Origin of the sequence: Algibacter luteus, assembly GCF_030344935.1 — a bacterium.
GTDB lineage: Bacteria > Bacteroidota > Bacteroidia > Flavobacteriales > Flavobacteriaceae > Arenitalea > Arenitalea lutea.
The window spans coordinates 2282057-2512742 of record NZ_CP128313.1 but is presented as its reverse complement, the minus strand read 5'-3'; the positions used below and the strand labels follow the sequence as shown (position 1 = coordinate 2512742).

Annotated in this window: 178 protein-coding genes and 1 other RNA gene (2 of these 179 cut by a window edge); 93 read left to right on the top strand and 86 right to left on the bottom strand. The window is 32.2% G+C overall.

What is annotated here, in order from left to right:
* Positions 1 to 326: the 5' portion of a hypothetical protein gene (locus tag O5O44_RS10475; protein WP_289194309.1), read on the bottom strand. Its footprint begins 106 nt before the window's first position; the window shows 326 of its 432 coding nt (coding positions 1-326); it begins with the start codon at positions 324 to 326; its stop codon lies beyond the left edge, outside the window.
* Between the two features lie 367 nt (positions 327 to 693).
* On the opposite strand from O5O44_RS10475, the gene mnmE reads away from it, so the two are divergent.
* The 8 genes from mnmE to O5O44_RS10435 all read left to right on the top strand — a co-directional run bounded on the left by mnmE (position 694) and on the right by O5O44_RS10435 (position 19727).
* Complete coding sequence (gene mnmE / locus O5O44_RS10470) at positions 694 to 2091, top strand: tRNA uridine-5-carboxymethylaminomethyl(34) synthesis GTPase MnmE (protein ID WP_289194308.1); 1398 nt, start codon at positions 694 to 696, stop codon at positions 2089 to 2091.
* A gap of 120 nt (positions 2092 to 2211) precedes the next feature.
* The gene (gene glgP / locus O5O44_RS10465) at positions 2212 to 3852 is read left to right on the top strand and encodes an alpha-glucan family phosphorylase (protein ID WP_289194307.1); all 1641 of its coding nucleotides are present in this window, start codon (positions 2212 to 2214) and stop codon (positions 3850 to 3852) included.
* 201 nt (positions 3853 to 4053) lie between these two features.
* Positions 4054 to 4500, top strand: coding sequence for a hypothetical protein (locus O5O44_RS10460; protein WP_019387523.1), 447 nt, complete (start codon positions 4054 to 4056; stop codon positions 4498 to 4500).
* 323 nt (positions 4501 to 4823) lie between these two features.
* Positions 4824 to 6149 (top strand): beta-helix domain-containing protein, encoded by a 1326-nt coding sequence (locus O5O44_RS10455; RefSeq protein WP_289194306.1) that lies wholly within the window; start codon positions 4824 to 4826, stop codon positions 6147 to 6149.
* Between the two features lie 145 nt (positions 6150 to 6294).
* On the top strand, positions 6295 to 7734 hold the full coding sequence (locus O5O44_RS10450; protein ID WP_289194305.1) for a T9SS type B sorting domain-containing protein: 1440 nt from the start codon (positions 6295 to 6297) through the stop codon (positions 7732 to 7734).
* Between the two features lies 1 nt (position 7735).
* On the top strand, positions 7736 to 10405 hold the full coding sequence (locus O5O44_RS10445; protein ID WP_289194304.1) for a PorP/SprF family type IX secretion system membrane protein: 2670 nt from the start codon (positions 7736 to 7738) through the stop codon (positions 10403 to 10405).
* Positions 10406 to 10480: 75 nt separating this feature from the next.
* A complete protein-coding gene (locus O5O44_RS10440; protein WP_289194303.1) occupies positions 10481 to 18721 on the top strand; it encodes a T9SS type B sorting domain-containing protein in 8241 nt (2746 codons plus the stop codon).
* A 22-nt stretch (positions 18722 to 18743) separates the two neighbouring features.
* The gene (locus O5O44_RS10435) at positions 18744 to 19727 is read left to right on the top strand and encodes a PorP/SprF family type IX secretion system membrane protein (protein ID WP_019387518.1); all 984 of its coding nucleotides are present in this window, start codon (positions 18744 to 18746) and stop codon (positions 19725 to 19727) included.
* A 6-nt stretch (positions 19728 to 19733) separates the two neighbouring features.
* Here O5O44_RS10435 and O5O44_RS10430 read toward each other — a convergent pair whose 3' ends face one another.
* From O5O44_RS10430 to O5O44_RS10400, 7 genes are read right to left on the bottom strand one after another with little or no spacing between them, the layout of a single operon-like run.
* Positions 19734 to 20465 carry a 4'-phosphopantetheinyl transferase family protein gene (locus O5O44_RS10430; protein ID WP_289194302.1) on the bottom strand — a complete coding sequence of 244 codons (732 nt, stop codon included), beginning with the start codon at positions 20463 to 20465 and terminating at the stop codon, positions 19734 to 19736.
* 5 nt (positions 20466 to 20470) lie between these two features.
* Positions 20471 to 22873 carry a condensation domain-containing protein gene (locus O5O44_RS10425; RefSeq protein WP_289194301.1) on the bottom strand — a complete coding sequence of 801 codons (2403 nt, stop codon included), beginning with the start codon at positions 22871 to 22873 and terminating at the stop codon, positions 20471 to 20473.
* A gap of 14 nt (positions 22874 to 22887) precedes the next feature.
* Positions 22888 to 24894 carry a condensation domain-containing protein gene (locus O5O44_RS10420; protein ID WP_289194300.1) on the bottom strand — a complete coding sequence of 669 codons (2007 nt, stop codon included), beginning with the start codon at positions 24892 to 24894 and terminating at the stop codon, positions 22888 to 22890.
* The gene (locus O5O44_RS10415) at positions 24891 to 25682 is read right to left on the bottom strand and encodes a class I SAM-dependent methyltransferase (RefSeq protein ID WP_289194299.1); all 792 of its coding nucleotides are present in this window, start codon (positions 25680 to 25682) and stop codon (positions 24891 to 24893) included. Before O5O44_RS10415 ends, O5O44_RS10420 begins: the two co-directional genes overlap by 4 nt.
* A gap of 3 nt (positions 25683 to 25685) precedes the next feature.
* Complete coding sequence (locus O5O44_RS10410; protein WP_289194298.1) at positions 25686 to 28625, bottom strand: non-ribosomal peptide synthetase; 2940 nt, start codon at positions 28623 to 28625, stop codon at positions 25686 to 25688.
* A 40-nt stretch (positions 28626 to 28665) separates the two neighbouring features.
* Positions 28666 to 29868 carry a HupE/UreJ family protein gene (locus tag O5O44_RS10405; protein ID WP_289194297.1) on the bottom strand — a complete coding sequence of 401 codons (1203 nt, stop codon included), beginning with the start codon at positions 29866 to 29868 and terminating at the stop codon, positions 28666 to 28668.
* Positions 29869 to 29917: 49 nt separating this feature from the next.
* Complete coding sequence (locus O5O44_RS10400) at positions 29918 to 30706, bottom strand: phytanoyl-CoA dioxygenase family protein (RefSeq protein ID WP_289194296.1); 789 nt, start codon at positions 30704 to 30706, stop codon at positions 29918 to 29920.
* A gap of 273 nt (positions 30707 to 30979) precedes the next feature.
* On the opposite strand from O5O44_RS10400, the gene O5O44_RS10395 reads away from it, so the two are divergent.
* The 9 genes from O5O44_RS10395 to O5O44_RS10355 all read left to right on the top strand — a co-directional run bounded on the left by O5O44_RS10395 (position 30980) and on the right by O5O44_RS10355 (position 44136).
* Entirely contained in the window at positions 30980 to 32131 is a 1152-nt protein-coding gene (locus tag O5O44_RS10395; protein WP_289194295.1) for an acyl-CoA dehydrogenase family protein, read from the top strand.
* A gap of 22 nt (positions 32132 to 32153) precedes the next feature.
* Positions 32154 to 33713 (top strand): amino acid adenylation domain-containing protein, encoded by a 1560-nt coding sequence (locus O5O44_RS10390; protein ID WP_289194294.1) that lies wholly within the window; start codon positions 32154 to 32156, stop codon positions 33711 to 33713.
* 4 nt (positions 33714 to 33717) lie between these two features.
* Positions 33718 to 33954: an acyl carrier protein gene (locus O5O44_RS10385; protein WP_289194293.1), complete on the top strand. Its 237-nt coding sequence runs from the start codon at positions 33718 to 33720 to the stop codon at positions 33952 to 33954.
* Positions 33955 to 33975: 21 nt separating this feature from the next.
* Positions 33976 to 37110: a non-ribosomal peptide synthetase gene (locus O5O44_RS10380; protein ID WP_289194292.1), complete on the top strand. Its 3135-nt coding sequence runs from the start codon at positions 33976 to 33978 to the stop codon at positions 37108 to 37110.
* Positions 37103 to 37570: a hypothetical protein gene (locus O5O44_RS10375; RefSeq protein ID WP_289194291.1), complete on the top strand. Its 468-nt coding sequence runs from the start codon at positions 37103 to 37105 to the stop codon at positions 37568 to 37570. Before O5O44_RS10380 ends, O5O44_RS10375 begins: the two co-directional genes overlap by 8 nt.
* A gap of 112 nt (positions 37571 to 37682) precedes the next feature.
* The gene (locus O5O44_RS10370; RefSeq protein ID WP_289194290.1) at positions 37683 to 39920 is read left to right on the top strand and encodes a TonB-dependent receptor; all 2238 of its coding nucleotides are present in this window, start codon (positions 37683 to 37685) and stop codon (positions 39918 to 39920) included.
* Between the two features lie 227 nt (positions 39921 to 40147).
* On the top strand, positions 40148 to 40594 hold the full coding sequence (locus O5O44_RS10365) for a protein-disulfide reductase DsbD domain-containing protein (RefSeq protein WP_289194289.1): 447 nt from the start codon (positions 40148 to 40150) through the stop codon (positions 40592 to 40594).
* Between the two features lie 24 nt (positions 40595 to 40618).
* Entirely contained in the window at positions 40619 to 42610 is a 1992-nt protein-coding gene (locus tag O5O44_RS10360) for a protein-disulfide reductase DsbD family protein (RefSeq protein WP_289194288.1), read from the top strand.
* Between the two features lie 32 nt (positions 42611 to 42642).
* Entirely contained in the window at positions 42643 to 44136 is a 1494-nt protein-coding gene (locus O5O44_RS10355; RefSeq protein ID WP_289194287.1) for an aminotransferase class V-fold PLP-dependent enzyme, read from the top strand.
* Between the two features lie 311 nt (positions 44137 to 44447).
* On the opposite strand, the gene O5O44_RS10350 is transcribed toward O5O44_RS10355, so the two are convergent.
* Entirely contained in the window at positions 44448 to 45482 is a 1035-nt protein-coding gene (locus O5O44_RS10350) for a glutaminyl-peptide cyclotransferase (protein ID WP_289194286.1), read from the bottom strand.
* Positions 45483 to 45570: 88 nt separating this feature from the next.
* Here O5O44_RS10350 and ffs point away from each other — a divergent pair.
* Positions 45571 to 45669: signal recognition particle sRNA small type (gene ffs, locus O5O44_RS10345), an RNA gene on the top strand.
* A gap of 76 nt (positions 45670 to 45745) precedes the next feature.
* A complete protein-coding gene (locus O5O44_RS10340; RefSeq protein ID WP_289194285.1) occupies positions 45746 to 46549 on the top strand; it encodes an SDR family oxidoreductase in 804 nt (267 codons plus the stop codon).
* A gap of 1 nt (position 46550) precedes the next feature.
* Here the strand turns inward: O5O44_RS10340 and O5O44_RS10335 are convergent, their stop codons facing one another.
* Positions 46551 to 47972 carry a TlpA family protein disulfide reductase gene (locus O5O44_RS10335; RefSeq protein ID WP_289194284.1) on the bottom strand — a complete coding sequence of 474 codons (1422 nt, stop codon included), beginning with the start codon at positions 47970 to 47972 and terminating at the stop codon, positions 46551 to 46553.
* A 185-nt stretch (positions 47973 to 48157) separates the two neighbouring features.
* Here O5O44_RS10335 and O5O44_RS10330 point away from each other — a divergent pair, with 185 nt between their 5' ends.
* A complete protein-coding gene (locus tag O5O44_RS10330; RefSeq protein WP_289194283.1) occupies positions 48158 to 49783 on the top strand; it encodes an ABC-F family ATP-binding cassette domain-containing protein in 1626 nt (541 codons plus the stop codon).
* On the opposite strand, the gene O5O44_RS10325 is transcribed toward O5O44_RS10330, so the two are convergent.
* The 3 genes from O5O44_RS10325 to pheT form a co-directional block, all read right to left on the bottom strand.
* Positions 49784 to 50020 (bottom strand): putative signal transducing protein, encoded by a 237-nt coding sequence (locus O5O44_RS10325; RefSeq protein WP_019387496.1) that lies wholly within the window; start codon positions 50018 to 50020, stop codon positions 49784 to 49786.
* Positions 50021 to 50140: 120 nt separating this feature from the next.
* A complete protein-coding gene (locus O5O44_RS10320) occupies positions 50141 to 50374 on the bottom strand; it encodes a putative signal transducing protein (RefSeq protein ID WP_019387495.1) in 234 nt (77 codons plus the stop codon).
* A gap of 105 nt (positions 50375 to 50479) precedes the next feature.
* Positions 50480 to 52906, bottom strand: a complete 2427-nt coding sequence (gene pheT, locus O5O44_RS10315; protein WP_289194282.1) for a phenylalanine--tRNA ligase subunit beta — start codon at positions 52904 to 52906, stop codon at positions 50480 to 50482.
* A gap of 118 nt (positions 52907 to 53024) precedes the next feature.
* On the opposite strand from pheT, the gene O5O44_RS10310 reads away from it, so the two are divergent.
* Complete coding sequence (locus O5O44_RS10310) at positions 53025 to 54236, top strand: TlpA disulfide reductase family protein (protein ID WP_289194281.1); 1212 nt, start codon at positions 53025 to 53027, stop codon at positions 54234 to 54236.
* 36 nt (positions 54237 to 54272) lie between these two features.
* Here O5O44_RS10310 and O5O44_RS10305 read toward each other — a convergent pair whose 3' ends face one another.
* The 12 genes from O5O44_RS10305 to O5O44_RS10250 form a co-directional block, all read right to left on the bottom strand.
* Positions 54273 to 54743 carry a hypothetical protein gene (locus tag O5O44_RS10305; protein WP_019387493.1) on the bottom strand — a complete coding sequence of 157 codons (471 nt, stop codon included), beginning with the start codon at positions 54741 to 54743 and terminating at the stop codon, positions 54273 to 54275.
* Complete coding sequence (locus tag O5O44_RS10300; protein ID WP_289194280.1) at positions 54744 to 55007, bottom strand: DUF202 domain-containing protein; 264 nt, start codon at positions 55005 to 55007, stop codon at positions 54744 to 54746. It abuts the gene before it with no gap.
* Positions 55008 to 55083: 76 nt separating this feature from the next.
* Positions 55084 to 57495 carry an alpha-ketoacid dehydrogenase subunit alpha/beta gene (locus O5O44_RS10295; RefSeq protein WP_289194279.1) on the bottom strand — a complete coding sequence of 804 codons (2412 nt, stop codon included), beginning with the start codon at positions 57493 to 57495 and terminating at the stop codon, positions 55084 to 55086.
* 168 nt (positions 57496 to 57663) lie between these two features.
* Positions 57664 to 60495: a gluzincin family metallopeptidase gene (locus O5O44_RS10290; protein ID WP_289194278.1), complete on the bottom strand. Its 2832-nt coding sequence runs from the start codon at positions 60493 to 60495 to the stop codon at positions 57664 to 57666.
* A 65-nt stretch (positions 60496 to 60560) separates the two neighbouring features.
* Positions 60561 to 61250 (bottom strand): LOG family protein, encoded by a 690-nt coding sequence (locus tag O5O44_RS10285; RefSeq protein WP_289194277.1) that lies wholly within the window; start codon positions 61248 to 61250, stop codon positions 60561 to 60563.
* Positions 61251 to 61335: 85 nt separating this feature from the next.
* Positions 61336 to 64170, bottom strand: a complete 2835-nt coding sequence (gene uvrA, locus O5O44_RS10280) for an excinuclease ABC subunit UvrA (RefSeq protein WP_289194276.1) — start codon at positions 64168 to 64170, stop codon at positions 61336 to 61338.
* A gap of 167 nt (positions 64171 to 64337) precedes the next feature.
* Positions 64338 to 64709 carry a hypothetical protein gene (locus tag O5O44_RS10275; RefSeq protein WP_289194275.1) on the bottom strand — a complete coding sequence of 124 codons (372 nt, stop codon included), beginning with the start codon at positions 64707 to 64709 and terminating at the stop codon, positions 64338 to 64340.
* A gap of 360 nt (positions 64710 to 65069) precedes the next feature.
* Positions 65070 to 67724 carry a TonB-dependent receptor gene (locus O5O44_RS10270; protein ID WP_289194274.1) on the bottom strand — a complete coding sequence of 885 codons (2655 nt, stop codon included), beginning with the start codon at positions 67722 to 67724 and terminating at the stop codon, positions 65070 to 65072.
* 41 nt (positions 67725 to 67765) lie between these two features.
* Entirely contained in the window at positions 67766 to 68533 is a 768-nt protein-coding gene (locus O5O44_RS10265; RefSeq protein WP_289194273.1) for a GLPGLI family protein, read from the bottom strand.
* 421 nt (positions 68534 to 68954) lie between these two features.
* Positions 68955 to 69680: a hypothetical protein gene (locus tag O5O44_RS10260; protein WP_289194272.1), complete on the bottom strand. Its 726-nt coding sequence runs from the start codon at positions 69678 to 69680 to the stop codon at positions 68955 to 68957.
* A 70-nt stretch (positions 69681 to 69750) separates the two neighbouring features.
* Positions 69751 to 71442, bottom strand: a complete 1692-nt coding sequence (gene ggt / locus O5O44_RS10255) for a gamma-glutamyltransferase (RefSeq protein WP_289194271.1) — start codon at positions 71440 to 71442, stop codon at positions 69751 to 69753.
* Positions 71435 to 72037: an acyl carrier protein phosphodiesterase gene (locus O5O44_RS10250; protein WP_289194270.1), complete on the bottom strand. Its 603-nt coding sequence runs from the start codon at positions 72035 to 72037 to the stop codon at positions 71435 to 71437. The genes ggt and O5O44_RS10250 overlap by 8 nt, the downstream gene beginning before the upstream one ends.
* A 75-nt stretch (positions 72038 to 72112) precedes the next feature.
* Here O5O44_RS10250 and glmM point away from each other — a divergent pair, with 75 nt between their 5' ends.
* The 6 genes from glmM (at position 72113) to O5O44_RS10220 (ending at position 79398) form a co-directional block, all read left to right on the top strand.
* Complete coding sequence (gene glmM, locus O5O44_RS10245) at positions 72113 to 73501, top strand: phosphoglucosamine mutase (protein WP_289194269.1); 1389 nt, start codon at positions 72113 to 72115, stop codon at positions 73499 to 73501.
* A 268-nt stretch (positions 73502 to 73769) separates the two neighbouring features.
* Positions 73770 to 75095: a dicarboxylate/amino acid:cation symporter gene (locus O5O44_RS10240; protein ID WP_019387482.1), complete on the top strand. Its 1326-nt coding sequence runs from the start codon at positions 73770 to 73772 to the stop codon at positions 75093 to 75095.
* A 50-nt stretch (positions 75096 to 75145) separates the two neighbouring features.
* Positions 75146 to 76183: a glutathione synthase gene (gene gshB / locus O5O44_RS10235; protein ID WP_289194268.1), complete on the top strand. Its 1038-nt coding sequence runs from the start codon at positions 75146 to 75148 to the stop codon at positions 76181 to 76183.
* 65 nt (positions 76184 to 76248) lie between these two features.
* Positions 76249 to 77409, top strand: a complete 1161-nt coding sequence (locus O5O44_RS10230) for a sulfurtransferase (protein WP_289194267.1) — start codon at positions 76249 to 76251, stop codon at positions 77407 to 77409.
* A complete protein-coding gene (locus tag O5O44_RS10225; RefSeq protein ID WP_289194266.1) occupies positions 77402 to 78229 on the top strand; it encodes an N-formylglutamate amidohydrolase in 828 nt (275 codons plus the stop codon). The genes O5O44_RS10230 and O5O44_RS10225 overlap by 8 nt, the downstream gene beginning before the upstream one ends.
* 14 nt (positions 78230 to 78243) lie before the next feature.
* A complete protein-coding gene (locus tag O5O44_RS10220; protein WP_289194265.1) occupies positions 78244 to 79398 on the top strand; it encodes a peptidase MATCAP family protein in 1155 nt (384 codons plus the stop codon).
* Between the two features lie 20 nt (positions 79399 to 79418).
* On the opposite strand, the gene O5O44_RS10215 is transcribed toward O5O44_RS10220, so the two are convergent.
* The 5 genes from O5O44_RS10215 to O5O44_RS10195 all read right to left on the bottom strand — a co-directional run bounded on the left by O5O44_RS10215 (position 79419) and on the right by O5O44_RS10195 (position 86625).
* Positions 79419 to 79838: a thiol-disulfide oxidoreductase DCC family protein gene (locus O5O44_RS10215; RefSeq protein ID WP_289194264.1), complete on the bottom strand. Its 420-nt coding sequence runs from the start codon at positions 79836 to 79838 to the stop codon at positions 79419 to 79421.
* A gap of 110 nt (positions 79839 to 79948) precedes the next feature.
* Positions 79949 to 80809 carry a polysaccharide lyase family 7 protein gene (locus O5O44_RS10210; protein WP_289194263.1) on the bottom strand — a complete coding sequence of 287 codons (861 nt, stop codon included), beginning with the start codon at positions 80807 to 80809 and terminating at the stop codon, positions 79949 to 79951.
* A gap of 32 nt (positions 80810 to 80841) precedes the next feature.
* Positions 80842 to 83013: an endonuclease MutS2 gene (locus O5O44_RS10205; RefSeq protein ID WP_289194262.1), complete on the bottom strand. Its 2172-nt coding sequence runs from the start codon at positions 83011 to 83013 to the stop codon at positions 80842 to 80844.
* 229 nt (positions 83014 to 83242) lie between these two features.
* Positions 83243 to 83824: a MiaE family protein gene (locus O5O44_RS10200; RefSeq protein WP_289194261.1), complete on the bottom strand. Its 582-nt coding sequence runs from the start codon at positions 83822 to 83824 to the stop codon at positions 83243 to 83245.
* Positions 83825 to 84075: 251 nt separating this feature from the next.
* Positions 84076 to 86625 (bottom strand): DUF559 domain-containing protein, encoded by a 2550-nt coding sequence (locus tag O5O44_RS10195; RefSeq protein ID WP_289194260.1) that lies wholly within the window; start codon positions 86623 to 86625, stop codon positions 84076 to 84078.
* 194 nt (positions 86626 to 86819) lie between these two features.
* Here O5O44_RS10195 and O5O44_RS10190 point away from each other — a divergent pair, with 194 nt between their 5' ends.
* From O5O44_RS10190 to O5O44_RS10175, 4 genes are all read left to right on the top strand, one after another.
* A complete protein-coding gene (locus O5O44_RS10190; RefSeq protein ID WP_289194259.1) occupies positions 86820 to 88508 on the top strand; it encodes a histidinol-phosphatase HisJ family protein in 1689 nt (562 codons plus the stop codon).
* A 45-nt stretch (positions 88509 to 88553) separates the two neighbouring features.
* Entirely contained in the window at positions 88554 to 90548 is a 1995-nt protein-coding gene (locus tag O5O44_RS10185) for a M1 family metallopeptidase (protein WP_289194258.1), read from the top strand.
* Positions 90545 to 91447: a patatin-like phospholipase family protein gene (locus O5O44_RS10180; RefSeq protein ID WP_289194257.1), complete on the top strand. Its 903-nt coding sequence runs from the start codon at positions 90545 to 90547 to the stop codon at positions 91445 to 91447. Before O5O44_RS10185 ends, O5O44_RS10180 begins: the two co-directional genes overlap by 4 nt.
* A 69-nt stretch (positions 91448 to 91516) precedes the next feature.
* Positions 91517 to 92434, top strand: a complete 918-nt coding sequence (locus O5O44_RS10175) for a patatin-like phospholipase family protein (protein WP_289194256.1) — start codon at positions 91517 to 91519, stop codon at positions 92432 to 92434.
* Here the strand turns inward: O5O44_RS10175 and O5O44_RS10170 are convergent.
* Positions 92426 to 92947: a DUF7935 family protein gene (locus O5O44_RS10170; RefSeq protein WP_289194255.1), complete on the bottom strand. Its 522-nt coding sequence runs from the start codon at positions 92945 to 92947 to the stop codon at positions 92426 to 92428. The genes O5O44_RS10175 and O5O44_RS10170 overlap by 9 nt on opposite strands.
* A gap of 79 nt (positions 92948 to 93026) precedes the next feature.
* Complete coding sequence (locus O5O44_RS10165) at positions 93027 to 94574, bottom strand: FMN-binding glutamate synthase family protein (protein ID WP_289194254.1); 1548 nt, start codon at positions 94572 to 94574, stop codon at positions 93027 to 93029.
* Between the two features lie 134 nt (positions 94575 to 94708).
* Here O5O44_RS10165 and O5O44_RS10160 point away from each other — a divergent pair, with 134 nt between their 5' ends.
* Entirely contained in the window at positions 94709 to 97042 is a 2334-nt protein-coding gene (locus tag O5O44_RS10160; RefSeq protein WP_289194253.1) for an ATP-dependent helicase, read from the top strand.
* 10 nt (positions 97043 to 97052) lie between these two features.
* Positions 97053 to 97673: an L-threonylcarbamoyladenylate synthase gene (locus tag O5O44_RS10155; protein WP_289194252.1), complete on the top strand. Its 621-nt coding sequence runs from the start codon at positions 97053 to 97055 to the stop codon at positions 97671 to 97673.
* 367 nt (positions 97674 to 98040) lie between these two features.
* On the opposite strand, the gene O5O44_RS10150 is transcribed toward O5O44_RS10155, so the two are convergent.
* From O5O44_RS10150 to O5O44_RS10130, 5 genes are all read right to left on the bottom strand, one after another.
* A complete protein-coding gene (locus tag O5O44_RS10150) occupies positions 98041 to 98691 on the bottom strand; it encodes a hypothetical protein (protein ID WP_289194251.1) in 651 nt (216 codons plus the stop codon).
* Positions 98692 to 99309, bottom strand: a complete 618-nt coding sequence (locus O5O44_RS10145) for an SIMPL domain-containing protein (RefSeq protein ID WP_289194250.1) — start codon at positions 99307 to 99309, stop codon at positions 98692 to 98694. It abuts the gene before it with no gap.
* Positions 99310 to 99617: 308 nt separating this feature from the next.
* Entirely contained in the window at positions 99618 to 100457 is an 840-nt protein-coding gene (locus O5O44_RS10140; protein WP_289194249.1) for an OmpA/MotB family protein, read from the bottom strand.
* A 93-nt stretch (positions 100458 to 100550) separates the two neighbouring features.
* Positions 100551 to 101540, bottom strand: a complete 990-nt coding sequence (locus O5O44_RS10135; protein ID WP_289194248.1) for a glycosyltransferase family 2 protein — start codon at positions 101538 to 101540, stop codon at positions 100551 to 100553.
* Positions 101537 to 101983, bottom strand: coding sequence for a type I restriction enzyme HsdR N-terminal domain-containing protein (locus O5O44_RS10130; RefSeq protein ID WP_289194247.1), 447 nt, complete (start codon positions 101981 to 101983; stop codon positions 101537 to 101539). The genes O5O44_RS10135 and O5O44_RS10130 overlap by 4 nt, the downstream gene beginning before the upstream one ends.
* 61 nt (positions 101984 to 102044) lie before the next feature.
* Here O5O44_RS10130 and holA point away from each other — a divergent pair, with 61 nt between their 5' ends.
* The 9 genes from holA (at position 102045) to sppA (ending at position 111837) form a co-directional block, all read left to right on the top strand.
* On the top strand, positions 102045 to 103049 hold the full coding sequence (gene holA / locus O5O44_RS10125) for a DNA polymerase III subunit delta (RefSeq protein WP_289194246.1): 1005 nt from the start codon (positions 102045 to 102047) through the stop codon (positions 103047 to 103049).
* Between the two features lie 11 nt (positions 103050 to 103060).
* Positions 103061 to 103726, top strand: a complete 666-nt coding sequence (locus O5O44_RS10120) for a uracil-DNA glycosylase (RefSeq protein ID WP_289194245.1) — start codon at positions 103061 to 103063, stop codon at positions 103724 to 103726.
* 693 nt (positions 103727 to 104419) lie between these two features.
* Positions 104420 to 105259: a 1,4-dihydroxy-2-naphthoyl-CoA synthase gene (locus O5O44_RS10115; RefSeq protein WP_289194244.1), complete on the top strand. Its 840-nt coding sequence runs from the start codon at positions 104420 to 104422 to the stop codon at positions 105257 to 105259.
* Positions 105259 to 106167 (top strand): 1,4-dihydroxy-2-naphthoate octaprenyltransferase, encoded by a 909-nt coding sequence (menA, locus tag O5O44_RS10110; protein WP_289194243.1) that lies wholly within the window; start codon positions 105259 to 105261, stop codon positions 106165 to 106167. The genes O5O44_RS10115 and menA overlap by 1 nt, the downstream gene beginning before the upstream one ends.
* Before the next feature lie 112 nt (positions 106168 to 106279).
* The gene (locus O5O44_RS10105; RefSeq protein ID WP_019387455.1) at positions 106280 to 106957 is read left to right on the top strand and encodes a metal-dependent hydrolase; all 678 of its coding nucleotides are present in this window, start codon (positions 106280 to 106282) and stop codon (positions 106955 to 106957) included.
* Entirely contained in the window at positions 106958 to 107995 is a 1038-nt protein-coding gene (locus O5O44_RS10100; RefSeq protein ID WP_289194242.1) for an o-succinylbenzoate synthase, read from the top strand. It abuts the gene before it with no gap.
* Positions 107996 to 107998: 3 nt separating this feature from the next.
* Complete coding sequence (locus tag O5O44_RS10095) at positions 107999 to 108958, top strand: CPBP family intramembrane glutamic endopeptidase (protein WP_289194241.1); 960 nt, start codon at positions 107999 to 108001, stop codon at positions 108956 to 108958.
* Between the two features lie 4 nt (positions 108959 to 108962).
* Positions 108963 to 110033, top strand: coding sequence for an AMP-binding protein (locus O5O44_RS10090; protein WP_019387452.1), 1071 nt, complete (start codon positions 108963 to 108965; stop codon positions 110031 to 110033).
* 40 nt (positions 110034 to 110073) lie between these two features.
* Complete coding sequence (gene sppA / locus O5O44_RS10085; protein ID WP_289194240.1) at positions 110074 to 111837, top strand: signal peptide peptidase SppA; 1764 nt, start codon at positions 110074 to 110076, stop codon at positions 111835 to 111837.
* Between the two features lie 55 nt (positions 111838 to 111892).
* Here sppA and O5O44_RS10080 read toward each other — a convergent pair whose 3' ends face one another.
* Complete coding sequence (locus tag O5O44_RS10080; protein WP_289194239.1) at positions 111893 to 112315, bottom strand: DoxX family protein; 423 nt, start codon at positions 112313 to 112315, stop codon at positions 111893 to 111895.
* Between the two features lie 57 nt (positions 112316 to 112372).
* Positions 112373 to 114016 carry an acyl-CoA carboxylase subunit beta gene (locus O5O44_RS10075; RefSeq protein WP_289194238.1) on the bottom strand — a complete coding sequence of 548 codons (1644 nt, stop codon included), beginning with the start codon at positions 114014 to 114016 and terminating at the stop codon, positions 112373 to 112375.
* A 146-nt stretch (positions 114017 to 114162) separates the two neighbouring features.
* On the opposite strand from O5O44_RS10075, the gene O5O44_RS10070 reads away from it, so the two are divergent.
* The 6 genes from O5O44_RS10070 (at position 114163) to ettA (ending at position 118193) form a co-directional block, all read left to right on the top strand.
* Positions 114163 to 114696, top strand: a complete 534-nt coding sequence (locus tag O5O44_RS10070; protein ID WP_289194237.1) for an NADPH-dependent FMN reductase — start codon at positions 114163 to 114165, stop codon at positions 114694 to 114696.
* Position 114697: 1 nt separating this feature from the next.
* Complete coding sequence (locus tag O5O44_RS10065; protein WP_019387447.1) at positions 114698 to 114982, top strand: GNAT family N-acetyltransferase; 285 nt, start codon at positions 114698 to 114700, stop codon at positions 114980 to 114982.
* A gap of 11 nt (positions 114983 to 114993) precedes the next feature.
* Positions 114994 to 115431, top strand: a complete 438-nt coding sequence (locus O5O44_RS10060) for a MarR family winged helix-turn-helix transcriptional regulator (protein ID WP_289194236.1) — start codon at positions 114994 to 114996, stop codon at positions 115429 to 115431.
* 19 nt (positions 115432 to 115450) lie between these two features.
* Positions 115451 to 116170 (top strand): pirin family protein, encoded by a 720-nt coding sequence (locus O5O44_RS10055; RefSeq protein WP_289194235.1) that lies wholly within the window; start codon positions 115451 to 115453, stop codon positions 116168 to 116170.
* Between the two features lie 112 nt (positions 116171 to 116282).
* Positions 116283 to 116465, top strand: coding sequence for a CAL67264 family membrane protein (locus tag O5O44_RS10050; RefSeq protein ID WP_019387444.1), 183 nt, complete (start codon positions 116283 to 116285; stop codon positions 116463 to 116465).
* A 36-nt stretch (positions 116466 to 116501) separates the two neighbouring features.
* Positions 116502 to 118193 carry an energy-dependent translational throttle protein EttA gene (ettA, locus tag O5O44_RS10045; RefSeq protein WP_019387443.1) on the top strand — a complete coding sequence of 564 codons (1692 nt, stop codon included), beginning with the start codon at positions 116502 to 116504 and terminating at the stop codon, positions 118191 to 118193.
* Between the two features lie 34 nt (positions 118194 to 118227).
* On the opposite strand, the gene O5O44_RS10040 is transcribed toward ettA, so the two are convergent.
* Together O5O44_RS10040 and O5O44_RS10035 are read right to left on the bottom strand one after the other, a co-directional pair.
* The gene (locus O5O44_RS10040) at positions 118228 to 118428 is read right to left on the bottom strand and encodes a hypothetical protein (protein ID WP_289194234.1); all 201 of its coding nucleotides are present in this window, start codon (positions 118426 to 118428) and stop codon (positions 118228 to 118230) included.
* A 34-nt stretch (positions 118429 to 118462) separates the two neighbouring features.
* Positions 118463 to 118705, bottom strand: a complete 243-nt coding sequence (locus O5O44_RS10035) for a hypothetical protein (protein ID WP_019387441.1) — start codon at positions 118703 to 118705, stop codon at positions 118463 to 118465.
* A gap of 229 nt (positions 118706 to 118934) precedes the next feature.
* On the opposite strand from O5O44_RS10035, the gene O5O44_RS10030 reads away from it, so the two are divergent.
* The 7 genes from O5O44_RS10030 (at position 118935) to O5O44_RS10000 (ending at position 127881) form a co-directional block, all read left to right on the top strand.
* Positions 118935 to 120278 carry a microtubule-binding protein gene (locus tag O5O44_RS10030; RefSeq protein ID WP_289194233.1) on the top strand — a complete coding sequence of 448 codons (1344 nt, stop codon included), beginning with the start codon at positions 118935 to 118937 and terminating at the stop codon, positions 120276 to 120278.
* Positions 120279 to 120518: 240 nt separating this feature from the next.
* A complete protein-coding gene (locus tag O5O44_RS10025; protein ID WP_289194232.1) occupies positions 120519 to 121583 on the top strand; it encodes a hypothetical protein in 1065 nt (354 codons plus the stop codon).
* Between the two features lie 58 nt (positions 121584 to 121641).
* Positions 121642 to 123603: an AAA family ATPase gene (locus O5O44_RS10020; protein WP_289194231.1), complete on the top strand. Its 1962-nt coding sequence runs from the start codon at positions 121642 to 121644 to the stop codon at positions 123601 to 123603.
* Position 123604: 1 nt separating this feature from the next.
* The gene (locus tag O5O44_RS10015) at positions 123605 to 124189 is read left to right on the top strand and encodes an NUDIX domain-containing protein (protein ID WP_289194230.1); all 585 of its coding nucleotides are present in this window, start codon (positions 123605 to 123607) and stop codon (positions 124187 to 124189) included.
* Positions 124190 to 125425: a DUF6638 family protein gene (locus tag O5O44_RS10010; RefSeq protein ID WP_289194229.1), complete on the top strand. Its 1236-nt coding sequence runs from the start codon at positions 124190 to 124192 to the stop codon at positions 125423 to 125425. It begins immediately after the preceding gene.
* Positions 125426 to 125470: 45 nt separating this feature from the next.
* Positions 125471 to 125986, top strand: a complete 516-nt coding sequence (locus O5O44_RS10005) for a hypothetical protein (protein ID WP_289194228.1) — start codon at positions 125471 to 125473, stop codon at positions 125984 to 125986.
* Positions 125987 to 126186: 200 nt separating this feature from the next.
* On the top strand, positions 126187 to 127881 hold the full coding sequence (locus tag O5O44_RS10000; protein WP_289194227.1) for a UbiA prenyltransferase family protein: 1695 nt from the start codon (positions 126187 to 126189) through the stop codon (positions 127879 to 127881).
* A 1-nt stretch (position 127882) separates the two neighbouring features.
* On the opposite strand, the gene O5O44_RS09995 is transcribed toward O5O44_RS10000, so the two are convergent.
* A complete protein-coding gene (locus O5O44_RS09995; protein ID WP_289194226.1) occupies positions 127883 to 129358 on the bottom strand; it encodes a helix-turn-helix domain-containing protein in 1476 nt (491 codons plus the stop codon).
* Positions 129359 to 129478: 120 nt separating this feature from the next.
* Here O5O44_RS09995 and aceB point away from each other — a divergent pair, with 120 nt between their 5' ends.
* The gene (aceB, locus tag O5O44_RS09990; RefSeq protein WP_289194225.1) at positions 129479 to 131077 is read left to right on the top strand and encodes a malate synthase A; all 1599 of its coding nucleotides are present in this window, start codon (positions 129479 to 129481) and stop codon (positions 131075 to 131077) included.
* A gap of 75 nt (positions 131078 to 131152) precedes the next feature.
* Positions 131153 to 132787 (top strand): isocitrate lyase, encoded by a 1635-nt coding sequence (locus O5O44_RS09985; protein WP_289194224.1) that lies wholly within the window; start codon positions 131153 to 131155, stop codon positions 132785 to 132787.
* A gap of 51 nt (positions 132788 to 132838) precedes the next feature.
* Here the strand turns inward: O5O44_RS09985 and O5O44_RS09980 are convergent, their stop codons facing one another.
* Complete coding sequence (locus tag O5O44_RS09980) at positions 132839 to 133303, bottom strand: GNAT family N-acetyltransferase (protein WP_289194223.1); 465 nt, start codon at positions 133301 to 133303, stop codon at positions 132839 to 132841.
* Positions 133293 to 134312 (bottom strand): formimidoylglutamase, encoded by a 1020-nt coding sequence (locus O5O44_RS09975; RefSeq protein WP_289194222.1) that lies wholly within the window; start codon positions 134310 to 134312, stop codon positions 133293 to 133295. The genes O5O44_RS09980 and O5O44_RS09975 overlap by 11 nt, the downstream gene beginning before the upstream one ends.
* A 117-nt stretch (positions 134313 to 134429) precedes the next feature.
* Between O5O44_RS09975 and O5O44_RS09970 the strand changes: the two genes are divergently transcribed.
* Positions 134430 to 135308: a DUF8428 domain-containing protein gene (locus tag O5O44_RS09970; RefSeq protein WP_019387428.1), complete on the top strand. Its 879-nt coding sequence runs from the start codon at positions 134430 to 134432 to the stop codon at positions 135306 to 135308.
* 52 nt (positions 135309 to 135360) lie between these two features.
* Here O5O44_RS09970 and hutI read toward each other — a convergent pair whose 3' ends face one another.
* Positions 135361 to 136599: an imidazolonepropionase gene (gene hutI / locus O5O44_RS09965; protein ID WP_289194221.1), complete on the bottom strand. Its 1239-nt coding sequence runs from the start codon at positions 136597 to 136599 to the stop codon at positions 135361 to 135363.
* A gap of 392 nt (positions 136600 to 136991) precedes the next feature.
* Here hutI and O5O44_RS09960 point away from each other — a divergent pair, with 392 nt between their 5' ends.
* Positions 136992 to 137570, top strand: coding sequence for a Crp/Fnr family transcriptional regulator (locus tag O5O44_RS09960; RefSeq protein WP_289194220.1), 579 nt, complete (start codon positions 136992 to 136994; stop codon positions 137568 to 137570).
* 151 nt (positions 137571 to 137721) lie between these two features.
* Here the strand turns inward: O5O44_RS09960 and fumC are convergent, their stop codons facing one another.
* Positions 137722 to 139119, bottom strand: coding sequence for a class II fumarate hydratase (gene fumC, locus O5O44_RS09955; protein ID WP_289194219.1), 1398 nt, complete (start codon positions 139117 to 139119; stop codon positions 137722 to 137724).
* A 145-nt stretch (positions 139120 to 139264) separates the two neighbouring features.
* Between fumC and O5O44_RS09950 the strand changes: the two genes are divergently transcribed.
* Together O5O44_RS09950 and O5O44_RS09945 are read left to right on the top strand one after the other, a co-directional pair.
* The gene (locus O5O44_RS09950; protein WP_289194218.1) at positions 139265 to 140863 is read left to right on the top strand and encodes a sensor histidine kinase; all 1599 of its coding nucleotides are present in this window, start codon (positions 139265 to 139267) and stop codon (positions 140861 to 140863) included.
* Between the two features lie 103 nt (positions 140864 to 140966).
* A complete protein-coding gene (locus tag O5O44_RS09945; protein ID WP_019387423.1) occupies positions 140967 to 141140 on the top strand; it encodes a hypothetical protein in 174 nt (57 codons plus the stop codon).
* Positions 141141 to 141203: 63 nt separating this feature from the next.
* Here O5O44_RS09945 and O5O44_RS09940 read toward each other — a convergent pair whose 3' ends face one another.
* The 4 genes from O5O44_RS09940 to prfB all read right to left on the bottom strand — a co-directional run bounded on the left by O5O44_RS09940 (position 141204) and on the right by prfB (position 145789).
* Positions 141204 to 143633 (bottom strand): TonB-dependent receptor, encoded by a 2430-nt coding sequence (locus O5O44_RS09940; RefSeq protein WP_289194217.1) that lies wholly within the window; start codon positions 143631 to 143633, stop codon positions 141204 to 141206.
* 90 nt (positions 143634 to 143723) lie between these two features.
* A complete protein-coding gene (gene arsC / locus O5O44_RS09935; RefSeq protein WP_289194216.1) occupies positions 143724 to 144065 on the bottom strand; it encodes an arsenate reductase (glutaredoxin) in 342 nt (113 codons plus the stop codon).
* A complete protein-coding gene (locus O5O44_RS09930) occupies positions 144065 to 144682 on the bottom strand; it encodes an HAD family hydrolase (protein ID WP_289194215.1) in 618 nt (205 codons plus the stop codon). Before O5O44_RS09930 ends, arsC begins: the two co-directional genes overlap by 1 nt.
* Positions 144679 to 145789, bottom strand: a protein-coding gene (prfB, locus tag O5O44_RS09925; RefSeq protein ID WP_289194214.1) for a peptide chain release factor 2 whose coding sequence is annotated in 2 segments (ribosomal slippage) — positions 144679 to 145725 and positions 145727 to 145789 — 1110 coding nt in all. Because the reading frame shifts where the segments join, the coding sequence is not laid out codon by codon here. Before prfB ends, O5O44_RS09930 begins: the two co-directional genes overlap by 4 nt.
* Positions 145790 to 145915: 126 nt before the next feature.
* Here prfB and O5O44_RS09920 point away from each other — a divergent pair.
* Positions 145916 to 147223 (top strand): phenylacetate--CoA ligase family protein, encoded by a 1308-nt coding sequence (locus O5O44_RS09920; protein ID WP_289194213.1) that lies wholly within the window; start codon positions 145916 to 145918, stop codon positions 147221 to 147223.
* A gap of 201 nt (positions 147224 to 147424) precedes the next feature.
* Here the strand turns inward: O5O44_RS09920 and O5O44_RS09915 are convergent, their stop codons facing one another.
* The gene (locus tag O5O44_RS09915) at positions 147425 to 150325 is read right to left on the bottom strand and encodes a DUF7467 domain-containing protein (RefSeq protein WP_289194212.1); all 2901 of its coding nucleotides are present in this window, start codon (positions 150323 to 150325) and stop codon (positions 147425 to 147427) included.
* Positions 150326 to 150542: 217 nt separating this feature from the next.
* Between O5O44_RS09915 and O5O44_RS09910 the strand changes: the two genes are divergently transcribed.
* Together O5O44_RS09910 and O5O44_RS09905 are read left to right on the top strand one after the other, a co-directional pair.
* On the top strand, positions 150543 to 151559 hold the full coding sequence (locus tag O5O44_RS09910; protein ID WP_289194211.1) for a threonine aldolase family protein: 1017 nt from the start codon (positions 150543 to 150545) through the stop codon (positions 151557 to 151559).
* Between the two features lie 34 nt (positions 151560 to 151593).
* The gene (locus O5O44_RS09905) at positions 151594 to 152739 is read left to right on the top strand and encodes an ATP-grasp domain-containing protein (protein ID WP_289194210.1); all 1146 of its coding nucleotides are present in this window, start codon (positions 151594 to 151596) and stop codon (positions 152737 to 152739) included.
* Between the two features lie 76 nt (positions 152740 to 152815).
* On the opposite strand, the gene O5O44_RS09900 is transcribed toward O5O44_RS09905, so the two are convergent.
* Positions 152816 to 154063 carry a hypothetical protein gene (locus O5O44_RS09900; RefSeq protein ID WP_289194209.1) on the bottom strand — a complete coding sequence of 416 codons (1248 nt, stop codon included), beginning with the start codon at positions 154061 to 154063 and terminating at the stop codon, positions 152816 to 152818.
* 282 nt (positions 154064 to 154345) lie between these two features.
* Entirely contained in the window at positions 154346 to 154669 is a 324-nt protein-coding gene (locus O5O44_RS09895) for a YbaB/EbfC family nucleoid-associated protein (protein ID WP_289194208.1), read from the bottom strand.
* Between the two features lie 91 nt (positions 154670 to 154760).
* Between O5O44_RS09895 and O5O44_RS09890 the strand changes: the two genes are divergently transcribed.
* From O5O44_RS09890 to capB, 3 genes are all read left to right on the top strand, one after another.
* The gene (locus O5O44_RS09890) at positions 154761 to 156818 is read left to right on the top strand and encodes a S9 family peptidase (RefSeq protein WP_289194207.1); all 2058 of its coding nucleotides are present in this window, start codon (positions 154761 to 154763) and stop codon (positions 156816 to 156818) included.
* A gap of 79 nt (positions 156819 to 156897) precedes the next feature.
* A complete protein-coding gene (gene capA / locus O5O44_RS09885) occupies positions 156898 to 157938 on the top strand; it encodes a cysteate synthase (RefSeq protein ID WP_289194206.1) in 1041 nt (346 codons plus the stop codon).
* A gap of 247 nt (positions 157939 to 158185) precedes the next feature.
* Positions 158186 to 159445 (top strand): cysteate-C-fatty acyltransferase, encoded by a 1260-nt coding sequence (capB, locus tag O5O44_RS09880; protein ID WP_019388750.1) that lies wholly within the window; start codon positions 158186 to 158188, stop codon positions 159443 to 159445.
* A gap of 63 nt (positions 159446 to 159508) precedes the next feature.
* Here the strand turns inward: capB and O5O44_RS09875 are convergent, their stop codons facing one another.
* Together O5O44_RS09875 and O5O44_RS09870 are read right to left on the bottom strand one after the other, a co-directional pair.
* The gene (locus O5O44_RS09875) at positions 159509 to 160630 is read right to left on the bottom strand and encodes a GTP cyclohydrolase (protein ID WP_289194205.1); all 1122 of its coding nucleotides are present in this window, start codon (positions 160628 to 160630) and stop codon (positions 159509 to 159511) included.
* Positions 160631 to 160660: 30 nt separating this feature from the next.
* The gene (locus O5O44_RS09870; RefSeq protein ID WP_289194204.1) at positions 160661 to 161680 is read right to left on the bottom strand and encodes a transporter; all 1020 of its coding nucleotides are present in this window, start codon (positions 161678 to 161680) and stop codon (positions 160661 to 160663) included.
* Positions 161681 to 161826: 146 nt separating this feature from the next.
* Between O5O44_RS09870 and O5O44_RS09865 the strand changes: the two genes are divergently transcribed.
* From O5O44_RS09865 to O5O44_RS09850, 4 genes are all read left to right on the top strand, one after another.
* A complete protein-coding gene (locus O5O44_RS09865; protein ID WP_289194203.1) occupies positions 161827 to 162090 on the top strand; it encodes a DUF4834 family protein in 264 nt (87 codons plus the stop codon).
* Between the two features lie 115 nt (positions 162091 to 162205).
* Positions 162206 to 164638 carry a YfhO family protein gene (locus tag O5O44_RS09860; RefSeq protein WP_289194202.1) on the top strand — a complete coding sequence of 811 codons (2433 nt, stop codon included), beginning with the start codon at positions 162206 to 162208 and terminating at the stop codon, positions 164636 to 164638.
* Complete coding sequence (locus O5O44_RS09855; RefSeq protein WP_289194201.1) at positions 164610 to 165908, top strand: glycosyltransferase; 1299 nt, start codon at positions 164610 to 164612, stop codon at positions 165906 to 165908. Before O5O44_RS09860 ends, O5O44_RS09855 begins: the two co-directional genes overlap by 29 nt.
* Complete coding sequence (locus O5O44_RS09850) at positions 165908 to 167368, top strand: oligosaccharide flippase family protein (RefSeq protein ID WP_289194200.1); 1461 nt, start codon at positions 165908 to 165910, stop codon at positions 167366 to 167368. Before O5O44_RS09855 ends, O5O44_RS09850 begins: the two co-directional genes overlap by 1 nt.
* Positions 167369 to 167443: 75 nt before the next feature.
* On the opposite strand, the gene O5O44_RS09845 is transcribed toward O5O44_RS09850, so the two are convergent.
* Positions 167444 to 168670, bottom strand: coding sequence for a hypothetical protein (locus tag O5O44_RS09845; protein WP_289194199.1), 1227 nt, complete (start codon positions 168668 to 168670; stop codon positions 167444 to 167446).
* Between the two features lie 265 nt (positions 168671 to 168935).
* Complete coding sequence (locus tag O5O44_RS09840) at positions 168936 to 169601, bottom strand: hypothetical protein (protein WP_289194198.1); 666 nt, start codon at positions 169599 to 169601, stop codon at positions 168936 to 168938.
* A gap of 248 nt (positions 169602 to 169849) precedes the next feature.
* On the opposite strand from O5O44_RS09840, the gene O5O44_RS09835 reads away from it, so the two are divergent.
* Complete coding sequence (locus tag O5O44_RS09835) at positions 169850 to 170950, top strand: DUF3667 domain-containing protein (protein ID WP_289194197.1); 1101 nt, start codon at positions 169850 to 169852, stop codon at positions 170948 to 170950.
* A 206-nt stretch (positions 170951 to 171156) separates the two neighbouring features.
* Here the strand turns inward: O5O44_RS09835 and uvrA (O5O44_RS09830) are convergent, their stop codons facing one another.
* The gene (uvrA, locus tag O5O44_RS09830) at positions 171157 to 173940 is read right to left on the bottom strand and encodes an excinuclease ABC subunit UvrA (RefSeq protein ID WP_289194196.1); all 2784 of its coding nucleotides are present in this window, start codon (positions 173938 to 173940) and stop codon (positions 171157 to 171159) included.
* Positions 173941 to 174173: 233 nt separating this feature from the next.
* Between uvrA (O5O44_RS09830) and O5O44_RS09825 the strand changes: the two genes are divergently transcribed.
* Positions 174174 to 174758: an RNA polymerase sigma factor gene (locus O5O44_RS09825; protein WP_019388739.1), complete on the top strand. Its 585-nt coding sequence runs from the start codon at positions 174174 to 174176 to the stop codon at positions 174756 to 174758.
* 231 nt (positions 174759 to 174989) lie between these two features.
* On the opposite strand, the gene O5O44_RS09820 is transcribed toward O5O44_RS09825, so the two are convergent.
* Complete coding sequence (locus O5O44_RS09820; protein ID WP_289194195.1) at positions 174990 to 175649, bottom strand: endonuclease III domain-containing protein; 660 nt, start codon at positions 175647 to 175649, stop codon at positions 174990 to 174992.
* A 35-nt stretch (positions 175650 to 175684) separates the two neighbouring features.
* Here O5O44_RS09820 and bcp point away from each other — a divergent pair, with 35 nt between their 5' ends.
* The gene (bcp, locus tag O5O44_RS09815) at positions 175685 to 176137 is read left to right on the top strand and encodes a thioredoxin-dependent thiol peroxidase (protein WP_289194194.1); all 453 of its coding nucleotides are present in this window, start codon (positions 175685 to 175687) and stop codon (positions 176135 to 176137) included.
* Between the two features lie 66 nt (positions 176138 to 176203).
* Here the strand turns inward: bcp and O5O44_RS09810 are convergent, their stop codons facing one another.
* Positions 176204 to 177667 (bottom strand): hypothetical protein, encoded by a 1464-nt coding sequence (locus O5O44_RS09810; RefSeq protein WP_019388735.1) that lies wholly within the window; start codon positions 177665 to 177667, stop codon positions 176204 to 176206.
* Positions 177668 to 177760: 93 nt separating this feature from the next.
* Here O5O44_RS09810 and O5O44_RS09805 point away from each other — a divergent pair, with 93 nt between their 5' ends.
* Both O5O44_RS09805 and O5O44_RS09800 read left to right on the top strand, forming a co-directional pair.
* On the top strand, positions 177761 to 178522 hold the full coding sequence (locus tag O5O44_RS09805; protein ID WP_289194193.1) for an MBL fold metallo-hydrolase: 762 nt from the start codon (positions 177761 to 177763) through the stop codon (positions 178520 to 178522).
* Between the two features lie 12 nt (positions 178523 to 178534).
* Positions 178535 to 179035 carry a hydrolase gene (locus O5O44_RS09800; protein ID WP_289194192.1) on the top strand — a complete coding sequence of 167 codons (501 nt, stop codon included), beginning with the start codon at positions 178535 to 178537 and terminating at the stop codon, positions 179033 to 179035.
* On the opposite strand, the gene O5O44_RS09795 is transcribed toward O5O44_RS09800, so the two are convergent.
* Both O5O44_RS09795 and O5O44_RS09790 read right to left on the bottom strand, forming a co-directional pair.
* Complete coding sequence (locus O5O44_RS09795) at positions 179032 to 179415, bottom strand: hypothetical protein (protein WP_289194191.1); 384 nt, start codon at positions 179413 to 179415, stop codon at positions 179032 to 179034. The two genes, O5O44_RS09800 and O5O44_RS09795, sit on opposite strands and share 4 nt — an antisense overlap.
* A 37-nt stretch (positions 179416 to 179452) precedes the next feature.
* Positions 179453 to 179824, bottom strand: coding sequence for a helix-turn-helix domain-containing protein (locus O5O44_RS09790; RefSeq protein WP_289194190.1), 372 nt, complete (start codon positions 179822 to 179824; stop codon positions 179453 to 179455).
* Between the two features lie 293 nt (positions 179825 to 180117).
* Here O5O44_RS09790 and O5O44_RS09785 point away from each other — a divergent pair, with 293 nt between their 5' ends.
* Positions 180118 to 181263 carry a M14 family metallopeptidase gene (locus O5O44_RS09785; RefSeq protein WP_289194189.1) on the top strand — a complete coding sequence of 382 codons (1146 nt, stop codon included), beginning with the start codon at positions 180118 to 180120 and terminating at the stop codon, positions 181261 to 181263.
* A 70-nt stretch (positions 181264 to 181333) separates the two neighbouring features.
* On the top strand, positions 181334 to 181813 hold the full coding sequence (locus O5O44_RS09780; RefSeq protein WP_019388729.1) for an Lrp/AsnC family transcriptional regulator: 480 nt from the start codon (positions 181334 to 181336) through the stop codon (positions 181811 to 181813).
* A gap of 105 nt (positions 181814 to 181918) precedes the next feature.
* On the opposite strand, the gene O5O44_RS09775 is transcribed toward O5O44_RS09780, so the two are convergent.
* Both O5O44_RS09775 and O5O44_RS09770 read right to left on the bottom strand, forming a co-directional pair.
* Positions 181919 to 182956: an ATP-grasp domain-containing protein gene (locus tag O5O44_RS09775; protein WP_289194188.1), complete on the bottom strand. Its 1038-nt coding sequence runs from the start codon at positions 182954 to 182956 to the stop codon at positions 181919 to 181921.
* On the bottom strand, positions 182946 to 183500 hold the full coding sequence (locus O5O44_RS09770; protein WP_350494438.1) for a sugar transferase: 555 nt from the start codon (positions 183498 to 183500) through the stop codon (positions 182946 to 182948). The genes O5O44_RS09775 and O5O44_RS09770 overlap by 11 nt, the downstream gene beginning before the upstream one ends.
* Positions 183501 to 183902: 402 nt before the next feature.
* On the opposite strand from O5O44_RS09770, the gene O5O44_RS09765 reads away from it, so the two are divergent.
* From O5O44_RS09765 to O5O44_RS09755, 3 genes are read left to right on the top strand one after another with little or no spacing between them, the layout of a single operon-like run.
* Positions 183903 to 185000 carry a hypothetical protein gene (locus O5O44_RS09765; protein ID WP_289194187.1) on the top strand — a complete coding sequence of 366 codons (1098 nt, stop codon included), beginning with the start codon at positions 183903 to 183905 and terminating at the stop codon, positions 184998 to 185000.
* Positions 185001 to 185009: 9 nt separating this feature from the next.
* Entirely contained in the window at positions 185010 to 186509 is a 1500-nt protein-coding gene (locus O5O44_RS09760; protein WP_289194186.1) for an AMP-binding protein, read from the top strand.
* Between the two features lie 3 nt (positions 186510 to 186512).
* Positions 186513 to 186761: an acyl carrier protein gene (locus O5O44_RS09755; protein WP_019388724.1), complete on the top strand. Its 249-nt coding sequence runs from the start codon at positions 186513 to 186515 to the stop codon at positions 186759 to 186761.
* Positions 186762 to 186782: 21 nt separating this feature from the next.
* Here O5O44_RS09755 and O5O44_RS09750 read toward each other — a convergent pair whose 3' ends face one another.
* The 5 genes from O5O44_RS09750 to O5O44_RS09730 all read right to left on the bottom strand — a co-directional run bounded on the left by O5O44_RS09750 (position 186783) and on the right by O5O44_RS09730 (position 191595).
* Positions 186783 to 187565, bottom strand: coding sequence for a formyl transferase (locus tag O5O44_RS09750; protein ID WP_289194185.1), 783 nt, complete (start codon positions 187563 to 187565; stop codon positions 186783 to 186785).
* 30 nt (positions 187566 to 187595) lie between these two features.
* The gene (locus tag O5O44_RS09745; protein WP_289194184.1) at positions 187596 to 188840 is read right to left on the bottom strand and encodes a GNAT family N-acetyltransferase; all 1245 of its coding nucleotides are present in this window, start codon (positions 188838 to 188840) and stop codon (positions 187596 to 187598) included.
* Positions 188841 to 188846: 6 nt separating this feature from the next.
* Positions 188847 to 189596: a class I SAM-dependent methyltransferase gene (locus tag O5O44_RS09740; RefSeq protein WP_289194183.1), complete on the bottom strand. Its 750-nt coding sequence runs from the start codon at positions 189594 to 189596 to the stop codon at positions 188847 to 188849.
* 24 nt (positions 189597 to 189620) lie between these two features.
* A complete protein-coding gene (locus O5O44_RS09735) occupies positions 189621 to 190694 on the bottom strand; it encodes a peptidoglycan bridge formation glycyltransferase FemA/FemB family protein (protein ID WP_289194182.1) in 1074 nt (357 codons plus the stop codon).
* A gap of 295 nt (positions 190695 to 190989) precedes the next feature.
* Complete coding sequence (locus O5O44_RS09730; RefSeq protein WP_289194181.1) at positions 190990 to 191595, bottom strand: sugar transferase; 606 nt, start codon at positions 191593 to 191595, stop codon at positions 190990 to 190992.
* Positions 191596 to 192108: 513 nt separating this feature from the next.
* Between O5O44_RS09730 and O5O44_RS09725 the strand changes: the two genes are divergently transcribed.
* The 5 genes from O5O44_RS09725 (at position 192109) to O5O44_RS09705 (ending at position 197126) form a co-directional block, all read left to right on the top strand.
* Complete coding sequence (locus O5O44_RS09725) at positions 192109 to 192855, top strand: SDR family NAD(P)-dependent oxidoreductase (protein WP_289194180.1); 747 nt, start codon at positions 192109 to 192111, stop codon at positions 192853 to 192855.
* 7 nt (positions 192856 to 192862) lie between these two features.
* The gene (locus tag O5O44_RS09720) at positions 192863 to 193681 is read left to right on the top strand and encodes an SMP-30/gluconolactonase/LRE family protein (protein WP_289194179.1); all 819 of its coding nucleotides are present in this window, start codon (positions 192863 to 192865) and stop codon (positions 193679 to 193681) included.
* A 4-nt stretch (positions 193682 to 193685) separates the two neighbouring features.
* The gene (locus O5O44_RS09715) at positions 193686 to 194924 is read left to right on the top strand and encodes a glycosyltransferase family 2 protein (RefSeq protein WP_289194178.1); all 1239 of its coding nucleotides are present in this window, start codon (positions 193686 to 193688) and stop codon (positions 194922 to 194924) included.
* A gap of 41 nt (positions 194925 to 194965) precedes the next feature.
* On the top strand, positions 194966 to 196261 hold the full coding sequence (locus O5O44_RS09710; protein ID WP_289194177.1) for an ATP-binding protein: 1296 nt from the start codon (positions 194966 to 194968) through the stop codon (positions 196259 to 196261).
* Positions 196262 to 196355: 94 nt separating this feature from the next.
* Entirely contained in the window at positions 196356 to 197126 is a 771-nt protein-coding gene (locus O5O44_RS09705) for an SDR family oxidoreductase (RefSeq protein WP_289194176.1), read from the top strand.
* Between the two features lie 79 nt (positions 197127 to 197205).
* Here the strand turns inward: O5O44_RS09705 and O5O44_RS09700 are convergent, their stop codons facing one another.
* The 9 genes from O5O44_RS09700 to O5O44_RS09660 are packed head-to-tail and all read right to left on the bottom strand — an operon-like array spanning position 197206 to position 208970.
* Positions 197206 to 198348, bottom strand: coding sequence for a glycosyltransferase family 4 protein (locus O5O44_RS09700; RefSeq protein WP_289194175.1), 1143 nt, complete (start codon positions 198346 to 198348; stop codon positions 197206 to 197208).
* A gap of 3 nt (positions 198349 to 198351) precedes the next feature.
* Complete coding sequence (asnB, locus tag O5O44_RS09695) at positions 198352 to 200253, bottom strand: asparagine synthase (glutamine-hydrolyzing) (protein WP_289194174.1); 1902 nt, start codon at positions 200251 to 200253, stop codon at positions 198352 to 198354.
* Between the two features lie 21 nt (positions 200254 to 200274).
* Complete coding sequence (locus O5O44_RS09690; RefSeq protein ID WP_289194173.1) at positions 200275 to 201459, bottom strand: glycosyltransferase; 1185 nt, start codon at positions 201457 to 201459, stop codon at positions 200275 to 200277.
* Positions 201434 to 203290: an asparagine synthase (glutamine-hydrolyzing) gene (asnB, locus tag O5O44_RS09685; RefSeq protein ID WP_289194172.1), complete on the bottom strand. Its 1857-nt coding sequence runs from the start codon at positions 203288 to 203290 to the stop codon at positions 201434 to 201436. Before asnB (O5O44_RS09685) ends, O5O44_RS09690 begins: the two co-directional genes overlap by 26 nt.
* A gap of 27 nt (positions 203291 to 203317) precedes the next feature.
* On the bottom strand, positions 203318 to 204277 hold the full coding sequence (locus O5O44_RS09680) for an ATP-grasp fold amidoligase family protein (RefSeq protein ID WP_289194171.1): 960 nt from the start codon (positions 204275 to 204277) through the stop codon (positions 203318 to 203320).
* Between the two features lie 20 nt (positions 204278 to 204297).
* The gene (locus O5O44_RS09675; RefSeq protein ID WP_289194170.1) at positions 204298 to 205392 is read right to left on the bottom strand and encodes a glycosyltransferase; all 1095 of its coding nucleotides are present in this window, start codon (positions 205390 to 205392) and stop codon (positions 204298 to 204300) included.
* On the bottom strand, positions 205389 to 206525 hold the full coding sequence (locus tag O5O44_RS09670; protein ID WP_289194169.1) for an O-antigen ligase family protein: 1137 nt from the start codon (positions 206523 to 206525) through the stop codon (positions 205389 to 205391). The genes O5O44_RS09675 and O5O44_RS09670 overlap by 4 nt, the downstream gene beginning before the upstream one ends.
* Complete coding sequence (gene murJ, locus O5O44_RS09665) at positions 206522 to 207862, bottom strand: murein biosynthesis integral membrane protein MurJ (RefSeq protein WP_289194168.1); 1341 nt, start codon at positions 207860 to 207862, stop codon at positions 206522 to 206524. The genes O5O44_RS09670 and murJ overlap by 4 nt, the downstream gene beginning before the upstream one ends.
* Positions 207863 to 207875: 13 nt before the next feature.
* On the bottom strand, positions 207876 to 208970 hold the full coding sequence (locus O5O44_RS09660; RefSeq protein WP_289194167.1) for a glycosyltransferase family 4 protein: 1095 nt from the start codon (positions 208968 to 208970) through the stop codon (positions 207876 to 207878).
* 395 nt (positions 208971 to 209365) lie between these two features.
* On the opposite strand from O5O44_RS09660, the gene O5O44_RS09655 reads away from it, so the two are divergent.
* Both O5O44_RS09655 and O5O44_RS09650 read left to right on the top strand, forming a co-directional pair.
* Entirely contained in the window at positions 209366 to 210808 is a 1443-nt protein-coding gene (locus tag O5O44_RS09655) for an MBOAT family O-acyltransferase (RefSeq protein WP_289194166.1), read from the top strand.
* Between the two features lie 105 nt (positions 210809 to 210913).
* Positions 210914 to 211711 carry a hypothetical protein gene (locus tag O5O44_RS09650; RefSeq protein ID WP_289194165.1) on the top strand — a complete coding sequence of 266 codons (798 nt, stop codon included), beginning with the start codon at positions 210914 to 210916 and terminating at the stop codon, positions 211709 to 211711.
* 109 nt (positions 211712 to 211820) lie between these two features.
* On the opposite strand, the gene O5O44_RS09645 is transcribed toward O5O44_RS09650, so the two are convergent.
* The 6 genes from O5O44_RS09645 to O5O44_RS09620 form a co-directional block, all read right to left on the bottom strand.
* Positions 211821 to 213509 carry a sulfatase-like hydrolase/transferase gene (locus O5O44_RS09645; RefSeq protein ID WP_289194164.1) on the bottom strand — a complete coding sequence of 563 codons (1689 nt, stop codon included), beginning with the start codon at positions 213507 to 213509 and terminating at the stop codon, positions 211821 to 211823.
* 10 nt (positions 213510 to 213519) lie between these two features.
* The gene (locus tag O5O44_RS09640) at positions 213520 to 213891 is read right to left on the bottom strand and encodes a diacylglycerol kinase (RefSeq protein ID WP_289194163.1); all 372 of its coding nucleotides are present in this window, start codon (positions 213889 to 213891) and stop codon (positions 213520 to 213522) included.
* Between the two features lie 105 nt (positions 213892 to 213996).
* Positions 213997 to 215277 (bottom strand): nucleotide sugar dehydrogenase, encoded by a 1281-nt coding sequence (locus tag O5O44_RS09635; protein WP_289194162.1) that lies wholly within the window; start codon positions 215275 to 215277, stop codon positions 213997 to 213999.
* Between the two features lie 6 nt (positions 215278 to 215283).
* Entirely contained in the window at positions 215284 to 216663 is a 1380-nt protein-coding gene (locus O5O44_RS09630; RefSeq protein ID WP_289194161.1) for a nucleotide sugar dehydrogenase, read from the bottom strand.
* Positions 216664 to 216671: 8 nt separating this feature from the next.
* The gene (locus tag O5O44_RS09625; protein ID WP_289194160.1) at positions 216672 to 217655 is read right to left on the bottom strand and encodes an SDR family oxidoreductase; all 984 of its coding nucleotides are present in this window, start codon (positions 217653 to 217655) and stop codon (positions 216672 to 216674) included.
* A 155-nt stretch (positions 217656 to 217810) separates the two neighbouring features.
* Entirely contained in the window at positions 217811 to 218836 is a 1026-nt protein-coding gene (locus O5O44_RS09620) for an NAD-dependent epimerase (protein WP_289194159.1), read from the bottom strand.
* A 569-nt stretch (positions 218837 to 219405) separates the two neighbouring features.
* Between O5O44_RS09620 and O5O44_RS09615 the strand changes: the two genes are divergently transcribed.
* Positions 219406 to 221205, top strand: a complete 1800-nt coding sequence (locus O5O44_RS09615) for an Ig-like domain-containing protein (RefSeq protein ID WP_289194158.1) — start codon at positions 219406 to 219408, stop codon at positions 221203 to 221205.
* A 48-nt stretch (positions 221206 to 221253) separates the two neighbouring features.
* On the opposite strand, the gene asnB (O5O44_RS09610) is transcribed toward O5O44_RS09615, so the two are convergent.
* Complete coding sequence (gene asnB, locus O5O44_RS09610) at positions 221254 to 223059, bottom strand: asparagine synthase (glutamine-hydrolyzing) (protein ID WP_289194157.1); 1806 nt, start codon at positions 223057 to 223059, stop codon at positions 221254 to 221256.
* Between the two features lie 621 nt (positions 223060 to 223680).
* On the opposite strand from asnB (O5O44_RS09610), the gene O5O44_RS09605 reads away from it, so the two are divergent.
* The 4 genes from O5O44_RS09605 to O5O44_RS09590 are packed head-to-tail and all read left to right on the top strand — an operon-like array spanning position 223681 to position 229997.
* A complete protein-coding gene (locus tag O5O44_RS09605) occupies positions 223681 to 224811 on the top strand; it encodes a DegT/DnrJ/EryC1/StrS family aminotransferase (RefSeq protein WP_289194156.1) in 1131 nt (376 codons plus the stop codon).
* Entirely contained in the window at positions 224808 to 226769 is a 1962-nt protein-coding gene (locus O5O44_RS09600) for a polysaccharide biosynthesis protein (RefSeq protein ID WP_289194155.1), read from the top strand. Before O5O44_RS09605 ends, O5O44_RS09600 begins: the two co-directional genes overlap by 4 nt.
* Positions 226770 to 226813: 44 nt before the next feature.
* A complete protein-coding gene (locus O5O44_RS09595; RefSeq protein WP_289194154.1) occupies positions 226814 to 227590 on the top strand; it encodes a polysaccharide biosynthesis/export family protein in 777 nt (258 codons plus the stop codon).
* Between the two features lie 43 nt (positions 227591 to 227633).
* Positions 227634 to 229997 carry a GumC family protein gene (locus O5O44_RS09590; protein WP_289194153.1) on the top strand — a complete coding sequence of 788 codons (2364 nt, stop codon included), beginning with the start codon at positions 227634 to 227636 and terminating at the stop codon, positions 229995 to 229997.
* Positions 229998 to 230068: 71 nt separating this feature from the next.
* Here the strand turns inward: O5O44_RS09590 and aroB are convergent, their stop codons facing one another.
* Positions 230069 to 230686 carry the 3' portion of a 3-dehydroquinate synthase gene (gene aroB / locus O5O44_RS09585; protein WP_289194152.1) on the bottom strand. 450 nt of this gene lie beyond the right edge of the window, so only the last 618 of its 1068 coding nucleotides appear in the window; its start codon lies off the right edge, out of view; it ends in the stop codon at positions 230069 to 230071.

The window sequence follows — 230686 nt, the reverse complement described above, 5'->3', positions numbered from 1 at the left end:
TTTTCTAATTCGGCATTCATTTTACCTGCAAGATCATGACCTACAACACCGTATGCATATAGGTTTTTGGCTTGTTCACGATACAGGTGAGTATCCAACAAATCTACAGAGTACGAATTAATGCGGTTGGCAACAACGCCATAGGGTTGAGAATGGCCGAAATAAGATGTAAGATCTGTTATAATTAAAGGTGCCTTTTGGATATCAAAATGTACACCTTCATGCATTTCTACCACCGCTACGTGGTTGAAAAAGTAGATGTTTCCTAAAGGGTTTTCAATACACTTTAAAATCTGATTAGAAAACTTTGAATCGGTTATTTTCATGGGCTGCAAATCTTTGTCTTGGTTGCGCTAGTTGAATTATATATATATTAATAGTAAACTTGGATGCTATTGTTTTGACACTCAATTGATTAATGCGTCACATTAATAGTATTGAATTGGCTTCAAAATTATACTATGCTTGCATAATAAATAATAGTTAAATTGTTGTAAATCAGCTATTTGCGAAGTTTTAAATTTTTACAAAAAAATATTTTCTATTTATTCAATAGTGAAATGTGAGCATGAATTCACTTTCTACATCAATAAGTTAACTTAAAATATTAATCCGTTTGAATTTAAAATTCATGAAGAGGTTTTGTTGCCCTTGTATTAGTAATAAGCATTTCAAATTTAGTATTTTTGATGCATGATAAATCAAGACACCATTGTAGCTTTAGCAACACCTTCTGGTGCAGGTGCCATTGCCGTTATAAGACTTTCTGGTAAAGATGCCATAACCATTGCAGATAGTTGTTTTAGATCGGTTAAAAATCAAAAATCTTTAACAAACCAAAAAACGCATACCATACATTTAGGGCACATAGTTGATGGCAATAGAACTATTGATGAAGTTTTAGTTTCTGTTTTTAAAAACCCCAATTCTTATACGGGTGAAGATGTAGTAGAGGTTTCGTGTCATGGTTCAAACTACATACAACAAGAAATCATACAATTGTTTCTAAGAAAAGGATGTAGAATGGCTACAGCGGGCGAGTTTACCCTTCGAGCGTTTTTAAATGGTAAGTTAGATTTGAGTCAAGCCGAAGCTGTTGCCGATTTAATTTCAAGCGATAACGAAGCCTCGCACCAAATAGCGATGCAGCAAATGCGCGGTGGTTTTTCTTCTGAAATAGCTAAACTTCGCGAAGAGCTTTTAAATTTCGCATCTTTAATTGAGTTAGAGTTGGATTTTGCTGAAGAGGATGTTGAGTTTGCTGACAGAACCCAATTTAAAGAATTAATAGAACGTATACGGTTTGTTCTAAAACGATTAATCGATTCGTTTGCGGTAGGTAATGTTATTAAAAATGGTATTCCTGTGGCTATTGTTGGAGAGCCTAATGTGGGGAAATCGACACTTTTAAATGCCCTGTTAAATGAAGAACGGGCTATAGTTTCAGAAATTGCGGGAACTACAAGAGATACTATTGAAGATGAAATTAGTATAGGTGGTATTGGTTTTAGATTTATTGACACCGCAGGTATTCGAGAAACTAAGGATGTTGTTGAAAGTATAGGAATTAAAAAGACTTTCGAGAAAATCGAGCAGGCTCAAGTTGTTGTCTTTATAGCCGATAGCTTAAATTTTAAAGAAGACCAGTTTATACATTCTTTTAAAATAGAGATTGAAAAAATTAACAATAAATATCCCTTAAAACCACTTTTAATAGTTGCCAATAAGGTTGATAAATTAAGTGAAGCCAACATAGAATCTATAAAAACGGAAATTCCACAAATTCATTTCTTATCGGCTAAAAAAGGCATTGGTGTTGATGAATTGAAAGACAAACTCTTAAGTTTCGTAAATACTGGGGCACTTAGAAATAATGATACTATTGTTACTAATTCTCGTCATTACGATTCGTTATTAAAAGCATATGAAGAGATTGATAAAGTAAAGCATGGATTAGATACTGGGTTGTCTGGCGATTTGTTAGCAATCGATATTCGTCAGGCTTTGTTCCATTTTGGTGAGATAACTGGTGAAATTACAACGGATGATTTGTTGGGAAATATTTTTGCTAATTTCTGTATTGGAAAGTAAATAGATTCTAAAAAAAATCAATAAATAATTATTTTTCAAAATAATCAGTTAGCATGATAATAATCATGAAATCTAACGGGTGTTTTTTGATAAGTTTACCTCTTAAAAATAAATAACATTATGAAGAGCGAATATAGTAAATGGTATCACCCGTATAAACCTGCAAAAGAATACAACAAGAAAGTAGCATACTTTAGTATGGAATTTGGTATCCATCAATCCTTTAATATTTATTCTGGAGGACTAGGATTTTTAGCAGGTTCGCATATGCGATCTGGTTTTGAGCTGAAGCAGAATATGATAGGTGTTGGAATGCTTTGGAAATATGGTTATTATGACCAAGCAAGAAATGAAGACCAAACTTTAAAAGTGGAATTTAATGAAAAACATTTCGATTTTCTTGAAGACACAGGAATTGAAGTGGAAATAAAACTGCATGATAACCCTCATGTTAAGGTAAGAGCTTATGTCTTAAAACCTGAAATATTTGGAACTGTACCCATGTATTTTTTAAGTACAGATGTTGAAGGAAATGATCATTTGTCTAGAACGATAACCAACCATTTGTATGATTCAAATCCCGTTACGCGAGTTTCTCAAAGTATTGTATTAGGAATTGGAGGAGCCAAAGTTGTTGAAGCATTGGGAGGTGCAGACACTTATCACCTTAATGAAGGGCATGCATTACCAGCATTTTATTATTTAAGAGATCGGGGTGTTAAAAAAAGTCAAATGGTTTTTACAACCCATACTCCAGAGAAAGCAGGAAATGAAGAACGTGATGCTCGACATTTAAACAGGTGTGGCTTTTTTGGTAGAACTTTATCTCAAGAAGAAATTGAAAAGGAAATGGTTAATGGTGGTAAAATAAATTATACCATTTCGGCTTTGCGAATGTCTAAAAAAGCAAATGCGGTATCGAAATTACATGCCATTGTAGCCAACGATATGTGGAAAGATTATGAAGGGGTCAGTAAAATAATACCGATTACAAATGCACAAAATCAAAAGTTTTGGCAAGATGAAACCATTAAAAAAGCATGGACTAAAAAGAATATCAAAGCATATAAAAAACGAAAAACAGAATTAAAAACCGAGTTATTCGATACTGTTTTAAAGCAAACAGGTAAAACATTTAATCCAAATGTATTAACAGTGGTCTGGGCTAGACGTTTTGCTGAATACAAAAGAGCCGATTTGTTATTGCATGATTTTGATAGATTTAAAAGATTGGTGTCTAACCAAAAATATCCAATCCAAATTATCTGGGCAGGTAAACCTTATCCATTTGACTATAATGCCATCGATGTCTTTAATCATTTAGTGCATCAATCAAAAAGTCAACCTAACATAGCAGTTTTGGTAGGTTATGAAATAGATTTGTCAAAAAAATTAAAATGTGGTTCAGATGTTTGGTTGAATACCCCTAGAATTACTCGTGAAGCTTCAGGAACAAGTGGAATGACAGCAGCTATGAATGGATCTGTGAATGTTTCAACAAATGATGGTTGGATTCCTGAGTTTCAAGAAGATGGAAAAAATTGTTTCGTATTACCAGCGCTAGATCACCATTTACCTACTTGGGATCAAGATAATATTGATGCTAATAATTTGTATGACATTTTAGAAACCAAAGTGGCTCCAACATATTATGATAATCCTGAAAAATGGCAACAAATTGTTTATCAAGGAATGGATGAAGTAATTCCGGAGTTTACAACACAACGAATGGCAGATGATTATTATAAGAAATTATTTTAATTTCAAATTATAATTTATTGTTACTCTTATTTTGATTTCACTAAGTAAATAATTGGATTTCAATATTTAGCCGTTTTGGGAATAATTTATTTGTAGGTTTAAGGCTACAATAGTGTTACTGTTTACAAAATAATTCGATAAAACGCTTGTTTTTTACGATAAATTACATAAATTTGTATTCTAAACCCTTAAATCTATAACATGAAAGTGAAGATTATTTTATTCAGTATAAGCCTTTTTCTCTTTACTGGCATTGGTTTTGCACAAAAAAAGAAACTGCCTAAGAGCTTTATAAGCGAGAAAACATCAATAGGTAAATATCACAATAAAGGTGAATTGGACCGTATGCAGAAAGGTGAGTTAATAGCTTTATATTCCGAAAGAGTACAGGTACTTGTAAAAACATTGCCTTATGTTGCTTTTGCTACTAAGCCTGGGGTAACAATGGCTACTTTAGGTATTCCTACTAGCAATGATAATAAAAAAGCTTTAGATGGTCAATTCGAATCTACAGATAATTACCTTGAAAACACAAACGAATTTCATAAAGAGTATTTACCATATTCAGATACTGGAAATTTAATAGCTGGTATATTGTTTTATGAAGAAATTATGAAATCGCTACATCAATACAACGATTTTAGATAGGCTATATTTAGAAAATTTTATTTTCAATCATAAAGTTGTAGTACAAAATTGATATCCAATTTTAATTGCTCTATTCTTAAAAAGATGAGGTCAAATCAAAATTGGATATCAATTTTTATTTTTTAATAAATGTATTCTTCCAAAACATTTAATATTTAACCAAAATTTTCGCTCATTCATTTACGGTTTATCGATTAAAATTCTTATAAAAAATCAAATTTTAATGTATTTCAACGAAATTATTAGTATTTCATGGATTTTTTTCTATATTTGAGTATTATTTTAAATCGAAGTTTTTTTGATTTAACTAAACCATTTTGACTATGAAAAACTTTACCCAAATCATTTTCATACTACTTGTGTTTGTTGCAAATTGTTTTGCTCAGCAAGAAAAAGGGATTTACAGTGAAGAAAATTGGCTTGATAATTGGGCAGAATTTAACCCAAATCAAAACGATTATGGAGAACCAACTAAAATTTTGGCTGGTAATATCTCTGAAAACACAACCTTGTACAAAAAAGAAGTGTATTTACTTCTAGGAAGTGTTTTTGTAACACAAGGTGCAACTCTTACTATAGAGCCAGGGACAGTTATTCTTGGCGATTATAAAACAAAAGCGTCTCTTAACATAACTAGAGGATCACTCCTTATGGCAAATGGGACTGAAACAGATCCCATAGTATTTTCTTCGAACAGAAGTGTTAAAAGGCCTGGAGATTGGGGTGGACTAATCGTTTTAGGCAACGCACCGATAAATAGATATGGCACCGGATCTGTTGCTATGTTTTATCCAAATCTAAGCGGAAGTGATTATGTGCACACTAATTATGGTGGTGACGAAAAGTTATCATGTTCTGGTAATATCTCATTTATAAGAATTGAATACGCTGGCAATAGAGTTTCTGAAAATAGTTACTTCAATGGCTTACTTCTAGCTGGTGTTGGTGAGCAAACAAACCTTACAAATATTATGGTTTCTAATTCAGAAGGCAATGGTCTTGAAGTTTGGGGAGGTTATTTAAAATTAAACAAAATGGTGTCGTATAAATCTCAAGGTATCGACTTTAAATTTAATTATGGTGCACAAGTAGATATGTTTAACTCCTTAGCAGTTAGATCGCCTTATGCTTCTAACGGTTTGGGTTCAAAATGTATGGTGGTAAAATCATACGATAAAAAACAAGAATTTGATTTTTCTAAAGACCATACCACAGTAAAGGCTCAGAACCTAACTTTTTTAAATACGAGTGAAAATTTGGCTAATGATATTAAAATGAATTTAATACAAGAAGCAGTTTTTATTGGAGCTGACGCTACTTTAAATATGAACAAAAGTGTTATTTCAGGGTTTAATCCCGCCGTAATATTAGACGAGAATATTTCAATAAATCAAGAAAATCTTGAAAAAATTGGGTTCAATGCGATGCTATTTAACAATTGTAATGGAAACATTTTTGTTGAATACAACTCAAATAACGAAGATTTAGAAAATTGGTATGGCAATAGTGCTTTTTATAATGTGTACTCTAAAAGTGATAATCATGAAACCTTTATAGATGCACAAAATACTAGAAAACCAGATTTTAGATTGAGAATCAATAAAATCATTGCTTCAAACGAAGTTGATTCAGATTTACTAATGGATTAAAGAATTAATTATTTAAAAAAAAACTCTAGAAAGCTATACTTAAAAAACTACCCTATTAAAAATATTGGAAATAAAATTAACTCTAACATTTCATGTAGGAAGGTATAAGTTTCTAGCTGTTTTATTTTATAAAAAATAAAATTGTATGAGGAACTTTTCTCTATTTTATGCGGTAGCTTGTTTCATTTTACTATTAAATGGAACGGTTAACGCACAAATAGTTATTAGTAAACCTAGTTTAGGTTTTACACAAGCATGCGCAAGTCCTTCATTTAATACTTACAATGTTTCGTTTTCATTTTCACCAGAATCAGCTTTAGGTGCTTCAAATCAATTTATCGTAGAACTTTCTGATGGTAACGGAAGTTTTTCAAACCCTACTACAGTGCATACCACTGCTTCTGGTGCGGTTACAACATCTCCAGTAAATATTAGTTTTTCATTGCCAACAACAACAGCTGGTGAAAATTTCAGAATAAGAGTTAAAAGTACAAATCCAACATCAATCAGTTCAAGTTCAAACGCTTTTCCTGCATATTATAAATTACAAGACACGCCGTTTTCTATAAATAATTTAATTGCTTCAGGCGCATATTGTTCTGGTGGTAGTTATTTATTATCAATAGATAACCCAGGAGGGCCTTCAAATGATTCACCATTAAATTACCCATCTTTAACTTTTAAATGGTTTAAAGAAACAAGTCCTACAACATCAGTATTTGTTGCAGATGGCGAAACTTTGTTAGTGAATCAACCAGGAACTTATTTTGCAGAAACCAATTATGGTAGTTGTACATCAAATTCATTTTCAAATCGCGTATCTGTAAGTGAAGCTTCATCAGGCTCAACAAGTAATATCAATTCTAGTTTAGGAAATCCGTATTGTTCAGCAGACGGACCAACAACTTTAAGTGCGATTAATGCAGATGCTTATCAATGGTTTAAAGATGGCGAAGCTATTTCTGGTGCAACTAGCCAAATGTACGATACTAATGAGTCAGGAACTTATACCGTAAATATCGATTTAGGCAATTGCATGACCAGTGCCTCTATAGAGCTAGAGAACACCGATTTTACAAGTAGCATTAACGTTGAAGAAATTAATAATTTAAACGATAACGAAAGTTTAATTGCCACGGTTACAACCTCAGCGAATAGCCCTGATTTTAAATGGTATTTAAATGATACTATGATCAGTGAAGCTTCAGGAAATAGTTACCAAATAACACAAACAGGCTCATATAAAGTTGTGGTGACGCAAACTTCTGGTTGCAACGCAGAAACTGAGTTTCCTTTTATAGTAAGATCTGCATTTCCAGATGTTGCTGAAATTCCAAATGTTATAAGTCCTAATGGTGATGGTACTAATGATACCTGGGAAATTCCTCCACAATATGTTAGTGGTACTAATACCATAATTACTATTTACAGTGCTCAAGGAAATATTGTATTTAGTACGAATGATTATCAAAATAATTGGCCAGATAATAATATTGAATTTCAAGATATAAACCCTTTGTATTATTATGTCATAACCCCTTCAAACGGTAAAACAAAAAAAGGCACGATCACGGTCGTCAAATAGCATGAAAAAATATCTATTACATATAGTTTTATTTTTCTGTATTACACAGCAGCTCTATTCTCAAGACGATGGAGTTGTTGCGTTTAACATGCCTAGTAGAAATTCGTTAAAATTTAACCGACAATATATTAACCCAACATTCAATTTTGTTAGAGAGCAAAACAAATATATTAGTTTTAATAGTAAGAGAGAATGGGCACAATTTGATAACGCGCCACAAACCTATTTGTTCGCGTATTCCGGGAGATTCCGAGAGAATATAGGAGCCGGAATTTCGCTATTTCAACAAAATTATGGGGTCTTAACGGCCTTTGGAGGTGTTGCTAATTTTGCATATAATGCTGTTCTTGATAGGGACAGCAATTTGACTTTTGGTATGAACCTAGGGTTTTACAAAAGTGGAATTAACGATGGAAGCGTAATTACAAATTTTCCCGATTCATCGCTTGATGACGTGCCATCAAATTCAGTTATTACCTTGAACCCGGGAATAAATTATGGAACAGAATTTTTAGATTTTGGACTTTCTGTTAAAAACTTAGTTTCATATAATGTCACGTCTTCTAAAATGATAGAAGATAACCCAGAGCAAAGTTTTCAAGCACACATCATGTACACAGGCTATATGAATAGCAGAGGTTTTTTTGATGAAAGCAGGTTCACAGGTTTAGTAAGCGCAGAATTAAGAAAAGAACAAACTGTAGTTGGAGCAATGGTAATGTTAATGGTACCAAAAGGAATTTGGTTTCAAGGCGGATACAATAGTTTGTATGCCTTTTCTGCTGGAATAGGTTTAAATATTAGTCCGCAAATAGTAATCGAATATAATTACGAAAAAGGCGTTGGCGGTTTTTCAACTTTTGGAAACGCCCACGATTTTACTTTGGCCTATAAATTTAATAATAGAAATAGATACGATTATGCTGGTGACGACGATGAAGAAGCATTGTTAATACCATCTAATGGTAAAACAAGACCAATTGCTAAACGAAGAAACACTTCAAAATCAAAAACATCTAAGAAAAAAGTTACAGTGGCTTCTGATAACACCAAGGCTAATTCCGATAAAGTCATAACAACGAAAGTTAAGAATGAACTAAATGAAGAACCTGCAATTCAAGCACAAGAAGAGGCAAGAGCTCAAGAAATTGAAGCTGCAAGATTGAAAGCAGAACAAGAAGAACAAGCAAGAATAGCTGAGGCAGAAAGAGTAAAAGCTGAGGCCGAAACAAAAGCAATTGCTCTTGAGGAAGCGAGAATTCAGGCTGAACAAGAAGAGCAAGTAAGAATAGCTGAGGCAGCCAGAGTCAGGGCAGCAGGAGAAGCAAAAGCTAAAGAACTTGAAGCCGCTAGATTAAAAGCAGAACAAGAAGAGCAAGCGAGAATAGCTGAGGCAGCAAGAATTAAAGCTGAGGCAGATGCAAAAGCCAAAGCACTTGAAGCCGCGAGGTTGAAAGCAGAGCAAGAAGAGCAAGCCAGAATAGCTGAAGAAGCAAGAGTTCAGGCCGAAGCGGAAGCAAAAGCCAAAGCAGTTGAAGCGGCAAGATTAAAAGCAGAACAAGAAGAGCGAGCCAGAATAGCTGAAAAAGCAAGAGTTCAGGCCGAAGCGGAAGCAAAAGCCAAAGCAGTTGAAGCCGCAAGATTAAAAGCAGAACAAGAAGAGCAAGCCAGAATAGCCGAAGAAGCAAGAGTTCAGGCCGAAGCTGACGCAAAAGCTAAAGCACTTGAGGAAGCGAGAATTCAAGCAGAACAAGCAAGAATCGCCGAAGAAGCAGAAGCTAAAGCGCAAGAAGCTCCACTTAATGAAGCAACGAAATCTTTAAATGAACTTGAAAAAGTTATAAGTAGTACTTCGGATGAACAAAGTTTAATGTTGAATGAATTGAGTTCTAAAGTTGCAATTAAGCAACAAGATTTAAACGATTTAAAAGAGGAGAACGATTTAAGTGAAAAAGGCATAGTTAGTGCTCCAAAAGCATTTAAAAGTGTTTCTGCTGAAAATGCGGTTATCGAAAGCTTGAAACTCAAAATAAATAATTCAATAGAATTTGGTAATGCTAAAATTACAGAGATTGAAAAGCTTTATAGAGACCGTCTTAAAAAGGTAAAGAGCAAAGAGGATACAGTAAATGTGGCATATGCAAACGCGATTCAAGAATTAAAATCAGAGCAAATACAATCTAAAAATATGTTGCAAAACTTAATGACAACATTAGATGATATTAAGGTGGCAACAGATTATGAGAAACGAAGACGAATTAAACGTGCTGCTTATGATAATGAAGATGATAGATATTTTAAAGATAGAGCCACTTTAGAGCGTATTAAGAAATTTACGCAACCGAGTTCACAACCATTAACATCGGAAGATTTTAATCATGGTGAAGCGTTAAGCAATATTCAAATTGTTAAAAATGTAAGTAAAGTTGAATCTGGTTATTATTTAGTTATTGCGGTTCATACAGATGTAGCACAAAGAGATGCCTTTTTAGAGAAAGCCATTGCTGCTGGACAAAAAGATATCAATTTCTTTTTCGATGTGAATACAAGTAAATATTATATCTACTATGAAAAATATGATGGAATAGGAGAAGCTAAAACAGCTTTAGATAATAATAAAGGAAATAAACCATACAATAGTAAAATGGCTATGGTTAAAATTGAAAATTAATTGGAATAACAAAAATGATTATAATTTCTTTTTGAAAATGCCCCAAGTAAAAAAGGAAGAATAAATATTATTACTATGAAAAATCCTACTATAAAACATACGGCCCTCGTATTATTGCTACTCGTATTGAGCTTGCAAATGTTTGCGCAAAATTTTGTTCCTTTTACGCCACGGTTTAATCAAGATTTAAAAGGAGATATCCAGTTAATTGGGAATAACATATTGGGGCCAGATAATAATGCTTTTAATGATGGGTCGGTGTACAACCATACCGTAAACATGGTATATATTGATATTGACGGAGATCCAAGTACTTTTAGTTCTTCCAGTGCCGACTTAACAATTCCAAATCCTGGATGTTATAGAATTATACATGCCGGATTGTATTGGGGAGCAGTTACAGAAGGAGCAGAACCTTTTACAAATGTAAAGTTTAAAGGGCCTACGGGTGGTTATAACGACATAGTTGGTACTGTTATTTTTGATGCCAACGGAACTTCGGTTGATGCTGGTGATAGTTTTCCTTATGCCTGTTTTGCCGATGTAACTAATATTGTAACAGGATTAGCTAATGATTTAGGAACGTATACTGTGGCCAATGTCTCAAGTGCTCAGGGTCGAACTGGAGATTTTGGAAATAATACGGGGCATTCAGCAGGTTGGTCGCTCTATATTGTTTATGAAGACCCAACTTTACCAGGTAAATCTATTACTAGTTTTGATGGGTTTAGTGCCATTAGTATTCCTGGAGCTAATCCAACATTAGATATTCCCGTTGCAGGATTTAGAACAGTTCCTGCACCTGCACCTGTTAGAGCTAATTTTGCATTTGCAACTTTAGAAGGCGATAGTCCAATTTTAGGAGATCAACTTTTACTAAACGGATTAAATCTTTCTACTGCGGATAGACCAGCAACAAACTTTTTTAATAGTTCAGTAACACAATTGAGTGCGTTACCTGTTAACAATAGAAACCCAAATAGTACAAACACCCTTGGATTTGATACGGGTGTGATGGTTGTCCCTAATCCAGCAAACTCAGTTATTGCTAACGATGCGACTTCTGCTACGGTACGTTTGGAAACAAGTGGGGATACCTATTTTCCATATTTTTTCTCTTTAGCGGTAGATATTATAGAACCTTATATAGTTTTAACCAAAATTGTTGAAGATGCTGCTGGCAATGATATTGGCGGGCAATTGGTTAATCTTGGTGACGAGTTAAACTATATTTTAGGTTTTCAAAATACCGGAAATGATAACGCCACTAATCTTATAATAAGAGATATTCTTCCAACAAATATTGTTTTTAATTACCCTGCAGATATTGTTTCATTACCTGCTGGTGTTACAGTACAAAGTTATAATCCTACAACAAGAGAGATTGTTTTTGCTGTGGACAATTCAATCGTTGAAGAGAACGATCCTGTACAAGAAATTCGTTTTAAAGTAACTGTGGTATCAACGTGTAGTTTGTTAACCGATGCCTGTTCGAATATAATTAGCAATCAAGCGTACTCCACTTATAACGGAACTTTAAACCCAACATTTACCATATCAGACGACCCAAGTTTTAACACTAATACCGGCTGTTTATTAACACCTGGTGCAACTAATTTTTTAGCTGATATTGATTGTACTTTTGAAGAAGAAGTTATCCTTTGTGGTGCTAGTACAGTTTTAACTTCAGGAAACGGATACGACTCTTACTCATGGTCTACAAGTCCCACGGGTTCTCCTGTAATAGGAACAACACAATCTATAACCGTAACTTCAACAGGAACGTATTATGTATGGAATACTGCAGTGGCACCATGTCAGTCTACCGAACAAGTTTTTGAAGTGGTTACTTTTGGCGCAGGAGTTACTAATCCTGTAATTCCGTACGCAGACCAAGTTGTAATTTGCCCTAATGATGGTAAAGAATTACCTAATATCTTTTTATGTGGAGGCAACGGACCAAGACTTATTGAAACCAATATTACGGATACAACATCTATTATATGGGAACAATTAGATGAATCGAGCTGTACGGCTGTGTCAAATCCAGATTGTGCCAATGAAGATGCTTCGTGTACTTGGAATCAAGTAACAACAGGACCAAATTTTTTAGCAGATACTGCAGGTCAGTATCGATTAACATTAAACTACGACGGTGGATGTTTCAACCAGTTTTATTTTAATATTTATACGAATTTACTCGTTCCAACGGTAACTTCTAGAGATATTTATTGTACTACTTCAGGTGAAATTGTTGTAGGTAACGTTCCAAGTGGTTATGAATATAGTATTGATGGTGTAAACTATCAAGCTAGTAATGTGTTTTCGGTGAATACACCGGGTATATATGATGTTTATATTAGACAAATAGGAGTAGACCCAAACCCTTGTATTTTTACCGTTCCTGACGTTCAAATTAGACAAACAGATTTTACAGTTTCAACAATTATAACGCAACCTTATTGTAATGGAGAATTGGGAAGTGTTTCGGTGGCTGCTAACGATGTGCGACCACAATATTTCTTTTCGATTTCTCAAGGAGGAACTTTGGTAAATAGTGTTGGACCAATTACTCAAAACGATTATACATTTTCGAACTTAAATCCTGGAACGTATACGATTGATGTTTCAACTGAAGATGGATGTATACACTCAGAAGATATTGAAATTATTGAACCTCCGTTGTTAGAAGCCACTTCGGCCTTAACAAAACCGTTAACATGTACTGATGGTGAAATAACAGTGTATCCAACTGGCGGCACACCTCCATATTTTTACTTTGTGAATGGATCAAGCGCATTTCAAACCACACCAATCATACCAGTTTCAACAGCAGGAGTTTATGATATTCTTGTAGTAGATTCAAATAACTGTTCTGCACAAACATCAATAACTGTAGAAGCAGTACCTGCTCCTGATTTTACAGTGAGTAAAACCGATATTGCATGTTCAGATCAAGGTGATTCAGGCTCCATTACAATAAACGTGACTAATCCTAATGGAAACACATTGCAATATAGTATAGATAATGGCACAACGTTTTTAAATTCAAATGTGTTTACTGGTCTTGCGGCTGGAAATTATGATGTGGTTGTGCAATATAGTTCTGGTCCTGATGCCTGCGTAACATTGCCACAAACCATAACAATAACCTCACTGGCAACGGTAACAGGAACGGCCACTTTAACGTCTCCATATACCTGTATATCAGATGGTGTTATAACAGTATCTGGTGTAAGTGGAGGTACAGCGCCTTATTCATATAGTTTAGATGGTGTAAATTTTCAAACTGGCACAACGTTCAGTGGATTAACCGATGGAACCTATACGGTAACTATTCAAGACTCAAGTGGATGTGCATTTATAGCAGCTTCAATTACAATTGATTCACTAGATCCACCTACGGATATGGATTTCTCTAACACACCAGTTAGTTGTCCCGCCCTGACTTCAGATGTAACCATTACAGGGACTACAGGAGGAACAACACCTTTAGAATATCAAATAATTGCGCCTTCAGGAGCTGTAACACCTTACCAAAGTTCGAATGTGTTCTCTGGTTTAAGTCCTGACACCTATACTTTTCAAGTTAAAGATGCAAACGAATGTACGTATAGCGAAACTTATACGATAGCGCCGATACCTCCTATAACTGTAAGCACAGTAATTACTAAAGATTTAGATTGTACAGCATCGCCCGAAGGTATCATAACAGGAAATATTTCTGGAGGAACAACGCCATTTACTTATGCAGTTTCATTTAATGGAGGTGCTTACAGTGGCTCTAATACCGTAACAGGAACTACTTTTACCCATACTGCGGCTACCGACGGAACTTATCAATTTCAAATTACAGATGCTAATGGTTGTATTGCCGAATCCGGCGTACAAACAATTAATGCCATTTCTTTACCAGAAATACTTTCGGTAACTCAGACTCAACCGATTTTATGTAGTGGCGATAGTAATGCAGCTATTGAAATTACGATTAATAATTCAGTGGGGACTGCACCCTTCACGATTAATGTTTATAATAATACAACCAGCACCGATTACGGAACTCAAACTTCAGGATTATCAGCAGGCGATTATACCATTACTTTAACCGATGCTAATTCTTGTTCGGATACCGAAACAATTACCATTTCAGAACCAATTCCAATCGATTTTACTTTAACCAAAGTAGATATTACTTGTAATAATCCGGGTGGTTCAAGTCTCGGTTCAATCACGATACAAAATGTAACTGGAGGAATGACGGCTTTTACGTATTACATAACAAATAATTTTGGCGATGTTATACCTGGAAGCCCATATTCAGCGGTATCAAATGAAGACCATACGTTTAATATTATCAACTTTGGAACTTATACCATAACCGCAGTAGATGCTAATGGATGTAGTTTGTCTAAGCAAGAAGTTATAGCCTCACCACCATCAGATTTATTAATTGATGTAACTACAACCGTACCTGATTGTACATCAGGTGGCACTGCGGTAGTTGAAGCGATTTCGGCTGTGGGAAGTGGAAGCTATGAATTTGGTATTTTAGAATTCAATACAGTTCCTTATACATTAACTTATTTTCCATCTGATGTTGGATTTCCCAACCAAAGAACATTTACCAATTTAACTCCAGGTGTTGTTTATACTTTTGTGGTTCATGATTTAGTTACCGACTGTTATTATGTAAAATCTGCGGATTCAGCAATCGCTCCGGCTTCCACTTTAACGTCATCTGTTGTTCCTAATAATGTAGTTTGTCAAGGTGAAAATAATGGAAGCGTAACCTTTACTATTGATAATTTTGATAGCACGACGACTTCTGTTGCATATGAGATTTTTACTGCCTATACGAACGTTTCAGTAAGTGGACCAACAAGTATAGCAGTAACTTTCGGAACACCAGAAACAATTACTACTCCTGCACCAGGAACTTTGGCTCCAGGTCAATATTATATCCGATTTACTGAAAGCGGTACAGGGTCATATGATGGTTGTCAATCAGCATCAGCTATATTTGAAATTAGAGAATCAGCTGAATTATTAGAAGTCAATGCATATGTTGATAAGCCAGCTAATTGTAATCCTAATTCAGGAATTATAAGTGCTATTGCAAGTCAAGGAACGCCTCCATACTTATATCAGATAACAACATCAGCAATTCCGCCTGTAGCCACTGATCCACTGTGGTCATCGGCAAGTACATTTAATGTAGATGCAAATAGCTATTATGTGCATGCACAAGATGCTTATGGTTGTATACAATCTACACCAATAATTGTTTTGCCATCAGATCCAGAACCTGTAATCACAGCAAATGTAAATAATCAATGTACAGTTTCAGAAGGTGATTTCGCGATAGATGTAACATTGACTTCAGCAGGAATAGCGCCTTATAGTTTTAGTATAGATGGAGGAGCTTTTCAAAACAGAACAGCCCCTTTTACAATTTCTGATTTATCATCTGGAACACATACCGTTGAGGTTAGAGATGCAAACAATTGTGGAAATATAGTTACGGTGGATATTGAAGCCTCTTTAGCATTAACACCAAGTGTAACCATTTTACCAACTTGTAATAATGATGATGGTGAAATTACTATAACCGGGTCAGGCGGAACAGGTTCATATACCTATTCTATTAGCCCAAATCCTGCTTCAATTACGTTATCTGGTAATGTGTTTTCTGGAGTACCTTCAGGGACTTATGTTGTTACTATTACAGATACGGTAACTAGCTGTTCAGAAGATGTTACTGTAGTGCTTCCAGAAGCTTTATCTCCTTCAATAACAACTACGCCTTCTGCGATAACCTGTTTTGGAGCCAACGATGGCGAATTCGAAATAAGTGTCAGTGGATATTCCGGACCATATACTTATGAGGTTTTTGATAGTTCGATGGTATCTGTTTTAGGTCCTATTGCGGCAAATACGTCAACCAACCCACAATTAGTTTCAGGCATGTCGGCGGGATCATTTACGGTAGTTTTAACCGAAACTGCAAGTCCGTTTTGTTCTGCAACGGCGTCAGTAATTATTCCATCTCCATCAGAACCATTAGCCTTAGTCATTTCAGAAACTTCAAACGTTACTTGTGATGATGATAAAGGTACAATTACAGCCACAGCAAGCGGAGGTTGGGGAAATTATCAGTACGAATTAACAGGTGCTGCAACAGTAGCTTATTCACCTAACGGGACCTTTTCAAATTTATCTGCAGGTTCATACACTGTAAATGTTATGGACGCTGGCGGATGTATCGTTTCAGATAATATTTCACTCATTTTACCAACACCAATAGACGCGACAATTAACGCAACACCCAGTATGCTAACATGTTTTGGAGATACCAATGCAAGTATTACTGTTAGTGGTGTTACTGGTGGTCAAGGATCAAATTATACATATACTTTAAACATGGTTACACCTGTTGTGAGCTCTTCAGGTCCGCAAACTTCACCAATTTTTAATGGGCTAGGAGCAGGAACATACAACGTGGTTGTTACAGATGGGTATAATTGTGAGTTCACTACTTCTAATGTTACCATTTCTCAACCAACTGAAGTAGAAGCTAGTTTAGTAAAAGCAACGTCTCAAACATGTACCACGATGGCAACTTTAACATTAAGTGCCACAGGCGGAACAGGTATTTACGAATATAGCGATACAGCCACATTCACAAATGTCATCGGAACTTTTGTGTCATCTGTAACTTTCTCAGTTTCAACAGGAACATTCAGGTATTATGTTCGAGATGCTAATGGCTGTTCTGCACAAGTTTCAAACAGTATTACTAACGATCCGTTACCAACTCTTACGGTAAGTCTAGATACAACAAATGCAACCATAAGTTGTGCCGGAGATGATAATGGAGTTATTATCGCTTCAGCGGAAGGTGGCCTTGGTAACTACGTTTATACTTTACAAGATACTTCAGGAAATCCAATAACACCGGTAACTCAAGATAGTCCGGGAGTGTTTACAAACTTACCTGTAGGCAATTATCAAGTGCAAGTAGATAGTGGAGATTGTTTAGTAGTTTCTGCTGTGGCACCAATCGATAATGCGGCACTACCTTTAGATGTGTCATTTAATCCAATTGATGTTACCTGTAATGGAGAAAACGATGGTATTTTAGAAATCACTGCTTCTGGTGGATCAGGTTTTATAAAATATGCAATTTCACCACAGCTCGATCAGTTTTTTGATTTGGCCGATGTTGAAAATTTAGCACCTGGTAATTATGATATTGTTGTACAAGATGAGTTGGGTTGTTATGTGACTTATAACTTTGATATTGATCAACCAGCACCGTTAGGGTTCACATACACGATACTCAGTGAAGCACCTTGTGATGGTGATACAACAGGCTCTTTTAGTATTGAAATTTTAGGAGGTGAACCTCCGTATAGTGTGAGTTTAGATGATGTAAATTATATTCAATTACCATTAGGAACAACCACCTACACTTTTGATAATTTAGAAGGTGGTGAAAAAATGGTTTATGTCTTAGATAATAGTAATTGTGGTGGCGATAGTCCATTTTCAATTCCTTTAGCAGAACCCATCGTTTTAGAACCTATAGCCGATATAGATTATGAATGTATTAATGATGCCAATAATACTAATACGGTAACCAATACAGTTACCGTTAGTGTAAATTCGAGTATTGCCGATACTTCAGTTTTAGAATATGCTTTAGATGGAGGCCCATTTGCAACCGGAACGGGCGTATTTGAAAACCTATCTCCTGGTTCGCATTACATCGAAGTACGCCATCCAAATGGTTGTGTTCAAATTACGGATAACGGCATTCCTTTTGAAATTGAAACCTTTCAACCTCTTGCTTTAGCAATCGCAGATGGCGGTCTCAATGAAATTGTGGCATCAGCATCTGGAGGCGCAGAACCTTATGAATTCTTACTTAACGGACAATCGTTTGGAAACGAGAATACTTTTTTAATTTTTGAATCTGCTGACTATACCGTAACGGTTATAGATGCCAATGGTTGTGAAGTTTCAGCTTCTAGATTCTTTGAATTCATTGATGTTTGTATTCCAAATTATTTCACCCCAAATGGCGATGGCAATTTAGATGAATGGGGCCCAGGTTGTGCTGAGCAATACCAAAATTTAACCTTCAATATTTTTGATAGATATGGAAGAAAAGTAGCCACACTAAAAATTGGCGATAAATGGGATGGAAAATATAAAGGCGTTGAGTTGCCTTCTGGTGATTATTGGTATGTTGTAAAATTGAATGAGCCGAGAGATAAACGTGAATTTGTAGGACACTTTACATTATACAGATAAACGGATACAAAATTAAAGAATTATGCAAATTAAAAAATTATATATATATCTGGTGTTCGTGGTTATGGCAAGTGGCTATGGTCAAGAATTAAATTTACCTGTATTTACGCAGCACCTAGCCGATAACGACTTTGTAGTATCACCGACTTATGCTGGTATTGGAGATAATTTAAAAATACGAGCAAACGGCTTAACACAATGGGTAGGTATTAAAAATGCCCCAGACAATCAATCAATTTATGCCGATGTTAGAATAGCAGACCGATCTGGTGTTGGTATTTCATTATATAATGATAGAAATGGAAATACAATCCAGACAGGTGGTAAAATATCGTTTGCGCATCATTTGGTTTTAGATTATTATTCAAAATTATATTTATCATTTGGTATTTCATATAACATTAATAACTTCAGAATTGATATTGATAACTTTAATACGACATACGAAAATCCTATAATTGACCCGTTTGTTACCGATGATAGAAGAACGTCGAATAACAATTTCGATATCGGAGCATTATTACGATATAAAGGTGCCTTTTTTAGCTTCAACGCCAATAATATTTTAGATAAGAAAATTGATGAATCTATAAGAGTTTCGGAACCAAATCTACTTTTAAATTATCAAATTTATACGGGTTACACTTTTAAAGGACCTAAAAAGAGTGGGCTAGAATTTGAACCATCAATTTACTATCAAATGTTTAGTAGTGATAAACGTTCTAGTACAGATTTAAATTTTAAATTAAGAAAGTACAATAGAGATTACGATTATTTTTGGGCGGGTATTTCGTATCGATTCTTAAACGATCAACTTCTAAAACCTCTAAATATTGGTCCGATGGTAGGCTTTCAAAAATCTATTTTCTACTTTGGGTACGCGTATCAAATTACAACAAATGAGTTGTCTGCTTACAACTCTGGAACACACGTAGTAACTATTGGACTAAACTTCTTGCAGGGAATTAGTAACTGCCCTTGTACACAGAGTGCGGTGCGTAAATAGTTTAGTTTATTTGAAAAATTCTTTGAAATTGAAATAGTTTACTTTTTGAATTTGACCTTTAACTGAAACTGCTCCGATGTAGTTTTCTTGTGGTGAAAATGAAAATAGCTTCCAAAACTCTTTTTCATTGTTATCCCATTTGGTTTCTAAAAGTTCTGCTTTTATATCTGAATCTATACTTACAGAAAATGAATCTAAAGGAAATGAAAGCCCTTTAGCTTTTGCTTTTATAAATGATTCTTTACGAGTCCAGCATCTGTAAAACCCTTTAGTATGTTCTTCTGTAGGTAATATTTTTAAAGCCTCAATTTCGGAACTTGAAAAGTAATTTGATGCAATATCAAATACATCAAAATTAGCTTTCATGACTTCAATATCTACACCAATATCACTATGTAAACAAAAACCTAAAACTGCAATATTTCCAGAATGGGAGACATTAAATTTTAGTGGCGTTTCAAAATTAAAGGCAGGTTTTCCAAAATCACCATATTTAAATTCTATTTCTTGAGGATTTAAGTTTAAGTATTTTCCAGAAAGTAATCGTAAGGCACCTCTGGTAATTATTGAACAGTTTTTGTCTTTTTCGAATTTAAATTTTGAGGCTTTAAGAATTTCATCTTCGGATAAAAAGGAGTTTAATAAAGTGAAATATTTTTCGGGAATATTAAAATTGATAAACCAGATATGGATTTCATTTTTATCTAATGATATATTTTTATCAACTGAAAAACTCAAGATTTTTATGTTTTATAAATACTATTTTCAATGTGATTTGCTATTAATTCTATATGAGGTGAGTCAAATAACTCATGGTGCTTTCCGGTTGTATATCGCACTTCAACATTACCGTTGGTGATACCCTCCCAAGATTTAATATATGTTGGATTTAGCTTTTTATCTGCTTTCTCTGTTAATATTAGTAAAACATCATCGGTGTGGTTTTTATTCCAACCATAATTTACATAAATTTTGACCAAATTACGAGAAATTTTATCCAGATTCTTTTTGCTATTTGAAGCAAACAGTTTAATAACCATGGGTTCTAAAAATCTTCGATAGTTATTTATGGTCATTAACTTTACAGCATTGATAGGATTTTTCAAAACACGATTTAAGAAACCATAAATGCGCATTTTTATTCTTTCAGGGTCGGTAAAATCTTCTTGTTTGATTATGCTATCTATTACTATCAAGTTTGTTTTTTCTCCTTCTTTTTTAAAAATATTTGCAATTTCTATACCTACGGCAGGACTAAAGCAATAGGTTAATATATTATAAGGACCTTTGGATTGCACTTCTTTAATCTCTTTGGCATAATCTAAAGCCATATTTTCTATGCTATCATGCATTGTGCAATCGTTGTTTAATCCAGCTGGTTGTAAGGCATATACTGGAATATCAGTATTTAAAGCATTAGAAAGTGGATTAAAGAATATAACATAGCCTCCGCCACCATGTACACAAAAAAGTGGATTTTTATTACCTTTTGATTTTATAGGTATTACATATTTCCAAGATTCCGTCTTAGAATCAGATGAAATATAATTAGAAAGTTTTTCTATAGTAGGATGTTCTAATAATGCAGTTGCAGATAGTTTTGTTTTAAATTTTCTATTAATGAGTGTAAACATTTTTACCGCAACTAAAGATTTACCTCCAAGTTCAAAGAAATTAGCTTTTGTGCTTATTTGATTTATTCCTAACAAACTTTCCCAAATTTGTAATAGTTGTAATTCTGTATTGTTTTTAGGTGCGATATAAGTATCACTAATTACTGAGTTATTTTTATCAATTTGCTCAGAGCCTGATTTTTTAAAATCATCAATACTTTCATTTAGAACTGAATATTTGGTTATTTCTTTTGAAGTAATTAATTCTAGTACTTTTTTTAATGAGTTGATTAGCCACAGCGCCATGTCTGAATCAACATATTTAGAAGATGTTGTTAGTACAAATTTAGTTTCAATACCAGGAAGCACTGCCAGTGTCACAGAATATGTAGATGTTAAACCACTTTTAATATCTGAAACTTCTAAAATGTTGTTTTCTGCTTTTAGTGCTGGATAATTTTCAAATACAACCAAACTATCAAAGAGCGTTGAGTTTTCAGACCAATTTATATATTCATAAAGTGTCTCCAAGCTGAGGTGTTCAAATTTTCTAGCTTCGAAATGAAGTTTTTGCATGTTTTGAAACCAATTAGAAAACGTCATGTTTTCATCAATTTTGCTTCTTACAGGTTGCACATTCATAAACATTCCTGCCAACAAATCAATATTTGGAAAATCTCCTGCTCTTCCAGAAACGGTAGTTCCATGCACAACACCTTTTGTATTAAAAAATTTTGCAAGTACCAGAGACCAAATACACTGTATTAGCGTGTTTACGGTTATTTTATTTTCTTTACAATAATCTTTAATTTGGTTTGTTTCTTTTTCAAAAAGGTTGAATGTATTGGAAATTGTAGTTTCTACTTTATCAGTAGTAATTATGTTGCTACTAAATAGGAGAGGAGTTTTATAATCCTTTAAATAATCCTTCCAAAAAACTTTAGCATCTTCTTCAGGAAGTTCATTAGTCCATTTTAAATATGCTTTATAATTTGGTAGTGTGTCTAGTTGAGGCGTTTTTTTAAAGTATAAACTATTGTAAACGCTAAATAAATCTTTTATAATTATGCTTCCTGACCAGCCATCTAATAAAATATGATGCATTGGCCAAAGCATTTTAAACTGTCTATTTGAGATTTTTGCAATAGTTATTCTTAACAAAGCTCCTGTTTCCAGTTTTGCTCCATTCTTAAAAGCGTCTTCTTTTAGTTTATCCCAGCTTGTTTTTTTTTCTGTTGAAGAAGCTTCAATCCAATCTAAATATTCAATTTCAATTTCTTTTGACTTATGAAAAACATGCAACGGTTTTTCAAGGTTTCTCCAGTGAATGGTAGAACGTAAAACATCATGGCGGTTCACAATAAATGCGCAAGATTCTTGAAAAAGCACTAAATCAAAATCACCGGTTAATGTACATTCAGTATTTAAAAACCCCTGATCCAATTCACTAGATAAGTGATGTATTAAAAGCCCTTGCTGCATATAACTTAAGGGATAAATAGCTTCTACTGTAGATTGTTTTTTATTTATCATGGGTAACTACCAAATTAAAATTGACCTAATAGGTTGTCTAAATCATCTTGATTAATATTGGCTTCGGGAAAATCGGAGGGTGTATATGTTATATTATCTTGTGTTATACAGTGTTTAATAATTGATTTTAAATTTTCTATAAACTTTTCTATCAGTATTAATGCCGTTTCTTCTTTGAACAAATCTTTAGTAAAACTCCAATTAACATTTAAATTATCATTTATAATCTGTGTGTTAATTTCTATTTCATAATTACGCTCACTTTGCATGTCTCTTGTAGAAGATTCCATAAACTTAAAACCTACTTCGTTGTTTTTTTCGTTGGCATTTGCTTTACCAAAATAGTTAAAAATAACTTTAGGTTGTAATTCCTTTAATTTTGAGGTGTTAGTATTTGACAGATATTTTAAAACTCCAAAGCCTATACCGTTACTAGGAATTGTTCTTAATTCTTCTTTTATTCCTTTAATATGAGTACCTAAATCTTGCGTTTTATTGTAGTTTAAAGCAATTGGAAAAAAGGAGGTAAACCATCCTACTGTATTTGAAACGTCTATATCTTGAGTGTCAATATTTCTTGCTTGTCTTTCCAGACCAAGTAATAGGTATTCCAAATGTCCCCAATCACATAAAGTTGCAATTAAAGCAGCAATTAACAGATCTTCAACTTTGGTACTATAGGTTTCATTCGCATCATGAACTAATAATTTTGTTTGCACAGTGTCTAATGTCACGTGTTGTGTAAATATAGAATTCTCTAGATAGATGTGAGAGTTTGAAGTATAATCGGTTGGGAAATTCTTATTGTCGTTTTTTTGAGAATTCCAATAGTTAAGCTCTTCTAACAGAGAATTACTACTAGAAAGTTTATCCAAATAATTTGCCCAGTCTTTTATTGTTGCGGTTTTGTTATGATTGGTTTCTAGAATAAAATCGTTATTAATGGTATTAATAGTATTGGCTATTTCTTGAACAATAATATTCCATGATACTAAATCTATAACTAAATGATGTGCTATTATGACAACTCTATTTGATTGTAAACTATTACAATTAAATAAAATAAGTTTAAATAAACTTCCTTCTGATAAATTCGTATTTTCTTGTATTTCTAATACAATTTCTTCTATTTTATTATTTTGAGATGAAACACTGTCTTCACTACCTAAATTAAACTCGAGGTAGCTGTTAATTTCGTTTGATGGTTTTATAAAGGCTTGCCATTTACCTTCATCTTTTTTATTAAAACTCAATCTTAATGCCTCGTGGTTCGAAATTAATTGTTTCGAAATGTCTTCGAAAATTTTGCTAGAAGTGGTATTTATTTGTTGTAGATCTATAATTTGATTCCAAAAATGTGGTGCATTTCGATGGGTTTCAAAATACCAATGTTGCACTGGAGTTAATGGAACTTCGCCCTCTATTTCTATTTTATTATTCTCGGTAATAGAATTGATGTTTAAAGCAGTTGTAAACATTGAGAGTTCTAAAATGGTTTGATTTTCGAATAATTGATTTGCTTTTAAATGAATTCCTTTTTTTCTAGCTTTTGCAACAATTTGGATGCTTAATATCGAATCTCCACCAATTTCGAAAAAGTTGTCGTTTGTGCTTATTGGAGAAAACCCTAAAACTTCTTCCCATATTTCAACCAGAGTGGATTCTATTTCGTTTTTTGGCTCAATAATACCACTTTCAAAGGTTTCTAAGCTGTCTTCCGTATTTTTAAGTTTTTGTAATTTCTTCTTATCAACTTTCCCGTTAGGTAACAACGGTATTTCATCTATTTCATGAATGGATGAAGGTATCATGTAATCCGGAAGTCTTTGTTTTAAATGGGACTTAAGCTCCTCTTTATCTAGTAAACCTTCTGTTTTAATATAGGCTACAATTTTTTTTTGAGCGTCAGGATTAGTATATATTGTTTTATTGTTAAGAACCTCTTTGGCTTTAAACATTAAAAGTTTTCTTTCGTCTACAGAAAGTTGCTCAATTGTATGTTCTAGATTTTCTTGTTTCATTTTATCGCCTTAATTACCAAAATGGAATTAGCCCACCAAGTGTCTTTAACATCGTTTGGCATTTCTAAAGGAATTACTTTTGCACTGAAAGAAGAAAAATGTCTTAATAATAATTGCTGATGTTCTCTACTTAAAGAGTCAATTTCATTGGAAAAATAAGTAAAAGCACCGCCTTGTTTTAAATGTTTTGTTGCGTGTTCAAAAAAGTGTTCTGCAAAGGTAATACTGCCATTAACATATTGCATATACTCATCGTCATTTAAAGGGTATGTATGAAATAGAATGCCATCAAATTCAGTCAAAGAGTCTATGGTGTCTTGCCATAAACCATGTACAAGTTTAACATCTTTATCTGAATGTTCGTTCTTAAACGTCTCGAAATACATTTTTACAACATCATCATTACATTCAATAGTTGTATAAGAGTCTATCGGGTATTGCATTATCATATTGGCAGAAATACCTCTTCCGAAGCCTATTTCTAAAATATCACCCCCATCTTCAGCAATGGTTTTTGCCATTTCTTTCATCAATGGAATTTGCCAATCTTCCATGATTTCTTGTTCTTTTAAAACCTTTTGTGATCTATCTTCTTTAAAGGAGTGTGATGTTGCTCCTGGAACAAAATGTTTAGCCTGTGCATTTAAAATATTTAAACTGCCTACAAACTCTTTAAGTGCTCTATTTACAATGGCATTTCTTTGAGCATCTTTAGGTGGACGTATAAAATGTTCATCATTTATGGTTAATACAACTTCAAATGCTTTAGATCTCTTAATTTTTCTCATAACTTATGCTATTATTTGACTAAGTAGGTATTTTTTTTGATTTGAATCTAGTGCTTTTATTGAAGAAACAATAGTTTCAATTTCATTTGCATCCATTTGCTCTAAAAGCTGCATTAAGTTGTCTTCCCTCTCGAATTCATTAGCTTCTTTTAAATCAAAATTCGATGTATCATCTTTTATTAAAACAAAAGCCTCTTCAATTGTTTCATTATAAGATTTAATGGCTTTTTCTATCTCATTTAATTCTACACGATAACCTCTAATTTTTATTTGTTGGTCTGCTCTTCCTAAAAAGGCTATGGTTTTATCATTATTATATTTACCTAAATCTCCTGTCTTATAGAGTTTTTCTGAAGTGTTATATGGATTTACAACAAAAGAAGTTTTATTTAATTCAGGCCTACTAATATAACCATTTGTTAAACCAGGTCCACCAATGTATATTTCACCAATACTACCAAATGGGACTAGATTTAAATTATCGTCCATTAAATAAATTTTAGCATTCGCAACTGGTTTGCCTATAGGAATCGACATTCTGTTTATGTCTTTTTCTACAATTTCATGAGCAATACACCATACACTGGCCTCGGTAGGCCCATATTCATTATACAATTTAACATTCGGTAGATTGGTAAAATGAGCTTCGCAAAGCGATGAATAGCATGCTTCTCCAGCAACCATTACAGTGTTTAAGCTTTGAAGTTTGTTAGTGTCAATATATTCTAGCAACATTTTGTATAATGAAGGTAGCATTAAAGTGTGACTAACAGCTTTTTCTAGAATTATTTGTCCTATTTTTTCGATGTCTTGTTCAATGCGTTTTTCGGCAATAACTAAATTTCCACCAGTACAAAGGGTCCAGAAAATTCCAGCTTTAGAACTATCAAAAGACATAGACGACATAAGCAAGAAAGCAGATGGATTTTTATCATAAAAATCTAGTCTTCCACTCGTTGAGTGCATAATATTTTGATGAGTAATAGGAACTCCTTTAGGTCTCCCTGTGCTACCAGAGGTGTAAATTATATAAGCATCATTTGATGCTTTCGAAACTGGTAAATCTGAAGTTTTTAAATCTAATGACAGATCTAGATTATCAATATTTATCATTCTAACATTACTGCTATTGGATAAATTAACTGCGTTTTGTTGGGTAATAATAGTGCCAACTTCAGCATCGTTAAGCATAAAATGAATTCTTTCTTTTGGGTATTCCAGATCTATTGGTAAATAAGCACAACCAGCTTTTAAAATAGCTAGCATTCCTACTATCATGTCCACAGATCTATCTAAACACAACCCGACTATTTCGTTAGGCCTTTTTATATGAGGTAATATATAGGTGGCTAGAGTGTTGGCCTTGTCGTTTAATTCTTTATAGGTTAAAGAATTGTCTTTATAAGAAACAGCTACAGCGTTTGGATTAGTTTTACTAATGTTTTCTATTACTTCGTGTATACAATTGTAGTCTCCAAAGTGATGTTGAGTTTCTGATTTTTGGTTTAAGAATAATTGTTTTTCAAAGGGCGTGAGCATTTGTAGCTTGCCAATGGTTTCGTAAGGATTTGTTACAATACTTTCCAAAAGTAATTTAAAATAGTTTTGAAATCTTTGTATTGTTGATGCTTCAAAAAGCTCGGTTGAATATTCGAACGTCGTACTTAATTTATCATTTTCATGAGATACAAATAGTGTTAAATCAAATTTTGAAACTTTGGGGTCTAATAGTTTATGATTTAATTTTAAGTCTTCACTAAAAGCGGGTATTTCAACTTTTTCATTATAAACAAACATAACCTGAAAAAAGGGGTTTGTAGCTAATGCTCGCGATACTTTTAACTCTTTAACCAATACATCAAAAGGGATGTTTTTATTTGAGAAGGCATCTAATGTGTTTTGTCTAACTTCAGAAACCAAGTCTTTAAAGGATGCGGTTGGGTCAATTTGAGTTCGTAAAACAATTGTGTCGATAAAAAAGCCTAGTACATCTTCTAACGATTTATGGTCTCTGTTACTAATAGGTGATCCAATTAGTACATCTGTTTGTCCGCTACATCTATGCAGAAATACATAAAAAGCGGAAAGCATTAATACATATGGTGTAATATCTAAAGAATTTGAAAGCGCTAACATGTTTTTAGAGAATTCTTCGCTGTATTCTTCAGTTTTTGAAATAGCACCTTTAAATTTAGTCTGTATAGGTCTAGAAAAGTCTATAGGCAAATTTAAGGTTGGAATATCTCCAGAAAGTTGCTGTTTCCAATAGTTTAAATGAACACTATTTACACCTTGCTTTAGTTGCCAAAACGCATAATCAGCATATTGAATATTCGTATAGTTTTCAGGTATTTTGGTATTTAAGATTTTAGCTTGATAAAGTTTCGACAATTGTTCTCTTAAAATTCTCAAAGACCATTCATCTGTTATGATATGATGCATGGTGATTTGCAGAATATGGCGAGTTTCACTTATTTTAATTAAAACTGTTTTAATCAGTGGTCCTTTAGTTAAATTGAAATAGTGTTTTGCATGTGATTCAATTATCTTTTGAGTTTCAGAGTTAGATTCATCATCAGATAAATTTGTAAAATCATATTGCTGAATATCTAATTCTGCAGTATGGTTTACTTTTTGATAAATTTCATTATTTTCAATATGATATGTTGTTCTGAGAATATCATGTTGTTGATGTATTTGTTTTAAGCTTTCAATTATGTGGTTATGATTTAGGTTACCTTCAAATGCATAGGCTTCTGAATAGTTGTAAAAAGCATTATTAGGATACAATTGTTGTAAAAACCATAGTCGCTTTTGTCCGTAAGACAACGGAATATTAATACCAGTTGGTGCTTTGTTTATAACGTTAGTAGATGCATCATCCTTGTTTTTGCTTTTCCACCTAGCGAGAAGAGATGCTTTATTTATGTCTTTTTCAGCCATAGTTTTTTAAGTCATTTTAGTAAAATTATTATTCAAAATATTACTTTAAACCTAGCCATTTTGCTGTATTATAAGCAAATTGAAATATATAGTCATCAATATACAAGTTGATATCAAAAATGCGTTCAATAAACCAATATAGTGAGATAATTATTAGTAGAACTGATGTGTAAACCAAAAATTTAGGATAAAATTTATAGTTTCTAATTAAGTATAATAACGGGAAAATACCAATAATAATGACCACTTGCCCTATTTCAACACCTAAATTGAATCCTAAAAGTGATAAGGTTAAAAATTCTCCTGTTAATCCTAAATCGCTTAAAACACTTGCAAAACCAAACCCATGGAACAACCCAAATATAAAAGCAATAATCCAATCTTTCATTTTGAAAATTGGTCGAATATTATGGTAAGCCGCCAGCCCTATAGAAAACGCGATTATTGATTCAACGAGTTGTGATGGCAAAGTGACCAATTCTAAAGAAGCCAGTGTAAGCGTAATAGTATGAGCAATGGTAAAAAAGGTAACCACCTTAATAATATAAATGAAGGCGGTTTTAAAAGTTAGTACTGGTTCCCAACCGAAAACAGTATCGTTTTTTCTTCTTACAACTGAAGGTAAAATAAGTGCCAATAAAAACAATATATGGTCTATTCCAATCCATATATGCCAAACACCCTGCTTTATCATTGCAATAAAGCCTGTTAACACCGAAGATTCGCTTAAATTTAATGTATCGTTTGGTTCTGACGGAGAGAAATCTAGAGCAATTACAGCTTCATTATTTATCATTCCTGCTTTCCAGTTATACTCAACTGTTAAAAAACCCTTATGGCTTTTGTCTTCATTAAAACCTATATTATAATAGATATTTAAATTATCAGGTAATGTTTTAACCTCTTCTAAACGAAAATGAAATTCCATAAAATTACCATAATTGATTGGTAAATAGCCCAATTCTTCAAAGACTATTTTATAATCACCCAATTCTGAACTGAATGAAACATTTTTGCGTATGTATTCTTGAATTAAGTCTTTATAGGGAGCTATATCCTCAATTTTGGCATTCTTTGGTATATTTAAATTAAAAAATGTATTTATTTCAGTAGCATTAATTTCAAACCGCCCTTCTATACCATCTTTTTCATAAATTCTTAAAAAAATATAGCTAGAGTTTGGCGCATGAGCATAAATGAAACTTGATGAAAGTAATGCAAAGAGGAATAATAATTTTTTCATATATAAATTGATTGTTGAGTTTTACTAAAATCTATTTGCTGAAAGTGTTTTAACTGAAAACTTTAAGACGGGTAGTATATCTATAACAAATATAATCAGGTCTTGAAGATTCTTTTTCAGGTGTATTGTGGATACTGTTATATGTAATTATAGCAGTACTTCTTTTAAAAGGTGAAACATTTGAATTGGAAGCATGAAAAATGTTAGGATGAAAAAATATTACTGTACCTTGAGTTCCTTCTAATGAGACAATCTTATTTTTTAAAGCATATTCTTTTACAAGTTCATTATTAATAGTGTATTTTAAATCTGAATTTAAAGAGTTTAGTAAGTTGTCTTTCTTATTTTCTAGATGTGCTTTATGTTGAAAATCTACAATGCCATTTTTATGAGATTTAGGTATAATTAATAAAGGACCTTGGTATGATTTTACATCATCAAAAAGAACCATAACCGAAATCATTTCTGGGGTTTTAATTCCATCGCCAAAATGCCAATAAGGAAAGTCTTGATGCCATTCCCAATATTTACCAACATAAGCTTCTTTTAAATTTAGTTTGTATTGGTACAAATAAAGAGCTGATTTCAATAACTCCTCACTAGCTATTAATAATCTTTTATCTTTTGTTAAATCACCAAAAATGGGTTCTTGAATTTCAGGAGCAAAAATAGAGCGAATATCTCCATTGTCCTCACAAATTACGTTTGGTTGGGAAGTGTGGTTTTTAAAATTCTTTATTTTAGAATTAAGTTTTGATATTTCTTCCTTAGAAAAAACATCTGTTAAAACTAAATATCCATTAGAATGATAAAATTCAATCTGTTCTTTTTTAAGCATATATATATTTTAAAAATCAAAATACCTTAAACAATTATTAGGTTTATTGGTTTTGAGAAAATGATTTTTTTTTAGAAGATATTGAGAATATTATGAATAAAAGAAATATAAAAACTTATTTGTATGATTTTGTCGATGAAGTGTATAAAATCAAGAAAAAGATGAAGTATTTTAGTAAATATTATTAAAAATAAAAGTTTAACGATATAAGAAGTTCCATGTCGATAGTTTTTGTATTGTTATAATTATTTAAGTTAATTGTTATAAAAAAAATTGGATTTTTCCTTAACAAAAGTACAAAAGCAACTAAAATCAGATTTTAGTGAATTCGCAAAAAAAGTTTTAAATACATCAATTTATGAACGAGATAAGGACTTATCTTTTTCTAAAGAAGATTGGCAAAAATGTGCTGATTTTGGAGTGTTAGGTATTTCAGTTTCGCCTGAATATGGTGGATATAAAATTAAACTAGATTTACTCAGTGCAACCCTTGCAATGGAAGGCTTGGGTTATGGCTGTAGAGATAATGGGTTGCCTTTTGCGCTAAGTGCTCAAATGTGGACAGTTCAATTACCTATTGAACAATTTGGAACCGACGAACAAAAGCAAAGATTTTTACCTCCTTTAATTTCAGGAAAAAAAATAGCGTGTCATGCACTTACAGAACCAAATGCAGGTTCAGATGTTTTTAGTATGCAAACATCTGCAACAAAAGTAGATGGGGGTTATATACTAAACGGTGAAAAATGCTTGATTACTTTGGCACCGGTTGCAGATTTAGCATTAATTTTTGCAAAAACTAATTCCAAATTAGGAAAATGGGGCATATCTGCGTTTATTGTAGAAACCAACACTATGGGTTTTACCGTTAGTTCTAACAAAGAAAAAATGGGCTTGCGTACTGTACCAATCGGAAGCTTGTATTTTAAAGATTGTTTTGTGCCAGAAAAGAATAGATTGGGTAAAGAGGGCGCAGGTTGGAGTATTACTAATCATTCTTTGGAATATGATCGATGCAGCATATTGGCAAGTCAGCTAGGTGCTATGGAGTATCAATTAGAACAATCCATTGCATATGTTAAAGAAAGGAAGCAATTTGGAAAATCGGTTGGTGAGTTCCAATCAGTCTCTAATAGGATTGCCGACATGAAATTACGTTTAGAAACATCACGATTATTACTTTATAATGTGGCTTGGATTAAAGACCAAGGAAGACCAGCAATGTTGGAGTCTTCACTTTTAAAATTGCAATTAAGTGAAAGTTATGTTTTGTCAAGCTTAGACACAATTCGAAATCATGGCGGTTATGGGTACCTATCGGAAAATGAAGTAGAGCGAGATTTAAGAGATGCTGTTGGAGGCGTAATATATGCAGGTACCTCAGATATTCAAAGGAATATTATTTCAAAGCTTTTAGGGCTTTAAAACTTTTATAAATAAAGATATATTGATATATAACTTAGTACAGATTTGTCAAAATTCTGCAAAAGAATTTGGTCACAACGACGCGTTTAGATATTTGAATGAAGTAATTTCATTCAACGATTTAGATGTGAAATCTTCTCAATTAGCTAAACACTTATGTAATTTAGGAATAAAAAAAGGAGATAGGGTTGGTATATTAATGCCTCGATGTTTAGAAACTGCAATCGCAGTTTACGGTATCTTAAAATCTGGAGCAGCTTATGTGCCTATAGATCCATTTTCACCCCTGGAGCGTGCTAATTTTTTAATTGAAGATTGTGGCATAAAGCATGTAATCACAATTCCGCAACAGATCAAAAAAATCAAAAAGCTTACTTTAAAAAATAAGAATTTAACAAGCATTGTTGGAATTTCAAATGAAGAAGGATTTAAATCAATCACCTGGGAAGATGTTTTTAATATATCATTAAAAAATTACGTTCCAGCAAATATTTTAGGAGAAGATTTATCTTATATTCTCTATACTTCAGGTAGTACAGGAACTCCAAAAGGTATTATGCACACCCACAATAGCGCACTTGCTTTTGCAGAATTAGTGGTAGACTTATATGATTTTAAACCAACAGATAAAGTTGCTAATGTAGCTCCTTTGCACTTTGATCCATCTATTTTAGGTTACTTTTCAGCACCATTAGCTGGAGCTACTACTGTTATAGTTTCTGATGCCCATCTCAAATTTCCAGTGAGTTTAGCTGAATTGATGGAAAAAGAACAATTAACTATTTGGTTTTCGGTGCCATTAGTTTTAATTCAATTAATGTTGAACGGAGGTATTAAAAATAGAGATTTTTCAAGTTTGAGATGGGTGTTGTTTTCGGGAGAAGTTTTTCCAACAAAGCAATTAAGAGCGTTAATGAAAATATGGCCTCATGCAATATATAGCAATATATATGGACCTACAGAAATAAATCAATGTACAAACTATAATTTATATGAACCTCCTATTGGAGATGACACAATTCCGATAGGTACAACTTGGGGAAACACAGAATTCAAAATTCTTGATGAAAATAATAATGAGGTAAAAGAAGGTGAAGTAGGTTTATTAGTTATAAGGTCGGCAACCATGATGCAAGGTTATTGGAATAATATAGTTCTAACTGAAAAATCTATGTACAAAGTAGAGGTTGCGCCAGGTTTTATGCATGTTTATTACAGAACGGGAGATTTGGTAAAGTTAAATAATAAGGGAGAACTACTTTTTTTAGGAAGAAAGGATAGACAAATAAAGCTTAGAGGCTTCCGAATTGAAATTGATGAAATAGAAAATATTCTTTTAAAATTCAAAGGTGTTGTTGAAGCAGCTGTAATTCTTGCAGATTTAAAAGAAGAAAAAGAATTAATAGCAACAGTGTTAACGGATAAAAATTCTAAAATAAGCACAAAAGATCTTGAAAAACATTGTAATAACGAATTACCTGTTTACGCTTTACCAAGTAAAATATTAATATTAGATGCGTTTCCGAGAACCAGTACAGGAAAAATTAATAGAAAAGAAATGGAAAAAATAATTAAACCATAATAAAGTGGAAGAATCCATAATAAAGCATATTGAGCAGGAACTTGCAAATGAAGAAATTGAAGATGGTTTAGAACTAACAGACGATCTTTTAGGAAGTGGTATTTTAGACTCATTAGGTATGATGAAGTTAATCTCATTTATTGAAGAAGCTTATAGTATTCGAGTAGCTCCTGAAGAAATGGTAATAGAAAATTTTATGACAGTGGAAAGTATATGTAAATACATTAACTCTAAAGTATGATTAATAATGTGAAAAATTAAAATGGTAACAAATTTTATATCTTTAGCTCAAAACCAAAAGTTACTATGGTTGGGTCAGGAATTAAATCCAGATTCGCCTATGTACAACATGGTCATGACATATGAGATTGAAGATGCCATTTCTGTTTCTCATTTTAAATTGGCGTTTAAAAAATTAATTGAGAAATGTGATGTTCTACGTTCTGTTTTCGAATTAAAAGATGGCGAGCCCATTCAAAAGTATTTACCTTCAATTGATTATGAAGTTGAATTTTTAGATTTTTCAACTATAAAAAATCCTAAAGAAGTTTATAATGCATGGCTAAAAGAAAGAATTCAGATTCTTTTTGATTTAAAAACGCGCGTATTTGATAGTGTTTTAATAAAATGTTCTGAAGAAAATTTTATCTGGTATATCAATCAGCATCATTTAATTACCGATGGTTGGAGCTCAACTATTATGTTTTCTAAAATGTCCGAATTGTATTCGAAGACATTACAAAATCAATTGGATGATATTGATGATTTACTTTCTTATCAGGAATTTGTTGCTTATAATCAAGAAATTATAAAGCAAGATAAAAACAAAGATGTACTAAATCACTGGAAAGAAAAACAAATAAAATTTCTTAAGCCGCCGTCTTTATATGGTATAAAAAATGTTTTATTAGATACAGCCTCAAACCGTGTAAACCTAAAACTTGGGCTAGAACGTACTCAAAAGTTATATGATTTAGCAAATATTAGAGGTTTAAAAGGTTGGAATTTAGAATTAACAATATTTAATATATTTCTAACAACGCTTTTCGCATTCATTTACAGGATTAGTGGTCAGGAAAATTTAGTTATTGGTTCTCCAACTCATAATAGGTCCACTAATAACTTTAGAAATACTATAGGATATTTTGTAGAAACATTTCCTTTGCAAACTGAAATTGAAGAAAATGAGACGTTTTTGTCGCTTTTGCAAAAGATTCAAGTTGAGAGCAATAGTTTTCTTAAAAACGCAAAGGTTGGGGCATCTACAGCTGAATTAAATAGGGATTTCAATGTTTTTTTTAATTACATAAATACGGCGAATTCTGAATTTAATGGAGCTTCTGTAAAAACATCATGGGTGCACTCAGGTCACACAGATCCGAGACATCACATTCGTTTTCACGTTCACGATTTTGATAACTCTGGAGAAAAACAACTTTATTTCGATTTAAACACAAGAGTTTTTAATGCTGAAAAGCAACAAGCAATTCCTCAACATTTTTTAAAGCTTTTAGATGCTTTTATTGAAGATTATACCCAGGAATTTAATATTGTAAATCTGATTACAGATGATGAAGTATTAAAAATAAAATCGTGGAATGAAACTTTTGTTGATTATCTTGAAAATGAAACACTATTGTCTAAGTTTCAAAAACAAGTGCAGAAAACTCCAAATCATGAAGCACTTGTTTTCAAGGAAACATCGCTTACCTATCAAGAACTGGATAAAAAATCAAATCAAGTTGCTCATTTTCTGATTCAAAATGGAATTCAAAAAAATGATATTGTAGCCGTAAGTCTCGAAAGGTCATTAGAAATGATGGTTTACATCTATGGGATTTTAAAAGCAGGTGCAGGATATTTACCGATTGATACTAATATTCCTGCAGAACGTTTAGAATTTATCATAAATGATGCTAATGTAAAAACACTGTTTTATAATCATAATAATATAGTACAAACAGTTTTAAAAAGTACAAATTGGTTTAATGTTCAAGTTATAGAAAAGCAGGTTTCTTCGTTAAATGCTGATTCACCTGTAATAGATTCGCAATCAGATGATTTAGCCTATATAATATATACGTCGGGTAGTACCGGAGAGCCAAAAGGTGTAAAATGCCATCACGAAGGCATTTGCAATCGACTTAATTGGATGAATAACGATTATCCAATTACTAGTAAAGATACATTTATTCAAAAAACACCAATCACTTTTGATGTTTCAGTTTGGGAATTGTTTTGGCCACTTCAAGTAGGTGCAAAACTCATTGTTGAAATTCCTGATGGCCACATGAATCCAGATGGACTAATACATACAATTAGGCATCACAAAGTCACTAATATACACTTTGTGCCTTCAATGTTAAATATTTTTATCCAAACTGAAGGTGTTGAAAACTGTACAAGTCTTAAACGGATTTTTTGTAGCGGCGAAGCCTTATCTATTCCAGTAGTTGAGAAAACCTATGACAGATTAAATTTAGAAATTCACAACTTATATGGCCCAACAGAAGCTTCGGTTGATGTAACAAGTTGGCATTGTAAAAAATCAGAACTCTCTAACGGCATCCCAATAGGTAAACCTGTTGCCAACACACAGCTTTATATTTTAGATGAAAAATTAAACCAATTACCAATAGGTTTAAAAGGTGAACTTTATATCGCAGGGAAACAAGTAGCAAAAGGATATTTGAATAGAGAGGCACTTACAAATGAACGTTTTGTAAAAGATATCTTTTCTGATAATCCCAAAGCAAAAATGTATAAAACGGGAGATCTTGCAAGATATAGAGATGATGGTGTAATAGAATATCATGGAAGAATTGATAATCAAATAAAACTTAGAGGGTTAAGAATAGAACTTGGTGAAATCGAGAAAAATATTGAGAAATATACAGCTATATCCCAAGCAATTGTAACAGTGGACGAAGCAGAGAATCTCGTTGCATATTATACAGGAGAAAAAGTGGATACATCAAATATAACTAATGTTTTAGAGCTTAAACTTCCCTTATATATGATTCCTCAATTTTATATTCATATAGAAGCATTTGAACTTTTATCTAGTGGAAAAGTAGACAGAAAAAAACTCCCGAAAAATAATGTTCAAATAAAAAATAAAACCGCTTTTAACAAAAGTTCGTATGTATCTCCAAGGAATGAAATTGACGAAATAATACATGATGTTTGGAAAGAAGTTTTAGGAATTGATGTAATTGGGGTTCATGATAATTTTATAAGAATTGGTGGAAATTCATTAAATGCTATTTCTATTACTTCTAGATTAAAATCAATTTTAGAATTGGATATTTCAATTACCGATGTATTTAATTACCCAACTATTGCATCTTATGCTGATAACATTGAAAAAGTTTTAACTAAATTATTAAATGAATAAAAATGCTCAAAAAGGCTTGAAGCCATTTGTTTTAAAGGTAGTTGTTATAGCTATGAGCATTTGCTATGTTTTTGGACCATCTCATAATGAATTGAATAAATTATTACATATTCTTGTGCATCAGCTTGAAATGCCTGATTCGGTTTTAACGCATTCCATTCAAACAAATTCAAATTATGAAGTGCATGAAAGTCATACATTTAATGTGTCAGAAGCAGTTCATGATCATAAACTTTTACAAGTTCTGAATAACATATTGAAGGCTTCAAATTCGGATAAAAATCAAGAAAAGTCCATCATTTTAAATTTGAAAATTGATAAACATTTAACTACTGACTATTCTTATCACAATCAACTACTCACACCAACTCTTCCCGACAAACATTTGTTTTCATTTACTAAACAAAAAATTCAAAAAGGGTTTCAAAGAGGCATATTGGTACCTCCGCAGCAAACATAATTATATTGGTCTTTTTGTTGAATAAAATAATAACAACAAGAAGGAAAAATTCTATTTAATTTATCAACTCATATGGAAGTACAACACTTTCATTTGAAAAAATACAATTGTTATGTTTAAAAAAATAATAACATTATTGTTGTTTGCTTGTAGTTTTGGTGTCGTAAACGCGCATGAGCTAAGCGGAACAGTAATTTCAGACGATAATAGTAAACCTCTGCAGGGTGTTGGGGTTTACAATAAAAATACAGGAGCATATACTTATACTAATGTTTCGGGGTATTTTGAATTAGATGACATCTCTATCGGCGATGTCGTGTATTTCTATCAGTTAGGTTACGAAAATCAAGAGCTTTTAATCAACGAATCTCATTTAGATAGTAAAGTCCAGATTAATTTATCAATTTCTTCGGCATCATTAGAACAGGTTTTAATAGTTTCAAAAGTAAATGTTTTAAGCACCTTTTTAAATCTAGACTTAAAAACTAGTCCGGTAAAATCGTCGCAAGAAGTACTGCGTAAAATACCCGGTTTAATTATTGGGCAACATGCCGGCGGTGGTAAAGCAGAACAAATATTTTTACGAGGTTTTGATATCGACCACGGAACGGATATCGCTATAGATGTAGATGGAATGCCTGTAAATATGGTGTCTCATGCGCATGGTCAAGGTTACGCAGATATGCACTTCATTATTCCAGAAACTATAGATAATATCGACTTTGGTAAAGGTTCTTATTACGCAGATAAAGGCAATTTCAATACAGCTGGTTATGTTGATATTAATACCAAAAAGATCATTGAAAATAATGTACTTTCATTGGAAGCTGGTCAATTTAACACATTACGTGCCTTAAGTATGGTTAAACTAATTGATGCAGAAAATAGTTCTGCATATTTAGCTTCAGAGCTAATGCTTTCGGATGGTGTTTTTGAGTCTCCCCAAAATTTTAATCGAATTAATATCATGGGGCGTTATAATTTTAATAATTATAAGGACCAAGAATTTAATCTAGCTATTTCTCACTTTCAGAGTAAATGGGATGCCTCCGGACAAATACCTGTGCGAGCTGTTGAAAGTGGTCAAATAAGTCGATTTGGAGCTATTGATGATACCGAAGGAGGTAATACCAGCAGAAGTAATTTTTGGGTAAGTCACAACAAGATATTAGACGAGCATTCTTCCATTAAATCATCGGCATATCTTTCAAAGTACGATTTTGAATTGTTTTCGAATTTCACCTTCTTTTTGGAAGACCCAGTGAATGCAGATCAAATTCATCAATATGAAAATAGAACAATCATTGGTGGAAAAACAGTTTTTGAGCATTCTTTTCATCTTGAAGACCATGATGCACAATTGAAATATGAGCTTGGGGTTGGTTTTAGATATGACGATGTCAACGATGTGCAACTATCAAGAACCAAGAACAGACAAGAATTACTGGAACGTTTAGCCTATGGAAATGTAGATGAATTAAACGGATTTTCGTTTGCTAACTTAACGTACAAGAAGAAAAAATGGACATTAAACCCTGGGTTACGTTTAGATTATTTCAATTTTGATTATGAAAATTTACTAACCGAAACTTATGATAATAAAAGCGAGAATAAGGTTTTACTGAGTCCAAAATTAAATGTTATTTATGCCTCATCACCAAAACTTCAGTTATTTGCTAAAACGGGATTGGGCTATCATTCAAACGATACCAGAGTCGTTACCGCTAATAATGGAAAAGAAATACTGCCTGTGGCTTTTGGCACAGACGTAGGATTAATTACTAAACCATTAGATAGATTGGTAATAAACGCAGCTTTGTGGAGTTTGTTTTTACAACAAGAATTTGTTTACGTTGGTGACGCGGGTATTGTTGAGCCTAGCGGAAAAACAAAGCGTTATGGCGTCGATTTCGGTTTACGTTATCAGTTTAACGATTGGTTGTTTTTTAATACCGATATTAACTATACGTATGCTAGAAGTAGCGAAGAACCTAGTGGAGAAGACTATATTCCTCTTGCCCCAGACTTAACATCGTCTGGAGGGTTAAATATTAAAAATTTAAAGAATTTTTCTGGCGGATTGAGTTATCGATATATAAAAGACAGACCTGCAAATGAAGACAATTCAATTGTTGCTGAAGGGTATTTTATTACAGATTTAAATTTAAATTACACTCATAAAAACTGGACGTTTGGCTTAATTGTTGAAAATTTGTTTGAAAGTGAATGGAACGAAACCCAATTTGCGACCGAAAGTAGATTATTTAATGAACCTGATTCAGTCGAAGAAATTCATTTTACTCCCGGAACACCTTTCTTTTTAAGAGGAAAGATATCCGTTAATTTCTAAAAATCAGTAAAATTCAAAAAAGGCGTACACTTAGTGGCGCCTTTTTTTATGCTTTTAAACACCATACAAAATCCTATTTATGATTTAAATTTTAACATTTTATTAGCAAAGCTATTGGCTCTTTTATTGTCTATTTAACTAATTCCTAGAATCTTTATTTATACTTTTGCTTAGGTATGATATTTGGTAATATTTTGTACCAAATATTTACTTTAAATAATATAAGAATGAAAAAAATAGCGCTTATTGTATTTACATTATTTAGTGTAAATATGTTTTGTCAAATTTTAGAGCCTGTTAAATGGACAACTGAAGTCAAAAAAATATCAGAATCAGAATACGAACTTATTGCAATTGCCGCTATTGATGACAACTGGCATTTATATTCACAAAACTTACCTGAAGGCGGACCTATTCCAACACGTTTTTCTTTTGAAGGCAACGGTAAATATTTAAAGAAAGGTAACACTAAAGAAGAAAAAGGTATTGAAGCCGAAGATGTTACTTTTAACATGAGAGTTAAGTTTTTTGAAACTCAGACACAATTCAAACAACGCATAAAACTTAAAAGTAAACCACCATTTTTAATTAATTCGGAAGTAAGTTATATGGTATGTGACGATACAAAATGCATCATGCCAAATCCTGCTTTACTTATTTTTAATCTTCAATAACTCAAAATTCACTAATATTATATAATGAAAAAACAACTACTTCTACTAATAGCTTTATTAGCCTTTACAGTTGGTAATTCACAAATATTAGAGCCTGTAAAATGGACGGCTTCAATTGAAAAAATATCAGATACACAATACAATTTAGTAAGTAAAGCAACTATAGATCCAGGATGGCATTTGTATTCGCAAAATGTTCCAGAAGATGGTCCAATTCCTACTACATTTACATTTGATGATGCCAATGGCGCATTTAAATTTGTTGGCAATACTGGAGAGGAAGCAGGTCGTGTGGTTAACGATCCTGTATTTCAAATGCGTATTAAATTCTTTGAAAAATCGGCGGTGTTTGTACAACGTGTTGAATTGTTAGGCGATGTGAAAACAGTAAATGGAACCGTTGAATTTATGGTTTGCGATGATAGTAGATGTTTACCACCAACTGAAGTTGAATTAGAATTCCACTTAAACGGAGTTAGCAATAAGAAAGTTGAAAACACCATTGAAAACAGCGTAACCGATAATGATGCTATAAATAATGCCTTATATGGTTTTACACCAAAAGATATTAGCCTACAAAAAGGTAAAGTTGAGGTAAAAAAATCGCTTTGGAGTATTTTCGGATTAGGTTTTCTAGGTGGTTTGTTAGCACTGTTAACCCCTTGCGTGTTTCCAATGATTCCGCTTACGGTTAGTTTTTTTACCAAGAAAGGAGACGAAAGTAAAAGCTCAGGCTTCGGTAAAGCAGTACTCTATGGCTTTTTTATTCTATTAGTTTATCTAATTTTAAGCATACCTTTTCATCTTTTAGATTCGGTGAATCCGGATATTCTTAATGAAATTTCAACCAATGTTTGGTTAAACATTATATTCTTTGTGGTGTTTGTGTTTTTTGCGTTTTCATTTTTTGGCTATTACGAGTTAACTCTACCTTCAAGCTGGACAAACACAACCACAAAAGGAGAAAATGCTGGCGGGATTATAGGCATATTTTTTATGGCACTTACTTTAGCTATAGTTTCATTTTCGTGTACAGGACCAATTTTAGGATCATTACTTGCAGGTTCTTTAACTGCTGATGGTGGCGCGTGGCAACTTACAGCAGGTATGGCAGGTTTTGGTGTATCATTAGGATTACCATTTGCCTTGTTTGCCATGTTTCCAAATATGATGAATGCACTTCCTAAATCTGGAGGTTGGTTAAACACAACCAAAGTTATTTTAGGGTTTTTAGAGCTCGCATTAGCTTTTAAGTTTTTATCGAATGCAGATTTGGTAAAACACTGGGGACTTTTAAAAATCGAACCATTTTTAATTATCTGGATTCTAATTTTTGTTGGATTAGCACTATATCTTTTCGGAAAAATAAAATTCCCTCACGATTCTCCAATTAAAAAATTATCCTTTTCTAGAATTAGTGGTGGTATACTTGTAGCTGCTTTTGCTATTTATTTAGCTTCTGGGTTTAGAGTAAATAAAGAAACAAACACGTTCACACCGTTAACTTTATTAAGCGGTTTAGCACCTCCTGTTGGTTATAGTTGGTTGTATCCTAGCACCACAACAAACAATTTAAAAACTTTTAAAGATTTAAAAGAAGGCATCGCTTATGCTAAATCGGTGAATAAACCCATTATGATAGATTTTACGGGGTATGCTTGCGTCAATTGTAGAAAAATGGAAGAACATGTTTGGCCATTGGAAAAAATAGATAATTACCTCCGAAATGAATATGTTTTAATTTCATTATACGTAGATGATAAAAAAGATTTACCTGAAGGGGAACAAGTTGAAGTAAACAGAGTTAATGGCGGAAAACGCTTGTTGAAAAACTACGGTCATAAATGGGCCAATTTTCAAACGCAATTTTTTAAATCGAATTCGCAACCGTATTATGTGTTGCTAAACGCTGAAGGAGACACTGTTTTAACAGAACCAGTAGGTTATACGCCTGATGAAGATGAATATGCGGCATTTTTAGAAGCAGGATTACAAGCTTTTAAAGCAATGAAATAGTAGATTTGTAACCAATTTATTTCGAGTTAAATATGATAGATTCTACCTCAAATAAGTCAACCAATCTTGAGCGTTATTTTGAAGTATTTCGAAATAATATCATTGGTATTGATGAATATTTTGATTCGCCCTACGGTCGAAAAAAAATCATATATGCCGATTGGACTGCAAGTGGTAGATTATACAAACCAATAGAGGAGAAGCTACTTAACGAAATTGGCCCTTTTGTGGCTAACACACATACTGAAACATCGATTACAGGTTGCGCGATGACCTATGCGTATCATAACGCTAGAAACATCATCAAAAAACATATCAATGCTTCAAAAGACGATGTTTTAATTACAGTTGGTACGGGAATGACGGGAGCCATTAATAAGTTTCAACGCATTTTAGGATTAAAAGTTTCGGAAAATTTAAAAGAGCATACTGAGGTTCCAGAAGAAAAAAGACCTGTGATTTTTGTGTCGCATATGGAGCATCATTCTAACCAAACTTCATGGTTAGAAACTATTGCAAGAGTGGAGGTTATCCCTTCAAACGAAAATGGGTTGCCTTGTATTAAAAACTTAGAGTTACTTATTGAAAAACATAAGGATTGCCCAATAAAAATAGCTGCAATTACAGCATGTTCAAATGTCACAGGAATTAGAACAAATTATCATGATGTAGCCAAAATGATGCATCAAAATAACGGCTTGTGTTTTGTAGATTTTGCTTGTTCTGCACCTTATGTAAGTATCAATATGCATCCAGAAGATGAAGACGAATATTTAGATGCGGTGACATTTTCTCCACATAAATTCCTTGGTGGTCCTGGTGCATCTGGTGTGTTGGTTTTCAATAAAAAATTATACAAAAATTTGGTACCTGATAATCCAGGAGGTGGAACTGTAAGTTACACCAACCCTTGGGGCGACCATGATTATATTGACGATATTGAAACGCGAGAAGATGGAGGTACACCGGGATTTTTACAAGCAATAAGGATTGCACTTTCAATTCAGCTTAAGGAAAAAATGGGCGTTGAAAATATTCTAAACCGCGAACATGAGTTAAATACGATTGTATTTGAACGTCTTTCAAAAATTGAAAATCTTACAGTTTTAGCACCAGATCATAAAGATAGACTTGGGGTGTTTTCATTTTTTATAGAAGATGCACATTATAATTTAGTTGTTAAACTTTTAAATGACAGGTTTGGAATTCAAACTCGTGGTGGTTGCTCTTGTGCAGGGACCTATGGACACTATTTATTACATGTAGATCAATTAACATCTAAGGCCATTGAAGAAAAAATATTAGAAGGATGTTTAATGGAGCGCCCAGGTTGGATTAGAATGTCGCTTCACCCAACAATGACCAATAATGAAATTGAATTTATTTGTGATGCTATTGAAGAAGTATCACAAAATTTTCAAACCTGGGGTGAAGATTATAAATACCATGCTATAAAGAATGAATTCATTTATAAATCCAATAAATCCATTGAAAAAGAAATAACTCAAAATTGGTTTGATTTATAAATTAAATCTCATTTATACTTCAATAAGAGTCTTTTTATAAGTTTTTAACAGCACTGTTAATAAAAATACGGTTGAAAGTTAATTTAGTAGTCCTTTTAGTTAAAATAGCTGCTTCATATTGCCTTTATTAAATGTATATTTGCTGCGGAATAATAATTCTGCAGAAGAATTTACTTATAAATTGTATTCTCGATGAAACATAAAGTAATAGGTTTATAGCCTTTAAAAAGAAACATCTTATTACAATTCATGCAAAAGCTCTTGATTTATCAAGAGCTTTTTGAGTTTTATTATTTGAATGGTACCTTAGACTATTTCTCGATAATTTCTACCTCAAAGAGTTTGTCCCAACGTTTTCCTGTTACAAATATGGTGTTAGTTTTTGGATTGAAAGCAATACCGTTTAATACATCTAAGCCTTCATGTTGTGTAACTAACTTTTTCAATGGCTTGAAGTCTACAACACCTATAACAGCACCATTTTTCGGATTTATAATGGCAACACCATCTTTTTGGTAACGGTTGGCGTAAATTTTACCATTAATCCATTCCATTTCATTGATGCCTATAATTTTACCTTTATTAGTGTATACCTGAATGTTATCTTCTTCAACTAAAGTTTCAGGATTTAATAACCATATTTTTTCTGTACCATCGCTTTTGTAAATGGTATTGTTATTATTGCACAAGCCCCAACCTTCTTTACTTTTACCATATTTAAAACTGCTTATTTTTTCCAAAGTATTTACATCGTAAACAAAGCCAGTACCTTTTTGCCATGTCAGTTGATATACTTTATTATTTAAAATGGTAAGTCCTTCACCAAAATATTCATCAGCTAAATTGATATTTTTAAGTACGGTACCAGTTTTGTAATCTATTTTCTTAAGTTTAGACTCCTTGAGTTGTCCTGTACTTTCATAAAGCGTGTCGTTATGAAATTCTAAACCTTGCGTATACGAAGTTATATCATGCGGATATTCATTAATAATCTTATAAGTGTAAACTTGAGGTAATTCATTGTTTAAAATGGTAACCGCTGTTGTGGTTGTTTGCTTTTCACCTTCATAATATACAGTAGCATCCAGTTTGTGCTTACCTAATTTAAAATCTTTTAAATTGAAATTATTATTTATTTTATTACCGTTAAGTACATATGAAACAGAATCTATGGTATATTTTTTTTTATTTTTTATAGCAAGTGTTAAAGTTTCATCAATAGAAATGTTTCCTTTTTCGGCATTAGTTTCAATGATGAAGTCATTTTTTTTAAGTCCAGAATTAGAACCACAAGAAATTACGACTAATGCTAAAAATATGATTGTGAGATAATTGATCGTTTTCATTATAAAAAAATAGTTTAAGGCAAGATATTTATTTAAAATCGGACTAAAAAATCATTGTGAAAATTTTAAAAGGTTGTATCTTTGCAGCCGGCAAGTCCTACACAACCAGCTCCTGTTGAATCCTCCAGGTCGGGAACGAAGCAAAGGTAAATGGTCGTAGCGGTGTGATGTAGGTAGCTTGCCTTTTTTTATGCGCTAAATTTAGATTTTCTTATCATTTCATTTTTGTAATTTGGTGCTTTGTATTTGTAATTTCTTCTATTATGTCTAAAGTTGTTTTTATAACAGGTGCTTCTTCAGGAATTGGTAAATCTATTGGTGAGTTTTTAGTTGAAAAAGGATTCATTGTATATGGAACCAGTAGAAACCCAGAAAAATATAAGAATAGCAAATTTCCGATTCTAGAATTAGACGTTAAGAAGGAAGAAACTATCCATGAATCGGTAAATGCGATTATTAAAAAGGAAGGTAGGATAGATGTTGTAATAAATAATGCAGGAGCAGGTATTACTGGACCTGTAGAAGAAATACCTCATGATGAAATAAAGGCCAATTTTGACACAAATTTCTTCGGACCTATAAAAGTCATAAAGGCAGTGTTGCCACAAATGCGTAAACAAAACGGAGGTTTAATTATTAATGTAACTTCTATTGCTGGTTATATGGGATTACCATATCGCGGCGTTTATAGTGCCAGCAAAGCGGCCTTGGAGATTATAACTGAGGCGTTTAGAATGGAAATAAAAGACTTTAATATAAAAATGACCAATGTGGCACCTGGAGATTTTGCTACCAATATTGCAGCAGGTAGATATCATGCGCCGCTGCTAGACGATTCACCTTATAAAAAGCCTTATGGCGATACTTTAGATCTAATGAATGCCCATGTAGACAATGGGAGCGACCCTGATGTAATGGCTAAAGCAGTATTTAAAATAATTGAGACACCTAATCCTAAAGTGCATTATAAGGTTGGGGAGTTTATGCAAAAATTTTCAATAGTGTTAAAGCGAATTTTGCCTGATAAGGTTTATGAAAAGTTATTGATGAATCATTATAAGCTTTAGCTTACTTATTTATTAAGCCTAAAAGCTGCTCTTCAAATTGCACTGAAAATATATTAGTATTGCTGTTGGCAACCTTTCTGTTCTTATCAATTAAAATGGTTTTCGTCATTGGGTAAACCGCAAGAACTTCTGTAGCTTCTTCTGGATTTTCAAGTTTAAACTCGTTAGTATTATTAAACCCACTGCCTTCTAGAAGTCTCCTAGATTTTTCCATAGCATAAGAATCTATATTAACCATGATAAATTTAACCTCTGGGTATTTCACTTTAAGCTCTTTAAGTTTATAATGGCTTTCTTTAAAATGATCATAATAAGTGTGAGACCAGAAACTTAAAACCGTAGGAGAATCTATAAGCTTATTAATTTTTAAAATCTCTTCTTTGTAATTCACTAATCTAATTTCAGGTAATTGCTCCCCTTCTTTAATTCGATTAATAGAATTTGTATAGCGCGCCATTTTCTTTTTACTCGCCTCATTTCCACTTTTTTCTAAGAAAGATTTTAAAAGGATTTTATTGTTTTCATCGTTTTTACTTTTGGAAAGATAGCCCATAGTGAAATGGTATAACAACTCATCCTTAATTGCAGGGTTGCTAATCAAACTATCAATTAGTTTAAGTCTGTCTAGATTGTAACATAGAGATTTCCGATCATAGCAAGCATTATTATCATGTTTATCATGACTAGTAAGCGATAAATTACTTAAATTATATCTTAAGAATTTGTTGTAATTATGATGACTGCTTAAAAAATCATCGTTATAGTTGATTTCATTTCTATAATCGTAAAAATCCTCAGGTAAGGATTTTAATATGGCAGCTTTATTTTTACCATAATGTCCAAATGGATATACTTCTTTACTAAAATAGTAAGAGTAATCAATATTAGCTTTTGCTATTTTTAAGAATAAGTCTGATGGATTGTACTTGCTAGAGAACGATTCTAAAGCACTTATTTTTGAAACTTTAAGCGAATCTACTCGCTTTTGGTATGTAGCACCATCTAATTGACAGAGCTTTAAAATGTACTTTTCTTCATCTTCATTTTGCAAGAATTCATTAATAAAATAATTGTTCTTTCTGTTTCCCTTTCCACTGTATACAAGCGATTCATCAAAATCTAAAGTATTCAACCTAAACAATAGACTGTCTTCTGGTTCTAATAAAATTAATTGAAATTCGCCACCATGACTAAATGTGTAAAGGCCTTCATGTAAATCTTTTATTTTATACAAAAACCTATTTCTACCATCTAACTTTACGGTATCAATTACCGCATCGTCTTTTGTTAGTACGATGAAATTAGTAGTCGGATTAATTATCTCCCCACCTAAGTAGGCATAATTAATACTATGTTCGTTGCTATCGTTTTTACAACTTATTAGTGTAATTAAAACACTTAAAAAAGTAAAATAAAACTTCATTCTTCCCTCTGAATCATTTGTACTAACAAAAATATGCCTTGTATTTATAAAGTCCTGTTAAGGCGTTGTTAAATGTTTCTTTATAAAACAGCAGTTTAGTAGCTTTTATTACTTAAAAATAGACTCGTTAAGTTTCGTCTAACCAACGGAATTTTCTACTTTTGCAAAAATTTAAAATTTGCTATATGTTATCAGTATCAAATCTTTCTGTACAGTTTGGTAAACGTGTACTTTTTGATGAAGTAAATACAACCTTTAACAATGGTAATTGCTACGGCGTTATTGGTGCAAATGGTTCGGGGAAATCTACGTTTTTAAAGATAATTTCTGGAAAACTCGATCCAACATCGGGTCATGTTTCATTAGAAGCTGGCAAACGTATGTCGGTTTTAGAGCAGGACCATAGTTTATATGATGAGCATACGGTTCTGGAAACGGTTTTAATGGGTAATAAACCATTGTTTAAAATTAAAACTGAAATTGATGCGCTTTATGCTGATTATACCGATGAAAATGCTGAAAAGATTGGAGAACTTCAAGTGAAATTTGAAGAGATGAATGGGTGGAATGCCGATAGTGATGCCGCAGCCATGTTATCAAACTTAGGTATTAAAGAAGAGCATCATTATACCTTGATGGCAGATTTAGATGGAAAGCAAAAAGTTCGTGTTTTATTGGCACAAGCCTTGTTCGGTAATCCAGATGTGTTAATTATGGATGAGCCAACCAACGATTTGGATTATGAAACCATTTCTTGGTTGGAAAACTTTTTAGCAAATTATGAAAACTGTGTTATTGTTGTTTCGCACGACAGACACTTTTTAGATGCTGTTTGTACTCATATTTCTGATATTGACTTCGGAAAAATTAACCATTATTCAGGTAACTATACATTTTGGTATGAATCTTCGCAATTAGCGGCAAGACAGCATGCACAGCAAAATAAAAAGGCTGAAGAAAAGAAAAAGGAATTAGAAGAATTTATTCGTCGTTTTTCTGCTAACGTTGCTAAAAGTAAACAAGCTACTAGTAGAAAGAAAATGATTGAGAAACTTAATATTGCAGATATTAGAAGAACCAGTCGCCGTTATCCAGCGATTATTTTTGAGCGTGACCGAGAAGCAGGTGATCAAATTTTAAACATTGAAGGATTAGCAGCAAGTTTAGACGGAGAAACCCTATTTAGTAAAATCGATTTAAATTTAGCGAAAGGCGATAAAGTTGTTGTGTTTTCTAGAGATTCGAGAGCTACAACAGCGTTTTATCAAATTATAAACGGAAATGAAAAAGCTGATGCTGGTAAATATGCTTGGGGTGTAACTACCACACAATCTTACCTTCCTCTTGATAATAGCGAGTTTTTTGAAAACAATCTAACTTTAGTAGATTGGTTACGTCAATGGGCAACTACGGAAGAAGAGCGAGAAGAAGTATTTATTCGCGGGTTTTTAGGGAAAATGATTTTTAGTGGGGAAGAAGCTTTAAAGAAATCGAATGTACTTTCTGGAGGTGAAAAAGTACGTTGTATGTTAAGTAGAATGATGATGATGAGAGCAAATGTATTGATGCTAGACGAACCTACTAATCACTTAGACTTAGAAAGTATCACAGCCTTTAATAACTCGCTTAAAAACTTTAAAGGCACCATATTGTTTACAACACACGATCATGAATTTGCACAAACGGTTGCCAATCGTGTTGTGGAATTGACGCCTAATGGTATTATCGATCGTTATACCACTTTTGATGATTACATGCAGGATAAAAAAATCAAAGAGTTACGCGATAAAATGTATGGTGTAACAGCTTAATTACTCTTGTGGTTCTGATATAATAGACTCTATTGCTTTAAGCGCCTTATCGAGTTCGTCTTTATGGACAGAAACTTTTTGGAGTAAGGTGTTTGAGGATCCAAATATTGGAAGTAGGCCAGAGTCAGTCTCGTCTCTTACCACAGGAATGATATCATGCTTTTCTAATTCAGAAACAATTTGTTGTACCACTAGTATATCTCCTGTATAGATTTTAATATAATTGGATTCAGACATATTTGTTGTTTTTATATTTTTTTTGGACTTATAACTGACTTATTATGTTTAAAACCATAATGCGATGCATAGGAGTAGACACACACAAATTAAGGATCACATAATAGATATCAATGCAGATTAGGCTTCATCAAGTTCTGAAGTCAAAGATTCAATTAAAGGTTGTGTTTTTGCTAGTTCATCTTTATGAACATGGATTTCTTGCAAGCCTTGAATTGAAGAACCAAAACCTGCTAATCTCCCAGATTCAGATTCATCTTTAATTATTGCGCAAATATCCACTGCTTCTAATGCTTTGAAAATGCGCTGAACTTCAATGAAATTTCCTGTAAAAACTCTGATGTAATTAGACATAATTTCATGATTTAAAAAGGTTCCTTCTTAAAGATACGAAATTATTAAATGCGTTCAAAAAAAAAGCCAACATGAAAGTTGGCTTGAATATTAATTTACTATAGGTTATCTTAATTCTGCTCCAAGCTGTTTTTCAAATGTAGTTTGCAACTTGTTCATGATTTTATCAATTTGTTTATCTGTAAGTGTTTTGTTTTCATCTTGTAAGGTAAAGCTAACGGCATAACTCTTTTTGCCTTTAGGTAAATTTTTGCCTTGATACACATCAAACAAATTCACTTGTTTTAATAACTGTTTTTCGCTTTGTTTTGCTAGCTTGTAAATAGATTCGAAAGTTACGTTATCATCTAAAAGTAGCGCAAAATCGCGTCTTACTTCTGGGTATTTAGGAATGCTTTGGAACTTGATTTTATGGTGTTTAATAACTTCTAAAATGGTATCCCATTTAAAATTGGCATACATCACTTCTTGAGCAATATCAAAATGTTTTAATATAGGCTTTTTTACTAAACCAAAATCTACCAAGGTGTTTTTTCCGAGAGCAAAACTCAATCCTTCTGAGAACAAATCATTTGTAATAGGGTGTTCTTTATGTCTCGTTATTCCCAAGCGTTCTAAAACCGAATTAATGATTCCTTTCATTAAAAAGAAATCACTTGTTTTGTTTGTTCCAACCCAGTTTTCAGAAGTTTTATTCCCGGTGATAAAAACTGATAAATGTTTAAATTCTTCACGTTTATCGTTGTAATTATGATAGGTTTTACCAAATTCAAATAATTTTAAATCCGATCGTTTTCTATTAATGTTAAACGAAACCGCTTCTAAACCAGAAAACAGCAGCGATTGTCTTAAAACAGACAAATCATTGCTTAAAGGGTTAAGCATAGTAATGTTGTGCTCTTCTTTTAATTGTTCACTTAAAGAAACGTAATTTGGTGTAGTAAGCGAGTTTGAAAGAATTTCATAAAACCCTTGAGACACCAATTGATCTCCTACAATGTTCTGAATTTTATAATCTTCAAAACGCGATGTTGTTGAAATGGATGCGTTAAGTTTAGTTGTGGTCTTTATGTTGTTATAGCCATAAACACGCAGTATTTCTTCAATAACATCGGCTTCTCTTTGTACATCATTTCTATATGCAGGCACTGTCATACCTAATCCGGTTTCAGTAACGTTGTTTACTTTAATGTCTAAGGAGGTTAATATACGTTTAATCGTTTCTTTCGGAATTTCTTCACCAATTAACTTTTCGGCATTTTCAAAACTCAATCGAACTTCAAAATCTTTAATTTTATTTGGGTAAACATCAATAATATCACTTGTAATTTCACCTCCAGCAATCTCTTGAATTAGTAAGGCTGCACGTTTTAATGCATACTCACAAATATTCGGATCGATGCCTCGCTCAAATCTAAACGAAGCATCGGTATTTAATCCGTGACGTTTTGCAGATTTTCTAACACTTACTGGATTAAAATAGGCACTTTCTAAAAATATACTTGTAGTTTGTGCAGTAACGCCCGAATCTATACCACCAAAAACACCTGCAATACACATTGGTTTTTCAGCATCGCATATCATCAAATCATCTTCATGTAATTCGCGCTCAATACCATCTAATGTGGTGAATTTGGTACCCGTTTTTAAAGTTTTTACTTCAATTTTATTACCTGAAACTTTTACGGCATCAAAGGCGTGCAGTGGTTGCCCTAAATCGTGAAGCACATAATTCGTCGCATCAACAATATTGTTTATCGGACTCAAACCAATGGCTTTAAGTCGGTTTTGCAACCATTGTGGTGACTCTTGAACCTTTAAACCAGAAATGGTAACACCACAATATCTTGGTGCTAAATCTTTATTTAAAACGTCTACATCTATTTTTAAAGTTCTGTTGGCTACGTTAAATGCACTAACAGATGGCGTAATAAGTTCAAGGTTGATATCTTTCTGAATTAAGCCTGCTCTTAAATCTCTAGCGGTACCAAGATGACTCATGGCATCGGCTCTATTTGGTGTTAAACCAATTTCAAAAACATGGTCGTTTTCAATGTCAAAAATATCAGAGGCCAACGTACCAACCTTTACATCTCCATCTAAAACAAGAATACCATCATGAGATTTTCCTAAACCCAATTCATCTTCAGCACAAATCATTCCATGACTTTCTTCACCTCGAATTTTACCTTTTTTAATAGTCCATGCTTCACCTTCTTCAGTGTATAAAGTAGTTCCTATGGTTGCCACAGGTACTTTTTGTCCCGCAGCAACGTTAGGAGCGCCACAAACAATTTGTAACGGTGCATCACCACCAACATTAACTGTAGTTAACTTTAGTTTGTCTGCATTTGGGTGCTTTATACAGGTTAGTACTTCACCAACTACAACACCTTCCAAACCGCCTTTAACCGATTGGTATTTGTCTAATCCTTCAACTTCAAGTCCTAAATCTGTAAGTAATTCGCTGGTTTGTTCTGGTGTCCAATCTGTTTTTAAAAACTGTTTTAACCAGTTGTATGAAATTCGCATAAATCAATATCCTATTTGAACTGGCAAAGATAAAATATTGCAGCTAGCATTCAAATAAAGCCTCATATTTTGTTAGTATATTGCTTCAATTTCGTTTAATAGATTTTAAATCCATCTTATGAAGTACATATTTGTAATAATATTAGCCGTTTTTATGTATTCTTGTCATCAAAATACTAAACTGAAAACACTTGAAAAAGGTAGGTATAGAGCAGAATTAAAGGTGAATGATACTTTGAATTTACCATTTAATTTTGAGGTAATATCAGAAAATGAAATGCGAATTATTAATGCTGAAGAAGTGATAGAAGTAAAAGATATTACTTATGACAATGATTCAGTTCATATTCAAATGCCGGTTTTTGAAGGGTTAATTGTCGCTAAAATAGATGAGGAGGGTTTAAAAGGACGTTTTGAAATACCCAGTTTAAATCGAGATATGGCATTTAAGGCTGAAAAAGGCGATTCGAGATTTAAAAATAGTGAAGAACCAAAAGTGAATATTTCGGGAAACTGGGAAACTGTTTTTAGTCCTGATGTTAAAGACGACAAATACATCGCTAAAGGAATTTTTAAGCAAGACGGCAATAAAGTTACCGGAACGTTTAGAACAACCACAGGTGATTATAGATTTTTAGAAGGGGTTTTGTATGGAAACCAATTGCAATTATCCACTTTTGATGGTGCACATGCATTTCTATTTACTGCGGAAGTAAAAGATAGCATGATGCATGGTATGTTTTATTCAGGAAATCATTGGAAGGAACCATTTACTGCAATACGAAATGAAACTTTTGAATTGCCTGATGCTAATAAATTAACCTACTTAAAAGAAGGTTATGAAAACCTTACTTTTTCTTTTCCAGATGAAAATGGAGGTACAGTGTCTTTAGAAGATGAAAGGTTTAAAGATAAGGTGGTTGTAGTGCAAATTATGGGAACCTGGTGCCCCAATTGTTTAGATGAAAGCAAATATTATTCTGAATTTTATAAAACTCATAAAAATAAAGATTTAGAGTTTGTGGCTTTGGCTTTTGAATATGTGAAAACTCAGGTAAAAGCGTTTAGAAACATTCAGCGATTAAAACAAGATGTTGGAATTACGTATCCTATTTTACTAGCCCAATATGGTTCTGCAAGTAAGGTAAAGGCCAATGAAAAACTACCTATGCTTAATCATGTATTATCTTATCCAACAACTATTTTTATTGATAAAAAAGGACAAGTTAGAAAGATTCATACAGGTTTTAACGGACCCGCAACAGGTGAAAAGTATACTGGCTTTAAAAAGGAGTTTGAAGGGTTTGTGGATGGATTATTGAGTGAATAACACTCGTGTATTTAATCAATTAAATTTTATTGAAAATTATAATTCTTCCAACATCAAATTAAAATCATATTGCAAATCTTCATGTAAACTGTTAATGATTTTTTTGGAAAGTAATATTTGACGATTGTACATATTGACTAATTGTGTACTTCGGTTGATACTCGGTTTAAAATCTTTCAGTTTTTGACAAAAGTAGAGTAGAAGCTCAACTTCGGTTTCTTTGTTCTGAGAGTAACGCACAAACTTTTTAACGTTTCTCAGGATTTTCCGAGTGCTTTTTCTTATGTAAAAAAAACTATCTGTATTTATCAATTCGAATTCTTCATCCATATAGCTTTTGACGCTTTCAATGTATCCACTTTCGTTATGTGACTCGAATAATAAATAGGTAAGGAGTTCCTTATTTTCTTTTTTGAAACGTGCTAAGCGCAAGCATAATGCTTCAAGTTCCTGGCTTGAAAGCACTTTTAATTCTTTCTTTATTTCTGATAAGGATACTGCTTTCATTTATACTTTATAGTGCTTTTTTATGGTGCGTTTTACTGAAAATAAGCGGATTAATCCAATAATTAAAATAATAGGAGATAATACTAACAAGATGATACCAAAGGATTTCATCTCAGAAAAAAATTCTAATTTAAGTATGGTAATTCCGGTTCCTAAAAAGACAATAAAGGTTCTAAAATAGGCCAAAAAGGTGCGTTCGTTAGCTAATTTGGTACGCTCTATAGCCAACCAATCTCTAGTTATTAATGGGTTTTTGTTATCCATAATTTCGATTAGTTTATAAATATAAAAAAACCATTACTAGTGCAATGGCTTTTTAAAGATTTGTATTGAAAATTATTTATCTCAGTTTAGGAAAATCATTAGGACTCACTTCGTGCATGACTTCGTAAACAGCTTCAAAAATATCTTCTGCTGAAGGTTTAGAGAAGTAATCACCATCGTTTCCATACGCTGGTCTGTGTGGTTTGGCACTTAATGTTTTCGGAGAACTATCTAAATATTGAAAAGCGTTTTGTTCGTTTAAAATTTTATCAAGAATATAAGCTGAAGCACCACCTGGAACATCTTCATCAATTATCATAACCCGATTGGTTTTTTCAACGCTTTTTACAATGTCATGATTTAAATCAAAAGGCATTAATGATTGCACGTCTATAACTTCGGCATCAATTCCAATAGCTAATAAATCTTTTGCTGTTTGCTCAACAATACGCAAGGTAGAACCGTAAGAAACTAATGTAATATCCGTTCCTTCTTTTATGGTTTCAACAACACCAATAGGTGTTTTAAGTGCCCCTAAATTGTTTGGCATTTTTTCTTTTAGTCTGTAGCCATTTAAACATTCCACAACAATAGCCGGATCGTCACCAAGTAGGAGTGTGTTATAAAAACCAGCGGCTTTAGTCATGTTTCTAGGAACTAATAAATTAACCCCTTTGGCTAAACTTAAAACACCACCCATTTGAGAGCCTGAATGCCAGATGCCTTCTAGTCTATGACCACGTGTTCTAATAATTAAAGGTGCTTTTTGCTTCCCTTTTGTTCTGTAATGTAGTGTTGCTAAATCGTCGCTTATAATTTGAATAGCATAAAGAATATAATCTAAGTATTGAATTTCGGCTATTGGTCGTAATCCACGAATGGCCATACCTATTCCTTGTCCAATAATTGTTGCTTCTCTAATACCAGTATCGGCCACACGAAGTTCTCCATGTTTTTCTTGCAGACCTTCTAATCCTTGATTAACATCACCAATATTTCCTGTGTCTTCACCAAAAATTAATACCTCTGGATGCTTAGTTAAAATCGCATCGAAATTATCACGAAGAATAACTCTTCCATCTACAAGGTCAGCATCGTCATTATATGACGCTTTAATTTCTTTGATACTTGTGTTTGCACCTTGTGTTTCGCAATACAAATGCGAACTAAATTTAGGCTGAGTACTTTCAATATTGGAATTAATCCAATTGCTCAGTATTTTTTTATCATGAAATGATTCGCCAATAGTGTATCTTAATGCTTTTCTAGCATGCGATAAGATATCTTTTCGGGTTGGTTCGTCTATACGCTCTAAACTATCTTTTAATTTGGTAATAAAAACGCCGTTAACGCTTTGAGATGCTACTTGACTTAAAATTGAAACAAGCTCAACTTGTTCTTTTTTAATGGGCCTTAAAAAGGTGTTCCAAGCTTTCTTTCTAGCTTCTCTCACATCTCTTTTTGCTGCTCTTTCAATATCAATAAGCACTTCATTAGTAGCAATGCCACTTTCAATAATCCAATCACGGAATTTAGCATTGCAATCATGGTCTGCCTCCCATTCTAAGCGCTCAGGTGATTTGTAACGCTCGTGAGATCCAGAAGTTGAATGACCTTGTGGCTGTGTCAATTCTTGCACATGAATTAAAATAGGAACATGCTCTTCTCTAGCAATAGCTGAAGCCTCTTGGTAAGTTGCAACCAGATTCGCATAATCCCAACCTTTGACGCGTAGAATTTCGTAGCCATTATTTTCTTTATCTCTTTGAAATCCTTTTAAAATTTCAGATATATTTTCTTTTGTTGTTTGATGTTTAGCATGAACAGAAATACCATATTCGTCGTCCCAAATGCTTATCACCATAGGTACTTGCAATACGCCTGCAGCATTTATGGTTTCAAAAAATAAACCTTCACTAGTACTGGCATTTCCAATGGTTCCCCATGCCACTTCATTTCCATTAACTGAAAAGTTAGTAGTGTCGATACCTTTTACTTTTCTGAATATTTTCGAGGCTTGAGCTAGTCCCAACAAACGAGGCATTTGTCCAGCAGTAGGAGAGATGTCTGCACTCGAATTATATTGTTCTGTTAGGTTTTTCCAACTTCCGTTGTCATTTAAACTATGGGTCACAAAATGCCCGCCCATTTGCCTACCTGCCGACATTGGTTCTAACTCAATGTTCGTGTTGGCATACAATCCAGCAAAAAATTGTTCTGGGGTAATTTCACCTATAGCCATCATAAAGGTTTGGTCTCTATAATAACCCGATCGCCAATCGCCTTTCATGAAAGCTTTTGCCATGGCTAATTGAGGTACTTCTTTACCATCGCCAAAAATTCCAAACTTTGCTTTACCAGTAAGCACCTCTCTTCTACCAAGTAGACTACACTCACGACTTATCATGGCAATTTTATAGTCACTAAGGACTTCTGCTTTAAAATCGTCGAAGGAAATGTTGTTACTCAAGTTGGTTAAGGTTTGCATTGGTTCATGCTTTAGTCTTGCAAAAGTAGTTAATAATAGGCTTTTTTGCAATTAAATTCAATGTTAAAACATTGCTAAATTCCTAAAATAATTCTAAAATTAATGAATTTATTAATTAAAATATATCAATAAGGGGATTTTATTGAAAATAATTCAATTTAAAACCTATTAATACCAGCGTCTTCTGAATAATCCTAAAAGTACTTGTGGATCTGCCGTAAACTTAAAACGTATTTTTTGGTCGTAATTAGGCTGTCCAATTTCCCAACCTAAATTAGAATAAACAGGAAGATAAATTTCGAAATAATCGGTTACTAAATTTATTCTTACTCCAGAATCATAAACAAATTTTGCCGAATCAAATTTGTTTTTTACCAAACCAATATCACCATATGCTAAAACATATTTCCAAATGGTGGTGCTTGCATTAATTGTGGTAATCCATTGGTTTGCAAATGGGCTTTCCAATTTAGATTTAAACCCACCTTCAGCATCTATATATTGTTGACTAAAAATTCCTGAAGCTTCAGAACGTCCTAAGTAATTATAATCGAATAAATAATCTGTTGGTCTGTCTAAAGCGAAATTAAAGTAATTAGAACCTAAATCTGTGTTGTTCTTTAAAAATGCTCCAGCAAAAGCTCTAATATTGATTTGTCGATTACTTTCTAGTAGTTTTCGGTATTCGTAGTTAAAGGATATTTTACTAAACTTTTCGCCTATTTGAAAATCGGTATACCACTTGTTGTAGTTAATTAGATTATCATTGGAATTAATATATCTAATATTGAAAATACTATAATTTGGTGTTGTTGAAGTTAAGACATTATTAACGTCTTTATCCCTATGAATATCTACATACCTTAAGGTTAAAAGTTGCTTTTTATTCGATCTGAAATCATCATTTTGCCTAAACTGAAACTGTAAAGAAGGTGTTATTTGACGCACAAACAAATCTTCTGCATACGAGTTATAACCACCAGCAATACCATAATGAACAGCAAATAAGTTTTTGTCATTTATGTAATGTGTTTTAAAAACAGCTCCAGAACCTGTGATAGTTTTAGATTTAAAAGCATACCTAGGTTCTATTTTATAATTAAAAAGTTTGCGCAATACCGTTTTGTTGTAAGTTTTGATACCCAAGGTAAAACCGTCATATATGTTATTAAACTCGAATGTTGGCATAAAAAATACTTGATTGTAATATGGGTCCTCAACGTCTTGAAAAACTCTAAACTGCAACGGTTTGTTATTGAAAAAGAATCCTTTTAGCGATTTCCAGTTATCTCTTAAGTTAAATTCGGGTATTTTGTTTTCGTAGTTTAGCACTAGCTTATTAGCTTCTAAACGCGGAATGGTAATGGTTTTACTTCCTTTTATGTTTTCTACCCATCGTTTAGATATCACACTGTCATTATAAAGACTGTACAATGAAACAGGCATTTTCGTGTCACTTTTATTTTTTATGGTAAGCGTTATCGAATCTTCAGTTTTTTTAACTTTTCTTATTTTGAAATCTATTTTTTTTCTAGAGTTTAAATAGTCTTCAAAAAACCAATCCAGATTTTTATCTGTGTTCGATTTTAAATAGGTTTCAAGGTCTCTAGGGCTAGTAGATTTTAGTTTATGTTGTTTTACAAACGATTGAATGCTTTTTTCAACAACATCTTTATTTACAAAATCGTCTAAGTATTTGAGCCCAACACCAGCTTTATATTTATTTGCAATATTTTTATTGAATTTTAATAAAGAGTCTTTAGCCATTGTTAGCGGTTGATCACGGTTGGTACGTGCCATTAGTAAATAAGCTAAAACATATTTATCGTTAAATTTCATATCGGCTGCATGAAACGATCTAACACCCCAAAAATCGGCAAATGTTCCTAAAAACTTCATATCGGGGTAATGCTCATCTACATAATTCATTAAATAATAAATCTGAATACCGTCTATTAACCATTGTTCAGTTCTTGGGTTTATGAACAGTGTGTTTTCAAGATAGTTGTGCAGCGCTACTTTTAAAAGTTTTAATTCGTATTGAAAATGATTAGGGTAAGGTTGAATAAAACTCGGTAAAAAATTTAGACCATAAATAGGGTCGTAATCGTTGTCAATTTGAGTTAATAATAATTTTTTATGAGGATATGCTCCAAAATTTTTGAAGATAAACTCGGTTACTTTTTCGGTTATTAAAACTTTATCAATAATTTCTAAACCTTCATCGTTTATGTCTGAAACTATAGCAAAATCATCAGTTTGAAGGATTTTGAATTTAGAGTTTTTACTCAAGAAAAGTTTATTGTTAATTCTATCTTTTCCTTCTAAAGTAACTTGTTGTTTGTTATCCAGTTGAAGTGGTGTATTCGAATTTAATTCAGAAGTAATCGCATACCCATTTGGATAAAAAATATTTAAAAAAACGTCGGCCTTCGGAATGTATAAATCGTTTAAATCTTTATTGCTGAAGTAGTGCCATTCACCGTCATAAACCGCCGGCGTAATATACCAATATCTTAAATTAACATCGCCTTCATCAGTGATACCGTATTTTGTGAATTTAGCTTTTGGGATTTTAACTAAATACTCAAGGTGAATGGTATAAGAAGCCTTGGGTTGTAAAGGTTCGTTAAGTTTTACCTCAAGAATATCAGTTTGATTTTTTAACTGCGTATAAACTAAATCTTCATCATTTTGCTTTATTGAAGCAATAACCGAAAAGCCTCTATCTTCACTTTTTGCAAGATGAAAATCGTTTTTATATTCATCGGCTATTCTAATAGCTAATGGTGTTTTTTTAGTTGAATAGCTGTTATTCCAATCGTTTAAATAAATGGTCTGAAGAACATCATCAGTAGTATTGTGATATTGTATGGTTTGAGAAATTTTTATTTGCCTATTTTCTATGTCAAAATCGGCCTTTAAGTCAATTTTATTTTGACCAAAAGCAGATAAGCATAGAGCGAAAAAAATAATACAGTTAAGAAATCGTATTCTCAATTTTCAATAGCATTAGCGGTTAATAATGTCATGTAAGGCGTTGCAATATACTAAAATATGACGTCTTAGAAATTAGGACTTAACTCAGAATTTTTATAGAATGAATCTAGAATAGCAATTACTTCATCTTCGGTGTCCACAATATGAATAAGATCTAAATCTTTTTCACTAATGTTTCCGAAGCTGCCTAATAATGTCTGTTTTATCCAACCTAGTAAGCCTTCCCAGAATTCTGTTCCAACTAGAATAATAGGAAATTTACCAATTTTATGTGTTTGAATTAAAGTTATCGCTTCAAAAAGTTCATCTAAAGTTCCGAAGCCACCAGGCATTACAACAAAGCCTTGAGAGTATTTTACAAACATGACTTTTCTAACAAAAAAGTAATCGAAATCTAAACTTTTATCTGGGTCGATATACGGATTGTCATGTTGTTCGAAAGGTAAATCTATATTTAAACCAACCGAAGTTCCACCGCCTAAATGTGCGCCTTTATTTCCGGCTTCCATAATTCCAGGGCCACCACCAGTAATAACACCATAACCAGCTTCAACTATACCTTTTGCTACACTTTCTGCAAGTTTGTAGTATTTATGGTCTGGCTTTGTTCTAGCTGAACCAAAAATAGAAACACAAGGTCCAATTTTACTCATTTTCTCAAAACCATTAACAAACTCGCCCATTATTTTAAAAATGGCCCATGAATCGTTAGTTTTTATTTCGTTCCAACCTTTGTGGTGTTGTTCTTTTCTCATAAATAAAATTTTTATTTGTACTTTATCAATTATCTATTTTTTCAAATGTAATTCATTTTCTTCTTGAAATGTAAAAGCACTGGATTTACATTTTCATTTCCTTTTTCAAGAATTTCGCCGTGTAACTTTTTTTGTGCTTTATAATCTCTTCAGGTGTCCCTTCAACTACAACTTGTCCGCCGCCTTTACCACCTTCGTAACCTATATCTATAATATGATCTACTGTTTTTATCACATCTAAATTATGCTCAATTATAACAACAGTATTCCCTTTATTTACGAGTTTATTGAGTACAATCATAAGTACTCTAATGTCTTCAAAATGCAAACCTGTTGTGGGTTCGTCAAGAATATAAAACGTATTTCCTGTATCTCTTTTAGAGAGTTCGGTGGCTAGTTTTATACGTTGTGCTTCACCACCAGAGAGTGTTGTACTTTGTTGCCCGAGGGTGATATAACCTAAACCAACATCTTTTATTGTTTTTAGTTTTTTATGAATTTTAGGAATATGCTCAAAGAACTCCACAGCTTCATTCATCGTCATGTTCAGGACATCACTAATGTTTTTGCCTTTATAACGAATTTCTAAAGTTTCCCGATTAAAACGTTTACCCTGGCAGGTTTCACATTCTACATAAACATCTGGTAAAAAATTCATTTCTATAACACGCAAACCACCACCTTGACAGGTTTCGCATCTTCCGCCTTTAACATTAAAGCTAAATCTACCAGCTTTGTAACCACGAATCATAGCCTCTGGAATTTTGGCAAATAAAGCACGAATTTCATCAAACGTTTTGGTGTAGGTAGCAGGATTACTGCGTGGTGTTCTACCAATGGGCGATTGATTAATGTCTATCACTTTATCAATATGTTCCAAACCTTTTATACTCTTGTAAGGCATTGGTTTTTTAACGCCATTAAAGTAATGGGCATTTAAAATAGGATAGAGTGTTTCGTTTATTAAAGTTGATTTGCCACTACCTGAAACCCCAGTAACTCCAATCATTTGGCCTAATGGAAATTTAACAGAAACATTCTTTAGGTTGTTTCCTGTGCAGCCTTTAATTTCTAGAAATTTTCCATTTCCAGTTCTGCGTTTTTTAGGAATTTCTATGGCTTTGTTGCCATTTAAATAGTCGGCAGTAAGGGTATCGTGAGATTTTAGTTCTTCAGGATTTCCTATGCTGATGATATCGCCACCATACTTTCCTGCTTTGGGGCCAATATCTATCACATAATCTGCACGCTCAATCATATCTTTGTCGTGCTCTACAACAATTACCGAGTTGCCAATATCGCGAAGTGATATCAAGGAATTTATGAGTTTTTCATTATCGCGTTGGTGTAATCCTATACTTGGTTCGTCTAAGATATAAAGTACACCTACTAGTTGCGAGCCAATTTGTGTTGCTAAACGAATGCGTTGCGCTTCCCCTCCGGAAAGCGATTTAGAGCTTCTGTTTAACGACAAGTAATCTAAGCCAACATCGAGTAAAAACTGTAATCTCGATTTAATTTCTTTTACAACTTCCTCGGCAATTTTAAGCTGTTTTTCAGAGAGGTGTTCGTTTAAATCGTTGAACCAATTGGCAAGCTCAACAATATCATAATTAGCAAGTTCTGCTATATTCTTGTTGTTTATTTTGAAATACAGTGATTCTTTTTTTAAACGTGAGCCTTCACAAACCGGGCATTTAACCTTATCCATATACTCTTTTGCCCATCGTTTTAAAGATGTAGATTCCGCCGTTTTGTATTGATTTTCAATAAAATTGGCGACACCCTCGAAATCAATTTTATAGTCGCGTGTTACACCCAATGTTTTACTTTCTACTGAAAACTTCTCGTTGCCACCATATAAAATCATTTGTTTAGCAGCCTCAGGAATATTTTTGTAAGCGTCGGTTAATTTAAAATTGAAACGTTGCGCAATGGTTTCAAACTGTTTGAAAATCCAACTGTTTTTATGCGGACCATGGGGCGCAAGGGCACCAGAATTAATTGAAAGAGAATCGTCTGGAACAATCTTATGTTCATTAATTTGATATAAATTACCAATACCGTTACAGTTTGAACAAGCCCCTTTTGGTGAGTTGAATGAAAAATTATTGGGTTCCGGATTTGGATAGGATATCCCAGAAGTTGGACACATTAAACTTCGGCTAAAATACCGGGTTTCGTTAGTATCCTGGTCAATAACCATAAGCACATCTTCACCATGATACATGGCGGTATTAATGGTTTCTGTTAAGCGTTTATCGTTGTCAACGGTATGGTCAATAACCAATCGGTCTATAACTATTTCAATATCGTGAGTTTTGTAGCGGTCTAATTTCATGCCTTTTACAATGTCACGAATTTCGCCATCAGTTCTTACTTTTACAAAACCTTGTTTGGCGATTTGCTCAAATAATTCGCGGTAATGTCCTTTTCTAGAACGAATAACAGGCGATAATACATTGATACGCTTCCCTTCAAAATCTTTAATGATTAAAGCTTTAATTTGCTCATCGCTGTAGCTAATCATTTTTTCGCCTGTGTTGTAGCTGTAAGCATCACTAGCACGAGCGAAGAGCAATCGCATAAAATCGTAGATTTCGGTAATGGTACCCACTGTAGAACGTGGCGATTTGCTTGTTGTTTTTTGTTCGATAGCAATAACAGGGGAGAGTCCATCAATTTTATCAACATCAGGTCGCTCTAAGCCTCCTAGGAATTGTCTGGCATATGCTGAGAATGTTTCAATGTATCGGCGTTGTCCTTCGGCATAAATGGTATCGAAAGCCAATGAAGATTTTCCACTACCAGATAATCCGGTAATGACCACAAGCTTTTCGCGCGGAATAGATACATCAATGTTTTTAAGATTGTGAACTCGCGATCCTTTAACTTCAATAAAATCTGTGAATTGGCTCATAAATTGGCAAAAGTGCAAAGTTACAATTTTTGACGTTAAATTTTGGTCTGCGCTTATTTCAATTTATAGAAGTTTTAAAACTTTTGTTAAGAGCATTTTAGCTTAATTTTGACCAAAAAAAAAGAAGCTACGTTAAGTAGCTTCTTTTCATGAGACTAAAATTAATATTACTTATCTACGCGCACAATTTCTCCTGCTTCAATAGAATCGGTGTAATTGGCAGAAACTTGTTTGAGAAAGCCAAAAAACTTTTTGCCATCCTTTCTTTCTAGCAGTACATGAATGCTTCCGTCCTCGTTAGTTACTTTTTTTACAATTACAAGTTCGCCATAAACACTTTTGTAGTTTGGTAATCCGCCACGTTTAACGATAAAGTTAAGTTTTGGAAATTCAATGTGATTGAACGCTACATGTTTTGGTGTTGTAATTTTTAACACATCTCCTACTTTAGGATCGTTGTTATTTACAACAGGTGTTGGACTTGTACTTGCAAAAGAAACACCACAAACAAAAATTAATAAAAAGAGTAAATTTTTCATAGGATTTAAGTTTAATATTTATACTGCTAATATACGAAGTATTAATTTCTTTTTTAATAGTATTACTATTAATATTGGTAATTTTGTATTTTCTCAAACCCTTTGTTTTTTAGGGTTATTTACAATTTATTTTGAATGATTTTTAGGTAGACCTACTTATTTTGAAGGTAAGATTTATTAGAATGAATACTTTGTTTTATTAGATCCTGTTTTTTAAGGGGTAATGTATAAACATTGTATTGGATGAAAATTTTTAGGATTTAACAGAACTTTAACAATGCGAATAATTTGGTGGTGTTTTGAAAATTCTAACAACTATTTATTCGACAAAATCGTAGATAAAGAGATATTAAATAGTATTTAGAATTTAAAACTTACAGCAAATAGAAAAAGTCGTTCAAATAAAGATTCATACGAAGTAGTGGTTGAAAAATCACTATTGTTAACTTTTCCTTGATTTGATTGATTTAACAAATTTCGACCCTTGAGAATATAAGAAATAGTTTTCTTTTTATTTTGCAAATTTATTGAAGTATTTAAGTGTAACGTGTATATTTCTCGATTATTAATATTTGGTAATAAATAATTAATATCAGTATCAATTCTTAAACGTTCGTGTGATACATAAGCAACGTTAAAATTATTGGTTAAAGCTTCATTTTTATAACCTTGAACACCTTGAGTTGAAAAATTGATTTGATTATAGGTCAAATTATTACCAAATAAAAACTTGCCAATAAACGAAGTGCCAATACTCAAAGTTGTATTCCAAAATTCACTTCTATTAAATCTTAATTCTGAGTCATTAAAATAATTAAAATAATCTGAACGATTATATGAACTATTAACGCGAAAAGTACAACGCAGCGAACTCAAGTATTTAATGAATGAGAAATCCCAAATTTTACTCTCAGAACCATTGTCTTGAAGAAAGTTTGTTACCAATGAAACATCATTATTTATTGAGTTATCAGAGATATATGCATTATCATCTTTCTCATAGCTGAAACCCAATCGAATGTCAGTATTCTTGAATAAGTTTTCGTAACGATAGACAATACTTATATTATTAGATTTGAGTCTATCAAAGTTTAATTCATTATTTTGAAGAATTCTATTTTTGCGTAATATGAAATTGGTATATAGATTTTCTTCTTTTGGAATATTATTAACTTGACCAAATCTAGCTAAAACACTATTCAGTTTATCAAATTCGTATTTCGCTTGAATTGCCGTGTCAAATAGAAGTGTACTATTATTCAGATTACTCAATTTTATTTTGTCGTTATATGTATATGAAAATAATTTCATTTTTAATATTGGCTTCAAACTAATATTTTTATGTTTAAAAAAATACTCAGTCGAAACTTCTGGAAGAAAAACTGTGTAATTTGATTTGTTTTTAAAACTAATTTCTTCATTAATGTTGGTTAATGAACTGCTTAAGTTATTACCAAATGAAGTAATGTTAATTTTTAAATTAAACTTATCTTCTTTCCTATATTTTTTGTAATAATTAGTTAATATTTGAATCTGACGTTTTTTAGAGTAAACATGTTGGTTGTTTTTTGTGCCTTTTATTGTTGAATTTGTTAAAAAGTCTATACCTGATGATAGAGTTAATCTTTCTGGTTTTTCGCTGTAAACTATAAGTCCTTCAATTTTTATTGCACTTTTTTGGTTAATACGGTATGTGTACGAAGTATTATTTGATAAAAATAGCTCTTTAAAAATCGAATGTTCAATTTGTTCCTCATCATTACGAATGCCTAGTATATTCTGATCATTATTAAGTTTCGAGTATTTAAAATTAGTAGTAAACGATTTTTTCGATGAGATGAATTTCTGAAACATCAAGCTGGAATTGAGATAAATTGGCTTAATTAAGTTACTATAACGTTGATCAATTCGTATTGGATTAGAAGTATTAACTCCAATTAAAGTTAATGTTTCGCTCTTTTCCAAAGATTTGTCTGAAAGCGCATCAATATTTATTCTCAATATTTCGGTTTCCGATATTTTAGGCAGAATATTCAGGCTTCCAAAAAACTCTTTGTTGCGTACACTATTGTTTTCAGGTAGTAAATGGCTACCATCACTAATATAACTTGGCGATGTTAAACCATTGGTGTTTTGATCTCTTAAATTATTTATAAAATCTCCAGCGTCAAATTGTTCATTATTAGTTTGATTACCTGTAGTATTAAACGAGGCTATTGAGAACCCTTTTAATTTTTTAGAAACTCCTATAGCTGTGGTATTGACTGCACATCTATTTTTGGTAGCATAATTCAATTCTGCATTTCCAGAAAGAGACACTCCCTCACCAAACTTTAAATTTAAAGCAACTTCATCATTTTGACTTAATCCTTGTAACAATGGATTGTCTTCAAAATTTTCAATAGCTTCAATACCTTTTATGTGATTCGCATTAATATTTTGAGTACCAACTGTATAATTACCATTAAAAAGATTATCCCCATCCAATAGTACATTCCGTACATTTTTACCTTTAAACTTTAATCTGCCTTTATCATTTACGGTAACTCCTGGGAGTTTTTTTAAAATTTCCTCTACTACGCGTTCAGACCCGTTGGTTAATTTTTCTATATTGAAAGTTGTGGTATCATTTTTCACCCAAACTCTAGGAGCAGCTCTTATTTCAATACTTTGTAATTCCTCTACGCGTTCAAATAAAATTATATTTTCAATAAATCTTTGTGTGTTTTTATTAATTTTTAAAACTTTAGATGATTTTTTATGAATTAAAGAGGATGTTTCAATAAAAACTTCACTGTGTTTGGTTTGATGTATAATTTGATATCTTCCCAAATTATCTGTAATGGCATATGCTACTATCGACTTTAGGCTGTCATTGTTTTTTAAAAGTACATCAATATAAGGTAGGACTTTGTTATGTTCATCTTTTACAATTCCTGAAACTATTATTTCTTTCTGCCCAATAACATTTATGGTGCAAATTAAGAATACAATTAAAATGATTAGTTTTTTCAAATTTAAAAATCAAGTTAAAGCGAGTTGTTTTAAAAGTTAGTTTATGGATTTTCATATCCTCCATTGCCGTCAACAATGATTTCCATTCGCAATTCCTCGCGAATTTTTGGTTTCCCTAATAAATGTCCGCTTTTGCCTACTGAAGACAATTGGCTAACAGTTTTATTTTTAAAGTCTTCACTTGATTTTTTATATAGTTCTTTAAATGAATCCCATGTTATCCATTTTTCTATTTCTAAATATGGATTCTCTAGTGATCCAGAAATAGGTTTTATTTGAAGTTCTCGAGCTTCAATTGTTATCTTATTATCAGATGTTTTTACTGCTAGTAAGACTCCAGGAAGTCCATGAAATTTCCATGGTGCTGCTTTAAAAGGAATTTTTGTTGTAAAATAAGCTATATATTCTCTTCCTCTATAAATGGAGGTAGCTTCTTGACAAATATAATTTAAAACTGATTTGTAATTCCAAGTTAGGTTCCATTTCATTTGATTAAGTGACTCTTTCACAAAATAGGGATAATCTATACCAGTTGGAGCTGTTTCTTTGTAATAAAGGGAATCCTTTGTTTTAAAAACATGTGTGAACCATGATTTTGGCTCATAATTAGTTTCCCCACGTTCTTTATACATGATGGTTCTTGTTATTGTGGAGAGTGATTCTTCATAGTTGGCAATTACACTTATTTGTCTTTCTTCAGGATAATAATCTTTAAAATAAAAGTCATATTGGATATGTAATTCTTTGCTTTGCGAAAACGCAATATTGGTTAAGAAAAGAAAAGTAAAATAAATAAATTTATATTTCATATAATGTTAATAACGCATAACTAAGATTAACCAAATTCTACATGAGCTAACTTTGAAAAAAGTGTAATAATTATTAAATATATAAAAATTGTAGGAAAAAAACATTTTTCTACAATAAGACTACAAATTTAAAAGGTTAATCTTACATTATGACAATATATTAAGCGGTATTTAACGAAAATATTACATTAATATTATTAAATTTTTTGCGCTTCAATAGGGGATGAGGCTAGTATTTAATGCTCTTTTGTAAATTTTAGAACAATGAATATTGAGTTGAATTTTAATAAAATAGTAAATTCTTAATAAAAATTTGTTTTACACTAAAAAGTGCGCTAGGGATAGCAATGGAAAGCCCGCAGTGAGGCACGAACGAGGACTTGCAATGTATAGCCCGACCCGAGAGGGTAGCGCCATAATATTAATTGTGTGTGCCTTGAATATCTTCTATTTCTAAACCGAAAAAGAGTAGCTTGTGAAATGTTGGTAATTGTGCGCCGGTTTGAGTTGTGGTCCAGTGTTCCCAGGTGGCTGTTAGCCCATCGATAGGTAGCAGCGAGGTCCACATTTTAAAGGCTGTTGGTTTGTTGTTATTGTCTAGGAGCCATAAATACGAGTCGCCAGGGGTGGAGCCTCCACTAGTATATGTTACCAAAAGGGCATTTTTGTTATTGCTGGTTTTAACGAGTCGGCGCTCGACACCTTTATCGAGTACTTTATAGGGGGCCACGAGCCAAAACGAGTCGTTGTTGAAGTATTTTAGAGCCTTTTTGATAAGTTTTTCGGCCATTTCGCCTTCGTGATTAAAGCTATGTATGTAGACTTTACTTTTTGAAGGATTGTTTAAATTTAGTGCTACCTTGTTTTGTTTCCACATGACATTGCATGTGTTTTTTGCTCTATCCCACTCGTAATATCGTCTTTTTTTGAAGGTCCACTCGATATAATTGGTGCTTTTATAAGCTTCGTAATTTAGGGCATCAAGCATTTTATAGGCTAAAGCATCGGCCTGTTCGCCTTGAATGCCTGTTGGTAAATCTTCGTGATATTTGAAGTAAAGGAATCCAAAAAACAGCAGCGTTGGAAGTGTTAAAAAGATAACAACACCAGCAATTATTTTAATTGGATTTGTTTTTTTAGAGGCCATAAATAGGTTCCCGTTTAAGGATTATTAACGGCTAATTTATTAAATATGTTGTATTTAAAAAGCATATTGCTTAAAAACCGATAGCGGTATCGTCACCCCGACGATCGGCACCACCTTCGTAAGAATTATCTTCCAAAACTAGAATTCCATCTACTTTACCAATAACGGGAGAATCTTTCTCGTTAATAGTATATCCCAAAGCTTCGAGTTGTGTTATTAGCGTTTTATTGAAACTATTGGGTTCCATACTAATTTCATCGGGTAGCCATTGATGATGAAAACGTGGCGCATTCACAGCTGCTTGCATAGACATTTTATATTCGTGAACATTTAAAATGGTTTGTAATACCGAGGTTATAATGGTAGCGCCTCCGGGAGAGCCTAAAGTCATGTATAATTTTCCGTTTTTTTCTATAATGGTGGGAGTCATAGAGCTTAACATGCGCTTTTCGGGTTCAATTTTATTGGCTTCGGCTCCAAGAAGACCAAACATATTTGGCGCTCCGGGTTTACTGCTAAAATCGTCCATTTCGTTGTTTAGGAAGAAACCAAGTTCTTTACAATACAATTTAGAGCCATAAGCACCATTTAAAGTTGTGGTTGTTGCTATGGCATTTCCGTATGGATCGACAATAGAAAAGTGCGTGGTTTCATCGCTTTCAATAATTTGAATATTGCCATGTCTAACCTCGCTGGAAGGTGTTGCTTTTTCAAAAGAAAAATCGAGCATTCTTCCGCTTAAATAGTCATCTTTAATAAGTGTACTAATTGGGATTTTTACAAAATCTGGATCGCCTAAAAAGAAGCTTCTATCTGCGTATGCGCGTCGTTCTGCTTCGGTAATGGCTTGTATGCTTTTTACAGAATTATGGCCGTATTCATCTAAATGGAAAGGCTCAAGCATTTTCATGATTTGGGCTAAACAAATGCCGCCGCTTGCTGGTGGCCCCATGGATATTATCTTTAAATCATCATAGGTAAACGTAATTGGGTCGCGCCATTTGGCTTCGTATTTAGATAAATCTTCTTCGGTAATGATGCCTCCGTTATCTTGAATAAATTGCACTAATGTTTTCGCGGTTTCACCTTTGTAAAATTCGTCTCTTCCGTTTTCTAAAATACGTTCTAAAGTTTTAGCGAGCTCAGGATAGGTAATAACCTCATTGGATTTCCAAGGTTTATCTAAAAATATAGGTTCTTTATTGGCCTTAGGAAAAAGCGGTTGGTATTTTTTAATGCGGGCTTCTTGTTTTTTGGTAACAATCACGCCTTTGTAGGCTAAATCTATTACAGGTTGAATGATATCTTCAATAGGTAAAGACCCAAATTTTTCATGGATATCAAAAACACCTGCAATGGTACCGGGAACACCTACCGCCATGGCCCCAAGAATACTTTTGTCTGGAATGACTTCACCATTGTCATCTAAATACATATCTCGAGTTGCTGCTAGCGGAGCTTTTTCTCTAAAATCGATCGAGCCGATTTCGCCATCAGCTTTTCGGTAAACCATAAAACCACCACCGCCAAGGTTTCCAGCAAACGGATAAGCAACCGCAAGCGCTAATTGTGTAGCACACATGGCATCAAAAGCATTACCTCCTTTTTTTAGAACGTCAATACCAATTTGCGAAGCTTCAGCTCTGGCAGAAACTACCACCGCATTTTTAGCGATTAAACCAACCTGCGCCGGATTTTCGGCTTTTTTACAAGATGCAAAGGAGCTTATTACTAGTAATAGAAATATAAAACGTTTAATCATGTATCATTTGGTTTAAAAATTCTAATTTTTCTTTTGAGGTAGCAATTAGTTCGTCAAAAAATTCAAAAAATTCATTTTCAAATTCTTCGTAAAAGGCTTCAAGCTCTACTACTGCTTCGTTCATGCTAGACCGATTTTTTGTGCGTCGGTTCATGCCATCTAAAACTCGTGATATGCCTTCAATAGTTGCATAACTCAACAACCAATTATCAGCAAGTAAATAAGGCATCATTTTTTGAATTCTTAAAGGTAGTAAATCGTAGTTTGCTTCCAAGGTATCATAAAATGCATCTATATATTCGCTTAAAGGCGTGTCGCAGTATCTATCCCAATTTTTAGCTAAAAAATGATCGTAAAGGATGTCTACAATAACGCCAGAATAATGTCCGTATTTTTCATGAAGCCGCTTTGTGCTTAGTCTAAACGTTTCGTGCGCATCGGTAAATGAATCGATATGTCTATGTAACAAGATACCAATTTGAATGTTTTTAGGGTACTTTTTATACCTCTTTCCTTTAATACCATCGGCCATAAAGTTACCAAGAGTTACTAAGTCATTATCGCCAGAAAGATAAATGTGCGCTAAATAATTCATTGGTGAAATTTACGAATTCCGTTTTAAGAAATCCGATTTTGAAATACTATATTTGCCTTTTAATTAAAAAAATATATGACACTTATAAAATCAATTTCAGGAATTCGAGGAACTATTGGCGGACAAGTAGGAGAGAATCTAACACCTATAGATGCTGTGAAATTTGCATCGGCTTACGGTGTTTGGTTAAAACAACAACGCGATAAAGAAAACTACAAAGTAGTTGTTGGAAGAGATGCCCGTATTTCTGGAAAAATGATTCAAAATTTAGTCATGAATACCTTAATCGGTTTAGGTATCGATGTGGTTGATGTTGGGCTTTCTACTACACCAACTGTTGAAGTTGCAGTACCTATGGAACATGCCGATGGTGGCATCATTTTAACCGCTAGCCATAACCCTAAACAGTGGAATGCATTAAAGCTTTTAAACGAAAAAGGTGAGTTTTTAGATGCTGTTGAAGGCGCTAAAATTTTAGACATCGCAGAAAGCGATAATATGATTTTTTCCGATGTTGATAGCCTTGGGAAAATTACAAAAAACAAAGCCTACATCGATTTACATATTATTGAAGTTCTAGACCTCGATTTGGTAAACGTAAAAGCCATAGAAGAAGCCCGTTTTAAGGTGGTTGTAGATGGTGTGAACTCTACAGGTGGAATCGCCATACCGTTACTTTTAGAGCGTTTAGGAGTAGATGTGGTAAAGCTTTATTGCGAACCAAACGGACATTTTCCGCACAACCCAGAGCCTTTAAAAGAGCATTTAACCGATTTATCGGATGCCGTTAAAAAACATAACGCTGATTTCGGAATTGTGGTAGACCCAGACGTAGATCGTCTAGCTTTTATGGACGAAAATGGCGAAATGTTTGGTGAAGAATATACCTTGGTAGCCTGTGCAGACTATGTATTAAGCAGAACACCAGGAAATACAGTGAGCAATATGAGTTCAACAAGAGCCCTTCGCGATGTTACGGAAAAACATGGCGGAACCTACGAAGCCAGTGCCGTTGGAGAGGTAAACGTAGTGAAACTCATGAAAAAAAATAAGGTTGTTATTGGTGGCGAGGGCAACGGCGGTATCATTTATCCAGACGCACATTATGGTCGCGATGCTTTGGTTGGTGTGGCGTTGTTTTTAAGCTTGTTAGCCGATAAAAAAATGAGTGTAAGCGCGCTAAGAAAAACCTACCCAAGTTATTTTATGGGTAAAAAGAAAATCGAATTAACACCTGGTTTAGATGTCGATGGGATCTTAAAAACCATCGAAAAGCGTTACCAAAACGAGCAACTAACCACCATTGATGGTGTAAAAATCGATTTTCCAGAAAGTTGGGTTCACCTTCGTAAAAGTAACACAGAGCCTATTATCAGAATTTATACCGAGGCAAAATCTCAACAAGAAGCCGATGTTTTGGGCGATAAATTCATTGCCGAAATAGGAGAGATAGCTAAAGGATAATTTTTTTATTTGAAGCTATTTCCCGCTTTCCACTATATCTTTCTTGTGCTGAACTTATTGCAGTATATCATAGTGCTTAGTTTTTGAAACTAAATTTCAGTTAAGCTTAATTTTTGGGTTTAGCACAAAAAAGGATGCCGTTTCAATCGGGGCTAAATCATCAGTAATGGCCTGTACTTATTGTTTGTACTTGGCATTTTTATAAAATCACATGCTGTAAAAATTTAAAATACTTATCTTGTTCGCGACTAACAATATTTAATAGCACATGAAAAAACTAGCATTACATTGGAAGATTATTATAGGAATGGTTCTTGGAATCATTTTTGGTTTTATAATGAATACCGTTGATGGCGGTAAAGGATTTGTAACAGACTGGATCGCACCTTTCGGAACCATTTTCATTAATCTTTTAAAGTTAATTGCAGTGCCTTTAATATTAGCCTCGTTAATTAAAGGAATTTCAGATTTAAAGGATATTTCTAAAATAAAATCTATGGGCTTACGCACTATAGGAATTTATATAACAACAACTTTAGTAGCCATTGTTATTGGCTTAAGTATAGTAAATGTGGTTAAACCAGGAAAGGGAATGCCGCAAGAAACTATAGAAAAAATCAAACTAAAATACGAAAACGACGCAGGCGTAACCGATAAGTTAATGAAGGCATCGGCACAAAAAGATGCGGGTCCATTGCAAGCTTTAGTTGATATTTTTCCAAGTAATATTTTTGAATCTTTTGTAGAAGCTTCAATGCTTCAAGTTATATTTTTCGCCTTATTTGTTGGTATTTGCTTGCTTTTAATTGGAGAGGAAAAAGCGAAACCTTTAGTAGATTTCTTCGATTCGCTAAACGAAGTAGTTATGAAAATGGTAGATTTAATTATGCTTTTTGCACCTTATGCAGTATTCGCATTATTAGCTAACGTTATTATTGCTTTTGACGATACCGAAATTCTTGTAAAACTGCTTTACTATGCGCTTTGTGTGGTTGGTGGACTGATGTTAATGATAGGTTTTTATTTGATTTTAATAACCGTATACACCAAAAAAAATCCGATGTGGTTTTTAAAACAAATTAGTCCAGCACAACTTTTAGCATTTTCAACAAGTAGTAGTGCGGCAACACTTCCTGTAACTATGGAGCGTGTGGAAGAACATTTAGGTGTAGATAAAGAAGTGTCAGGTTTTGTGCTTCCAGTTGGAGCTACCGTAAATATGGATGGAACCAGTTTATATCAAGGTATTGCTGCGGTGTTTATCATGCAAGTCATATGGCCAGAGGGTTTAACTTTTACTAATCAATTGGTTATAGTAGCTACAGCTTTATTAGCATCTATTGGTAGTGCTGCAGTGCCTAGTGCAGGAATGGTTATGCTGGTTATAGTATTAGAATCTATTGGTTTTCCTGCCGAATTACTTCCTATTGGATTAGCACTGATTTTTGCTGTAGACCGCCCATTAGATATGTGTAGAACCGTTGTAAATGTTACGGGAGATGCTACCGTATCTATGATGGTAGCCAAATCTTTAGATAAATTACATGATCCTCAACCAAAAGAATGGGACGACCATTACGACGAAGTGAAATAAAATTTTTAAATTTAAAGGAATATTTAATCTTTAATCAAAATCTATAAAGCATGAATGTTTGCTTCATCATGTATCCTTGGGACGAAATAATCCCAGAAGATGATACAACCTTAGCGCTAATAAAAGAATGTGTTAAAAGAAAACATGGTGTAGCCATGTGTATTCCTGCAGATTTAACCATTCGCAACAGTGTAACTACTGCCAATTGCTCGGTTATTAGTCGAATGGATAAAACACCTTCATCATTAAAATCCTTTTACAATAAAGTAGAACTTCGAGAGGAAATGTTACCCCTTGCAGGATTCGATGTTATATTCTTTAGAGCTAACCCCCCGTTAGATCCAATTATGCTTAACTTTCTGGATTCAGTTAAAGACGATGTTTTTATTATGAATTCTCTAGAAGGTATGCGAGAAGCAAACAATAAATTATATACCGCTGCTTTCGGCGATGCACATAGTAATATCATACCGGCAACTCATGTATCAAAAAGCAAAAACTATCTAATTAGGCAAATCAAAGAGTCGAAAGCAGATAAAATGATTTTGAAACCACTTAACGGCTATGGAGGTTCTGGAGTGATACTTATCGAAAAATCGGCCATGAGTAACGTTAACTCTTTATTAGACTTTTATATTAATAATAGCGATGGTTCGTCTAGTTACGTTATACTTCAAGATTATATTGAAGGTGCAGACCAAGGCGATGTGCGTATTCTAATTCTAAATGGTGAGCCAGTTGGTGCCATGAAACGCGTTCCCGGTAAGGAAGACCACCGTTCGAATGTATCAGCAGGAGGCAGTGTTCAAAGGCACGCATTAACGAAAGAAGAAAAGGCACTTTGCAAACAAATTGGACCTAAACTGGTGAACGACGGACTTTATTTTGTTGGTATTGATGTTATTGGTGGTAAACTGGTTGAAGTAAATGTTATGTCTCCTGGAGGTATCACCTACATCAATAAAGTATATAAGCTAAAAACTAAAATAGAAGAAAAAGTTATCGATTTTCTTGAAATGAAAGTTATAGATAAACTTCAAGCTTTCGATAGGCGTTCAAGATTGCGAAAAGCTGTTGAAGATGCCTAGTACTATTCCTAGTTTTTAGAGCGAGAAACATTAACATATTATTATTTTCTGAAAAAATAATTAACATGACATTCATCAAATCCTTCATTTCTCCAATTGTTTCGGTAAAATGGCTTCATGAGCGCTTAAATGCTGAAAATTTGGTGGTTTTAGATGGTACTATAGCCAAACCATTTGATGCATCTCACGAACAAATTTTGAACGCTAAATTTTTCGATATAAAACAAAAGTTTAGCGACACCACGAAAGAATTTCCAAGTGCGTTTCCTTCTGCACAACAATTTCAAAAGGAAGCCAGAGTTTTAGGTATCAATCAAAATAGTGCTATTGTAGTTTATGATGATAAAGGTATTTACTCTAGTGCTCGTGTTTGGTGGCTATTCAAAGCTTTTGGATTTGATAATGTTGCGGTTTTAAATGGTGGATTCCCAGAATGGAAAAAAGCGGGATTTCCAACAGAGAAAATGAAGCCTAATGATGTTGAACAAGGCGATTTTGTTGCTAAACTTCAACCGCATTACATGAAGTTTTTTGATGACATTGTTTACGCTTCACAAGATAAAACACATAAAATTATTGATGCACGGTCTGCTGGTAGGTTTAATTGTAAAGAGCCAGAACCAAGAGAAGGATTGCGCATGGGAACTATTCCTAACTCTGTTAATTTACCATATACCGATTTACTTAATAACGGCGTTTTAAAATCTAAAAAAGAGCTAGCCAAGGCCTTTTATATGGTCGCAGAACAACACGAACCTATTATTTTTTCATGTGGATCTGGCATTACGGCTTGCGTTTTAGCTTTAGGTGCAGAATTGTCTGGATATAAGAATATTTCGGTTTATGATGGGTCGTGGACCGAATATGGAACACTCACAACAGGTGAAATGGATAAACCCAGTACTTGGACAAAGAATGAATTGTTAGCCTATATTTTAATGTATGTTTCGCATTCAGATTTGAGTGAATCTCATGTAGAAAAAAAATATATTTTAAGTCGGGTAAATAAGCAGGTTTATAATCGAGTGAGTGCGCAATTTGAAAAGGATAGTGATTACCAAAGCATTCAAAATATTATAGAAGCTGTAAAATCTCATGATTATTATCGCAACGATTTCGCAGATTTATTCGCCGATATTAAACTCATGGCTTTTGCAGATGGAAATTATGATGTTGTAGAACAAATGATTTATAATCAGTTAAAAAAGATTCTTAAAGATGACTAGATTAACTGTTGCCGAAATTATTGCAAATATTGAGGCTGGTAAAACGATTGAAGCGGTGTCTGCAGATTATGCGTTTACTATAAAAATTGACGAGTATGTGCCTTATGCATGCGCAGCGGTGCATGACGGACATCAGTTTAGAAAAGAACTATGGGAACCGTGTTTACATACCCAATTCGAACGGTGGTATGAAGAAGATCCTGAAACCAAAAACATGGTAATATCACACCCGATTGTTATTGCTGGTTGCGATTCACGTTTTGAGTATGATTTAAATCGTGCTCCTAATCATGCTATTTATTTTGATGCTTGGGGAAAACAACTTTGGAAAAATCCGCTTTCTGAAGCCATGATTAATAAAAGTATTAAAAAACACAATAATTTTTATAAGGTAGTTCATGCTTTAATAAATCAATTAGAGTCTAAATTCGGATTTTGCACCGTTTATGATATGCATAGCTATAATTGGAAACGATGGGATAGGGAGGTGCCAACTTGGAATTTAGGCACAAGCAATATCGATAATGCCCGATTTGGAAACACGGTTGAAACTTGGAGGCAAAGTTTGTCTGAAATAGAGTTTCCTAATGGCATAAAATCAACTTCAAAAATTAACGACACTTTTCAAGGCAATGGTTATTTTTTAAAATATATTACTCAAAATTTTAAAAATACATTAGTTTTGGCAACCGAAATCGCAAAGGTATATTGTGATGAGAATGAGCAAGTTATTTATCCAGAAGTGGTTAATGCAGTGCATAAAGAATTAGCTTTTCGCATCCCTGAACATGCTCAAAGCACTTACAATACCTTTAAATAATAGGTTTATAATATATGAAACATGATGTGGCTACTAAAGCCCTTTTAGATATTGACGAACAAATAGATTCACTTGTAAAACAAATAGAATTGTTAAGCTATGTGAATCCAACAAATATTGAAGAGGAAAAAATACGTTTTTTTTCATCGAAGTATTTATCAGATCCGGTGTTCAAATATCCAGAAATTAATTTTGATAGGTTTAAGCTGCACCGCGCTTTGTTTACTTTGCCTTTAGAGCAAATAGAAGACACTACAGTTAAAAATTTATATGAAGATATTATTTATGCCTATTCAGGCTTAATACAATGTATACAAACCATTGGAGATGGTAAAAAATTCTACTACAACTGTTTACGTTGTTTTGGTACGCCTACCGAAAATGATGTTGAAAATGCTAAATTCATCCTTCATTTTGAAGAAGAAAACCAGGAGGAAGGCGTTTTTAAACCAAAATATACTGCCACTGAGACCGAAGTGTTTTTTAAAGACTATTCTAAAAAATACGATTTTAGTTATAACATAAAATATTCCGATAAAATATCCGCGATAGCTATGGTTTTAAATAATGTTAAAACCTTAGTTTTAAATTCCAATCACAAGTATTCTGAAAATGAGATTGCGGTACTAACAAATCATGAAATTGGAGTGCATATGGTAACTACAATGAACGGTTTATTACATCCTTTAAAGATATTTTCGCATGGTTTCCCAAATAACGAAGAAACGCAAGAAGGTTTGGCAGTTTTCTCAGAATATATGAGTAATAATTTAACTATAAAAAGATTAAAAGAGCTGGCTTACCGTGTGATCGCAGTTGATAGTTTAGCAAAAGGGTATACATTTTCAAGAACTTTTAGGTTGTTACATAATCAATATGATTTAGAACGTGAAGAAGCCTTCTATATTACCGTTAGAGCCCATCGTGGTGGCGGATTTACTAAAGATTATCTGTACTTAACAGGACTAAAAAAGATTTACGATTACTATCATGCGGGGAAAGATTTAAGCTTGCTGTTAACAGGCAAAGTGTCGTTGGTATATGCAAACGAAATTACTACCTTAATTGATAAAGGTCTTGCGCTTCCTTCAAAACACATCACCGATGCTTACGCTGAAAATAAAAATGCCAATAAAAAGGTGGATTTTATTCTAAAAAGTTTGAAGTAGAGACTATTTCGGATAAAAAACTATTCCAAAAATTTATTTTTCAGCTCAGGAGTAGGAATCATACAAGCTTCTTTCTTACCATACCATTTGAAGCGATTTTTGGCAATATAATCGTAAACCCAATTGCGAATAAAATTGGGAACAATTAAAAATATAGCTAATACATTTGTTGGAAACCCTAATCTCGACGCTATTTTTAACGCCGCTGTAGATTTGTAATGAACCCCTTTTTCTGGGTGATATAAAATTATAGAATCGACTTGAGTTGTATCGATATTAAACTTTTGAATAATTTGTTCGCCAACCTTACTTTGTATAGGAGCGAACATAAATCGTTGCTTCTTATCCCGTTTTATAACATATAATACCGAGCTATTGCAAAGGTTACAAACACCGTCGAATAGGATTAATTTTTTATGTTTTGGTATATTGATTTCCACCTAGTAAAGATACGACTTTACAGTGTATTTAAGAACTGGTTTAAATCCGTTTCTTTATCCAGTTTAAGCTTCTTTTTAAAGAGATTTATATTCAAATAAACATATTAGTGTTAAAAGTGCTCAGTCTTGACTTCATACAAAACAACCTGCGCTGTTTTTTCATAATCATCGTGCCAACCAAAATAATTACCAGTTTTAAAGTAGTTTTCGTGCGCATAACCATTGCCAACGTAGTCGTAAATCAAAGTATAGTCAATGTTTATGCTTTTTGCTTCACAAACTAAACCGTAATAAAATTTACCATCTTCAATTTTTATTTTAAAGGTGAAAATTTCATTGTCTACAACACCTACATCAATTTTATCATCAAAAGCACTTGTCCAAAGTTCGCCAGCATCTGGTTTGGTGTAATAATCAATTTGAAGAGTTCCGCTATTCCATCTTATTTTAACGGTGGCTGGAGCGCCTTCAAGACCTGCAGTTTCTTTACCGTGAATTTGCGCTACAATGGTTCTGCCGTTGCCTTCAACAAAATCAACTTTCAAGGTGCTTTCTAAAATGTGAGTTCCAGTGGACATGGACCAATTATCAGATGTAGATTGATTTCCTCTCCAAAATTCACGCAGTTCCGTTCTACAATATTTTCCTCCTAATTCTGATAATCCTGAAGTTGTAAATCCAGTAAATTTGGTAAACATGGTGTAGCTACCATCTTCATTTTTATAGAAATACTCAGCCTCAGCATCAGTAAGTCTATCATTCACAATATCCTGATAAAAAATGGAAGTAGCGCTGCCATTACCACGATTAAGAGGAACCGATAAATACCAATTTTTCCATACTATTTTTGCATCGTCGTCGGTGGTTTCAATTGGCTCATTTTCAATTTCCTGTTCATCTTCGTTATTAGAACTGCTACAGGAACAAAAAATGGCAATCAGTCCGATAAGATAAAATCTCGTTAATTTCATTTTCATGCTTTTTTTATTTAAAGTTAAAAAAATTATTTTTTAACTGCTTCAACCAATTCTAGCAATTCTATGTTCACATTGGTTGTAAACATACCGTAATTTACAATGGCTTTTCCTTTTTCAAACTTATCGATACTACCAACCGAACGGCCGTCTAACATGCGCACGCGGTCTCCTACTTTTAATGTTGGCTTTGGTGCTGCTGGTTTTTCTTTTTCCTTTTGTTTGGCTTCTTTTTTCTTTTTCCTTATAACTTCTACTTTCTTTTCAACCTCTTGTTTTACTTGATTTTCTTTAGCTTTAATGGCTTTTTTCGCTTTCGCAGAAACCTTTTTACGCTTGGAGTTTTCTATTTGAACCAATTTAAAAAGCTCAGACATTAATGCTTTTTTCTGCTTGTTTTCAAAGTATTTCTCAGCAATATCATTAACTTTTTGTCCCAAATAAATGAGGCGCTGATTGGTGTCATATAACTCTTGATAGCTCTCCAATTTTTTTTGAACCTTCGCATTGATTTCCTCTAACTTATCGGCTTCTTCACTTTTCTTCTTTTCGTTTTGTTTGAGTGATTGCCCTGTTTTTTCAAGCTTTGAACGCTCTTTTTGAAGTTTAGCAATAGTTGCATCAAAACGGACTTTACTACGTTCAATTTTCTTTTTAGCTCGGTTTATCAAACTATAAGGAATTCCATTTTTCTGGGCAACTTCAAAGGTAAAACTACTTCCGGCTTGACCGATAACGAGTTTGAAAAGTGGTTCTAAACTGCGTTCATCAAACAACATATTGGCATTAAGCATAAATGGCAACTCGTTGGCAAGAATCTTTAAATTGGAGTAGTGTGTTGTAATAATGCCAAAGGCTTCGCGATGATAAAATTCTTCTAAAAACGTTTCAGCTAAAGCGCCGCCAAGTTCAGGGTCACTTCCAGTACCAAATTCATCAATTAAAAATAGCGTGTTTTTGTTACACTTTTTAAGGAAGTAATTCATTTGTTTTAAGCGATAACTATATGTGCTTAAATGATTTTCAATAGATTGATTGTCGCCAATATCGCTTAAAATTCTATCGAATAAACACACTTTACTGCGCTCGTGCACTGGAATTAACATGCCACTTTGCAGCATCACTTGCAATAATCCCACTGTTTTTAGGGTAATACTTTTACCTCCTGCATTGGGACCAGAAATAACTATAATACGGCTGTCTTGTTTTAATTCTATGGTTTGTGGAAAGGTTTTTTCGTTCTTTTCTAAATTATTTAAGTAGAGCAGTGGGTGATAAGCATCGCGCAAATACATGCTTTTGTCTTCCGAAAATTCAGGTAGAATCGCATTCATAGATTTAGCGTATTTCGCTTTCGCGGAAATCACATCTATGGCAATTAAAAACTCTTGATAATCTTTTAATAAAGGTAAAAACGGACGAATAAAATTGGTGACTTCTTTTAAAATACGAATTACTTCTTCCTGCTCTTCGTACTCTAAATTGTTTAATTCTCGAGTGTACTGTAAAGTGGTTTCGGGCTCGATATATACGATGCTTCCTGTTTTGCTTCCGCCCATTATGGAGCCTTTAACCTTACGGCGATACATGGCTTTTACAGCCAAAACACGTTTGTTGTCTACAACAGATTCTCGAATATCATCTAAATATTCTAAACCGTGGTAGTTGTTTAATGCAGTAGCGAAACTTGCATTTATTTTTCCTTTTATTTTGTTTATCGACTGTCGTAATTCAAACAATAGACTAGAGGCGTTGTCTTTTATGTCGCCAAAGCGGTCTACTATAGCGTCTACCTTTTCTATGATTGCTTTTGTCACTTCAATATGCGACGAAAAAGTGTTTAAGGCAGGATAATACTCTTGAAATTTTTTAAGAAAGATTACAATGTCGTTCACCGTATTAGACATGGCAACAATTTTCTTTAAACCATGAACCTCTAAATAGGTATTCTCAATATTAAGAAGTTTTATTTCTTTAGAAATCGTATCAAAACTATGATTAGGCAAGCGGTTATCGTTGTAAAAAGATGATACATATTCATTAGTTAATTTTAGAGCGTTAAGCAGTTCTTCTGAAGTTTTAAAAGGTGAAATTTGCAATGCTTTTTCGTTCCCCAAAGGCGTAACACAAAGCTCGCTTACCTGTTGTAAAACCGTTTGAAACTCTAAATCCTGTAATGTTTTTTCGTGGATGTTTATCATGCCTTAAAATAGACTATAAAAATATAAGGAATGCAAAGTTAATCAATCTAAACCTGATTTTGTAATGGAAAGATTAAGTGTTAAAATGTTAATTAACAGAGTTATAAAGATATTTAACAAAATGCTAACAAGATGGTATAAATAAACTGTCTAATTTGGAGTACGTCAACAAACATCAATCAAACTACAATCAGCAGTTAAAAGCTCAATCATTTAAATGGTTGAGCTTTTATCCATGTATGGTTTCAGATTTGCCGTAGTTTTTAATCACTTCAGCTTCAAAATCAATCAGTTCTTGCCAGCGTTTGTCAACATCAATATCTTTACCGTATTTACGCGCAAAACCAATAAACGTGGTGTAATGGCCAGCTTCACTTATCATTAAATCGTGATAAAACTTAGCCAATTCAGGGTCTTTAATTTTTTTAGAAAGCAACTTAAAACGCTCACAACTTCTAGCTTCTATCATAGCAGAAAACAATAACCTATCAACCATGCACTGCAGCCTGTTTCCGCCTTTATTCATAAACTTATATAACTCATTTACATAACTGTCTTTTCGTTCTCTACCAAGTTTGAAGCCACGTTTCTTTATAATATCATGCACCATCTGGAAGTGCTCTAATTCTTCCTGTGCAAGTATTAGCAAGTCGGTAACCAAATCGGTATGTTCAGAATTTAGCGTAATAATGGTTATGGCATTGGTAGCCGCTTTTTGCTCACACCAAGCATGGTCAGTTAAAATCTCTTCAATATTCGATTCTACAATATTTACCCAACGCGGATCGGTTGCTAATTTTAAACCAAGCATACTTTTTTGTTTTTTGTAAAAGTAGTTATAATCATTAAAATGGGCGATTTTATTATTTGGGCATTCCCTAAAGGTCGGGCTTTAGTTCGTTGATTTAAATTTTATATTAATGAACTCATGAATGTAAACATTTCAGCAGTCGCTTCCTGAAGAAAAATCGGGAGAGCTCCAACAATGCCTCTATCCCTAATGCGAGTTACGTGTTTTTAAACAAACTCTCAGTTAAGTTTACCGTCTTTTTCGTTCTATTATCAAGAAATATAATTCCAGATATTTTTGTATTTGCTCAGTTGTCTGTAGGTATTTAGAATTACTTGATGTTCTGAAAGTGCTAGCGAAGGATCTATTTTTAGAATAGATTTGGCATGATGTCTTGCTAATTGTAAGATGTCGTTGTCTTTTATAATATCGGCTATTTTTAGATTTAAAACACCGCTTTGCTGTGTACCCATAATATCTCCCGGACCACGTAAGCGCAAATCTACTTCGGCAATTTCAAATCCATCATTGGTTCTTACCATGGTTTCTAAACGCGTTTTACTATCGTTACTTAATTTATGACTAGTCATTAAAATACAGAAACTTTGTTCCGCTCCTCGACCAACGCGTCCTCGTAATTGATGTAATTGTGATAAACCAAAACGTTCTGCGCTTTCTATAATCATTACCGATGCATTTGGAACATTAACACCAACCTCAATAACCGTTGTGGCCACCATAATTTGAGTTTCACCTTTTATAAAGCGCTGCATTTCATAATCCTTATCGGCAGGCTTCATTTTACCATGAACTATAGATATTTGGTATTCTGGCATCGGGAAATCTCTAGAAATACTTTCATAACCATCCATTAAATCTTTATAGTCCATCGATTCACTTTCTTGAATCAAAGGATAGACGATATAAATTTGTCTTCCTTTAGAAATTTCATCACGTATAAATTTAAATACATTTAATCGGTTTTTGTCATAGCGATGTACCGTTTTAATGCTCTTTCTTCCTGGTGGTAATTCGTCAATAATCGAAATATCTAAGTCGCCATAAACCGACATAGCTAAAGTTCTAGGAATTGGTGTTGCTGTCATAACGAGAATGTGGGGCGGGATAAAGGCCCCTCCAACCTCCCCAGAAGGGAGGCTTTTCAATGATTTCGAGATATAGTTCAATACATTATCTAGATCTCCAATAATTTGTTCGTTTGTAAACCGAATTACTTTAAAACCAATTTCTCTTAGAATTTGTGTTCTTAGTTCATCAGCTTCTTTTTGTTCGATAGTATTGTGATAACCACCATCAACTTCTATAATTAAATTTTTTTCTAGGTTTACAAAATCAACAATAAACTCGTCGATTATATGTTGTCTCCTAAATTTATATTCTAACTTTTTATTTCTCAAACATTCCCATAAAACAGATTCGGCTTCTGTAGGTTGGTTTTTGTTTTTAACCTGTAATTCTTTTAATAATTTATAGACTGATGGTCGAGCAGTCATATACTTTTTAAGTATCTTTTTTACTTCCTCCCCATGGGAGGATTGAGGAGGGCTTTGAGTGTGTCCTTTTTTCCACAATTTACTTCTTTGTGCGACTCCAAATCGGTGTTGTTCGTCTATAATAGCAAGTCCTAAATTTTTAAATTTCACCTTATCTTCAAGCAAGGCATGGGTGCCAACTAGTATCTGTAATTCACCATTTTCTAAAGATTCATGAATTTTTTTTCTATCTGAAGTTTTAGTTGAACCAGTTAACAGTTTTATACTGATATTTAAATCATTACACCATTCAACTAAACCGTTATAGTGCTGAACTGACAAAATTTCAGTCGGCGCCATTAAGCATGCTTGAAAATTGTTGTCAAGCGCCATGAGTATTGACATGAAGGCTACTATGGTCTTTCCAGAACCAACATCACCTTGCAATAAACGATTCATTTGTGCATTGCTACCCAAATCGGCACGAATTTCTTTTAAAACACGTTTCTGTGCGTTGGTTAATTCGAAGGGTAAATGGCTTTTGTAAAAGGTGTTAAAATACTCGCCAACTTGTTTGAAAGGAAATCCTTTTATTTTTGATTTGTGGATTAAATTTTTAAGAATTAATTGGAGTTGAATATAAAACAATTCTTCAAATTTTAACCTGAATTGGGCTCTTGAAAGTAGTTCTTGGTTTTTCGGAAAATGAACATTAAACAACGCTGTAGATTTGCTGATTAATTTTAATTCAGATCTTAAATTATCAGAAAGTGTTTCTGTAAATTTCCCATTGGTTTCAATAAACAATTGCTGCATGATTTTACTAATCACGCGATTGGTTATGCCTTTGTTTGTTAGCTTTTCTGTTGAAGGATAAACAGGTTGCATTGCAGATCGTAAATTTTTTTCGTGTTCTTCAAGCAATTCAAGCTCCGGATGCGGCATATTAAATTTACCGTTAAACCAATTGGTTTTTCCGAAAATTACATAAGTTGTATTTAGTTTTAAGCTTTCTCTTATCCATTTTTGCCCACGAAACCAAACCAGTTCCATAGTCCCAGTTTCATCTTGAAATGTGCCAACTAAACGTTTGCCTCGTTTCTGAGCAACTTCTTTAAAACTAATGATTTTACCTATAATTTGTACATCGGCATTGTTGCGTTGTAGTTGACTTATTTTGTAATACTGTGTTCTGTCTAAGTATCTGTTTGGGAATAGATTGAGTAAATCTTGATACGTGTGAATGCTTAACTCCTTACGCAGTAAATCGGCACGATTTGGGCCTACGCCTTTTAAATAATCTATGGGAGTTTGCAAATTAACAGACATAGAAGCGAAATTAATGAAATCAATTAAAAAACAGGACTTATTAAATTCTTAAAATTGTATTGTATTTCGAAAATTTTTGTTGGAAAATGAGAATTCTTTTTGAAATATGTTGAAAAAAGTAAATTATCGAGCATATTTATATTTCAATGGTTAAATTTGGCAATCATTACCGAAATTTTAATGCACATTAATTGATGAGAAAACTCAACGAATTTATTTGGGAAACACATGGTATTCATGCGGGAACAGAGCAAGATCATGTAAAACATGGAATTGATAAACTAGAAGATATAGTTGATAAGGCTATTGAAGCTGGTAACCCAAGTATTACGTTTATTATACATTCACCTCGTTTAACAAATTTTCGCTATACCGCTGAAAGAGAAACGAATGTGAAGTTTATTCGCGGTAATAAATCGTATTTAAATTACCCAAAACGTATTGCGAATCTTCGTAAAAAATACGAAGGTCAAATCAATATTAAATACGGCGTTGAGTTAGAATGGATGGGTCCTGATTTAGGTTTGCAGTGGAGTCGATCTAAAATATTTCAAGCAGAAGATGCTGATTATGTTATTGGTTCTGTGCATTTTGCTCCTGAAGGTTTGCCTTATGATGGGTCAAAAGAGGAGGCTCTGGAATTGCTTAAATTAAGAGGGAGTTTAGAAGCGTATTGGGACGGTTATTTCAATGAAATGATCCAAATGATTGAGTGTTTTGGTGATATGATTCAAATTATTGGTCATATTGATTTACCAAAACTGAATGTTGATATGCCCGAGGCGTTAGTGAATTTTGAAACAAGTGCACATCCTTTAGCCAATAAATTTAGAACGCTTTTAGAACTCATAGCAGACAGAAATTTGTCTTTAGATGTTAATATGGCGGGTAAATTTAAAGGCGTAGGCGTGTATCCAATACAAAGTATTCTAAGACGCGCTAACGAGCTTGAAATCCCCGTTTGTGTAGGTACAGATACACATCATGTTAAATATTACGGTTTAAATTATAAAGAAAGTTTAGAGTATATTCAAGAGGCTGGTTACGAGAGTTATGTGAGTTACTCAAAGTTAATTCCTGAGAACCGAACTATTTATGACGATCACGATTTAAAAGTAAAATATACCGTTTTAAACAAGGGTATTGAGTTGTTAAATCAGAGGTTAGATGACAATCAAAGACGTATCATTCCAGATTTTTCTTTTGGTGGCTCGTTTTCTGAGTTTGTAGATTTATACCGAAGTGCAACTGGAATGGGCGATTACAACGCCATTCGAATTCGCAAATGGGGCAAATCAATAACCGTAACAAACGAAATTCCTAAAAACACGCAGCATATTGTAAATGGATTGTTTTCAGAGCATTTAGATAAGCCTGGAGTCATTTCTTCATTGTTTAACACGTTGGCTTCAGAAGGCATAAATGTGGAAACAGCACGCTTAAAATCTAATAATGATGGGACTGCAGTGGCGTTCTTATCCTTAGCTAATAAAAACGGGAAAGTACAGAGCGCAATTGATTTTATAAACGGTACGGATTCAGGCTTGTTTCAAAAATTAACGTATCAAGAAAATGCCGTTTTACCTAACTACTACAGTAAAGGCGTTTATTTGCTTGAAATGGATGGAGTGCGTTTAAATCTAGCTTTGAGTGATAAAGTTATTCTAACTAAACATCACAATGCGCCTGGGGTTCTGTTGATTTTATTGTCAGCATTAGCATCTAAAGGCATTAATATTAAGGATTTACGATTAGGTAAATTGAACGATACCGGATATTCTGCAATTGCAATTGATGGTGATAGTAACGTTATTAGAAATTTGTTAAATAAATTAGGTAATCAATACTACGAGGCTAATTTAATCGAGTTTCATAGTTTTTAATTGGATTTTATGATTTTGAATTAATCTTTGATTATATTTAAAATCATGAATCGTATAATCTTTATTTTATGTTTGAGCGTTAATTTTTTAATAGCTCAACAAACGGAATTTGTAGATTTCAAACACGTTGAATCAGTACTTCTTTTTAACCAGATTAAGGTTGATAGCACGGTTTTCAATTCTTATCAAGTCAAGTTTGATATTTTAAAACATACCGACTCGGTGTATTTAGATGCTCAAAACATGAAATTCATGAACGTAGCTCTAAATAAAACCCCCGTAAAATTTAAAAACGATGGTAATAAGTTAATCATTTATCACAGTTTTAAAGCAAATTCAACACACACATTAAATTTTCTGTTTTTCGCATCACCTAAAAAAGCCATGTATTTTATAGGTTGGGATAATGAGTCGCAAAACCAGTTGTGGACTCAAGGCCAAGGGAAATACACAAGTAATTGGCTGCCTTCTATCGATGATATGAATGATAAAATTGAGTTCGATTTAACAATTGTAGCGCCTAAAGGATATCAAGTAGTTTCTAATGGCAGCATGGTTTCAAAACGAGAAACGCCTACATATGATTTATGGCAATTTGATATGCAAAACCCTATGGCAAGTTATTTGGTAGCATTGGTTATCGGGAAATATGAGAAGAAAGTAGAACATGCTAAATGTGGCATTCCTCTAGAAATGTATTACTATCCAGAAGACTCATTAAAATTCGAGCCAACCTATCGCTATTCCAAACAGATGTTTGATTTTCTTGAAGAAGAGATTGGTGTTCCATATCCTTGGCAAAACTATAAGCAAGTACCTGTAAAAGACTTTTTATATGCAGGAATGGAAAATACTAGTGTTACTATATTTGCTGATAGCTTCGTGATAGATGAGATTGCTTTTATTGATAAAAACTATGTGAACGTTAACGCTCATGAATTAGCACATCAATGGTTTGGTGATTTGGTTACTGAAACCTCTGGGACACATCATTGGTTGCAAGAAGGGTTTGCTACATATTATGCTTTACTAGCAGAACGTGATATTTTTGGTGACAATTATTACCATTGGCGATTATACGATTATGCTCAAGAATTATTAGCACAAGATCAAGCAGGACAAAGTACAGCGTTGTTAAATCCAAAATCGAGTAGTACGACGTTTTATAAAAAAGGGGCTTGGGTATTGCACATATTGCGCGAAAAAGTAGGCGATAAAGCTTTTAAGTTAGCTGTGAAAAATTATCTAGAAAAGCATGCCTTTAAAAATGTAGAAACAACCGATTTTATTAGTGAAGTTGAAAAGGCGAGTGGCTTAGATTTAAAATCATTTGTGGCGGATTGGTTAGAAAGTAAATCCTTTTTGTATGAAGATTGTATAAATGCATTAAAAAGTAGTTCTGATGAGATTTCAAAAATGCTTCAGTTAGATGAACAACTTATGTTTTCGTCCCATTCAATAAATTCAAGCATTAACAGTTATTGGGAACAGGCTGAAAGTTCAGAACTTAAACGACGATTATTTCTAAAAGATGAAACAAGACTTGTTCACGATTCGATATTTAAAAAAGCATTAAACACAAACGATATTAAAATCCGACAAGCCATAGCGCTCACTAAATCTGAAATTTCAGAAGCATTAAAAACAGATTATGAATCGCTTCTTGAGGATGATTCGTATGTTACTATTGAAGCAGCTTTGTATAATTTATGGAAAAACTTTCCGCAAGAGCGACAAAAATATTTAAATAAAACCAAAGGTGTTCAAGGGTTTAAAGATAAAAACGTAAGAATACTTTGGTTAACTTTGGCTTTAATCACAGAGGATTATAATGCCGAGTTTAAAACACAGTATTTTGAAGAACTGACTTATTACACAAGTCCAGTTTTTGGTTTTGAGGTAAGGCTGAATGCCTTTCAGTATTTAAATCAAATTAAAGCTTGCCATGATGCTTGTCAAGTTAATTTAGAGCAAGCTACAAAGCATCATAATTGGCGATTCTCAAAGTTTGCTAAAGAATTAGTAAAGCAATATCAATGAAAGCATTAGTAATATCTGGCGGTGGGAGTAAAGGTGCATTTGCAGGCGGTGTATCTCAATTTCTTATTGAAGATTTAAAACGAGAATATCAACTGTTTTTGGGGACATCAACAGGTAGTTTGCTTGTTTCTCATTTGGCTTTAAAAAAAATTGATAAAATTAAATCTGTTTATACCACCGTGAATAACGACAGTATTTTTAGCGTTTGTCCATTTCATGTAACACGAAAACACGGCGTTCAGAATATCCGAATTAATCATTTAAATGTGTTGTTGAACTTTTTAAGAGGAAGTAAGACTTTTGGTGAGAGTTTAAATTTAAAAGCTTTAATAAGAAAAACAATTACTGAGGAAGAATTTACGGTTTTGAAAAACTCCATGTTGGATATCGTGGTTACAGTATCAAATTTATCGCTAAATCAAGTTGAATATAAGTCTATTAAAGATTTTGATTATTCCGAGTTTTGTGATTGGGTATGGATTTCTTGTAATTACACACCTTTTATGACCTTAGTTAAAAAAAACGGATGCGAATATGCCGATGGCGGTTTGGGAAGCATGGTACCTATAGAAGCTGCCATACAACGCGGTGCTACCGAAGTAGATACCATTATTTTGCAAACTGAAATTAATCAGTTAAACAGATTACCGTCTAAAAACCCTTTTTCGTTATTAACCAATATGTTTAGTTTTATGCTCGACCGTATTGAGTCTCAAAATATAAAAATAGGTAAATTCGTAGCCTCTCATAACAATGCAATTATTAATTTTTATTATGCTCCAACGGTTTTAACAACCAATTCGTTAATATTTGATAAAGAGAAAATGACAAAATGGTGGCATGATGGCTATAATTTTGCTAAATTTAAAAACCAAGAAGTTAGTCCGTTAGAAAATTAAATATATGGCACAAAAAGTTTTAAATAATTACCCCTCGAAAGATATAGAGTTAAACACAAATTATAGTCAATGAAAGCATTAGTTATTTCTGGAGGAGGTAGTAAAGGTGCCTATGCAGGTGGAGTTGCAGAATATTTAATTAAAGATGAAGGTAGAGATTACGACATGTTTTTGGGTACTTCAACTGGGAGCTTGTTAATCCCTCATTTGGCTGTTGGTGCTATAGATAAAATACATAAAGTATTTACTAATGTAAATCAGAGTAACATATTTAGTGTCAATCCTTTCGTGCTACGAAAAAAAGGAAATAGAGAATTCGTTTCTATCGATTTTTTAAATTCATTATGGCAGTTTATTAAAATGAAACGCACCTTTGGTGAAAGTAAAGCATTGCGTAGATATTTAAAAAAACATTTTACTTACGAAGAGTATTTACTCATCAGGGACACTAAAGATGATGTGGTTGTTACGGTTTCTAATTTATCAAAAAATGTTGTAGAGTATAAGTCGATTAAAGATTTTAGTTACGACGAGTTTTGCGATTGGATTTGGATTTCATGTAACTATATTCCGTTTATGTCTTTAGTGAAAAAAGACGGATTTGAATATGCAGATGGTGCTTTTGGTTGTGTAGTTCCTATTCGTGAAGCCATTTTGCGAGGAGCTACAGAAATAGATGCTATTATTTTAGAGTCTGAAAGTATGCAGTATAATAAAATATTGGGAAAGAACCCGTTTTCATTAATGATTAGCCTGTTTGGACATTTATTAGATCAAGTGGAGCGTAGTGATATTTTAATAGGCAAACTCGCGGCAAAGAATAGAGATGTAAAATTAAATTTATACTATACACCATCAAAGCTAACTGAGAACTCGTTAATTTTTAATAAAAAACTAATGACTTCTTGGTGGCAACAGGGATATTATTATGCTAAAGAAAAATGTGAACAAGCACGATTTAATGAATTACGCGAAAGTTTACCATAACTCTGAAACCTCGTTTTTTATGTATGATAGTGCTGTGTCACTTGGTGAGTTCCGTTCCATCATTTCTGTTAAAACAACTTCTCTCAACTTATTTGCTGTGTCTGTTTTTTCTAACATATTAGCTTTCCTGATAAGTTGAATTGTTGCGTTTTTTGCTGTCGTAACAATGCTCCAGCATTTGTCACTAATGTAGATTTGTTGAGATAAATTATGCTCAAACTCTTGTTCAATGGCTTGTATAAGTAAAGATTCGTAATCGTTTTTGTTTGAAGATATTGGAGTAACTCTAATAAGCAATTTAGATGGTGTAATACGTTCTAAAAAAAGGGCCATGCGCTCATACGCTTGAAGTCGTAGTGGTAACGCATTAACTTGTAAATCTTTTTTCAATAAAAATCGCCTTCTGCCATCTTCGTTTTTCGTATGTTCTCTAAAAAAGTAATACGCAATTACTCCAGTTATTAACGAAGGCACTGCAAATAAAAAAAGGTCTAAAATTCGGCTTATTTCCATCAGAGATTATTTAATTACAAACATAACAGATTAAATTTAGTGTACAAAAAATTATTAAAAACCAGAAACGGCTTTGTTACTATCTGGCGCCTCCCAGATGCTCACAATCTTTTAGACTTTGCATACTAATAAAAGGTACTGCAGTTTTCTCGTATTGATAGGTTTTACTTAATTCTTTTGATAGATTGTGGTCGTCTACATTGACTTCAACATCACTCATTTTAAATTGACAAGGATGCTCGTAACCCGCAGCATGTGTTATTTCGATTAACTCTTTTCTGAAAGTTTTAAAATATTGAGCTAATCGAATCGATTTTAGAGTTGGGTCTATGCCATTTTGAAGCCATTTACTTTGTGTAGCTACGCCAGTCGGACAACGATTTGTATGGCAAATTTGCGCTTGTATACACCCTATGCTCATCATGGCTTCTCTAGCAACGTTTATACAATCTGCACCCATAGCAAATGCCATAGCAGCTTTAGCCGGAAAGCCTAATTTTCCGCTGGCAACAAATACAATGCGTTCGGATAACCCTTTGGATTTGAATAATTTATATAAATCACTGAATCCGTATACCCAAGGTAATGACACATGGTCTGCAAAGCTTGGAGGAGCAGCTCCAGTACCACCTTCGCCACCATCAACCGTAATAAAATCAGGACCTTTGTCAGTTTTTAGCATAATATCAGCCAGTTCTTCCCATTGCTCCAATTTCCCAATGGCTGCCTTGATCCCTACAGGTAGCCCTGTGGCTTCAGCTATGCTTTCAATAAAATCTACTAATTCAGGAACATTAGAAAAAGCTTTGTGATTTGGTGGAGAAAGCACATCTTTACCGACTTCAACACCTCTAATTTCGGCAATTTGTTTGGTTATTTTAGCTCCAGGTAAAACGCCACCTTTACCAGGTTTTGCACCTTGAGATAATTTTACTTCTATGGCACGGATGAATGGATTATCGTTTACAAGTTTTATCATTTTTTCCATAGAGAAACCACCATCTTCGGTTCTCACACCAAAATAGCCCGTTCCAAAATGAAATACGACGTCGCCGCCGTTGCTGTGATAAGGTGATAAACCGCCTTCTCCAGTATTATGATATGCATCTGCTATTTTAACGCCTTTATTTAGCGATTCTATAGCTTTCGCAGACAAAGAGCCGAAACTCATAGCCGACACATTGATAATAGAAGCCGGACGATATGGCCTTTTTCGTTTATTGTATTCGCCCATAACTTTTGCACAAGGCAAAAAGGTTTTATCGATTTTATTAGGATGGTTTTCTGGCAACTTAAAAGGCATCATCGCATTATTAATAAATACATGCTGATGCTCATAAATATCTCTATCTGTACCAAAACCTTCATAATTGTTTTCCTTTTTAGCAGAAGCATAAATCCAACCGCGTTCTATACGGTTAAAAGGTAATTCTTCTCTATTATTGGCAACGAAATATTGCCGCATTTCAGGGCCTATACTTTCCAACCAATAGCGTAAATGCCCAACAATAGGGTAGTTATGACTTATAGTATGTTTTTTTTGAAAAAAGACATCCCGAATGGCAACAAGCGCTAAGGCTATTAAAACCCAACCCCACCAGGCTATGCTTGATAAAAAATCTAACATGTGTTTATTTTTTTTATGACTATGGAATGTAAATATATTTAAAATAAAAGATGTAATTGTTTATAATTATTAATAATTCTGAATTAATAAAAGCCTAACAATGGTTATTTTCACGGGATAAAATTGATGATGATTTGGAAAAGTATTTAAGCCAGTTAAACGATGCGCAATTAGAGCCAACAATTCAGATTGATGGCCCTATGATTGTTATTGCTGGTGCGGGTTCCGGTAAAACCCGTGTGTTAACATATCGTATTGCATATATGATGAGCAAGGGTATCGACCCTTTTAATATTTTGTCGCTTACATTTACAAATAAAGCTGCTCGCGAAATGAAAGATCGTATTGCGAGTATTGTAGGTGCTAGTGAAGCGAAAAACTTGTGGATGGGAACCTTTCACTCGGTTTTCGCTAAAATATTACGTATTGAAGCCGATAGATTGGGGTACCCTAGCAATTTTACTATTTATGATACTCAAGATTCCGACCGATTAATAGCTTCAATTATCAAAGAAATGGAGCTTGATAAGGATATTTATAAGTATAAGCAGGTACGTTCAAGAATTTCATCTTATAAAAACAGCCTCATTACAGTAAGAGCCTATTTTCAAAATGCCGAATTAATTGAAGCGGATACTATGGCGCGCCGCCCTAGATTGGGAGATATTTATAAAGAATATGTAGAGCGCTGTTTCAAAGCAGGCGCTATGGATTTTGACGATTTACTCCTTAAAACCAACGAGTTGCTTACACGTTTCCCTGAAGTTTTGGCTAAATATCAGAATAGATTTAAATACATTTTGGTGGATGAGTATCAAGATACCAACCATTCGCAATATTTAATCGTGCGAGCCTTATCAGATAAGTTTCAAAACATTTGTGTGGTAGGTGATGATGCGCAAAGTATTTATGCGTTTCGTGGCGCTAATATTAATAATATTTTGAATTTCCAGAAGGATTATGACGATGTGAAAGTGTTTCGATTGGAACAAAATTACCGATCTACAAAAAATATTGTAAATGCTGCTAATTCCATTATTGATAAAAACCAAACCAAATTAGAAAAGATTGTTTGGACGGCTAATGAAGAAGGAGCTAAAATAAAAGTAAATCGTTCGTTAACCGATGGGGATGAAGGGCGTTACGTAGCAAGCACCATTTGGGAAACGAAAATGCAAGAGCAGCTAGCTAATAGTGATTTTGCCATTCTTTACAGAACCAATGCACAATCGAGAGCCATTGAAGATGCTTTGAGAAAGCGCGATATTCCTTATAGAATTTACGGAGGCTTATCGTTTTACCAGCGTAAAGAAATAAAAGATATATTGTCGTATTTGCGATTAATTATTAATCCAGCAGATGAAGAAGCGCTAAAACGGGTTATTAATTTTCCGCCACGAGGCATTGGGCAAACCACGGTTGATAAACTTATTGTTGCTGCAAATGGATACGAACGTACCATTTTTGAGGTGATGAAAAACATCGATAAGACCAATGTTAATATGAATAGTGGCACCCGAACTAAACTTCAAAATTTTGTAACGCTCATTGAAAGTTTCCAAGTACTGAATCAAACTGCAGATGTTTTTGAATTGGCAGAACATGTGACCAGAACAACAGGACTAATAAAAGAATTCAATAAAGATGGCACGCCAGAGGGTGTTGCTAGAATGGAAAATATTGAAGAGCTTTTAAACGGTATGAAAGACTTTGTTGAGGGCCAAAAAGAAATTGCAGATACTACAGGTAATTTAGCGGAATTTTTAGAAGATGTAGCCTTGGCAACGGATTTGGATGCAGATAAAGGGGACGCTAACCACGTAGCGTTAATGACTATACATTTAGCCAAAGGTTTGGAGTTCCCGTATGTCTTTATAGTTGGTTTGGAAGAAGATTTGTTTCCTAGCGCTATGAGCATGAATACAAGAAGCGAACTAGAAGAGGAGCGCAGATTGTTTTACGTGGCATTAACGCGTGCCGAAAAGCAAGCATACTTAACTTACGCCTTGTCGAGATACCGTTGGGGTAAATTGATTGATTCTGAACCGAGTCGTTTTATAGAAGAGATAGATGAACAATATTTAGATATTGTCACACCAATTGAAGAGCGTCGTTTTAACCCCATGCTTTCTGCTGATATTTTTGGCGATGTTGAACCAAATAAAATTAGATATAAGCCAGCAAAACAGCCAGTTTTAAAGAAAGGGTCGGCTGCTAAAAAAGAACCTGAAAAATTTCAAGTAACAACGCCAAAAAACTTAAAGCCAGTTTCAAAAACAAACGGAAACACCAATCTTTTTGATAGTAAATTGGTAGTTGGTAATATTGTGAAACACATCCGTTTTGGTACTGGCGAAGTTTTAAAAATAGAAGGCGCAGGTGCCGATACGAAGGCCGAAATTAATTTTCAGCATGGAGGCGTTAAAAAATTATTGTTGCGTTTTGCAAAATTAGAAGTTGTTGGTTAAATAAAGCAATATGGCAGAATTTGTTAGAATTTACGAAGAAAATCCAAACCCAAAGGAAATTAGCAAGGTTGTTAAAGTTTTAAAACGTGGCGGACTCATTATTTACCCCACCGATACGGTTTACGGTTTAGGTTGCGATATTACCAACTTAAAAGCGTTGGAAAAAGTAGCTAGAATAAAAGGCGTCAAGTTAGACAAGGCAAATTTCTCGTTTGTTTGTCATGATTTAAGCAATTTAAGCGATTACGTAAAACAAATTGACACGTCGGTTTTTAAAATATTAAAAAGAGCCTTACCGGGACCTTATACGTTTATATTACCAGGATCGAAATCGTTACCAAATCCTTTTAAAAAGAAAAAAACTGTTGGTATTCGTGTGCCTAATAATAATATTGCCTTAGAAATTGTAAAACAACTTGGAAATCCTATCATATCAACGTCTATTCACGATGAAGATGAAGTACTAGAATATACCACAGACCCCGAATTAATTTTAGAAAAATGGGATAATTTGGTGGATTTAGTTATTGATGGTGGTTATGGCGATAATGAAGCTTCTACAGTTATAGATTTATCAGAAGATGAGCCTGTTGTTGTAAGAGAGGGCAAAGGCAGTTTGGAGATTTTCTGATGCCTGAGAAAGCCGTAAGCTCACGAAACTTAGCTTTTTAATTCTCAAGAATTTCTAGATAAAAATAATTTGGGTGCCTGCCTGCCGGCAGGAAGGTTACCACAAGGGTCGGGCTTTTCGTTACAAGTCCTCGCTCGTACCTCGCTGTGGGCTATCCACTGCAATCCCTAACGCTGACTTGTTTGTTATCTTGTTTTTAAATTTAAAATTACTTTTTTGGAGAGGTTCGTTTAACGGTCTCGGCAATGAGTAGTTGCGTGTTTTAGCACTTAACTTTGCAAGTATGCACCAAACTGAAAATCCGCGAGGATTTTCAGAAGTAGGCGAGAACAAGCAATTACTTATAGCCATTGTTGGCAATAGTATTTTATTTTTTATTTAAATTATATGTTACCCATAAATTATACCCTCCATTCCGGGTTGAGTTTGAACTTTCAGTTTCATACAACATATTTCTACCACCTAATAATTCAAGTAACCTTAACAATAATTCTCCTCTTTCGCTGTCAAAATCTATGTCATCATATATCGAACTAGAGTAAGTAGTATCATCATCTATATTTAGTATTTTGTCAATTTTATAACCTAAATGATTTGCTAATACTTTTGCTTGAGAATTTGCATTGTTCAAAGCCAATATTGCCTTTTTATCTTCTTCTTCAAAAAGATGCTCTGGCATTTTAAAGTATACTTTATCTACTTTTATTTGTAAATCGTTACACAAGATTAATAGTTTGTCAAATTCGTTTTTATCTTTCTCTTCAATTTTATATTGAATTTTCTTTGAATTTTTTATATCATCAATTTCAACTAATTTATTATTCAATCCTTTTGCAACAAGAGAATCTTTAAAAACACTGATTTTTTCAAGGGTTGAATCATTAGTTGATATTAACGCAACATTACTTTCTGCGTATTCTGTATAGCTTGAAAAACCTAAAACACGTAAGGTTATGTCCTGACCAAAACTACAGCTAATTGATAGCGCACAAAAAAAGATTAGAATATAAACTTTCATTTAGTCAACAAGTTTAAAAGTAATGGCTACTCTATAAGATTTTATGATGTCTTCTTTTTTATTCTCTATTTTTTCAGTTCCATAACTAGACTCCTTAACTTCTATGTTTAATATTTTTCCAACTTTCATATTAATCTCATCACAAATCGCTTTTGCTTTACGTTTGGCGTCATTAATTGCTTTTAAACTTAATTCAGTTTCTAAATCTTCATCGGACATATCGAATAAATATTTTATCTCTTTTATTCGCATACCATCAACTTGAATATTTGAAATATTTTCTAGCTTATCAAAATCAGTAATTACATAATAATTTTTACTATTACCTCTTGAGTAACTTTTACCTTGAATAACTATTTCTAATTCACTTTCTTTAATTCCAATTTTAGAAAGTTCAGTAATTGTGGAGTTGTAAGCTTCTTCAAAGGAAATATCTTTTGAATTTTCATTGTATTTATTTGCTTTTTGTTCGGAGATAGTAATTTGAACTTTTGCTTTGTCCGCACTTATTTCTTTTTTAGCATTACCAATAATTCTTATGAACCTTTCTGTCGACTGACTGTAAACAGAAGTCGATAAAATCAATGTTAAGATTAAAATTTGAATTGTTTTTTTCATATTTTTTTATTTATAATTTTAATTTTAGTATTCTGCTTGGATATTATTGCCAACTAAGGCGGATATCAAACGTTTAAATGTTTTAAATCCGACGTTAAACGAAGTTAGTTGAAATTTATTACAAAGTCAAGTAAAAATCTAAATCGATATGATAAACTTGAAGTGGAGTTTAACAGCCCGCGTTAAGGATTGAGCGGCATGTTTGATCCCGATGATAATCGGGAGAGTAGTGAAAGCCTGACCCTTGTGGTAACGCCATAAAAAAAGCCCAACTTACGTTGAGCTTTTTAATTTGTTATTGAAATTTATTAGTTGTTTCCAGCTGCTAAATTTTTCATTTCTTTTTCAATCATATCATAAAACTGATCGATTTTTGGAAGTACTACAATACGTGTACGTCTGTTTTTTGCTCTGTTTTCGGCATTATCATTTTCAACTAAAGGCACAAACTCTGCACGACCTGCGGCAATAAGTTGCTTAGGGTTAACTCCAAGTTCTTGTAAAACTCTAATGATAGAAGTTGAACGCTTCACACTTAAATCCCAGTTGTCTAGTAATGGCTCTTTTCTATAAGGCACATTATCTGTGTGACCTTCAACCATACATTCGAAATCTGGTTTGCTGTTTACCACTTTAGCTACTTTAGCTAAAACTTCTTTTGCTCTTGTAGTTACATTGTAACTTCCACTCTGGAATAATAATTTATCGGCAATTGAAATGAACACAACACCTTTTTCTACATTTACTTCGATGTCTGGGTCGTTAATACCAACTTCTCGCTTTAAACTTGTTACTAAAGCAAGTGTAATACTGTCTTTTTGAGTTAAAGCATCTTGTAAACGTGTAATTTTAAGTTCTTTTTCTTTTATGCTTTCTAGTGTTTTTTCAACATTACTAGCACCTTTTGCAGATAAAACGGTTAGGTTGTCATTGCTTTTACGTAGGTCTGCTACTTGTTCCTCTAAGGTTTTTGCTCTTGCGGTTGCTGAAGCTCTATCTTCTAAACAAGCGTTTAATTTTACTGTAGCAGAGTTAAGTAAATCTTGAGTTTCTTTTTGCTTTGCTTCAAGATCTGTGTATAGTTTTTTAGATACACATGAACTAAGTAAAAGCATTGCAGATACACTAAGTAATAAAATTTTCTTCATGATTATATTAAGGATTAATTTTCAATTTTAATAGCACAAAAATATATAAAAATCAATCAATTTTAACATTTTAACAAAACTTTTACTAAAGAGTTATAAACTATTGAAATTGCTCTTCTTTTTTACGAAGTATTCGTACACAATAGATGTTTTGTTGTAGTATTTATTTTTGTGTTTTATTTGTTTTCGTTGCGCTAAAACTCGTGGTAACTGCCGATAATAGCTAAAATGTGCTTTAAGAATGGCTAAACTATGCTTTGGTTTTAGTTCAACCAGAAACTTTGCAGCAGCTACACCATCTAAAATGAGGCGTACTATTATTTTGCCCAAAACAAAACCATTGGCGTTTTTAGTGAGCGTGAAAAGACTGTTTCTAAAATTTAGGAATGTTTTTTTTGAACTACTATTTTTCAATGTTGCTCCACCAACATGATATACTTTTGAAGCACCAACATATTTTATATCGAAGCCTTTATTTTTGGCACGCCAACACAAATCTATTTCTTCCATGTGCGCAAAAAAGTGTTCGTCGAAGCCGTTTAATTCATAAAACACATCTTTTTTTATGAAAAAACACGCGCCCGATGCCCAAAAAATATCGGTAGAGTCGTTGTATTGTCCTTGGTCTTCTTCAATAGTATTAAAAATTCTACCTCGGCAATACGGATAACCAAATTTGTCTATAAAACCACCAGCTGCACCAGCATATTCAAAATGGTTTTTCTTTTTGAAGTCTAATATTTTGGGTTGAATTATGGCTGTTTTAGTGTCTTTCTGAAAGGTTTCAATAATAGGTTCGAGCCAATTTTTAGTAACTTCAACATCGCTATTTAAAAGGCAAAACACATCGGCTTCAACATGTTTTAAAGCGTCATTGTAACCTTTGGCGTAACCCCCATTTTCTGTATTTTGAATTATTGAGATTTTTGGATATGACGATTTTAGAAACGCGATGGAATCATCGGTTGAGGCATTATCCACGACATAAACGTCTGCATCTTGAGAACATTGAATAACCGAGGGTAAAAACTGTTCTAAAAGTTTTTGTCCATTCCAATTAAGTATTACAACTGCGACTTTCATTTAATATAATCGGGAATATTTTTTAAAAATTGGTAGCGTTCATTTTTAAAATCCATTTGGCAATAATAATGATTTAATCCGTTGGTTACCATTAAGTAGGTTGCATTTAACTCTAAATTATAACGTGCTATTTGATCGAATGTGTCTTGTTTTACAATTATTTTAGGCGCTTTACATTCAACAATAAGATGTATGCTACCATCTGAATTGAATACCACAATATCATATCGCTTTTTTAATGTGTTTATAGTCAGCTCTTTTTCAATATTGATTAAAGATTTAGGATATCCTCTTTCTTGTATTAAAAACTGAATACAATGTTGGCGTACCCATTCTTCGGGTTGTAAAACCACAAATTTTTTACGAATAGGATCAAAAATAGAAACTTTATTTTCGCTACTTTTGAAACGGAAGTTATATGTGGGAAAATTTAATTTTATCACATCACAAATTTATCATTATAATGTCACTTCGTGTGATTTTCAAAGAAAATTTTAAAGTAGTTTGGACGAAGTCAAGCAATTAGTTTCAGATATTAAAAGTAAAAATCTTAAACCTATTTATTTTTTAATGGGCGAGGAGTCGTATTACATTGATAAGATTTCTGATTTTATTGAGGATAATGTTTTGGCTGAAGAAGAACGAGGTTTTAATCAGATGGTGTTGTATGGTAGAGATGTTACGGTTGAAGATATTGTTGGAAATGCCAAACGCTACCCAATGATGGCTGAACACCAAGTGGTGATTGTGAAGGAAGCTCAAGATTTATCGCGTACTATTGAAAAATTAGCGAGTTATGCAGAATCACCCCAACCATCAACGGTTTTAGTAATAAACTACAAGTATAAAAAGATTGATAAGCGAAAATCACTTTATAAGGCTATTAAGAAAACGGGAATAGTTTTTGAAAGTAAGAAGCTTTACGATAATCAAGTAGCAGATTGGATTCGTAGAGTTTTGTCGCCCCAAAACTACACCATTACTCCTAAAGCAGCACAAATGTTGGTTGAGTTTTTAGGAACCGATTTAAGTAAGATTAGTAACGAGCTTGAAAAACTTCAAATTATTTTACCTGAAGGTACTCAAATTACACCCGACCATATTGAAGAAAATATCGGGATAAGTAAAGATTATAATAATTTTGAATTACGAAAAGCAATAGGGGAACGTAATGCCTTAAAAGCGTATAAAATTGTCAATTATTTCGCAGACAATCCAAAGGAAAACCCAATGGTTGTAACGGTTTCATTATTGTTTAGTTTTTTCTCTCAGTTACTGCATTTTCATGGGTTAGCAGACAAATCACCTAGAAATGTAGCTTCAGCTTTAAAAATCAATCCGTATTTTGTTAATGAATACATTACTGCAGCAAGAAATTTTCCAATGCGAAAAGTAAGCGCAGTGGTTTCTGCATTGCGAGAATTTGATGTAAAAAGCAAAGGTGTTGGATCAAATGCTGTTCCTCAAGGCGATTTACTAAAAGAATTATTGGTAAGAATATTTAATTAATTGCGATTAATATGAATTTTCATATTCACGAAAGCTGGCAGACTTATTTAAACAATGAGTTCAGTCAACCTTATTTTTTAGAATTAATGGATTTTGTAGCGGCTGAATATAATACTAAAACGTGTTTTCCTCCAGAAAATGAAATCTTTAATGCATTTAACACGTGCCATTTCGATGATGTAAAAGTGGTTATTATTGGTCAAGACCCATATCACGGAGATGGACAAGCTAACGGTTTGTGCTTTTCTGTTAAAGATGGCGTAGCGCATCCACCATCATTAATTAACATTTTTAAGGAAATTGAATCCGAACTTGGTGTTCCATACCCCAAAAGTGGAAACTTAATGCGTTGGGCAAATCAGGGTGTTTTGTTATTAAACGCGACTTTAACTGTTAGAGCAAATGAAGCCGGAAGTCATCAAAAAAAAGGTTGGGAAAAATTTACCGATGCTACAATTAAGTTGATTAGCGATGATAAAGACCATGTTGTGTTTTTGCTTTGGGGTGGTTTTGCAAAGAAAAAAGAAAAGTTTATCGATACTGGCAAGCATAAGGTACTTACTTCTGGCCATCCTTCACCTTTAAGCGCGAATCGGGGCTATTGGTTTGATAATAATAACTTTAAAGAAACAAATAAATACCTGCTTAATGCAGGCAAACGACCAATATATTGGTGATTTTAGTCCGCATTTTTATTTTTCATATGAACATGAAAAAGTAAAAAAAGAGCCAAAAATATTGATGCAAATAAGATTACGGGGTATATCATAGTTAACATAGACAATGTCTTTTAAAATTAAGACACATTATATTGAATATGGTCACACTCTTACAAGTTAAAATTTAACTTCCCGTTGGTGCAAGCACTTGAGTAGAGCTTGATAATGAAATCCCTGGTCTTAAAATAATAGGTTTTTTGTCTGCTTTTTTAGTTTTATCCGTTTTATTACAGCTAAATTTCAGCAATAATAAATTGATAATTACAAGCGAAATAAGAATTAGAGTAATTGTTAATAACATAGGCGATTCGGTTTAAATATTCGCTAAAATACATTTTTTTTCGACAAAATACAATTTTATGTCAATAAAATGTTAATATTTACTAATAACTTAATGCAAAATTAACAAATTTTAGGTGTCATACAATACGTACTAATGCTTATTTTATTAGATTTTATAATTATTTAATTGTTAGAGTGAAATATTGCTTAGTCGGTAATTTTTTATGTGTTTTTTTATGCAGTCGGCAATTTTATAACACTTTCTTTGTATTAGAAAGTACAGCTTCAAATATGATGAAAAAAAACTTTTTTAAAATGGAATGGTTCATTTGATGAAATAAATTTATTTTTGAACAAAACAAAACAATCATGAGTCAACCTGAATGGGTAGTTGTTAAAGAATATCAGGATATTACTTATAAGAAATGTAATGGTGTTGCGAGAATAGCATTTAATAGACCTAATGTTCGGAACGCTTTTCGACCAAAAACTACAAGCGAATTATATGATGCTTTTTATGACGCCAATGAGGATGTTAATATTGGTGTTGTTTTATTATCAGCTGAAGGGCCTTCAACTAAAGATGGCGTTTATTCATTTTGTAGTGGTGGCGATCAAAAGGCTAGAGGGCATCAAGGTTATGTGGGTGAAGATGGTTATCACCGTTTAAATATTTTAGAAGTACAACGTTTAATTCGTTTTATGCCTAAAGCGGTTATAGCTGTAGTACCAGGTTGGGCCGTTGGTGGTGGACATAGTTTGCATGTCGTTTGCGATTTAACACTTGCAAGCAAAGAACATGCAATTTTCAAACAAACTGATGCCGACGTCACCAGTTTTGATGGTGGATATGGTTCAGCATACCTAGCTAAAATGGTTGGACAAAAAAAGGCAAGAGAAATCTTTTTCTTAGGAAGAAATTATACTGCTCAGGAAGCTTTTGAAATGGGAATGGTTAATGCTGTTATACCGCATGAAGACCTTGAAAATACTGCTTATCAATGGGCCCAAGAAATATTGGCTAAATCTCCAACATCCATAAAAATGCTTAAGTTCGCCATGAATTTAACTGATGATGGTATGGTAGGGCAACAAGTTTTTGCTGGTGAAGCAACCCGTTTAGCATATATGACCGATGAGGCAAAAGAAGGAAGAGATGCTTTTTTAGAAAAAAGAAAGCCTAATTTTAATAAAAAATGGATTCCTTAATGCAGAATATATCAACATGGGTTTCTGCTATGCGTTTAAGAACGCTTCCTCTTTCTATAGCTGGAATAGTAGTGTCTGCGTGTTTGGCGCATTATAATGGCTTTTTTGAATGGGATATTTTCGTTTTAGCCGTTATTACGACTCTTAGTTTTCAAATTCTATCGAATCTCGCAAATGATTATGGAGATGGCATAAAAGGTACAGATAACGAAGATAGAATTGGTCCTGAACGCGCCATTCAATCAGGACAAATATCGCCAGAAGAGTTAATGAATGCCATTAAAATAAATATAATGGTTTCAATTATTTTAGCGTTTTTATTAATTTTTTCAGCATTTGGCGTAAAACATTTTTTGCTCACTGTTTTATTCTTTCTTTTAGGCTTTTTATCCATATCAGCGGCAATTAGTTATACAGTTGGAGATAAAGCATATGGTTATCGAGGTTTAGGAGACTTGTTTGTTTTTATCTTTTTTGGTTTGCTCAGTGTTATAGGGTCTTATGTGTTATTTGCTAAAGAATTTCATCATGTAACTTTTTTACCTGCTATTACAATAGGTTTGTTGAGTACAGCAGTATTAAATCTCAATAATATGAGAGATAGATTATCGGACGAGAAATCAAATAAAATAACCTTAGCAGTTAAGTTAGGTGAAAATAAAATCAGAATTTATCATAATGTGCTCGTTTTGGGCGCTATTATAGTTTCTTTATTATTTGGAATTTTATATTACACATCACCATATAATCTTATTTATTTTGTGGCTTATATTCCGTTATTGCTTCATTTAAAAAGAGTTAACGGTAATATTGACCCTAAATTATTTGACCCAGAACTTAAAAAATTAGCCTTAACAACTGTATTGCTATCTATATTAATGGGCCTTGGTCATTTACTGCCTTTTTAGTACTTTTAATAATCTAAAAATTCTAATTTTCTCAATGAGAAGATGTATATCAAATGTTTGTGTTAAGACTGAAATATTAAAACATCATCATTGAAAAATAAAATTGATTTCTATGAAAATTACTTTTTACGGTCATGCTAGTTTAGGTATTCAAATAAAAGACATCAATATTCTTGTGGATCCATTTATTTCTCCAAATGAAAAAGCATCACATATTGATATAAATACGTTAAAAGCTGATTATATTTTGCTAACACATGCGCATCAGGATCATATTGCAGATGTAGAAGTTATTGCTAAAAGAACAGGAGCTATAGTGGTTTCGAATTTTGAAATTGTTACCCATTATGGTGAACTTGGTATTGAGGGGCACCCAATGAATCATGGGGGTAAATGGGATTTTGAGTTTGGTACCGTAAAGTATGTGAATGCCATTCATACGTCTTCATTTCCCGATGGCAGTTATGGCGGGCAACCAGGGGGGTTTGTTATAGAAGGCGAACACAAAAATATCTACATAGCCGGAGATACAGCTTTAACTTTTGATATGAAGTTAATTCCACTTCAAACTAAATTGGATTTGGCTATTTTACCTATAGGAGATAATTTTACAATGGGTATTGAAGATGCCATTTTAGCAAGCGATTTTGTTGAGTGCGATAAAGTATTGGGCTATCATTATGATACTTTTGGATATATTGAAATTGACCATGAAGATGCCAAACGAAAATTCTTCGAAAAAGATAAAGATTTAATGCTACTTGAAATTGGAGAATTTATTGAATTGTAAATGATACATGCGTCCTACAAACCATATTTATTAAATTTTAAGCAAGCAAGCGGAACTTCGCGTGGGATTTTAAAAACGAAAGAAACTTGGTTTTTAATATTAGAAAAAAATAAACATAGAGGGATTGGTGAATGTGGACTTTTCAGGGGTTTATCAATTGATGACAAACCAGATTACGAAGAAAAACTAAAATGGGTTTGCGCTAATATTAATTTAGGGTTAGACCTTTTGTTAGATGAGTTGATTGAGTTTCCTAGTATTCAATTTGGGTTAGAATCAGCTTTCAAATCTTTAGAAAGTAGTAATCCCTTCGTGCTTTTTTCTTCAAAATTCACAGAAAATGAGGATGCTATTGCAATTAATGGATTAATATGGATGGGCTCTGAAGCATTCATGAAATCTCAAATTCAAGAAAAAATAAAATCCGGTTTCAACTGTATAAAAATGAAAATTGGAGCTATCGATTTTCAAACGGAAATTGCGCTTTTAAAATCGATAAGAAAACAATTCACTTCAAAAGATATAGAATTGCGTGTTGATGCCAACGGCGCATTTCACCCAGAAGAGGCATTAGAAAAGCTTAAAATCCTGTCTGATTTAGATTTGCACTCTATAGAACAACCCATAAAACAAGGGCAAATTGAAACTATGGCTAAATTGTGTGACCAAACACCTTTACCAATTGCTTTAGATGAAGAATTAATTGGAGTTTTTTCAGTAACAAAAAAGAAAAAATTGTTACAAACAATAAAGCCGCAGTATATCATCCTAAAACCAAGTTTAGTTGGCGGGTTTTATGGAAGTGATAGTTGGATTGATCTAGCCGAAGATCTAAATATTGGTTGGTGGATTACAAGTGCCTTAGAAAGTAATATAGGATTAAATGCCATTGCACAATATACATATACTAAAAATAGTAAGATGCCTCAAGGATTAGGCACAGGAAGTTTATTTACCAACAATTTTGAGAGTCCATTGCAAGTAAAAAATGGTAAATTGCATTACAATAATAAGCGTAATTGGGAATTTAATTTATAAGATATGTACATAGCTCAAGCCTTCAAGGGTTTACATGAATTTTGGCGATACATTATAGGTGTTGTTATAGCTATTTTTGGCGTAGTTATTTTTTCATTTCCTCATATGATTGCAATTGGCATTGAAACTGCTAATGGTAATTTGGATTTGTCTCGAATGTCCGATACTAGTTACATCATGAGTATTTTCGAACCTAATTTAAACTTAGTGTTTGTTTTATTGCCTTTTGCTGGTGGTCTTTTAGCATTACTTTTGGTTGTTAAATTTTTGCACAATCAGACTATTAAAATATTCACTACAACTAGAAAGAAAATAGATTGGAAACGCTTTTGGTTTATCTTTTTTTTATGGGGCGTAGTGTCAAGCAGCTTTGTACTTATTGATTACTTTATATCTCCGGAAGATTATCAATGGAATTTTAAATTAATGCCTTTTATAATACTTTGTGTAATTGCCATTATATTAATACCGTTACAAACTAGTTTTGAAGAGTATTTGTTTAGAGGATATCTAATGCAAGGTCTAGGTGTTTTGGCAAAAAATAAATGGGTACCTTTAATAATAACATCTGTAGTATTTGGCTTGTTACATATTGCTAATCCTGAAGTTGAGAAACTGGGTTATATTATTATGGTTTATTATATAGGAACGGGGTTGTTTTTAGGAATTATTACCTTAATGGACGATGGTTTAGAATTGGCATTGGGATTTCATGCTGCCAATAACTTATTTACAGCACTTTTAGTTACCGCAAACTGGACTGCTTTTCAAACGCATTCAGTTTTTAAAGATTTATCCGACCCTTCAGATATGGGTTTTACCGAAATATTTGTACCCGTTTTAGTTGTATTTCCAATCCTTCTTTTTATTCTTGCCAAGCGATATAAATGGAATAATTGGAAAGATAAATTAATAGGACAGGTTATTGAACCGCCAAAAGAAGATTATAAAATTTTAGAATAAATATATGACACCAAATTACACCAATGTCCATTTAAGATTTATGCTAGACAATGTTAGCTATAATCACGAAGACCTTATGGAAGTAGCTTATAGCTACGTAAAAGAAGGGATGCCTTACCAGCAAGAATTAGGTAACTTTTTACTTGATTGGTTGGATAATAAAGATTATGTTATTGTTAAAACATCGGGATCAACAGGCAGACCTAAAAAGTTGAAAATAAAAAAACAAGCCATGGTTAATTCTGCTCTGGCTACTGGAGATTTTTTTGATTTAAAACCAGGGAGTAAAGTTTTACATTGTTTGCCATCAAATTTTATCGCAGGTAAAATGATGATTGTTAGAGCCATTATTTTAGGTTTAGAATTAGATATGGTTGAACCTGCTGCACTACCTCTTATTGATTACGAGAAAGATTATAAATTTTGTGCATTTACACCAATGCAACTTAAAAATTTCGCTAAGTATTTTAAAAATATTAAAACGGTAATTGTTGGAGGCGGACGCGTATCAAAGGCTATAGTAGAGTTAATTAAGGATAAAAAACCTCATGTATACGAAACTTATGGGATGACAGAAACGGTTTCACATGTGGCCGTTAAGAAGCTGAATAATTTTGATGGCGAAGAAGAAAAGTATTTCACAACTTTGCCAGAAATAACTGTTTCGCAAGACGAACGAGGTTGCTTAGTCATTGATGCGCCTAAATTATCAGATCAAAAAATTGTAACTAACGATATTGTTAATCTAATTTCAAAAACAAGTTTTGAATGGTTAGGTAGGTACGATAATGTGGTAAATTCGGGTGGAATTAAATTATTTCCGGAACAAATTGAAAGTAAACTTCAAGATAAAATTCCGGAAGAATTTTTTATAACTTCTGTGCCAGACGATACTTTAGGAGAAAAACTTGTTTTAATTGTTGAAAGTGATAAAAACACTTTAGATGCTAATGTTTTTGAAGGATTAGATAAGTACGAAAAACCCAAAGCGGTTTATAATTTATCTAAATTTAAAGAAACAACATCCGGAAAAATTCATCGTAAAAAAACCTTAGAAATGCTCAATCTTGTTTAGTTGTGTTTTTATTGATTAATCTCCTTTTAAAATAATAGCTATGAGTTTTTTAAAGCGTGTACTTTCAACCGTTACGGGCATTTTTGTATTCTTATTAATCTGTTTTTTTGGGTTAATTCTTTTGGGTATGCTAATAGGGTCGGGTTCTGATGATGTGGTTCAAGTAAAACCTAATTCTGTTTTAGAATTAAAGTTAGATTTTCCAATATATGATTATGCGGGAAAAACGGAGTTCACAGATTATCCGTTTCTAAACGAAGATGAAAAAAATGGACTTTTTAATATCATTGATGCCATAAAATATGCTGAAACAGACGACAAAATCAAAGGCATTTCAATTGATAATAATTTCATAAACGCAGGTATTTCACAAACAAAAGCATTACGTGGAGCATTAAATAAATTTAAGGCTTCAGGTAAGTTTGTAGTGGCTTACGGGGATATATATTCCCAAAAAGATTACTATTTAAGTTCTGTAGCGGACACTATTTTTATCAACCCTGTTGGATTTTTAGATTTTAAAGGATTGTACACAGAGCGATTGTATTTTAAAGACTTTCAAGATAAGTCTGGATTTAAAATGGAAGTTGTTAGGTTAGGGAAATATAAAAGTGCGGTTGAGCCTTATATAGCTAACGAAATGAGTGCGGAAAATAGAGAGCAAATTTTAGTGTATTTAAACTCACTTTGGAACGAAATAAAACAGGATATTTCATTAAGTAGAAATATAACAACCGCGAGATTAAATAACATTGCAGATAGTTTATTAGCTAGAACACCACAAATGGCTAAAACATCAAATTTAATTGATAAAATAGCATATCATGATGAATATGTTAAAGGGATGAAGCACGCTTTAAAACTTAAACCTAATAAAGATTTAAATGTTATTAATGTTGCAGATTATTCTGAGTATGCATCAAAAAAAATAAACGCAAATTATAGTAAAAATAGAATAGCCGTAATTTATGCAGAAGGCGATATCATGTATGGTGAAGGAGAAAAAGGTATAATAGGGCAGGGAGCCATGAATAAATCTTTAGAAAAGGCGAGAAATGATGATAAAATTAAGTCAATTGTAATTAGAGTAAATTCTCCAGGAGGAAGTGCTTTGGCAAGTGAATTAATTTGGCGAGAAATAGAGCTCACTAAAAAAGTAAAACCTGTGATTGTTTCTATGGGTGATTTAGCAGCTTCTGGCGGATATTATATTGCATCAAATGCAGATAAAATTATTGCAGAACCAACTACCATTACTGGAAGTATTGGGGTTTTTGGAATGTTACCCAACGGAAAGAATTTAGCAGATAATATCGGTATTAATGCAGAACAGGTTGCTACAAACATAAATGCAGTAACCTATAGTTTTTTTGAACCCTTGAATGATAATCAACGTGAATTCATAAAGGAAGGAATTTTAGATATTTATGATTTGTTTTCAAGACGTGTTGCTGAAGGCAGAAATTTATCAAGAGAAGAAGTTGAAAATATTGCCCAAGGTCGTGTATGGACAGGGACTGATGCTTTAAAAAATGGTTTAGTAGATGAATTAGGAGGCTTAGATTTGGCATTACAGCGAGCTGCAGAAGCGGCCGAAATTCAAGAATATCAAATAAGAGAATTTCCAGTTTTTGAAAAAAGCCTTGAAAAGATGCTTCAAGATTTAGGAATAGCTAAAACCAAAGAAACTATTATGACTGAAGAGCTAGGAGAAGAAAACTACAAAATGCTCAAAGAATTAAAAAGATTATCACAGAAAAAAGGAGTGCAATTGTTATTCCCATTTAGTACAGAAATAAAATAATAGTAAGATTTTGAAAAAAAAGGTGTTTCTAAATTTAAATAGAAACACCTTTTTTTTATTGTTGCATTTTAAAATAATAATCTAATGAACGTTTTCCTGATCCATATACTAGAAAAAAAGCGCATACTAATAGCGTAATTAACGCTAAGGTTAAGTTACTCGAATTCATTTCACCCACAAAATTAATAACTATTGCGCCAATTAAAATAGGTAACTGCGCCAAAATAGCCCAACGGGTTAGAAGTCCAAATGCAATCAGCATACCGCCAATAAAATGAGCTGGAGCCACATAGTGTACCATCATCATACCACCTGCCATATTTTGCATTGGTTTAAATAGTTCCATGAGCATTGCGCTGTTTGCCATAAAATCAATGCCTTTAAAAAACAAGAAGACGCCTAAGGCAATGCGCAGCAAATCAATAGGTAAATAGGTGTGTTTGTTTGCCCATTTATTGAGTGTTTTTATCGTTTCCATGATTTATATTGTTGATATTCAAACAATAAGATACGAAAATTTAATTGTAAATAGAAATTAAACTTGAAGCACACCCATGTTAAATTTCTTTTCAATTGGTGCGTGGTTAGCAGCTTCAATACCCATGCTTATCCACGTTCTAGTATCCAATGGGTTGATAATAGCGTCTGTCCAAATTCTAGCCGCAGCGTAATAAGGTGAAACTTGATTGTCGTATCTGTCTTTAATTTTATTGAACAATTCTTCCTCTTTTTCTGGTGTTATTTTTTCACCTTGTTTTTCTAAAGAAGCCTTTTCAATTTGCAGCAAAACTTTAGCTGCAGAGTTTCCACTCATAACCGCAAGTTCCGCACTTGGCCATGCAACAATTAACCTGGGGTCGTATGCCTTACCACACATAGCATAGTTTCCTGCGCCGTAACTATTACCAATTATTACAGTGAATTTTGGAACAACCGAATTACTAACTGCATTAACCATTTTAGCCCCATCTTTTATAATGCCTCCGTGTTCACTTTTACTGCCTACCATAAACCCTGTGACATCTTGTAAAAAAACCAACGGTATTTTCTTTTGGTTACAATTCGCAATAAATCGAGTAGCTTTATCTGCAGAGTCATTATAGATAACACCACCAAATTGCATTTCTTTGGGTTTTGTTTTAGAACCAGTTGTTTTTACTAATTTACGTTGGTTGGCAACAATTCCAACCGCCCAACCATCTATTCTGGCGTAACAAGTTATTATGGTTTGACCATATCCCGCCTTATATTCATCAAATTCAGAGTTGTCTACCAAGCGCTTAATAATGTCATACATATCATATTGGTCGGCTCGAGATTTTGGGACAATACCAAAAATATCTTCAGGTTTTTCTTTTGGCTTTTTAGCATCTGAGCGATTAAATCCTGCTTTATCGTAATCACCAATTTTATCAATAATGTTCTTTATGGTTTCTAAGGCATCGGCATCGTTTTTAGCTTTATAATCGGTAACCCCACTAATTTCGCAATGTGTCGTCGCTCCACCTAGAGTTTCATTATCAATAGTTTCACCAATAGCAGCTTTTACTAAATAACTTCCGGCAAGAAAAATGCTTCCAGTTTTATCTACAATTAAAGCTTCATCGCTCATAATAGGGAGGTAAGCACCACCTGCTACACAGCTTCCCATAACCGCAGCAATTTGGGTTATGCCCATACTGCTCATAATGGCATTATTTCTAAAAATTCGTCCAAAATGTTCTTTGTCTGGAAAAATTTCGTCTTGCATAGGAAGGTAAACACCAGCAGAATCCACTAAATATATTATTGGCAACCTGTTTTCTATAGCTATTTCTTGGGCTCTTAAATTCTTTTTACCTGTAATAGGAAACCATGCACCAGCTTTTACGGTTGCGTCGTTTGCTACTACAATGCATTGTTTGCCTTTTACGTAACCAATTTTAACTACTACACCGCCTGAAGGGCATCCACCGTGTTCTTCGTACATGTCTTCGCCTGCAAAGGCAGCAATTTCAATAGAATTTGCTTTAGGATCTAGCAAGTAATCAATACGTTCTCTTGCTGTCATTTTTCCCTTAGCGTGTAGTTTTTCTATTCTTTTTTTTCCACCGCCTAAGCTTACTTTCGCGAATCGTTTTTGGAGTTCTGATACTAAGAGTTTATTGTAATCTTCGTTTTTATTGAAGTTAATATCCATGTAGCTATAGTTTGTTGCTAATGTACAAAAGTTTAAAAAATTTTAAATGCTTTGTTAATGAAATCATAAATTATTTTACATGGAATTAGTTTCCTTGGAAACTAAAAATATTTGTTGTAAATTTGAACTATTAAAAAAAATAATCTATGAAAAAAGTAATAGCATTTGCAGGTAGTAATAGCCAAAACTCAATAAACAAACAATTAGTTACCTACGCTTCAAGTTTGCTTGAAAACACAGAAGTGAATTTATTGGATTTAAATAATTTTGAATTACCAGTTTTTGGTGTGGATTTAGAAGCTGAAATAAAAGGGCAACCAGACAACGCCCATAAATTTTTGAATCTTATAAGAGAGTCGGACGGTATTTTGCTGTCGTTGGCAGAACATAATGGTGCTTACACAGCGGTATTTAAAAATCTTTTTGACTGGATGTCTAGAATTGAAGGCAAAACATTTTTTGGTAAATCTATGTTATTAATGGCAACTTCACCTGGAGGAAGAGGTGGTCAATTGGTTTTAGAAATAGCGAAAAACAGATTTCCTTATCATGATGCTAACATCATTGAAACGTTTTCATTGCCATCTTTTGGAGATAATTTTAAAGACGGAAAAATTGTTAATTCTGAATTGAATGAGAAATTAAGTAAGGCCGTAAATCAATTTGAAAATCAATTGTAAAATGGAAATCAAACAAACCGATACTGGTGAAAAGGGGACATTTTTCATCACTATTAAAAATGTGAAAATGGCAGAAATGACTTATACACATGCGGGTTCAGATAAAATTATTATTGATCATACCGAAGTAAATGAAGCTCTTAAAGGCCAAGGTGTAGGCTATAAATTAGTTGATGCAGCGGTTGCGTATTTGAGAGCGAATCATTTAAAAGTAATTCCACTTTGTCCGTTTGCCAATGCTGTTTTTAAGAAAAAGCATGATGCATATGCTGATGTTTTATTCTAATAATTAAAGTTATGGGAGATTTATCAAAAGACATTAATTCAAAGTTTGTTAACAATCGGGTTAAGGCTTTATTAAACATACTTTATACTGCAAATTGGATTTCGAATCATCAAAATGAGTTTTTTAAACCATTCGGGATTTCGCCACAACAATACAATATTCTAAGAATTTTAAAAGGCGCTAAAGAACCTTTAAATGTACAAGTGATTAAAGATAGAATGATTGAGCGCGCACCAAACGCCACGCGTTTAATGGATAAATTATGTGCTAAACAGTATATAGAGCGCCTGCCTTGTGAGTATGACAGACGTGTTGTAAAAATTGCAATTACAAACAAAGGAATGGAACTTTTAGAATCCATACCAAACAATTTAAATAAAGATTTATTAAAAAATTTAAATGAAGAAGAAGCAGAACAATTAAGTAATCTGCTAGATAAAATGAGATAATTAAAGAAAGGAAATTATAATGAAAACAGTAATACATAAAGCAGAAGATAGAGGATTTGCAAATCATGGTTGGTTACAAGCCAATCATTCATTTAGTTTTGCTAATTACTTTGATAAGGATAAAATTCAATTTGGTGCTTTACGAGTTCTTAATGACGATATTATTGCGCCAAAAATGGGCTTTGGAACACACCCTCATGAAAATATGGAAATTATTACTATTCCATTAAAAGGCGAACTCAAACATAGAGATTCTATGCATAACGATTGGCAGTCGGTTTTGCCTGGAGAGGTTCAAATTATGTCTGCTGGAACTGGTATTCAGCATTCTGAAATAAACGGTTCAGCAAATGAGCACTTAGGCTTATTTCAAATTTGGATTGTGCCAAATAAACAGAATGTTACACCGCGATATGATCAGAAGGCATTTGAAGAAGCGGATAGAAAAAATAAACTTCAAGTTTTAGTAACTTCTATAGATGAAGACCATAAAGGAAGTTTAAAAATCCATCAGAATGCTGTCATTTCTCGAATAGATTTGGAGGCAGGAAAAACATTCGAATATCAATTAAAGAGTGATATTCATGGTGTTTACATGATGACAGTTTACGGAGAAGTATTAGTCGCAGATGAATCTTTACAGTCACGAGATGCCGTAGGGATTTCTAAAACAGATGTATTTAAAGTGAACGCTATTGCAGATTCTAGTTTATTGTTTATTGAGATTCCTATGCTTTAATAACTCAATAACTCTAAATTTTATTTATTGTAAATAAGCATCCAATTTTTGGGTGCTTTTTTATTTAAAAATGCGATATTTGCTTTTAGACTAACCAATAAATGAAACGAAAATGGCAATGAACAAAAATACAGTACTAGCTTGGGCAACAGTATTAATGATTATTATGGGTGTTGTACTCATATTAATGGGTGCATATAGATATGACGATGTTGCAGGGTGGGGGTTTGCCACTGTAGGTATAGGCTTTTTTGCAATTGCTTGGGTATTTAATGCTCTTAAAGGTAGAGTGTAGAATAAAAACAAACTCAACAAAAAATTAACAAGCACAATGAGCGACGATAAAAAAATAATTTTCTCAATGTCTGGGGTTACTAAGACATTTCAAAGCGCCAATACACCTGTATTAAAAAATATTTACTTAAGCTTTTTTTATGGAGCCAAAATTGGGATTTTAGGTCTTAATGGTTCTGGTAAATCAACGTTATTAAAAATTATTGCAGGTGTTGATAAAAACTATCAAGGCGATGTTGTTTTTTCTCAAGATTATTCAGTTGGCTATTTAGAGCAAGAACCAAAACTAGACGACGATAAAACCGTTATGGAGATTGTGCGTGAAGGCGCTGCAGAAACTGTTGCAATTCTTGATGAATACAATAAAATAAACGACATGTTTGGGTTAGAAGAAGTGTACTCTGATCCTGATAAAATGGAGAAATTGATGAATCGTCAAGCGGAACTTCAAGACCAAATTGACGCAGCAAATGCTTGGGAACTCGATACTAAATTGGAAATCGCTATGGATGCTTTACGTACTCCCGAAGGTGATAAAAAAATAAGTGTCCTTTCTGGTGGAGAGCGTCGTCGTGTAGCGTTGTGTAGGTTGTTATTGCAAGAACCAGATGTATTATTGTTAGATGAACCTACCAATCACCTCGATGCCGAATCGGTACATTGGTTAGAGCATCATTTAGCACAGTATAAAGGTACAGTAATCGCAGTAACGCATGATAGATATTTTCTAGACAATGTAGCAGGTTGGATTTTAGAGTTGGATAGAGGTGAAGGCATTCCATGGAAAGGAAACTATTCCTCTTGGTTAGATCAAAAATCTAAGCGAATGGCTCAAGAAGGAAAAGCAGCTTCTAAACGTCAAAAAACTTTAGAACGGGAGTTAGAATGGGTTAGGCAAGGTGCTAAAGGGCGTCAAACCAAACAAAAAGCGCGTTTAAAGAATTACGATAAGCTCATGAGTCAAGACCAAAAGCAACTTGATGAAAAACTAGAAATTTACATTCCAAATGGTCCACGTTTAGGAACCAATGTTATTGAAGCTAAAGGTGTTGCAAAAGCTTATGGGGATAAATTGTTATACGACGATTTAAACTTTAATTTACCTCAAGCTGGAATTGTAGGCATTATTGGTCCAAATGGTGCTGGTAAAACCACAATTTTTAAAATGATTATGGGTGAGGAAACACCAGACAAAGGAGAGTTTATTGTTGGCGATACTGCAAAAATAGCCTATGTCGATCAGAAACACTCCAATATAGATCCTGAAAAATCCATTTGGCAAAATTTTAGTGATGAGCAAGAATTGATTTTAATGGGAGGGAAACAGGTAAATTCTAGAGCTTATTTAAGTCGATTTAATTTTAGCGGAAGTGAGCAAAACAAAAAAGTAAGTTTGCTTTCTGGTGGTGAGCGTAACCGCTTGCATTTAGCCATGACTTTAAAAGAAGAAGGTAACGTGTTGCTTTTAGATGAGCCAACTAACGACCTTGATGTGAATACATTACGAGCCTTAGAAGAGGGTTTAGAAAACTTTGCAGGTTGTGCGGTAGTAATTAGTCACGACCGTTGGTTTTTAGATAGAATATGTACGCATATTTTAGCTTTTGAAGGGGACTCGCAAGTATATTTCTTTGAAGGTAGTTTTTCTGATTATGAAGAAAATAAGAAAAAACGATTGGGTGGCGATTTAATGCCGAAACGAATAAAGTATAAAAAGCTAGTTAGATAAAAGTAAAGAACGCTCACTGAAAAGTGGGCGTTTTTTATTTGTAAATATGATCAGGTCCTATTTTGAAATCCGATTCGTGTTCTAGTTTCTTTATGGATTTTATAGTATTATCAAATTCATCAATTTCCTTTTTCCATTGTTCTTCCGGAGAAATGGTAAAAAGTCCCATTTTAGTTTTAAAAGCAAAAATTAATACTACGGCATTAATTAAAATAAGTAAGAGTAGGGCTTCCATAAATTATTTGGCAAAGTTTTATTTGGGGTAGTTATTAATTATCGCCATACATATGGCCTTCAGTAAAGTCTTTATATGGTTTCTCTTCTTCCTCTGCAATTTTTCTATTCATCTCGTCTAATCGTTCATTTTCTTTTTTAAGCAGATATGATTTTCTTACGCCTAGAAGCAATAAAACTCCAAAAAACACAGTAACAATTACTAGTAATGTTACAATTTGAGATTGAGTAATTAAGCCGAGGTTAAATTTTAAAGTATAGATTTGGTAAGCAAGCATGATTGTATAATGGTTAATTAAAAGCTGCTCAAATATACTGCTAAATATGCATTGCTTTTAAAGATGTTTTGTAATGTTATTCACCGACTTATTAAAAAAATATAAAAATGTTGTAACATTTTATTTACATCGCCTACCAATATTTAGAGCCGTTAAAATTTTGATTTTAATAAATTTTAACGAACTTGCTTAACCATATTATTGTACAACTTTAAATACTATACACGCCATGTCTGATGATTTTGATTTATTAGAAACCTCCTCCAACGAAAAAACCGAAAAAGTAGATGTTAATTGGGGAAAAGCCATTGACACTATGAAATCTAAATTATCGCAAGAAGATGATCCTGAGGTTCGCCAGAAAATACTAAATGCAACTTTAGATGATGTGGTGCACATGGCAGAAAAAGATAGAACAACGCTTTTAGACGCCATTAAGGATTTAACTGATTATCAAGATGAGGTAGGTATTATTTTTGAAAAATTTTCTGCGCTTAATGCCAACGAGCAAAAAGTAATTGACGACGCTCAAAAAGCTTTAGATCGTGCTAAGATTGAATTGGAAGATGCCAAAGCAAAACCAGATACTTGGTGGAATAATCTTTGGGGACGTAAAAGTAAAATCGCCAAAGCTGAAGTAGCCTTAAAGGAAGCAGAAAAGGTGAGAGCAGGAGCAGATAATAAGGCAAAGGCTATGTTTCAAGAACGTATAGAAAGTGCCGATGTGCAAACGCTACTTAGTGAGCTTTCGTATAAATCGCAAGCTGCGGTTACACGTTTAAAAAATCGTGAAGTTGAAATTAAAGAAGTTGAAGATAAACTTCAAGATGCTATTGTGGAAGCCACAAAAAACCACACAAAAGCTTTAGAAAAGAAAAAAGAAGTAGAAGCAAAGCTAGAAGAAAACTACGCATTATTAAAACAGGCACGCCAAGAGCTAGAAGATATCGTTGATAAACAGTCTGCTGAATATGCTCAAGCCGTTGGTAAAGTAACACAATTGGAACAAAAAGTTGAAGAGCTTGAAGGTCTTAAAAATGCTTATACTACACTTGCAGCCAGTAAAGATAGTTTTGTGCATAAGCATAACTTAACTATTAAAGTTTTAACATCGTTACGTAGTAATTTACAAACACACCGGGCTAAACTGAAATCGGATACTGAGGAGCGTTTAAAATATTACGATGGTTATGTAGTGGCTTTAAAAGCACGAACAGACCAAGAATTTGCTGCGATATTAGAACATTTAGGTGTTAAAACCGATGAGCATATTGGTGAAACGTTAGCGTCAATGCATACGGCTAGTGCCAAAGCAAGACAAGATATGATGGATAACATTCCTGTTCACGAAAAAGTGATGCAAGGTGTTTACAGTAGTTACGCAGAAGCTTTACAAGAAATTCGAGCTAAAGATGGCGAAATACAAAAGAATTTTGCTGAGCGCTACGGTATCGATATGAAAGAGATTTTTGAAGATTATTATAATGCGGATGCCAATACGCCTTCTAGTGATGATGGTGAGCCTACTGGTAAGCCAAAACCAAAAGCTAGTGAAGACGATTTGTTAAGCTAAACGATATGTTTTGATTCCCGCTTCTTGCGGGAATATTATTAAATGAAACTTAAAGTTTAATTTTATTTATGTTCTGCGTTTGGGATAGCAGTGGAAAGCCCACAGCGAGGCACGAGCGAGAACTTGTAACGGATAGCCCGACCCTCGTGGTAACCTGCCTGCCGGCAGGCAGGCGCCTAAATTATTAAAATATTAGTGTATTCGTTGCAAAACTGAATACGGTATACTGAAGACTAAAACATGTCCATAAATCACATAGTTACTCCTTTAGATTCTGCAATACTTGATTCCAAAGAGCATTACGTTTTCTATCATAGAATGGTAGACTTTGCTTTTAAAGAATTGATTGTAGCGGTTCAGCGCGAAAAGATTTGCGATGATTTAGAAGTTAAACTGTTTAAGCAATATTGCGATTTATTGTTGTATTCTATTGAAGCTATGCGTGTTAAATACATGTACGATGATGAAGATAATATGAAGGTGGATTTAACAGATTCCGGATTGCCTAATTATTTGGAGTTTCGATATTTGTTTAACGATTTGGAACTGCGTGATGAATATCTTGGTAAACTCACACCCGTTGCTGAACTTAAAGAGGAGTTTTTGGATACGCTTTTGCGTAAAAAGGAGCCTATTAAGAAGAGCAAATTGTTTCAAGCAGCATCGATTGTGTATTACACTTCTGTAAATAAGCAATTTATTTTTAATCGTTTTGTACAGGGCAAAATTTTGAATGCTCCAGAGGGAGACGAGGCCGATTTGATGACGAGCTGGAGTTTCTATGATGTAAGCCATAACCGTCCGTTTATTTGCTTTATGTATTTTAATTATGATGGTAACCGTGTGAACGATTACAAGGAAGAGATTTATGAGGTTTTAAAATCTATTGCAGATAGAGATATGTCCTTAGATACTTTAGCTTATACTATTGATAGAAAGTTACCAAAACTATCACCGAAATTAATTAAACGCATAGATTTAGGGCCATTGCATAATGTTTTTGCTAAGGATGAACATCAAGTAACACATACGATTTTAGAAAGTATTGCCAAAAAAGAAATTCCATTGGAATCTTATGCGTTTTCGTTGAAAGTGGATGAAGTAAGCTCTAAAAGTGAGTTTAAAGAAGGCGGATTTTTTAGTAAACAAATATTACAACGTTGGGACGATGTGTTTATAAAAAAATACATTTTGGCACCGCATAGAATTATTCAGTTGCTCTATAATAAAACACCCGAAATAATGAATGGACTTGCGAAACCGCCTATTGAAATTGCAGGAGTAGAAATAAATTTAAAAAAGTAAAAGTCGTAGTCTCATGAAGAAAGAGTGAACACTACGATTGCGATTGAACCGAAAAACTATGGAACACAACTCAACATTCCCTATAAAATTAACCGAACTCGATATGCTTCGCGATGAAGCGGCTTCATACTTAAAATCTGTGCAATGGGAGCAAGGTGCTCGTGCAAAAAATCGAGATAAGAATGCGAAAGACGAGTCGATACTTTTGTATTTATCAAGAGCTAATAATGGTACAAACTCTGTTGAGGTTACATCGGTTTCAAAAACGATTTTAGCCTTAAAAAAGCGGTTGTTGCCAGATTCGGTGGCCATTCCTATCTATCTAAATCAAACCTTATACGCGGTTCAAGAAGGTATTACTTTAGGAATCTGGATTAAAGATAGTTTTTACGATGCCTCAGGATTATCGAGTTTAAACGAGAATAAATCAGCTCTTAATAACAGCGGAAAACGAGAGTTTGAAAGTAAAATGCATACCGCCACAGCGTTTATGCTGTTTGCTACGGCTTATAAAATTTTAAACGATTTAAAACCATATGCATCAGACGATTTGAGTGTAATGAAGCAGAAATTTGCTGGAATTCCCGAGGTTTCGTTCTTGTCGCCAATAAAAGGGATTTCGTGCAGCTTATTTTATTATGATAAATATTTAGGGCATCCTGATATTATTAAATCGGATAAAGATGTTATTGATTTTACGGTCGTTTATTTTGAGGCTTTAATTGATGAAATTCAACTTAGAAAAAGTAGTTTAGAATATACTGAAACTATAGAAGATAGAACGTATAAACTTGAGAACTCAGAATTTGCGGTTTCTGGCTGGAATAATGTATTTCAAGGCACAGCAAAAAGTATCGAGTTCAATAAAATACAGTTTGAGCAAATTGTTGGTAATAGAGACGCTAAACATTTTGCGCGACGCTTAACCGAACGTTTATTAAGTTACGATTTTACGGTAAAAAAGAATCCGTTTCAAGAACTAGGTGGTTTTATGCCTGTTTTTATGGGTTACGGCATTCCGGGAACTGGTAAAAGTATGTTGATAGCGGCTATTGCAACAAGATTGAAAGAACATTGCGATACATTGGATATTCCGTTTTTGTTTCACCCTATGCCAGATACCTTAATATCTACATTTCAAGGTGGTTCAGCAGAAAAAATGGTAGAATGGATGAAGCCCATGCAAGATCCTACTAAGTTAATTTTTGCACCTATAGATGATGCCGAAAATAATTTACAAGAACGAACGGCTCAAGGAGTTTCGGCGGGTGTAAAGGAAGTAATTGGTGTGTTTTTAAGATATACCGAAGGTGCCTATGCTGTCAATTATGGCAATAGCTCAATTGGGTTATTCACCAATCTACCAGAAATGTTAGACAAGGCCGTTATTTCGCGTGTTCAGGGACGCTTTAAAATTGATGGTGCTAGAACAGAACACGATTTTTTAGATCAAGATCATTTATGGTGGCGAAAACTCGATGATACCATGCCAGATTTTGTAAATATGCAAGGACCAGAAAATTACAGTTATCTGCAAGATCAAGGTTTAGCTAAAAACATGGGTGAGATTCTAAATTTAACTGATAAACCTACCGAGGAGCGCGTACATGCAATTTACGATAAGGTGGAAAAGCAATTTAAAACCAATCAGCATCTCTTCTATGCCAATTTATATAAAGACATGCAAAAGGCATTTCCTTTTTTCTCATCCCGAGATGTTCGAAACATTCAAAGTGCGGTATCGTTACGCTTAACAGATTTTGATTTGGAAGAAGATTGGTTTGAAAATCCTGAAATTTATTTCAAACAAGAGTATGATACTAAGTTCAATATGTTACAGGAATTGATGCGCGCTAATATGAAAGGATTAGATTTTTCTGAGATTAGAAGACAAGAAGTTGTACGTTATTTAGATAATGTGGCAACGATAGCAGATACCGATTTTAAACGAAAAGTTGATGCCAGAGTTAATCAATTAAATATAGAAACGGAAGCGAGAAAAACTTTTGAAAACAACTAGTGTGGAAGATAAATTAAGAAACATAACCTACACCAAATTATCAGGTGAGTGGGCGACTTTAAATAGGATAGATTACGATTATAAATTCGAAGACGGAAGCTGGAAGCGATTATCAAGAGAAAGTTATGATAGAGGTAACGGCGCTTGTATTCTGTTGTACAATAAAGAAAAAGGCACCGTTATTTTAACCAAACAATTTAGAATGCCGGCTTATGATAATCATAAAGCCGATGGCATGTCTATTGAAGTATGTGCAGGAGCCATCGATAAAAACGAAGCACCAGAAATTTGTATTATTCGCGAAACTGAAGAGGAAGTAGGTTACAGAATAAAAAGCGCCAAAAAAGTAATGGAATGTTATACGTCTCCAGGCGCTGTTACCGAAAAAATGTTTCTATTTGTTGCACCCTTTGATGATACTATGAAGATTCATGATGGTGGAGGATTAGAAATCGAAGATGAAGAAATAGAAGTGCTTGAAATACCGTTTTCCGAAGCGATTAAAATGGTGGATAATTTTAAGATTATTGATGCTAAAACTATTTTGTTATTACAATATGCGCAAATTCATAATTTGTTAGGTTAAATGAATAAACTAAAACAGGCCAATTTATATAGAAGTGAGTTAATTTCGGTTAGCGGAAAACTTGTAGAGCGTTATAATAAATGCCTTGTAAAACTTGGTTTTACGGAAACTAAACTCAAAACTTTTCATATTGATGGTATTGGCTGGAGTCCTGAAATAGCTGAAGAAAAGGACGATGTTAATTACCTAAATAACGGAGAAGCGAATCCGCATGGAATAATCATTTCACCGCTTCAAAAAGGAAAACCTGTGTATTTGCCTTTTCATACTTTCGATAGAGATATGATGAAGTATGTCTTTAAAGTTCATGGCGAAAAAATTAAAGATATTACCCGCGATTGTGCCATTTGTTTAGATTTCGATCAAGGTATCGATGTGTTTTATGAACCTCTGGATGTTTTAAAATACAATAAAGTTACGGTCAATTTTCATTTAATAGATCGTTTATGGTACATCCAGAAAGAACAATTAGAACTTGTTGATCGCTTTAATACAGCTAATAATTTTATTGACGAAAACTTGCATCAAGAACTTCTTGATTCTGCTAAGGCTTATGGCGATTTACGTGATCGCGATTTGGATTTACACCAGCTTCAATATACTACCGATTCATTTTTTACAAGATCTTTTGGAGGTGTTTATTTGTTGCGTGATTTTATCAAGCCCATTGTCGTTTTTAAAGATGAAACCTGGTATAAAGAGGCCATAAAAGATACCAATTATGATGTTTTGATTTATCACATTTCGCAACCAGAATTAATGGAAAAGCTTCGAGATCATTTGATTATCGAGTGCGATTTAGAACATGTTGTAACAACAAAACGTTATGATCGAATTAAGAAATTTGAAATGGCGCAGCATTTAAAAAAAACACAGCATCCGGTTGGCGATATTTTAAGCGACCCATTATTATTTAAAAGTTATTTGAATAAGCTTGATTTAAAAATTAGGAAAAAGGTAATGAGCGTGGAGATTTATCTTGAAAAGTTAGAAACGAGTAACGAGTTTAAAATTCACGATATAGTTGATGCTAAGTTATATGATGCCTTGCATCAGCCACATTCGTCGTTAGAAGCGAAGCATCAAGATTTAATTTGGAAACTACTAGTCAATATTTCAGAAAAGGATATTCTATTTTGGTATTGGTATGATAAAGAGTCTTTTTATAACAATTTTAAAACTTGGGACGACTCGCTTAAAGATTGGGTGGTTGATACCATAAGTAACAATATTTAGAAAATATAGACTAATTTTATATACAACCTTCAAACCACTATTATCATGACACTAGAACTTATTGTATTTATAGCTTCAATTTTGTTTGGGGCATTAATCTATTGGCGAGAATCACATGGTAATGGGCTATATAGGTTTTTTAATAAACTTATGTATTCCAAAGAATTACAAATGAAACCTAATGATAAAACAGGCTTTGTATATCAACAAAAGTTTATCATTCGCCTAGTATTTATTGGCTTTTTATTTCTAATTGGAATCGTAATTACGCGATTTTTAATTCCTATTGATTTAGCAACCATATCCATTTTTGCTTCAATGATTGTTGGTACACTGGCCGGAACATATTTAGCGAATTTTATATTCAAATCAAGTGAAGTTATTGATGAAAAAAGTGATTCTATTGAAGATTTAGTTCAAGATACTATTGACAAGGGTAAAGATTTTATTGAGGATTTAAAAACTAAAGACGCAGAAGAGGTTGTAGAAAACACAAAGGAAACACCAAAAGTAGGAGAAAAGAGTGCTCGCGAGCGATTAAAAGATAAAGGATTGTTGTAATGACTAAAAACAAATGGAGATACATTTTAATTGGTCTTTTTGCATTATTAATTATGGTGGAACTTTTTAATTTTGATTATAGCAGAGGATTAAATTGGAAAAACGGATTAAGACTTCTCTAACTCCCATCTTAATGATAATTGCCATGGTATTATCAATAAATCATGTTAAAAAACATGGTGAAAACTAAAAACTAAGAAATGATAAAGAATTACTGGAATAAAGGGAAAAAGCAAAAAATAGTTACCATTATTGTTGGCTTTATTTTACTTGTTGCGTTGTTTGTTTTAAGAGACGATTATCAACCTGCATTATTATTTTTAAGAAAATTCATTTTCATCATTTTATTAAGCGGCGTTGTTTTGTTTTTCGGTCTTCGAAAATTCAGAAAATCTGCTAGTACTGGCGGTAGATTAGGTATTTTGGCCTTATTAGTTTTGTTTTTTGGGGTTTTATATGTGGTTGGGTGGCATTTCAAAATGTACGATTACATGAAAACATATAATGTTTTTAACCATTTAAATAGAGTTGAAATAAATGAATTACCATTAACTCAAAATGAACGCATTCAGCCATTACAAAATATTTTTACCATGGCAAATGAAAGTGTTGGTGAAACCAAAGATGTGTCCTTACCACATTTAGTGCGTGTTGATGATGAGAATAAATGGACGATGGCCATCCAACCTTCTGAAAATTATACGTTTCAACAAATAAGTGATAACACAGAAGAAGTTTTTGCAGTATCAAGCACATCGCCTTTTCCTCGTTTTTCTAATGAGAATAGAATTCCTGTTACTTTTTCAATAGGCGAATCATTAAAATTTAGCAGAAACACGTACAATGCCGTTGTGCAGCGTTTTAACTTTTTTCAATTGTTTATGTTAGAACCTGGTGACACTTATTATATGAAAAATGATACAGGTAAATGGGTAGAAGTTGTAAGTTTAATAAAATGGAAAGGATTTTTGTTCCCATACCCAACGTTTGGCGGTGTTATGGTAATTGATAGTGGAGAACACGATTTTAATGATTATATAGAGCGTATTTTAATTGGAAAAGGTACTTATATAAGTCCTGAGGAAATGAAAAACTATCCATATTTAATAGGTCAGAATATCTTATCCGAAAAAGTATCACAGCTTCAAGCAGAATCGTTGAAGTTTTTAGGTGGGTTCAGTGATCCGTTACCATGGAATATGTTAACAGCAGTTAAAATTCCTGAAATGCCTAAAGATCAAAACCAACAACCTTATGTTACAGATTTTGATTTTTCAGACACCGATTCTGATGCATACAATGGTTTATATCATTGGTTTGGTTTAGAGCCAGTAGGTAATGAGCGTACCAGCTTGAGTTATAGTGTTTTTATTCCTGCAGATGGAACAGACAAAATGTACTTTTACGATCATGCTTCAAAAAAACAAGGTTATGCGGGCGTATCTGCAATGCCACAAAAAGTGAAAGAATCAAAAAAAGAAATCGATTGGACAGCAAACACCCCTGTAGAATTCAGGCCTTATATTAAAAATATTGCAGGTAGAAAGCGTATGTTTTTTTTAGGAACAATTTCTGCAATAAGCGAAAAAAATGCGGGACAATTTGATGGTTCAGCAACACCAGATTTAGTATTGATTGACAGTGAATATAGAGATGTGGTTTGGATTGATGTAAAGCACCCGAGCCAATGGGATAAAACCGTATACGACCAGTTAAACGAAGCTTGGAGAGCTAGTGAGAAAATAGGCTATTATTTTGTTGAAGAAACCAAAACTATAGATGCTGTTGTGCAACCCACAGATTCTATAAAAGCAGTTCCTGAAGCAGATGATAAAGCTGCATTAATTGAAAAAATGCAAAAACAATTGGATTCTTTAAAAGCGTCCGTAAACTAGTTTAACTAAATTTCTGCATTAATTCATTCACCACATTTTCTATTTTTTTGTTTTTTCTGCTACGATCTAAAATGGTAGGAGGAACTTGCCTAACTTCGCAATCAGAAATAGTACAACGTTCGCAAGTTACACCCACTTTTTGAGCCACGATTTTTTTATCTTCTAAAAACGAAAGTTTATTTTTTAGTTGCTTATTAATTAGTAAGCCAACGCTAATACTTCGATAATGGCTTTCTTTAAAAGGATCTTTTGTAGCCGATGATAAAACTAAATATTGCATATCGTCGTTAGGATAATGTGATATTTGAATGTCAACTACATGGTCCTTTTTAGTATTACTAATTTCATTTAAAACCTTAAGTGAAACCCAGCGTCTACAGTAATGCTCATTAGTTTCATTAGCATGCGGAGAATGCTGGTGGGATAAATGTAATTCCTTATTTAAATAAAATCGCTCGCTTCCTGCGCGATGAGTAAATCGTAAAAAGAATAAATTTTGAATATTAAATTCCTTAGGTAAAATATTAGTTAAACGCTGGTAAAACGATTCTGGCGACGCATTAAATGATTTAATCATTTTAACAAAAAGCGATTCATCAAAACGATTTTTGTTAAATAGATTTGTCAACTGTTCTGTTAAAGTTGTTTTAGGAATAATTAAAGCTCCGGCAAAATAAGAAGCGAAAAAATTATTTAATACTTGATCAAAATTATCAAATTTAATCCACGAAAATGTATATAATCGTTCTTTAAATTTAAGATGATTGTAGGCGAGTTCTTTGGCATAAATAAAGGTGCGTTGCGCTTCATCTATATGGTTAGCTAGAAGTAAGGTTTTCGATTTTGAAATAAAAATTGAGCGCAAAGCGTCGAGCTCTTTATGTTTCTCTAAATCCTTATTATTAATTGTATAGCCAAACTCCTCTACTAATATTTCCTCCAGTTCGTTCGATTGAATGGGTTTTGTTAAATCGATTTGATAAGCTTTAGCGAATTTGACAACTTCTTGTTCTAAATTATCAAAGTAATTGTTGTTTGCTTGCTGGAAAGTTCGAACAGATGCTAAATAAAAACTCTCTTTACTAAAACTGTAATGTTCTGCAATTTCTATAACAGTACTTATAAATGCATTTACCTTGGCAGGTGCGTTTGCAATGATATCAATAAGGTTACTTTCTTTAATACCAAATAATTCTAATGGAATTTCCTTTAAGATTTTTGATTGAAGAATTTCCCCAATAGGTGCAAGGTTTTTATCCAATTTTAGCGAGACCATATCATCATATGGGATGTCTAATTTTTCAGATAGTATAGAAATTTTATCTGGTTTGGGATATTTTTTTCCTTTTTCTATTTCGTTTAAATAAGATTTTGATAGACCCGAAAGTTTTGATAATCCAAATAGCGATAAATTTCTGTCAGTCCTTATCTGCTTTAGCTTTAAGCCAAAAATAAGTTTAATATAATCTTCTTCCATAATTACAAATATATGCTTTTTTGCGAATATATGTAAATTGCGAATATAAATTTTTAGCGAACGTTCGCTTGTTTTTTACATTTTTTTGTTTTAATATTGTTCCAACAAAATATTTAAGTCATGGAAAATACAGTATTGAAACAAACCAAAATTCAGTTTTCTAAAGAAGTAAGGAATTATTATCCTGTAATTTTAACTGATGAAGCCTTCGAATTTTTAACCGCTTTACATGAAAAGTTTAATTCGGTCCGTTTAGAATTATTAGAAAAGAGGAAAATTACGCAGACATTTTTTGATGAAGGACACTTTCCAGATTTTCCATCAGAAACGAAAACCGTAAGAGAAGGTGACTGGGTTGCAGGTAATATACCTCATGACTTACAAGACAGACGTGTTGAGATTACGGGGCCTGTTGATAGAAAAATGATTATTAATGCTCTTAATTCTGGTGCTAAAACCTTTATGGCAGATCTCGAGGATAGTAACTCTCCAACTTGGGAAAATACAATTGAAGGTCAGCAAAATCTTTTAGACGCTAATAAAAAAACAATATCATTACAAGATTTAAAGCGTGGTAAAAATTATGAATTAAATCCTGAAACTGCGGTTTTAATTGTGCGTCCTAGGGGTTTACACTTAAATGAGAGACATATAATTATAAATAATGAAGAAGCATCGGGGAGCTTAGTTGATTTTGGTTTATATGTATTTCATAACACAAAAATCATGTTAGAAAATAATACGGCGCCTTATTTTTACCTTCCTAAGCTAGAGCACTATTTAGAGGCACGTTGGTGGAATGAAGTTTTTGAATTCGCTCAAGAATATCTAGAAGTTCCTCAGGGCACTTTTAAAGCTACGGTGTTGATAGAAACTATTACTGCAAGTTTTCAGTTGGATGAAATTATTTATGAGTTAAAAGATCATATTGTAGGATTGAATTGTGGCCGTTGGGATTATATTTTCTCATACATCAAAAAATTTAGAAATCACGACAATTTTGTAGTGCCTAATCGAGATCAAGTTACTATGACAACGCCTTTCATGGAAGCTTATTCAAAACTAGTAATTCAACGTTGCCATAAAAGAGGTATTCTTGCCATAGGTGGTATGGCGGCTCAGATTCCTATAAAAAACAACGAACAGGCTAATACCATTGCTTTAGAAAAAGTACGAAAAGACAAAGAGCGAGAAGTAAAAAATGGTCATGATGGAACTTGGGTGGCACACCCCGATTTAGTTCCTGTGGCAATTCAAGAATTTAATAAGTATATGAAAACCCCAAACCAGTTGCATATTTCGAGAGATGATGTAAAAATTGATAAAGAAGATTTGGTTGAATTACCATTAGGAACGGTAACAGAAGCTGGTATTAGAAAAAACATTAATGTTGGTATTTTATACACAGAAGCTTGGTTGCGAGGCTATGGCGCTGTTGCGCTTTATAATTTAATGGAAGATGCCGCAACTGCCGAAATTTCTAGAACCCAAGTCTGGCAATGGTTAAAAAACGAAGTTAAATTAGAAGATGGACGAACATTTAACGATGCCCTGTTTGCTGAAATATTTGATGATGAAATAGAAAAAATCATTAAAGAAGTAGGCGGAGACCGAATACAAAACACCAAGTTTAAACTGGCTATTAATTTATTTAAAAAACTAGTTACTGCTGAAGATTTTGAGGAGTTTCTAACGCTTCCGGCTTACCTACACATTTAAAAAAAAACAATCCTGCGATTGCTGGAACAATCAACAGGATCTCATTATTAATATTAAATAACGTATCGCAAAATTATGAAAAATTTAGCACAATCAAATTACAGTTCTGCATTACAAACTGTAAGAAATCTTAAAGAAAAGTATGGAAATACATGGGATGCAATAAACCCAGAAAATGCAGCGAGAATGGTTGCACAAAACCGTTTTAAAACGGGATTAGATATTGCCAAGTATAATGCCGCAATTATGAGAGCAGACATGGCAGCTTATGATGCCGATTCTTCAAACTATACACAGTCATTAGGATGCTGGCATGGGTTTGTGGCGCAACAAAATATGATTGCTGTAAAAAAGCATCATAAAACCACTAGCAAGAGATATTTGTATCTATCTGGTTGGATGGTTGCGGCATTACGTTCTGAATTCGGTCCATTGCCAGATCAATCAATGCATGAAAAAACGGCAGTTCCGAGCTTAATTGAAGAAATCTATGATTTTTTAAGACAAGCTGATGCTATCGAGTTGAATGATTTATTTCGAAGATTAGAGCAAGGAGAAGATGTACAAGACCTAATAGATAATTTTGAAACACATATAGTTCCTATAATCGCAGATATTGATGCAGGTTTTGGAAATGAGGAAGCCACTTACTTACTTGCCAAAAAAATGATTCAGGCTGGGGCTTGTGCTATTCAAATTGAAAATCAAGTATCTGATGCGAAACAATGTGGGCATCAAGATGGTAAGGTAACCGTGCCTCACGAAGATTTTATTGCAAAATTAAATGCAGTTAGATACGCCTTTTTAGAGTTAGGTGTTGAAGATGGTGTTATAGTTGCTCGAACAGATTCGGAAGGTGCAGGTCTTACACAGAAACTTCCGGTTAGTCAAGAACCTGGAGATTTAGCTTCACAGTATTTGGCTTTTGTTGAAGCAGAAGAAATAGGAATAAATGATGCTCGAGAAGATGATGTTCTACTTAAAAGGGATGGTAAATTAGTGCGACCAGTTAGATTACCTAATGGGTTGTACAAATTTAAAGATGGCTCTAATATAGATCGTGTGGTTTTAGATTGTGTTACAAGTCTGCAAAATGGTGCAGACCTATTATGGATTGAAACTCCAACGCCAGATGTAAAACAAATTGCACATATGGTAAATCGAATAAGAGAAGTTGTACCAAATGCAAAATTGGTTTATAACAACTCGCCATCGTTTAACTGGACTTTAAATTTCCGAAATCAAGCGTATCATGAAATGCTTGCAGAGGGCGAAAATATGACAGCTTATGATAGAAATAATTTAATGGATGCCGAATACGACAATTCAGAATTAAGTTTTCGCGCAGACCGAAAGATTAAATCCTTCCAGAACGATGGAGCGCGAGATGCTGGTATTTTTCATCATTTGATAACATTACCAACATATCATACAACCGCGTTGCATATGAGTGATTTAACAGAAGGTTATTTTGGTGAAGATGGTATGCTCGCCTACGTAAAAGAAGTTCAAAGACAAGAAATTCGCAAAGGTGTTTCTTGTGTAAAACATCAAAGAATGGCTGGATCTGATCTAGGGGATGACCACAAAACATTTTTTGCTGGAGAAAAGGCTTTAAAAGCAGGTGGGACAAAGAATACGTCGAATCAATTTGAGGTAAAAACAACTTCTAAAACAAAAATAAAAGAAAAACTTAGTGTTGTGGCTTAGTTAAAGAACTTCCTTGAAATTGAAGAAGCACTCCCTTTAGGAGTGCTTTTTTTATATCACATTTTCCATTTTAATATCACTTCGAATATATGGACTATTGGGTTCAATAGGGATTTCAATAAAATCATACTTTTTGTAGATATAGATTGCATTTTCTAACTTCCTGTTAGAATAAATTATAAGTTTTGGAATTTGACTTTCTTTGGCAAAATCAATACAATATTGCATCATTTGTTGTCCGATTTTTTTACCGCGATAATTTGGAGAAACAGCCATTTTTGTTAATTCAAATTCTTTTGAATTGTTCATTCGCATTAATGCTACGGTGCCAACAATTGCATCGTCTAGTTTTGCGAAAAAAATATGCCCGCCTTTGTCTATAATATACTTTTGGGGCTTACTTAGCACCTCTTCATCATAAGGTTCTACCACAAAAAAGGTTTCTAACCATTCTCTGTTTAGCTCATAGAATTTTTTTGAATATTGGGGTTCAAAATGAATAATATTAATTGTCATTAGCTTTAATAAAATCTGTAATTAAATAGGTGATTAACTTACCTACTTGTAAAGCCGATTTTTTAGATGGAGAAGCTTCACAAATATGCAAATATATGGCATGTTCATGCTTTGCAAAATGGCTCAATAATTTTCTTGTTTTAGTGACACTGAAACCACTTGGTGTCATAGCGCTACTCGGCATGTTTTCAATAGCATCACAGTCAATTTCAATTCCAAATAAACCTTCAGAAACATGTAATAAGGCCCGTTCCAGTTCTCTTTTGTATTTCAGTTCGTTTCTAATTTCCAAAGCATCGAATGTGTTATATTCAATTGATTTTAAATCATTCAACACTTTAAAAATCTTATTTGAAGTATAGTTTTCATGTAATCCAAAAATAAAATACTTGCCTAAGAACCCTTCCGTGTAAGCATAACTAAATCCGTTTCCACTGTGCCTGCCTTCTTCATCTCTAAAATCAGAATGTGCATCTATATTAATAGCATTAATTGGTTTTCCGAAGGCTAAAGAAGATCCTTTTATATTTCCGTATGCATTATTATGTCCACCACCAATTATAATCGGTTTTTTACCAGCTTTTATAATTTGATGCACCACATGTGTAACAAAATCGTCAATTTTTGCAACTATTTCTCGGGCCTTTAAAACATCTTTTTTTTTGGTAGAATTTAATTTTGAAAGCTCTAGTTGCTCTTCATGGAAGTCTAAATGCCCCAATATTAAAACCTTGTTAGCCCTTGTAAACTCATTGCTTTGAATGTTTAACAAAACTTTAAGGGTTGCGTTCCAAGCCTTTGCAGTTCCTGTTTTACCGTGATTTGCAAATACACCAACATCCTCTGGTAGGCCTAAAATTACATAAGCAACATCTAAACTTTTAAGTTGAACGTATATGTTATTGAAATTGGTTAATATTTGAACGTGTTGGCCAAATTTGGATTCACCAGATCGCTTGTTTAATAATTTATTTCGCGTAATATTGTTAAATAATACTAGTTTATCCATAAAATAAATAAATTTTGATTATTAAAAATACATCATTATTTATTTATATTATTAAAACAAACAATTAAATAAAACAAAAATTAAATTAACCTTAACAAACATTAAAAACAAATAATTATGGAAGGCAACAAAAGTAACACTGGACTTAAAGTAGGATTAGGTATTGCACTAGTTTTATTTTTAGCAACTGGATTTTATACTATGAATTTATACAGTAGTAGTAAGAAAGTTCAAAACGAGCTTACAGCAGAGAAGCAATTAGTAATGAATGATTTAAACGCAATGGCAAAACAATATGATGATGCTATTGGTGAAAACGAAGTGGCTAACTCAAATTTAATTGAAGCAAGAGCTAGAATTCAAGGATTAATTGACTCTTTAAAAATTTCTGAAACTAACGTTAAAAGTTTGTGGAGATACAAGAGCAAGTACCAAGCTTTACAAAAAGAAATGGATGTATTGTTAGCTCAAAACGATTCATTGAGAGTTGAGAATTCGTATTTAGCTACGTCTTTAGACAGTACTCGTGTTCGTTTAGAAGAGCGTACTATTTTTACAGATTCTTTATTAGTACAAAACAATGCTTTAGCTGAAGTGGTTGAAAACGCTTCAATATTGAATACAGTTGGATTAAAAGGATTTGGAGTTATTGAAAGAACCTCTGGAAAATTAATTCCAACAGAAAGAGCTGGAAGAACAGATAAAATTAGAGTTTGTTTTACGGTTGCTAAGAATACTTTAGTTCAACCAGGAGATCAAGAATTATATGTTCAAGTTATCGACCCTAAAAACAATACTTTAGGTTTAAATGAGCAAGTTACTTTTGGTGAAAAAACTTTAAACTACAGTACAATTAGTAAATTTAATTACGAAAGTACAAGCCTTAATGTTTGTGAGTTTGTAACTTCTAAAAGCGACTTTGAAAAAGGGCGTTATATTGTAAACATATTTAATGAAAAAGATTTAGTATCTAGTTCAGAATTTACTTTAAAGTAAATCTATTATAACACTTAAAATTAAAAACCTCGAACTTTAGTTTGAGGTTTTTTTATGTTATAACTTCGCCGTTAATAATCACGGTTTCAATATTGTTTTCACCAAATGAATATGGTAAATAATTATAACTAGGTACTGGTTTGGTAATTATTAAATTGGCAATTTTGCCTTTGGTAATACTGCCGTATTCGTTAGAAATACCCATGGCATACGCGCCATTTATAGTAGCAGCATTTATGGCTTCTTCTGGTGTCATTTTCATTTTAATACAAGCCGTACTTACTACAAAATTCATATTCCCACTTGGTGTTGAACCTGGGTTGTAATCGGTAGCCAAAGCTAACGGCAGACCAGAATCAATAATTTGTCTTGCTGGTGTATATGGAATACTTAAAAAATACGAGCAGGAGGGAAGTGCTACAGGCATAGTATCACTGCCTTTTAAGGCATCTATATCGTCTTGGTTTAATTCTTCTAAATGATCTACAGATAATGCATTGTGTTTAACTCCAAGTGCGACTCCGCCAAAGGCATTAAATTGATTGACATGTATTTTCAGAATTAATCCATATTGCTTACCAGCTGTTAAAATAGCATCGGTGTCGTCTAAAGAAAAATATCCCTTTTCACAAAAAACATCTATAAAGTCTGCTAAATTTTCATTGGCAATTTTAGGCAGCATTTTATTGATAATTAAATCAATATAGCCTTGTTTGTCTTTTAAATATGATTCAGGAAAGGCATGTGCTCCTAGAAAAGTTGCTTTAATTTTAAGTGGATAATGTTCTTTTATCCGTTTTATAACCCGCAGCATTTTAAGCTCAGATTCCACTGTTAATCCGTAACCAGATTTTATTTCTAATGCTCCAGTTCCTAATTTTATTACATTTTTAATTCGTTGTATAGATTGTTGGTATAAATCGTCTTCACTAGTATTTTGCAGCGTTTTAGCAGAGTTTAATATACCACCACCACGGTTGGCAATTTCGGTGTAACTTAATCCTTTAATTCTGTCTACAAATTCTTGTTCTCTATTTCCTGCATATACAATATGCGTATGTGAGTCACACCAAGTGGGCATTACTATTTTACCCGACGCATCAATGGTTTTTGAAACTTTAATATTTTTACAGTTTTCCATATTGCCATAATCAACAATTTTATCATTTTCAATGTAAAGGAAAGCATTTTCAATAGTTGGTAAATGTTTCATTTCTTCGCCAGAAACTTTTAAAACATTCTGGTTCCTCACTTGAATTAGTGATTTGATATTAATTATTAATAACGACATGAATTTCTAAAATTTGAAATTGAGCTATAAATTTAATCACAATAAATTAGATAAGCGGAAATAGCCTTAATTAAATGAATATTGAAAGTTAATTATTACTTGAATTTAAAAATTCGATGAAATGCACTTTGCCCTAAATGACTAACTATTACGTTTGTATTTTTTATAAAGGTTTCATTATAAGTGGTTTAAAAAATCAATAAAGGTATGCAAGTAAACAATTTTATTGGCTAGTGATAGAATTTTTAATCAAATTAAAAAGAAATACTATTAATTTGTCATCTTTGATTAACCCTAACCAATAAATCAATCAAGTGAATTAGCATTTGTATTGATGTTATTTCTGCATGCGATAATATTTTGTATTCAGATTTTTATAAACCAAATATTATATGAACTATAATGAATCTCATTATGAGTTTTTAAATTCTTTTAGTAATATACCAGAAGAACTTGTTCAAGAGCTTTTAAACATTACAGAATTTAAAACAATTAAAGAAGGCACACAGCTTGTAAAGTTGGGTGAAGTTCCTTCTAAAGTATACATGCTGGTTTCAGGTATGTTGCGTTGTTTTTTAATTACTGAATCTGGTAAGGAGTTTAACAAAAGTTTTTATTTGCCTATTAGTTTTGCAGGACCCGTTGCCGCATTAATTCAAAAAAAGCCTTCGTTATTTGTTTTTGAATCACTTAGTGATTGCGAGGTATATGAAATTGATTATTACAAATTGATGGCATTATGTAACAAAAACGAATCGTTAAATATGTTATATTCTAAAGTTTTAGAAACTGTATATATGGCATATGAGAAGCGACTAGTAGAATTGATTTCGTTAAATGCTACCGATAGATACTTACAATTAAAAAAGCAAGTGCCAGGTGTTGATGAGTTAATACCACAGTATCATATCGCATCTTATTTGGGTATAACACCAGTGCAATTAAGCAGGATAAGAAAAAAACTTGAATAATTTAACAAATGTTAATTCAAGATAATTTCGTTAGTTATATATTTACATGGTTTCTTATAAATTACAATTTACAAGAGTTAATAGCTAACCAACCAAAAAGACAGGCAAATTAATTTTACCTGTCTTTTTAAATAATTCTTGAAACTTAATTTTACTTTAGGCCTCCTACCATTTCCTCAGGTTTTACCCAAGCATCGTATTCTTCGGCAGTTACATAGCCTAAATTAATAGCTTCTTCTTTTAAGGTTGTACCATTTTTGTGAGCAGTGTTTGCGATTTCTGCGGCTTTATAGTAACCTATTTTTGTATTTAATGCCGTTACCAGCATTAATGAATTGTTTAATAATTTGGTAATAACTTCTTGGTTTGGTTCAATACCAATGGCGCAATGTTCTTCAAAACTCACACAAGCGTCACCAATAAGTTGGGCCGATTGTAATACGTTCGCCGCCATTACAGGCTTAAATACATTTAATTCATAATGACCTTGTAAACCACCTACAGATACTGCAACATCATTACCCATAACTTGCGCGCAAACCATGGTTAAAGCTTCACACTGGGTTGGGTTTACTTTTCCAGGCATAATAGAACTTCCAGGTTCATTGGCAGGAATAGTTATTTCGCCAATTCCCGAACGCGGACCAGAGGCCATCATTCTTATATCGTTAGCAATTTTATTTAAGGATACTGCTAATTGTTTTAAAGCGCCATGAGTTTCAACTAAAGCATCATGTGCAGCCAAAGCCTCAAACTTGTTAGGTGCAGTAACAAATGGTAATCCGGTAAATTTTGCAATATATTCAGCTACGCGTTTACTGTAACCTTTTGGTGTATTTAAACCGGTTCCTACAGCGGTACCTCCTAGAGCTAGTTCACTTAAATGCGCCAAGGTGTTTTCAAGCGCTTTTAATCCGTGATCTAATTGTGCGACATAACCCGATATTTCTTGACCTAAAGTTAAAGGAGTTGCATCCATAAGGTGTGTTCTACCTATTTTTACTACATTTTTAAAGGCTATAGATTTCTCGTTAAGTGTATTTCGTAATTTTTTAACACCAGGGATTGTTGTCTCCACAATTTTCTTGTAAGCTGCAATATGCATGCCTGTTGGAAAGGTATCATTTGAAGATTGCGATTTATTCACGTCATCATTTGGTTGAATGGTTTTTTCGCCTTCACCAATAACCCTTCCTGCTATTTGATGCGCTCTGTTGGCGATAACCTCATTCACGTTCATGTTACTTTGTGTTCCAGAACCCGTTTGCCAAATAACTAACGGAAATTGATCGTCGTGTTTTCCTTCTAAAATTTCATCACATACTTGTGCAATTAAATCTCTTTTTTCAATAGGAAGTACTCCTAATTCACAATTGGTATAAGCAGCAGCTTTTTTTAGGTATGCAAATCCATAAACAATTTCTAAAGGCATAGAAGCAGATGGGCCTATTTTAAAATTGTTTCTAGAGCGTTCCGTTTGCGCTCCCCATAGTTTATCGGCTGGGACTTTTACCTCGCCCATGGTGTCTTTTTCTATTCTGTAACTCATGATGTTTTGAAGATTAAATACAAACACAAAATTACAATTTTTGGGATGTTATAACAATTATAAATGAACTTTTAAATTAAAAGATTCGCTTATCTTTGAAGAATTAATATTTGGCTAACTTTTGCTATAATTAGCAATCTAATTCATGAAAATAAATAAGTATCATATTATTATTACTATAATTTTACTCATTGGTTTGTTGTTTTTAAATCAATTTATTTCATCTTATTACGAATTAGAGAGAAAAAAGATTGATGACACGCTTAGTAAAACACATTCCGATGCTATGATACGTGCGCGCGCTGGGATTGATGTCTATGCGGCTTTAGTTTCTTCGTTAAAAAGTTATACCAAAAATAGTACATCGTTTCCGTCAGAAGTTGAACTTCAAACTTATTTGAATGATTTGCTAGATGAAATACATTTTGACAGTTCAATAATAATAAATTATATAGATACCACTCATGTTTTTAAATATGTTATAACTCCGGAAGAAATAGATCCTCTTGGTATAAAAGGCGTTTCTGTAAAAGATTTTGTAGATAATGAAAGACTAGACGAATTAAATAAGCTCATGTTGTCTGAAGATATAAGTTTATTTACACCAATAAATTTAAGAGAAGGTTGGGTAGGGTTCCCTTTTAATTTTTCAGCACGAGACAATAATAACAATACCTTAGGATATTTTACGCCAATTATAAATGCTAAATATTTACTTGATTATTTTTATGAAGGTAGTAATAGAGAGGAATTTGTGCACAAGTTTATTGTTAAAGATAGTATAGATTTAACAAGAGAAGCCTATTTCGATGGTTCCCCTATATATAATGTGGACAAAGATTTTGAGTATTATAAAAATTTTGATGTAAACGAGGAAGATTATATCTATTCGGACATTAATGTTTTTAATTTAAAATTAAAGGTAGGGAGTGCTTATAAACACAAACCTAGCTTAAATAAAACCATTGGATTTTTGGCTTATTTGTGGTATTTCATCATCTTCTTTTTAGTTATAATTATTTATAATCAATTTTCAAAAAACGAAAGACTTAATAAAAATTTAAAAATTGCAAACGAAGAAATTAGTATTCAGAATGTAGAATTGGAAAAGAATTTATCAAAAATTCAAACGCTTATTAAGGAAATACATCATAGGGTAAAAAATAATATGCAAATGATTTCTGGAATATTGACTTTGCAGCAAGATGAGAGTAATGATGCTAAAGTTAAAACCGCATTAGAACAAAGTAAAAATAGAATTAATTCTATGGCCCTAGTGCATGAAAAACTTTACGGAAGTTCTTCTCTGAAGGATATAAGTACAAAAGAGTACTTGGAACAATTAATAAATTTTGTAGAACGTACGGTGAAGTCTGATGAATTGACTTTAAATAAGACTATTAATATTGACAGTAATTTAATATTTGATGGAGATACTACTTCTAATCTTGGTTTGATTATAAATGAATTAGTAACAAACTCATACAAATATGCTTTTAAAGAGGATGTTGTTAATTCTTTAAACATTTCAATACTCAAAGATCCTGATTTTTATGTTTTAGTATATTCAGATAGTGGTCCTGGACTTCCAGAAAACTATGATTTTAATTCTTCAAAATCTCTTGGAGTACAACTTATTGTTATTTTAACCGAGCAACTTCAAGGTAAAATAGAATATTCAAATGATAATTTAAGTACGTTTAAAATTTACTTTAATCCGCTTCAGCCGAGTTTTAAAGAATAACCAGACTATTAACAAATACATGTTAATAATTTTTAAATTGATATTGTATAACACACGGCTTTGTACTATCTTTGTACAAGATTATTAAAAGATAAAATTTATTATGTTTGAATTTGACCAGTATTTAGGTTTTTTAGCGTTTTTAACTATTTTAACAATAGGTTTTTGGTTAATGATTTTTTTATTAACTTTTGTTATTCCTTATTGGATAGGAGGTTCTTTAATAGAAAGATTAAAAGAAATTAAAGAAGAGAAGAAGGCTAAGCGTCAAGAATAAAACATAATTACAGATATAAAAAAAAGGAAGCTAATTTAGCTTCCTTTTTTTTATGGGTTTATTTTACATATCCATACCGCCATCACCACCATCAAATCCACCTTGGCGCTCGCGCTTTTTCTTTTGGTTGAATCTATAAGTAAATGCCAGATTGAATGTACGACCACCTCTAAATTGAATTTCTTGATAGGCAGTAAATGTTTCTGCGGTAATATCATTGCTAAAAAATGCCGTATTAAAAAGGTCTCTTACATTAAAAGCTATAGACGCTTTTTCTTTAAGAAAATCTTTACTAAATGCTAAATTAGTTGAAATGATACCTTTTCTATCATTTTGAGCATCTTGACTAGGCCCTCTAAAATTTATATTTGTTTGCCAATCAATATCGTACGGTAAGGTAAATTTATTTGTAAGTCTCGCTCTCCAAGTCAGGTTGTTAGCACTTAAGTCAATGCCATTAAATTCGCCTTCGCGTTCAAATTTATAAATATTAAAATCGGTATTAACACGCCATTTTCTTGTTGGGCTGTAATTTAAATTCAACTCAAAACCATAGCGTATATCCTCGCCTAAATTAATAGGTCCTCTTGCTATAACTGGAAATTCTTCACCATCAACAATAACAGTTTCATCGGTTGTTCTACTGGCAAAAGTCATAACTTCTGTTGAATGAGAATAATAGATTGATGAAGAAATAGTCAGTTTATCTAATTTATTTAAATACCCAATTTCAAAAGTACTTGAGAAGGTTGGATTTAAGTCTGGATTTCCTTGAAATACGTTGGTTATACTAGAGCGAGAAGGGAAGGGGTTAAGCATAAAACCTCTAGGTCTTCTAATCCTTCTGTTATAACCTATGGTGAAACTTTGAGAATCACTCATTTCATAATTTATATTTACAGTTGGAAATAATCCGTTAATTTTTTTTCTGCTAAAATCTCCCGTCGTAGGTTGGTCTAGCGTAATTCTTGTATTTTCGAACCTTAACCCCAATAAATAAGAAAACTTGTCAATTTTACTCCCAAATTGCGTGTAAACAGCAGTGTTGTATTGCTTAAAATTAAAGAGATTTGTAAGATTGTTATTTATTATAAAATTACCAGATTCTGGATCTAAGAGAGAAACTTCAAAATCTGTAGATCTTGTTGTGAAATCTCCTCGATAACCTAGTTCAATCTGGCTCTTTTCGCCAATAGGTACAACATAATCAGATTGTAAGAGGATATTAGATTGATTCTCAAGTGTGGTTATTATTTCAGATTCTATACCATCAATTGAAATTAAGGAATTTAGGTCTTCATTTGAATCTTCATATTGAAAGTCGAACGTTAATTTATGGTCGCTATCCTTGAAGTTCTTTGTGAAATTTAAAGCATATTGAATGGTTTTATCTTCTTCCTTTTCTGGATCTTTTCGTTCACTTTCACTAGTAGTATTCGTAATTTTATTGAACTGAACGAGTTTATTAACAGAGTTGTTTTCAGAATTATTATCGCGATAAACCACAGAAGTTGTTAATGATGCGGAATCGTTTATATACCACTCAATACCTGTGTTTGTGGTGATGCCTTTTCTAATATCTAACCAATCGCGTTTTTCATCTAGATCTGGTGTATTATCCTCAAAATATTTTACATCGTTATACCATCTTCCTATAGTTTCTTGGTATCTATACGACGTTGTATTGAATAGATTTATATTACCAGTTCTATAATTTATGTTTCCTGATATTCCAGCAGCATCAGGATGTCCAATATTAGTGGTAACTGAGCCGTTTAAGCCTTGTAGTTTACTTCTTCGTAAAATAATATTTAATATTCCTGCAGTTCCTTCGGCTTCATATCTAGCTGAAGGTGAGGTGATTACTTCTACTTTTTCAATAGCTTCTGCGGGCAATTGCTTGAGTGCTTCTGTAGAATTAAGACCAACCAACCCAGAAGGTTTACCGTTTATAAGTATACGCACATTGTCATTACCTCTTAGGGCAACATTACCATCGGCATCTACTGAAACGGATGGAACGTTATCTAAGACATCACTTACATTTCCTCCACTAACAGTTAAATCTTTTCCAACATTATATATCTTTTTATCTAGCTTTATTTCTACAGTTGTTTTTTCTGCAATAATTTCAACTTCAGCTAAAGTTTCAGCATTAATTTCTAAAGAAAAAACACCTAAATTTTCATTTTTTGATATAATTTTATTGGGTATTGTAATGGTTTTGAATGAAATGTATTCAATGGTAATGTCATAAGTTCCCGTTGGGACCGGAATATTAAAATCGCCTTTCGCATTGGTTATTCCACCAGTTACTATTTTATTTTGATTTTTATTGAAAAATGCGATAGTTGCATATTCCAAAGGAAGTTTTGTCTCTTTATCAATTACATTTCCTGATATTTTTACTTCTTTAATTTCAGCTCTTTGCGCAAAAGTAAAGCCCGTGAATAAAAAGAAAATGAACAATAGAAGAGTGTATTTTTGAGTCATGAATGATGTTTAAACATTTAGACAGCAAATTTACGTTAAGGTTTAGTGGTCTTAGGTTAAAGTTATGTTAATGCAAATTGTTTAGAACCGTTATAAGATAGTAGAAATAAGCTCAGGTGGTCTCCCAACAACTGCTTTATCGCCATTAATAACAATAGGCCGTTCAATAAGCTTTGGATTTTCAACCATTGCTTTAACAATATCGTTGTCGCTCAAGGTTTTACCTTTAAAATTTTCTTTCCATACAGCCTCATTTTTTCTAACTAAATCAATAGGTTTTATTTTTAGTAGATTGATGATTTTTTTTAATTCTGCAACACTCGGAACCTCATCTAAATATTTAATAATTTCGAATTCTTTTCCTGAATTTTCTACAATTTCAAGTCCAGCACGCGATTTACGGCATCTATTATTATGGTATATTTTTATCATTATAAATAAATATTAAACGTTTGTAATTGTTTGTATAATTTTTCGGGAGATTCAAATTGTATACCCTTAATTCCTAGCTTTTTAGCGGCTTCAATATTTCTGAGATTATCATCAATAAAAATCGAGTTTTCAGCCTTTATATTGAATCTGTTTAATGTTAAATTGAAAATAGCATCGAAGGGTTTTCTAGTTTTTTCTTCTCCTGAAACCACTATGCCTTCAAACCATTGCAAAAAATCAAAACGCTCTAGAGCTATAGGGAATGTTTCGACACTCCAATTGGTTAATGCAACAACTTTAAAGTTTTTACTCTCAACTAGTTTTTTTAAAATAGTCACAGTTCCTATAATTTCTCCAGCTAACATTTCTACCCATCGACCATAAAACATACGAATTTCATTTTCATATTCAGGAAAAAGCAAAACTCTGTCCTCTGTAGCTTGAGCTAGAGGATACCCTGCATCTTGGTTTTCATTCCAATCGCTAGTGCAAATGTTATCGAAGAACCACTGCATTTTTTCGCGATTGCCATTGAAGACTTTTAAATACAAGTATTCAGGATTCCAATCGATTAAAACGCCACCAAGATCAAAAATAATGGTGTCTATTTGATTCATAACTGGTTATCGTCTTCTACTTTTTGTCCCATCATCATTAAATACGATTTTAAAAACTCGTCAATATATCCGTCCATTACCGCATCTACGTTGCCTGTTTCATGACCTGTTCTTACATCTTTAACTAATTTGTAAGGATGCATCACATAATTTCTAATTTGGCTTCCCCATTCAATCTTCATTTTGCCTGCTTCAATATCTTCTCGTTGCGACATTTGTTTTTGAAGTTCAATTTCGTACAACTGCGATTTCAGCATTTGCATTGCCCTAGATCTATTATCATGCTGAGAGCGTGTTTCTGAACACTGAATTTGAATACCTGTTGGTTTATGAAGTAATTGTACTTTGGTTTCTACCTTATTTACATTTTGTCCTCCTGCACCGCTAGAACGCGCTGTTGTAATTTCGATATCAGCGGGGTTAATTTCAATTTCAATAGTGTCATCAACAAGTGGATAAACATAAACGGATGCAAAACTAGTGTGACGTTTTGCATTACTATCAAAAGGCGAAATTCGTACCAATCGATGTACGCCATTTTCTCCTTTTAACCATCCAAAAGCAAAATCGCCTTCAATCTCTAAAGTAACGGTTTTGATACCTGCGACGTCTCCTTCTTGAAAGTTTAGCTCTTTAACTTTAAATCCACTTTTTTCGGCATACATTAAATACATACGCATAAGCATGCTAGCCCAATCGCAACTTTCTGTACCTCCAGCACCTGCGGTAATTTGTAATACTGCGCTTAAACTATCGCCTTCTTCGGAAAGCATATTTCTAAACTCAATATCTTCGAGTAGAGTAGATGCTTTATTGTATCTGTTTTCAACATCTTCTTGTGTCGATTCCCCTTCTTTGAAAAACTCGTAAATAACTTCGAGGTCTTCAATAAGTGTCTTTAGGTCTTTGTAGTCTTGAACCCATCTTTTCTTCACACGAAGCGATTTCATTGTAGCTTCTGCAGCTTTTGGATCGTTCCAAAAATTTGGGTCGAAGGTTTGCTCTTCTTCGTTTTGTATTTCTATTAATTTGGCATCTATGTCAAAGATAGTGCCTTAGCTTATCTAGGCGGGTATTAAGATCTTTAATTTGATCTGATGTTATCATGTGATAATAGTTTTAAACAAAAATAGAAAATTAAACTAGATTTAGTTGTTTAATAGAGAAGCGAATTTCAATGATATTTAAGGGGATTCTTAAGTTTTTTGCCTATTTTGTTGTATAAATCAAAATATGAAAATATTAGAAAAGGTCAGGTGCTATTCATTTTGGTTTCTCGATTTTTTAAAAGGGGGAAAAATAAAAGGACATTTTACAGACATAAAATATATTTTAGAAAATTTTGATACTTATGAATCTATAAAACGCAGAAATGATTATTTAGAAAATATACTTAATCATGCCGTAAATACCGTTCCATTTTATTCTAAAACTAAAGGATTTAATTCTATTACAGATTTTCCAATTGTAAATAAGCTTATTTTAAGAGAACAGTTCGATAATTTCTTATCTAAAAAACACAAACATAAAAAGAGCTTTGAAGTTAGTACGAGTGGTTCAACTGGAACACCATTTCTCGTTCGTCAAGACATAATTAAAAAACAAAGAAACAGGGCAGATACTATATATTTTAGTAGAAAAGCAGGTTATAATATAGGGCATAAGCTTTTTTATATGCGGGCTTGGGGAAACCTTATCAAGAAAAAAAAAATCATTTGTTTTTTACAGAATGTAAAGACTGTAAGTGTTAATGATTTAAATAATGAAAAGCTTCCTCAACTTATAAAAGCGTTTTCACGTGGAAATGCAACTAAAGCTTTTCTGGGTTATTCATCTTCTTTTGATCAAATATGTAAATATTTAGAAGCAACTAATTCTCCCCCTTTAAAAGCTAATATAAGTTCCATGATAGCTAATGCAGAACCATTAGGTGAAAATACAAAAAATGCTGTTAAAAAATATTTTGGACATGACATATTATCGAGGTATTCTAACATGGAAAATGGCATCTTATCTCAACAAATTAAAAATGAAGGAAGTAATTATCATATTAATTGGGCGAGTTATTATATTGAAATTCTGGATATTGAGAAAGATATACCCGTTAATTACGGAACATTAGGTAGGGTAGTTGTTACAGATTTATTTAACTATAATATGCCTTTAATACGTTATGACACCGGAGATTTGGCTGTTATGGATATTAATAAGAAGTATTTTAACGGAGCACCGTCATTTTCTAAAGTTGAAGGGAGAAGAATGGATGCAATTTATAATACAAAAGGACAAATTGTAACAACAGTTGTTTATGAATTGGAATATTTTCCTGAATTCAATCAATCTCAATTAATTCAAGAAGATGAGAAGAAGTATTGCGTAAAAATAAACATTGATGAACAGTTTAAGCGAGAAGAAAAAATGATAGATATTTTAGAACAATATTTAGGTGAAGACGCTGAAATTAGAATAGAATATGTTGATGAAATCCCACAGCTATCCTCTGGTAAAAGAAAGCTCACTTTGAATAAATTCAAAATTTAGGTCGTATCTATTAGCAGTATTATCCAACAATGTATCTTGTTATATTCAGCGTAAAACTATACATCTCAAAATTATTAATTCGATGAATACTAATTGAAATTCTGGTGCAAGAAATAATTTTTTAAAACCACTTTTGTAAATAATATTACATAAAAAAAGCCCGAGATATTTCTCAGGCTTTTTTATAAAATCAACTAATTTTTAGTGTCCATCTGTTAAACTACAAGTATTTCCTTTTTCATCGGTATGACTTGTAACTAGGAATGTTCCGTCATTTTTGTTTCCGTCATCATCTGCTGGATCTGGATATGATCCCATATCCCCAAATATACTTTTAGAAGCATCTACGTTACCAAGAATGTCATCAGAACAACTTGTGTGAATGCTAGCTTGTAAATTTCCATTTACGGTGTAGTACCACCAATTTCCAACGGCACCTAAAGTTGGTGTTATAACAGCTCCCTTGGATACGTTAGTAAATGTTTGAGATCCACCTTTGTCTCCTGTTACAACTATTACAGCTCCTGAAGGTCCATCATATTTTACAGACATCTTAACAATTTTGCCATCACAATCACATTCAGTACTACCTGATGTTGGAGAATCCATTGGTAGTACTTCTACATTATATCCATCAAGTGTACAAGTATTTCCTTCGTCATCAGTATGCATAACAACAAGGAAAGTACCATTATTGCTTCCAAACTCTGGATTTGGATAGGTTCCCATATTACCGAAATCACTTTTTTCAGCATCCACATTTCCTAAGATATCATCAGAACAACTTGTATGAATACTTCCTTGAACGTTTCCGTTTACAGACCAATACCACCAGTTACCAATATCTCCTAAAGTTACGTTAAGAATATCTCCTGTTTGTACATTAGTAAATGTTTTTGAGTTATTGCCGTCTTCGTCATCACCTACAGTAACTGTTGCTCCGTTCGGACCACTATATTCAACTGCCATTGAAACAATTTTACCATCACAGTCACATTCAGCACTTGAAGGCGGTGTATTTACTGGGCATAACTCACCGCCATTGCGACTAGCGCCTCCAATTACCGTAAAATTACCGAATACAGATCCTGCGCCAATTTCGACAGAACAACTTGTATGAATTTTTTGAGCTACTGAACCGTTTACAGAAATTATGATTTCTGTTCCTAAAGTTCCTTTATCATCTTTACCAGAAAACGTAAATGTTTCACCAGAGTTAACATTTCCTGTAAAAGCAACTAAGCCATCTTTCTTTTGAACCACTTCAATAAAGGCAGAACCTCCACCATTATATTTAAGATCTAATCTTGTAACTTTACCGTCACATTCTTGACAATCTGGTTCCGTTGGTGGTGTACCTTCGCAAATAGGACCATTATCTTTACTAGTACCTGCTGTAACAACCAAACTGTCACCAATTGGTAATCCTACATAAAAAGGTTTAGAGCAGCTTACGTGAATTTTTCCAGGGTCATGCTCTGGAGCATTTTGTACCACACCATCCAAAGTAAAAATTAAATTATTCTCTTCAAACTTGCCATCATCCTTACTTCCTGATAGAGTAATCAATTGATCAGGCATAATTTTTGCATTAAATAACACAGCATCCTTATGTTCAACTTTAAGCATTACCAAACTCGTTCCTGTATATTTAACGGTAAAACTGGTTACGCCTCCTTTACATTCATCACAACCACCATTTGGAGGAGTATCTACAGGGCATAATTCGCCACCTTCTCTACTTGATCCACTTATAACTTCAAAATCTCCACTAATTAAACCAGGACCAATTGGTTGAGAGCAACTTGTATGAATTTTTGTGTTCTCATTTCCATTAACATAGATTTTAATTTCAGTTCCTAGTGTTCCCTTTTTGTCATTACCAACAAAGCTAAAAGTTTCTCCCGGAGTTACGTTACCTTCAAAAACAACTTTACTGCCATTTTCACCTTCTTTTTTTGTTTTTACAACGATGTTGGCTGGTTCATCACCATTATATTGGAGTTCTAAATTAGTTACCTTACCTTCACACTCATCGCAATCGCCGCCTGGAGTAGAATCTACAGGGCATAGGTTACCGCCCTCTCTACTTGATCCACTTATAACTTCAAAATCGCCACTTACTAAACCAGGACCAATTGGTTGAGAGCAACTTGTATGGATTTTAGTGTTTTCTTTACCATTTACAAATATTTTAATTTCGGTTCCTAAAGTTCCTTTTTTATCGTTACCTACAAAACTAAATGTATCTCCAGCTGCTACTGTTCCTTCAAAAACAACTTTACTTCCGTTTTCACCTTCCTTCTTTGTTTCAACTCTAATAGTTGCCGTTTCATCTCCATTGTATTGTAATTCCAGTTCTGTAACTTTTCCTTCGCATTCAAAACATTCCTCTTCAATTTCTTTTTCTGGAACGTCAACTGTAATTATAATTGCTTGTCTTCCAGCAGGGTTAAGAATTACACCTACTTTTTGTCCACAAGCTGGGATAAATCCTTCACCATCAGCTAATGCCGCTTGAACAATTTCTTGAGCTTTAGCTATATTACCATCAGAGTCGTTATTCCATTCTGCCACCGGGTCTGTTAAAAATCTACATTCTACGCATACAGAATCATCAACTAATAACCAGATAGCATATTGTATATGTCCAAAAGTATAAGTTCCACCACTTGGGCTAGTTTTACCTATATAATCTTGGTTTAGTACCCAGTTTACTAAATCAAAGTTTTCAGGAAACTCAAATTCTCCATCGGGTAGCGTTTCATAACTTGAATATACTGCAAACTCTAATGGGCCTTCAACGTCTAAGCTTAAATCTTGGTCAACACACCAAGCAGGAATATCTATACCCGCTAAATTTGTATCGAGAATTTCTAAATCAAAATATGCATTCTCACCAGGTTTTGCTGTAGTTTTAGCGGTAACAACATCCGGTAAGTTTAATTCAAGTGCTTCTAAATCAGGCTCACATGTTACTGATACCTGAGAAGAACTATTTGAAAACGAAAAGGCGTCACCCTCCGGATTTTCAATAATGTCTTGGTTACATGATAGAAATAATAAACATACCCCTACTATGCTTAAAAATAATTTTTTCATAATTTTAAGAATTAGTTTGTTAAAAAAGAAGATTGTTTGGTTTGAACAATTTACAATATGTAAGTTACGAAAAGTAGGAAAACATCGATTAAATTACTGACTGAACAGTTAATAAATTCGATGAATAGATATAAAGCATTTTATTTAGATGAAAGGAATAATTATGCATATTTTTATACTTTATTAATTGCGTTTAAAATTCAATAGGTATAATTTTATGATAATAGACCTTAGGAGCGATACAGTAACAAAACCATCTAAAGACATGTTGGAGGTTATGATGGCAGCCGAAGTAGGAGATGATGTTTTTAGAGAAGATACAACGGTTAATACATTAGAAAAACAGATTGCAAAAATGTTTGGTAAGCAGCAAGCTCTGTTTTTTCCTAGTGGAACCATGGCTAATCAAACGGCATTAAAATTACACACCAGTCCAGGAGATCAAGTCATTTGCGATAAATATGCCCATATTTATAATTATGAATCTGGAGGAGCCTCTTTTAATAGCGGTGTTTCTTGTAAATTAATTGATGGAAATCGCGGCATGTTTACAGCAAAACAAGTTGAACAAGCTATAAATCCAGAAGCGTATTATTATAGTAAAACCAGCTTAGTAGAAATTGAAAACACTACTAACAAAGGGGGAGGCGCTTGTTGGAGTTTTGATGAAATTAAGAAAATAAAAACTGTTTGTAAAAACAATAGTTTAGGGCTTCATTTGGATGGTGCACGATTATGGAATGCTTTAGTTGTTAAAAACGAAACCGCTGAACAATACGGAAAAGTTTTTGATACCATTTCTGTATGTTTAAGTAAAGGCTTAGGATGTCCTGTAGGTTCATTATTGGTTGGAGATACAGACATCATGACCGATGCACTTAGAGTTAGAAAGATTTTTGGTGGAAACATGAGACAAGCTGGTTATTTAGCTGCGGCTGGACTTTTTGCCTTAGATAATAATATTGATAGGTTAAAAGAAGATCATTTTAGGGCTAAAGAAATTGAGAATGCTTTAAAACGATTATCTAAAATTAAATCTGTTGAAACAGTTGAAACCAATATTGTGGTTTTTGAACTGAATGATGATGTTGATGAATCCTTATTTTTACAAAAATTAATAGACAACAATATTTATATAATTAGTATGGGCGGAAGGAAATTAAGAATGGTTACTCATTTGGACTATACTAATATTATGCATGAGAAATTAATGAGCTTTATTAATTTATTATAGTGGAAACGAATGTTTCATGAGATGAAATTAGTTAATGAAAAGTAACAATAAAGAAATTGCAATTTTAATTCCTGATGGAGAAATTCACGTTATCATGTACGTGGTTAACTGTTTTTCTCTTGTGAAGAATGTTAAGGTATATGTGATGTCGTCCAAAATAAACAGTCACATGAAATATTCTAGGTTTATAGAAAAATTCATCTATTACCCTGAAACAAATCATGATGAATGGATTAAACAAATTAATTATGAGGTTGAAAAGTATGGGATTGATTTGGTAATGCCAGTCTATGAGAAGGCTATAAACGTATTAGCTAATAATTTAAGTAAATTAAGATATCCTGATAATTTAGTGAATTTATCTAGTGCTCAAGATTTATATTCGGCAGGGAATAAAGGTGCGTTATACCGTCATTTAAAATCTCACAATATTCCATGCCCTAATACATTAATAATAAAGCCTAATAATCTTACTGAAATAGTAAATTTAAATTATCCTGTAGTCATAAAACCCGTTGAAGGTGGTGGAGGAGGTAAGGGTATTAAAATAGCAACAAACAAAGAAGAAGTTTTAAAGTACTATACAACATATACCTTTAATTGTGATTCTATTATTCAAGAATTTATTAATGGTTATGACTTATGCTGTAATGTGCTATGTAAGGATGGCGATTTAATAGCGTATTCCATTCAAAAAGGAACCGTTTTTAGAGATGGAATTCTAACTCCCCAAATTGGTTTCGATTTTATTGAAAATGAAGCACTATTGCAAACCACTAAAAAACTGATGAAAAGCTTGAATTGGTCTGGGGTCGCCAATATTGATTGGCGATTTGACGAAAAAGAGAATGTATTCAAAGTTATAGAAATAAATACTAGATTTTGGTTGGGTACAGATGCGGCTTCAATTGCAGGTGTTAATTTTCCATATTTATATTGTCAATCTTCTTTAGGTCAAGAAATTGAATTAAAAAAAACTGAATCTATTTCATACTTAAGTTTAGAAGGTTTGGCTAGAATACTTAAACGGAACCCGCTATCCGTATTCAAATTTAAGTACATCTATAATCATTCGCCAATTCGTTTTATTATTAAAGACCCATTCCCAATATTATATAAAATGCTCTATATTTTAAAACTAGTTGGCATTTCATTACATCTAGATTATGCTATTAATTAGTTCTTAAAAGTATTATTGAAAACAAAAAAAAAGAGGCAAGTAAATGCCTCTTTTTCGTTTCTATAATCACTATTAATTAGTGTCCACTGTAACTATATCTACATTTACTGTAGTATCTACAGCTCCAGTGTCTGTAACATTTATTGTAATCTGGTTTAACATACTCACAAAGTTCACCTCCGATGCTGCTTTCACCACTAATAACATTAAATACACCTTTAGTATATCCAGGTCCTATATTAATATCACAGTTTGTTTTGATTTTAGTATAATAACATCCGTTAATATAGATGTAAGCATATCTACCAAAAGTACCATCATGGTTAGCACCTTCAATTGTGAAGGTCTCGCCAGCTTTTACCATTTGACTAAAGATTTTTACACCATAACATGTGTTTTCTTTTCTTTGGTAAATTTTTATGTATTTATCACATCTCCAATCGAATTCTAATTCTAATTTGGTTACTTTTCCTTCACAGTCGCTACATTCTTCTTCTTTTTCAGGAACATCAACAGCAATCATAATTGCTTGTTTACCTGCTGGGTTAAGAATAACTCCTACTTTTTGTCCACACCCGGGAACAAAATCTTGACCATTAGCAATTGCAGCATCAGCAATTTCTTGAGCCATTGCAACATTAACAGCAGCATTACTAGTCCAACTAGCCTCACCTGGTGCAGCTAAAGCAGAACATTCTACACATACAGAATCATCAACAAGTAACCACATAGCATATTGTACATGACCAAAAGTATAATTTCCTCCACTAGCACTAGCTTGACCAACAAAATTTTGATTGATAACCCAGTTAATTAAATCAAAGTTTTCAGGGTACTCAAATTCACCTGCAGGAAGAGTTTCATAACTTGAATAAACGCTAAACTCCGCAGAATCTCCATCATACAAACTCAAATCTTGATCTACACACCAAGCAGCAATACCGGTGCCAGCTAATGATGAGTCTAAAATATCAATAGTAAAGTAAGAGTCAACCCCAGGTTTTGAAGTTACAGTTACATTAGCAACATCTGGTAAGCTTAACTCTAAAGCTTCTAAATCAGGAGTACAAGAAGATGGTATAGGCGTACCTTCTTGCGTTGAGTTACTTGAAAGAGAAAAGCTTAATTCTCTTGTTGGCATAATTTCACTGTTGCTATCTAATACAAAAGATGTATCTTCTTCACCATCTGAAACTAAAATTTCGTCTTCCATAGCTAGTTCGTCTTCAACTATAGAAGAAGCTCCCTCGGTTAGTGTCTCATTTTGACACGAAGCAAATACAACAAGTATTGCCAATAAAAAAAGTTTGGTTAAATTTTTCATAATATAATATTAGTTTTTACAATTTACAGAAACAAATATAGCGGAAGAGTAAATCTGATATCAGAATTTTAGACAAAATACCTATCTATCAGTTTTGTGAAATTTAGATTACATTTTGTCGATAATTTTTACATTTCATAAGTAATTAATGAAATAATAAAATTAAAAGAATGCACTTTAAAGATTAGATAATCATGTAATTATCATAAAGAAGTGCTTTGGTTTGAATAATTGCACTCAAAACGGAGTAAAAATTAAAAAAACTTCAAGAAGGCTTTGTTTTTATTTAAACATGTCCATTCCAGGAATATTAGGTAATCCTTCCTTAGCTGCCGCTGCTAATTCAGCTTCATTCACCTTTGTTGCTTTTTCTATGGCTTTATTTAAGGTAAGAATTAAATAATCTTCTAATTGCTCTTTGTCTTGAAGTAATTCGTCATCAATCTCTATAGATTTTATAGTTCTGTTTGCAGTTAACGTAATTTTTAACTTATTATCATGACTTGATTCATCAATTAAAACCGTATCTAAAAGCTTTTTAGTTTCTTCAACTTTCTTTTGGGTTTCTTTAAGTTTTCCCATCATATTCATCATATCTCCAAACATAATTTTTAAATTGATTATTTAGAATACAAAACTATTTAATTTTTCTATTTTTGAAGGCTTAAATTTTTAAGAATATTAATCAACTTAATTGATGATAATTATGCAAGCTCCGAAAGCAAAAAAAACACCTACAGAATTAACAGTTCATGGAGATACTAGGATTGATAATTATTATTGGCTAAATAATAGAGAAGCCCCAGACGTTATCGATTATTTGAATGCTGAAAATGCATATACCAAACATATGATGCGTCATACCGAAGCATTTCAGAAAACTTTATTTGAAGAAATGAAGTCTAGAATTAAGGAAGATGACACATCGGTGCCTTATAAATTAAATGGTTATTGGTATTTAACGAAATATAAAAAGGATAATGACTATCCTATTTACGTGCGGAAGAAAGAAAGTTTAGATGCAGAAGAAGAACTTTTGTTTGATTGTAATGAGATGGCACAAGACCATGCTTATTTTAATTTAGGCGGAATTTCTATAAGTCCAGATAACACTTTAGTCGCATTTTCAACCGATACTGTTAGCAGACGACAATATACTATACAAATAAAAAATTTAGTTACTGGCGAGATATATCCTGATAAAATCTTAAATACAACAGGAAGTGCTACTTGGGCAAATGATAATAAAACATTGTTTTATGCCATGAAAGATCCAGTAACGTTGCGTGCTCATAAAATATTCAAACATAAATTATTTTCTAATAGTAAAACTGATACAGAGGTTTATCATGAATTAGAAGAATCCTTTAATACGTTTGTATATAAATCAAAATCAAAGAAATACATTATAATTGGGTCTTCAAGCACACTTTCTTCAGAATATCGTTTTTTAGATGCTAATACTCCCGATAATGAGTTTAAAGTGATTCAAAAAAGAACAAAAAATTTAGAGTATAGTATTGCGCATTATCAGGATAGTTTTTATATCATAAGTAATATTGATAACTCAACAAATTTTAAAGTATGTAAAACAAGCGAAAAAGCAACCGAAAAAGAACATTGGCAGGATGTTATTCCACATAGAAATAATGTTTTAATTGAAGATATTGAAATTTTTAAAGACTACTTGGTTGTAAACGAACGTGAAAACGGGCTTAATAAATTAAGGATAATGAGTTGGAATGGAGAGGAAGATTACTATTTACCTTTCAATTCTGAAACCTATACCACTTATATTGGTAATAACCCTGAATTTGAAAGTAATTTGCTGCGTTACGGTTTTAACTCCTTAACATCTCCAAGTTCTGTAATCGATTATAATTTTAAAACAAAAGAAAGTCAAATTAAAAAGGAACAAGAGGTTTTAGGTGGTACGTTTAATAAAGATAATTACGAATCTAAACGAATATGGGCTACTGCTAGAGATGGTGTGAAAATTCCAATATCATTAGTTTATAGAAAAGGCATAAAACTGGATGGTAAAAACCCATTGCTTCAATACGCTTACGGATCTTATGGTTCAACTATTGACCCTTCTTTTTCAACCATTCGATTAAGTCTGTTGGATAGGGGCTTTATTTATGCCATTTCACATATTAGAGGAGGTGAATATTTAGGACGAAACTGGTACGAAAAAGGAAAATTACTAACCAAACTTAATACATTTACCGATTTTATTGATTGTTCAAAATTTTTGATTCAGGAAAAATACACCTCTAACAAGCATTTATATGCATACGGAGGGTCTGCAGGTGGTTTACTTATGGGTGCCATTATAAATATGGAGTCAGATTTGTACAACGGTGTTTTGGCAGCAGTTCCATTTGTAGATGTTGTTACCACAATGCTTGATGACACTATCCCGCTAACCACTGGCGAGTATGATGAATGGGGAAATCCTAATGATTTAGATTACTATAATTACATGAAATCTTATTCGCCATACGACAATGTTAAAACTAAAGCATACCCAAATATGCTTGTTACCACAGGTTTACATGACTCACAGGTGCAATATTGGGAACCGGCAAAGTGGGTAGCTAAACTTAGAGACTTAAAAACAGATTCCAATAAATTACTCCTGCATACCGATATGGAATCTGGTCATGGCGGGGCTTCAGGTCGTTTTGAAAGTTTAAAAGAGGTCGCTTTAGAATATGCTTTTTTATTAGATTTAGAAGGAATTCATGGCTAATAAAAAAAAAAGTTTTATTTTTGTTCGGTTTAAACTGTGTTTGTGTATTTAAAAAACACGGCAGTTTTAAAGAGCTTATATGAAAAACAGAAATCAAGTATTTGATAATGTATTAGATTTAGTAGGCAATACTCCGCTTGTTAAACTTAATAAAATAGCTTCCAAGTTTAAAGGAAACTTTTACGCGAAAGTAGAATCTTTTAACCCTGGACACTCATCTAAAGACAGAATAGCACTTTACATCATTGAAGAAGCCGAAAAGAAAGGTATCCTTTCTCCAGGTGACACTATTATTGAAACAACATCAGGTAATACAGGTTTTAGTATTGCTATGGTAAGTATCATAAAAGGTTATGATTGTGTATTAGCTGTAAGTTCTAAATCGTCGCCAGACAAGATAGACATGTTAAAAACGATGGGAGCCAAGGTTTATGTATGTCCAGCACACGTTAGTGCAGACGATCCGCGTTCTTATTACGAGGTTGCAAAGCGTTTACATAGCGAAATCAAAGGTTCGGTTTATATCAATCAATATTTCAATCAATTAAATATTGATGCACATTATAAATCTACAGGTCCTGAAATTTGGGAGCAAACTGAAGGTAAAATAACACATTTACTAGCTTGTAGCGGAACAGGTGGAACTATTTCTGGTACAGCAAAATATTTAAAAGAGCAAAACCCAGACATTAAAGTCATTGGTGTTGATGCGTTTGGTTCGGTGATTAAGAAATATCATGAAACTAGAGAGTTTGATGAAAAAGAAATTTATCCATACCGAATTGAAGGTTTAGGTAAAAACTTAATCCCTACGGCTACAGATTTTGATGTTATTGACGAGTTTGTAAAAGTAACTGATGAAGATAGTGCTCACACCGCGAGATTAATTGCAAAAACTGAAGGAATGTTTGTTGGTTATACTTCCGGTGCCGTAACTCAGGCCTTATTGCAATTGGGTGAAGAGGGACGATTTAAAAAAGGAGATAACGTAGTCGTAATATTTCCAGACCATGGTGCAAGATACATGAGTAAGGTTTATAGCGATAAATGGATGAATGAACAAGGTTTCTTTGATAGTGTCAATGAAGCCGCAGCTCAAAATATTCAGTACATAAAATAGATTACAAAAAATTAAAAAAAAAGAGACTATTTTTTACTTGAAAGGTAATAATAGTCTCTTTTTATATTTTGTTAATAATTGAGCATTAAAAATTATGTTCAAAGCAGATAAATAATTAATTTTGCAACAACTAACTAAGGACTAAGGCTTCTTGAATTTTTAAATACTTAAGTGTTTATATCCCAATTAAAAAGCAATTATCTAGTTGTAGTTATGTCTTAATTTTAATAGCAATAAGATTTACTAAATGAAAGATTTATTCGAAAAAATTTATAAAGACAAAGGGCCATTAGGAAAGTGGGCGTCTCAGGCTGAAGGTTACTTTGTGTTTCCTAAATTAGAAGGAGAAATTTCAAACCGCATGAAATTTCAAGGGAAAGATGTTATAACATGGAGTATTAATGATTATTTAGGATTAGCAAATCATCCAGAAGTTCGTAAAGTAGATGCTGAAGCAGCTGCACAATACGGCTCTGCATACCCAATGGGGGCAAGAATGATGTCTGGTCATACAGATTTACACGAAAAGCTTCAAAACGAGTTGGCGTCTTTTGTGAATAAAGAAGCGGCTTATCTTTTAAATTTTGGTTATCAAGGTATGGTATCTACAATAGACGCTTTGGTTGCTAAAGATGATATTATAGTTTACGATGTCGATGCACATGCTTGTATAATAGATGGAGTACGATTACATATGGGTAAACGATTTACCTATAAGCATAATGATGTTGAAAGTTTAGAGAAAAACTTAGAGCGAGCTACAAAAATGGCAGAACAAACAGGCGGAGGTATTTTGGTTATCTCTGAAGGAGTTTTTGGAATGCGTGGTGAGCAAGGTCGATTAAAAGAAATTGTAGCGCTTAAAAAGAAATTTAATTTCAGATTATTTGTTGATGATGCACACGGTTTTGGTACGCTAGGAGCAACAGGAGCTGGAGCAGGAGAAGAGCAAGGCGTGCAAGATGATATTGATGTGTATTTTGCAACATTTGCTAAATCATTAGCAAGTACAGGAGCTTTTATTGCTGGCGATCAAGAAATTATTGATTATTTAAAATATAATTTACGTTCTCAAATGTTTGCAAAATCATTGCAGATGCAATTAGTTGTTGGTGCATTAAAGCGATTAGATATGCTTAGGACTATGCCAGAATTAAAAGCAAAATTATGGGAGAATGTAAACGCATTACAATCTGGTTTGAAAGATCGTGGTTTTGATATTGGAACCACACAAAGTTGTGTTACGCCAGTATATTTAAAAGGTAGTATTCCTGAAGCTATGGCTTTAGTAAGAGATCTTCGTGAAAATTACGGAATCTTCTGTTCTATAGTAGTTTATCCTGTTATACCTAAAGGGTTAATTTTGCTTAGATTAATACCAACAGCAACACATACGTTACAAGATGTAACAGAAACATTAGACGCTTTTGATGCGATTAGAGATCGTTTAGAAAACGGAACTTATAAGCGTTTGTCTGCAGCATTAATGGCGGCAATGGGCGAGTAGAGGAATTCATTATATAGTATAAAAAATCCGATTCATTTGAATTGGATTTTTTTGTTTTTATTATTAAGCTAAATCTTTTCTGAATGTTTTTCTGCGACGGTAAACTTCAGGATCAAAGTGTTTCCATATTTTATGAATGGCTTCGTTATCTTCTAATTCTGGTGTTCTAAAACAGGTTTCGATGCCTTTTGCTTTAAATGTTTCGTAATATTCGTTAAAAATAACAGCATGTACACCTTTGTTTTGGTATTCTGGATGAATTCCAATGAGATAAAAAATAACATCCTTACTGTTTTTTTTAGCTTTTAAAATGTGTTTAAAACCAAATGGAAACAATTTGCCTTTTGCTTTTTGTAAGGCTTCGGCAAATGAAGGCATAACAATAGCGAAACCTATCATGTTGTCATCTTTATCCACAATAAACTTAATGTATTCTGGATTTATAAAACTTATAAATTTCTTTTTAAAGTATTCTTTTTGAATATCATTTATGGCTACAAACGAAGATAAAGATGCATAACTCTCATTAAACAAATCAAACATCTTATCGGCATAAGGCATAACTTCCTCTGTCTTGGTAAGTTTTAAAGGTGTTAATTGGTAGCGCCTTTTAATAAGTTCCTGAGCTTTTTTAAAAAACTCTGGTTTTACATTTTTAAATGGAAATCTACTTTCAGAATAGGACTTTTCAACTTTGTAATTGGCGGCTTCGTAATGTTTTATGTAGTATTCGTTGTTATACCAAGTTACCATAGGTGCTATGGAATCATATCCTTCAGTTACTACGCCAACTTTGTCTAAGTTAGAAAATCCAACAGGACCTTCTGTGTATTCAAGTCGGTATTCTTTCCCAATTTTTTCAACTTCATCTAAAAGGGCTTTCGAAACTTCTAGGTCATCAATAAAATCAAACCAACCAAAACGCATTTTTTTTTGATTCTGCTCCTTAATTTCAAGCCAATTTACTATGGCTGCTATTCTGCCAACAATTTCATTATTCTTAAAAGCCAGAAATAATCTCGCTTCTGCATTATTAAAAACAGGGTTTTCTTTTTTATTAAACGTTTTAATTTCTTGACTTATAATAGGAGGTACCCAATATTTCGAGTCTTTATAAAGTTTAAAAGGAAATTTTACAAAAGCTTTAAGCTCTTTTTTAGATTTTACTTCTTTAAGTGTAATCATAGTGTTATGATACGAATTGCTGTTTGATGATTAATCAAAGTCTATTTCTTTCTTTTTTCGTTTGTTTGTCTTTGAATCTGAATCATTTGCATCAGATTTTTTTCTTTTCTTATTTTTTCCGCTTCTGTTTGATCTTCTTATGCCTTCGTTTTCGGCTGAGGTTCCGTTGTCAATTTCTTTGTCCCTGTGGAAATCTAATCGATAAGAAGCTCCGAAATTTACAGCAAACACAGAAGGTGTGTCTTTTGTGTTAAAGGTTAATGCTGTATCCAATTGAAAATCTTTACCCCACAAATAAGCACCGCCAAATCTAAAAAGATTATCGGCATAAAAATCACTTTTTATTCCTTGTGTTTCGCCAAAAATTACCCATTTTGGACTGAAAGAATGTGTTAGTGTTAGTATGTATTGAAAATCGGATTGGTCTGTACCTATGCGGTCTTTAATTAAATTCATTACTAAAACCCATCCACCAGAAAAGTTGTTCTGCGTAGCAATCATCACTTTCGGGCTAAAACCTTCAATTCCTGTAAAGGTATATGGATTAGGTTTTGTGTCGTAATTTGCGCCTAAGTATACTGAAACAGCAGGAATTAACGATTTCCATTTAAATTGACGGTTTGCTTTCCAGCTATACAGGTTCGGTTTATCTTCCTCGGCATTTTTAAAAGGATCAAAAATAAGATATTTGGCTCCTACTGCAAGAAATTTAAAATTTGCTCTTCTGTCGTCTTCCGAAAAATTAGACATGAATGTTTTAGTATCGTTTTGGTAAGTTCCTTCAATGTTTAATTCTAATTCTTCAAACAATAACCCGTATCTCGCGGCAAAATCAATTCCAAAACCAGAAACTTCGTAAGCCGCAGCTGGTGTTCTTTCTTCTTTTAACATATAGGGTCCGAACTCAAATTGTGCCACATTGGTACCAACAGAAAATGCGCTTCTAGATACGCCTGGTCTATTGGAATTAATAACATCGGTATATTGGCAAAAGGCTTGTGTTACTGTTAAGCAAAACAACAGCATTAGGATAGATTTAATTGGGCTCATAATCATAAGTTTAACTAGCTTTTTTGTAAAAAGGTATTAAAGGCTTTTTCAAATATAGATATTTTATACTTTTTTTATCATTCTTGAACGTTTTTTAAAGAGATAGAATTGTATTTTTGTTATGTATTATAAATTAAAAGCTTAAAATGGGTTTATTAAGAACCATACTTATAATTGTATTAGTTTACTACGGAATAAAAGTACTTTCAAGAATTTTTGCCCCTTTTTTGGTAAAATATGCTTCTAAGAAAATGGAAAAACAATTTGGCGAACAATTTGGTAATTTTCAAAAAACACAAAGAAAAGAAGCTCCTAAAAAGGAAGGTGAAGTTATAATTGACAAGATTCCTAAAACAAAAACTTCAAATAAAGACGTTGGAGAATATGTGGATTACGAAGAAATTGAATAGGTTTTTTCTATTTTTCATTATGAGTTAAATGCCAGATTAATGTCTTGTGGCATCCTATTGTAAATTCTCAAAAAATATACTTAATTTAACCATCGTTGTTTTTTAAAACATATCCATGCAGTTTTCAACTAAAAAGTATTTACCTCACGTATTCGTTTTACTAGGTTTTATTATAATTTCATTAGCTTATTTCAGTCCTGTTTTACAAGGAAAAGCCATTTATCAGAATGATATTGTGCAGTATATTGGTATGAGTAAGCAACAAACTGATTTTAAAGCTGAAACTGGAACCGAAACCTATTGGACTAATGCTGCTTTTGGTGGAATGCCAACGTATCAGTTAGGCGCAAGGTATCCGCATAATTATATAAAAAAGCTTGATTTGGCATTACGTTTTTTGCCACGACCAGCAGATTATTTATTTCTATACCTGTTAAGTTTTTATGTGTTTTTAATCGTGTTAAAAGTAGATTATAAACTTGCGGTTCTTGGCGCATTGGCGTTTGGTTTTTCTACCTATTTAATCATTATTTTAGGTGTAGGGCATAATAGTAAAGCGCATGCTATAGCGTATATGCCGTTAGTTTTAAGCGGAATTTTACTTGTGTTTCAAAAACGATATGTTCTTGGGTTTTTACTCACTACCATAGCTATGGGCTTAGAATTAGTAGCAAATCATTTCCAAATGACTTACTACCTCATGTTTTTAGTGATGGTTTTAGGAGTCGCGTATTTGATTGATGCTTATAGAAAACAAATGCTTTCTCATTATTTCAAGTCAATTGGAATTTTAATCACCGCAGTTGTTTTATCCATCGCATTAAACGCTACAAATTTTTTAGCGACCCAGGAATATGTCAAGGAAAGTAAGCGAAGTAAAAGTGAATTGACCATAAACCCAGATGGTACACCAAAAGAGGAAACTTCTGGTTTAGATAGAGATTATATTACGCAATTTAGTTATGGCATTGTTGAAACGTTTAACTTGTTTATTCCGCGTTTTATGGGTGGTGGTAATAGCGAAGATGTTGGACGAGATTCGGCAACTTACGAAGCTTATAGAAAACTAGGAGCCACGACCACACAAGCAGCACAAGAGGCTAAGCGTGCGCCTATGTATTGGGGGAAACAGCCTATCGTTGAAGCGCCAGCTTATGTCGGTGCAGTAATATTGTTCTTATTTGTATTCGCTTTGTTTTTAGTAAAGGGACGATTGAAGTGGTGGCTAGTTGGTGGAACGCTCTTTTCACTATTATTATCTTATGGAAAAAATTTAGGGTTTCTAACAGATATTTTTATTGATTATATACCTCTTTACAACAAGTTCAGAGCAGTAAGTTCTATTCAAGTGATCTTAGAGCTGTGTATTCCTGCTTTGGCTATTTTCGGATTGGTTAAACTCTTTAATGATTTTGACAAGAAAGAAGATAAATTGAAAGCGTTAAAGCTTTCTGTAATAATAACTGGTGGTTTAACTCTAATCTTTATTCTGTTTAAGTCCTCTTTATTTGATTTTGTTGGAATTAACGACGGACTTTATCGTCAGAATTACGGACAAGATTTTGTGGATGCCTTAAAAACCGATAGAAAGGCAATATTTACCCAAGACGCGATTCGAACACTGGTTTTAGTGTTACTTTCTGCTGGAATTATTTACTTCTTTTTAAAGGAAAAATTAAAGGAGCAATGGGTAGTAGTAGCTTTTGGGGTATTAATACTTTTTGATTTGGTTGGTGTTGATAGACGCTATGTAAATAATGAAAATTTTGTTGCAGGCGTGAAGATGAGTAAGCCTTTTCAAGAAACAGAGATAGATAAGTATATTTTAAAAGACACTACGCATTTTAGGGTTTTTGATATGGTTTCAGGACCATCGAAACCTTCTTATTTTCACAATTCATTAAATGGCTATAATGCTGCGGAGTTAAGACGCTACCGTGAAGTATTCGATTTTCATATAGCACAAAATAATATCAATGTATTTAATATGTTAAATACCAAGTACATTGTGGCTCAAGATGAAAATGGAGATGCCTTTCCTTATATGAATGATCAAGTTAATGGCAATGCTTGGTTTGTGAATGATTTAGAAAAAGTAGAATCTGCAAATAGTGAAATTACTATTTTAGGGGAATTAGATACAAAAGCGAAGGCGGTATATACAAATCATGAAGCCTTATTATCTTTTCAAAATCTTAAGAAGAAGTACGATGTAGATTCATTGGCTGTTATTCGTTTAATTAATCATGCTCCAAATTATTTAAAGTATCAGTCTACTAATAAAAATGAAGGTTTTGCGGTGTTTTCAGAGATTTATTATCCTAAGGGTTGGAAAACTTATATAGATGGTAAAGAAACAAGCCACATGCGCGTAAATTACATTTTACGTGGCATGCCAATTCCCGCAGGAAACCACACCATAGAGTTTAAGTTCGACCCGGAAGTGGTTAAAACCGGAAGTAGTATTGCTTTAGCGAGTTCTATTTTGCTTGGTGTGTTATTATTAGCTGGATTGTTTTATGAGTTTAAGAAAACAAAAGGTGTCTAAAAAAGTCCTTATAATCACGTATTATTGGCCACCAGCTGGAGGTCCTGGAGTACAACGATGGCTTAAATTTGTGAAGTATTTGCCAGAATTTAGCGTAAATCCCATTGTTTTTATTCCGGAAAACGCGAATTATCCAATTATAGATGAAAGTTTAGTTTCTGAAGTTTCAAAAGATGTTACTCTGATTAGTCATCACATTAGTGAGCCTTATAAATGGGCTAGTTTCTTTTCAAATAAATCTTCAAAAACAATTAGTAAAGGAATTATTTCTGATAAAAAGGAACAATCTTTTATGGAGAAAGCAATGCTTTTTATTCGAGGAAATTTTTTTATTCCTGATGCGAGAATTGGCTGGATAAAACCTTCGGTGTCTTTTCTTTTAGACTACATAGAAAAGGAAGGTGTAGAGACGATTATCACTACTGGTCCGCCACATAGCGTGCATTTAATTGGGCTTCGTTTAAAGCAAAAACTAGACGTAAAGTGGTTTGCAGATTTTAGAGACCCGTGGACCACTATTGAGTATCATAAACAACTTAAATTAACTTCAGCTTCAAAAAGGAAGCACAAATCATTAGAGAAACAAGTATTAAATTCGTCCGATCAAATTATTGTAACAAGTTGGGAAACGAAAAAAGAGTTTCAAGCAATTACAAAGAAACCTATTGAAGTTATTACCAATGGATATGACAATCAAGAAGCTGTGAATATACAAATGGATTCAAAATTCAGTATGTCGCATATTGGGTCGTTATTATCTAAACGAAATCCTGAAATTTTATGGCAAGTTTTAAGTGAATTAATTCATGAAAACGAAAGTTTTTCGAATGATTTTCAACTCAATTTAGTAGGTTTAGTTAGTGAAAGTGTTTTAAATTCAATAAAAACTTATAACTTAAGTGATTATATAAATAGAGTAGGTTATGTTACACATAAGGAAGCTATTACGTATCAAAATAAATCACAAATTTTATTGCTTATTGAAATAGATTCTGAAGATACGAAGTGCATTATTCCTGGTAAACTATTTGAGTATATGGTATCAAATAGACCTATAATTGCCATTGGCCCTGACGATTCCGATGTAGAAAAAATTATTAAAGAAACCAATACAGGAAACTACTTTAACTATAAAGATTACGAATCATTAAAAAGAATTATCTTAGACCATTATAAAGCTTATCAAAATAATACGTTGCAGACTCACCCCATTGGTTTGCAAAAGTATCACAGAAAGGCACTTACAAAATCGCTAGCTAATTTACTATAATGGGAATCGTTGCATCACAGTCCTTTAAAAACATCATTTCCACCTATTTAGGCTTTTTTATTGGAGCTATTAATACCTTATTTCTTTATACCGAATTTTTAAGTGACGAGTATTACGGTATGGTAGGTTACATGCTGTCTTTGGCTTACGTGGTGATGCCTTTTATGGCATTTGGGATGCACAATACCTTAGTTAAATTTTATTCAACTTTTAAAACAAGAGTTTCGCTAAATAGCTTTTTGACACTAATGCTGGTGTTGCCTCTTTGTATTATTGTTCCCATAACGCTTATAACTTATTTGGGTTATGAAACCATTGCAAGCTTTCTTTCAAACAAAAACGAAATTATTAAAGACTATTTGTGGCATACTTTAATCGTAGCCATTGCTTTGGCTTATTTCGAAGTGTTTTTTGCTTGGGCTAAAGTACAGATGCAAACAGTTTTTGGTAATTTTATGAAAGAAGTGTTTCATAGAGTTGGCGCTATGGTTCTGCTGTTTTTATTGCATATTAAAGTAATAGATTTGGAGCAATTTATGGCAGGATTGGTTTTGGTTTATGTGTTGAGAATGCTGGTAATGACATTTTATGCCTTTAGCATTAAACTGCCGAAAATTATTTTCAAACGTGTTCCTAATTTGTCAAGTATTTTAAAATACTCTTTTTTAATAATCATTGCGGGTTCAATTGCCACTATTTTGTTAGATGTAGACAAGGTAATGCTCGGGCATTATATTGATATTAAAGAGATTGCTTATTACAATGTAGCCATATTTATAGCTACTGTAATTGCGGTGCCTCAGCGCTCAATGCATCAAATATTATTGCCTTTATCAGCAAAATATTTAAATGAAAAAGATTTTGACGCTTTAGAAGATTTGTATAAACGTAGTTCGCTTAATCTATTTATTATCAGCGGGTTTATTTTTTTGTTGATTGTTTTAAACATCAATCAATTGTATCACATTATCCCTGAAGAGTTTAGTGGTGGTTTACTAGTTGTATTTATGATAAGTGCTATAAAGCTTTATGATAATGCATTAGGAAGTAATAATGCTATTTTGTTTAATAGTGATTATTATAGAATTGTTCTTGTTTTAGGAGTGATACTTGTGGTTTTAATGATTCTTTTAAACATGCTGTTTATACCAATTTATGGAATAAATGGAGCCGGTATTGCTACCTTTATTGCAGTTTTTATCTATAACACCATCAAGTTAATTTTTGTTTACCGAAAGTTTAAAATGTATCCTTTTACGCGTTATACTTTTAAAATCGGGTTATTATTGGTAGCGAGTGTATTGTTGTTTTATTTCTGGGAATTTCCTTTTCATCCTATATTGAACATAGCATTAAAATCGGCATTAGTTTCAATACTGTATCTTGTTGTAATTTATAAATACAATTTTTCAGAGGATATTTCTTTGGTGATGAAGAAGTATTTAAAATTCCTGAATTAATAAAAGAGAAAACCCCACGATGTTGCTTTGAGGCGAACTACTCGTAGGGCTTTCCAAACTAACCAACCAAAATTTTTATGATCGTCTTCTGTTTGAAGTTGTCGATCTTGTATTTTTTCTAGAATTACTTTTTGCTTGCGTAGTTCTTGTTGTTGTACGTTTTTGCGTGGTTGTTCTTGGCTTATTCACCGTACGCTGCGCAATTTGAGTATTTCTAGTGCTTCTTGTATTGTTACTATTATATTTACGAGTATTTGTGCTTTTTGGTTTTTGAACTGTTCTAGTTTTTTGTTCACGTCTTACCTCATTTGCTCTTGTGCTCGTATTTTTATTATTTCTATTAACGTTATTTCTTGTTGTTCTAGTATTGTTTGTAGACGTTGTTTGTCTATTCACAGTTCTATTATTGTTCTCTCTTGTAACTCTATTGTTGTTATTAGATGCTGTTCTTCTCGTAGTTTCGCTTCTATTAATATTTCTATTAACTGCAGTCGAATTAGATTTTCTTGAGTTATTATTAATAGAGTTATTTCGTCTTGTCGAATTGTTGTTTTGAGCAACACTTCTTCTAGAGTTTGCGTTTCTGTTAACTTGAGTAACATTTCTTTGGCTTCTATTTACAGTAGCATAATTTCTGTTTCGCTTAATCTCGTGTCCTCTTCTTGTTGCAATTGCAGTTCTAGGTCTGTAATTGTTGTAAAAAGGCCTTCTATATGTATAACGAACAGGGTTGTAAAATTGTCTGTAAGGCCTGTTATATACTACACAATAATCGTATGCAGGAATACTGTAGTAACGGTGCCAAGGTCTGTAAATGTAGGCTCTGTTGTAAATGTTTATAAATCCAGTATAATGCGTAAATACGTTATTTCTGTAGTGAACATATAATCCACCAATTCGGTTTACATAACCAAAATTGTTATAGTAAATATTTACATTTCCAACTTGAGAAACACGTCCGTAATAATCATAAAAAATAGGTGTATTTTCAATTTGAATTATTGCACCAAACTCATCATATTGTACGTAAGCATTATAATCGTAACCAGAATTGAAACTAATATTAACATTTCTTGTATTAACATTTACACCGAAACGTGAATTGTTTCTTAAGATGTTAAAATCAAATTGACCATCTCTAAATACAGAGAATTCGATGCCATTTTCTACAAATATGAAAGAGTTTCCATAACCTCCATAATATGTTGCATTGGCATTGGCTTCAGTTGTGTTGGTTGTGGTTGCGTTAACAGTAAATCCTGTTAGGATTAATCCTGCTAATAAGAATATAAACTTTTTCATAATTGTAAATTTTATGGGTTACGTTTTAGTAATTACAAACAGCGTGCCAAAAAAAGACATTATGTGTTGAAGCCTTATAAACACTAAGAAAATTATTGGTTGTTTCTTTTTGTCTATTTATATATGATTATAAACGACAATTATTAATTACAAATAGTTACGTTGATGGTGGGATATTCAATTTTTAAATTAAAGGAATTAAAAAACCTCGAAGTTGTAAAGACTTCGAGGTTTTCACTTTTAACTAATAACTAATCTCAAAAAATTATTTTCTCTTCTTTTTTAGTTTTTTAACCTTACCATTTTTTTTGTAATAGTAGTAGCTGTCGTCATAATCATTATGGTGTCTATCTAAATCTTGATAATTAACCACATCGCAATGAGACACACGGTTGTTTCTGTTTACAAATCCTCTGGTGTGTACAATTTCTCCCCAACGGTTATATTGTACTTTTAAACCACCAATTTGATTTACTGTAGCATGTTTACCTCTGCTATAATTGATAAAAACAGAACCAACACGAGTAATATTTCCTCTTCGGTTATAATTTAAATATACATTACCAATGCGTCTTACTTTACCAAAACGGTCTCTTGAAATAAGTACACCGCGATTATTTTTTGAGGATACTGTAAAAGCTACCGATACATTCGGACCTCTTTGTGAGGTATTAATGTTGCTTCTTCTAGAATTGTTTCTATGTAAAATATCATCATCATAATCGTCGTAAATATTTGTGTTAAAATCGAAACTGCCATCAGGGAATATTAAAAACTCTATACCGCGTTCAATAAACGAAATTGGTTCTGCAAAACGGTAGTTTTTCTTTTTCTCTAACTTTATTTTTGGTTTCTGGTTGTTTAGTTCTGATGCTGATGCAGTTGTTAATCCTATCAACAAACTTGCACATACTAGTAATAATCTTTTCATAATCTTAGGATTTTCATTCTGCCTACTCTTTAGCTTTTCGGCTTACGCTATTGCTTATGGGTTTTCAATTTGCGTGCCAAAAATGTAAGTAATTGTTTATAAGATACTTAGGTTTGTGTTGTAATTTAAAATGTGTATGGATTTGCTGATTGTGATAATTATAAAAATAATAAGGATACTATTTGGTATACATAGGATATTAGGTGAGGCAAAATTTTTGTTACTTTTATAGAAACCAATCATTTGTAATGAAAACCAAAAAAGAAACTTGCAAAAATTGCGAACAACAGTTTAATGAAGGTTTTAAATTTTGTCCGCATTGCGGGCAGCAAGCTAAAGACGAGCTTACTGTAAAGGTGCTGTTTTATAATACGATTAGTAATTATTTTTCCTTTGATGCGCGGTTTTTTAAGAGTTTCTTACCCTTATTGTTTAAACCTGGATATTTAGCATCAAAATTTATTGAAGGCAAGCGGTTGTTGTATTTGCATCCGGCGCAAATGTATTTGTTTATTGCCATAGTGTTTTTCTTCTTGTTTTCGTTTATTCAACGTAGCCAAGTGCAAAGTTTGAACGATAGTCTAGCAAAAACACTTAAAAAAGACAATTCTTTTAATAAATTTAAAGATGAGGGCATTTTAGATTCTTTAAAATTGGTTCAAGAAATAGTTAATGAAGTACAAGATTCAATTACTAGAGCAAAACTTCTTAAATCGTTAAACGACAACGATTTTATTGAAGAGTATTCTAAAGAAAAAATAGATTCTTTGTTTATAGAAGAAGTCGATGACCAAAAACGTACGGTTACATTTGATTTTGATGAAAAGAAGGTAGATTCTCTGATTGAAGTTGATGCACCAGAGGCTCAAATTCACAGGGCTATGGGAATGGAGCAGGATGCTGGTTACATTAAAAAACGTATGTATAAACAGGCCTTAAAGTTTTATAAATCCAGAAGTGGCGGCAGTATTTTACAAGCATTTTATGATGCGATACCTATTGCTATGTTTTTTTTGCTACCTATTTTCGCATTGTTTTTAAAGCTGTTTTACAGGAAACATGGGTTGTATGCGCATCATTTAGTATTTAGTTTTTACTACTTCTCGTTTTTGTTTACGGTATTTAGTATCATTATTGGAATCAATTTTATTTTTGATATTCCAGATTGGTTGGATTGGTTATTAGCCTTTTCTACTTTTGTTTATTTGTACTTGGCCTTAAGACGTTTTTATAATCAAAGCAGGTTTAAAACCTTGGTAAAGGCAAGTGTTACTTCAATTTTGTTTTTAATATTTGTGGCGCCATTAACAGCTGCGGTTTTAGGAATGTTTGCCTTTTTGTTTTATTGAAACGACTAAATAATCAATTCTAAATAGAATTTTGATTCGCGTTAGGATTGCAATGAAACATTTATGTTCAAGAATTCATTAATTTAAAATAGAAATCCATGAATAAAAGCCCGCAGGGAGGCACGACCGAGGACTTGGAATGTAAAGCCCGACCCTTGCGGTAACCTGCCTGCCATCAGGCAGGCGCCCAAGAAATAATAATGCTTTTACAGTTTATCTTTTAAATACTTACCAGTTTCAGATGTTTTTATTTTAATGATCTCTTCGGGAGTGCCAGAAGCTACAAGGTGCCCGCCGTTTTCGCCGCCTGTTGGACCTAAATCAATAATATAGTCTGCGCACTTTATTAAATCGATATTATGCTCGACTACAATTATGGAGTGCCCTTTGGCAATTAACGCGTTGAAGGATTTTAATAGTTTTTGAATATCGTGAAAATGCAGGCCTGTTGTGGGCTCGTCGAAAATAAAAAGTGCTTTTTCTTTATTGTTTCCTTTTCCTAAAAAAGAGGCGAGTTTGATACGCTGCGCTTCGCCACCAGAGAGGGTAGAAGAGCTCTGGCCCAAAGTGACATAGCCTAACCCAACATCTTGAAGTGGTTGTAATTTGTTTTTTATTTTAGTTTGTGCTGTGGCTTCGAAGAAAGCAACAGCATCGTCAATTGTAAGATTGAGAATGTTGTCTATATTTTTATCGGCAAACGTGACTTCTAGAACTTCTTTTTTAAAGCGTTTGCCTTTACAGGTTTCGCATTCTAGATGCACATCGGCCATAAATTGCATTTCAATGGTTACTTCACCTTCACCCTTACAAGTCTCACAGCGACCTCCATCTACATTAAAAGAAAAGTGTTTTGCTTGATAGTTTCTTATGATACTAAGTTTTTGTTTTGAAAACAGCGCTCGAATATCGTCGTAAGCTTTTATGTAGGTTACCGGATTAGATCTTGAAGACCTTCCAATTGGATTTTGGTCTACAAATTCGATATGATTGATGTTGCTAAAATTGCCTTCTAAGGTTGTAAACTGTCCTGCTTTATCACTAAAATCGGTGAGTTTTTTTTGAATTGCTGGAAATAGTATTTTTTTAACCAATGTACTTTTTCCGCTTCCAGAAACACCAGTTACAACGGTGAGCATGCCTAATGGGAATGTAACATTGATGTTTTTTAGGTTGTTTTCGCGAGCACCAATTACATCTACGTGATATTTTGAGGTTCTTCGAGTTTTTGGGACTTCAATTTCTAATTCACCATTTAAATATTTTGCTGTTAATGATTGTGAAGCTAAAATATCTAGAAATGTGCCTTCTGCAACTACCGAACCGCCAAAAGTTCCTGCTTCGGGACCTATGTCTATTATGGCATCGGCAGCTTTCATTATATCTTCGTCGTGCTCAACAACAATAACGGTGTTTCCTAGATCTCGTAATGATTTTAATACCGAAATGAGTCGCTCCGTATCTTTTGGGTGTAAACCAATACTAGGTTCGTCTAAAATATACATAGAACCGACTAAGCTGCTTCCTAGCGAGGTTGCAAGATTAATGCGTTGGCTCTCGCCACCCGACAACGTATTTGATTTTCTATTAAGTGTTAAATAATCTAAACCAACATTAGCTAAAAACGACAAGCGATTATTGATTTCCTTTAATAAACGACTAGCAATTTGAGTATCATAATCGTTTAATTCGAGTTGCTTAAAAAAGTTGGTTAGTTTATTTAATGGCATTTCAACCAAAACTGTAATTGTAGCTCCAGCAATTTTTACATAGTTAGCCTCGGGTCTTAATCGCTTACCATTACAAGCTTTACATTTTGTTTTTCCGCGGTAACGCGATAGCATCACACGGTTTTGAATTTTGTACGCTTTAGATTCTAATTCGGCAAAGAATGAATTTAATCCTTCAAAATATTTATTACCTGTCCAGATAAGTTGTTTTTGAGCGTCTGTTAATTCGAAATAAGGTTTATGAATTGGAAAATCGAATTTATGCGAGTTATTCACCAATTGGTCTTTATACCAACTCATGCTTTCACCTCGCCATGGAAAAATGGCGCTCTCATAAACAGATAAACCGGTGTTTGGGATTGCTAAATCGTCATCAATTCCAATAATATCGCCATAACCTTCGCATTTAGGGCATGCGCCGTAAGGATTATTAAAGCTGAATAAATGCACATTAGGTTCTAAGAAGCTTATGTCATCCAATTCAAACTTATTGCTAAATTGTCGTTGTTTATTGTCGCTTAAAGTTTCAATGATACATTCGCCTTTGCCTTCAAAAAAAGTAGTTTGAATGGCATCTGCGAGTCTGTTATAAAAATCTTCCTCGTCTTTGGTGATAACTCTATCAACAACTAGTAAAACCTTATCTTTTTTAGATATTTCCGGAGCTTCGTCTATTCTTAAAACGTTATTATTAACTTTTATTCTTGCGTAACCTTGCTGTTGCAAAGTTTTTATTTTGTCTTCAATCGATCTGCCTTCTTCTAAATAAATAGGAGCAAGGAGTAATAGTTTTTCACCCTCGGGAAATGTTTTTAAATAATTTAAAACATCGGTAACCGTGTCTTTTTTTACTTCCAAACCAGACACAGGCGAGTAAGTTCTGCCTATTCTAGCGAAAAGTAATTTTAAGTAATCGTAAATTTCTGTAGTTGTACCAACCGTTGAACGTGGATTTGTAGAATTCACTTTCTGTTCTATGGCAATAGCGGGAGCAATGCCTTTAATATAATCCACTTTCGGTTTGTTTAAGCGCCCTAAAAACTGTCTGGCATAACTTGATAAACTTTCAACGTAGCGTCTTTGTCCTTCCGCGTAAAGTGTATCAAAAGCTAAACTTGATTTCCCTGAGCCCGATAAGCCTGTAATAACTACTAATTTGTTTCTGGGTATTACAACATCGATATTTTTAAGGTTGTGTAATTTTGCACCTTTAATGATGATATTTTCTTTAGGATTTACTTCAGAAAGCGTAGTTTTCATAGATTTTATGGGAATAATTTGGCAAAGATAAGACAAGTATGCGAGCATAAAAAATAACCGTTTATCGAATATATTGTTAAAAAAAGGTGCTATTTGTTGCTTTTTAGGAATGATTGTTGTTATATTTGGAATTCATAACAATTTAAAAACGAGCATCTATAGCATAAAAAATTACTTTTAAACTTAATAACCCCAAGCAACGAAGGCCACTTCGTGCATTAAAAGTAAATATTATGCAAAAAGAACTTATTACCGATGCTATCCTAGTTAGTGAATACATTAAAGGAAACGAAGGTGCTTTAGAAATCTTAATTAAAAGGCACAAACAAAAGATTTACAGTTTTATTTATTCAAAAGTATACGATAGAGATGTTGCAGAAGACATTTTTCAAGATGCTTTTATAAAAGTAATACGAACGCTTAAACGCGGAAATTACAATGAAGAAGGTAAGTTTTTGCCTTGGGTAATGCGTATTTCGCATAATTTGGTGATTGACTATTTTAGAAAAAATAACAGAATGCCAAAATTTGATAATGCAGGTGAGTTTAGTATTTTTTCAGTTTTAAGTGATAGTAGTTTAAATGCTGAAAAAGCCTTGATAAAAGAACAAGTTGAGTTTGATGTACGACGATTGGTCGATGAGTTACCAGACGACCAAAAAGAAGTGCTTTTAATGCGTATTTACAAGGATATGAGCTTTAAAGAAATATCTGAACGTACGGGTGTAAGTATTAATACTGCTCTAGGAAGAATGCGTTACGCACTCATTAATTTGAGAAAAATAATTGATAAACATAATATTGTTTTAACGAACTAATACAATAATCTAATTTTTGTTTCGTTTACTATTTGAATTAACCCTTAAATAGAAAAAATGGCAAAAATTTACTCTGAAGATTTTATTAAAAAAAATAAAAATCTTGAACCGCGAGAAGAGACGGTTAATTTTCTTCTAAATTATTCTAAGGCTTTAAGTGTTATAAATTGTAATAAAATGAAGTTTGAAGCGCTTCTGAACTAAGTATTAAAAGTCCTGATTTTAATAAAATCAGGACTTTTTGTTTTTATAGTATTCGTTGATAACAGATTTTCTTCCAATAGTTTTAGTGATAATATCTTTTTCTAAATCCCAACCTCTTGCAGGTGAATATTCTCTACCATACCAAATAATTTGAAGGTGTAAATCATTCCATAGTTCTTTTGGAAACAGGCGTTTAGCGTCTTTTTCAGTTTGAACTACGTTCTTGCCGCTACTTAAATTCCAACGATACATAAGTCTGTGAATGTGTGTGTCAACAGGGAAAGCGGGAACCCCAAAAGCTTGAGACATCACTACACTTGCAGTTTTGTGTCCAACTGCTGGAAGCGCTTCTAGTGCCTCGAAACTTTGAGGTACTTCCCCGTTGTGTTTTTCTATTAAAATTTCCGATAAGCCATGAATACCTTTACTTTTCATTGGCGATAATCCTACCGGTTTGATTATATCTCTAATTTCTTCAACGGTAAGTTTCACCATATCATAAGGGTTGTCTGCCTTTTCAAATAATAAGGGGGTAATTTTATTGACTCTAACATCGGTACTTTGTGCAGACATTAAAACGGCAATAAGCAGTGTATAGGGGTCTTTATGGTCTAAAGGAATGGGTATTTCAGGATAAAGTTTGTAGAGTGTATTAATTACGAAGTTAACCTGTTCTTTTTTAGTCATAAATTGTACTTTTGTTAAAAATCAAAGTTAAGATTATGAAAACATTAAAACAAGGTGATGCGGTTCCTAATTTTTCAGCAAAAGATGAACAAGAGAATACCATTTCATTAAGTGATTATAAAGGAAAAAAATTAGTAGTTTTCTTTTATCCTAAGGCTAGTACTCCTGGTTGTACGGTGGAGGCGTGTAATTTAAGAGATAATTATAAGGCGTTACAAGAAGAAGGTTTTGAGTTGTTGGGCGTAAGTGCCGATTCAGCCAAAAGACAAGCTAATTTTAAAAATAAATATGAATTTCCATTTCCTTTATTAGCAGATGAAGATAAAACGGTTATCAACGCATTTGGTGTTTGGGGACCTAAAAAGTTTATGGGAAGAGAGTATGATGGTATTCACAGAAAAACTTTTATTATTAATGAAAAAGGTATTGTGGAACGCGTTATTGATAAAGTGAAAACCAAAGATCATGCTGCTCAAATATTAGAGTAGAAAACAATAAAATATAAAAAGCCGATTGTTTTACAATCGGCTTTTTTTGTGAGCATTAATTTTAAATTATTTTCGCTTTCTGCTTAAAGTAAGAGGTTTTCTAGTATAACCAAATAATCGATAATCTTTTATTAATTCAGCTGTTCCGTCAGGTACCATATCTTCCCAACCTGTTTCACCTTGGGTAATTAAGCGTAATATTTCTCTAGAAAATATATTCATGATACTTTCGTCATAATCCGTAATATCTATAACTTTACCGTTGTATTTAAAGAATTTATATAATTCCTTCATACGTGGATAAACTTTTAAGTTTTCACTAGTAATTAATTCTCCAGTTTTTGGATCTAACATTGGGTATAGGTAAACTTTCAAGTCTTTAAAGAATAATTTTCCAAAAGCCTCCAGTATTCCACCACTTAAATGGCGGTAATATTTCTCATCAAAAATATCAACTAAATTACTAACGCCCATGGCTAATCCCATTCTGGCTTTGGTGTAATTTGAGAAATATTCAACAACTTTAAAATATTCTTGAAAGTTAGATATCATTACCGATTGCCCTAAAGAACATAGTAAGTCTGCACGATCAATAAAATCTTGTTCATCAATTTCACCTTCAGCTCTTAAGTTGGACAGTGTAATCTCAAAAACAACGACAGTTTTCTTTTCATCAACCTTATTTTCTTTGATAAACATTTGATATGATTTCTCATACATTTCCATGTTTACCTTGGTAACTGGTCTAAAACTACCACGAAGCGCTAATATATTTTTCTTATAAAATATCCTTGCAGGTAATACGTTTGTACCATCTGGACCAAACATTACGGCGTCGGTCATTCCGTTTTTAACCAACTGCAAACTCATCAAACGGTTATCAATGTTTTTAAATACCGGACCCGAGAAATTAATCGTATCAATTTCTATTTGATCTTTATCTAAATGGTCATATAAATAACGAAGTAGTTTTTTTGGCTCATTATACTTGTAAAAAGCACCGTAAATTAAGTTTGTACCTAAAATACCTAAGGTTTCTTGTTGTAATCTTGCATCGGTTTCTTTAAAACGAATGTGAAGAATGATTTCATTATAATCAGCACCAGCTTCAACTTGATATTTTATTCCTACCCAACCATGGCCTTTAAATTGTTTAGCAAAATCGATAGTTGCAACCGTATTGGCATATGTAAAGAATATTTTATTGGGATTTTTTTCGCGAGTAAGCCTGTTTTCCATCAAGTCCATCTCATGGATGAGCATTTTTCTTAAACGCGCTTCAGTAACATATCTGCCATCAGCTTCAGCACCGTAAATCGCATCACTAAAATCTTTATCGTAAGCAGACATCGCTTTGGCAATGGTTCCAGATGCGCCTCCAGCTCTAAAAAAATGACGACAAGTTTCTTGACCAGCACCTATTTCAGCAAAGGTTCCGTAAATGTTTTCATTTAAATTTATACGAAGTGCTTTTGATTTTAGCGATGGGATGTCATCAAATTCTTTATCCCCTTTAATGGTAATCTCCATAGTGCATAATAGGTTACGTCTTGTTTCACAAAGGTACCAAATATGTGAAGCAAACAAAAAAAATAAACTTATTTTTGTGTAAACATTAGATTTTTGAAAATAACTTTTCTCGGTACAGGTACATCTCAAGGTATTCCAATTATAGGAAGTGATCATCCAGTTTGTTTGAGTAACGACCCAAAAGATAAACGTTTAAGGGTTTCAGTTTTAGTAGAATGGGACGCTTTTACGTATGTTGTTGATTGTGGACCAGATTTCCGTTACCAGATGCTTAGGGCAGGTGTAAAAAGAATTGACGGCATTGTGTTTACGCATGAACATTCCGATCATGTTTTGGGTTTAGATGATATTAGGCCGTTTTATTTTAGGCAAGGAAACATTCCGCTGTACGCACACAAGCGCGTTTTAAAATCTATAAAAAGACGGTTTGATTATTTTTTTGCAAAAGAAAATAGATATCCAGGAGCACCGGAAGTCATAACACATAGAATTAAAAACAAACCGTTTAAACTGAAAAATTTAGAGGTTGTTCCAATTAAGGGAAAGCATTTTAGTTTGCAGGTATTTGGATTTAAGTTTAATGATTTTGCGTATTTAACAGATATGAAAACAGTTTCTGATAAGGAAATTGAAAAAATTAAAAATGTAAAAGTTCTGGTCATTAATGCGTTGCGCATTAAGCCACATCAATCACATTTTAATCTGGAAGAAGCCTTAGAGTTTATTGAAAAAGTGAATCCAGAAACGGCCTATTTAACGCATATAAGCCATTTGCTAGGGTTTCATAAAGAAGTTGAAGAGTCATTACCAAAACGCGTGTTTTTGGCTTATGATGGTCTTAAAATAACAGTTTAATAAATTATTACAATGAAGCAAAGAATTTTTATGTATTTGTTTGTGTTTACAGCACTTCTCGTATTATTTCAGTATGTAAGCGCTAAACGTATTATTGAAGATTTAAACAAAAAGTTAGATAGCAGTCAATCTCAAGTTGAGACTTATAAAGATTCTATTACAGCGTTGAAAGATGAAATTTTGGAAGTGTCTCATTTTAATTTGTATAGAAATGAAGATGCTATTAGTTATTTTGAAGACGACGGATATAAAATAGATGAACTAATTCCCTTTATTAAAGATGAACTTTATAAGTTGAACGAAGTGAAAGGTGAGCATCCGTTAATACCATATGGTTCTAGTGAAGGCAGAAAAATGCTCATTAATACGGTAAAAATGCTTAATCATAAATGGATAATTGCCGATTTTTCGGATGGTGAATTTTGGGGTGAAATTCTTTTAACTTATGAGATCACTAACGATAAAAGTTTAAAATTCAATCTTGTAGAGTCCTTTTTATATCCTTTTGATTAGTCTATTTTTATAGCAACACCTTTTTCTTTTCGTTTGTTTTCGCCTTGATTAAAAGAGGCTTTTGAGTATTCAAAAGTGTACGAACTATCAGTTGTTGTTAGAATTTTCATGTGAATTGGGTCTTTCTCAGAAATAGACTTTGGGCTTATTTTATAAAGCACAAACTCACAATCATTTATCCATTTTACTTTCGAGCTATCTGTCTTTCCGTCGTAAAAATTAATACTGTGTTCATCTGTTCTCGTGAATGTGCCTGTTTTTGGCTCATTATTCACTACGTAGTCAAACCGAAATGTACCAGTTTTATAGTCATTGCAGTTTCTAGAAGCCTCGTAACAACTAAAAAAACTCAATAAACTTAAAAGATATAGATATCGCATAAAGTTATTTTAATTGCAAAATTACTAAAGTCTATCATTAATTCTCAAAGTTTTTAAAACTTCCGTCAGAATAAAAAATAACAATTCGCTCAATGGATTTGTTTTTATCAATTTCAGAATTCAAATTAACTTCTGTTAGCACAGGAGGTGTATCTGTTTCTTTTAGTTCTTTATTTTCAATATTGGAAGGGAAGCTGCCTTTTCCATTAAAAAGCCAATATAAATCTACTTCAGGATAGTGTGATAATATTTTCAAAATAAAATCTAAACTCGGTTTATTTCTTCCTGATAAAATGTGTGAAATACTGGATCGTTGCACACCTATTTTTTCAGCAAATGAAGATGCAGATTCACCGTAGTGATTAATGATTTTTTGTAATCTTTTTATGAAATCTTCGGTGTTTATCAATGTAAATATGAAATTATATTAAATTGAGTTACAAATGTAACAATATAACTTTAAAAACAAGAATATATTGTACTTTGCACTCTTAGTTTATTAAAATAATACTTTACATAAAATAGTGTAAAATGCTGAAAAATAATTTATTAATAACAGTATAATAAATAACAATAAAAATATATAAATTTTGTAGCCGATTCTCTGCGTGTTTTGTAGATATCTGTAAACAAATGCCTTAAAATTAATGTTTACAAATGTAAATTAGTAAATGTTTACATTTGTTCTGTTAATTTATTACTATGCATTTAGAAGACATTAAAAGCTTGTTTGAAAAACATAAAGAAAAGAGTTTATCACATCGTTATATTACCAATGCACACATTGAACCGCTATTAGAAAAATTGCCTGATATTTTTCAAGTAGAAATCATTGGAAAATCGGTTTTAAATCATCCCATTTACGGAGTTAAAATTGGTAGTGGAAAAACAAGAATTTTAATGTGGTCGCAAATGCATGGAAATGAATCTACAACTACAAAAGCATTATTTGATCTTTTTAATAGCTTTTCAGATCGAACTTCAGGACTTGAATCTATTATAGAAAGATGTACGCTTTATATAATTCCAATATTAAACCCAGATGGCGCACTTGCATATACACGAATAAATGCGAATGAAGTAGATTTGAATAGAGACGCACAAGATTTATCGCAGCCAGAAAGTGTTGTTTTACAAAATATTTTCAATTCTTTTAAACCAGATTTTTGTTATAATTTACACGGGCAACGTACTATTTTTAGTGCAGGAACAACAAATCATGTGGCGACAGTGTCTTTTTTATCTCCAGCACAAGATGAAGCTTGCACCATAACACCAAATCGAAAAAAAGCTATGGAGGTAATCGGGGTTATGAATAAAGCATTGCAAGAATTAATACCTAATCAGGTTGGTGTTTATGATGATGCTTTTAATATCAATTGTGTTGGCGATACTTTTCAAAGTAAAAACGTACCAACCATACTTTTTGAAGCTGGGCATTATAAAGATGATTATGCACGCGAAATTACTAGAGAGCTTATCTATACTTCATATATAACCTCATTAAACTATATCGCTAACCATAATGTAACTGGTGATAATTTCGAGTTGTATTTAAAAATTCCTGAAAATGATAAATGCTTTTTAGATGTGATTATCAGAAATGCTTTGGTAGATGATAAGGTCGTTGATGTTGGAATACAATTTCAAGAAGTACTAAATCATAATAAAGTAGAGTTTTTACCAAAAATTGTCAAAATTGAAAAATTAGATAATTTTTTCGGACACAGAGAGATTGACGCTAATGGATACGCGGTGTTAGATGCAAATGGTGAATTATTGAAAATTGACTACGAAAACGTTTGCGTAATATTGAATAATGAAAAAATATTGCTATTATCGAAATAAAATATACAATATGTGTCTTAATTTTAGTGAAAATGTATTAATTTTGTCGAATATTTAAGAATACTTTATTATGGGAAAAATAAAATTAGACGAAATCGATCATCAAATTCTTGACATGTTAATAGATAACACAAGAATTCCGTTTACAGATATTGCAAAAAAGTTATTAATATCGGCAGGTACAGTTCATGTACGTGTTAAAAAAATGGAAGAAGGAGGAATTATTAAAGGTTCGTCTTTGATGTTAGATTATAAGAAGCTAGGATATTCTTTTATTGCTTATGTTGGTGTATATTTAAATAATACCTCTCAAACAAAATTTGTATTAGAGCGCATAAATGAAATACCATATGTAACCGTAGCTCACATAACTACTGGGAAATTTAATATTTTCTGTAAAATTCGTGCAAGAAGTACAGAGCATGCTAAAGAGGTTATATTTTTACTGGATGATATCGATGGGGTTTATAGGACAGAAACTATGATTTCTCTTGAAGAAAGCATTAACGATAAAAAACGTTTGATGCATTCTATTTTTAATGATATGTAAATTACAATTGAACATATATAGTGAAAAAAGCCCTTATTTTAAGGGCTTTTTATTTATATACTTTCTTTCTTCTAATTCTATTTAAAATAGAGGACAGTACTCTAGTTAAATATTATTCTTATCAAATACTTTGAGCAACAAATCACATTTACTAAAAGTTATATTCTCAATGTAATTAATATGTTTCATTACTTGGGTATTGTTAAAACCTTTTAACCAATCTATGTAAACCGATGCAATATCTGCTCCGGCTTCGTGTGAAAATGGGTACCCACCTCCAAACCTCGGGTTAATTTCTATTATATATAATTTATTATTTTGTAGGATTACGTCAACGTCAATACTACCTATGTGTTTAAGAAGAATTCCAATTTGTTTTCCTAATACGTTAAAATCTTCATGAATAATTGATCGTGCTTTGTCAGTTTCACCAGCACGCATATAAATTTTTTCTTTTGTAAAGGTGGCAAAATATTCACCTTCAAAATTGTTTATTATATCTAAACCGTACTCTTTTCCGTCGAGCTTTTCTTGAATCAAAATATCAATTTCAATCGCTTGACTACTATCTTTTTTATGACTTGATCTTTCAAGATTTATTTCTAAAAGCCTATAAGCTAGTTCTAGCTCTTCTATTGTTTCTGGGTATAAAATGCCTTTAGAGCCACTTCCTAAGCGAGGTTTGATTACAACTGGGAATTTTAATTCTCCCATTTCAATGGCTTTTTTAGCTTCGTTTAAACTTTTAAAAGTCGCAGGTGTATTTACGTTATTTTCTTTGAGGTATTGATATGTTTTCCATTTATCAAAAGCGATGTCAATTACCTTTTCGTTAGAAACTATAATTTTAGTCCCTAAACTTTCTAATTCAGCTTTGTGTTTAGCTAATATTGGTAGCTCAAAATCATTTAAAGAGATAACTGCCTTAACATTGTGGTTAATTATTATTTCTTTTAATTGGCGTATATAATCAGCATCGTAAACGTCTGAAACTTTATAAGCAATATCGGCTTCAATAAGTGCTGGGGCACTTAATAGATTATCCGTAGCGATTACGATACCATTTCCATCCAATGCTTTTTTGAAATAATTAATTAGATAATTACGTCTTCCAGCACAAGTAAAGAGTATATTATACTTCATGTAAATTTGTTTTTCTTTCAATATCCAAATCGGGCATTTCTGGATCGAGTTCAATATTATTGGAAATTAATACTTTTTTTACTGTTTTTATTAAAATTATCAGGTCTTTTGTGAAAGACATGGTTTCAACATATTCAATATCAAGTGCAAGTTTTTCGTTCCAGCTTAATGAATTTCTACCAGAAACCTGTGCTAGTCCAGTAATTCCAGGTCTTACATTATGACGAATAGATTCTTTTTTTGAATAATACGGCAAATAATGAACTCTTAAAGGTCTAGGTCCAACTAAACTCATATCTCCTTTAATTATATTAAATAACTGAGGAATTTCATCCAATGAGTATTTCCTTATGAAATTCCCAAATTTCGTTACCCGTTGTTCATTAGGTAATAATTTTCCATTTTCATCCTTTTTGTCGCTCATAGATTTAAATTTAATAATCTTAAAAATATGTTCGTTTTTACCAGGGCGTTCTTGCAGAAAAAAAGGTTTGCCGTTATTTATTATTAAAAGGCTAAGAAAAACAATTAAGAATATAGGCATCAAAAAAAATAACCCAATGCATGATAACACAAGATCTAAAAATCTTTTCATTACTAAATAAGAAGCATTAGTTGATTTATGATTTTTATTATTTATATTCAAAATAAGTATGTAATAAAGAATTTTTAATAATTGGGTGGTTAAAATATTTGATTGGTTACTTTATCACATCGGTGTTTTAGCAAATATATTTACAATATTATAATTTCGAAAAGGAATTATTATTTTCTTTATTTTTAAAAATCGAAAAAAAGCCACAATATGTTCTGTTATGTAATAACTTTTTTAAACAAATTCAGACACCAAAATTAAATTCTTATCACAAATCTATGTTGAATTTTAAGTTAAAAATATTTTTAATAATCTAAATTTACACTTGAATTTAACTCATTTTATTTTTAGATGGAAAATTTAGAGGTAATCACCTTAACAAAACATAGCTTGAAAGAAGCAGTAGTGGCTAATAAATTTTGGAATGATTCTTACGAAGCACCATTTTCTTTAAATAAAGCCAATTGGTTATTAGATAATAATAGAGCAGAAGACCAAGATGTTCTAGCTATTTTAGGCTATGAAAACCATACGATTATAGCGTTTGTATATCTTATGCCAGATTTTATAAAGGGCGAAGATGGAAACTGGTTAAAAATATATTGGAGCCAGAAATGGTGGATTTTAGAGAAGTATCAAGGTTCAGTACTACCAGCTTATGTAAAAAACATGTCTTTAAGTGCATGTAACAATCAAGTGGTTGTGCGCTTTTTAGGCGATAATACAAGTGCATATTATGAAAAGCAACCTTTTACAAAGTTTTCAATTAGAAAGCGTTATATCATACTTTTTAGTGTAGATCATCAACTTTTAATCTCGAAAAAAAATAGCTTAAAAACGTTTACTCCAATCCTGAAACTTGTTGATAAATTATCTGCTAAAGTCATTGCTTTTATAAACAAAAGTAAAAGTTCAAAAAGAAGTAAAGGTATTAATTATGAAAGTGTGGATTGTATTGATAACGACACTTGGAAATTTATTGAAAAGCATACTGAAAACGATATTGTACCTAAAAGTTTAGACTATATAAATTGGCAAATAGATAATAATCAATATCTCCAAATTAAAAAAGATAAAGACAAAATTAAATATAAATGCCTTTTAGAAAGTATTTCTAATAAAATATATAATGTAAATCTAGTTATTAAAAAAGATGATCAAATTGTTGGATTTATTTCTGGTTTAGTATCGGGTAATAGGTTTACACTGAGGTATTTTAATACTTCGGAAGATTATTTTAATGATTGTTTAAAAATCCTTATTGAAAACATTGCGAGAAGTAAATGTATCGTGTTTCAAAGTGAAAACAAAAAGGTAGGAGAACAAATAATCAATAAATACGCAAAAGTTTATGCCGATGTTAAAAAATTAATTTCATTAAAACATAACGATGTATCAGTTGATTTAAATGAAGCTTTGGTTCACGATCAAGATGGAAACTTTATCTAAAAAACGCGTATGAATTTATTATATAGTTTACACAATTCATTTCTAAAACATCGCAAAAAGAATGCATTTTGTATAAATGATGTTTTTTTTACGTATCAAGATTTACTCAATAGTATTTCTCAAATCCGAGATAAAATTGTTTCGAATATAAATACACCTGAAAAACACATTGGTCTGGTTACTAACAATGATTTAGTAACATATGCATCTATATTCGCATTATGGATGGAAGGGAAAGCATATATTCCTATAAATCCTAACGCTTCAAAAATTAGGAATGTAGAAATTTTGAAATTAATCGATGTAAAACATGTATTGGATTCAACTGAAATCTCAGACTATTCTGATTTTAAGGTTTTAAATACAAGTTTTTATAATAAATTTAAAGGTGCTCCTTTTGAACCTATAAAATTTAATAAAAAAAATAATGCCTATGTATTATTTACTAGCGGCAGTACAGGTGTTCCTAAGGGAATTCCTATAAGTTTTAAAAATTTAAATGCATTAGTAACAGCATTAGACGAAGACGAAGAATACAAATTAAATGCCGATGACAGATGCCTCCAAATGTATGATTTAACATTTGATGCGTCATTAACTGCAATTTTACCAGCGTTATTAGCTGGCGCCTGTTTGTACACAGTTCCTTCTAGTGCAATAAAATATTTCTACATCTCAAAGCTATTATTAACGCATAAATTAACGGTGTTAAAAATGGTGCCATCCATTATTTATTACTTAAGACCATATTTTGCTGAGATTCATGCTCCTTACGTTCGCTATTCAATATTTGGTGGAGAAAAGTTGTATAAAGATGTGGTAGAAGAATGGAGGGCATGTGTTCCTAATGCAACGTTATTAAACCATTATGGACCAACAGAGTTTACAGTTTGTAGCCATTATTATAAATTAGAACTGGAAGCTCTGAAATCGCATAAAGGAGTGTTATCAATAGGAAAACCATTTAATAAAGTTGAAAGTGTCTTATTAGATTCTGAAAACGATATAGTAAGTAATAATATTGAAGGTGAGTTGTGCTTATCAGGAGAACAATTAACAGCTGGATATTGGAAAAATGATGCTTTAAATTCAAGTGCATTTTTTATGCATAAAGTTAACAAGGGTGTTGAAAAACGATTTTATAAAACTGGTGACTTATGTATTAGAGATCATGATGGTTATTATATGTATGTTGGAAGAAAAGATTTTCAAGTAAAAATAGGAGGTTATCGTGTTGAATTGGGAGAGATTGAATATCATGTGAGAAAGCATGAATCAACAAAATCTAAAAATAGTCTTGTAATAGATGTAAAGAATTCAAATAATAGCGACGAACTTGTTCTTGTTATAGAAAGTCCTAAATTTAACACCGATAATTTATTAGACTATTTAAAACTCAATCTAGTAGAATATATGATACCTAAAAAAGTATTTTTTATTGATAGTTTACCACATAACAATAATGGTAAAATTGATAGAAATACATTAAGGAACCTAATAGTAAATTAAAAAATGAATAAGGAAGAATTATTATCAAAAATAAAGAAGTCTTTTGTTAGAGTGCTCGAGCATAATAATTTTGAGCTAAATAATACTACAACAGCTGAGGATGTAGATGGATGGGAGTCTATAACACATATGCTTATTATGACTGATATTGAAAAGTCTTTCAATATTAAATTCAAACTCATGGACTTAATGTCTATGGAAAATGTGGGAGATTTGCTTAATACAGTTCAAAAGGAAATTGAAAATCAATAATATATATTAAAACTTGGAATTTTATTTTATTCCATGAACCCATCTGTTATATAAATAAAACCAAAGTGTAGGATGGTAGTATAAGTCATTACTAATTTGCTCTTTGGTATTAACTTTAGGTTTAAGACTATTTAATTGAATATCTCGAATAGATTTTTTTAGTAATGGTAAGGCTTTTGCTAATTGAAGAAATGTATAAGTCATAAAATTATCCTTATGAGTAATACTATCTGTTATGTTTTCTTGATACAATATATTTCCTGTATCGATGCCTTCATCTACTAAATGCACAGTAACACCACAATTATCTTTATCATTATTAATTAAGGCCCAATATGCGCCATGTAGCCCTCTATATAGCGGAGTTATACCAGCATGAATGTTAATAAATTTGGCATTAACACATTCTAAGGTTTTTTTTGATAGTATTCTGGTTGTTACAATTACAACAATATCAGGATTTAATTTTTTTAGAAGTTGGCGTCCTTCATCGGAGTTTATTGATGCGATTTCAACGGTTTTTTCTCGATCAAAATCTACCTCTTTAATATTGTTTTTAATTAGTATTTCTTGAATTCTTTTTTTGGAAGTAGCATTTATATATGAGACCGCCACAACTCTAAATAATAATTGTCCTAATACCCGAATGAATCCTAACTTTTTAATTCTTCGTTTAATTAATTTTGAAGTGCTTATTCCGTTATCAACAATTATTTTATCCACATTAAATTCAGACTCCAAACTTTGATAAACCATCTTGGGATAGTTCCAATCGCCAACAAGCATAATGATTTTTTTATTCATAAAAAGTACGTCTAAATTGTTTCAGGTGAGTTAAGTGGATTCTATTTTTATTTGCTGAAATGTAGAGTTACATGATAAAATATATACGTTATTTTGATTTTTGAATTTATAGATTTCAATTTCATTTTGGGGTTTGATTACAAGATAAAGAAAGTCATTGATATCTTTCTTTATAAAATTATAATTAGAATCATTTTGAATATCTATTAACATTAATTCGTCTAGACTAGGAAGTTCTTCAAGTTTATTAATTTGAATCTTTTTTTCTGATTTTGAATTTTTTCCGTTTTTAAAAACATAAGTAAGTTTATGGAATCTCGAATTGATTCCTATATTCCTTAAATAAGCCTTAAATTCAAAGAATTTATGATGCAAGTGTGCATTAAAACTAGAAATTAAAGACGTTTTATCATAAATTATATGATATTCAAAATCGTATTCTTTTGTACACATTCTTTTTTTGTAATCAAAATATCCTTTTGAAAAATCTAATGTTTTTATGTTGTTTTCAAAACACCAATCTAGCAATTTTAAATTGTTAACATAACCAAGATTGAATTTTGAATAATCAATATCGAATACGGTAATAGCGTCGATTACAGAGTCTTCTGTGTGATAATTGTATGTAATTGCAATGGGTTTGTAATTGTCGTAGATTACAAATAGTGAAGCCTTCTTCTCTAAAATTAATGGATAAGCAACTTCTTTATAAAAATTCCATTCATTAGGCAGCATATTATTATAAGTAATTTGCTTGTCTGAATACCTTTTTTTCAACAGTTTCATGAAATCATCAAACAATTGGTTGTATTCAGTTTTGTCTATTTCGCCTAAAAACATTTTATATGAAAGATTGAAACAACGCTCTAAGCGATTAGTAAACTTACGCATTTTCATTCTGGTGTTTTTACTAAAAGTTTTTAAGAGGTAACCTTCAATATTATTAAATTGTTCTATGTTAATTAAAAACCCTGTGTATTGTAAAGATTTTAAAACACCTACGTTTTTTGGAACTGTATTTTCATCCATTAAATGAGGTAAAACATCATAAATAATTAGGGTTTTATTTTTGAAATCTGAAGTATTGTTTAATGAATAACTATTACCTTTTGTTAAATTTTTTCCGATATTAAAATAATTGGGAAGCCAATTGTGTTTATAAAATACTATTCCTTTAATAAACTTGAAAGCTTGAATATTGGAATTTGGAATAAAATGATTTTTCCAAATAGTTTGGAACGTATTATTAGTAAAGGGGCTATTTTTTGTATTCATATTAAACTAAAACACCTTTGTTGATTCAATTTCATTTCTTTTGCAGGCTATATGAATATGGCCAACTTTATCTTCTCCATTAACTTTTGTTTTAATTTCGATAATAGAGAAACCATTGTTTTCAAGAATTTCCACGATTTCTTTTTCCTTTAACCATAAGTTAAGTGGTTGGTTTTTGTTTAAGAATCGCCAATTAAACTTATTGTTTATTTTTAACCAAGGTAATTCGTTTTTTGAAATTTTATTGTTTTTGAAAACCCTTGAAAAATTCACAATAGCACTTAGTATTGGATTATACCATTTAGAATCCCAATTTAAAAATGAAAAAAGATAAACCGCATTTGCATTACCAATTCTATGCGCTTCTTTTAACCCTAAATGCAATGTGTCTCTATCTAAAAAACAAAGAATTTGCTGTAAATAAACTAAGTAATCAAATTGATTATCCTTATAAACATCCAAGTTTGTTGCATCTGCTGTATTAAATTGTATTGTAGAATTAGAATGAAATTTCTTTTCATTACATATGGCTATCATTTTGTCAACATAATCAAAGGCATATAAATCTTTATATCCCAATTTTTCAATTTCAAAAATTATTCTACCACCTCCAGTACCAGCTTCAATAACTTTAGCCGCTTTATTTACTAGATACTTTTTTATAAAATATTTTTCGATAGGGAGTAAACCGTAGTTTTCAGACCATGCTTTTAATAATTTACTTGAATATAGATCTTTATTTAAATTTGGGCGCAAGAGAGAAAATTTTAATTTAACATATTAACTATGATGTTCTTTGTACCGATATAATGGAAAAAAGGATGAAGCCGTATAATTAACTTCATTTTGTTTACAAAGTTCATAGTAAACTCTATTGTTAGCAACGAGTTTCCATACAAAAAATGGATGGTATTCATCTGAAAATAGTGACTTAAATCTAAATAGCGAATCATTTTCATTCGCACCTAAACCACCACCTAAGTTAAAATTTTTATAGCCTTCTTCAGTTGCTTTGATTCTCATTTTATCAATAATAAACTTTATAGGATTTAAATCTAAATAGTCTTCATTAGCTCCAGCAAGGTGATACTGTACCATTTTTTTAGTTTTTATAAACATACCTGCAGCAATGGTTTTATTTGTACTTTTTTCGATCGCCAATAGTATTTCGGTTTTAAAATCCTGGGATGAAACTAACTTTTGGAAATAATCGTCGCTAAAAAAATAATGCTTCTTAGCATTGATTCGTTTCATGTTATCATAATATAAAGATTTAAAAGCCTCTATTTCTTCTTTAGTTTCAGCAACTTTAACTGTTAAAAGCTTATTAGATTTATTAATATGAGTTTTTAATCGTCTACTGTATTTTTTTCTTTGTTCTTCTATGGGTAGCGATAAATTTATATTTACAATTTTCCCCAAATATGTCAATTCCCCAAATTCTGTTGTTGTTTCTGAGGCCGTAGATTCGCCTAAATTTGAAAAAAGTATGTTTTGAAATTTTATATAAGGGTTCAATCTCATAAAAACGCTCACAATTTTTTTTGTTTTAAAAAAATCAAGTAAAACTTCCTCGTAATGTGTAGTGTCAAAATTATCAGGTAATTTACTTCCAATATGTCCTGAGTAGCCGTAAACAGAGACGGCATCAAAATATTCGGAGTTTGGTATTTTTCTAATTAATAAAGGAAGTCCAATGTACGTATCTTTATTCGTGTATTTAATCAATACAGCAGTATCAGATTCCGATTTTGAAATATGGTGATAATCATAAGTATGATAGAAATCATAATTATTTACGCTCTTCAAAAAATCATCCCATTCTTGTTTTTGGGTTATAATTTCAATTTTCACTAAACTAATCTGCTATTAATTATTAATTCATTAGTAAATAAAACAATTCTAATAGAAACTATTATTATCTATGAATATCTTATATAATTTAATGTTTTAAGAGTAAATATAAATATTCTCTTAATTTTAATTCTTGAGGGATTTGCTATAAATGTATCTGATTATTTTTTAAAATAGTCCGATTGTCTGTTAAAATTTAGTTTATATAATATGTCTATACTTTATTCAATTATTGATTGTCATTTGATTATTTAATAATTACCTAAATTTTTAAAAAATAATCACATTTAAATTACTAATTATTGCCTAAAAAAGGAGCCATATTTAAGGTTTCACTGGCATTAATATCTTTTCTCAAAAGTACTTTTTTGATAGTTAAAAGTATAATTCTTAAGTCGGTTACAAATGAAATGTTATTAACATACCAAACATCCATTTCAAATTTCTCATCCCAAGAAACCGTATTTCGACCATTCACCTGTGCCCATCCTGAAATACCTGGCTTAACATTATGTCTTTGTTTTTGAAATTCGTTATAAAGTGGCAAATATCTCACTTCTAATGGTCTAGGACCAATCAAACTCATATCGCCTTTTAACACATTAATAAGCTGTGGCAATTCATCAAGAGAAAACTTTCGTATAAAATCTCCAGTCTTAGTAACCCTCATATTATGTGGTAATAAAACTCCATGCTCATCTTTTTTATCATTCATAGATTTAAATTTTATTACCTTAAAAATTACACCATGCTTACCTGGTCTTGGATGTAAAAAAAATGGCGTGCCATTAAAACTTATAGTTAAAACTATAATTAAAAGTATGATTAGCGGAGATAAAATTATTAATCCAATTAATGATGCAATAATATCAAATATTCTTTTAATGAAATTTTTATACATTTTAATTTTTAATCTTTATTGAAGCAAATGTACATTTTCAGTATTGCAATACTAAATATTATCGTTTAAAAATATAAATTTTCATTTAAAAGGTAATTAATTGTTATTTTAATAGGGGTTTAGGCTATATCTAAAAAAATATAGTTTTAAAGTTTACTTTCCTATCCGCTAAAACTATTAGTTCATATATATTTGCAAGAATTATATTGTTAATGATTAATCGGAGCAGATTAAGGATTTATTCATTTTTTAATAAGTGATAATAGTCCTTTTATTTAGTAATTAAAATATAATCAAAGTTTCGGCTTAAATGTTTAAAGCAATAAATTAGCGTTTTTTTCAACTGTTTATTTATATAAAAAAGTGATATAATCTTTAATGTATTAACTTAAAATTATATTGTTTGCCATTTAAACGATTTTTATTTCATTATAAAGAATAATCATACATACTAGGTATAAATAAATTAGATTTGAATGATGGCTTGTTTAATGCTTTATAAATATAATTGCGATGAAAACAGTAATGATTTTAGGAGGAACTAAAGGAGTAGGAAATGAAATACTTAAGACTTGCGTAAAAAAAGGTTATAATGTTTCGTTTTGCGGAAGAAACCTTGCTGAGGGCAATAAAATTATAGACTCGTTACAGGCAGAAAACAAACTTTATTTTCATCAATTAGATTTAAATACTATTAATGGGATTGAAAATTTTTATAAAGAAACCATTAAGCGATTTAAAAAAATTGATGCACTAGTATTGTATTCAGGAATTACACCAATAGCTTCTATTGTTGATACAGACGAGGATACTTTTGATAGTGTTTTTAACGTAAATCTTAAGGCACCATATTTTTTATTGAAACATGTATTAAAATCTATGATGGAGCATAATTCAGGTTCTATTATATTTTTCGGATCTGCTCATATGGATTACGGTATGAAGGATAGAGCAGCCTACGCGCTTACTAAAAGCACTTTATATACGTTGTCTACTCATATTGCGCATCATTATGCACAACACGGTATTCGCTCAAATTATGTAGTTATGGGTTGGACTAATACAGAAGGTGAACTTAAATTACGAGAACAAGAAGGAATAAGTGAAGAGGAATTAAAACGTGAAGCAGCACAAGCTTTACCAATGGGACGTATGTTGAATAGATTTGACCCTGTTCCTGCAGTAATGCATTTTATCTCAGATAATTCTGCGATGACAACAGGTTCAATAATGCGAATAACGGGAGGCGAATATATTTAATGATTTTATGAATCCAAATTTAATTTTTCATTCCAATTCAGAACTCTTAGAAGGACCTGTTTTTGATTTAGACAATAACTTACTATATTTTGTTTCAATATTAGATTGCTTGGTTTACTGTTATAATCCTTCAACCAAAGAAATTTTGAGTGTAAAATTAGATTCGCCAGTTAGCTGTGTGTTTTTTAAAGAAAGAAAAAAAATAATTGTATCTTCTAAAGATGGGTTTTTTGAAATAGATTTTAATACATTAAAAAAGCATTTCGTTTTTCAATTGGATATTGAAGATTTCGTAAGATATAATGATGGCATTACTGATCCCGTGGGAAGATTTATCATAGGGACTATGGGTTACCCAGAGGTTAAAAATAATATAGGTAATGTTTACTCGTATTTTAAAGGAGAGAGTAAAACTATAATTGAAAATACAACAATCTCAAATGGTTTGGCATTTTCACATGATGGCAAAACACTCTTTTTTATAGATACACCTACAAATAAGGTTGCTAAATATGCTTATGATTTGAAAACAGGTGAAGTAGAGTTTCAATCGCATGTTATAGAATTTAGAGAAAAAGGAAGTCCCGATGGTATGTGTATGGGTAAAGATAGCATGCTATGGATTGCTGAATGGGGTGGCGGTTGTGTATCAAAATGGAATCCCAATAACGGAGAATTGCTTGAAAAAATAAATCTACCTTGCACAAATGTTACTTCATGTTGTTTTGATAATAAGTCAAATTTATATGTCACAACGGCAAAAGCTAATAAACCAAACGATATTTATGGCGGAGGGTTATATTATATAGAATTAAATAAAATTTAAATTTATGAATACTGTTGATATTAGCGTCATTGTTCCAATTTTTCGAATTGAAAAGTACTTACCCGAATGCATTGAAAGTCTATTAGATCAATCTTTTTTAAATTTCGAATTGATTTTAGTTGATGATGGAAGCCCTGATAATTGCCCGAAAATTTGTGATGATTATGCTAAAAAAGATTCTAGAATCCATGTTATTCATAAAAAAAATGGCGGATTATTAAGCGCAAGAAAAGCAGGATTAAAAGAAGCTAAAGGAAAATATATTGCTTATGTTGATGGAGATGACTGGGTAGATAAATTTTATCTAGATACCATGTTTAAGCTAGCGGAAGCCAACGAATCTGATTTAGTTGTTACTGGTCATTTTAGAGAATTTGATGGAAAAATAGAAACCATTAAACCAAAAAACACAGGTATTTATAATGAGGAGGAGTTAAGAACTTCAATAATTCCAAATGCTATTTACAATGGTGAGTTTTGCGAACATGGAATATCTACATACGTATGGAATAAACTTTTTAAAAGAGAATTGCTAAATCAAGTTTTATTTGATGTTCCCAACGAAATTATCATGGGAGAAGATGCGGCAATAACCTATGCTTACTTAGGGTTATCAAAAAGTCTTGTTATTAGTAGAATACCGCTATATTATTACAGGCAAAGACATGATTCTATAGTAAAATCAATCGAAAACCCAAAAACTGAGTATTATAGATTAGGTTTATTAATGAATTTTTTAAAACTAAAATTAGAGCAGGTACTTGATGAAGATAACCTGAATAAACAAATAAAGTATTATCTCTACTCTCAAATATTGATTAGATCTGGAGGATTAATTCAAGATATAGCAGGTTCGGTATATTTTAATCCATTTTTAAAGGTAAACAAAGGGTCGAAAGTTGTAATCTATAGTTCAGGTTCTTTTGGTCAACACATCCTATCAACAAATGTAAAAGCCAGTTTTTTCCATGTTATAAAATGGATTGATGTTGATTATCATGATTTAAATATAGGAAGCAATTCCGTTAAACCTATAAGTTCAATATCAAACACCGAGTTCGATTATTTAATAATCGCAACAATTAATCCAACAACTTATGCGTCTATAAAAACGGAGTTAGGGTTAATGGGAATAGATAAAAAGAAAATAGTAAAAGTAAATACAAACGAAGAAGATATAACTAACCTATTGAGTTATTTAGGTTTCAATGAAGATTTTAAATATGTTGAAACTAGTGAATAACTAAAATTTAGGTAGTAATAACTTTATTTAACTTAAGTATAATGAATAAAAAACTTATAATATTAGGCGGAAACCCCGAAACCGCTGTATTAGTAGACATTGCTAATTCTATGGGAATTTATACTATTGTTATAGATCCAGTACCGAATACACCTGCGAAGAAAAGAGCATCGGAAACATATGATATTGATGGTTTTGATATTGATGGCATAGTAAAAGTAGCAAAAGATAGAAACGTAGATGGTGTATTAGTTGGTGTTGCAGATATTTTAGTAAAACCATACCGAGAAATCTGTGAAAAATTAGGTTTTCCTTGTTATGCCAATGAAAAAACTATTGAAGCGTTTTGCAGTAAAGACGGCTACAAGAAATATTGTGCTAAGCATAAGGTACAAGATATTCCAGGGATATTTTTAACCAAGGATATGGAAGTAAAAGTACCTGAAAATATAAAACTACCTATGATGGTAAAACCAGTAGATAGTGGTGGTGGTGTTGGTATGAAAATTTGCAGGGATGAAGATGATTATATTTCAACTGTTAAAAACGTATTCAAATACTCAAAAAAAGGGGTAGTTATGGTTGAGAAGTATATGGACAGTCACTGCGATGATATGGCTGTTTATTATACTTTTAAAGATGGTATTCCATATTTATCTGCAACTTACGATAGGTATTTAACAAGATTACAAGGTAATTCGAGCCCAATAGCCATTGGAACGGTATATCCTTCAACTTATACAAATCTGTTTTTAAAGGAGGTACATCCAAAATTGTGCGCAATGTTTAAAGATTTAGATGTCCAAACTGGTGTACTAAATGTACAGTTTTTTGTAGAAGACAATGTGTTTTATAGTTACGACCCTGGTTTTAGATTACAAGGGGAAGCACCGCATATTCACCTAGCTCATATCAATGGTTTTGATCATCGAAAAATGCTTATAAACTTTGCTTTAACTGGTGTTTTTGGAGAAGAAGATTTCTCAGAAAAAAACGACTACATGTTGAATGGTCAAATTGCTTGTTCAATATGGGTACTATTAAAAAGTGGAAAAATTGAATCTGTTGAAGGCTTAGAGGAGATGAAAGCTCACAAAAATGTGCATTTTGTTGTTGAGCGTTTTAAACAAGGTGATACGGTTAAGGAAGAATTTTTAGGAACAGAACGACAAGTCTTATATAGAATATACACAGCGGGCGATTCAATTTTTGAAATAAACCAAACTATTGAAGATATTCAGACTATTTTAAAAGTAACAGACCCTGCTGGAAACGACATGGTTATTGAATGGTTGAAGCCTTGGAATACGGACGACTATACTTTTAATTACGAGTAGAATCCTCTAATTACAATCGAAATTATTAATAATGTAATGAATCCTTTTATTGTAAAAAAACAAGTTTAAGGATTGATAATTAAAAACCTATAGAATGCAAAATATTTTAGAACAGTTTAAATTAACCGGTAAGAAAGCCATCGTTGTTGGAGGCGCTGGCGATCTTGGAATAGCTATGGTAGAAGCCATATCTGAAGCTGGAGCACAAACCGTTGTTATTGATTATGATGATCGTGTGTTTGACATGTGCAAAGATTTAAATAAAAAAGGACTTGATGTAAGCCCTTTAAAAGCAGATGTGAGCCAAATTGAACAAATTAAAGAATCATATAAAGCAGCCTTAGACATTTTAGGAGGAACGGTTGATATTTTGATAAATTCTGCAGGAATTCAAAGACGCTATCCAAGTGAAGATTTTCCAGAAGAGGAGTGGAGTAAAGTTATTTCAATAAATTTAGATGCCACTTTTTATTATTGTAAATATGCTGGTAATACTATGCTGAAAAATGGTGGAGGTAAAATTATTAATATCGCTTCATTAATGAGTTTTTTAGGAGGTATTACTATTCCTGCTTATGCAGCTTCCAAAGGAGGCGTTGCACAATTAACTAAAGCATTGTCAAATGACTGGGCGGCCAAAGGTATTTGTGTAAATGGAATTGCACCAGGTTATATGGATACGCAATTAAATACAGCTTTAATTAACAATAAGAAAAGAACTGAAGAGGTATTTATTCGAGTGCCTATGAAAAGATGGGGAACAGGTGAGGACCTCAAAGGTTTAACAGTATTTTTGGCATCACCAGCAAGTGATTATATTACTGGAACGATAATACCAGTTGATGGTGGGTATTTGGGAAGATAATTATTCCATCTAATGAATAAAAACACCACCCCAATCATGGTTGTGTTTTTATTTTAATAATATTTTAAATCTGATTAACTTATTTAGCTAAAACACTATTAATCATGTTTACAAGATTATTATTTATAATATTGACATCGAATCTTTTAGTTGCATAATCTCTACTTTTTTGTCCCATTTCTTTTATTTTATCTGGGTTAGTTATAAAAAATTCCATAGATTCAATTAGAGACTCTAAATTTTGAGTTGGTATTAAAAATCCGTTTTCTCCTTTTATTACCGTTTCTCTACAACCTGGTGCATCCGTGGTAACAATTGGCATTCCAACAGACAATGCTTCTAGAATTGACCTAGGAACGCCTTCGCGATAATATGTAGGTAGTACAAATACGTCTCTAGCGGATAAATGCTCTAATACACTAGACTGAGAGCCGTGAAACACAACAACACCTTCATCGTGTAAACTTTCTAATTCTTCTATTTTAATAGCTGAAGGTGAATTTTGTACCGAACCAATAATGTGAAATTCAGAATCTGGGTATTTTTGTTTTAATACTTTTGCAGCTTCAATAAAAAGATGTGTTCCTTTTTCTTTTATAAGTCGAGTTACAATCACAAAGTTAGTTTTACCGAAACTATTATCTTTTACTCTAAACTTAAATTGGTCTAAATTCACCCCAGAACCGCTTACTATTTCTGTTCTATTTATCTTCTTTAAAATATTTCTTTCAAAAAATAAATTTCGGTCGTCTTTATTCTGAAACACAACTATTTTGTTTTTTCTAATAGATATTTTATATAAAAATTCATTAAGCCGTTGTAATACTTTGGCTTTTAATGATAACCCAGTAAAAGTAAACCCCAACCCTGTTATTAATGATATTACAGGAACTTTACTCATATTAGCCGCAATTGAACTATAAATAACAGGCTTTACAGTATACGGAAAAACAAGATCGATATTATTTTGTTGAATTAGCTCCTTTAAGTTAAATATGGTTTTTAAATCATTAAAAGGGTTTAATCCTGTTCTTTGTAATTTATACTCTAAAGGGGTTATAACCCCATATTCTTTCAAACGTGCTAAAACTTTGTCAGGATAACTATCAACAGCTGTATACACGTCGTAACCTTCTTGAATAAGTCGTTTAATTAAATCTCCTCTAAAATTGATTAGCGAGTTTGCACATGATGCAACTACTAATATTCTCTTCTTATTCATTTCTTATTGTTTTAAATATATATTATTATACCATTTTTGGAAGCAATAAAACGCCCAAACTCTAAAGGTATTATCACGTTTACTGTCTAAATGATTTTGCACTAATGGTATTATTTTATCTAAATTAAAGATACCTTGCTCAGACAAAAACTTGGGTTCAATAAATGATTCTAATTCTTTCTTCAAACTAGATTTTAACCAATTTCCTACTGGAGATCCGAACCCGCGTTTACTTTTCTCTAAAAACTCTTCAGGAAATTGATCTTTGAAAGCTTCTTTTAGAATGTGTTTTTTATTCCACCCATTCATTAAGTACTTTTCGGGAAGCGTATTAGTATAATCCCATATTTTTTTATTTAAAAAAGGTGCTCTACACTCTAATGAATTTTGCATACTGGTTCTATCCACTTTGGCAAGCATGCCACCCTCTAAACTTAGAATTTTATCTACATGTCTGAAATCTGTAAGAGACTCAACTTTATCATTATATAGTTGGTCTTTATATTCGCCGAATAAGTCACTAATGTAATGAGAAGGTACTAAAATTTCAACCAATTCTAATTCAGTATTTGCTAATGAAATAATATCCCAATATTGATTACCATCATAATTAACGGCTTTCAGCATTTTCTTTATTTTAAATCGTTTACCTCTATTATCATTTTTAGTAGCCAATAAATACTTAGAAGTGTTTAAAAGTACATTATGTATTGGTTTCGGAACAATATTGGTGTATTTCGTGTTCATTTTACCAACATAATATTTGTTGTAACCACCAAAAACTTCATCGCCACCATCGCCAGTTAATGCGACTTTTACGTAATCTCTAGTTTTTTTAGAAACAAAATAGGTTGGTAGTGCTGCTGTATCAGAAAATGGTTCATCAAAATTTAATAATATTTCATGAATATTATCTTTTAAATCATCTTCGCCAATTTTAAATTCATGATGATTACTTCCTATTAATTTTGCTACAAGTTGAGATTTATCTGTTTCATCCATTTTAGCCTCTTTAAAACCAATAGAAAACGTCTCAATTTTCTTCTCTGTACCTTGGGATAAGCATAATGAGACAATTGACGAATCTACACCACCGGATAAAAAGGTACCTAAAGGTACATCGGCAATAGATCTGCTATCTACACTTTCATAAACCAAATCTTTAACTTTTTTCTTTGCCTCATCAAATGAAATAGATTGTTCTTTAGGTTTAATTTCTTGGTTGATTTCTTTTATACTTGTTTCATGATTTTCAAAATTATATTCAATATAATGATTGGCTTCTAATTTAAAGATATTGTCATAAATGGAATAGGGCGCAGGTATATAAGTTAATCTTAAAAATAAATTAAGTCCTTTTTTAGAAATTTGTGGCTTGATTGGTAAAACATCAATTATGGATTTTAACTCTGATGACCACAAAAATTGATTCTCGGTATGGGTGTAATAAAGTGGTTTTTCTCCAAAAAAATCACGTGCAATAAAGAGTTTGTTAATGTTCTTGTCAAAGATGCTAAAACCATACATGCCATCTAACCATTTAAAAGATTCAACTCCATGTTTCTCGTAAAGTTTTAATATCACTTCTGTATCACTAGTTGTTTTAAAATGCACTCCAGATGCTTCTAGATCAGACTTTAATGATCTATAGTTATATATTTCGCCGTTAAAAACAATGACAATTTTTTTGTCGTCTGAATAAATTGGTTGTTTACCGGAAGATAAATCGATAATTGAAAGTCTTCTCATAGCCATACCAACACCATAATTATCCTCACAATCAACGGTGAATCCATCTTCATCTGGACCTCTATGAATAATTAAATTATTCATTTGAGTTAAGGCTGATGTTAATTTGTTTTCGTTACAACCTGTTTTATATATTATTCCATTTATACCACACATGCGTTAATTCTTATTTTATAATTAATTTGTTGCATTAATTACATTTATATATTCTTTTAATATTTTGTTTTTTCTGAAATCTTCAGTTCGTTGTAGAACATTCATTTTACATTCATCAATAAATTCTTTATTCGATAAAAAATAATTTATACCTTTTGCCATAAGTTTAGCATTTTTAATAGGAACCAAGACGCCGTAATCTGTAATCATTATGTCTTCTAATGCATGTTCCAGTTTCATGATTTCACTAGGTCCAGATTGGCAATTTGTGGTTAAAACAGGCAAACCGCACGCCATGGCTTCTAATACTACATTAGGAAATCCTTCATGATTTGAGCCAAATATAAACAAATGAGCTTTTTTTAAGTATTTATAAGGGTTAGAATCAAAGCCTGCTAAAATAACTTGTTTTTCTAATTTCAATTTTTTGATTAGCATTTCAAGTTCTTCTTGCATATCGCCTGCACCAAAAATGTATAACCTTATTTTATTATTATCTAACAAACTAAGTGCTTCTATGAGCATACTATGGTTTTTACCAACATCTAAACGGCCAAGTGTTATGAGATTAAAATAATCGTTATCAAAAAAATTATTAATTGGTTCTATTTTCTCTATTTTCTCTAAATCTATTGGGTTGTGTATCACCTTCATTTTACTTGGAGGGACATTAAAATTATTGATAAGATCAAGAGAATTCCCAATAGAATTAGATATTAAAACATCAGATTTTCTGTAGAGCAGTCTAATCATTTTTTTATTAAAAAAAGATTGAAAATTTTTATAGCTATACTGTAAACTGGGAAATGCACGCTCGTTGGTAATAACTTTGAATTTATAATTAGTTAATCTTTTTGAAATTATATTAATAAACGAAGGTCTTGTTAAAAAACTTAAACTGTGAGAAATTTGTAATTTTTTTAATAATCTTGAGTATTTATAGGCTAGTAAGGGAATCTTAATAGTTTTTAGTATGCCGCTTTCGTTAGGATTAGATTTTTCAATAAAATGGATATTTACTTCACTTGGGATGTCATATTTAATTGTTGCATTCATTAAAATTAGATGAACTTTTATATTATTTTCAATACAAAAAGCTAGAAGATGAGATACAGCTCTTTCTGCACCTCCTCCCGATAATGAATAAATTAAAATCCCTAGAGATTTGATGTTGTTGATATTATTTAATTGAAAATCCTTCTCCATTATTTTTAAGCCATTGTCTTAAGATTATTAATTGCCAAATTAGTCCATATCTATTCCAACTTCCATCCATATGTTGATTAATCATTTTTTGAACATCTTTAGGTTTTATTCCTGGTATTTCACTTAAGTTTTCTAAACTAAGTTCAGACAACACAAAGTCTTTCAAATCTGTTTTAAACCATTCTTTAAATGGCATTGTAAAACCTGCTTTGGGTCTATCGAAAAATTCTTTAGGTACATGATTATATAGGACATCTTTAAGAATTCTTTTTTGATTGTTTTTAAAAAATTTAAATTCTGTTGGTAAAGTTCTAGAGAATTCTACAATTCTATAATCTAAAAACGGAGATCGGGCTTCTAATGAATAAGCCATCGTAGCTCTGTCAACCTTAGTATTAATATCCCAGTTTAAATAGGTTTTTAAATCATAATCTGAAACCCTTTCGAAAATGTTTTTATTGTTATGATATAGATATTTAAGTTCTTCAAAGTCTGCTATATTGTCTTCAAACTCAAACCAATTTGAACTTGGACTATAAGTTGTACTCAAATAAGCATCATTTACACTTTCTTCTTTAATAACATTTCCAATAATTTTTAATTTGTAATGTGGAAGACTTTGCAAAGTGCTTGATGCTAATTTACGTAACGGTTTAGGTAATTTATAAATACGATTCATATGTTTTACCCAATTATAACGATGATAGCCAATGAAACTTTCATCTCCTCCGTCACCAGATAAAGCTACCGTTACATGTTTTCTAGTGTATTTTGCTAAAAGCATTGATGGAATTGCAGATGAATCTGAAAATGGTTCATCATAATAATGATGAAAATTTTCAATTAAATCCAAGCCTTCATTATAATTACATTCAATAACATGATGATCCGTATTTAAATGATTTGCAACTTTCTGAGCATAAATACTTTCATCAAAACCTTTTTCATTAAACTTTACCGAAAATGTTTTGATTTTTTCACTCGTCGTTTTTGTTGCTAAAGCTGCCACTAATGAAGAATCTACACCTCCAGATAAAAATACACCGACTGGTACATCTGCAAATAATCTTGTTTTTACAGCATCTGTTGCAATAGTTTCTAATTCTTGTATAGCATCATGATAAGAGCCTTTAAATTTATTGTTACCTTGATAATCAACATCCCAATAGGCTTTATTTTTAAATTCTCCTGTATTTAAATTATAAGTAAAATAATGACCAGCAGGTAATTTCTTTACTTCGTTGAATATTGAAGAGGTATCAGGAATTGTACCCCATGCTAGATATTTTTGAATGGCATTCCTTGAAATTGTTAATCTCTGATTGTTAAAAAGTTGAATTGAAGAAATCTGACTAGAAAATTCGAACTCTTTTCCTTTTAAATAATAATAAAAGGGTTTTTGTCCTAATCTATCTCTTGCACCGAAAAAAAGCTGTTTTTCAACATCATAAATAACAAAAGCGAACATTCCATTCAAATAATCCACACATTTTTCTCCGTATTCTATATATGCTGCACAAATAACTTCAGTATCACTAGTTGTGTTGAAGGCATATCCCTTTTTAGATAAACTCTTTTTTAATTCCTGAAAATTGTAAATCTCACCATTAAAAACAATTTTAATTTTATCTAAAAAACTAAATGGTTGATTTGATCTTGGATCTAAATCTATAATAGATAATCTATTGTGACCGAATGTAATACGTGTATCATTTTTGTATTCATAAGATTTCCAATCCATTTTATCTGGACCTCTAAATGCAGTTCTTTGAAGTTTTGATTTTATTTGATTATCTGAATAGTTTATAGTTGTACCGTATATTCCACACATATTATATAATTTACATTCTTGTAATGATTATAAGGAGCTCGTTTTCATTGGTAACACCAATTTTTGACCTAGTATTTCGTCATATTTTTCAGGAAGAATAGCTCTATTCCCTCCGTCGTGATGAAAAGTTAATTCGCCAAAATATAATTTACCTTCTAAATCGTACCAATCAACACGAACATAAGCGAAATCTTGAGACAATTTTTCAGATAGTTCTAACATTTCATCAAGAGATTTAGGTTTTTCAACATCTTCCTTTGAAGGTTCGGTAGTTTTACCTGCATCTTTTATAGATGTCCATTTATATGGTTCTCTTTCCCATTTAGTATTATACCAATTTCTATAATGATTATTGGAGTTTCTATCAATATCTACTTGAATCATATTTGCTTTTCCATTAAAACAATGAATTTTGTAATCAAATGGAATATCTCCGGTTTTCGTCAATAATAATTTCTCTACAATAATACAGGGTTTAATATTCTTATATTGCCATTCTTTAGATTTATAATAATAATTATGTTTCATTCGTGCCTTTAAGTTTTTTCTAACCTCAACCCAATCAATACTATTTTTATTTTTAACAATTATACCACCGCCACTATCATGATTTGTTTTGATGATAAAAGGGTCGTTAGGCAAATTGTTTGGCTCAATATCATTAACGTTATAGGTTTGAAAATGTAATGGCACTAGATATTCTTCAGATATTTTAGATTTTATATAATCTCTTACAGCAAATTTGTCTGCACACTGAGTATGAAGTGGAGTTCTGTCGTTTAAGATTAACCATACAATTTTTTCATTTAATGTTTTTGGGTTGTTTAAATCAATTTTTCTTCCAAAATTCCTTTCAAATTTGTCGGTTAAATATTTTTTTTCTGGTTTTATATAACACAAGTAAAACTCGTTTAAATCAAGGAGTTTGGAAATAATATAATTTCCGATAATTGTCTTTTTATAAAGATATTTTAATATGCTTTTCATATTTTAAATAATTTGGGTTCTTATTTTGATATACAATAATCAATTAGTTCTTCATATTTATTGATTATTGTAGTTGAATTATATTTTTTATAAACCGAATCATGAACAAGCTGCGAATCCCAATTTTTAGAAGTTGCTAACAAAACTTTATCTTTAAATTCTTCTTCACTATCGGCTATATATCCATTAAGGTTGTTTTCAATAATTTCGTTAATACCACCGGGGGCATTAAATGCCACTGCAGGAGTTCCAACAGAACATGTTTCTAGTAATGCATTTGGGAATCCCTCTACATAAGAACCTTGCAGAAACAAATCACTTTCTGCTAAATAGGTGGCGACTTTATCGGTATATTCAATGTAAACTACTTTGTCTTCTAACTTATAATTCTTTATTTTCTTGAAAATATTTTCTTTCTGTGACCCTTTACCAATAATGGTATAAGTAAAATCGATATCTCTTAATTGATTGAGCACTTTTAAAATTCTAGAATGTCCTTTTCTAAGTTCTAAGCTACCAACAGTTATAAATTTAAAAGTTTTCTTTTTGGTTTGACTAGATTTGTTTTTTTTAATTTCGAAAGATTTAGTAATCGGATTATTAATTACAACAAGATTACATTTTTTTAAATTTGGATGCTGTAGTGCGTCATTATACATGTCTTGCGATTGACATATAATGTAGTCTAATCCTTTATTTCCAATTTTATTTATTATTGAAGGGTAATATCTATTATTTTCTTCTGGATGATCTTTTAAAACGCTTCCAATGTTAACCTCTCTACCAATAAATTTACATTTGGGAAATAGTACAGAAATCATGCCCATATACGCGTTTAAATTGGAAAGCGCACTAACTACAACTACAGGTTTTAATTTTTTAAATAATAAAACACAATCAAAAACTCCTGTAACAACCCTAGGTTTGTTTAGATATACAACATTAATATTTTTAACTTCGAATGCATTATCTTTTTCAAATCCAATAACGACTAAAGTTATATTGTATTTTTGCGCATTAAGATTTTGAGCAACAAATGACATAACCCTTTCTGCTCCGCCCGCGGCCAAGGATGGTAAAATAAAAATTACATTCGATTTATTTTTAACTGTCATTCTGATAATTCTTTTTTTTCGTTATCGTGATCCAACAATTTTAAGTAAAGGAAAATTGAAATAAAAATTGTTGAATATTTTTCAAAATATGTATGTCCTACTAAAAAGGATGTTGCTAATGTTATTGTGAGAAATATATAGTAAAAATTATGATGATAATGCTGAAGACTTTTTATAAGTAGAAAAAGAACTATATACATTAAAAAAGCAAATGCAATAATTCCAGCTTCACCAATTACTAATAAATATAAGTTATGTACACCAGTATCAAGATCAAAACCGAAACCTTGTAAGTTTCTAAACCCGTTACCAAAGAACGGCTGATCCATAATGATATCTGTGAATTGCGCCCAAGTATCAGTTCTACTGTCATCATTTATAGTTTCGGTTTTTACCTCTTCATCACTAAAAATACTCTGTAGTGCAGCAAACCTTGATGGCTGTAATTTTATAGCTCCTGAAATTAAAACGAATGATAATACTATGGCGCCAATAATAGGGGCAGTTAAATTTTTTCTATTCATGAAAACGGCAACTAAGTTAGTAAGCAACCATATTAACACAAAATATCTTGATAATGTTAATATACCTGCAAATGTAAAAACGAGTTGACCTACTAATCTAAGCGGAATATTTTTTACGCCATAGCTTATACTAAAACCAACTAAACATGTTATGGCTGCATAGTTTGGGTTTAAATAAAAACCACTAAACCGCCCATAATTGGCACCAAAATGTGCATCTATATCCGGAAAAAATGCACCATGTATAACAATACTTAAAGCACCAAAAATTGTAACCGTAAATATTTCTTCTATTTTAGAGTCTTTAGCTAATTCAGTGCAACAAACAACAACTATAAGGAATTTTATAAAATAAACTAAATACTCTTCTACAAACAATTCTGGTAAAAATTTGAGACCTGAAATTGCGTAATATGATATACCTAGAAAAATAAATGGTAAAAGAGGTTTTCTATATTCTTTAACAAAAAACACAAAATAAACCAATAAAAGGAGAATAGTTAAGTAACTAGTTAATGCTCCTAATCCAGGATTAATATAAAATAGCGCAAACGTAGGGAAGCCCCACATTATTAAAATTAAAATTAATATTCTTAATATTTTTTTCAAACTAAATTATGTTGATTCTTAAGTTTTAAGGTGTATCTATATAATATCACAGCTCTAACAATAAATACTGTAGTTGTACAAAGAGCAATGCCATATACGCCATAATATTTCATAAAAATAAAATCTAATACCAAATTTAATATAACTGCTACAAATGATACTTTTGCCATGAAATTATTTTCATTTAAACTCGTTAAAAAATTAACTAGTACCATACCGCAAACTGTAAATGGTGCATAAACTAAAAAAATAATTTGTAGCAGTGATACAATCTCTGTGTTTTTGGATGTGAATTCTCCTCGTTCAAATAAAAACTCAATAAGCCATGGCGAAATAATTATAACGCATATCGCTGCTATTGACGTAACTATAAATAATCGTTTTAATGAATAAAAGAGTTTGTCAAATGCTAGTTTTTTATCTTCAATTACCAATTTAGAAAAGTGAGGTAATAACACTTTGCTCATTGATATTATTAATATAGACGTTAAAAATGCGGGGATTTTTAACCCATAATTTAGAGAAGCTATAGAACCTATGGCTAGTTTCGCTGCAAAATATTGATCGGTAACAGGAATAAGTCCTGTTAAAAAGCCTGATGAGACTTTCGCAGGAATTTGTTCAAGCATTATTTTTATATTGGGGCTTTTGAAATTCGGATTTGATAATTTAATTATCTTCTTTGCGAATGCAACTACTAAAATACTTAGAAACTCTAATATAGTACCAATTAATAAGCTTATTGCTAGAATGCTTTCTCCTAGTTGTTCATTAAAAAATGTAATACATATTAAAAAACATATAGGTGTAATAATCCCAATAAATGTAGGTGTTTTAAATTCACCACTTATATGTAAAAGCCCTGATAATAATGAGTTTAAACCCCAGATAAATATACAAGGAACAATATAATAGAATTGGACCTTTATTAAGTTGTAATAAGCTGTAGTATGCCCACTAAAAAAAGTTTCAATAAAGGTATCAGTAAATAAAATTGCAATTAAAGTAAAAACAGCGGAAATTCCAATAGTAATTAAAAATCCTGTGGTCTGAAATGCCCTTAAGTCATTTTCCGATTTTGAAGCTTTAACATAATTTGGGATAAAAACACTTCCAAAAGCACCAATAAAAACATTACTTATAAAACCAGGCACAAGCATAGCAATAAAAAAAGTATCTAAAAGCTCCGACAAGCCAAAAGCTGACGCTACAACAGTTTCTTTATAAAATGCTACAATTTTAACTAAAACCGTTAAAGACCCAACTAAAAGAATATTTTTTAGGACTGTGCTTTTCGAATAGGTTAAAAATAATTGTTTTAAATCAACAAATTTCATTTCGGGGCATTCTTTAATTTAATAATTTCTCAAATAATTGAATCCATTCTTTTGTTACTAATCTAGCTTCATAAGGAATCACGCTTTTCATGGCATTTGTGCCGAATTTATCTCTTAATTTTTCGTCAAGCATAAGATTTGATATTCGTGATTCTAATTTTTTTTGATTACCAATAGGTATTAGAAATCCATTATCTCCATCATGAATTAACTCTGAAGGACCCGTAGGACAGTCAGTGGAAACGCATGAAAGACCAAAATGCATTGCTTCTATCAATGCGTTTGGAGAACCTTCAAATTTTGACGTAAAAGCAAATATCTTTGATTTATTATATAATTGCGCAATGTCTTTAGTTTGACCAATCAATAAAATTTTGTTATCTAATTTTAAAGACTTTATTAATTCTTCATATTCATTTTGCTTTTCTCCATGACCAACTATCATTAATTTCCAATCATGATTCTCAACATTTGCAAAAGCCTTTATTAATAAGTCCTGTGCTTTCTGATTTGTAAGTCTACCAATATTTAAAATAATATTCTCTTTTTTATATTCTTTGTTTCGGGCTTCTGTTAATTCGGTAGCTATAGGGTTTTTTAAAATAAATATTCTATCGTAGTTAATAATTGTTTTGAATTGTTCCCGAATATCGTTTGTTTGAACTACTAAATAGTTCGCTTTTCTATATAATAATTTTCTTAGAATAGCCCATTGAATTTCTATATCATACTTTTCAGGAAAAATGCGTTCACTAATTATACAAGGGATTTTTATTTTACGCGAAGCCAATATGGTTAAAATATTAACACTAGTAATAAAACCAATGACTAGATCTATATGATTATTTTTTAAATAGGTGTATATTGATTTATATAGAGCGTAATTAGTTTTTATGGCTTGAAAAATGTTACTGCTTGGTAAAAAATCTTCTCTACAATGAAACAATTTAATGTTTTTATCAAGCTTATAAAAGGGTTCGCATTTGGTTAAAATTATTATGTGAACTTCGTATTTTACCATAAGTTGATTTGAAAGTGTGGAAACTACACGTTCTGCTCCTCCTGCAGTTAATGAACCAATTACAAACGAAATTTTCTTTTTACTCATAGTTAAAAATTGTAGCATTCAATTTATAAAAAGCCTCAATTAAGATTGTGAAATTATGACTATATTTTTTCAAAAAGAATTCCAAATTCAATATTATCTTGTAAAGATGAAAAAAGTGTCAGGGATACTCTTATTTTTTCGTTAACTTATAAATATATTCGGTTTAAAGACTTGTAATTTCATTATATAAAGTAAAGATAGAATTACATTATAAATAAAGGTGTAATACAACTATTTCTTTATTTATTCGATATGTTGCATATGTTGTGTAAATGCTACCGTTATACTAAAATAATAACAAGGATTAAAAAGGATATTTTTATATATTGCGGCCTGTAAGCTATATACAATCATTTTTATTAGTTATTAATCAAATCTAAAAATTCTCAGTTCTTATGCTGTTTAATTCAATTGATTTTGCAATTTTTTTACCCATAGTTTTTATTTTGTATTGGTTTGTATTTCAAAAGAATTTGAGATTACAAAACCTCTTGATAATAATTGCAAGTTATCTATTTTATGGGTGGTGGGATTATAGGTTTTTGGCACTTATTGCTTTTAGTAGTTTATTAGATTATTCGATAGGGATAGCTCTTAAAAAGTATGAGGACAAAAATACACGTAAATCTTTATTGATTTTAAGCTTATTAGTAAATCTTGGGTTTTTAGGTTTTTTTAAATATTATAATTTTTTTCTTGATAATTTTGTAGATGCTTTTAGTTTATTGGGAAAGCCAATAAGTGTTCAAGGCTTGAATATAATTTTGCCAGTAGGCATTAGTTTTTATACGTTTCAAACGCTTAGTTATACCATTGACGTTTATAGGCAAAAATTAGAACCAACAAAAGATATTGTTTCGTTTTTTGCTTTTGTAAGTTTCTTCCCTCAGCTCGTAGCTGGTCCGATAGAACGGGCATCAAATTTATTACCACAGTTTTATATAAAACGCCAATTCGTCTATTCATCTGCTATTGATGGGATGAGACAAATTCTTTGGGGGTTATTTAAGAAGGTTGTAGTTGCAGATAACTGTGCAGCTTTTGCTAATCAGATTTTTGATAATTACACCGACCATTCTGGTAGTACTTTATTTTTTGGTGTACTTTTTTTTACGTTTCAGATTTATGGCGATTTTTCTGGATATTCAGATATTGCAATAGGAACTTCCAGATTATTTGGATTTAATTTAATGCGGAATTTTGCTTTCCCATATTTTTCTAGAGATATTGCTGAGTTTTGGAGACGCTGGCATATATCCTTATCTACTTGGTTTAGAGATTATGTCTATATACCAATTGGAGGTAGTAAAGGTGGAATGGCGAAAAAAATAAGAAATGTTTTTGTTATATTTCTTGTGAGTGGATTTTGGCATGGAGCTAACTGGACCTTTATCATTTGGGGTTTTTTAAATGCATTATATTTTATTCCAGTAATGTTATTGAATAAAAATCGAGTTAATACAAATAATGTAGCCGAAGGTGTATTATTTCCAACATTTGTTGAATTAAGACAAATGCTTTTTACTTTTCTGCTTACTATGATTGCTTGGGTGTTTTTTAGGGCGCCTAGCGTCTCGGATGCCATATTGTATCTTAACGGGCTTTTTGATATTTCAATTTTCACTATTCCAGAGAATTTAAACGAATGGATATTGACTTTAGTTTTTATTTTAGCACTGGTAGTTGTTGAGTGGTTGCAAAGAGAGAAGGAGCATGCTTTAGAGTTGTATAACACTAAAATGTCTAAGCAGTTACGTTGGAGCTTTTATTTAATTATATTTTTTATAATATTTTGGTACGGAGGTACTCAACAAGATTTTATCTATTTCCAATTCTAATTAACTTTTTTAAGAAATGTTATGCGTAAATTCATTAATAATTGTTTTAAGCTTTTAGGAATATTTTTAGTAGTATGTATTGGGTCGATTATATTTAATTCGATTATGACCAATTATTATGGATATGAATTGGAAAAAAACAAGAGTGTCCTGATACTTGGAGACTCCCACACTGAATACGCTATTAATGATAATATTTTTACTAGTAGCTTAAACTTATCTCATAGCGCCGATTCTTATTTTTATTCCTTTCTGAAAATAAGGAAATTAAAAGATGAAAATCCTCAGATCAACACGTTACTTTTAGCATTATCAAATCATAATTTATTAGTTGAATATGAAGATAAATGGATTTTCAACACGAGTAATATTAAAAGCAAATTGAGAATTTATACTGATTTGATGAATTTTTCTGATTTTCTACTTTTATTAAAATCAAACCCTTCAGGAGTTATTCAAGGTTTAATAGAATCACCAAAATATTCAATAAAATTACTTTTAAAAGGAGACCTAACTGAAAGAAATTTAGGTAAATTTTTGTCCTCTAAAAGAAATAGTTTAGCAAAGGATATTGAGATGTTTAAAAATAAAACGAAAGATAGAAAACTTCAATATTCTGAAGTTGAAATTTATTATTTAATGCAAATTGCTAAGTATTGTAAAGAGAACGATGTTAACCTAGTGTTTATTAGCACGCCTTTGCATCCTGAATATAAAAAACGTAAGCGTAAAGAATTTGAGTTGTTACAAAATTTTTATAGTTCGAATTTATCAGAATTTAAATATTTAGACTATACAGAATTCGAATTACCAAATAATTATTATCAAGACATGGACCATTTAAATGATTTGGGATCTGAATTTTTTACGAAAAATTTAATCAAGGAATTTCCTTTAGATTGAAACTAAAATTTAAAAGTTTAGTTTTATGTTTTAATAAGGAAACTTTTAATTTGCAATATAAAGTTAATGTAAAGTATTAGATTCAATACGAAAATTCTAAAAGCAAAAATTACTTTTCATTAATAAAATCACTAAGAGGTGGTGAAACTATTTTTTCTAGATTTATTTTTTTCCATTTTGGTTTGATACCTAATCTCGCATTCCAATACTTGTTAAATGTGAAATCATCTTTAGTTTCAATATCGAGCGAGTTTCCATATACCTTCGCCACTTCCGTACTATCATATTTCATGATTTTAAGTAAGGTTGGGAAAATATTGTAATGACTAGATTTATTTTTGTTTTTTACGAATTTATTTTTCCAATTTAAGGTGTTTAGATTATTTCCTTCTATAATTACTAGAGGCACTAAGCCTTCTTCAATTAAAGGATCTGAACTACAATGCGTATCAACACCTGGATTATTTCTTTCATGAAGATCCTGTCCATGATCAGAAGTATAAATTATTAAAGAATTCGTTAAATTGGCCTCAGCAAATATTTTATCAAAAAATCTACCAATATTCCATTCCATTGTGTTCCTATAAGAGTTACGGTATTGAATCCATTCTTCAGGACTTCCACCAAACCCAGTTCTTAGTCCTGTATCGCTAACATCCAACCAATCGCCTCTTGGTAAGGCAGGTTCATACTTTAGAAACTCATCAGGATATTTGTCATGTATAGGAAAATGTAATCCAATTTTGTTTATAAATATAAATTCGTTGGTATTATTGTTTATTAAATCTATTAATACATTAGCAGCTTCTTGATCTCTATTTTGCATACTAACGGTATCGAACTGAATGAATTCATCTATATCTTTTTGTTCACCATTGGTCATCCCGTTTTGCAATTTTCCTTCAGTTCGTTGTGCATCAATGTAAATGGTTTTTAATCCTGCATTTTTTGCATATTGCCAAATGGATGGTTTAGAGTAAATAATTTTTTTATAGTTTTCTCTTGTACCTCCATATCTAAGCGTTAAATTAGTTGAAGCGCTGCAATTTGCTACAGATGCTGCATATCCATAATTTAAAATTTCACAATTTGATTGGGTACTTTTCAATCCAGTATATACACCATTCGAATTATTTATATCCATATAATTAGCGGAGACACTTTCATCTAAAATAAAAATTATATCATGATCCATATCAGTATTTTGTCTCGCAATTTTTATTTCCTCCCTAGTACCAAAATCATCTTGCGATAGTTCATATAAAACAAGTGACGAATAAGAAAGTGGCGTATAAATAGAAGGTAAACCTAGTGCACCACTGCCGCCTTTATAAAAAATTAAAAATGTAAATAATAAGAATGAAAATATTGGAATTGTTTGCAAATAAGAGCTAGTATAAATCTGTTTTTTAGGCTTTAAAATTATTCCTATTAATAATAATAGTCCAAAACCAGCAGATATAAAATAAAATCTAGAGTATTGTTGAAATGCTTCACCAGCTGAACCAGCAGCGTCAATCATGTTTATAAAAGCATTATAATCGAATGGTTCAAGCATGATTCTTTGATAAGAATCGTATGAAACTGCACATATAAAGAAAATAATACCAGAAATAATTCTTACAAAATTGTTTTTAATATTTGCAACTATAAAAACGCTTATAGTTAATAAAATAAAAAAGAACAAATAAATACCTACAGATGCAGATAATCCGAAATAATCTAGCCTGTATAAATAAATATCAAAATCCTTTGCGATATATGCTAATATTAATATGCTTTTTATAGGTAGTTTCATTTCTGAATACTTAAATTAATTTTGGCACGTATATTATTAAAGTTATAATAATAGCACCAAGTGAAGAAATTGCAACTGCACCTGCGGCAATATCTTTAATAAATCCTATTCGAGTTTCAAAATCTTCATGTACAAAATCACATATTTTTTCTAAACCAGTGTTTAATGCCTCCACACTCATAACTAAAACAATTGCAAAAACTTGAATCATCCATTCTATGGATGTAATATTAAAATAAAACCCTGCGACAGTTATTAATATCGCCAAGGAAAATTGCACTTGAATACTGGATTCGGTCTTAATTAATAAAAACATTCCTTTTAAAGCATAACCTATACTTTTATATCTGTGTACAATGAAAGATTCATGTTTATTATTCATTTCTTAAAATGCTTTGTTTTAGTATTTTAAAGTTTAGGTCATTTAAAATAATCAAATATTTATTTTTCTGCAAAGGTTGATAAAATATGTATTTCAATTAAGAAATCATAACCTACCATTAACCTTGCCTTTAATAATGCCTTTTACATCATAAATTAATCCATTTTCAGCTAATAAACCGTCAAAGTTAATATCAAGAAATTCTGAATGAGAAACGCCTAATATTATTGTATCAAACTTATCTTTAGGTAATACATTTGTAGATTCCAAGTTATACTCATGTTTTACTTCTTCTGAATTAACCCATGGATCATATATGGTTACGTCAAGCCCATATTCCTTCAAATGCTTAATAACATCAACAATTTTTGTATTTCTAACATCAGGACAATTTTCTTTAAAAGTGATACCTAGCATTAAAATTTTTGCGCCATTAACTTTGATGTCGTTTTTAAGCATCATCTTAACAACTTCACTTGCTACGTATTGCCCCATGCTATCATTAACACGTCTCCCTGCCAAAATAATTTCTGGGTGATACCCAACTTCTTGAGCTTTTTGGGCTAAATAATAAGGATCTACTCCAATACAATGCCCACCTACTAATCCAGGTTTAAAAGGCAGAAAGTTCCATTTAGTCCCAGCTGCTTCTAAAACGGAATGCGTATCAATACCCATCAAATTAAATATTTTAGCTAGCTCATTTACAAAAGCAATATTGATATCTCTTTGAGAGTTTTCAATCACTTTAGCGGCTTCTGCCACTTTTATAGTAGGAGCAAGGTGAGTTCCTGCGGTTATAACACTGGCATATAAATCGTTGACCTTTATTCCAATTTCAGGCGTTGACCCAGCAGTTACTTTTAAAATTTTGTCAACGGTATGTTCTTTATCTCCAGGATTTATTCTTTCAGGTGAGTAACCAGCGTAAAAATCTTGGTTAAACTTAAAACCACTTATTTTTTCTAAAATCGGTACACATTCATCTTCAGTGACACCAGGATAAACCGTAGATTCATAAATTACGATATCTCCTTTTTTGAGTACTTTACCAACTGTTTCGCTTGACTTGTAAAGTGGCGTTAGGTCTGGTCTGTTATTTTTATCAATTGGTGTTGGAACCGTTACTATATAATAGTTACAATCTTTAATATCTTCAATATTTGAAGAACAGTAAAGCCCGACACTAGAATCGGCAGTGTCTTTAAGTACTGCATTTAAAACATCATCTTCAATTTCTAAAGTAATATCTTTTCCTTGTTGTAATTCCGAAATTCGCTTTTCATTAATATCAAAGCCAACAACTGAATATTTTGTTGCAAATAAGCGTGCTAGTGGTAAACCCACATAACCTAATCCAATAATGGCTATTTTTTCCTTGTTCATAATGTGTTATTGACCAATTGATGAGTATACAAAGCCTATGCTTTCCATTTCTGATTTATCAAGTATGTTTCTACCATCAAAAATAAAAGCGGGTTTCTTCATTTGAGTATATATTTTTTTCCAGTCATAGGTTTTGAATTCATCCCATTCTGTCATAATTGCGACAGCATGAGCGTCTTTTAAAGCTTCGTATGGCGATGCATGAGCTTGTAATAATTTGCTGTTTTCTTGTTCAGACCTTGTGTTGAGATAGTTTAAATCGGCTTGCATTTTTTCATTTGAAACCTTCGGATCAAAAACTGAGACATTTGCTTGCTCATTCAGTAAATGATCAGCAACATAAATAGCGGCTGATTCTCTTGTGTCATTAGTATCTTTCTTAAATGCCCAACCTAAGAAACCAATTTTTTTACCAGAAACCGTATTATATAAGGTACTTATAATATTATCTGCAAAACGTCTTTTTTGGTGGTCGTTTAAAATGATAACTTGTTCCCAATAATCGGCTACTGCTTGTAAATTATAGCTTCTCGCGATATAAACTAAATTTAAAATATCCTTTTGAAAGCATGAACCACCAAAACCTACAGATGATTTCAGGAATTTAGGTCCGATTCTGGAGTCCATACCAATGGCTTTTGCAACTTCATCAACATTGGCTTCTGTTTTTTCACATAACTCTGAAATAGCATTTATCGAAGATATACGTTGCGCTAAAAAAGCGTTTGCAGTAAGTTTTGACAACTCTGAAGACCAAACATTAGTTCTTAATATTTGATCTTGAGGAACCCAACTTCCGTAAATTCTAGCTAAACTTTCTATGGCTTCTTCTGATTCTCCACCTATTAAAACACGATCTGGATTTAATAAATCTTGAATAGCAGTTCCTTCAGCAAGAAATTCGGGATTTGATAAAATATCAAACTTAACATCGCTTCCAGTATTATCTAAAATACTTTTAATAGCTTGAGCTGTTCTAACAGGTAATGTGGATTTTTCAACTACTATTTTATCTGTTTTAGCAACATCAGCTATATTTCTGGCACAAAGTTCTACATACTTTAAATCAGCAGCCATACCTTTTCCTTTACCATATGTTTTGGTAGGTGTGTTTACTGATATAAAAATCATTTCAGACTCATCAATAGCCTTATTGATCTCAGTCGAAAAAAACAAGTTCTTTCCTCTTGTTTCTTTAACAATTTCAGCTAAACCAGGCTCGTAAATAGGAAGCTTTGAAACATCAGAATCGTTCCAAGCATCAATTCTAGCTTGATTAATATCTACAATGGTGACTTTAATGTTAGGATTTTTTTTTGCGATTACTGCCATAGTAGGTCCACCTACATAACCAGCACCAATACAACAAATTTTTGTTACTTTCATTTTTTAGGTTATAAATGTTTCCAATACCAATTAACGGCTTCTTTAATACCGTCATTAATATTGTATTTAGGATTATAGTTTAATAATTTTTTTGCTTTATCAACCGAAGCAAGAGAATGTGGAATATCTCCAACTCTGTTTTCACGATGTTTAATCTCAATCTTTTTAATAGACTCATCAAATGCAGATAAGTGTTCCTTTAATAAAGATGTTAGTTCTAATAATGTAGTTCGGTCGCCGTATGCTACATTATAAACTGTGTTTAAAGCTTCTTCATTTTCAGTAGTTATAGCAAGCATATTCATTTGAACCACATTATCGATGTATGTGAAATCTCTAGAATAACTTCCATCTCCATTAATTATTGGAGATTCATGGTTTATAAACTGTTTCACAAAAAGAGGAATTACTGCAGCATAGGCGCCATTTGGGTCTTGCCGTCTTCCAAATACGTTAAAATACCTTAGTCCAACAGTATCTAATCCATATGCTTTTTGAAAAATATCGGCATAAAGTTCATTTACATATTTTGTTATGGCATAAGGGGATAATGGTTTCCCAATAACATCTTCAACCTTTGGAAGCGCTTCATGATCTCCATAAGTCGAAGAACTAGCAGCGTAAACAAAACGTTTAACATGAGCGTCTCGAGCTGCAACAATCATATTTAAAAAGCCAGAAACATTAACATCATTAGTTGTTATAGGATCGTTAATAGATCTTGGTACAGAACCTAAAGCAGCTTGGTGCAATACAAAATCAACATTTTTACAAGCTTTATGACAATCTTCTAAAATTCTTATATCACCTTCTATTAGTTGAAAATTCGAGTTACTTAAAAAGGGATTTACATTTTCATGTTTACCGGTAGAGAAGTTATCTAAGCAAACTGTTTTTATATTGTTGTTAAGGAGTGTTTCGCAAAGGTTAGAACCTATAAATCCAGCACCTCCTGTAACTAATACAGTTTTATTTTGTAGATTTTCTAACATGCAATTTGGGTTTGTTATTAATAGCTTGGGCAAATATGTGAAAAATTATTTAAACACTGGCTATTTTTATACTAAGTAGACGTTTTTCACGATAAAAATCAATGTAATTAATTTCACATGATTTTAATCGATAAAAAGTAAGCTTATAACATCAATTATTTATTGTAATAGTCTTTATACCAATCAATAAACGCTTTAACGCCATGGCTAATTGAGGTGTTAGGTTTGTAATCGTAATCTTTAATCAAATCGTCAACATTAGCCCAAGTACGCTCTACATCACCTGGTTGTATAGGAAGCATGTTTTTTTCTGCTTCTAAATTTAAGTTTAACTCTATTTCTTTTATAAAATCAAGTAATTTTACTGAGTTATTGTTTCCTATATTATAAACTTTATATAAATCATTCTTTTCTATTCTTTCTTTATTCGGGTGCTCAAGAATTCTAACAACACCTTCTACAATATCATCAATATATGTGAAATCGCGTTCCATTTTACCATAGTTAAAAACCTTTATAGGTTTATTATTAACAATAGCATCTGTAAATAAAAACATAGCCATATCTGGACGACCCCAAGGGCCATATACAGTAAAGAATCTAAGACCTGTAGTTGGCATTTTAAATAAATGACTATAAGTGTGTGCCATTAACTCGTTACTTTTTTTTGTGGCAGCGTATAAGCTTATAGGGTTGTCTACATTATCGTCTGTAGAAAAAGGTATTTTTTTATTTAACCCATATACGCTAGAACTACTTGCATATACCAAATGCTTGATTTTGAAATTTCTACAACATTCAAGAATATTTAAAAACCCAACTAAATTTGAATCTACATAAGATTCTGGATTTTCTAAACTATATCTTACACCAGCTTGGGCAGCTAGATTACAAACAACATCGAAGTTTTCACTATTGAAAAGTTTAGGAAGTTCTTCTCTGTTTTCTAAATTCATCCGAATAAACGAAAAACCGTTGTTTGATTCACTATTAGAAATCTTGTTAAAGATTTTTGCTTCATCTTTTTTTATCCCCAACTCTAATAGTCTAGAATATTTAAGATTAACATCATAGTAATCATTTATATTATCTAAACCAACTACTTGATGTCCTTTGCTTATTAAAACTTTCGACACATAAAAACCTATGAAGCCTGCAGCTCCTGTAACTAATATTTTCATTTTATTATTTAATTATTGATTTGAGGATATATAATTTATAAGGTATTAATTATTGTAAGAATAGTATAAGCATGCAAATATTATAAAAAGAAATTAACGGATAGTTTATTTAAGTTAAAAGGAATATATATTCGTTAAGATTAATTCTAACAATTTCATTCTTATATTTTAATTAAATCACATTTGAGTGATTAATTTATATGTATATGAAAGTGTATAATGTATTGATAAACAGAACTTAAATTTCTAATCTACTTGGTGTTTTCTATTAATAAAAATAAAAAATAGTTATTATAAGGTTATTAACAATCCTTTTAAATAATCGATAAACGACTTATTTTCGAGACGAAATAAAAAATATTAAAAAAATAATAATCCGAATAAGAAAATCGAACGTATATGATTGAAAGTTTTATCGATGAAAGACGTGTATATGGAATTTTATTACAAAAAATTACATATTTTCGATGAAATGCAAATAAAATCGTTTTTAAGTATATATATTTGAATCCCCCAAAAGTCTAATTTTTAAATTTGTTATGAGAAACCTACAATTAAACCCAAAATTTTTGACCTTAATTTTTGCTTTATTTTTACTATTACCTTCTTGCAATAATGAAGAAGTATTCATTATTGAAGAATCGGCTATAGTTGAAGAAGTCCCGACGGAAGAGGAAACAACTGAAGAAGAAACACCAAATACAGAGGATGAAGTACCGGTAGTACCAGTAGATGTTGTTGATGATAATTTTATTACAACTGAAAACATCCCTATTGAAATGGTATTACATACCAACGACACTAGTTTGCCAACTAGTGGTACAATTGCAACTACAGAACCATTTAATGGCGCTTTAAGTATTAATGATAATGGTACACCAGATGATCAATTAGATGATTTGGTGATTTACACGCCAAATCCAAGCTTTTCTGGTATAGATTCATTTGAATATACAATATGTGATGCCCAAAATATTGATAATTGTGATACGGCGATAGTTTCAATCACGGTAGAACCTAAAGAAGTTGATATTGCTACTGAATTGAAATCGTTTCCTTCTGCATATGGTGCAGGAGCTTATACTACAGGCGGACGTGGTGGCCAAGTAATACACGTTACAAACCTTAATGATAGTGGTGCCGGATCTTTAAGAGACGCGTTATCTAAAACTTTCCCAAGAATTATTGTTTTTGATGTTTCTGGTGAAATTAATTTACAAAGCAGAATTATTTTATCTAATAATTACGGAGATGTAACTATTGCAGGACAAACAGCTCCTCGAGGTGGTATAACAATAACCGGGGCAAGATTATATTTAATTGGAAATGATAATATGATTATTCGATATATTAGATTTAGAAATGGCTCTGATAGTGATAATGGTGATTGTATGACATTGGCATCTTCGTCCAATATTATTGTAGACCATTGCTCGTTTGCTTGGTCTAAAGATGAAGCACTTGATCTTGATTCTAGTTATAATGATGGTAATATCACTGTCCAAAACTGTTTGTTTTATGAGAATAAAACAGCAATGTTACTAGGAGGTACACCTTCAAGTGGTTTTGGTGATGTTTCGGTTTTAAGAAACGTATCTTCAAATACTAGTCATAGATTCCCAAAAACCAATGGAGCTTTAGATATAGATGTTATAAACAATCTTATTCACAATTGGAGATATAGAACCTTACGATTAGATGCCTCAGTTGCATCAGAGAGTTTTACACTTAATTTAATAGGAAACTATTTTCAGTCTGGAACAAATACTGTAGGAAGTGCAGGTAATACAGGAACAGGAATTCATAAAATTTCAACTGGAAATGGTCAATCAAACCCAACGATTTATAGTAGATTTAATCATATAGACCAGGATATATTAAATTATTATTCGTTAACAGGTTATAATGAAAATACTGATGAAAGTTCTGCATGGTCTAACTTTCCATCATCTGCTACCGAACCCGTAGAATCAAGTTGGTTTGTTGATTCGCAACTTCCTTTAAAAGGAGCATCACCTGAAATATTACCTAATACAAGTCTTAAGGCAGAATTGTTACCTCATGTTGGAGCCTCAGGGTATTTAGAAGCAGATGGTAATACAGGTTTTTATAGAGATGAATTAGATCTTGATGCAGTTGATATGGTACAAAACGATAGTTCAAGGACGTATATTCAGCATGCAGAATCTCAATGGAATAACAATGGAACCATTGTTAGCAACTCAAGAGCCGCAGGTTATGATACTGATAATGATGGTATGCCAGATATTTGGGAAAGAGCAATGTTTGGAGACCTTTCAAAAAATGCATCAGGAGATGAAGATGGTGATGGTTATACTAATTTAGAAGAATTTTTAAACATTCTCTAAAAACTTAGAGTTCACATAAATTTATTTTATTCGGGTTTAAATAATTAATTATTTAAACCCGAATTCATTAAACCACTTACTTAAAACATATACTTTCCATATATTTTCTGTATTATCTTCTTTTCCGTCCATATGATCATTTAATATTTTTTTGAACTTCATGAGGTTTAAATTCGGAACTTTATTTAAAAAATCATCATTAAGTGCCGATAAAAATTCTTCTTTTAATTCATTTTTCATCCAGTTTCCAATTGGTACTCCAAAACCTTTTTTGGGTTGATTGAATATTTCTTCTGGAATGTATTCTTTTAATATATCTCTTAATATTTTCTTTTGCCTACCTTTTTCATATCTAAATTCCATGGGAAGAGTACGCGCAAATTCTATGATTCTGTAATCTAAAAACGGACTTCTAACTTCAACCGAATAAGCCATACTTGCGCGATCTACTTTAACATTACTATCGTTTTCTAGCCATAATTTAATATTTAAATCAGCAGCTTTTTGCAAAAAATTCGAAGACCATTTTTTGTAACCTTGATAATGATTCATGTAGTCTTGTTTTTTTTCCTTTAAAAGCAAGCCTTTTCTTGAAAAAATATTCTCAATAAAATCGTTCTTAGTTTTTGTATTTAAAGCATTTCTAACACGATGTGAGTTTAATCCAAATAGATTTAAAAAAATAGGTTTAGACAAAAACTTTCTCAAAAAATAAGGTATATTCATGATGTATTCATTTTTAACAAGCGAATCAAAATGATCATATCCCATAAAACTTTCATCTCCGCCATCACCAGACAGTGCTACTGTTACATGTTTTTTAGTCACTGCGTTTAATAGGAGTGAAGGCAGTGCGGAACTATCGGCAAATGGTTCATCATACACCTCAACCAATTTTGGTATAAGTTTTAAAATATCATTAGAATTACATATAGTAGTTTTATGATTTGATTTAATGATTTTAGCATATTGCTCAGCTATTTTACTTTCATCAAACTCTGGATCATCAAAACCAATTGAAAACGTATTTATCGGAGAATCGGACACATTTGCTGCTATACTAGACACTAGAGCTGAGTCGATTCCTCCAGATAAAAATGATCCTATAGGAACATCAGACTGAAGCCTTATTTTTACTGCATCAATCAGTAAATCATGTAGTTCTTTTTTAGCGTCTTCATACGAAATATTCCTAATTTTAACGTTTTTTAAATTCCAATATTCTTTGATTATAAATTCATTTGTATTTAAATCAATTTTCATAAAATTTCCAGGTGGCAACTTAAATACTTCTTCGACTATAGTAAAAGGACTTGGAATAAATTTGCAATCTAAAAACATTGAAATAGCTTCCTCATTTATCTTCTTATTTTTAAGAATTGGTCTAATTTGGCTGCAAATTTCGAACTTTCCATCATTCCAATAATAATAAAACGGCTTGACCCCTAACCGATCTCTAGCCGAAAATATTTCATTTTTTTCAACATCATAAATAGAAAAAGCAAACATGCCGTTTATTTTATCTAAAACATTTTCGCCCCATGCTTTGTACCCAATCAAAAGTACTTCTGTGTCACTTTCAGTATTAAATTTATAGCCTCTATCTTGTAATTCAGACTTAATATCCTTGTAATTATATATTTCTCCATTAAAAACAATATGAAGATTTTGGTAAATCATTGGCTGATGAGAACGCGGATCCAAATCTAGAATAGAAAGTCGAAGGTGTCCTAAAGTAAGATTATTGATTTTTTTAATTCCTGTAAAATCTGGACCTCTAAAGGATATGGATTCTAGTTTATCTTCAACAACTTCTTTATCAAAAGGAATATTAGTTAAGTATATACCGCACATTCTTGTATTTTTTGTAAAGCACGCATATATTTTTTATAATAACAATTTTAAAATGAGAAAATCTATGAAAGTAGTAAAACACAAGATGTTGTGACTTTTAAATGATTAAATTTTGAAGAAAAAAAATTTACTGTTTGCGCTTAAATCAAAATTAAGTGAGAAATTAGTATGATTAAACCAGAAATTGATAATAATTCATTAAAATTATTTATCAATCGATTATCTACCGTTTTTTTAGTTCTAAATTGTACAATATGTAGTTAACCGATTTTAAATACTCTTTTAGCGAAATAACCCTGTTCTCCTATTGTTGCATTAAAACAATCATTAAATTTACATCGTAAAGCAAAATTGAATTGATTAATAGCGGATTGATTTATTTATGTTAAATGAATATTGAAAATATTTTAGAACTCTCCAAATGAAACTATACCCAAGGGTAAGATTGAAATATTTTTATAAAGTTTAATATGAATCATTTAAGTTATTATAATAAAGAATTGATTTTGTTTCAAATGCAAGGGGGATTATCCAGATAATTTTTTTTCACGTTGAAGCATGGGATATTGGCTATGGTTAATTTGATATGCCAAAATTTTAAGAGCATAATTGCTAAACTAAATGTTGACTAAAACTAAAATATACTTATCATCTCCGCACATGGGAGGCTCTGAACAAAAATTTGTAGATGAAGCTTTCGCTACTAATTGGATAGCGCCATTAGGACCTAATGTTGATGGATTTGAAAATGACTTAAAGAGTTACTTAGGAGAGAACAATTACGTAGCAGCTCTAAGTTCTGGTACCGCGTCAATTCATTTAGCATTGCAAATATTGGGAGTAACGCATGGAGATGAAGTATTGTGTCAAAGTTTCACTTTTTCAGCATCTGCTAATCCAATAATATATCAAGGTGCGACACCAATATTTATTGATAGTGAAGCAGAAACATGGAATATGTCGCCTGAATTGTTAGAAATTGCAATAAAAGATCGAATTGAAAAATATAAAAAGCCAAAAGCAATAATAGCAGTTCATTTATATGGTATGCCATATAAAGCAAATGAAATTAATGCTATAGCAAGAAAATATAATATTCATGTTATTGAAGATAGTGCGGAGGCATTAGGAAGCACTTATGATAACAGAAAATGCGGAACACTTTCAGATATTGGAATTTTATCATTTAATGGAAATAAAATAATTACAACTTCGGGAGGCGGAGCTCTAATTGTAAAGAGCAAAGAAGATAAAGATAAAGCAGTATTTCTTTCAACACAAGCAAGAGATAATGCACCGCATTACGAACATTCTTCAATTGGATTTAATTATAGAATGAGTAACGTTTTGGCAGGAATAGGACGAGGACAGATGGAGGTTATTGATGAAAGAGTTCGAGCTAGAAGAAAGAATTTTGAATTTTACAAAAATCATTTATCACAGTTTAATGAAATAAAATTTTTAGAAGAACCTGAAAATTTTTATTCAAATAGATGGATAACTTGTATTGAAACTGAATCCTTTGAACTCAGAGAAAAAATAAGATTAGAATTTTTAAAAGACGATATAGAATCGAGACCACTATGGAAGCCAATGCATATGCAACCAATTTTTAAAGATTATTTGCATTTTACAAATGGCACCTCAGAGCATTTATTTGAAAAAGGACTTTGTTTGCCTAGTGGATCTAATTTAAGTCATGACGACTTACAACGTATTCTTGATAATATTACTAAAACCCTCAAAACATGATAAACAATTACTTTGCCTATTACTCACAAAAGTATGCTTCAAAATGGCTAGTTTTTGGGATAGATTTATGTCTATTATTAGTTACATTTTTCTTAGCATATTTTATAAGATTTAATTTTACTTTAGATTTTGATTTAAAGCAATTTTTCTTTGAAATACCTTTTGTATTGGTTGTATCAGCTGTAAGTTTTTTAGTTGTAGGATCTTTCAAAAGTGTTATCAGACATACTGGTTTTACAGATGTTGTTAACGTCTTTAAAGCAATTGTTTTAATGGCTTTTATTTGTGTTGCAATTGTGTCAATAAACAGATTTACCAATATTATTCCTGGTTTTACGATACCACTTTCTATTATAGTTATGCACGCTTTACTGAGCTTTGTTACGCTTAGCGCCAGTAGACTGTTGTTTAAAATGACTTATAAATATTTAAAATCTAAATTATTATTAACTAGGAGAGTCCTGATATATGGAACTGGCGATTCTGCAATAGTAACATATAACGCTTTGTTAAATAATGCCAAAACTAGCTTTGATATACTTGCTTTTGTTGATAGAGATAATAAGAAGAACGGAAAAGTAATCAATGGTGTTAGAATAGTTTCTTGCTCTAATTTAGACTTAAACTATGTTGAAACTAATGACGTTGATGAAATTATTGTTGCCGATCATAATACAGACTCTGGAATGTTGATGAAACTTCTTGATGCACTTTCTGATTCTGAAGTTAAAATAACCAAAGTTCCTCCAATTGAGCAATGGATAAATGGCGAATTAAGCGCCAAACAAATAAAGCAAGTTCAAATAGAAGATTTATTAGGGAGACCACCAATTGAAATTGATAATCCTAATTTAATAAATGAATTTAGAGGTGAAACAGTCCTTGTAACTGGAGCAGCGGGTTCTATTGGTAGCGAATTGGTTAATCAATTATCAAATTTTGATGTAAAACATTTAATTTTAGTGGACCAAGCTGAATCTGCGCTTTATGACGTTCAGCAAGACTTAAAGCGTGACGGGAAGCATAATTACACAGCTATTGTTGCAGATATTAGAGATGGTTTAAGAATTGACTCAATTTTCCAAACACATAAGCCTACTATGGTTTTTCACGCAGCTGCTTATAAACATGTTCCTTTAATGGAAAAAGCACCTTATGAAGCTATAAAAATAAATGTTAATGGCACTAAATTGTTAGCCGACACGGCTTCTAGATATAATGTGAAGAAATTTGTCTTTGTATCTACAGATAAAGCTGTTAATCCAACAAGTGTAATGGGAGCTACCAAGCGAATTGCAGAAATGTATATTACGTGTCTCCAGAAAGAAAGTAAAACCAAATTTATAACAACACGTTTTGGAAACGTATTAGGCTCTAATGGTTCTGTAATTCCTTTATTTAAAAAACAAATTGAAGCAGGCAGTCCATTAACGTTAACTCACAAAGATATTACTCGATATTTCATGACTATTCCTGAAGCCTCACAACTGGTGCTTGAAGCAGGAACAATGGGTAAAGGTGGAGAGATTTTTATTTTTGATATGGGTGAGTCGGTTAAAATCTTTGATTTAGCCAAAAACATGATAAGACTCTCTGGTTTAAGATATCCAGAAGATATCGATATCAATATTACAGGTTTAAGACCAGGTGAGAAATTATATGAAGAGTTGTTAGCTAATGGAGAAAATACATTGTCTACTTATCATAAAAAGATTTTAATTAGCAAGACTAGAGAGCTAGATTATGCGAAAGTAAAATCTGAAATAGAGGAACTTTGTATTACCAATCGTTTTCAAAATAATAATATTGTAATGAAAATGAAAAGCTTAATACCTGAGTATAAATCTAATAATTCTGAGTACGAAAAGTTCGATACAAGAGTTGAAATCTACAAGAAAGCTAAAGGAATTTTAGAAAATAATTCTAAAGATTCTAAAGTTTTCAAGTCTGTTCAATAATCTTTGATTAAAATCTTGTATTTTACTTCCCAAATCCTTAACAAATGATTCTAAATTCTATTAAAAAGAAGATTGTATTAAGCTATGCATTCATCTTAATCTCATTATTATCTTGTGTTTCTAAAAAGGAAGTAGTTTATTTTCAAAATGCGAAAGACTTTGAAACTATAGTTGATACTGACACATTTACTCCAAAATTCAAAGTGAATGATATAGTTAGTATATATGTATCAACTTTTGATTTAGAAGCTGTGAAACCATTTAATTTATTTATTGATGGTGGTGGCGGTTCGGCTCAACCACAATTAATCGATTATTTAGTAGACAATGAAGGAAATATTGATTATCCAGTTTTGGGTAAGGTTAAATTAATAGGTTTAACCGTTCAAGAAGCCCAAGAATTATTTAAAGAAAAACTTGCACTATACCTAAAAGATCCAATAATAAATATAAGGATATTAAATTTTAGAGTATCAATTTTAGGTGAAGTACGTTCACCAGGGAGATATGAAGTTTCAGGAGAAAGAATAACGATTTTAGAGGCACTTGCTTTAGCTGGAGATTTAAATATAAAAGCCCAAAGAGATAATGTTTTGGTAATCAGAGACTTTAATGGTACAAAAACATATACAAGAGTAGATCTTACGAATAAAGAATTATTTAATTCTCCCGTATATTATTTAACACAAAATGACGTTGTATATGTTGAGCCTAACAATTCCGCAGTAAGCAGCGCATCAGGTGATACGCGAATTGGTACAATTATTAGTATTTCTTCTTTTTTAATTACTACAGCATTGATCTTTGTTACAAGAAATTAATTTTATTTTTTTAATTAATTTTGACAACTAAATCTTTCAAATAATGAAACAAAATATAGATTTTAAAAAAGAACTAACATTCTATTTAAAGCAATGGAAATGGTTTGCACTAAGTTGTGCCATATGCATTGGATTAGCTTATTTTAATTTGAGATATACGCAACCTGAGTATAATGCTTATGCCAAAATTATGTTAATGGAAGATGATGGTGTGTCAAACCCAGCAGAGGAGATACTTAAAGATTTAGGTAAACTTCCGTCAGGTGATAGTAAGAAAGTTGAAGATGAAATAGAAGTTTTAAAATCAAGGAGGTTAATGAAAGGTGTAGTGAAAAGACTAGGCCTTAATAAAAGTTTTTTTGCTCAAGGACGTATTTATAGTTCTGAATATTTCCCAATAGATAAAGCGCCATTAAATATAAGTTTTCTAGTATCAGATACACTAGTTGATAAAACTAAATTCAATTTTAGTTTAAATATTTTATCGGAAACAGAATTTAACTTCAATTATTTCTTGGAAAATGAAGAAGAAATTTCAAAGAAATCTTATTTCGGTAAAAATGTAGAAACACCCATGGGCGATATTTTAATAACCCCAAATACATCAAAAATAGGAAACTTTGCTGGACAAACTTTTCATGTTCAGATAAAGCCAGTTGATAAGGTTGCCGAATATTATAGAAATGCGGTAAAGATAAAGCAAGCTTCTGAGTTTTCCATGGTATTAAATTTGTCACTTAACGATCGTGTTGTAAGTAAAGCAAAAGCTATTTTAGACACGTTAGTTGATGAGTATAACAGAAAATCCATAGAAGAAAAGAGTGCAAAGTCTAATAATACTGCCGAGTTTATAAATAAGAGAATTAACTTAATTGCGTCAGATTTAGGTAAGGTTGATGATGAAATAGAGCAGTTTAAAACAGGAAATAAGCTAACAAATATAACTTCTGAAGCCAATTTATATTTACAATCGAATGCAGAAACCGAACAAGAATTAGCTAATTCGCGTACTGAGTATAATAAAATAAACTTTATGCGAAATCAACTAAGCGAAAATTCATTTGATCCAATACCAGCTAATATAGGTTTAGCAAACGGTTCTGTTAATTCTATAGCTAGTAAATATAATGAACTGTTAGACAATCGTAATCGACTTTTAAAAAGTTCGAATGAAAAAAATCCAATTATAGTCAATTTAGACCAGCAATTACTTGCATTAAAAAATAGTTTAAAGGTGGGGTTAAATAATTCTGCCGAGGCGGTTGGACTTCAAATTAAGAGTCTAGAAAATCAATCATCTAAACTAAATTCTAAGATTTATGCTGTACCAGGACAAGTTAGACAATCTAGAGATATAGAGCGTGAGCAAGGTATTAAAGAGTCATTATATTTATATCTTTTACAAAAACGAGAGGAGGCAACCATATCATTAATTTCAACATCTCCAAATGCAAAAATTATTGATTCTGCACACTCAACATATAATGCGGTATCTCCTAATAAAACTATAACTTACTTTGCTTCATTTATTATTGGATGTTGTATTCCTTTTGGTTTTTTCTATGTTAGAAATTTATTAGATACAAAAATACATAATAAGGAGGATTTGGATAAAATAGTAAATGGCATGACTGTTTTAGGTGAAATACCAAGAGTATCTGGTAACAGCAATTCATTAATAGAACGTAATGATAGATCAATACTATCTGAGTCTTTTAGAATAATAAGGACCAACTTTGATTATATAAGACGTGGTAAAAGTGATAATAAATACAATAATGTAGCTTTTGTTACTTCAACAATTAATGGAGAAGGTAAATCTTTTTTTAGTTTAAACATGACTTTAACCTTGGCCAATACAGGGAAAAGAGTTTTATTAATTGGAGCAGATATTAGAAACCCTCAAATCTATTCAGCTTTTAATGTTAAAAAACAAACGAAACTGGATAAAATTGGGCTTACCGAGTATTTATCAGATAAAGAAGTTAATATTTCTGATACTATTAATAATTATAAGATTAATGATATTGAAATAGATATTTTACTCTCTGGTAAGGTGCCTCCTAATCCTGCGGAATTACTTATGAGCGACAGACTACAAGATCTTTTCGATACAGTATCTGAAGATTATGATTATGTGATTGTAGATACTGCGCCTTCAATGTTAGTAACAGATACTTTATTAATCAGTCAATATGCTGGTCATACCATTTACTTAACAAGAGCAGACCACACTGAAAAGAAGATTTTGAATTTTGCTAAAGAGTTACATGCTGAGAAGAAACTAAATCATATGATGTTTGTTGTAAACGATGTAAAACAGTCAAATTTCGGTTATGGTGCCAAATATGGATATTACGGTACACCAGAAAAGAAAGGGTTATTTAGCAGGTTTAGAAAAGCTTAAAGTGAGAATTATAAACATAAAAAAAAAAGCATCATTTATTGATGCTTTTTTTATTAATATCTATTTTTACATTACGATGCGTAATATTTAAATGATGCTATTATTAATTTATTATCAACTAAGCAGTCAATTTTCGGTTTTCCTATATCTTCTAGAAGCACGAAATTGATATTACCGTGATTGTTTTTCTTATCATATTTTAATAGCTCAATTATTGCAGGATAATCACTTTCTTCAATAGTTACTTTATTATAATAGCTTAAAAACAATTGTTTTATTTCGTCAGTAGTCTTTTTTGGGAATCCAACCAATTCACTAGAAATGTAACTAGCTAAAATCATTCCAACAACAATAGCTTCACCATGTAATAAAGTCTTTTTGTTTGGATGACTTAAAAAATAAGATTCTACGGCATGGCCCAATGTGTGCCCGTAATTTAATGTTTTACGCAATCCATTTTCAAACGGATCTTCTTCAACTACATTCTTTTTTATCACAACCGATTCATGAATTAATTCATCCAAATCATCTAAAGAGAGTTTTGATAAATCTTGAAATTTATTCCAATAATTCTCTCCTGTTATAAGTCCGTGTTTTAGCATTTCTGCTAATCCAGATTTCATTTGATTTTGAGGTAAAGTATCTAAAAAATGTGTATCAATTAACACCAAATCAGGATTACTTATCAC

Bases quoted from the DNA above. Each gene is read 5' to 3' on its own strand.
- O5O44_RS09850 (WP_289194200.1), top strand. From the start codon at position 165,908: ATGGGAATCGTTGCATCACAGTCCTTTAAAAACATCATTTCCACCTAT.
- O5O44_RS09715 (WP_289194178.1), top strand. From the start codon at position 193,686: ATGAATACTGTTGATATTAGCGTCATTGTTCCAATTTTTCGAATTGAA.
- O5O44_RS10275 (WP_289194275.1), bottom strand. From the start codon at position 64,709: ATGAAAAATTTACTCTTTTTATTAATTTTTGTTTGTGGTGTTTCTTTT.
- O5O44_RS10210 (WP_289194263.1), bottom strand. From the start codon at position 80,809: ATGAAATTAACGAGATTTTATCTTATCGGACTGATTGCCATTTTTTGT.
- O5O44_RS09985 (WP_289194224.1), top strand. From the start codon at position 131,153: ATGAAAAATTTAGCACAATCAAATTACAGTTCTGCATTACAAACTGTA.
- O5O44_RS09745 (WP_289194184.1), bottom strand. From the start codon at position 188,840: ATGAATACAAAAAATAGCCCCTTTACTAATAATACGTTCCAAACTATT.
- O5O44_RS10375 (WP_289194291.1), top strand. From the start codon at position 37,103: ATGAATAAAAATGCTCAAAAAGGCTTGAAGCCATTTGTTTTAAAGGTA.
- hutI (WP_289194221.1), bottom strand. From the start codon at position 136,599: ATGTCGTTATTAATAATTAATATCAAATCACTAATTCAAGTGAGGAAC.
- sppA (WP_289194240.1), top strand. From the start codon at position 110,074: ATGAGTTTTTTAAAGCGTGTACTTTCAACCGTTACGGGCATTTTTGTA.
- O5O44_RS10170 (WP_289194255.1), bottom strand. From the start codon at position 92,947: ATGGAAATAAGCCGAATTTTAGACCTTTTTTTATTTGCAGTGCCTTCG.
- pheT (WP_289194282.1), bottom strand. From the start codon at position 52,906: ATGCGAATTTCATACAACTGGTTAAAACAGTTTTTAAAAACAGATTGG.
- O5O44_RS10020 (WP_289194231.1), top strand. From the start codon at position 121,642: ATGGAACACAACTCAACATTCCCTATAAAATTAACCGAACTCGATATG.
- ggt (WP_289194271.1), bottom strand. From the start codon at position 71,442: ATGATTAAACGTTTTATATTTCTATTACTAGTAATAAGCTCCTTTGCA.
- O5O44_RS09660 (WP_289194167.1), bottom strand. From the start codon at position 208,970: ATGAGTAAAAAGAAAATTTCGTTTGTAATTGGTTCATTAACTGCAGGA.
- O5O44_RS10250 (WP_289194270.1), bottom strand. From the start codon at position 72,037: ATGAATTATTTAGCGCACATTTATCTTTCTGGCGATAATGACTTAGTA.
- O5O44_RS10010 (WP_289194229.1), top strand. From the start codon at position 124,190: ATGAATAAACTAAAACAGGCCAATTTATATAGAAGTGAGTTAATTTCG.
- O5O44_RS09870 (WP_289194204.1), bottom strand. From the start codon at position 161,680: ATGAGCCCAATTAAATCTATCCTAATGCTGTTGTTTTGCTTAACAGTA.
- O5O44_RS09895 (WP_289194208.1), bottom strand. From the start codon at position 154,669: ATGTTTGGAGATATGATGAATATGATGGGAAAACTTAAAGAAACCCAA.
- O5O44_RS09595 (WP_289194154.1), top strand. From the start codon at position 226,814: ATGATTCTAAATTCTATTAAAAAGAAGATTGTATTAAGCTATGCATTC.
- O5O44_RS09620 (WP_289194159.1), bottom strand. From the start codon at position 218,836: ATGAAAATATTAGTTACAGGAGCTGCAGGCTTCATAGGTTTTTATGTG.
- capA (WP_289194206.1), top strand. From the start codon at position 156,898: ATGAAAAACAGAAATCAAGTATTTGATAATGTATTAGATTTAGTAGGC.
- O5O44_RS09910 (WP_289194211.1), top strand. From the start codon at position 150,543: ATGATAATAGACCTTAGGAGCGATACAGTAACAAAACCATCTAAAGAC.
- O5O44_RS10180 (WP_289194257.1), top strand. From the start codon at position 90,545: ATGAAAGCATTAGTAATATCTGGCGGTGGGAGTAAAGGTGCATTTGCA.
- O5O44_RS09630 (WP_289194161.1), bottom strand. From the start codon at position 216,663: ATGAAAGTAACAAAAATTTGTTGTATTGGTGCTGGTTATGTAGGTGGA.
- O5O44_RS10115 (WP_289194244.1), top strand. From the start codon at position 104,420: ATGAGTCAACCTGAATGGGTAGTTGTTAAAGAATATCAGGATATTACT.
- O5O44_RS09590 (WP_289194153.1), top strand. From the start codon at position 227,634: ATGAAACAAAATATAGATTTTAAAAAAGAACTAACATTCTATTTAAAG.
- O5O44_RS09960 (WP_289194220.1), top strand. From the start codon at position 136,992: ATGAACTATAATGAATCTCATTATGAGTTTTTAAATTCTTTTAGTAAT.
- O5O44_RS10150 (WP_289194251.1), bottom strand. From the start codon at position 98,691: ATGAAAGTTTATATTCTAATCTTTTTTTGTGCGCTATCAATTAGCTGT.
- O5O44_RS09890 (WP_289194207.1), top strand. From the start codon at position 154,761: ATGATAATTATGCAAGCTCCGAAAGCAAAAAAAACACCTACAGAATTA.
- O5O44_RS10380 (WP_289194292.1), top strand. From the start codon at position 33,976: ATGGTAACAAATTTTATATCTTTAGCTCAAAACCAAAAGTTACTATGG.
- O5O44_RS10155 (WP_289194252.1), top strand. From the start codon at position 97,053: ATGGCAGAATTTGTTAGAATTTACGAAGAAAATCCAAACCCAAAGGAA.
- O5O44_RS10095 (WP_289194241.1), top strand. From the start codon at position 107,999: ATGTACATAGCTCAAGCCTTCAAGGGTTTACATGAATTTTGGCGATAC.
- O5O44_RS10185 (WP_289194258.1), top strand. From the start codon at position 88,554: ATGAATCGTATAATCTTTATTTTATGTTTGAGCGTTAATTTTTTAATA.
- O5O44_RS10335 (WP_289194284.1), bottom strand. From the start codon at position 47,972: ATGAAGTTTTATTTTACTTTTTTAAGTGTTTTAATTACACTAATAAGT.
- murJ (WP_289194168.1), bottom strand. From the start codon at position 207,862: ATGAAATTTGTTGATTTAAAACAATTATTTTTAACCTATTCGAAAAGC.
- O5O44_RS10090 (WP_019387452.1), top strand. From the start codon at position 108,963: ATGACACCAAATTACACCAATGTCCATTTAAGATTTATGCTAGACAAT.
- O5O44_RS10410 (WP_289194298.1), bottom strand. From the start codon at position 28,625: ATGGCTGAAAAAGACATAAATAAAGCATCTCTTCTCGCTAGGTGGAAA.
- O5O44_RS10425 (WP_289194301.1), bottom strand. From the start codon at position 22,873: ATGATAAATAAAAAACAATCTACAGTAGAAGCTATTTATCCCTTAAGT.
- O5O44_RS09725 (WP_289194180.1), top strand. From the start codon at position 192,109: ATGAAAACAGTAATGATTTTAGGAGGAACTAAAGGAGTAGGAAATGAA.
- O5O44_RS09760 (WP_289194186.1), top strand. From the start codon at position 185,010: ATGAATTTATTATATAGTTTACACAATTCATTTCTAAAACATCGCAAA.
- O5O44_RS09865 (WP_289194203.1), top strand. From the start codon at position 161,827: ATGGGTTTATTAAGAACCATACTTATAATTGTATTAGTTTACTACGGA.
- O5O44_RS09755 (WP_019388724.1), top strand. From the start codon at position 186,513: ATGAATAAGGAAGAATTATTATCAAAAATAAAGAAGTCTTTTGTTAGA.
- O5O44_RS09720 (WP_289194179.1), top strand. From the start codon at position 192,863: ATGAATCCAAATTTAATTTTTCATTCCAATTCAGAACTCTTAGAAGGA.
- O5O44_RS10145 (WP_289194250.1), bottom strand. From the start codon at position 99,309: ATGAAAAAAACAATTCAAATTTTAATCTTAACATTGATTTTATCGACT.
- mnmE (WP_289194308.1), top strand. From the start codon at position 694: ATGATAAATCAAGACACCATTGTAGCTTTAGCAACACCTTCTGGTGCA.
- ettA (WP_019387443.1), top strand. From the start codon at position 116,502: ATGAGCGACGATAAAAAAATAATTTTCTCAATGTCTGGGGTTACTAAG.
- O5O44_RS10055 (WP_289194235.1), top strand. From the start codon at position 115,451: ATGAAAACAGTAATACATAAAGCAGAAGATAGAGGATTTGCAAATCAT.
- O5O44_RS09600 (WP_289194155.1), top strand. From the start codon at position 224,808: ATGATAAACAATTACTTTGCCTATTACTCACAAAAGTATGCTTCAAAA.
- O5O44_RS09970 (WP_019387428.1), top strand. From the start codon at position 134,430: ATGGAAGGCAACAAAAGTAACACTGGACTTAAAGTAGGATTAGGTATT.
- O5O44_RS10300 (WP_289194280.1), bottom strand. From the start codon at position 55,007: ATGGATAACAAAAACCCATTAATAACTAGAGATTGGTTGGCTATAGAG.
- O5O44_RS09635 (WP_289194162.1), bottom strand. From the start codon at position 215,277: ATGAACAAGGAAAAAATAGCCATTATTGGATTAGGTTATGTGGGTTTA.
- O5O44_RS10365 (WP_289194289.1), top strand. From the start codon at position 40,148: ATGAAAAAAATAGCGCTTATTGTATTTACATTATTTAGTGTAAATATG.
- O5O44_RS10080 (WP_289194239.1), bottom strand. From the start codon at position 112,315: ATGGAAACGATAAAAACACTCAATAAATGGGCAAACAAACACACCTAT.
- O5O44_RS10240 (WP_019387482.1), top strand. From the start codon at position 73,770: ATGAAAAAACTAGCATTACATTGGAAGATTATTATAGGAATGGTTCTT.
- fumC (WP_289194219.1), bottom strand. From the start codon at position 139,119: ATGAGTTACAGAATAGAAAAAGACACCATGGGCGAGGTAAAAGTCCCA.
- O5O44_RS10230 (WP_289194267.1), top strand. From the start codon at position 76,249: ATGACATTCATCAAATCCTTCATTTCTCCAATTGTTTCGGTAAAATGG.
- O5O44_RS09710 (WP_289194177.1), top strand. From the start codon at position 194,966: ATGAATAAAAAACTTATAATATTAGGCGGAAACCCCGAAACCGCTGTA.
- menA (WP_289194243.1), top strand. From the start codon at position 105,259: ATGCAGAATATATCAACATGGGTTTCTGCTATGCGTTTAAGAACGCTT.
- O5O44_RS09675 (WP_289194170.1), bottom strand. From the start codon at position 205,392: ATGACAGTTAAAAATAAATCGAATGTAATTTTTATTTTACCATCCTTG.
- O5O44_RS10455 (WP_289194306.1), top strand. From the start codon at position 4,824: ATGAAAAACTTTACCCAAATCATTTTCATACTACTTGTGTTTGTTGCA.
- O5O44_RS09905 (WP_289194210.1), top strand. From the start codon at position 151,594: ATGAAAAGTAACAATAAAGAAATTGCAATTTTAATTCCTGATGGAGAA.
- O5O44_RS09875 (WP_289194205.1), bottom strand. From the start codon at position 160,630: ATGATTACACTTAAAGAAGTAAAATCTAAAAAAGAGCTTAAAGCTTTT.
- O5O44_RS09640 (WP_289194163.1), bottom strand. From the start codon at position 213,891: ATGAATAATAAACATGAATCTTTCATTGTACACAGATATAAAAGTATA.
- O5O44_RS09795 (WP_289194191.1), bottom strand. From the start codon at position 179,415: ATGCGATATCTATATCTTTTAAGTTTATTGAGTTTTTTTAGTTGTTAC.
- O5O44_RS09700 (WP_289194175.1), bottom strand. From the start codon at position 198,348: ATGAATAAGAAGAGAATATTAGTAGTTGCATCATGTGCAAACTCGCTA.
- O5O44_RS09690 (WP_289194173.1), bottom strand. From the start codon at position 201,459: ATGGAGAAGGATTTTCAATTAAATAATATCAACAACATCAAATCTCTA.
- O5O44_RS10100 (WP_289194242.1), top strand. From the start codon at position 106,958: ATGATACATGCGTCCTACAAACCATATTTATTAAATTTTAAGCAAGCA.
- O5O44_RS10305 (WP_019387493.1), bottom strand. From the start codon at position 54,743: ATGAAAGCAGTATCCTTATCAGAAATAAAGAAAGAATTAAAAGTGCTT.
- O5O44_RS10065 (WP_019387447.1), top strand. From the start codon at position 114,698: ATGGAAATCAAACAAACCGATACTGGTGAAAAGGGGACATTTTTCATC.
- O5O44_RS09945 (WP_019387423.1), top strand. From the start codon at position 140,967: ATGTTTGAATTTGACCAGTATTTAGGTTTTTTAGCGTTTTTAACTATT.
- O5O44_RS10175 (WP_289194256.1), top strand. From the start codon at position 91,517: ATGAAAGCATTAGTTATTTCTGGAGGAGGTAGTAAAGGTGCCTATGCA.
- O5O44_RS09995 (WP_289194226.1), bottom strand. From the start codon at position 129,358: ATGGAAGAAGATTATATTAAACTTATTTTTGGCTTAAAGCTAAAGCAG.
- O5O44_RS09900 (WP_289194209.1), bottom strand. From the start codon at position 154,063: ATGAAAAATTTAACCAAACTTTTTTTATTGGCAATACTTGTTGTATTT.
- uvrA (WP_289194276.1), bottom strand. From the start codon at position 64,170: ATGAGCCAATTCACAGATTTTATTGAAGTTAAAGGATCGCGAGTTCAC.
- O5O44_RS10285 (WP_289194277.1), bottom strand. From the start codon at position 61,250: ATGAGAAAAGAACAACACCACAAAGGTTGGAACGAAATAAAAACTAAC.
- O5O44_RS09655 (WP_289194166.1), top strand. From the start codon at position 209,366: ATGCTGTTTAATTCAATTGATTTTGCAATTTTTTTACCCATAGTTTTT.
- O5O44_RS10445 (WP_289194304.1), top strand. From the start codon at position 7,736: ATGAAAAAATATCTATTACATATAGTTTTATTTTTCTGTATTACACAG.
- O5O44_RS09845 (WP_289194199.1), bottom strand. From the start codon at position 168,670: ATGAAAAAGTTTATATTCTTATTAGCAGGATTAATCCTAACAGGATTT.
- O5O44_RS09825 (WP_019388739.1), top strand. From the start codon at position 174,174: ATGCAAAAAGAACTTATTACCGATGCTATCCTAGTTAGTGAATACATT.
- O5O44_RS10400 (WP_289194296.1), bottom strand. From the start codon at position 30,706: ATGCTTAAAAAAGAACAGATTGAATTTTATCATTCTAATGGATATTTA.
- O5O44_RS09920 (WP_289194213.1), top strand. From the start codon at position 145,916: ATGAAAATATTAGAAAAGGTCAGGTGCTATTCATTTTGGTTTCTCGAT.
- O5O44_RS09855 (WP_289194201.1), top strand. From the start codon at position 164,610: ATGAGTTTAAGAAAACAAAAGGTGTCTAAAAAAGTCCTTATAATCACG.
- glmM (WP_289194269.1), top strand. From the start codon at position 72,113: ATGACACTTATAAAATCAATTTCAGGAATTCGAGGAACTATTGGCGGA.
- O5O44_RS10355 (WP_289194287.1), top strand. From the start codon at position 42,643: ATGATAGATTCTACCTCAAATAAGTCAACCAATCTTGAGCGTTATTTT.
- O5O44_RS10195 (WP_289194260.1), bottom strand. From the start codon at position 86,625: ATGTCTGTTAATTTGCAAACTCCCATAGATTATTTAAAAGGCGTAGGC.
- O5O44_RS09750 (WP_289194185.1), bottom strand. From the start codon at position 187,565: ATGAATAAAAAAATCATTATGCTTGTTGGCGATTGGAACTATCCCAAG.
- O5O44_RS10140 (WP_289194249.1), bottom strand. From the start codon at position 100,457: ATGAAGAAAATTTTATTACTTAGTGTATCTGCAATGCTTTTACTTAGT.
- O5O44_RS10165 (WP_289194254.1), bottom strand. From the start codon at position 94,574: ATGTTAGATTTTTTATCAAGCATAGCCTGGTGGGGTTGGGTTTTAATA.
- bcp (WP_289194194.1), top strand. From the start codon at position 175,685: ATGAAAACATTAAAACAAGGTGATGCGGTTCCTAATTTTTCAGCAAAA.
- O5O44_RS10260 (WP_289194272.1), bottom strand. From the start codon at position 69,680: ATGGCCTCTAAAAAAACAAATCCAATTAAAATAATTGCTGGTGTTGTT.
- asnB (WP_289194172.1), bottom strand. From the start codon at position 203,290: ATGTGTGGAATATACGGTACAACTATAAACTATTCAGATAATCAAATA.
- O5O44_RS09625 (WP_289194160.1), bottom strand. From the start codon at position 217,655: ATGTTAGAAAATCTACAAAATAAAACTGTATTAGTTACAGGAGGTGCT.
- O5O44_RS09810 (WP_019388735.1), bottom strand. From the start codon at position 177,667: ATGGAGATTACCATTAAAGGGGATAAAGAATTTGATGACATCCCATCG.
- O5O44_RS10220 (WP_289194265.1), top strand. From the start codon at position 78,244: ATGAAACATGATGTGGCTACTAAAGCCCTTTTAGATATTGACGAACAA.
- O5O44_RS09650 (WP_289194165.1), top strand. From the start codon at position 210,914: ATGACCAATTATTATGGATATGAATTGGAAAAAAACAAGAGTGTCCTG.
- O5O44_RS09680 (WP_289194171.1), bottom strand. From the start codon at position 204,277: ATGAAAAGCATATTAAAATATCTTTATAAAAAGACAATTATCGGAAAT.
- O5O44_RS09605 (WP_289194156.1), top strand. From the start codon at position 223,681: ATGTTGACTAAAACTAAAATATACTTATCATCTCCGCACATGGGAGGC.
- O5O44_RS10265 (WP_289194273.1), bottom strand. From the start codon at position 68,533: ATGAAATATAAATTTATTTATTTTACTTTTCTTTTCTTAACCAATATT.
- O5O44_RS09915 (WP_289194212.1), bottom strand. From the start codon at position 150,325: ATGAAAAAATTATTTTTAAGCATAGTAGGGGTATGTTTATTATTTCTA.
- O5O44_RS10450 (WP_289194305.1), top strand. From the start codon at position 6,295: ATGAGGAACTTTTCTCTATTTTATGCGGTAGCTTGTTTCATTTTACTA.
- O5O44_RS09860 (WP_289194202.1), top strand. From the start codon at position 162,206: ATGCAGTTTTCAACTAAAAAGTATTTACCTCACGTATTCGTTTTACTA.
- O5O44_RS10005 (WP_289194228.1), top strand. From the start codon at position 125,471: ATGACACTAGAACTTATTGTATTTATAGCTTCAATTTTGTTTGGGGCA.
- O5O44_RS10000 (WP_289194227.1), top strand. From the start codon at position 126,187: ATGATAAAGAATTACTGGAATAAAGGGAAAAAGCAAAAAATAGTTACC.
- O5O44_RS10205 (WP_289194262.1), bottom strand. From the start codon at position 83,013: ATGATAAACATCCACGAAAAAACATTACAGGATTTAGAGTTTCAAACG.
- O5O44_RS09780 (WP_019388729.1), top strand. From the start codon at position 181,334: ATGGGAAAAATAAAATTAGACGAAATCGATCATCAAATTCTTGACATG.
- O5O44_RS10190 (WP_289194259.1), top strand. From the start codon at position 86,820: ATGAGAAAACTCAACGAATTTATTTGGGAAACACATGGTATTCATGCG.
- O5O44_RS09940 (WP_289194217.1), bottom strand. From the start codon at position 143,633: ATGACTCAAAAATACACTCTTCTATTGTTCATTTTCTTTTTATTCACG.
- O5O44_RS09950 (WP_289194218.1), top strand. From the start codon at position 139,265: ATGAAAATAAATAAGTATCATATTATTATTACTATAATTTTACTCATT.
- O5O44_RS10040 (WP_289194234.1), bottom strand. From the start codon at position 118,428: ATGGAAGCCCTACTCTTACTTATTTTAATTAATGCCGTAGTATTAATT.
- O5O44_RS09975 (WP_289194222.1), bottom strand. From the start codon at position 134,312: ATGGATAAACTAGTATTATTTAACAATATTACGCGAAATAAATTATTA.
- O5O44_RS10135 (WP_289194248.1), bottom strand. From the start codon at position 101,540: ATGAAAGTCGCAGTTGTAATACTTAATTGGAATGGACAAAAACTTTTA.
- O5O44_RS10105 (WP_019387455.1), top strand. From the start codon at position 106,280: ATGAAAATTACTTTTTACGGTCATGCTAGTTTAGGTATTCAAATAAAA.
- glgP (WP_289194307.1), top strand. From the start codon at position 2,212: ATGAAGAGCGAATATAGTAAATGGTATCACCCGTATAAACCTGCAAAA.
- O5O44_RS10120 (WP_289194245.1), top strand. From the start codon at position 103,061: ATGAATTTTCATATTCACGAAAGCTGGCAGACTTATTTAAACAATGAG.
- O5O44_RS09930 (WP_289194215.1), bottom strand. From the start codon at position 144,682: ATGAATCAAATAGACACCATTATTTTTGATCTTGGTGGCGTTTTAATC.
- gshB (WP_289194268.1), top strand. From the start codon at position 75,146: ATGAATGTTTGCTTCATCATGTATCCTTGGGACGAAATAATCCCAGAA.
- O5O44_RS10075 (WP_289194238.1), bottom strand. From the start codon at position 114,016: ATGGATATTAACTTCAATAAAAACGAAGATTACAATAAACTCTTAGTA.
- O5O44_RS10340 (WP_289194285.1), top strand. From the start codon at position 45,746: ATGTCTAAAGTTGTTTTTATAACAGGTGCTTCTTCAGGAATTGGTAAA.
- capB (WP_019388750.1), top strand. From the start codon at position 158,186: ATGAAAGATTTATTCGAAAAAATTTATAAAGACAAAGGGCCATTAGGA.
- O5O44_RS10295 (WP_289194279.1), bottom strand. From the start codon at position 57,495: ATGCAAACCTTAACCAACTTGAGTAACAACATTTCCTTCGACGATTTT.
- asnB (WP_289194157.1), bottom strand. From the start codon at position 223,059: ATGTGCGGTATATACTTAACTAATATTCCTTTTGATAAAGAAGTTGTT.
- O5O44_RS09705 (WP_289194176.1), top strand. From the start codon at position 196,356: ATGCAAAATATTTTAGAACAGTTTAAATTAACCGGTAAGAAAGCCATC.
- O5O44_RS09730 (WP_289194181.1), bottom strand. From the start codon at position 191,595: ATGTATAAAAATTTCATTAAAAGAATATTTGATATTATTGCATCATTA.
- O5O44_RS10310 (WP_289194281.1), top strand. From the start codon at position 53,025: ATGAAGTACATATTTGTAATAATATTAGCCGTTTTTATGTATTCTTGT.
- O5O44_RS09800 (WP_289194192.1), top strand. From the start codon at position 178,535: ATGAAGCAAAGAATTTTTATGTATTTGTTTGTGTTTACAGCACTTCTC.
- O5O44_RS10360 (WP_289194288.1), top strand. From the start codon at position 40,619: ATGAAAAAACAACTACTTCTACTAATAGCTTTATTAGCCTTTACAGTT.
- O5O44_RS10320 (WP_019387495.1), bottom strand. From the start codon at position 50,374: ATGTCTAATTACATCAGAGTTTTTACAGGAAATTTCATTGAAGTTCAG.
- O5O44_RS10035 (WP_019387441.1), bottom strand. From the start codon at position 118,705: ATGCTTGCTTACCAAATCTATACTTTAAAATTTAACCTCGGCTTAATT.
- O5O44_RS10200 (WP_289194261.1), bottom strand. From the start codon at position 83,824: ATGCTTGGTTTAAAATTAGCAACCGATCCGCGTTGGGTAAATATTGTA.
- O5O44_RS10330 (WP_289194283.1), top strand. From the start codon at position 48,158: ATGTTATCAGTATCAAATCTTTCTGTACAGTTTGGTAAACGTGTACTT.
- O5O44_RS09835 (WP_289194197.1), top strand. From the start codon at position 169,850: ATGAAAACCAAAAAAGAAACTTGCAAAAATTGCGAACAACAGTTTAAT.
- O5O44_RS09770 (WP_350494438.1), bottom strand. From the start codon at position 183,500: ATGCCTATATTCTTAATTGTTTTTCTTAGCCTTTTAATAATAAATAAC.
- O5O44_RS09840 (WP_289194198.1), bottom strand. From the start codon at position 169,601: ATGAAAAGATTATTACTAGTATGTGCAAGTTTGTTGATAGGATTAACA.
- O5O44_RS10415 (WP_289194299.1), bottom strand. From the start codon at position 25,682: ATGAGAAAAATTAAGAGATCTAAAGCATTTGAAGTTGTATTAACCATA.
- O5O44_RS10225 (WP_289194266.1), top strand. From the start codon at position 77,402: ATGACTAGATTAACTGTTGCCGAAATTATTGCAAATATTGAGGCTGGT.
- O5O44_RS10325 (WP_019387496.1), bottom strand. From the start codon at position 50,020: ATGTCTGAATCCAATTATATTAAAATCTATACAGGAGATATACTAGTG.
- O5O44_RS10460 (WP_019387523.1), top strand. From the start codon at position 4,054: ATGAAAGTGAAGATTATTTTATTCAGTATAAGCCTTTTTCTCTTTACT.
- O5O44_RS10030 (WP_289194233.1), top strand. From the start codon at position 118,935: ATGTCTGATGATTTTGATTTATTAGAAACCTCCTCCAACGAAAAAACC.
- O5O44_RS09775 (WP_289194188.1), bottom strand. From the start codon at position 182,956: ATGAAGTATAATATACTCTTTACTTGTGCTGGAAGACGTAATTATCTA.
- uvrA (WP_289194196.1), bottom strand. From the start codon at position 173,940: ATGAAAACTACGCTTTCTGAAGTAAATCCTAAAGAAAATATCATCATT.
- O5O44_RS09980 (WP_289194223.1), bottom strand. From the start codon at position 133,303: ATGACAATTAATATTATTCATTTTGAACCCCAATATTCAAAAAAATTC.
- O5O44_RS10025 (WP_289194232.1), top strand. From the start codon at position 120,519: ATGTCCATAAATCACATAGTTACTCCTTTAGATTCTGCAATACTTGAT.
- O5O44_RS09785 (WP_289194189.1), top strand. From the start codon at position 180,118: ATGCATTTAGAAGACATTAAAAGCTTGTTTGAAAAACATAAAGAAAAG.
- O5O44_RS10370 (WP_289194290.1), top strand. From the start codon at position 37,683: ATGTTTAAAAAAATAATAACATTATTGTTGTTTGCTTGTAGTTTTGGT.
- O5O44_RS10050 (WP_019387444.1), top strand. From the start codon at position 116,283: ATGGCAATGAACAAAAATACAGTACTAGCTTGGGCAACAGTATTAATG.
- O5O44_RS10420 (WP_289194300.1), bottom strand. From the start codon at position 24,894: ATGAAACAAGAAAATCTAGAACATACAATTGAGCAACTTTCTGTAGAC.
- asnB (WP_289194174.1), bottom strand. From the start codon at position 200,253: ATGTGTGGTATAAATGGAATAATATATAAAACAGGTTGTAACGAAAAC.
- O5O44_RS10350 (WP_289194286.1), bottom strand. From the start codon at position 45,482: ATGAAAACGATCAATTATCTCACAATCATATTTTTAGCATTAGTCGTA.
- O5O44_RS10060 (WP_289194236.1), top strand. From the start codon at position 114,994: ATGGGAGATTTATCAAAAGACATTAATTCAAAGTTTGTTAACAATCGG.
- O5O44_RS10440 (WP_289194303.1), top strand. From the start codon at position 10,481: ATGAAAAATCCTACTATAAAACATACGGCCCTCGTATTATTGCTACTC.
- O5O44_RS10435 (WP_019387518.1), top strand. From the start codon at position 18,744: ATGCAAATTAAAAAATTATATATATATCTGGTGTTCGTGGTTATGGCA.
- O5O44_RS09645 (WP_289194164.1), bottom strand. From the start codon at position 213,509: ATGAAACTACCTATAAAAAGCATATTAATATTAGCATATATCGCAAAG.
- O5O44_RS10070 (WP_289194237.1), top strand. From the start codon at position 114,163: ATGAAAAAAGTAATAGCATTTGCAGGTAGTAATAGCCAAAACTCAATA.
- aceB (WP_289194225.1), top strand. From the start codon at position 129,479: ATGGAAAATACAGTATTGAAACAAACCAAAATTCAGTTTTCTAAAGAA.
- O5O44_RS09765 (WP_289194187.1), top strand. From the start codon at position 183,903: ATGGAAAATTTAGAGGTAATCACCTTAACAAAACATAGCTTGAAAGAA.
- O5O44_RS09820 (WP_289194195.1), bottom strand. From the start codon at position 175,649: ATGACTAAAAAAGAACAGGTTAACTTCGTAATTAATACACTCTACAAA.
- arsC (WP_289194216.1), bottom strand. From the start codon at position 144,065: ATGATAAAAATATACCATAATAATAGATGCCGTAAATCGCGTGCTGGA.
- O5O44_RS10405 (WP_289194297.1), bottom strand. From the start codon at position 29,868: ATGAAAAAATTATTATTCCTCTTTGCATTACTTTCATCAAGTTTCATT.